179 protein-coding genes, 4 tRNA genes and 1 pseudogene (2 of these 184 only partly in view) are annotated in these 230,686 nt (G+C 48.3%); 108 read left to right on the forward strand and 76 right to left on the reverse strand.

Going from position 1 to position 230,686, the window contains the following annotated elements; all coding sequences use genetic code 11:
• Together ACJJI5_RS05465 and ACJJI5_RS05470 are read right to left on the reverse strand one after the other, a co-directional pair.
• Positions 1–486, reverse strand: the 5' portion of a protein-coding gene (locus ACJJI5_RS05465) for an endonuclease V (RefSeq protein ID WP_445356303.1). The gene continues 48 nt to the left of window position 1, outside the view; only the first 486 of its 534 coding nucleotides appear in the window; the start codon lies at positions 484–486; its stop codon lies off the left edge, out of view.
• Between the two features lie 12 nt (positions 487–498).
• Positions 499–1,233: a tetratricopeptide repeat protein gene (locus ACJJI5_RS05470; protein WP_445355742.1), complete on the reverse strand. Its 735-nt coding sequence runs from the start codon at positions 1,231–1,233 to the stop codon at positions 499–501.
• 236 nt (positions 1,234–1,469) lie between these two features.
• Here ACJJI5_RS05470 and cueO point away from each other — a divergent pair, with 236 nt between their 5' ends.
• A complete protein-coding gene (gene cueO, locus ACJJI5_RS05475) occupies positions 1,470–3,041 on the forward strand; it encodes a multicopper oxidase CueO (RefSeq protein WP_444896177.1) in 1,572 nt (523 codons plus the stop codon).
• 20 nt (positions 3,042–3,061) lie between these two features.
• Here the strand turns inward: cueO and ACJJI5_RS05480 are convergent, their stop codons facing one another.
• Positions 3,062–3,496: a helix-turn-helix domain-containing protein gene (locus tag ACJJI5_RS05480; RefSeq protein WP_282931385.1), complete on the reverse strand. Its 435-nt coding sequence runs from the start codon at positions 3,494–3,496 to the stop codon at positions 3,062–3,064.
• A 28-nt stretch (positions 3,497–3,524) separates the two neighbouring features.
• Here ACJJI5_RS05480 and ACJJI5_RS05485 point away from each other — a divergent pair, with 28 nt between their 5' ends.
• Both ACJJI5_RS05485 and ACJJI5_RS05490 read left to right on the forward strand, forming a co-directional pair.
• Positions 3,525–5,030, forward strand: coding sequence for an MFS transporter (locus tag ACJJI5_RS05485; protein ID WP_445355743.1), 1,506 nt, complete (start codon positions 3,525–3,527; stop codon positions 5,028–5,030).
• A 282-nt stretch (positions 5,031–5,312) separates the two neighbouring features.
• Positions 5,313–5,819, forward strand: a complete 507-nt coding sequence (locus ACJJI5_RS05490; protein WP_445355744.1) for a hypothetical protein — start codon at positions 5,313–5,315, stop codon at positions 5,817–5,819.
• A 376-nt stretch (positions 5,820–6,195) separates the two neighbouring features.
• On the opposite strand, the gene ACJJI5_RS05495 is transcribed toward ACJJI5_RS05490, so the two are convergent.
• Positions 6,196–7,149: a hypothetical protein gene (locus tag ACJJI5_RS05495; protein WP_444896180.1), complete on the reverse strand. Its 954-nt coding sequence runs from the start codon at positions 7,147–7,149 to the stop codon at positions 6,196–6,198.
• 846 nt (positions 7,150–7,995) lie between these two features.
• On the opposite strand from ACJJI5_RS05495, the gene ACJJI5_RS05500 reads away from it, so the two are divergent.
• Positions 7,996–10,428 carry a glycoside hydrolase family 19 protein gene (locus ACJJI5_RS05500; RefSeq protein WP_445355745.1) on the forward strand — a complete coding sequence of 811 codons (2,433 nt, stop codon included), beginning with the start codon at positions 7,996–7,998 and terminating at the stop codon, positions 10,426–10,428.
• 147 nt (positions 10,429–10,575) lie between these two features.
• Here the strand turns inward: ACJJI5_RS05500 and ACJJI5_RS05505 are convergent, their stop codons facing one another.
• From ACJJI5_RS05505 to ACJJI5_RS05525, 5 genes are all read right to left on the reverse strand, one after another.
• On the reverse strand, positions 10,576–11,391 hold the full coding sequence (locus ACJJI5_RS05505) for a NosD domain-containing protein (RefSeq protein WP_445355746.1): 816 nt from the start codon (positions 11,389–11,391) through the stop codon (positions 10,576–10,578).
• A 647-nt stretch (positions 11,392–12,038) separates the two neighbouring features.
• Positions 12,039–13,262 (reverse strand): hypothetical protein, encoded by a 1,224-nt coding sequence (locus tag ACJJI5_RS05510; protein WP_445355747.1) that lies wholly within the window; start codon positions 13,260–13,262, stop codon positions 12,039–12,041.
• 278 nt (positions 13,263–13,540) lie between these two features.
• Positions 13,541–13,705 (reverse strand): hypothetical protein, encoded by a 165-nt coding sequence (locus tag ACJJI5_RS05515; protein ID WP_282931392.1) that lies wholly within the window; start codon positions 13,703–13,705, stop codon positions 13,541–13,543.
• Positions 13,706–13,833: 128 nt separating this feature from the next.
• Positions 13,834–15,192 carry a hypothetical protein gene (locus ACJJI5_RS05520; RefSeq protein WP_445355748.1) on the reverse strand — a complete coding sequence of 453 codons (1,359 nt, stop codon included), beginning with the start codon at positions 15,190–15,192 and terminating at the stop codon, positions 13,834–13,836.
• A gap of 1,082 nt (positions 15,193–16,274) precedes the next feature.
• Positions 16,275–16,517: a hypothetical protein gene (locus ACJJI5_RS05525; protein WP_445355749.1), complete on the reverse strand. Its 243-nt coding sequence runs from the start codon at positions 16,515–16,517 to the stop codon at positions 16,275–16,277.
• A gap of 410 nt (positions 16,518–16,927) precedes the next feature.
• Between ACJJI5_RS05525 and ACJJI5_RS05530 the strand changes: the two genes are divergently transcribed.
• A complete protein-coding gene (locus tag ACJJI5_RS05530; RefSeq protein WP_444934084.1) occupies positions 16,928–17,767 on the forward strand; it encodes a right-handed parallel beta-helix repeat-containing protein in 840 nt (279 codons plus the stop codon).
• An 848-nt stretch (positions 17,768–18,615) separates the two neighbouring features.
• On the opposite strand, the gene ACJJI5_RS05535 is transcribed toward ACJJI5_RS05530, so the two are convergent.
• From ACJJI5_RS05535 to ACJJI5_RS05555, 5 genes are all read right to left on the reverse strand, one after another.
• Positions 18,616–19,929, reverse strand: a complete 1,314-nt coding sequence (locus ACJJI5_RS05535; RefSeq protein ID WP_445355750.1) for an autotransporter outer membrane beta-barrel domain-containing protein — start codon at positions 19,927–19,929, stop codon at positions 18,616–18,618.
• A gap of 863 nt (positions 19,930–20,792) precedes the next feature.
• Positions 20,793–22,097, reverse strand: a complete 1,305-nt coding sequence (locus ACJJI5_RS05540; RefSeq protein WP_444896189.1) for an autotransporter outer membrane beta-barrel domain-containing protein — start codon at positions 22,095–22,097, stop codon at positions 20,793–20,795.
• Between the two features lie 628 nt (positions 22,098–22,725).
• Positions 22,726–24,024, reverse strand: a complete 1,299-nt coding sequence (locus ACJJI5_RS05545; RefSeq protein ID WP_444896190.1) for a hypothetical protein — start codon at positions 24,022–24,024, stop codon at positions 22,726–22,728.
• 71 nt (positions 24,025–24,095) lie between these two features.
• Positions 24,096–25,520, reverse strand: a complete 1,425-nt coding sequence (locus ACJJI5_RS05550) for a hypothetical protein (RefSeq protein WP_445355751.1) — start codon at positions 25,518–25,520, stop codon at positions 24,096–24,098.
• A 677-nt stretch (positions 25,521–26,197) separates the two neighbouring features.
• Positions 26,198–27,490, reverse strand: coding sequence for a hypothetical protein (locus ACJJI5_RS05555; RefSeq protein ID WP_445355752.1), 1,293 nt, complete (start codon positions 27,488–27,490; stop codon positions 26,198–26,200).
• Between the two features lie 583 nt (positions 27,491–28,073).
• Here ACJJI5_RS05555 and ACJJI5_RS05560 point away from each other — a divergent pair.
• Together ACJJI5_RS05560 and ACJJI5_RS05565 are read left to right on the forward strand one after the other, a co-directional pair.
• Positions 28,074–28,232 (forward strand): hypothetical protein, encoded by a 159-nt coding sequence (locus ACJJI5_RS05560; RefSeq protein WP_444915623.1) that lies wholly within the window; start codon positions 28,074–28,076, stop codon positions 28,230–28,232.
• Positions 28,233–28,818: 586 nt separating this feature from the next.
• A complete protein-coding gene (locus ACJJI5_RS05565) occupies positions 28,819–30,207 on the forward strand; it encodes an MFS transporter (protein ID WP_444934079.1) in 1,389 nt (462 codons plus the stop codon).
• Positions 30,208–30,242: 35 nt separating this feature from the next.
• Here the strand turns inward: ACJJI5_RS05565 and ACJJI5_RS05570 are convergent, their stop codons facing one another.
• The gene (locus ACJJI5_RS05570; protein WP_444907372.1) at positions 30,243–31,454 is read right to left on the reverse strand and encodes a hypothetical protein; all 1,212 of its coding nucleotides are present in this window, start codon (positions 31,452–31,454) and stop codon (positions 30,243–30,245) included.
• 811 nt (positions 31,455–32,265) lie between these two features.
• Between ACJJI5_RS05570 and ACJJI5_RS05575 the strand changes: the two genes are divergently transcribed.
• A complete protein-coding gene (locus ACJJI5_RS05575; RefSeq protein ID WP_444907373.1) occupies positions 32,266–33,426 on the forward strand; it encodes an NnrS family protein in 1,161 nt (386 codons plus the stop codon).
• An 82-nt stretch (positions 33,427–33,508) separates the two neighbouring features.
• Here the strand turns inward: ACJJI5_RS05575 and ACJJI5_RS05580 are convergent, their stop codons facing one another.
• Complete coding sequence (locus tag ACJJI5_RS05580; RefSeq protein WP_444896197.1) at positions 33,509–33,931, reverse strand: GFA family protein; 423 nt, start codon at positions 33,929–33,931, stop codon at positions 33,509–33,511.
• 87 nt (positions 33,932–34,018) lie between these two features.
• Positions 34,019–34,810, reverse strand: a pseudogene (locus tag ACJJI5_RS05585) (PhzF family phenazine biosynthesis protein).
• A 194-nt stretch (positions 34,811–35,004) separates the two neighbouring features.
• Here ACJJI5_RS05585 and ubiM point away from each other — a divergent pair.
• From ubiM to ACJJI5_RS05655, 14 genes are all read left to right on the forward strand, one after another.
• Positions 35,005–36,171 (forward strand): 5-demethoxyubiquinol-8 5-hydroxylase UbiM, encoded by a 1,167-nt coding sequence (gene ubiM, locus ACJJI5_RS05590; protein ID WP_445355753.1) that lies wholly within the window; start codon positions 35,005–35,007, stop codon positions 36,169–36,171.
• Between the two features lie 288 nt (positions 36,172–36,459).
• Positions 36,460–36,536: transfer RNA gene (locus ACJJI5_RS05595), tRNA-Met, on the forward strand.
• 38 nt (positions 36,537–36,574) lie between these two features.
• A tRNA-Met gene (locus ACJJI5_RS05600) sits at positions 36,575–36,651 on the forward strand.
• A 37-nt stretch (positions 36,652–36,688) separates the two neighbouring features.
• Positions 36,689–36,765: transfer RNA gene (locus ACJJI5_RS05605), tRNA-Met, on the forward strand.
• 136 nt (positions 36,766–36,901) lie between these two features.
• Positions 36,902–37,366 carry a ribosome maturation factor RimP gene (rimP, locus tag ACJJI5_RS05610; RefSeq protein ID WP_108734364.1) on the forward strand — a complete coding sequence of 155 codons (465 nt, stop codon included), beginning with the start codon at positions 36,902–36,904 and terminating at the stop codon, positions 37,364–37,366.
• 42 nt (positions 37,367–37,408) lie between these two features.
• Positions 37,409–38,911, forward strand: coding sequence for a transcription termination factor NusA (gene nusA, locus ACJJI5_RS05615; protein ID WP_413663186.1), 1,503 nt, complete (start codon positions 37,409–37,411; stop codon positions 38,909–38,911).
• 64 nt (positions 38,912–38,975) lie between these two features.
• Positions 38,976–41,870, forward strand: a complete 2,895-nt coding sequence (gene infB, locus ACJJI5_RS05620) for a translation initiation factor IF-2 (RefSeq protein ID WP_413663185.1) — start codon at positions 38,976–38,978, stop codon at positions 41,868–41,870.
• Between the two features lie 89 nt (positions 41,871–41,959).
• Entirely contained in the window at positions 41,960–42,358 is a 399-nt protein-coding gene (gene rbfA, locus ACJJI5_RS05625) for a 30S ribosome-binding factor RbfA (protein ID WP_108734361.1), read from the forward strand.
• Between the two features lie 3 nt (positions 42,359–42,361).
• Positions 42,362–43,303 (forward strand): tRNA pseudouridine(55) synthase TruB, encoded by a 942-nt coding sequence (truB, locus tag ACJJI5_RS05630; protein WP_108734360.1) that lies wholly within the window; start codon positions 42,362–42,364, stop codon positions 43,301–43,303.
• A 146-nt stretch (positions 43,304–43,449) separates the two neighbouring features.
• Positions 43,450–43,719 carry a 30S ribosomal protein S15 gene (gene rpsO / locus ACJJI5_RS05635; RefSeq protein WP_252083174.1) on the forward strand — a complete coding sequence of 90 codons (270 nt, stop codon included), beginning with the start codon at positions 43,450–43,452 and terminating at the stop codon, positions 43,717–43,719.
• Between the two features lie 263 nt (positions 43,720–43,982).
• On the forward strand, positions 43,983–46,106 hold the full coding sequence (pnp, locus tag ACJJI5_RS05640) for a polyribonucleotide nucleotidyltransferase (protein ID WP_444918105.1): 2,124 nt from the start codon (positions 43,983–43,985) through the stop codon (positions 46,104–46,106).
• Between the two features lie 114 nt (positions 46,107–46,220).
• Positions 46,221–46,871 carry a hypothetical protein gene (locus tag ACJJI5_RS05645; RefSeq protein ID WP_413663183.1) on the forward strand — a complete coding sequence of 217 codons (651 nt, stop codon included), beginning with the start codon at positions 46,221–46,223 and terminating at the stop codon, positions 46,869–46,871.
• The gene (locus tag ACJJI5_RS05650) at positions 46,864–47,268 is read left to right on the forward strand and encodes a GFA family protein (RefSeq protein ID WP_445355754.1); all 405 of its coding nucleotides are present in this window, start codon (positions 46,864–46,866) and stop codon (positions 47,266–47,268) included. The genes ACJJI5_RS05645 and ACJJI5_RS05650 overlap by 8 nt, the downstream gene beginning before the upstream one ends.
• 51 nt (positions 47,269–47,319) lie before the next feature.
• Positions 47,320–48,288 carry a zinc transporter ZntB gene (locus ACJJI5_RS05655; protein WP_445355755.1) on the forward strand — a complete coding sequence of 323 codons (969 nt, stop codon included), beginning with the start codon at positions 47,320–47,322 and terminating at the stop codon, positions 48,286–48,288.
• A gap of 70 nt (positions 48,289–48,358) precedes the next feature.
• Here the strand turns inward: ACJJI5_RS05655 and ACJJI5_RS05660 are convergent, their stop codons facing one another.
• The 7 genes from ACJJI5_RS05660 to pcnB form a co-directional block, all read right to left on the reverse strand.
• On the reverse strand, positions 48,359–49,918 hold the full coding sequence (locus ACJJI5_RS05660; RefSeq protein WP_445355756.1) for a hypothetical protein: 1,560 nt from the start codon (positions 49,916–49,918) through the stop codon (positions 48,359–48,361).
• Between the two features lie 163 nt (positions 49,919–50,081).
• Positions 50,082–51,119: an endonuclease/exonuclease/phosphatase family protein gene (locus tag ACJJI5_RS05665; RefSeq protein ID WP_445355757.1), complete on the reverse strand. Its 1,038-nt coding sequence runs from the start codon at positions 51,117–51,119 to the stop codon at positions 50,082–50,084.
• Positions 51,120–51,517: 398 nt separating this feature from the next.
• On the reverse strand, positions 51,518–52,309 hold the full coding sequence (locus ACJJI5_RS05670) for an acyl-CoA thioesterase (RefSeq protein ID WP_445355758.1): 792 nt from the start codon (positions 52,307–52,309) through the stop codon (positions 51,518–51,520).
• 78 nt (positions 52,310–52,387) lie between these two features.
• Positions 52,388–53,200, reverse strand: a complete 813-nt coding sequence (panB, locus tag ACJJI5_RS05675; protein ID WP_413663177.1) for a 3-methyl-2-oxobutanoate hydroxymethyltransferase — start codon at positions 53,198–53,200, stop codon at positions 52,388–52,390.
• Between the two features lie 5 nt (positions 53,201–53,205).
• The gene (locus ACJJI5_RS05680; RefSeq protein WP_444915629.1) at positions 53,206–53,892 is read right to left on the reverse strand and encodes a deoxynucleoside kinase; all 687 of its coding nucleotides are present in this window, start codon (positions 53,890–53,892) and stop codon (positions 53,206–53,208) included.
• A gap of 101 nt (positions 53,893–53,993) precedes the next feature.
• Positions 53,994–54,470, reverse strand: a complete 477-nt coding sequence (gene folK / locus ACJJI5_RS05685) for a 2-amino-4-hydroxy-6-hydroxymethyldihydropteridine diphosphokinase (RefSeq protein ID WP_445355759.1) — start codon at positions 54,468–54,470, stop codon at positions 53,994–53,996.
• A complete protein-coding gene (gene pcnB / locus ACJJI5_RS05690; protein WP_444925801.1) occupies positions 54,470–55,846 on the reverse strand; it encodes a polynucleotide adenylyltransferase PcnB in 1,377 nt (458 codons plus the stop codon). The genes folK and pcnB overlap by 1 nt, the downstream gene beginning before the upstream one ends.
• 6 nt (positions 55,847–55,852) lie before the next feature.
• On the opposite strand from pcnB, the gene ACJJI5_RS05695 reads away from it, so the two are divergent.
• The gene (locus tag ACJJI5_RS05695) at positions 55,853–56,476 is read left to right on the forward strand and encodes a hypothetical protein (protein WP_445355760.1); all 624 of its coding nucleotides are present in this window, start codon (positions 55,853–55,855) and stop codon (positions 56,474–56,476) included.
• A 182-nt stretch (positions 56,477–56,658) separates the two neighbouring features.
• Here ACJJI5_RS05695 and ACJJI5_RS05700 read toward each other — a convergent pair whose 3' ends face one another.
• The 5 genes from ACJJI5_RS05700 to dksA all read right to left on the reverse strand — a co-directional run bounded on the left by ACJJI5_RS05700 (position 56,659) and on the right by dksA (position 62,842).
• A complete protein-coding gene (locus ACJJI5_RS05700; RefSeq protein ID WP_444907386.1) occupies positions 56,659–58,050 on the reverse strand; it encodes a sigma-54-dependent transcriptional regulator in 1,392 nt (463 codons plus the stop codon).
• A gap of 129 nt (positions 58,051–58,179) precedes the next feature.
• Positions 58,180–61,143 carry an ATP-binding protein gene (locus ACJJI5_RS05705; protein WP_444934067.1) on the reverse strand — a complete coding sequence of 988 codons (2,964 nt, stop codon included), beginning with the start codon at positions 61,141–61,143 and terminating at the stop codon, positions 58,180–58,182.
• A complete protein-coding gene (locus ACJJI5_RS05710) occupies positions 61,133–61,309 on the reverse strand; it encodes a hypothetical protein (protein WP_169337099.1) in 177 nt (58 codons plus the stop codon). The genes ACJJI5_RS05705 and ACJJI5_RS05710 overlap by 11 nt, the downstream gene beginning before the upstream one ends.
• Positions 61,310–61,451: 142 nt before the next feature.
• Positions 61,452–62,375 (reverse strand): tRNA glutamyl-Q(34) synthetase GluQRS, encoded by a 924-nt coding sequence (gene gluQRS / locus ACJJI5_RS05715; RefSeq protein WP_445355761.1) that lies wholly within the window; start codon positions 62,373–62,375, stop codon positions 61,452–61,454.
• Between the two features lie 29 nt (positions 62,376–62,404).
• Positions 62,405–62,842 carry an RNA polymerase-binding protein DksA gene (gene dksA / locus ACJJI5_RS05720; protein ID WP_108734345.1) on the reverse strand — a complete coding sequence of 146 codons (438 nt, stop codon included), beginning with the start codon at positions 62,840–62,842 and terminating at the stop codon, positions 62,405–62,407.
• Between the two features lie 258 nt (positions 62,843–63,100).
• Between dksA and sfsA the strand changes: the two genes are divergently transcribed.
• Positions 63,101–63,802, forward strand: a complete 702-nt coding sequence (gene sfsA / locus ACJJI5_RS05725; RefSeq protein ID WP_444918097.1) for a DNA/RNA nuclease SfsA — start codon at positions 63,101–63,103, stop codon at positions 63,800–63,802.
• A gap of 18 nt (positions 63,803–63,820) precedes the next feature.
• Here the strand turns inward: sfsA and ACJJI5_RS05730 are convergent, their stop codons facing one another.
• The 7 genes from ACJJI5_RS05730 to ACJJI5_RS05760 form a co-directional block, all read right to left on the reverse strand.
• A complete protein-coding gene (locus ACJJI5_RS05730) occupies positions 63,821–64,165 on the reverse strand; it encodes a Rieske (2Fe-2S) protein (protein ID WP_444896214.1) in 345 nt (114 codons plus the stop codon).
• A 48-nt stretch (positions 64,166–64,213) separates the two neighbouring features.
• Complete coding sequence (locus tag ACJJI5_RS05735) at positions 64,214–65,269, reverse strand: S1C family serine protease (protein ID WP_445355762.1); 1,056 nt, start codon at positions 65,267–65,269, stop codon at positions 64,214–64,216.
• 671 nt (positions 65,270–65,940) lie between these two features.
• Positions 65,941–67,500 carry a GSCFA domain-containing protein gene (locus tag ACJJI5_RS05740; protein ID WP_445355763.1) on the reverse strand — a complete coding sequence of 520 codons (1,560 nt, stop codon included), beginning with the start codon at positions 67,498–67,500 and terminating at the stop codon, positions 65,941–65,943.
• A 726-nt stretch (positions 67,501–68,226) separates the two neighbouring features.
• Complete coding sequence (locus ACJJI5_RS05745; protein ID WP_445355764.1) at positions 68,227–68,766, reverse strand: hypothetical protein; 540 nt, start codon at positions 68,764–68,766, stop codon at positions 68,227–68,229.
• A 7-nt stretch (positions 68,767–68,773) separates the two neighbouring features.
• On the reverse strand, positions 68,774–69,133 hold the full coding sequence (locus ACJJI5_RS05750; protein ID WP_444925795.1) for a hypothetical protein: 360 nt from the start codon (positions 69,131–69,133) through the stop codon (positions 68,774–68,776).
• Positions 69,134–69,241: 108 nt separating this feature from the next.
• The gene (gene htpX, locus ACJJI5_RS05755; protein WP_282931439.1) at positions 69,242–70,126 is read right to left on the reverse strand and encodes a protease HtpX; all 885 of its coding nucleotides are present in this window, start codon (positions 70,124–70,126) and stop codon (positions 69,242–69,244) included.
• A gap of 174 nt (positions 70,127–70,300) precedes the next feature.
• Positions 70,301–70,585, reverse strand: coding sequence for a TfoX/Sxy family protein (locus ACJJI5_RS05760; protein WP_108735343.1), 285 nt, complete (start codon positions 70,583–70,585; stop codon positions 70,301–70,303).
• A 246-nt stretch (positions 70,586–70,831) separates the two neighbouring features.
• Between ACJJI5_RS05760 and ACJJI5_RS05765 the strand changes: the two genes are divergently transcribed.
• From ACJJI5_RS05765 to ACJJI5_RS05775, 3 genes are all read left to right on the forward strand, one after another.
• Complete coding sequence (locus tag ACJJI5_RS05765) at positions 70,832–71,551, forward strand: M15 family metallopeptidase (RefSeq protein WP_444934063.1); 720 nt, start codon at positions 70,832–70,834, stop codon at positions 71,549–71,551.
• 155 nt (positions 71,552–71,706) lie between these two features.
• Positions 71,707–72,513 carry a serine O-acetyltransferase gene (gene cysE, locus ACJJI5_RS05770; protein ID WP_444934062.1) on the forward strand — a complete coding sequence of 269 codons (807 nt, stop codon included), beginning with the start codon at positions 71,707–71,709 and terminating at the stop codon, positions 72,511–72,513.
• Positions 72,514–72,531: 18 nt separating this feature from the next.
• Entirely contained in the window at positions 72,532–73,008 is a 477-nt protein-coding gene (locus tag ACJJI5_RS05775) for a hypothetical protein (protein WP_445355765.1), read from the forward strand.
• 83 nt (positions 73,009–73,091) lie between these two features.
• On the opposite strand, the gene ppa is transcribed toward ACJJI5_RS05775, so the two are convergent.
• Complete coding sequence (gene ppa, locus ACJJI5_RS05780; protein ID WP_282931443.1) at positions 73,092–73,628, reverse strand: inorganic diphosphatase; 537 nt, start codon at positions 73,626–73,628, stop codon at positions 73,092–73,094.
• Between the two features lie 162 nt (positions 73,629–73,790).
• Here ppa and ACJJI5_RS05785 point away from each other — a divergent pair, with 162 nt between their 5' ends.
• The 5 genes from ACJJI5_RS05785 to ACJJI5_RS05805 all read left to right on the forward strand — a co-directional run bounded on the left by ACJJI5_RS05785 (position 73,791) and on the right by ACJJI5_RS05805 (position 79,604).
• The gene (locus ACJJI5_RS05785; protein WP_444907395.1) at positions 73,791–75,164 is read left to right on the forward strand and encodes a glutamine synthetase family protein; all 1,374 of its coding nucleotides are present in this window, start codon (positions 73,791–73,793) and stop codon (positions 75,162–75,164) included.
• Positions 75,165–75,182: 18 nt separating this feature from the next.
• Entirely contained in the window at positions 75,183–76,589 is a 1,407-nt protein-coding gene (locus tag ACJJI5_RS05790) for an aldehyde dehydrogenase family protein (RefSeq protein WP_445355766.1), read from the forward strand.
• Positions 76,590–76,694: 105 nt separating this feature from the next.
• Entirely contained in the window at positions 76,695–77,879 is a 1,185-nt protein-coding gene (locus ACJJI5_RS05795; protein WP_445355767.1) for an iron-containing alcohol dehydrogenase, read from the forward strand.
• Between the two features lie 65 nt (positions 77,880–77,944).
• Entirely contained in the window at positions 77,945–78,535 is a 591-nt protein-coding gene (gene msrA / locus ACJJI5_RS05800) for a peptide-methionine (S)-S-oxide reductase MsrA (protein WP_445355768.1), read from the forward strand.
• A 25-nt stretch (positions 78,536–78,560) separates the two neighbouring features.
• On the forward strand, positions 78,561–79,604 hold the full coding sequence (locus ACJJI5_RS05805) for an alpha/beta fold hydrolase (protein WP_445355769.1): 1,044 nt from the start codon (positions 78,561–78,563) through the stop codon (positions 79,602–79,604).
• A gap of 178 nt (positions 79,605–79,782) precedes the next feature.
• On the opposite strand, the gene ACJJI5_RS05810 is transcribed toward ACJJI5_RS05805, so the two are convergent.
• The 3 genes from ACJJI5_RS05810 to pdxR all read right to left on the reverse strand — a co-directional run bounded on the left by ACJJI5_RS05810 (position 79,783) and on the right by pdxR (position 83,440).
• Positions 79,783–80,715 carry an ADP-ribosylglycohydrolase family protein gene (locus ACJJI5_RS05810; RefSeq protein ID WP_445355770.1) on the reverse strand — a complete coding sequence of 311 codons (933 nt, stop codon included), beginning with the start codon at positions 80,713–80,715 and terminating at the stop codon, positions 79,783–79,785.
• Positions 80,716–80,915: 200 nt separating this feature from the next.
• On the reverse strand, positions 80,916–81,725 hold the full coding sequence (locus ACJJI5_RS05815; RefSeq protein ID WP_444891906.1) for a right-handed parallel beta-helix repeat-containing protein: 810 nt from the start codon (positions 81,723–81,725) through the stop codon (positions 80,916–80,918).
• A 260-nt stretch (positions 81,726–81,985) separates the two neighbouring features.
• Positions 81,986–83,440 carry a MocR-like pyridoxine biosynthesis transcription factor PdxR gene (gene pdxR / locus ACJJI5_RS05820; protein WP_445355771.1) on the reverse strand — a complete coding sequence of 485 codons (1,455 nt, stop codon included), beginning with the start codon at positions 83,438–83,440 and terminating at the stop codon, positions 81,986–81,988.
• Positions 83,441–83,543: 103 nt separating this feature from the next.
• Here pdxR and ACJJI5_RS05825 point away from each other — a divergent pair, with 103 nt between their 5' ends.
• Positions 83,544–84,143 carry a pyridoxamine 5'-phosphate oxidase family protein gene (locus ACJJI5_RS05825; RefSeq protein ID WP_444915645.1) on the forward strand — a complete coding sequence of 200 codons (600 nt, stop codon included), beginning with the start codon at positions 83,544–83,546 and terminating at the stop codon, positions 84,141–84,143.
• A 28-nt stretch (positions 84,144–84,171) separates the two neighbouring features.
• Here the strand turns inward: ACJJI5_RS05825 and ACJJI5_RS05830 are convergent, their stop codons facing one another.
• Positions 84,172–85,146, reverse strand: coding sequence for a S41 family peptidase (locus ACJJI5_RS05830; RefSeq protein ID WP_445355772.1), 975 nt, complete (start codon positions 85,144–85,146; stop codon positions 84,172–84,174).
• 2 nt (positions 85,147–85,148) lie between these two features.
• Positions 85,149–85,619, reverse strand: a complete 471-nt coding sequence (locus tag ACJJI5_RS05835; protein WP_445355773.1) for a MarR family winged helix-turn-helix transcriptional regulator — start codon at positions 85,617–85,619, stop codon at positions 85,149–85,151.
• A gap of 264 nt (positions 85,620–85,883) precedes the next feature.
• Between ACJJI5_RS05835 and ACJJI5_RS05840 the strand changes: the two genes are divergently transcribed.
• From ACJJI5_RS05840 to ACJJI5_RS05850, 3 genes are all read left to right on the forward strand, one after another.
• Complete coding sequence (locus ACJJI5_RS05840) at positions 85,884–88,757, forward strand: ExeM/NucH family extracellular endonuclease (RefSeq protein ID WP_445355774.1); 2,874 nt, start codon at positions 85,884–85,886, stop codon at positions 88,755–88,757.
• Between the two features lie 435 nt (positions 88,758–89,192).
• Positions 89,193–89,561, forward strand: a complete 369-nt coding sequence (locus tag ACJJI5_RS05845) for a hypothetical protein (protein ID WP_445355775.1) — start codon at positions 89,193–89,195, stop codon at positions 89,559–89,561.
• A gap of 30 nt (positions 89,562–89,591) precedes the next feature.
• Positions 89,592–89,954: a VOC family protein gene (locus ACJJI5_RS05850; RefSeq protein WP_445355776.1), complete on the forward strand. Its 363-nt coding sequence runs from the start codon at positions 89,592–89,594 to the stop codon at positions 89,952–89,954.
• A gap of 66 nt (positions 89,955–90,020) precedes the next feature.
• Here the strand turns inward: ACJJI5_RS05850 and ACJJI5_RS05855 are convergent, their stop codons facing one another.
• Positions 90,021–91,283 carry a 6-phosphofructokinase gene (locus ACJJI5_RS05855; protein ID WP_282931458.1) on the reverse strand — a complete coding sequence of 421 codons (1,263 nt, stop codon included), beginning with the start codon at positions 91,281–91,283 and terminating at the stop codon, positions 90,021–90,023.
• Positions 91,284–91,570: 287 nt separating this feature from the next.
• On the opposite strand from ACJJI5_RS05855, the gene mpl reads away from it, so the two are divergent.
• The 4 genes from mpl (at position 91,571) to ACJJI5_RS05875 (ending at position 96,625) form a co-directional block, all read left to right on the forward strand.
• A complete protein-coding gene (mpl, locus tag ACJJI5_RS05860; protein ID WP_445355777.1) occupies positions 91,571–92,953 on the forward strand; it encodes a UDP-N-acetylmuramate:L-alanyl-gamma-D-glutamyl-meso-diaminopimelate ligase in 1,383 nt (460 codons plus the stop codon).
• A gap of 31 nt (positions 92,954–92,984) precedes the next feature.
• Complete coding sequence (locus ACJJI5_RS05865; protein ID WP_444911420.1) at positions 92,985–93,647, forward strand: flavin prenyltransferase UbiX; 663 nt, start codon at positions 92,985–92,987, stop codon at positions 93,645–93,647.
• Positions 93,637–93,924 (forward strand): Rdx family protein, encoded by a 288-nt coding sequence (locus ACJJI5_RS05870; RefSeq protein ID WP_445355778.1) that lies wholly within the window; start codon positions 93,637–93,639, stop codon positions 93,922–93,924. The genes ACJJI5_RS05865 and ACJJI5_RS05870 overlap by 11 nt, the downstream gene beginning before the upstream one ends.
• A gap of 118 nt (positions 93,925–94,042) precedes the next feature.
• Positions 94,043–96,625, forward strand: coding sequence for an efflux RND transporter permease subunit (locus ACJJI5_RS05875; RefSeq protein WP_445355779.1), 2,583 nt, complete (start codon positions 94,043–94,045; stop codon positions 96,623–96,625).
• Between the two features lie 73 nt (positions 96,626–96,698).
• On the opposite strand, the gene ACJJI5_RS05880 is transcribed toward ACJJI5_RS05875, so the two are convergent.
• A complete protein-coding gene (locus tag ACJJI5_RS05880) occupies positions 96,699–96,980 on the reverse strand; it encodes a peptidylprolyl isomerase (protein WP_282931463.1) in 282 nt (93 codons plus the stop codon).
• A gap of 188 nt (positions 96,981–97,168) precedes the next feature.
• Between ACJJI5_RS05880 and ACJJI5_RS05885 the strand changes: the two genes are divergently transcribed.
• The 16 genes from ACJJI5_RS05885 (at position 97,169) to ACJJI5_RS05960 (ending at position 123,959) form a co-directional block, all read left to right on the forward strand.
• Positions 97,169–97,750, forward strand: coding sequence for an LON peptidase substrate-binding domain-containing protein (locus ACJJI5_RS05885; protein ID WP_282931464.1), 582 nt, complete (start codon positions 97,169–97,171; stop codon positions 97,748–97,750).
• Positions 97,751–97,846: 96 nt separating this feature from the next.
• The gene (locus tag ACJJI5_RS05890) at positions 97,847–99,130 is read left to right on the forward strand and encodes a glutamate-5-semialdehyde dehydrogenase (RefSeq protein ID WP_445355780.1); all 1,284 of its coding nucleotides are present in this window, start codon (positions 97,847–97,849) and stop codon (positions 99,128–99,130) included.
• A gap of 48 nt (positions 99,131–99,178) precedes the next feature.
• Positions 99,179–99,862, forward strand: coding sequence for a nicotinate-nucleotide adenylyltransferase (gene nadD, locus ACJJI5_RS05895; RefSeq protein WP_444918081.1), 684 nt, complete (start codon positions 99,179–99,181; stop codon positions 99,860–99,862).
• Positions 99,859–100,236, forward strand: coding sequence for a ribosome silencing factor (rsfS, locus tag ACJJI5_RS05900; RefSeq protein WP_413663146.1), 378 nt, complete (start codon positions 99,859–99,861; stop codon positions 100,234–100,236). Before nadD ends, rsfS begins: the two co-directional genes overlap by 4 nt.
• 5 nt (positions 100,237–100,241) lie before the next feature.
• A complete protein-coding gene (rlmH, locus tag ACJJI5_RS05905; protein ID WP_444896240.1) occupies positions 100,242–100,718 on the forward strand; it encodes a 23S rRNA (pseudouridine(1915)-N(3))-methyltransferase RlmH in 477 nt (158 codons plus the stop codon).
• Positions 100,719–100,838: 120 nt separating this feature from the next.
• Positions 100,839–102,734, forward strand: coding sequence for a penicillin-binding protein 2 (mrdA, locus tag ACJJI5_RS05910; protein ID WP_445355781.1), 1,896 nt, complete (start codon positions 100,839–100,841; stop codon positions 102,732–102,734).
• On the forward strand, positions 102,727–103,872 hold the full coding sequence (gene rodA, locus ACJJI5_RS05915; protein ID WP_444934043.1) for a rod shape-determining protein RodA: 1,146 nt from the start codon (positions 102,727–102,729) through the stop codon (positions 103,870–103,872). Before mrdA ends, rodA begins: the two co-directional genes overlap by 8 nt.
• A 42-nt stretch (positions 103,873–103,914) precedes the next feature.
• On the forward strand, positions 103,915–104,925 hold the full coding sequence (gene mltB, locus ACJJI5_RS05920) for a lytic murein transglycosylase B (RefSeq protein WP_444925775.1): 1,011 nt from the start codon (positions 103,915–103,917) through the stop codon (positions 104,923–104,925).
• Between the two features lie 147 nt (positions 104,926–105,072).
• Positions 105,073–105,948: a septal ring lytic transglycosylase RlpA family protein gene (locus tag ACJJI5_RS05925; RefSeq protein ID WP_282931471.1), complete on the forward strand. Its 876-nt coding sequence runs from the start codon at positions 105,073–105,075 to the stop codon at positions 105,946–105,948.
• Between the two features lie 249 nt (positions 105,949–106,197).
• Positions 106,198–107,343, forward strand: coding sequence for a D-alanyl-D-alanine carboxypeptidase family protein (locus ACJJI5_RS05930; RefSeq protein WP_445355782.1), 1,146 nt, complete (start codon positions 106,198–106,200; stop codon positions 107,341–107,343).
• 167 nt (positions 107,344–107,510) lie between these two features.
• Complete coding sequence (locus tag ACJJI5_RS05935) at positions 107,511–107,792, forward strand: HP0495 family protein (RefSeq protein WP_444896242.1); 282 nt, start codon at positions 107,511–107,513, stop codon at positions 107,790–107,792.
• Entirely contained in the window at positions 107,792–108,493 is a 702-nt protein-coding gene (gene lipB / locus ACJJI5_RS05940) for a lipoyl(octanoyl) transferase LipB (RefSeq protein WP_444896243.1), read from the forward strand. Before ACJJI5_RS05935 ends, lipB begins: the two co-directional genes overlap by 1 nt.
• Positions 108,486–109,469, forward strand: coding sequence for a lipoyl synthase (gene lipA, locus ACJJI5_RS05945; protein WP_282931475.1), 984 nt, complete (start codon positions 108,486–108,488; stop codon positions 109,467–109,469). Before lipB ends, lipA begins: the two co-directional genes overlap by 8 nt.
• Before the next feature lie 1,879 nt (positions 109,470–111,348).
• The gene (locus tag ACJJI5_RS05950) at positions 111,349–113,304 is read left to right on the forward strand and encodes a BamB-related PQQ repeat family beta-propellar protein (RefSeq protein WP_445355783.1); all 1,956 of its coding nucleotides are present in this window, start codon (positions 111,349–111,351) and stop codon (positions 113,302–113,304) included.
• A gap of 888 nt (positions 113,305–114,192) precedes the next feature.
• A complete protein-coding gene (locus tag ACJJI5_RS05955) occupies positions 114,193–123,630 on the forward strand; it encodes a DUF4329 domain-containing protein (protein ID WP_445355784.1) in 9,438 nt (3,145 codons plus the stop codon).
• Positions 123,627–123,959: a hypothetical protein gene (locus ACJJI5_RS05960; protein WP_445355785.1), complete on the forward strand. Its 333-nt coding sequence runs from the start codon at positions 123,627–123,629 to the stop codon at positions 123,957–123,959. The genes ACJJI5_RS05955 and ACJJI5_RS05960 overlap by 4 nt, the downstream gene beginning before the upstream one ends.
• A 93-nt stretch (positions 123,960–124,052) precedes the next feature.
• Here the strand turns inward: ACJJI5_RS05960 and ACJJI5_RS05965 are convergent, their stop codons facing one another.
• Entirely contained in the window at positions 124,053–124,325 is a 273-nt protein-coding gene (locus ACJJI5_RS05965; protein ID WP_445356304.1) for a helix-turn-helix domain-containing protein, read from the reverse strand.
• A 174-nt stretch (positions 124,326–124,499) separates the two neighbouring features.
• Here ACJJI5_RS05965 and ACJJI5_RS05970 point away from each other — a divergent pair, with 174 nt between their 5' ends.
• From ACJJI5_RS05970 to ACJJI5_RS06010, 9 genes are all read left to right on the forward strand, one after another.
• Complete coding sequence (locus ACJJI5_RS05970; RefSeq protein WP_445355786.1) at positions 124,500–125,057, forward strand: hypothetical protein; 558 nt, start codon at positions 124,500–124,502, stop codon at positions 125,055–125,057.
• An 11-nt stretch (positions 125,058–125,068) separates the two neighbouring features.
• On the forward strand, positions 125,069–125,692 hold the full coding sequence (locus tag ACJJI5_RS05975) for a hypothetical protein (protein WP_445355787.1): 624 nt from the start codon (positions 125,069–125,071) through the stop codon (positions 125,690–125,692).
• 262 nt (positions 125,693–125,954) lie between these two features.
• Positions 125,955–126,173, forward strand: a complete 219-nt coding sequence (locus ACJJI5_RS05980) for a helix-turn-helix domain-containing protein (protein WP_445355788.1) — start codon at positions 125,955–125,957, stop codon at positions 126,171–126,173.
• A 139-nt stretch (positions 126,174–126,312) separates the two neighbouring features.
• Positions 126,313–126,516: a hypothetical protein gene (locus tag ACJJI5_RS05985; RefSeq protein ID WP_445355789.1), complete on the forward strand. Its 204-nt coding sequence runs from the start codon at positions 126,313–126,315 to the stop codon at positions 126,514–126,516.
• A gap of 678 nt (positions 126,517–127,194) precedes the next feature.
• A complete protein-coding gene (locus tag ACJJI5_RS05990; protein WP_445355790.1) occupies positions 127,195–127,518 on the forward strand; it encodes a hypothetical protein in 324 nt (107 codons plus the stop codon).
• 177 nt (positions 127,519–127,695) lie between these two features.
• The gene (locus ACJJI5_RS05995; RefSeq protein WP_445355791.1) at positions 127,696–129,738 is read left to right on the forward strand and encodes a BamB-related PQQ repeat family beta-propellar protein; all 2,043 of its coding nucleotides are present in this window, start codon (positions 127,696–127,698) and stop codon (positions 129,736–129,738) included.
• 598 nt (positions 129,739–130,336) lie between these two features.
• Positions 130,337–140,137 (forward strand): Ig-like domain-containing protein, encoded by a 9,801-nt coding sequence (locus tag ACJJI5_RS06000; RefSeq protein WP_445355792.1) that lies wholly within the window; start codon positions 130,337–130,339, stop codon positions 140,135–140,137.
• A gap of 2 nt (positions 140,138–140,139) precedes the next feature.
• The gene (locus ACJJI5_RS06005) at positions 140,140–140,733 is read left to right on the forward strand and encodes a hypothetical protein (protein WP_445355793.1); all 594 of its coding nucleotides are present in this window, start codon (positions 140,140–140,142) and stop codon (positions 140,731–140,733) included.
• Between the two features lie 1,241 nt (positions 140,734–141,974).
• Positions 141,975–143,690, forward strand: coding sequence for an AMP-binding protein (locus ACJJI5_RS06010; protein ID WP_445355794.1), 1,716 nt, complete (start codon positions 141,975–141,977; stop codon positions 143,688–143,690).
• A gap of 72 nt (positions 143,691–143,762) precedes the next feature.
• On the opposite strand, the gene ACJJI5_RS06015 is transcribed toward ACJJI5_RS06010, so the two are convergent.
• The 3 genes from ACJJI5_RS06015 to ACJJI5_RS06025 form a co-directional block, all read right to left on the reverse strand.
• The gene (locus tag ACJJI5_RS06015) at positions 143,763–144,053 is read right to left on the reverse strand and encodes a DUF1540 domain-containing protein (protein WP_444896253.1); all 291 of its coding nucleotides are present in this window, start codon (positions 144,051–144,053) and stop codon (positions 143,763–143,765) included.
• 142 nt (positions 144,054–144,195) lie between these two features.
• Positions 144,196–144,735: a GNAT family N-acetyltransferase gene (locus tag ACJJI5_RS06020; RefSeq protein WP_445355795.1), complete on the reverse strand. Its 540-nt coding sequence runs from the start codon at positions 144,733–144,735 to the stop codon at positions 144,196–144,198.
• A 109-nt stretch (positions 144,736–144,844) separates the two neighbouring features.
• A complete protein-coding gene (locus ACJJI5_RS06025) occupies positions 144,845–147,223 on the reverse strand; it encodes an autotransporter domain-containing protein (protein WP_445355796.1) in 2,379 nt (792 codons plus the stop codon).
• A 426-nt stretch (positions 147,224–147,649) separates the two neighbouring features.
• Here ACJJI5_RS06025 and arfB point away from each other — a divergent pair, with 426 nt between their 5' ends.
• Complete coding sequence (arfB, locus tag ACJJI5_RS06030) at positions 147,650–148,069, forward strand: alternative ribosome rescue aminoacyl-tRNA hydrolase ArfB (protein WP_444915660.1); 420 nt, start codon at positions 147,650–147,652, stop codon at positions 148,067–148,069.
• A 280-nt stretch (positions 148,070–148,349) separates the two neighbouring features.
• Here arfB and ACJJI5_RS06035 read toward each other — a convergent pair whose 3' ends face one another.
• Entirely contained in the window at positions 148,350–148,910 is a 561-nt protein-coding gene (locus ACJJI5_RS06035; protein ID WP_444915661.1) for a DUF2799 domain-containing protein, read from the reverse strand.
• 246 nt (positions 148,911–149,156) lie between these two features.
• Here ACJJI5_RS06035 and ACJJI5_RS06040 point away from each other — a divergent pair, with 246 nt between their 5' ends.
• The 3 genes from ACJJI5_RS06040 to ACJJI5_RS06050 all read left to right on the forward strand — a co-directional run bounded on the left by ACJJI5_RS06040 (position 149,157) and on the right by ACJJI5_RS06050 (position 155,601).
• Positions 149,157–150,578, forward strand: a complete 1,422-nt coding sequence (locus ACJJI5_RS06040) for an amidase (protein WP_445355797.1) — start codon at positions 149,157–149,159, stop codon at positions 150,576–150,578.
• 472 nt (positions 150,579–151,050) lie between these two features.
• Complete coding sequence (locus ACJJI5_RS06045; protein WP_445355798.1) at positions 151,051–152,616, forward strand: M28 family peptidase; 1,566 nt, start codon at positions 151,051–151,053, stop codon at positions 152,614–152,616.
• Between the two features lie 357 nt (positions 152,617–152,973).
• Positions 152,974–155,601 carry a TonB-dependent receptor plug domain-containing protein gene (locus tag ACJJI5_RS06050; protein ID WP_445355799.1) on the forward strand — a complete coding sequence of 876 codons (2,628 nt, stop codon included), beginning with the start codon at positions 152,974–152,976 and terminating at the stop codon, positions 155,599–155,601.
• 126 nt (positions 155,602–155,727) lie between these two features.
• Here ACJJI5_RS06050 and ACJJI5_RS06055 read toward each other — a convergent pair whose 3' ends face one another.
• From ACJJI5_RS06055 to can, 4 genes are all read right to left on the reverse strand, one after another.
• Positions 155,728–156,459 (reverse strand): glycerophosphodiester phosphodiesterase, encoded by a 732-nt coding sequence (locus ACJJI5_RS06055; protein ID WP_413663131.1) that lies wholly within the window; start codon positions 156,457–156,459, stop codon positions 155,728–155,730.
• 159 nt (positions 156,460–156,618) lie between these two features.
• Positions 156,619–157,131 (reverse strand): flavin reductase family protein, encoded by a 513-nt coding sequence (locus ACJJI5_RS06060; RefSeq protein ID WP_413663130.1) that lies wholly within the window; start codon positions 157,129–157,131, stop codon positions 156,619–156,621.
• Positions 157,132–157,234: 103 nt separating this feature from the next.
• Positions 157,235–158,851, reverse strand: coding sequence for an FAD-dependent oxidoreductase (locus tag ACJJI5_RS06065; protein WP_445355800.1), 1,617 nt, complete (start codon positions 158,849–158,851; stop codon positions 157,235–157,237).
• 93 nt (positions 158,852–158,944) lie between these two features.
• Positions 158,945–159,601, reverse strand: coding sequence for a carbonate dehydratase (gene can, locus ACJJI5_RS06070; protein WP_444898283.1), 657 nt, complete (start codon positions 159,599–159,601; stop codon positions 158,945–158,947).
• Positions 159,602–159,738: 137 nt separating this feature from the next.
• Between can and ACJJI5_RS06075 the strand changes: the two genes are divergently transcribed.
• The gene (locus ACJJI5_RS06075) at positions 159,739–159,942 is read left to right on the forward strand and encodes a hypothetical protein (protein ID WP_444896263.1); all 204 of its coding nucleotides are present in this window, start codon (positions 159,739–159,741) and stop codon (positions 159,940–159,942) included.
• Positions 159,943–160,067: 125 nt separating this feature from the next.
• A complete protein-coding gene (locus ACJJI5_RS06080; protein WP_445355801.1) occupies positions 160,068–160,577 on the forward strand; it encodes a GNAT family N-acetyltransferase in 510 nt (169 codons plus the stop codon).
• Between the two features lie 84 nt (positions 160,578–160,661).
• Here the strand turns inward: ACJJI5_RS06080 and ACJJI5_RS06085 are convergent, their stop codons facing one another.
• A complete protein-coding gene (locus ACJJI5_RS06085; RefSeq protein ID WP_445355802.1) occupies positions 160,662–161,858 on the reverse strand; it encodes an MFS transporter in 1,197 nt (398 codons plus the stop codon).
• Between the two features lie 167 nt (positions 161,859–162,025).
• Here ACJJI5_RS06085 and ACJJI5_RS06090 point away from each other — a divergent pair, with 167 nt between their 5' ends.
• The 4 genes from ACJJI5_RS06090 to ACJJI5_RS06105 are packed head-to-tail and all read left to right on the forward strand — an operon-like array spanning position 162,026 to position 168,072.
• A complete protein-coding gene (locus ACJJI5_RS06090) occupies positions 162,026–163,942 on the forward strand; it encodes an IucA/IucC family protein (protein WP_445355803.1) in 1,917 nt (638 codons plus the stop codon).
• A gap of 10 nt (positions 163,943–163,952) precedes the next feature.
• Positions 163,953–164,936: a GNAT family N-acetyltransferase gene (locus tag ACJJI5_RS06095; RefSeq protein WP_445355804.1), complete on the forward strand. Its 984-nt coding sequence runs from the start codon at positions 163,953–163,955 to the stop codon at positions 164,934–164,936.
• Positions 164,933–166,753 (forward strand): IucA/IucC family protein, encoded by a 1,821-nt coding sequence (locus ACJJI5_RS06100; RefSeq protein WP_445355805.1) that lies wholly within the window; start codon positions 164,933–164,935, stop codon positions 166,751–166,753. Before ACJJI5_RS06095 ends, ACJJI5_RS06100 begins: the two co-directional genes overlap by 4 nt.
• Positions 166,754–166,755: 2 nt before the next feature.
• Positions 166,756–168,072 (forward strand): lysine N(6)-hydroxylase/L-ornithine N(5)-oxygenase family protein, encoded by a 1,317-nt coding sequence (locus tag ACJJI5_RS06105; RefSeq protein WP_444896269.1) that lies wholly within the window; start codon positions 166,756–166,758, stop codon positions 168,070–168,072.
• 83 nt (positions 168,073–168,155) lie between these two features.
• Here the strand turns inward: ACJJI5_RS06105 and ACJJI5_RS06110 are convergent, their stop codons facing one another.
• Positions 168,156–169,007, reverse strand: coding sequence for a hypothetical protein (locus ACJJI5_RS06110; protein WP_445355806.1), 852 nt, complete (start codon positions 169,005–169,007; stop codon positions 168,156–168,158).
• A 650-nt stretch (positions 169,008–169,657) separates the two neighbouring features.
• Between ACJJI5_RS06110 and ACJJI5_RS06115 the strand changes: the two genes are divergently transcribed.
• From ACJJI5_RS06115 to ACJJI5_RS06135, 5 genes are all read left to right on the forward strand, one after another.
• Entirely contained in the window at positions 169,658–170,380 is a 723-nt protein-coding gene (locus tag ACJJI5_RS06115; RefSeq protein WP_444896271.1) for a hypothetical protein, read from the forward strand.
• A gap of 236 nt (positions 170,381–170,616) precedes the next feature.
• Complete coding sequence (locus tag ACJJI5_RS06120; protein WP_445355807.1) at positions 170,617–171,729, forward strand: phospholipase A; 1,113 nt, start codon at positions 170,617–170,619, stop codon at positions 171,727–171,729.
• 80 nt (positions 171,730–171,809) lie between these two features.
• Positions 171,810–172,214, forward strand: coding sequence for an NUDIX hydrolase (locus ACJJI5_RS06125; protein WP_445355808.1), 405 nt, complete (start codon positions 171,810–171,812; stop codon positions 172,212–172,214).
• Positions 172,215–172,461: 247 nt separating this feature from the next.
• Complete coding sequence (locus ACJJI5_RS06130) at positions 172,462–174,510, forward strand: aminotransferase class I/II-fold pyridoxal phosphate-dependent enzyme (RefSeq protein ID WP_445355809.1); 2,049 nt, start codon at positions 172,462–172,464, stop codon at positions 174,508–174,510.
• A 31-nt stretch (positions 174,511–174,541) separates the two neighbouring features.
• Positions 174,542–175,282 carry an SDR family NAD(P)-dependent oxidoreductase gene (locus ACJJI5_RS06135; protein ID WP_444934028.1) on the forward strand — a complete coding sequence of 247 codons (741 nt, stop codon included), beginning with the start codon at positions 174,542–174,544 and terminating at the stop codon, positions 175,280–175,282.
• Positions 175,283–175,324: 42 nt separating this feature from the next.
• Here ACJJI5_RS06135 and ACJJI5_RS06140 read toward each other — a convergent pair whose 3' ends face one another.
• The gene (locus ACJJI5_RS06140) at positions 175,325–176,983 is read right to left on the reverse strand and encodes an acyl-CoA dehydrogenase family protein (RefSeq protein WP_445355810.1); all 1,659 of its coding nucleotides are present in this window, start codon (positions 176,981–176,983) and stop codon (positions 175,325–175,327) included.
• 686 nt (positions 176,984–177,669) lie between these two features.
• Here ACJJI5_RS06140 and ACJJI5_RS06145 point away from each other — a divergent pair.
• The 6 genes from ACJJI5_RS06145 (at position 177,670) to ACJJI5_RS06170 (ending at position 182,108) form a co-directional block, all read left to right on the forward strand.
• Positions 177,670–178,353, forward strand: coding sequence for a helix-turn-helix transcriptional regulator (locus tag ACJJI5_RS06145; RefSeq protein ID WP_444896277.1), 684 nt, complete (start codon positions 177,670–177,672; stop codon positions 178,351–178,353).
• A gap of 31 nt (positions 178,354–178,384) precedes the next feature.
• Positions 178,385–178,786: a CsgE family curli-type amyloid fiber assembly protein gene (locus ACJJI5_RS06150; protein ID WP_445355811.1), complete on the forward strand. Its 402-nt coding sequence runs from the start codon at positions 178,385–178,387 to the stop codon at positions 178,784–178,786.
• Positions 178,786–179,187: a curli assembly protein CsgF gene (locus tag ACJJI5_RS06155; RefSeq protein ID WP_444896279.1), complete on the forward strand. Its 402-nt coding sequence runs from the start codon at positions 178,786–178,788 to the stop codon at positions 179,185–179,187. Before ACJJI5_RS06150 ends, ACJJI5_RS06155 begins: the two co-directional genes overlap by 1 nt.
• 42 nt (positions 179,188–179,229) lie before the next feature.
• The gene (locus ACJJI5_RS06160) at positions 179,230–180,075 is read left to right on the forward strand and encodes a CsgG/HfaB family protein (RefSeq protein WP_444896280.1); all 846 of its coding nucleotides are present in this window, start codon (positions 179,230–179,232) and stop codon (positions 180,073–180,075) included.
• 311 nt (positions 180,076–180,386) lie between these two features.
• On the forward strand, positions 180,387–180,872 hold the full coding sequence (locus ACJJI5_RS06165; RefSeq protein ID WP_444925765.1) for a hypothetical protein: 486 nt from the start codon (positions 180,387–180,389) through the stop codon (positions 180,870–180,872).
• Between the two features lie 54 nt (positions 180,873–180,926).
• Positions 180,927–182,108, forward strand: coding sequence for a hypothetical protein (locus ACJJI5_RS06170; protein WP_444896282.1), 1,182 nt, complete (start codon positions 180,927–180,929; stop codon positions 182,106–182,108).
• A gap of 88 nt (positions 182,109–182,196) precedes the next feature.
• Here the strand turns inward: ACJJI5_RS06170 and holA are convergent, their stop codons facing one another.
• The 3 genes from holA to leuS form a co-directional block, all read right to left on the reverse strand.
• Positions 182,197–183,201, reverse strand: coding sequence for a DNA polymerase III subunit delta (gene holA / locus ACJJI5_RS06175; RefSeq protein WP_445355812.1), 1,005 nt, complete (start codon positions 183,199–183,201; stop codon positions 182,197–182,199).
• Positions 183,202–183,214: 13 nt separating this feature from the next.
• Positions 183,215–183,739: an LPS-assembly lipoprotein LptE gene (locus tag ACJJI5_RS06180; protein ID WP_444896284.1), complete on the reverse strand. Its 525-nt coding sequence runs from the start codon at positions 183,737–183,739 to the stop codon at positions 183,215–183,217.
• Between the two features lie 85 nt (positions 183,740–183,824).
• A complete protein-coding gene (gene leuS / locus ACJJI5_RS06185; RefSeq protein WP_445355813.1) occupies positions 183,825–186,422 on the reverse strand; it encodes a leucine--tRNA ligase in 2,598 nt (865 codons plus the stop codon).
• Positions 186,423–186,583: 161 nt separating this feature from the next.
• Between leuS and ACJJI5_RS06190 the strand changes: the two genes are divergently transcribed.
• The 3 genes from ACJJI5_RS06190 (at position 186,584) to ACJJI5_RS06200 (ending at position 188,398) form a co-directional block, all read left to right on the forward strand.
• Positions 186,584–187,033: a zinc ribbon-containing protein gene (locus ACJJI5_RS06190; protein ID WP_108734284.1), complete on the forward strand. Its 450-nt coding sequence runs from the start codon at positions 186,584–186,586 to the stop codon at positions 187,031–187,033.
• Between the two features lie 197 nt (positions 187,034–187,230).
• Entirely contained in the window at positions 187,231–187,812 is a 582-nt protein-coding gene (locus tag ACJJI5_RS06195; RefSeq protein WP_413663112.1) for a YdcF family protein, read from the forward strand.
• A 172-nt stretch (positions 187,813–187,984) separates the two neighbouring features.
• The gene (locus ACJJI5_RS06200; protein WP_413663111.1) at positions 187,985–188,398 is read left to right on the forward strand and encodes a hypothetical protein; all 414 of its coding nucleotides are present in this window, start codon (positions 187,985–187,987) and stop codon (positions 188,396–188,398) included.
• Positions 188,399–188,408: 10 nt separating this feature from the next.
• Here the strand turns inward: ACJJI5_RS06200 and ACJJI5_RS06205 are convergent, their stop codons facing one another.
• The 6 genes from ACJJI5_RS06205 to miaB form a co-directional block, all read right to left on the reverse strand.
• Positions 188,409–189,326 (reverse strand): TIGR01777 family oxidoreductase, encoded by a 918-nt coding sequence (locus ACJJI5_RS06205; protein ID WP_444925762.1) that lies wholly within the window; start codon positions 189,324–189,326, stop codon positions 188,409–188,411.
• Between the two features lie 114 nt (positions 189,327–189,440).
• Entirely contained in the window at positions 189,441–191,006 is a 1,566-nt protein-coding gene (gene lnt, locus ACJJI5_RS06210; protein ID WP_444925761.1) for an apolipoprotein N-acyltransferase, read from the reverse strand.
• A gap of 70 nt (positions 191,007–191,076) precedes the next feature.
• On the reverse strand, positions 191,077–191,973 hold the full coding sequence (locus tag ACJJI5_RS06215) for a CorC family transporter (protein ID WP_445355814.1): 897 nt from the start codon (positions 191,971–191,973) through the stop codon (positions 191,077–191,079).
• Between the two features lie 71 nt (positions 191,974–192,044).
• Positions 192,045–192,515, reverse strand: coding sequence for an rRNA maturation RNase YbeY (gene ybeY / locus ACJJI5_RS06220; RefSeq protein WP_444940901.1), 471 nt, complete (start codon positions 192,513–192,515; stop codon positions 192,045–192,047).
• Positions 192,516–192,531: 16 nt separating this feature from the next.
• Positions 192,532–193,587, reverse strand: a complete 1,056-nt coding sequence (locus ACJJI5_RS06225) for a PhoH family protein (RefSeq protein ID WP_445355815.1) — start codon at positions 193,585–193,587, stop codon at positions 192,532–192,534.
• A gap of 194 nt (positions 193,588–193,781) precedes the next feature.
• On the reverse strand, positions 193,782–195,149 hold the full coding sequence (gene miaB / locus ACJJI5_RS06230) for a tRNA (N6-isopentenyl adenosine(37)-C2)-methylthiotransferase MiaB (RefSeq protein ID WP_413663105.1): 1,368 nt from the start codon (positions 195,147–195,149) through the stop codon (positions 193,782–193,784).
• 180 nt (positions 195,150–195,329) lie between these two features.
• Here miaB and ACJJI5_RS06235 point away from each other — a divergent pair, with 180 nt between their 5' ends.
• From ACJJI5_RS06235 to olsF, 3 genes are all read left to right on the forward strand, one after another.
• Positions 195,330–195,662 carry a DUF1820 family protein gene (locus ACJJI5_RS06235; RefSeq protein ID WP_172975496.1) on the forward strand — a complete coding sequence of 111 codons (333 nt, stop codon included), beginning with the start codon at positions 195,330–195,332 and terminating at the stop codon, positions 195,660–195,662.
• Positions 195,663–195,973: 311 nt separating this feature from the next.
• On the forward strand, positions 195,974–196,765 hold the full coding sequence (locus ACJJI5_RS06240) for a UDP-2,3-diacylglucosamine diphosphatase (protein ID WP_444896292.1): 792 nt from the start codon (positions 195,974–195,976) through the stop codon (positions 196,763–196,765).
• A complete protein-coding gene (gene olsF / locus ACJJI5_RS06245; protein ID WP_444907436.1) occupies positions 196,762–198,435 on the forward strand; it encodes a bifunctional ornithine lipid synthase OlsF in 1,674 nt (557 codons plus the stop codon). The genes ACJJI5_RS06240 and olsF overlap by 4 nt, the downstream gene beginning before the upstream one ends.
• An 85-nt stretch (positions 198,436–198,520) precedes the next feature.
• Here the strand turns inward: olsF and ACJJI5_RS06250 are convergent, their stop codons facing one another.
• Together ACJJI5_RS06250 and ACJJI5_RS06255 are read right to left on the reverse strand one after the other, a co-directional pair.
• Positions 198,521–199,795 (reverse strand): aspartate aminotransferase type Ic, encoded by a 1,275-nt coding sequence (locus tag ACJJI5_RS06250; protein ID WP_445355816.1) that lies wholly within the window; start codon positions 199,793–199,795, stop codon positions 198,521–198,523.
• Between the two features lie 191 nt (positions 199,796–199,986).
• A complete protein-coding gene (locus ACJJI5_RS06255; protein WP_445355817.1) occupies positions 199,987–200,853 on the reverse strand; it encodes a DUF6279 family lipoprotein in 867 nt (288 codons plus the stop codon).
• Positions 200,854–201,115: 262 nt separating this feature from the next.
• Here ACJJI5_RS06255 and nagB-II point away from each other — a divergent pair, with 262 nt between their 5' ends.
• Positions 201,116–202,114: a glucosamine-6-phosphate deaminase NagB-II gene (gene nagB-II / locus ACJJI5_RS06260; RefSeq protein ID WP_444915685.1), complete on the forward strand. Its 999-nt coding sequence runs from the start codon at positions 201,116–201,118 to the stop codon at positions 202,112–202,114.
• A gap of 32 nt (positions 202,115–202,146) precedes the next feature.
• On the forward strand, positions 202,147–203,277 hold the full coding sequence (gene nagA / locus ACJJI5_RS06265; protein WP_445355818.1) for an N-acetylglucosamine-6-phosphate deacetylase: 1,131 nt from the start codon (positions 202,147–202,149) through the stop codon (positions 203,275–203,277).
• A 29-nt stretch (positions 203,278–203,306) separates the two neighbouring features.
• On the opposite strand, the gene ACJJI5_RS06270 is transcribed toward nagA, so the two are convergent.
• Complete coding sequence (locus tag ACJJI5_RS06270) at positions 203,307–204,353, reverse strand: LacI family DNA-binding transcriptional regulator (protein ID WP_445355819.1); 1,047 nt, start codon at positions 204,351–204,353, stop codon at positions 203,307–203,309.
• An 828-nt stretch (positions 204,354–205,181) separates the two neighbouring features.
• Here ACJJI5_RS06270 and edd point away from each other — a divergent pair.
• From edd to ACJJI5_RS06310, 8 genes are all read left to right on the forward strand, one after another.
• Positions 205,182–207,002, forward strand: a complete 1,821-nt coding sequence (gene edd / locus ACJJI5_RS06275) for a phosphogluconate dehydratase (protein WP_445355820.1) — start codon at positions 205,182–205,184, stop codon at positions 207,000–207,002.
• 53 nt (positions 207,003–207,055) lie between these two features.
• Entirely contained in the window at positions 207,056–208,516 is a 1,461-nt protein-coding gene (gene zwf / locus ACJJI5_RS06280; protein WP_444896301.1) for a glucose-6-phosphate dehydrogenase, read from the forward strand.
• Between the two features lie 69 nt (positions 208,517–208,585).
• Positions 208,586–209,296, forward strand: a complete 711-nt coding sequence (pgl, locus tag ACJJI5_RS06285) for a 6-phosphogluconolactonase (RefSeq protein ID WP_445355821.1) — start codon at positions 208,586–208,588, stop codon at positions 209,294–209,296.
• 21 nt (positions 209,297–209,317) lie between these two features.
• A complete protein-coding gene (locus ACJJI5_RS06290; protein WP_444940911.1) occupies positions 209,318–209,944 on the forward strand; it encodes a bifunctional 4-hydroxy-2-oxoglutarate aldolase/2-dehydro-3-deoxy-phosphogluconate aldolase in 627 nt (208 codons plus the stop codon).
• 75 nt (positions 209,945–210,019) lie between these two features.
• Entirely contained in the window at positions 210,020–211,054 is a 1,035-nt protein-coding gene (gene gap, locus ACJJI5_RS06295) for a type I glyceraldehyde-3-phosphate dehydrogenase (RefSeq protein WP_444958500.1), read from the forward strand.
• Positions 211,055–211,172: 118 nt separating this feature from the next.
• Positions 211,173–212,609, forward strand: a complete 1,437-nt coding sequence (gene pyk, locus ACJJI5_RS06300; RefSeq protein ID WP_444907446.1) for a pyruvate kinase — start codon at positions 211,173–211,175, stop codon at positions 212,607–212,609.
• A gap of 868 nt (positions 212,610–213,477) precedes the next feature.
• Entirely contained in the window at positions 213,478–218,394 is a 4,917-nt protein-coding gene (locus ACJJI5_RS06305) for an RHS repeat-associated core domain-containing protein (RefSeq protein ID WP_445355822.1), read from the forward strand.
• A 75-nt stretch (positions 218,395–218,469) separates the two neighbouring features.
• A complete protein-coding gene (locus tag ACJJI5_RS06310; protein ID WP_445355823.1) occupies positions 218,470–218,823 on the forward strand; it encodes a hypothetical protein in 354 nt (117 codons plus the stop codon).
• Between the two features lie 261 nt (positions 218,824–219,084).
• Here the strand turns inward: ACJJI5_RS06310 and ACJJI5_RS06315 are convergent, their stop codons facing one another.
• Positions 219,085–219,672 carry a hypothetical protein gene (locus ACJJI5_RS06315; protein WP_445355824.1) on the reverse strand — a complete coding sequence of 196 codons (588 nt, stop codon included), beginning with the start codon at positions 219,670–219,672 and terminating at the stop codon, positions 219,085–219,087.
• 125 nt (positions 219,673–219,797) lie between these two features.
• Positions 219,798–220,262, reverse strand: a complete 465-nt coding sequence (locus ACJJI5_RS06320) for a hypothetical protein (protein ID WP_445355825.1) — start codon at positions 220,260–220,262, stop codon at positions 219,798–219,800.
• Positions 220,263–221,086: 824 nt separating this feature from the next.
• Between ACJJI5_RS06320 and ACJJI5_RS06325 the strand changes: the two genes are divergently transcribed.
• From ACJJI5_RS06325 to ACJJI5_RS06335, 3 genes are all read left to right on the forward strand, one after another.
• On the forward strand, positions 221,087–221,638 hold the full coding sequence (locus ACJJI5_RS06325; protein WP_444925747.1) for a putative adhesin: 552 nt from the start codon (positions 221,087–221,089) through the stop codon (positions 221,636–221,638).
• A 556-nt stretch (positions 221,639–222,194) separates the two neighbouring features.
• Entirely contained in the window at positions 222,195–223,109 is a 915-nt protein-coding gene (locus ACJJI5_RS06330; RefSeq protein WP_445355826.1) for a zinc metalloprotease, read from the forward strand.
• A gap of 33 nt (positions 223,110–223,142) precedes the next feature.
• On the forward strand, positions 223,143–223,544 hold the full coding sequence (locus ACJJI5_RS06335; RefSeq protein ID WP_445355827.1) for a hypothetical protein: 402 nt from the start codon (positions 223,143–223,145) through the stop codon (positions 223,542–223,544).
• 78 nt (positions 223,545–223,622) lie between these two features.
• Here the strand turns inward: ACJJI5_RS06335 and ACJJI5_RS06340 are convergent, their stop codons facing one another.
• From ACJJI5_RS06340 to ACJJI5_RS06355, 4 genes are all read right to left on the reverse strand, one after another.
• Positions 223,623–224,486 carry a DUF4396 domain-containing protein gene (locus ACJJI5_RS06340; protein ID WP_445355828.1) on the reverse strand — a complete coding sequence of 288 codons (864 nt, stop codon included), beginning with the start codon at positions 224,484–224,486 and terminating at the stop codon, positions 223,623–223,625.
• A gap of 38 nt (positions 224,487–224,524) precedes the next feature.
• Positions 224,525–225,124 carry a class I SAM-dependent methyltransferase gene (locus ACJJI5_RS06345; RefSeq protein ID WP_445355829.1) on the reverse strand — a complete coding sequence of 200 codons (600 nt, stop codon included), beginning with the start codon at positions 225,122–225,124 and terminating at the stop codon, positions 224,525–224,527.
• Positions 225,125–225,152: 28 nt separating this feature from the next.
• Positions 225,153–225,722 carry a hypothetical protein gene (locus ACJJI5_RS06350; RefSeq protein ID WP_445355830.1) on the reverse strand — a complete coding sequence of 190 codons (570 nt, stop codon included), beginning with the start codon at positions 225,720–225,722 and terminating at the stop codon, positions 225,153–225,155.
• A gap of 266 nt (positions 225,723–225,988) precedes the next feature.
• Positions 225,989–227,002, reverse strand: a complete 1,014-nt coding sequence (locus tag ACJJI5_RS06355) for a Vgb family protein (protein ID WP_445355831.1) — start codon at positions 227,000–227,002, stop codon at positions 225,989–225,991.
• 409 nt (positions 227,003–227,411) lie between these two features.
• On the opposite strand from ACJJI5_RS06355, the gene ACJJI5_RS06360 reads away from it, so the two are divergent.
• Both ACJJI5_RS06360 and ACJJI5_RS06365 read left to right on the forward strand, forming a co-directional pair.
• The gene (locus ACJJI5_RS06360; RefSeq protein ID WP_445355832.1) at positions 227,412–228,593 is read left to right on the forward strand and encodes an MFS transporter; all 1,182 of its coding nucleotides are present in this window, start codon (positions 227,412–227,414) and stop codon (positions 228,591–228,593) included.
• A gap of 194 nt (positions 228,594–228,787) precedes the next feature.
• Positions 228,788–228,859: transfer RNA gene (locus ACJJI5_RS06365), tRNA-Cys, on the forward strand.
• 84 nt (positions 228,860–228,943) lie between these two features.
• On the opposite strand, the gene ACJJI5_RS06370 is transcribed toward ACJJI5_RS06365, so the two are convergent.
• Together ACJJI5_RS06370 and ACJJI5_RS06375 are read right to left on the reverse strand one after the other, a co-directional pair.
• A complete protein-coding gene (locus ACJJI5_RS06370; RefSeq protein ID WP_444958487.1) occupies positions 228,944–229,504 on the reverse strand; it encodes a disulfide bond formation protein B in 561 nt (186 codons plus the stop codon).
• 10 nt (positions 229,505–229,514) lie between these two features.
• Positions 229,515–229,670 (reverse strand): DUF5993 family protein, encoded by a 156-nt coding sequence (locus ACJJI5_RS06375; protein WP_445356305.1) that lies wholly within the window; start codon positions 229,668–229,670, stop codon positions 229,515–229,517.
• Positions 229,671–230,097: 427 nt separating this feature from the next.
• On the opposite strand from ACJJI5_RS06375, the gene ACJJI5_RS06380 reads away from it, so the two are divergent.
• Positions 230,098–230,686: the 5' portion of a SapC family protein gene (locus ACJJI5_RS06380; protein WP_444958486.1), read on the forward strand. The gene runs 119 nt beyond the window's last position; the window shows 589 of its 708 coding nt (coding positions 1–589); the start codon lies at positions 230,098–230,100; its stop codon lies beyond the right edge, outside the window.

A 230,686-nucleotide genomic window follows, 5' to 3' on the forward strand; every position in this document is an offset into this window, starting at 1 on the left:
GGGGATACGGTGGTCTCCATGCATCTTTTTCACCAATTTTTTGGCTTCCGGCAAAGGGAGACCGAGGCTGCTGATATACAGCGGTTTTATACTTTTTCCCCGCAGCAGCTCCGCCTCAACAGGGGTGTCCTTAAATGGTTTCTTGGCGACACCGATGATGGGAACTTCCTGCTGGAGAGTAGAGTAGAGATGGGCACCCAGACCCGGTTTTTGTTCCCCTCCGAGAAATACATAACCATCGATAACAATCAGTTCTGCTTCTATCTTGTGCTCTTCGATTAGGGTGAGGATACAGGGGAGCTCTCGCTTGTAGAAAGCACCGGGCTCATAGGCCAAGGTACTCTCTATTTTACTGAGATAGAGTTGCTCGGGGTCAGGAGCTGACCAATCGTCAAAGCCGACCCCGGCTACCATTGCTCCAGGGTCCCGGTAATCTACATCTACCGCCAAAATCATATTGGGAGCCTTTTTACCATTGAGTCGAATGTTGCGATTGGTTCAGGATACTTCCAGTTTTGCCTGCTTTAATAGCTGCTTATGAGTCGCTTTGTAGTGCTTGCCCAGTGTTTTGGATTTATCAAGGATTTCATTGAACAAGACATTGGCCTTTTCCACCTGGGATTGATCTTTTAAGAATAAAGCAAAGTAAAAAATCGCTTCTGGTCCACTGTAGTATTGGTACAGCGTTTCATACTCGTGGTAGGCCTCTTTGACTTGTTTCAATGCCGCTAGCGTACGAGCGTAAAGTAAGTGAGCATCCTGATTTTTAAAATCGGGGTTCTTTTCGATTAATTGGTCCAGTGTTTCCTTGGTCAGTTCAAACAGATTGAGAGCAAACTGACAGCGTGCCAACCCTAACATCAGCTCAGGGTCATCCTGATGAACCCCCTGGAGGCACTTTTCATAGAGAGTTTTTGCCTCGTGATAAAGGCCACGCTTCACGCATTCATCGGCCATGCGCATAGAGTTTTCCACATTATTGGAACGGGACAATTCTTGCGCAGCCTGATGGATATCCCGATTGGGATTTAGAGTTTCCCGCACCGTCCTGCGCGCATTTTTGGCACTGCGTGATTGGTTTACTTCCGGCAGAATTTCCAGGACCAGGTAAGCAATAACTCCGGCCATGGGCAGCATCACTAGAACCCAAATCCAAGTGGTGTTGCGCCCAGTTTTGAGCACGTGAATTACAAAAGCTGCCTGAATAAGGATGGATAGAATAAGAAACGGCATAGGGATTACTCTTCTTATTTTCACTACTAACTTTTCGAGGGCAAGGTTAACCGAGTTCGCTTAGAACACAAGGGCTGTGGATCACGGAGTTGTGCACCAGGGTACCACTCTGTATTGAGTGCACAGTTGTCGCAATATACTACTGGGCCATGGGAATAAGCCGTCTAAGATTTCTGGGGATAAAAATGACCAGTGCCTTAGACACTTGGAGCTATGGCGCATAGGGAGGTGGACCCATGGCTCAATTGTCGCGACGGAAATTTTGTTTTGCCACTGGCGCATTGGGGGCGGCCTTACTAACAGGGGTGTCGACTTCCAAAGCTGCCCAGGCACAGAAGGGCCGCCGTCAGGCTTTACCGATTCCCCCGGAGTTGCGTGCAGATAGGCAAGGCCGGATTAAATTGGCAGCGCGCCCGGGCAAGCAGTCTTTCCTACCGGGGGTGACTACGCGTACTTATGGGTTCAATGGTCCGTTTTTAGGTCCGGCGATACGGGTGCGCAAGGGCGAGAAAGTAACCGTCAGCGTGGTCAATCATCTGCCGCAAAATGTAACTGCGCATTGGCATGGACTGATCGTACCCGGCAATGCCGATGGTGGCCCCTATATGCCATTGAAGCCTGGAGAAACCTGGACCGTAGATTGGAACATAATCCAGCCCGCCGCTACCCTGTGGTTTCATCCCCACCTCTACCCGACAACCGCCGAGTTGGTACTCAAAGGCCTGGCCGGATTGATTATTATCGACGATGAAGAAGGCGATGCACTGCCGATACCTTCGCGGTGGGGTGTGGATGACATTCCGTTAGTGATTCAGGATCGCCGCTTTACCGATAATGGTCAGTTCTTCCATCGCTTTAACGAAGTGACGGTTGCGGCGGGCTATTGTGGGGATCGACTTCTGGTTAATGGCGTTATTAATCCGGTGGTCAGGCCACCTAAAGGCTGGGTGCGCTTTCGTATTTTGGATGGCTCCAACGGGCGCAACTATCGGCTTGCCACCAGTGACAAGCGACCACTTTACGTGATCGCCAGCGATGGCGGTTTTCTCTCGGAACCAGTGAAAGTGGATGTACTGCCTATTGCTGCGGGAGAGCGCTACGAAGTAATGATCGATACCCGCGATGGCAAGCCTTTCGACTTCCAAACACTGCCAGTGCCCCAGCCAATAATGCGCCTGCCACCATTTGATCAGGCCCACAGTTTTCTCAGTGTGGTGCCTGGAACATCCGAGGGGAAAGGACAGTTGCCGGAGCGCCTGGTATCCCTGCCGCAGATCCCCCAAAACTTGCCACCAATCAGTCAGAAGCTGGTGATGCAAATGAACCGACAGAAGCAGGCGCAAGCTGTGATCGGTGCAACGGGGCTGCCGCAGATGGTTGCCGCAGGTACGACCAACCCCGATGTGGTGGCTAAGGTATTGAAGCTGATTACTGAGGGGCCGGCATTGCCGTTAAAAGAGCAGCTAACTGCGAATGCGATTAATGGGGTTTCCTTTGCATTTACCGAGCCCGGATTTAAGGTCGCGATGAATAAGGACTTGCGCTGGGAGATCTCTGAAGGACAGGACCGAATGCTACACCCGGTACATATCCACGGCTGCCAGTTTCGGGTCACGAAATACAATAATGCAGAACCGCCACTCTATATGCGTGGCTGGAAAGATACGATGCCCATATCCGATGGCGGCAAAGCAGAAATATTTGTTCGTTTCCCGCTGCCGGCGATACCGGATATGCCCTATATGGTGCACTGCCATGTTTTGGAGCACGAGGACTCGGGAATGATGACAGAGTTTAGTGTCTCCTGACTTTATTCGCTGCTATTCTGTCAGCGTCGCTTCTGTTTCCTGTCTTCCTTATGCTGTAGCTTGGTAGCTTTCCTGATCAGGTTTTGGAAGTTGGGGCACTCCAGCTGATTGACCTCGGGACAGTTGGCCACATGGCGTAGCCCATCGCGCATAGCTTCGAGTCGGCGGATATTCTTTTCCAGATCGTCGGCCCTGGCGAGGAGCTGCTCCCTGTCGATAGCGGGGTTGCCATTAGAGGAAAACATCTCGCCAATTTCATCCAGGGAAAAACCGGCGTAGCGGCCAAGGGAGATAAGGGATAACTGTTCTATCACTGTGGCTTTAAAAATTCGGGTAATTCCCCGACGACCACATGACTTTATCAGGCCTTTTTCCTCATAATACCGAAGTGTGGAAGAGGGGAGTCCCGACAGTTTGGAGACTTCGCGTATATCCAGTTCTTCCCTGTTATTCATCGCTTATTGACCTCAAGCTCACTTGAAGTTGTATGCTAGTTTCACGCGTCATTACTGGCAAGTCAAAGTTCAGCTTATGCACACCGCGAAAAGTTATTCCGAAAACCCAATTTCCCAAGAGGCTGCTCAGGTTTCCAAAAGGGGAGTCCTGGTCACCTTGTGTTTGGCGACCTTGCTCGCAGCCTTGGGAGTCAGCGCAATTAATATGGCGCTGCCTGTATTAATCGAAAGCTTAGGGGCTTCCTTCAGTAATACTCAATGGATTACCGTGGCCTACATGATGTGTATGACTGCGACCCTGCCTATTGCCGGAAGCCTCAGTGACAAGCTGGGTCGCAGAAAATTGTTCCTAAGCGGTGGATTGATATTCACCTTATCGACATTACTTTGCGCGCTGTCTTTTAATGTTTGGACTCTGGTTTTTTTCCGCGCAATACAAGGGGTCGGTGCGGCGATGTTCGTGGCTGTGTCTATGGCTATTGCCAGCGACGTTTTCGATAAAAGTGAAACGGGAAAGATAATTGGATTACTGGGCAGCCTGTCTGCGGTTGGGACTGGTATGGGTCCTATTGTGGGCGGCTTGATTGTCGAAAACCTGAATTGGCAGGCTATCTTTTGGTTGGTAGTGCCGGTGGGATTGGGGGTGTTTTTTCTGGCATATCGAACTCTACCGGAAAACATAGTCGGCGAAGTTGTTGATGGCAGAAGTCGACTCAAACGCTACCTGGCCGCAGCATTCCTGTTCTTTAACATTGTTTTTTATACCCTGGCGATTAAGCCATTGGGAGAGGGATATTCCGCAGTTAATGGAATTGCTATCGCTCTATCGGTGATATTTGGTGTGGGGTTATTTTATGTCAGGCAGAAAGTACAACCCCTGCGTGAAGGATTTACGGAATCTTCTGGAAAGCAGACATTCCTGGCGAATGTGGCTGGAAACTTTTTGGTGGCTTCATCGGTAATGAGTAGCCTGATTGTAGGGCCTTTTTATTTGACCCTGGCACTGGATCTGGACCTTTTTATCGCAGGGCTGGTGATGACAACCGGATCATTTATGGTGGCTGCTTGTTCAAATCTTGCCGGTCGAGCCGTGGATCGATTCAATAGTCGAGGTATCGTATTACTGGGTCTGGTAATTTTGCTTTGTGGAGCCTTGGGAATGGGACTGCTCAGGGTGGAGCAGGGCTTGGTAGGCTATCTGGTTTTTTCCGTCACTATGGCAATGGGTTATGGAACCTACCTTTCGACAGTTAATACTATGACCATGAATAGCGCCCGGGCCGAAGTTCGTGGGCGTATTTCCGGGTTTCTCAGCCTTTCACGAGGCTTGGGTTTATTGACTGGGGCTTCTGTGATGAGTGTTATTTTTGTAGGGCTTGTACCCAGCCAGCCCCTGCAAGACATGAGCCCGTCACAGATAGCGGACGGCCTCAATGCCGTTTATCGCCTGGCATCAGTGTTCTTGTTAACAGCATTAACAATACAGGTGGTGTCTATTCTTGCCAGCAAGCTTGCTTCTAAAGCGCAAAATTAAAGATTACCTCCAGAGCTATAAAGTAAACCCATTAGCGAGTGCTTCGTTTTAGTGAGCATTCGCGGGTATTAATTGCTACTGGAGCTATTAATACCCATCTTTATTTCCTGATTTATTCCTATTTTCCAGGCCAACGCTTTTACACTTCACCCACTACCTCAATAGCTAAAAATACAGGCACAGATCTGGTTGACTTAAAGCTGGCTTCAAGTTGTATCTTGAATTTGTGGATTCGCAGTAATTTTCAACAAGACATCGAGAGAGCTTTAGGAGGACCAATCAGTGACGAATTCTTTGAGACAGTGTGTTGAAGCACTTAAAGCGAATTGGCAGGGACTTGATACTTCATCAATTGTGAGATGTCGAGAAGCCCTGGAAAAGTTGGCAGTATCAAATTCTGATGAAGCATGGTTGGCTGATCTACACGGTCGCCAAGAACCCAGTGTAGAGTTATATCGGGATGAAGATAAGGGTTTTATCTTACTGGCTCATGTGGAGCCTCGTGGGCTCTATCGCCCACCACATAATCATGGCAATGGCTGGGTATTTTACGCGGTGCAACATGGTGAAGTGGAGATGTCTACCTATGGTTTGCTCAATCAAGACGATGGTGAACAACTAGTGAGCCGTGGCTGTTATCAAATGAAGCCCGGTGACTGTAGTGCGTTCTTACCAGGAGATATTCACGATACTCGTTGCCTTTCCGAGTATGTGTTGATGTTTAGATTGACCAGCTGTGACTTTAGCGAGGAGAAGCGTGAGGGACGTCTTAGGGTGTTTGCATCTTAAGCAAGAGTTTAACAATTGCCCGCTGGCCAGTTGCTAACGGGCAATTATCGATTGGACGGTTCCTAAGGAGCCTCTGAATAACTCCGTAATGCCTCTGCGGGTCTTGAAGGCTGCAGATGTTAGGCGCAGCTCGCCGCGAATGGCTCTAGTCCTTTGTAAGAGCTGCAACGCAGCAGCTGTGGCCTTCAAGGCCCGCCCTTCGGGGCTTGCAGAGCGATTCACACTCCGCGTTGCGACTTCTTGAAAGGTCTAGACATTCCTGCAAAGCCGCGCCTTGATTGTGAACCGCTCTGCAAGCCAGAGATAACACGGAGTTATTCAGAGGCTCCCTAAGCCCAGTACAATCAAAACTCTCGATTAAAAATCGTAATCTCTATTATTGGGATATCATCCCGATATTGCCATTGCCCACTTGACTGGCTGATATATTTCCATTGACTTCACTCTGTGAAATATCAATAAAATTATCCAGCCCATTCTGTTGAGATAAGGCGAAACTCGAAGTACCCTCCTGAAATGCAACAGCTTCATTAAACATACCTTCCTGTGTGGTGGTGATGCTCATGAGTTCACCTTCTTGTCGAGAGGAAATGATATTGTCTGACCCGATCTGACTTGTTTGGGCGTAGCTGTTTTCATTGAATATTTGCCAGAGAATGGCATTGTTGCCATCACCTAATTGGGTGACTTCACTAGTAAGGGACTCGCCAAAGTTCTGCAAGCTGGTCGCCTCATTTCCTGTTCCGTTTTGTGTCACGGTAGAGGTATAGAAGGTACCGCGTAGTTGAATTAGGACACCATCATTCAAGGTTCCTGTTTGGAGAAGTGAGCCTGAGTGGAAGTCACCACTGGTGGCGCGAACAAACCCCATATTACTTTGTCCAGATTGGAACAAGTAGCCTGTATTGCCAATGGAGTCACTTTGGAAGAGTCTACCGTTATTCAATAGCCCCTCCTGATAGATTTCCCCATTAGTCGTAGTGGTAAGTATCTGGGTACTGAGTGCGGTCTGATTATCACCCAATTGCACAACTTGCACCGTGGTTGAAGTGCTTTCTTCTTGACTGGCGATGGCGCTGTTACTGTCTCCAGTTTGCATTTGAAGTATGTAGCCCAAAGATGAATTCACAGATTGCATCGCTTCGGCAGAGTTGGAACTACCCGTTTGCATTTGTTCTATTAAGTTATTTTCAATGGTTGAGTCGGCTTGCTCGGCTGTTGCCAGATTGCTATCGCCGTATTGCTCTACAGTGGTAGTACTTGTGTCCGCGTGGCTAATAGTACCTAACAACAGAATTGTGGATGAAAAAAGGATAGGGTAAGGCTTCACAAAGATCTCCCTTTGTTGAACTAATCTGAGCTCTTTCCTGTTTGGGGCACGGGGTGCTAGCCAAAGGATAAATGAATGTCAGTTACGGCTTATTACTGCTGATATTGCCGATCTAAAGTGTCGCCATAGAGTAAGGGAAATACTATGGGCCAGAAGTACTTTTATTTTGAGAGAAAAGTCACTGACGAAAGATATAGGAATTGTGAAAAACTGTATTTATCAGTGGTGGTTCCTGGTTAGATTGGGAACTTTTTCTCACTTAGACGATGTAAAGCGCCATGAATTTGTCTATCGGTGTCTGTTGGCTAGGTAATTATCCTTACATTTTGATCTTGTATTGTTATTGGTAAAACTTTTCTCTTTTATGGTTTTATGTAGATTTAAAAACCTATAATTTCCGATTTTTACGTGCCTTTGATCTTGAATTTAGACATTTGCTCACTGGCGCACGTGACCTGTGTCGATGTGGTCACGAAATATTCTGTTTAAATCTGGAACCATTCCGTTTGCTATTTATCGAAACTGCTGAGTACGTATGGGGCTATTTGAACAGCGTACAGAAATAAAGTAAGTGTTTGTGATAATTATTAAAGGTGCAGGGGCAGTTGCACCCAGTTGAGTAAATAAAGACGGGGAAGGGAAGTGGGCTCCTTTCAATTTAGAGCATCCTGGCAGTGTATAAATATTTATGCCAAGAATGCCTGCTCTATTTATTAATGCCTTCCGTTATACGTTATTCACACAAGCTCTCGATCTCTATTTTTGCAAATAATACCTGGCAGTTTGGTATTTGCCTCATCGCGTAAAACTTTAAATAGAGCCCTAAAAACGACAATTGGAGATTCTATGAGCCATATTTTTATTCGCACAGCCATAGCATCGGCGCTGATGCTGGGCGCTCAAGGTTTGAGTGCGGCACAACCCGCCGACGACTACGTTGCGGGGCAGAGTTATTCCGGTGGCAGCCAGGTTTGCTACGGGGGAAACCTGTATAAAGCTCAATGGTGGGCAACAGCTTCTCAAATTCCCTCGGATGCCCTGACAGCAGAAAACCGCTGGGACTCCCCCTGGATCTTGGAAGAGTCAGGTGCGTGCGATACCAGTGGTGGCGATGACTCCAATTCCGGTGATGGTGATAACACCGATTCTGATGATGATACTGATACCGGAAATAACGGAGATACGGATTCTGGTAACAATGATGATGCAGGTTCCGGCAGTGGTGGTGGCACTGGTGGCCCTGACGACTCCGATACTTATATTTCCGGTCAAAACTATCGCAAAGGCGAAGAAGTTTGTTACGACGGTGACCTATTTGTTGCCCAGTGGTGGGCTAATGGTGACGACCACCCCACCGATGCATTAGCGGCTGAAAATACCTGGGGTTCCCCTTGGCTTCTTAAGGAAGCGGATGGTTGCTCCAGTGATGGCGGCTCCGATGACGACACCGGCACCGGTGGCGATGATAGCGGCAGTGGCAACGACGATAACGACAACAGTGGCGATGACAATGATAATTCTGACAGCACTCCCATTACGATCAGTGCTTCAGTGTCGCAGTCACAAATTACCGGTGGTGGTACTGTAACACTTGATGCTAGTGCCTCCGGTGGGGACGGCAACTTGTCTTACAGCTGGGCTCAATTATCCCCGGCCTCTCCTGAAGCAGATATTGCCTCTGCGACCAGCGCATCCACCACTGTTACCCTACCTTCAAGCACCTTTGATGTGAGCTATGTCTTTAGCCTGATCGTCAGTGATGGTGACACTACTGAAGAAGCACAGGTAACCGTGCAAAACCTCGCGGTGGACGATACCGATGAAGACGACGATGATAATACCGATGGTTCTGAAAGCTCAGTAACCGCAAATATCTCGGCCTCAAGTATCAATGTAGGCTGTAGTGGAACGATTAATCTGGATGGCTCAGGCAGTACCGGCGGCAGCGATATCTCTTACATTTGGAGCCAAACCAGTGGCCCGGTTGTAAAGATGACCAACTATACCGGCAGCGCTACCTCAGTGACCCTGTCTGAGGTATACAGCGATGTAACCTACACCTTCCAGCTGACAGCTTCTGACTCCACTCAAGCCAGTGATGTGGACGAGGTCTCCATTAGCCAGGATGGCTGTGCCGCAGCCGATGGCTATGTGATGGGCATCAGCGAATTGGAAGCTGCGGAAGAGTCGATTACCAGCAGTGATTCCCTGCTTCAGGAAGTAAAGGACACTGTCGAAACCCGGGACAACGCCGTGGTTGAGGCGGTACAACCTGGCCGCAATGCAAACCCTGAAAATGTCCTCCGCGTTGAGAGCATCCTGTCTGAAGAAGACTGGGATTACCTTTTCGCCCTCAGAGCGGAAGAGTACACCTACACCAATTTCCTCCGTGCCGTAGCCAAGTTCCCAGCTTTCTGTGGTGACTATACCGATGGCCGTGATGCCGAGGCGATCTGTCGCAAGTCGATGGCTGTCATGTTTGCACACTACGCCCAGGAAACCGGTGCCCACGCAACAGGTTGGGAAGTGCCGGAATGGCGCCAGGGCCTTTACTGGTTGCGGGAAATTGGCTGGACTGAAGATACTTCCGGTGGCTACGGCGCCTGTGATGCCAGCAGCAGCTGGGCAGCAGAAGCATGGCCCTGTGCGATCAATAGTGATGGTGGCTACAAGAGTTACTTCGGCCGCGGCGCCAAGCAGTTGAGCTGGAACTATAACTACGGTCCCTTCTCCCAGGCAATGTACGGCGATATTTACACCCTGCTGGAAGCCCCGGAATTGGTAGCAGATACTTGGTTGAACCTGGCGAGCTCCATCTTCTTCTTCGTCTATCCACAGCCACCCAAGCCAAGCATCCTGCATGTAATCGATGGCACTTGGGAACCGAACAGTGTGGATCTGGCCAATAACCTGACTGCTGGATTCGGTGTTACCACCAATATCATTAACGGTGCCATCGAATGTAGTTCTGGTACTGAAGACTACCGCTCACAGTATCGGATCGAGTACTACCAGAGCACAGCGGAATACTTCGGTGTAGAAATTCCGGCAGATGAAGAACTCGGTTGTGCCAATATGGGGCAGTTCCAAACTGGTGGTGCAGCCTCCCTGGATATTTACTGGGATAAAGATTGGGGATGGTCTGCAGATACCCCAAATAATGAGAGCTACGCATGTCAGTTGGTGAATTACCAGACTGCCTACTCAGCACTGAATGAGGGCGACTATGCCAAGTGTGTTGAGGGCAACTTTGATATGACCATCGATTACCAAGATTAAAAACCAGGGGGCTGAATAGCCCCCACCCAAACCCTTTCAGTGACCTGGTTCTCCCCCGCAGCCAGGTCACTTTTTTATTACCTTTCCTTCGGTGTTATCTTTCTCTAAACCTATCTACAGGCATATACATTCCTGTTAGACAAAATTTTAATCCAGGCAGTTGGGGTTAGCAGTTGTAAAAGTGTTGGAGATCCATGTATTGGAAGACGTACAGGCATCGGCATTGGCATCATTAAGGTCGAAGCCGAGACTGATGTCGCCCCCAATAACTCTATTGCCAGTAATAAGGTAATTGGTTTGCGCAAATTCCTGCATCAATATGCCGCTAAACTCAATATCTAAAACGGTATTTTGGGTAATAATCCCTCCGGACGAGCTGCCGATAACAATACCATTCATCCCTGTTATAAGACCTGCAGCTTCGGGCTCTATGGTATTTTGTGAAACGAGTACATTATCCCCTTGAATAACGATGGAGTCCTTCTCGTTACCCAAGATTTCGTTTGAAAGTATGCTGTTAAAATCCCCATCGGAAGAGATACCCATTTCGGTATTTGACAAAATTGTTGAGCCGCTAACAAAATTGTGATTGCTGGTTAGGGAAATACCTATTTCGTTAGTTTGCACTAGGATATTGTAAATTCCATGAAATCCCGAGTCCTCTGCGCTGACGCCGGTATAACAATTTTCAATAGTCCCATTTGAGAGAAAAGCCCCCTGACCAGACAAAATAATGCCAGTATTTAGCACGGGAAGTTCGGCACAGTGCACGGTAAACCCGTTCATATCCAGATTGCCGCTAGGAACGGATATGGTGATTGGCGGCATAGCAGTGCAGAATAATATGTCTTCAGTCATTATTTCAGCGGTGGTAATGGTATCGCCGCACTGAACGTCAGCAAAAGATAGGGCTGGTAAAAGCACGGATGCAAAAATTAACGGGAAATATTTTCCTGCCTGCATAGGGTTTTTCTCTGTCAGTTGCTTTAAGGTGGCGCTTAAAAGAGATCCTTTGAGCGGATCTTCTGAGAAAAATATAGGGAGCCTCTGAATAACTCCGTGATGCCTCTGGCATGCAGAGCGGTTCACAATCAAGGCGCGGCTTAGCAGGAATGTCTAGACCTTTCAATAAGTCGCAACGCGGAGTGTGAATCGCTTTGCAAGCCCCGAAGGGCGGGCCTTGAAGGCCGCATCTGCTGCGTTGCAGCTCTTGCAAAGGGCTACGGCCATTCGCGGCGAGCTGCGCCTAACATCTGCAGACTTCAAGACCCGCAGAGGTATTACGGAGTTATTCAGAGGCTCCATAGATATGATTGATTGGAGGGTGAGGTAATAGGTGACGGAGATCAGGCGTGGGAAATAGGTGCATGTTATTGATATTTGCATAGATTCCAGCCAAACAAGTAGGAATAATTAGCGGCTCAGAACTTCCTGGACAGACTGTTTTTATACGTGCAGATTACTCTTTTTACTCTGTGGTATTGTGCTCGCGCCTTGTGTATAAGGCGAAAATATACGATAGGGCTAATAAACTAAAATGCCGCCGGATATCGCAAAGGATATTGGCGGCATGGCATTGCAAGTTATTCAGGGGCTGCTTGGGTTTACTCCTACTGTGTGACCTGGGCAAAGTTGGCGCTGCCGATTTGGATCGTGAAAGAGGAATGACCTTCACCAGATTGTGATATCTCCTTGTAATGCCCTTCGCCGATTTGTAGGAGTGTGATGGAATTATTCAGGCCACTTTGTGAGATCATTGCTTCATTGGAATTACCAATTTGGGCAACATCTGTTCTGAGAATAACGCCATCCTGTTGTAGGCTGACGGTATTAGCTGTTCCGACTTGTGCAACCAGCAAGTGTACATCAAGTCCTAATTGATCAGTATCCACGGCATTTTGGCTTCCGAGCTGAGCAATCTCACCACTACTTATCAGTGTATTTTGGTCGGCCTCAACACTATTTCCTGAACCGCCTTGGGTAATAATTAGGGAGCCATCTTCAGATAGATTCTGGTTAGTAGTTGCTGTATTTAAGGTTCCTAGCTGGGCAATAAATACACTATTAGAGTTACTAATAGTCTGGGTAGTTTCAGCGGAGTTCTGAGTGCCAGTTTGTAATACTTCTGCACTATCAGAATTGGCATCCAGCTGAGAAATCTTCGCATAGTTATTACCTCCAATTTGGGTAATAGACCCTTGAGCGGTGTCGCTGTCAATTTGGTCAATACGGCCTGTATTTAATGATCCGACCTGAAGCAGAGTTCCAGTGCTACCAGACCTTAGCAGTTGCAGAATATTCCCCGTATTTGATACTCCAAATTGTTGAAGTGTGCCACTAGCAGAACTTATATTCTCCTGGTAAATTTCCGCAGAGTTTTGTTCTCCCAATTGAGTGGTGAGTGATGAGATTGAAGAGGTCACAACCTGTTGGGAGGTAGCGGTATTCGATACGCCGATTTGATTGACGATGATCGATCCGTCTGATGAGCTTCCCTGGCCAGCATTAGCGCTGTTACTATCCCCTGTCTGAGAAGTGTTGATATGCCCATTACTGGTATTTTCCTGGGCAGTCTCACTGTCATTGGCGACACCGATCTGGCTTTGCACGATGGTGCTTTCACTGGTTCCATCAATTTGGAGGGCATCCTCGCTGTTGTTGACTCCAAATTGAGTTTGTACTATTAAGCTGTTGTTAACATCAGAGTCTGCATTATTGGCTGTCGCGGTATTGCCTATGCCAGTTTGGTTTTGGATTACAAAATTGTTTTCGGCAAAAACCACACTGCTGATTGCCAACGCAAGTGAGCTAAAGATAAGTGGTGAGATTTTCATAAGTTACTCCTTTAAACTAAAAATCCCTAAATCATTGTCCGTTCAGTTACTGCTTCCTCCTTGTAAATCGAATTGACCACTGATATCCACTTGAGGCTCTGCCGATGAACGATACTGCATACAGAGCCTAATCCTGTGAGTTTTGGATATAACTATTGCTGCACACTGGCAAAGTTGGCATTACCAATTTGTAACGTAAATGAAGTTTGGTTTACATACACTTTGTGAAATTTCTTCAGAATGACAGCAGCCAATCTGGATTAATATCATCAAATTTCTCAGATCCGTATGGGTATTGTCTGCCTCATGGTACTGCCATTTTGTGTTACAGCGGTGCTCAGAAAGGCCCTACCTTGCTGTGAAGTAACAAAATTATTCTCGGCGATAGCAGCACTGCTGATGGTCAGCGCCAGGGAATCGGTAAGGAAGGAAGAGATTTTCATAAGATACTCCTTGACTACAAAATCTCTATGACAGCATATGGTGATGTTGAGGCGATGTGCTCATTAACTTTTGCATATTGAGTAGGTTAAGATGCCCAAAGGGCACCTTAACGAAAGTCTCTATCAGTCTACTGTATAAATGTAGCGCTATTGCCGTCTCCAAGTTGGGTAACACTGATAGCATCATTAAAGCCAGTTTGCGTAACCGATATGTAGTTACTGCTACCGTCTTGAGATAATGTTGCAGTGTTTTGCATGCCGCTCTGGGCCAACTCAATCAAATTCAAGTTACCTGCCTGCAGCATGGTTGCTGTCTCCATATCTCCATCCTGTGTTGAGATAATTTCGTTCTCATCACCTTCCTGGGTGATATCCAGTGAGCCACTGAATGCTGATTGGCTAGCTGAAACCATATTCATATTTCCAATTTGTTCAACAGAGGATGTATCCGATGAACCGCTTTGTGTGACAGTAGCATCGTTTTGTGTACCGTCCTGGGAAATAATATTGGAGCTATTGTCAGTCGACGCCTGTAAGGCTGTAGCCATATTGGATGAGCCTGACTGATAAACTTCAATGTTGTCACTGGCTCCTGATTGTGTTGCCAAAGCCATATTATTGTCATCACTTTGGCTAATATAAATGTTACTTTCAAAAGCACTACTTTGTGTGGCAACCGCTGATTGATTATCACCATATTGATAGATGGATAATGTATTGTCTGCCGTATCAAAACTAGTAGCACTGGCAAAATTGGAGTCTCCGGACTGTACTACGATAGCACTATCGGAACTTGAGGTGTTTCTGTTAATTGAGGCATTGTTGAAATCACCAACCTGACTTATCAAGTCCGAATTGGTAAAGGAGTTAAGGTGAGATATCCCAGCAGCATTTTGTTGCCCGAATTGAATTGTGGTAGCGCTGTTACCAGAGCTTGCTGTGTTTTGCAATGTAGTTGAAATATTTAAGTCACCGGATTGGGTAATGACTACAACATTGCTGGAACTCGTGTCCTGAGTACTAGTAGCCAGGTTTTGATCGCCATACTGGCTGATTGAAATAGAATCAGAATCTGAGGAGGTTTGTTCAGAGCTGGCAAAGTTAGTGTCACCATTCTGGAGGATTTCACTGTTACCGTTTGAAGCGGTTTCCTGACTGGTTAAAACGATATTGTTATCCCCGACCTGGAGTGCTGATGCCGTAGTGCTGGTTGTGGCATCTTGTGTCGAGGTGACACTATTATTATCCCCCTGCTGTGTTTGATAAATGGCGCCGCTGACATTGCCATTAGTTTGACTGGCATCAGCGTCGTTGTTATCACCAATTTGTGTTTGCACAATAAGGTTATCAAATACGGTCGGATCACTTTGATCTGCTGTCGCGTTATTATCTGTACCCATCTGGTTCTGGATGACAGTATTTTCCGCATAGGAAATCCCACTGATTATAAGGGATAAGGCCGTGGCTATAAGGGAATAGGTCTTCATTGGATAACTCCTTTACCAATTTGGACTTTGGGTGGTAAGCATATACTCTGCCTTTAACATCCATATAAAGGCATAGTACTTTCCGTGTTTCTACGAAAAAATATGTGCGGTCAATAATGATTGGAAATATTAAGTGGAGGCTAATACATAAAAAATATCACTCTACTACACGATGATATGGTTTAAAGCCATAGGTTGGGTTGTTAGCCACTTGATTTATAGCGTCAGCTCAATCAAAGGCTACTTTAATTTTTGTCGATGAATTGGTATGTGGCTATGAGAATTTAGTTTGGCAAAGTTAGGAATAAAGTCGAGTTTGCGCCCTGATGATCACGTCAGCTCACCGGTCAGCACAGCTATCGAGACAACCTTGAAAAGGCTAAATTATTGCTGCTAGTTCGTGCTATTGTCACCACCTATTTGTAGTATGTCGGCACTGCTACTAACCCCAGTTTGGATCATGTGTATAAATTTATTGTTAACAACTGGAGAGAATTTGACAGTATTTTGTCTTCTACTCTGGGTTGGACTGAGCCCATTAAGGTTACCTATTTGGTGAGCGTAGAGATGAGTCTCTTCTCCACTCTGAGTGACGTTTACACTATTAATATATCCCTCCTTGAGTAGTTGCAGTTCGCTACTTGTGCCGCCTAAATTCACTGTTCCAATATTACTACTGCCGAGTTAATTAATAATGACCTCATTATTAGCTGTAAAGAAAAAACTAATATCGATAGTGTGCCTGGCCCCAGCTTGTATAATCTCTACTTTGTCATTATCATTATCATTATCACTGTGAGTTAGAAAAACTGGTTGTCCGCACCAACTTACTTGATATAGTCTATTGTAGAGTTTGTCGCGCTAATAAATACATAGTTTTGATTGATATCACCGCTTTGGACAGAAATTGTATTATTATTAGAGCCACTGTTTAAATCTATTATTGTTGGTTTGTTATTAAGTTCTATCTGATGAACTTGCATTTCTCCATTGATAATATTATCTTGTGAACTGGTGTCTGAATTTTCTGTCCTTTTTTAATAGACAGAAATAGAAGCATTTTCAGAGTCGGTTTGAACACTTTAGGCGTTATTTTGATGGCCTAACTGGATATAGTTAAGATCGCTGTTCGTAATGGAGTCTTGTAGTGAACTTCCCTGGTTGCTATCGTCAATCTGGTAGTGAATACTAGTAATATCGCTTTGGTCAGTAGTGGCACTGTTAGCGCTACCCTGCTGATACAGTGATGTACTATTTGCTTCAGCCAAAGAATTTGTGGCAACAAATAAAGATAGAGCGACGTAAATACCAGCCTTGGTGTACATGATAACTCCTTTTTATGACCGAACATTAAGTAACAGTTTCCCGGAGTTAGTACTTCTATCATGAGTAAATTTTATATAAACAACCTAAGTTTTTCATAATTAAGCTGCATACATTAGCTGGCGAATAAAATCGTACTTTCCAAAGTTGGATCAGAGTATGGTGTTTAGGGTTAAATGCTAGTAATCATCAGAAAGTAATTGCGCCAGCTTAAGTTTCTGTATTTAATCATTGCTATCGATATAGCTGCACTAGTTTCTTCAAAAGAATGACGTAGTTTTTTATACATTCGGACGTCAATTATTTTGGGCAATTTTTCTTATGGTGGAAGCTATTATTGCATCCAAACTTAGGGGACTCAGTATCTCTGTGCTGAGATGTATTCTTTATTCTGAACTGATAGGAGTTGGATGTGAAAATTAAGCAGTCTGTAGATAAGGTGGCACTATTAGCGATAATGGCTTTATCGGCGTCTTCATATTCATCAATTGCCTTGGCTGAAGTGGCTTGTGGCGATGTGATTACAACTGCAGAAGTGCTCACTGAGGACTTATCTTGTGATCTAACAACCGATGAACCTGATGCACTTACTATTGTCGGCCCAAGTGGCAGCTTAAATATGGGCGACTATTCCCTGACCTGTACTACAGGAGGAGACCTAGGTGGTGCAGGAATTCGAATGGAAGGTAATGGCGCCACCCTCACTGGAGGCGTTATTGATGGCTGTTTTGATGGAATTTTCTTAGAGGGAGAGGGGTATCACAAAGTACTTGGTACCGAAGTTGTTAATAGCGTTAATGATGGAATAGATATAGATAGTATTTACAATACTATAAATGACTGTGTTATTACTGATAGTGGTAGAGTCGGAGTCGATATGGATGATGACTACAATACTTTTTCTGGCTGTACCGTAACAGGTAGTGTTGCCGATGGAATCCAGGTGGATGATAGTTTTTCACGAGTTTTTAACAACACTTCAAGCAGAAATGGAGGGGCTGGTATTCTAATAGAAGGATCGTCAAATAATGTGATATCACAGAACACAACTACTGATAATGGCAACGGTGATAGCCAAGATGGTGGTATAGTTCTTATTTTTACTAATTCCAACTTCAATATTATTTCTGCGAACTCTTCTTTTGATAATGATCCTTTTGATCTGAGGGATACAGTTGACCCTGATTGCAGTGGTACTAATATTTGGGTAAACAATGAATATCTCACTAAAGATCCAGATTGTTTGGATTAACAAGTTTTTATTAGACAATTTCTTTTCCATGGCCTGTTAAATTTGGTGGTAACGTTTTGTGGAATTTTATAGCCCGATTTAATTAATTTTTTATAAAATTTATCAATCAGTAATCTATTAGGGGCTCGTATGTGAAATATATGAGCTTCCTTTATATAGCATAATATAAATATATTTATATCTATTGTAGTGAAATGTGGTAGGGGTTTAATTAAAATAAAAATATCTCCAAGGTGAGTATCTTGTAAAGGGCTCTCAGGCGTGTATTTTTCACATTAAATGTTATTGTATGAATTCAATAATATTTGCATCTAAATGTTGATATGTTTCCATGTATAAGATTTTGATGTGGAAGATTAGTTGAGTATTTTAAATATTAGGCATTAATAGGATGTTGAGTTGGACAGCAGGTATGCGGTTAGTAAGCATGATCTAAATGTTAAATATATATTCCTAAGTTCACCACTTAAAATACGATGGATGTCTGATGGCGTATATGTAGCCAGGTATTTGAAATTTTCAAGAGGGGACTTTTTTTGGAGAGTACTATGTGAGTGCAGCGATGCTGTAGTGTTTCGGTAATTTGGGGGGGGCGCAAACAAACCGAAGAGTGTGAGTAAGTGTGGGTGTAATTTTAAATTGCCTCTTTTTGTGGTATTACCACGATATTCAATGTGCTGATGGTTGGTTCTATAAGAAATAGTAGTTTTGGGGATGCACTGAGGCGATAGATATGATAACAAAACAGAATAATATATATTCAATAATTGTATCTGTTCAGTGAATCCCCAATTTATGATCACTAAATATTTTTCTATGAAATTAAAGTGAGCTTGAGGCCAGGCATATTATTGCATTATGTTTCCGCTATTGTTGTCTCCAAACTGTGTCACGGTAGTTGAGGCAGATGGGTTCACCTGCATGGCCTGTAGAAAATTATTATTTCCACTTTGTGAGAGTGTGGCCCAGCTACTCATACCTGTCTGGTTAAGATCAATTTCGTTGAGTGTACCATTTTGGTCTGTATCGGCAGAAATTAAGTCACCATCCTGAAAAATAGTGAGCACATTTTGTGTACCTGTTTGCGTACTTAGAAGACTATTTGATGATCCAGTTTGGCTAGCCAAGGCCATATTTTGCTCGCCATTTTGAGAAAGGGTTAATAGTGCTGAATCACTCATAATTTGGAAAGCAATTGCATCATTGGCAATGCCTATCTGATTGACCTCTACTGTACCATTGCTACTAAAGAAGTGGCCTGAACCCCCGATAATATTTTGATCACCTATTTGAGTGATAGAGCCGATTACATTATTACTCGAGCTTATCGATACACCGCCGAAATTGTCATTTCCTATTTGTTGGATAAATGTCTGGCTCAGCGTGCTATCAATTTGGCTGGAGCTTCCTTGGTTTGCATTACCATCCTGAATGGAAAAGGTACTACCAAAACTACTACTCGAGTTACTGGCTCCGCTAAGGTTGTCAACGCCACTTTGAATAACAGTACTTGTCATAAAGTCAGAGCTGTTAAATTGGGAAATTCCCCCATTATTAAGTGATCCAGTTTGTAAAACTATGGAGGTGGTATTGTCTGTGTTTAGGCTTGCAGATGCGGAACTAAGATTTTCAGATCCATCCTGGCTAATAAATATGGAGTTGTTATTTGAATTATTGAAATGAGAAGCCGAAGATTGATTGTCAGTACCAACCTGAATAATATTTGTGCTGTTTGAGCTGGAGTTAAAATTTACAGTCGAAGTGAAATTGATTTCACCGGTTTGGGATACGAAGTTGGTGTTATTAGAGTCACCAAGCATACTGGATGTAACTTCGTTAGTATTACCCACTTGTAAGGTTGTCAGCGTTGTGCCTGTACTATCCTCCTGGCTCGCGTTGGCTAAGTTTCCATCTCCAATCTGGGTCTGAATAATCACGCCATCACTACTATTAATGATTTGTTCCGCCTCGGCTGTATTATTATCCCCATTCTGGGTTTGTACAATCAAATTGTTGGTAACGGTGGGGTCGCTTTGGTCTCCCGTAGCCATATTGTTATTGCCGGTTTGGTTTACAATATATGTATTACTAGCTTGGACTGTAGCGCTGATACTAATTGCTAAAATACATGGGATTGCTGGAATAAGCAAAGGCATTCTCATTGATAAATCCTCGACCTCTTTACTGTAGTCATTTCCCTAAAACAAAAGTTTATACGGGCTTATTACATATTTAAATTGAGTAGGTATAAGCTTAAATGAATACCATTAATGTCCATTTCTATCTGGAGCTGATAGCGGGTTGTCGCTATAGAGATCAATATTTGCTTGGGGAAACTTCAGAACCACCAGAAGAAATTTTCCGAAACTGACTAATCGGCATTAATACTTAGCTATGCCTGTTATTGATCAAAGCTGAACACGCTTAAGATATCACCAAATATGGACTACAAGTTGTGCGATTACTAAATGCATGCTTACTGTCTAATTATCCTTTAAACCTCCTAGAGTCTATTAATGATGGATAGAGGTAATCTATCTTACCTATATATGACTACTGCCTTTGGGTTGTCTGAGCAAGTTGAAAGCTTGGTAAAAGAATTGATGGAACATGAGTCTTTTCAATGAGAGATAAGTGTGTAACTGCTAGTAATAAAGTTTACTTCCAGTGAGCTAGGCCAACTGATCTTTTTTGCACTATAATTATTTTTTTTAGAATGGGCTATAATTTATCTAGTTTTGAATGATTTCAAATCTAGATAAAGGTTGCAGTCTTAGCTTATGAATGCTTTAGGCTAATCCAATTGCCTTGATTTATCCAGGAGAATTGTCCGGGGATAAACTTACATCCTATTTTTTAACAAAAAAAATGATACCAAACGGAAGTATTTGATATCATCAACTACAAATAAAGAAATGCACGTCTTAAGCGGAATAAATGATATGAGAATTTCTCCTAATGCATGTCCTTTATGGATGGTCATGTATTCTGCTACTTTGTGTACTTTGAGTTAATAGTGGGTGAGCTACTGCATGATATTACCACTATTATTGTCTCCGAATTGTGTTACAGTAGTTGAAGCTGAAATGTTCGATTGCATAGCCTGTAGAAAATTATTGTTACCACTTTGTGAGAGTGTGGCAACACTACTCATACCGGTCTGATCAAGGTCAATTTCATTAAGTGTGCCACTCTGATTGGTATCGGCAGAAATTGAGTCGCCATTCTGAATGATGGAAAGTGTATTTTGTGTTCCTGTTTGAGCACCAAGAAGGACGTTAGATACACCAGTTTGCCCTGCCAGGGCCATATTTTGTTCACCATTTTGAGAAAGAGTTAATACTCCCAAGTCGCTCATAATTTGGAAGGCAATTGCTTCATTCGCGGTACCTATTTGAGCGACCTCTACAGTACCATTGCTACTGGAGGAGTGGCCTGAGCCACCAACTATGTTTTGGTCGCCTATTTGTATGATGGAAGCGCTAACATTGTTGCTAGATCCTATCGATATACTACCTAAGTTATCAGTACCTGTTTGCTGGATAAATGTATGGCTCTGTGTGCTATCAATTTGGCTTGAACTTCCTAAATTTAAACTTCCCACTTGATTAGAAAAGGTACTGCCGAAGCTACTATTTAAATTACTGGCTCCCCCTAGATTATCATCGCCACTTTGAATGACCGTACTCGTCATAAATTGAGAGCCACTAACTTGCCCAACTCCCCCATTGTTCAGCGATCCATCCTGTAAGATGACAATACTGTTGTTCTCCGCATCGAAACTTGCGCCTGGAGAACTCGTATTTTGAGATCCGCTTTGGTTTACAAATATTGAATTGTTACTTGAATTGAAGGCATGAGCAGTAAAAGTTTCATTGTCTGTTCCTATCTGTATAACATTGGTAATATTAGACATGGAATTAAAATTATTGGTAGAGGTGAAATTCAATTCACCACTTTGAAAAATGAAATTGGTGCTCGCGGTATCATTTTGCATAAAGGAATCAACTTCGTTATTGTTACCTGTCTGTATGACTGAGTAGATTGTATTGGTGCTATTTTCCTGGCTTGCTGTGGCTAAGTTTCCATCTCCAATTTGAGTCTGACTGATCACTGCATTATTGCTATTTATGATTTGTTCTGCCTCAGCTGTATTATTATCACCATTTTGGGTTTGCACAATTAGGTTGTTGGCAACGGTGGGATCACTTTGATCCCCCATGGCAGTGTTATTGTTACCATTTTGATTGACTATGTAGGTGTTGCTCGCTTGTGCTAGCTGTATCACAGCAAGGGTGGATAATCCGGCAATTGTGGCTTTGAATTTCATTGTTGAATTCCTTTTCAAGTCAGGTTCTGGTTGAGATTTGGTTTAGTAAGTGACTTAGGTGTGAGTATCATCGTTGAGGCTGCTTACTTTACAGATTTCAGTACGTTTTCATTGGCAATGAAAGTTTGAAGTGCCAGAGTGCAGCCATTACAGTTGAGTCCGGTTACTAACAATTGTAGTGATGTAATCATTTCCCATGCTTAATTGAAGCTCCTCCTATGTAGAATTTATGATTTGAACGGAAATTAATAAGCCCTATGAAGCTGCCTTCGTTGAGGGCCTATTATAGTATTGTCAATGTCACTGCTATCGAATATGGGAGTAAAGCACTGAAATTCTGGGAAGAAAATATTGAAAATGCAGATGTTAATAGTGAAAGGTGTATCCGTATAAATTTTGGATATCTTGATTCTGGGCCGTGATAAGTTTTGCAAGCAATATGTATCAATGAAGAAGGTTGTATTTATCTTCTAGATGTAAAGGCTGTCAAGAGAATTTATAGAGTAGAAGTATGAGTTGTTGTGTTAATGATCTGCTCCTGTTAATGCCCTTGATGAATTTCTAGCTTGCAGAAGTATAGATATTTCGAGAGAGTGGGCTAATCGCTGGATCAGCCCAAAATCTAATTTTACTGCAAAATAGTGCTGCTATTATTGTCACCGGTTTGTGAAACTGTAGCAATTGATGAAGTGTTCAGTTGCATCGAATCCAGCAAGTTACTATTGCCATTCTGGGAGAAAAAAGCGTCGTTATCCTGTCCCATTTGTATTGAGTTAATCGTGTTTAACATACCATCTTGATTTATATCGGCTATCAATAAATCGCCGTCCTGATCTAAATCTATTGTATTTTGATTGCCAGTTTGCTCTGCATCCACAGTATTGGTTGATCCTGTCTGGAAACTAGAGATAAAATTTTGGTCTCCAATCTGGTGGAGATTTACATCACTGTCGTTACTAAAAAAATGAAAACCGGTTGCCTCATTGCTAGCGCCAAGCTGAACTAGCATGGCGGAATCATTGACGCTATTAACTTGCACAAAACTTCCAGTGTTTTGATTGCCCATCTGAGTTATATTAATAAAGCCATTGGTGGTTGCGTCCTGAATAAGTGCACCAACAATATTATCATTGCCTATTTGATTACTAATACCTTGGCTAAGTGTGCTATCGGTATGCACTGGGGAGGATAAATTGGCGTTGCCAGACTGAATCATTGTCACGCTACCAGAAGTACTTCCTCCACTAAAGATATTTCCAAGATTATCGTCACCAGTTTGAATGATTGTGCTACTCATAAATTGTGATGAGTCTGTCTGTGAGGCGCCGACTGAATTGAAGTTACCTGTTTGCTGAATAGCTATAGATGTATTTGCTGCACTATTAAAACTGGCTACGCTGGCCGAATTTTGAATGCCGTTTTGGGTCACTGTAATGCTATTATTTGCTCCTCCTGAATTTTGGACGACCGAGCTGAAATTATCGGTTCCTTGCTGAAATACAATGCTGGTATTAAAGCTTGAAGTGTTATTGATTATATTAGTGGAATTTAATATCCCAAACTGTGAGATAATATTGCCATTAAAGTTGTCATTAATTTGGCTTGTGACAACTTCGTTGTTGTCCCCTACCTGCGTGGCGTTAACAGTACCATTGGTACTATTATCTTGAGTACTGAGTGTATTGTTTAAGTTACCTTGCTGACTATGAATAATGACCCCATTAGCATTGCTGTTGATTTGTTCTGCTTCAGCGGTATTATTGTCTCCAATTTGAGTCTGGGAAATTAAATTGTTGCTGATTGTTGGATCGCTCTGGTCGCCAATGGCGGTATTGCCTGCACCAACCTGATTAACGATATATGTATTGTTGGCATAGGCGCTAATACAAATGCTGAAGAGGGTTGGGATTAATAGTATATTCTTCATGATAATTCCATATTTAGATCGATTTAGGTTGCTATCAAGTAGCCGTGTAAAAAGTATGCCTACTTGAATAACTACTGCAGATATGTCGCACTGTTGTTATCTCCCAGCTGGGTGACACTAATGGTATCGCTAAAACCGGTCTGCGTTACCATTAGGAAATTGCTATTGCCATCCTGGGACAATGTAGCAATATCTGAAGATCCACTCTGAGTCAGGTCTATTTCGTTGAGATTGCCGCTCTGGTTAAGAGTGGCTGAAATACTGTCTCCGTCTTGGAGGGAATTAATCAAGTTGTCCTCGCCATCTTGTGAGGCGTAAAGGTCGGCATTGAAGTTGGTTTGCTCCGCATTTATAGTGTTTAATTCACTCATTTGAATTATCTCAGCCGAGTGGTTGGAGCCAGTCTGTGTCAATTCCACATCATTGCCATTACCAATTTGGCTGATGGAGTAGTTATTATCAGATACCGATTGCAGGCTAACAAAAATGTCATTGCTATCACCTTGTTGTAGGTTGGAGCCGACACTGTTATTAGCATTGTCATCTGAGGAGCTAAAGGAATTGTCATTTCCATATTGCTCAACTGTAGTAAATTGATCAGAACTTTGTCCTCGTACGGTAAACCCTGAATTGAAATTGCCGATCTGTGTTAATTGGACAGAAGTGTTTGAGCTGCCATCATCATCTACCCCTCCGCCGGTATTATCGTCACCCATTTGAAAAACACTGATACTGCTATTGAAGCTATCCGTTTGACCCGATGTGCCGACGTTTCTGTCGCCAATAGAAACTACGTTCAGAAATGCTTCATCCATATTGGTCTGTCCCGATGAACCAATATTATCGGTGCCAATCATGGTAAATTGCATCGAGCTATTGGTAGAGTCTCTTTGCAGTGAACTGCCAACACTACTTGTACCGCTAATAGTGTAAATCATTGAAGTATTGGAAGTATTTTCCTGTAAGGAACTACCTATATTGTCAGTTCCCATAATGGTAAAACTCATTAAGGTACTCGTTGTATTTTCCTGAATAGAGCCACTACCATTATTTGTACCCATAAGGGTATTTATCATAGTTGTACTAGTAGTGCCTTCCTGCCTTGAGCCGCCAAAATTATCGGTACCGATAAATGTCTCTTGCATTACACTATTGCTGGTTGATATTTGGTCCGTTCCCGTTCCGTTATTGTCTCCTATTAAAGTAATTACTGCTGAAGAATTACTGCTTGCGTCTTGTTCACTATTCGCAAAATTGTTGTTTCCCTGTTGTATTTGAATAATAGTTCCATTGCTGTTGGCATTGAATTGTGTTGCTTCAGCATCGTTATTGTCGCCAATCTGAGTCTGCGTGATTAAACTATCAGTGGCACCAGTTTGGTCTCCCATGGCCATATTTCCGGTTCCCTCTTGATTGACAATATAAGTATTGTCACCGTATGCAATACCGGAAATGGCTAACGCTAAGGCAGTGATTGCAAAGATTGATGTTTTCATAAATGATTCCTTTCATTTAATGAGCTATGGATGGTGTTAAGAGTGATAAATCTCTTGGTTCTATATCGGTAATTAACGAATAAAACTTCTGTAGTTCATTTAGGCTTTAATGAGCGCTAGGTAAGAAGTTTAAAGGCCATAAATGGTAAGAGAAGTAGTGAGAATGCTTGCTTGCACTGATCCCAAGCCATTTTTTGGCATTAATGCTTGGAGATGCCGAGGCTATATTCATTTTTGCTTCGATTGATATGAAATATTTATTCCAAATTTTTCACCTGTATTGGGTGATTTTACTATTCATTTAATTTGCTCCTGTTTGGTTTGTTGGTCGGTCAAAATGTAGTGAAGTGATAAATGACCCCTACTTACGGTATCGCTTTTAGTATTATTAATAAATAAGATAATTGGTATGAGATAAAAGCACTGAAATGCTAGTAAAAAAGTCTGATTTACATAGTACTTTCATTGCGGAGTAATATTGATGTTTGGTAGTGGATAGAATATGGATGGTAACTAGGAGCCCATATATAAGTATATGGGCTTCCATTAACTAGTGGTCCATGCGGTTAATTGTGTAACTAATAACTTTATAGCTGTAAAAATTAGACATCAGTAATACGCATAAAGAAAGAAAATATATTTTCTTAAGTTACATTACTTTCCGCATGGACCACTAGTTACTGTGTAAAAGTGGCACTATTATTGTCACCCAACTGGGTAACGCTAATACTATCGCTAAAGCCGGTTTGGGTCACCATTAGGAAGTTATTGTTACCATCTTGAGATAGGGTGGCAGCGTCCTGTTGTCCGCTTTGCATAAGGTCTATTTCATTGAGGGTACCCACTTGGTTGAGCGATGCCATTTCGCTATCGCCATCTTGTAAAGAGGTGATCAGGTTTTGTTCACCATCCTGATAGGCGTAGAGGTCTGCCTCGAATCCTGTTTGATCGGCGTCGATCATATTCATAGTGTCGTTCTGAATTATATCTGCACTATGTGATGAGCCGGACTGAAATAAGAAAGATTCGTTACTCTCACCTGTCTGGGAAACACTTGAAATACTGTCAAATGCGAGATCTGCATTAGTGAAAGCATTATTGTTGTCACCCTGTTGAATAATGGTTGAGTTCAGATTGGCAGAGTCCGAGATCAGTATAAATGCATCATTTTGATCACCAGACTGCAATATATAATTGGTAATATCGCTGCCAGTATTTGTAGTGGCGGCGGCAGAGTTACCGTCCCCATACTGCTCCATGAGATCTATCTGGTTAAAGCTGGGAGTATGGTTAAATCCTAGGTTATTTGAATTGCCAGACTGTATAGCGGATATGCTGTTATTCGAGCTATCAATATCGTTGCCGGAAAATATATTAAAGTCTCCAGTTTGCTGAATGACTATGGTCGTGTTGAAGCTGTCAGTCTGGTTTGTGGATGCGACGTTGTTATCACCATTCATTTCGGCATTGAATGATACTGAATCGGAGTTTGTTTGACCTGATCCGAATATATTATTATTCCCATTAACGGTGAATATCATTACGCCATTAGAAGTTGATATTTGCCCCGAGCCTCCGAGGTTGTCATTGCCTGTAACGGTATATTCCTGCGTCGTATTACTTGTATCCTGTTGGGTGGGGGAAACGTCATTCATATCGCCAATCAGGGTAATTACTAAGGTAGTGTCAGTGGTCCCATCCTGAAGTGCGATAGAACCGTTAGAGTCACCCTCCTGATACTGAGTAATTACACCATTGGTGTTGCCGTTGGATTGTGTTGCATCTGCATTGTTATTGTCACCAATCTGAGTCTGTTCGATCAGGTTATTAAATATAGTGGGGTCGCTTTGGTCCCCTGAGGCTGTATTTCCTGTACCATCCTGATAGAGGATATACTCATTGTCGTCAGCATGAACGAGTCCACTAATGGCAAGGGAAAGAGCGGTAACAGCTATAGGTAAAATCTTCACAAGTAACTCCTTTACTTCAATTCGTTGTGGCGCTTTGATGACGTCCACAGTACTTCCTGTACAACACAGGTGAAATCCATATCCAATCTCGGTGTAAACGAACGGAGACTACATTCCGCCTCTACCGTCCGCTGGGCATTGGGGGGTGATTTGATCGGCCCTAAATGGTGAGAGAAGTAGTGAGACTGCTTACTTGCACTGGCTCCAAGCCATTGTCATTGGCATTAGTACTTGGATATGCCGGGGCTAAGATCATTGGCGGCTTTCTAAAAAAGACTCAATGATTCCAAATTCTGGTGGGCATAAGTGCTCACCGTTTGTCATAGATATTTCTCCTCTGTAATCCGTTTGATTGGGCTCTCCAAAAGTCGAAATCCAGCTCGTTTCAGATATTGGAGCCTTGGAAAAAGTATTGACAATGAGACTCCTCAGGGGAATGAGATAAAAGCACTGAGATACTGGGACTAAAGTCGGAAAATATCTGATATTTTCAGTGTGTTAGGATGTGGCTGCTGGGAGGAGAGTTGGATGATAGATTCTGGGAGATAGCTGTCTGAACATACAAGTTCCTAGAGATTGGCACATGGCTTTACTGCAGAGAAATCGCGGTATTATTACCAAATTAAGTAGTGGTGATGCTATCGTTAATTCCTGCCTGCGTGGGCATTATTTAATTGTTGTTGCCGTTAAATTGTGTTGCTTCAACGTTATTATTGTCACCAATCTGAGCTTGATTTATTAAGTTGTTAGTGGTTGTTTGTTCAATTTGATCTTCAGTAGCAGTGTTGCCAGTTCTTACTTGGTTGATGAGTAAGCACTGTTCGCCTGGGTCTGATGGCCATGATTGATCGAGAGAATGGTAATGGCAAAAGATAGCACCTTCATGGGCAAACCCTGTCAGCCTTTGAGTTTTGGTTTATAAGAATTGGAGTAGAGGGCCCCGCTCAAGCCTGTCGATCAATCCTGATTAATCATAGGCTGATAGCTTCCAATACTTCTGCTACCGGATACTGCTTTTGGACTGATTCGATCTGCTAAACATGGAATGAGGATTAGTGAGACTGCGGACTTACACTGACATCAAGCCATTGTTGTTGGCATTAATGCTTGTCTATGCCTGAGCTGGGACCTAATCAGAGTATTGCGGAAGAAAGTAATTCTGGATATAGGAGAAAAGCACCGAGATTCTAGTAATAAAGTTTATGAGGACCCCCTTGGTACTAGGCTGTTACTTGGTGTTGCCTGATAATTTGCGCTGCAGTTGGTCCTTCATTGGTCCAAGCTTATATATCCATTGCATAACTTGCAAAGTGTGAAGTTTGGCATTTATGGCAGCCTCAAAGACCCCGCTATCGCGATCACAGATTATTGGCTTAACGGCATTGTCGTTGGCAGTCTTTTTGGTGGCCAATGATTTTACGGCCTTCTCCGTCGCTATCCCTGCAATGGAAAAACACTTTAACGCAGATATCTCCACTCTTCAGTGGGTGATTAACGGTTATGCATTGGTGTTCGGGATTTTTATAGTTACTGGCGGGCGCTTGGCGGATATGTTTGGTCGGCGCCGGCTATTTTTTGTTGGAACCTCAATCTTCGTCTTTTTCTCAGTTTTGGGTGGTCTGGCCGTCAATGAATGGATGCTGCTGGGAAGCCGGGCATTAATGGGTGTTGGTGGTGCTCTGATGTGGCCCGCTGTGCTCGGCATGACCTATCAGATCATGCCTGATGACCGCGCCGGTCAGGCAGGCGGTTTGATAATGACGGTGTGTGGCTTTGCGAACTCTGTAGGGCCACTGTTGGGTGGTTTCTTTACAGATTTTCTTAGCTGGCGCTGGATTTTTTTTATTAACTTACCCATCGCTTTGGCGGCAATGTTGGTGGGCTGGAAAGTAATTGAGGATGATAAGCCCGATGAGAGCAATGAAAAGGTTGACTATTGGGGGATGGCCTCATTATCAATTAGCCTTTTGGCTTTAATGTTATCTCTGGATTTTGTTATCGATGTAGGATTTAGAAGTCCTTTAGTGATTGGACTTTTAGTAACATCGGTGATTTTCTTTTTGGTATTTGCCTGGGTTGAGCCTCATACTCGCTCTGACCCACTTATTCCCCCGGATGTAGCTACTAATTGGCGCTTTTTTTCTATCTGTCTGGTGACTTTGCTTCTATCGGTCACTTTTGTATCTATGTTGCTTTATATTCCTCAATTTTTAATTAAGGAGTTGAGCTATTCTGCAGTTTGGTCTGGTGCGGGTTTATTGCCGGTGATGATTACCTATGCGGTAGTCTCATATATAGCAGGGTGGTTATATGAATTTTTGGGGGCTCGCCTAATTTTAGCGGGAGCGGCACTCTTTTTAGGTTTGGGAATGTTTTTACTTTCTGGCCTAGTGGTTCGCGATCACTATCTGCACTTGGTACCGGGAATGCTCACTCTCGGTATAGGATTAGGCTTATATTTTCCTACGATAACGACTACTGCGGTTACGGTATTGGGGCCTGCCAGGGCAAGCTTGGCGGCGGCCTTAATTTATATGTTCCAAATTATCGGCGGTGCTATTGGTCTGGCGATGAATACAACGGTTGTTGCGATGGCTCCGGAATTATCTGAGGGTATTGATCGGGCATTTACTGTTAATGCGTGTTTGGCTGCTGCAGCACTGATTGTAAGTTTGCTGTTTGTGAAAGGGGATGTTTCCCAGAAAGAAAAAATCTGAGCAATAAATAATATGGTTTTTCTTAGCCTCTTTCTCTACTGTATGTATATCGCAGAATTGTTACTGCCAATCTGTGAAATGGAGATAGTAGCACCAAAACTCAATTGAATTACCTGGAGAAAGTTGTCTGTACCTAGTTGTAGTAGCTCTGCACTATTAAAGCTGCCGGTTTGAGTGAGATTGATAGTGTTTAGCTCACCCAGTTGAATGATGTCCGCATCATCAATATAACCAGACTGCGTTGAACTTACTTGATTCTGTAGGCCTTGTTGCAGCAACTGTAGTCTTGCACTAAAGCCATCTTGAATGGCTATTAATGTATTTTGATCAAATTCCTGGTCTATAGCTGCCTCAGAGGCTGATCCACTTTGACTAATATCAGCACTATTATCCGATCCACTTTGTGTGACAACACTACTGGCCCCTTCAATAGCGAGTTGTATTGACGTGGCGCTATTACTTGTTCCTGTTTGTGTTATCTCGGAAAAATTATTGATGTTTATCTGGTTGATTGTGGACCCGTTGTTTGTTCCACTTTGAGATGTAAAGGCCTGGTTGTTTTGAGCAAGATTAACAATTATAGAAGCGCGATTACTCTGTCCTTGCTGGATGGAACTGTTAAATCCCTGAATAGAGTTGCTTGTTTGGATGCTAGTAGCACTGGAATCTGTAAGTTGTACTATTGAGTTGGTATTAAAGGCGCCGTTAGTATTTGTTATCCGGGCAGTGTTGTTATTGCCAAATTGTTGAATTTGATTATTGGTTCCCAGAGACTGTATCAGGATAATTCTAGTATCAATATTCTGGCTTCCACTTTGGATAATACTGGCAGAGTTTGCTATGCCACTTTCTTTATCGATAATCTCAGCTCTATTAAAATTACCTAACTGGCTAATAGAGACATCACTAAGAGCAACATCATCTTGGATAGATTCCGAAAAATTTAGGGTTCCTATCTGCGAGATGTTAGCAGTTGTACCAGTGGAAAGGTTTTGTATGCTCGTAATTTGATTTAGGGATTGTTCCTGACTGATGCTTATAGTGCTAAACAGTGTACTTGTCTGTGAGGTTTCGGCCTTGTTGAGAACATTAAGCTGGGAGACTGATGTCGTGCTACCCAGGCTGCTGGATTGGACTGACATTAGCTCGTTTGATACGCCTCTCTGCAACTGGATAATAGATCCTTCAGTATTGCCGTTGGATTGCTGAGCCACCACATTATTAAATTCACCATCTTGTGTTTGCATGATGAGATTGTTAATGATGGTTGGGTCGCTTTGGTCCCCTATAGCCCGATTGCCAATACCCTGTTGTGACAGGATATAAGTGTTGGTTGCGAGGGCCTGGCAGCAGAATAGTAAGGTTGATGCCGCGATAAGATAGCCTGGTATGAGCATAATTCCTCCACTGCACAGGCTGGCGTAAATCTCTAACTTAGGCGGTATTTTACCGGCACTGGGCACCGTGTAATGATTGCCATATAAAATTATGGTGAAAGCTTAATGGTTTGTATATGAGAGATAAGTACTGAATTACTAGGGAAGTAGGTTCAAGTTTTATTCCTGGTTGAGTGTTTGTTTATTGGTGGCTCCGTGTATGTTTCTGTAAATGGAAGTGCTTCCCAATTTGAGTAAACTTGTGAGATACTTCAAGTCCACTTCACCTTTGCCCAGTTTTTCCTGAAAATAGAAATAACCCTATAAAACGTGTGGTTTTTTTCAGGTTATCTACACAGAAAAAGATTCTTCACCCCAGTTAGAATAATTCACAGACTACTCATTTTTTTGTTAACTATTTTTGTTAATTGAGTGAGAATAGGGCTCTTTCCCAATCCCTGGAAATGGAATCTCGGGCGATATCCCGCACTGATGCGGATGACTGAAAAGTCGGCGCTTTTGCCTAGGTTGCGGCGCCGCCGGACAGATAAACCCCTGTGTCCTGCTTTTTATAGGGCGCCTTTGATTCTCCAAGCAAAGCAGGCCTGTCGGGGTGGTCTTGTACTGCGAATTATTTGTGTAGGGAGCCTGGTGTTCCCGTAGTTGGTAAGGAGAATGGATTTTGATACCTATCGTTGACCGCGCGCGCGCGGAGTCTATTGCACCTATTTGGCGTATGCCGTTTCGCCCTTTTTTCTGGGGAGCTGCTCTGTGGAGTATGGTTGCCCTGGTTATCTGGCAGGGGCAGTTATTCGGTTGGCAGATGCCGGCTTTTCGAATGGGGGTAGTCTGGCACTCCCATGAGATGCTGTTTGGGTTCGCGGCTACCGTTGTTGTGGGTTTTCTCGGCACGGCCATGCAAACCTGGACTGGTATCCCCTCGCCAAAGGGAACCCAACTTATTGCTTTGGTCGGCCTGTGGCTCTTGGCCCGTTTGGGTTACCTGTTGGCGGCGGTCCCTATTTGGATGCCGGTGATTGCTGAAGTCTCCTTTTTCCTGTTCTCAGCGTTTTTGCTCGGAGCCAGGGTGTTGCGAACCAAGCAGTGGCGAAATATGTTTGTATTGCCTGCGATGCTGATGTTTGCTGCATTGTCCGCTAGCCACTGGTTGCTGCCAGGGGCACAGAGCCGAATCGCCTTGCTGGCTTTGCTGTTGGTGACGGCGATTATTCTGATAATCGGTGGGCGGGTTATACCCTTCTTTACGGCGCGCCGCTTTCACTTGAGCCCAAGAGATAAGATACCGGCTGTAGAGTGGGGTACCCATATTGCTGCGGTGGGCTTGTTGCTATCGGTGGCTGTTGGTTTGCCGCAAATGGTTTGGGCCTTTTTTGCGGTCTCTCTGGGTATTTTGCAGGTGATCCGGGTGGTGCGCTGGCACCCTACAAAAATATGGGCAGAACCGATGGTTTGGTCTCTGCATGTGAGCTACTGGTTAGTTATTTTGGGGTGTTTTCTCGCGGCTCTGGCCTGGAGCCAAATTGCCCCTTCCTGGCAGAGTCCCGCTTTACACGCATTTGCCGTTGGCGGTATTGGCGGATTGATCTTGTCTATGACCAGCCGCGTCAGTCTCGGCCACACAGGTCGGATATTGAAGGCGCCGCGCTTGATGCCCCTGGCTTTTATGGCTCTGGCGTTATCTGCTCTCGCACGTGTTTTTTGGGCACCCGCCCCGAGTGGTTTGCTCGCAGCAATTATTGCCTGGGTAGTCGGTTACACGCTTTTCCTGCTGTATTACACCCCGGTGCTATTCCAGCCGCGCGTTGACGGTCATCCCGGCTAATGCTCTCTATGTGACCTTCAGTTGCTGCGAGAAACCTTATCATCGCAGCAACTGTGGTCGAGTAAAGCCATCATTAACTGGTCTATTCAGAGTCCGCACTAGCCACCTGGGGTAGTTTGTCTACTTTAGGTACTGTTTCCAGTTCCCGATCCCACTCGGCTTTACTGGCCATAAAGATATGGGCATTAGGCCTTACATCTATTGGGCGATCCAGACTGCCAGCGGGAACCGCTAAGAGGCCAATTTCAGGATCTTCTCGTGGCACTGCGGAACCGCATTGATTGCAAAAGCTTTTGCTGTGCCTCGTCCCTGCTAACTTAAAGGTTTTGACCTGTTCTGCACCGGATAGCCATTCAAGTTTCGCTGATGCGAAGAATAGGTTTGCTGCATGAGCTGAACCGGTATCTTTGCGGCAGTAACTACAGTGGCAGAGAAAGAAGCCGCCAAAGTCACCTTCAATTTCGAAGTTAATAGTGCCACATAGGCACGATCCTTTTTGTTCCATTGCTCAATGCTCCTCTGTTTAGTTGTACTTATCGTAATTGGGGGAAATTGTGATTTATTTTGGAAATCCCGGCGGATTTTCGGGGTATCAAACCCGTATGGTCCCGCTCAAATAGGGTACTGCTTTGCCTGAGATAATGACTCTGTCCCCGGTGATGGTGCAATTCAGCAGGCCGCCGCGCTTGGAGGCTTGATAGGCGATCAGCTCTTTCTTATCCAGAATTTGTGACCAGTAAGGGGCGAGCCCTGTGTGAATAGAACCGGTCACCGGATCTTCGGCACCACCATTGGATGGCCAGAAATATCGGGAGATAAAATCGTACTTATCGGATTTTGCCGTGACGACCACATCGTAGGGGGCGAGCTTTCGCAGGCTGCTCGCATCCTGCTGTACATCCAATACTTCTCGCTCACTATTTTAGATGGCAAAGTAAGCTTGGTTGTTAAGTAACGCTTGACTTGGTGTTATTGAAAGCCCCTCCAGTAATTCTGGCGGTATGCGATCTATGGGTTGTGGCTCCCTTCGTGGGAAGTCCATGGAAATAATTCTATTTTCCCCTCGGCTTATTGTCATTTTGCCCACAGCGGCCGCATGGAGCTGGAGTTGCTCGCATTGAGGGTCTTGAGAAAAAAGAACATGGGCTGACGCCAGGGTGGCATGACCACAAAAATCAATTTCCGTTAACGGTGAAAACCAGCGAATTCCATAACTGGTATCCGGGCGTTTTACCAGAAACGCGGTTTCGGAAAGATTATTTTCTGCAGCGATGGACTGCATTAAATTTTCATCCAGCCAATCCTCAGTAACAACAACTCCGGCTGAATTTCCGTGAAAGACTTTGTCGGTAAAGGCGTTAATGAAATGAATTTTAAGTTCCATATTTGAACTCCATGGTGCTCCAGTTTTTCAGAAGCGCTGGTGGCGGGCGTGATATTTTATACCCCTAAAGTTCACCAATTTATACCTCTGTAGAGCGGCTTGGGATTGGCTTTAACCTGATCTGGATCAGTTTATCCCGGATGTGAGTCACTAGAGTGACTTGTATTTGTTGCGTGCAAATCAGGGGTGTGAAAATGACGGAGTCCGATGTAGCTATCGTAGGTGCTGGACCGGCGGGACTTTCCTTGGCGGTGATGCTCGCCCGCAAAGGGTGTCAGGTGGCAATTATTGAGCGCCAGGATAAGTCGGCGCTGTCCGCTCCCGTTGATGATGGCCGCGAGATTGCTCTGACACATAAATCCTACAAGCTGCTGCAAGAACTGGGGGCTTGGCAGAGATTATCCCCGGAAGAGATTAGCCCGCTAAATGCTGCCGAAGTAGTCGACGGCAATTCCCCTTCGACACTCCACTTTAGCCCGGGAGAGAGGGGGCCTCTGGGTTTTATTGTCTCCAACTCTGCAATCCGGCGAATCTTATATGAGACAGTTTTGGAGACTGAGAATATAACGCTGCTCGATAACTCGACCGTTACCGGGATGACATTGAGTGGCGCCATGCGTCATCTTGAACTGGCAGAGGGGGAGGGCGTGCGCGCTTCCCTGGTGGTTGCAGCCGACAGCCGTTTTTCTGAAGTGCGACGCATGGCGGGAATTGGCGCCGATATGCGCGACTTTGGCCGAGTGGCGATTGTCGGCCCTGTACGCACCGAATTACCCCACGATGGTATTGCCCGGGAGTGTTTCCGCTACGGCTCGACACTGGCGCTGTTACCTTTGCCCAAGGCAAATATTTCATCGGCCGTGGTTACTGTTCCCGCCAGTCTCTCTGCCCAGATTATGGCGATGGGTAATGAAGAGTTTGCCGGGCACGTATCCCGCGAAAGCGCGTCCCAGCTCGGCGGTGTCGAAGCTTTTGGTGAGCGCCACTGTTATCCATTGGTTGCGGTATACGCACATCACTTTTTCGCTGAGCGCTTTGCCTTGGTGGGAGATGCCGCTGTGGGGATGCATCCAGTGACCGCACATGGATTTAATTTGGGCTTGGCCGGTGCGGATACTTTGGCCCGTCAACTGGATAGTGTTAGCCGTCTATATAACCCGGCCAAGCTGACTCGGGCCCTGGCCCGTTACCAGATGCTGCACCGGGTTGAATCCAAGCCGATTTACTCTGGAACTAATAGGGTGGTGGATTTGTTTACTGACGATCGCCTGCCGGCCAAGTTGCTGCGCAAAATGGTGTTGCGAGTCAGTGATCGCTTTCCCCCAATTCGAAAAGCAATAGTGCACCAGTTAACTCGCTAGCTTATTCAGAGGCTTGTTAAGAGAGTTTTACTCTTCGTTCTTTTTATAAAAAGTACATGTGCAAGAAAGAAGACGGTATATGAAGGTGGTCTGCTTGCGGGATTTTCTTCCTTTTCTATACTGATTTTCGAGATGGTAGAGACGGCTTTACCCCCTCGGTGAAAACAAATGCCAATTACGGCTTGACTCACCGGGTCAGCACCAATAGAATGCGCAGCCTCTTGAGTGGTTGGGCTGGTCCCGCCGCAGGGAAACAAAGATCAACCAGGCTTTGTTTCTTGGAGTTGTTGCGGGGTGGAGCAGCCTGGTAGCTCGTCGGGCTCATAACCCGAAGGTCGTAGGTTCAAATCCTGCCCCCGCTACCAATTTTCCTTAGGGAAAAATTTGATTGCGCTTTTGTTGTTGCGGGGTGGAGCAGCCTGGTAGCTCGTCGGGCTCATAACCCGAAGGTCGTAGGTTCAAATCCTGCCCCCGCTACCAACTTTCCTTAGGGAAACTTTGATTGCGCTTTCGTTGTTGCGGGGTGGAGCAGCCTGGTAGCTCGTCGGGCTCATAACCCGAAGGTCGTAGGTTCAAATCCTGCCCCCGCTACCAAATTTTGCATTCGTGCACACTGACTGCGCGAATGTGCGGTCAAAGCCCCGTCAGGGGCTTTTTCGTATCTGCAAGAAAAGTTGCAGATATTTTTCGAAGTGGGCCGTAGGCCCATTTTTTGTATGTGGTGACGAGAATGGCGAGCAAACGCGAATTGCTGGAAGAGCTTCTGGCGCCGGTGGTGGCATCGCTGGGGTGTGAGTTGTGGGGTATTGAGTACCAAACCCACGGTCGCAACGCGCTGCTGCGCATTTATATCGACTCCGAAAACGGTATTTCCGTTGAGGATTGCGAGAAAGTGAGCCGCCAATCCAGTGCTGTACTGGATGTGGAAGATCCCATCAGTAGTAAGTACACACTTGAAGTCTCTTCCCCAGGGCTCGACCGCCCTCTTTATAAGCTGGCCCAGTACGAGCGCTTTATCGGCGCCCAGATTGAAGTTCGCCTGCGTATGCCTCTGGATGGGCAGCGTAAGTGGCGCGGACTGCTGGCCGGTGTAGAGGGTGATGAAGTGGTTCTGCGTGTAGATAGTGAAAACGAATACCTTTTGCCGATCGACAGTATCGAAAAAGCAAATATCATTCCCCAATTTACCAAATAACCTGTAGGAGCCTGAGCTCAGGCGATTTTGAGGCACAGTTGCATGAACAAAGAGATCTTGCTGGTAGCCGAGGCGGTATCCAACGAGAAGGGCGTTGACCAGGAGATTATTTTCCAGGCCATCGAAGCGGCATTGGCAACGGCCACGAAGAAGCGCTACGACGAAGATTCAACCATTGAGGTTATCATTGATCGTCGTTCAGGCGATTACGAGACTTTCCGCAGCTGGGAAGTGGTCGGTGATGAAGTCTTGGCTGAGTTGGGTACCCAGTTCACCCTGGAAGAAGCTCACGAAAAAGATGCTGACCTGAAAGCAGGTGATGTTTTCCGCGAGCAGGTGGAAAATGTAGAATTTGGCCGTATCGCTGCACAGACCGCAAAGCAGGTCATCGTACAAAAGGTACGTGAAGCCGAGCGCGCCAAGGTTGTAGACGAGTACCGCGATCGCGTCGGCGAGATGGTTAGCGGCACGGTGAAGAAGGTGACTCGCGACTTTATCGCTGTAGACCTGGGTAATAACGCCGAAGCGCGTCTGCCCCGCGATCAGCTGGTTGGCCGCGAAATTTTCCGACTCGGCGATCGCGTGCGCGCAATCCTGTTGGAAATCCAACCGGAAGCCCGCGGCCCCCAGCTGATGCTGAGCCGCTCCTGCCCGGAAATGATTGTCGAATTGTTCCGCATTGAAGTGCCGGAAATTTCCGAGCAGGTAATCGAAATTAAAGGCGCGGCCCGCGATCCCGGTCTGCGTGCAAAAATCGCTGTAAATACCAACGACGGTCGCATCGACCCGGTGGGTGCCTGTGTGGGTATGCGTGGCGCGCGTGTTCAAGCGGTTTCCAACGAACTGTCTGGTGAGCGTGTAGATATCGTTCTGTGGGACGAAAACCCTGCTCAGTTCGTTATCAATGCGATGGCGCCAGCAGAAATTGAATCCATCGTGGTCGACGAAGACACCGGTTCTATGGATGTAGCCGTGGCAGAGGAAAACCTCGCAATGGCTATCGGCCGCAGCGGCCAGAATGTACGCTTGGCCTCCGAGCTGACCCAGTGGCAGATCAATGTCATGAGCAGTGATGAGTGGCAGAGCAAGCAGGAAGCCGAGTCCAGCTCCATCATGCAGGTGTTTATGGATCGCCTGGATATCGATGAAGACGTTGCCGGTGTGCTGGTTGAAGAGGGCTTTGCCTCTCTTGAAGAAGTAGCTTATGTACCCATCGAAGAGATGCTCGCAATTGAGGGCTTCGATGAGGATATCGCTGAGGAGCTGCGCGCCCGCGCCAAGGACACCCTGTTGACCCAAGCGCTGGCATCTGAAGAGAAGCTGGATGCATCTGAGCCCCAGGAAGACCTTTTGAATATGGACGGTATGGAGCGCCAGCTGGCATTCCAACTGGCCAGCCGTGGTATTTCCACGATGGAAGACCTGGCAGAGCAGGCTGTCGATGACCTGCTGGATATCGAAGGTCTCGACCAGGAGCGCGCTGCAGCGCTGATTATGAAGGCGCGTGAGCCCTGGTTTGCCGATGACAGCGGCGAAGAAGCTTAAATGCAGCGAAAAATAACTTACGTATAAGTAACCCCCTCCGACCAAGTGACTTTTAGGAGAGAGAATGGCCGAAGTAACAGTTAGTGAACTCGCCAAATCGGTTGGTGCCACCGAAGACCGTCTGCTCAAGCAGATGAAAGAAGCGGGTTTGCCTCACACCTCTGTGGATGCAGTGGTGTCAGACGAGGAAAAGCAGGTCTTGCTCAGTTTCCTGAAAAGCAGTCACGGGGAGCAGGGCGCCGCGCCGCGCAAGATCACCTTGAAGCGCAAAACCACAAGCACGCTGAAGACTGGCTCTGGCACCGGCCGCAAGACTGTGAATGTGGAAGTGCGCAAGAAGCGCACTTATGTGAAGCGCCCTCAAGCTGAGCTTGAAACCGTAGCGGCAGGCGAAGAATCGAGCAGCCCCGAGCAGGAAGCGGCAGTCGATGCCCTGCAAAATGAGCAGGAAAGACTGGAGGCCGAAGCCGAACGCGCTCGCGTAGAAGCCGAGGCAGAAGCTGCACGCCTAGCGGCGGAAGAAGAGGCGCTAGCCAAAGCCGAAGCCGAGGCGAAAGCCAAGGCTGAAGCCGAAGCGAAAGCCAAGGCCGAAGCAGAAGCAAAAGCCAAGGCTGAAGCCGAAGCGAAAGCAAGCAATGAAGTAAAAGCCGATCAAGATGCGGCTAAATCAGAGGATAAGACCGCGGAAAACGTAGTGAAAAAGGCAGAGCCCGCCGCACCAATCCGCTCAAGCTACTCAGACGATATCGAGGCAATGCGAATTGCCGCGATGGAGCGTCGCAAGCAGCAGGCTGAGCAGGAAAAGCGTGAACTTGAAGAGAAGAAAGCTAAAGTAGAAGCTGACCGACGCGCAGCCCAGGAAAAGAAAGAGAAAGCTGCGCAAGCTGCACAGACAGCCAAGGCTAAGCCAGCACCGGCAAAAAGTGCTGAGAAGACCTCTGAGGTCAAGCCAGCTCTGCGTCGCAAGCTGGAGGCAGCATCCACTGCCCCCGCTGAAGCTGATCGCTCTGAGGATGAACCGCGTAAGCGTCGCGGTCGCCGCTCCAAGTCCGGCCCGAAAAAATCCAGCAAAACCGCTCTGTACGAACAGGCGCTGGAAGTATTTGAGGAAGACGAAGCATCCAAGCGCAGCACGCGCTCCCTGTCTCGTCCGACCTTGAAGGTTAAACCTACGCACGGCTTTAAAAGGCCCACGGAGAAGCAGGTGTACGAAGTACAGTTGGGCGAAACCATCACTGTTGGCGAGCTGGCCAAACAGATGAATGTGAAAGCCGGTGACCTGATCAAGCGCCTGATGAAAATGGGCGAGATGGTTACTATCAACCAGAGCCTGGACCGTGAAACTGCGCAGCTGATCATCGAAGAGATGGGCCACAAGGTGGTATTCCGCTCTGAAAGCGAGCTGGAGGAAGCGCTGGTTGCCGAGACCCAGGCCAGTGAAGGCACTGAGGTGTCCCGCGCACCGGTAGTTACCGTTATGGGTCACGTTGACCACGGTAAAACCTCCCTGCTGGACTACATCCGTAAGACCAAGGTGGCTTCCGGTGAGGCCGGTGGTATTACCCAGCACATCGGTGCTTACCGTGTGAAAACCAGCCAGGGCGAGATCGCTTTCCTGGATACCCCGGGACACGCCGCCTTTACCGCAATGCGCGCCCGTGGGGCCCAGGCAACTGACGTAGTTATCCTGGTAGTGGCTGCTGACGACGGTGTGATGCCGCAGACCGAAGAAGCTGTGAACCACGCCCGCGCTGCCGGTGTACCGCTGGTTGTTGCAATCAACAAGTGCGATAAAGAAGCTGCCGATCCCGATCGTGTTAAAAACGAGCTGGCTGCGAAAGATGTAATTCCTGAAGACTGGGGCGGTGATACCCAGTTTATCAATGTGTCTGCACACACTGGTGAAGGCATCGACGACCTGCTGGAAGCGATTTCTCTGCAAGCAGAGATGCTGGAGCTGAAGGCCAAGGTCAAGGTACCGGCAACAGGTGTTGTGATCGAATCCCGCCTGGAAAAAGGTCGCGGTGTTGTGGCGACCCTGCTGGTACAGAACGGCGAGCTGAAGCGCGGCGATATCGTACTGGCAGGCCAGAGCTACGGCCGTGTTCGCGCCATGACCAACGAGCTGGGCAAGCAGGTTAAAGAAGCTGGCCCTTCAACTCCGGTTGAGCTGCTGGGTCTGGACACCACACCCAACGCTGGTGACGAGTTCATGGTGGTTGCGGATGAGCGCAGAGCTCGTGAAGTAGCTGAACAGCGCGGTGATAAAGAGCGTCGTGAGCGCATGCAGCGCCAGCAGGCGGCCAAGCTGGAAAACATGTTTGCGAACATGGAAGCCGGCGAGCGCAAAGTACTGCCGGTTGTTATCAAAGCGGACGTTCGCGGCTCCCTGGAAGCTATCCTGGGCGCACTGGCGGATATCGGCAACGAAGAAGTCTCTGTCAACGTCGTGTCCAGCGGTGTAGGTGGTATCGCCGAGAACGATATCAACCTGGCCCTGACCTCCGGCGCTATCGTTCTGGGCTTCAACACCCGTGCTGATGTGGCTGCCCGAAAGGTTGCTGAGACAGAAGGCGTAGAGATTCGTTACTACAGCGTGATCTACAACCTGCTCGACGAAGTGAAGCAGGCACTGTCCGGTATGCTTGATCCGGAAATACGCGAAGAGATCGTGGGTATTGCCCAGGTTCGCGATGTGTTCCGCTCACCGAAGTTTGGCGCCATTGCCGGTTGTATGGTTACTGAAGGTACCGTCTACCGCAACAAGCCGATCCGCGTACTGCGCGACAACGTTGTGATCTATCAGGGCGAACTGGAATCCCTGCGTCGCTTCAAAGACGATGTGCAAGATGTGCGCAACGGCATGGAGTGTGGTATCGGGGTTAAGGACTACAACGACGTTAAGTCCGGTGACCAGATCGAAGTTTACGATATCGTTAAGGTTGCTCGCGAACTCTAAGGAGTTCCGCAGCGGATCGAGGATAAACCCGCGCGGCCTAGCCGTGCGGGTTTTCCTGTCTTTAAACCGCCATTCTCAATAGGTAAACAATGGCAAGAGAATTTCATCGCGCAGACCGCGTCGCCGACGCCATGCGCCGCGAGCTGGCCCAGCTGATCCAACACGAGATTCGCGATCCTCGCCTGGGTATGATCAACGTCAATGATGTTGAAGTCAGCCGCGACCTAACCGTTGCTAAAGTTTTTGTCACCCTGGTGGGTGAGGATGATCGCAGCAAAATTAATACCTCTATCGAAGTGCTGAATAAAGCCGCCGGCTTTTTGCGCACGCAGCTTGCGCGCGCAATCCAGATTCGCACTATTCCCCGTTTGCACTTCCGCTACGATGAGACCTCGGTGCGCGGCCAGGCGCTGTCTGCCCTGATCGACAAGGCGGTTAAAGAAGATCGCAAACACCAAGACGACGATAGCGACTCCAACGAAGATTAATCCATGGGCCGCAGACCAAAATGGGGCCGGCCGGTTCACGGCGTGCTGTTATTGAACAAGCCCGCCGGGATTACCGCCAACGACGCCCTGCAAAAAGCCAAACGACTCTTTTTCGCCAATCGCGCCGGTCACACCGGAGCGCTGGACCCCCTGGCAACCGGCGTATTGCCGATCTGTTTCGGCGAAGCGACCAAGTTTTCCCAGTACCTGCTCGATGCGGACAAGCGCTATCGCAGTACTTTTGTTTTCGGCATGACCACTGCTAGTGGCGATGCCGATGGCGATGTACTGGAAACTAAAGATGCTTCCGGTTTGACCGAAGAAGCTGTGCTGAAAGCGATGGAAGCCTTTCGCGGTCCCATCAAGCAAGTGCCGTCCATGTACTCGGCCCTCAAGCACAAGGGGCAGCCGCTGTATAAGTTGGCGCGCCAGGGCTTGGAAGTGGAGCGCGAGGCGCGGGAAGTAGAGATTTTTGAATTTGAACTGCTGAGCTTTACACCGGGCGCCCAGCCCCGTGCAGAAGTTGAGGTTCACTGCTCCAAGGGCACTTATATTCGCAGTATTGCCGAAGACCTGGGCCAGGCCCTGGGTGTCGGTGCCTATGTGGAAGAGTTGCACCGCAGCGCAGCCGGTCCCTACGTCGAGGCCGATTCAGTGACTCTGGATGAGCTCACCGCGGAGCGCGGTGAGGGCATGGCGGAGGAGTTGGATCACCACCTGTTATCGGTGGATTCTCCTGCCTCCTCGCTGCCCAAACTCACCCTTCCGGACGAGTCTGGTTACTATGTGCGTCAGGGGCAGCCGGTAATGGATTTGCAGGTCTACCGTATCGGTGAAGAAGGTGATATGGTGCGCCTCTTCCTGGAAAATGGCGATTTTCTGGGCGTAGGAGAAATTACTGACGACGGGTGCGTAGCGCCTCGGCGTCTGGTAAGTAGTACTTAAGCAGAAAACGCTATATTGGTGAGAGCCGATAGCGGTTGATGTGAGAGTATTGCAGTGGACTAAGTCCACAACAGTGAGTAGCTGGTCTGTAAATATGCACGGGCCAGCCGAATCTTTTAAAGCATATTACGACGAGGTTAATCGTTATGGCACTGTCTGCAGTAGAAAAAGCAGCAATCCTGAAAGAGCACGGTCAATCTGAAGGCGACACCGGTTCTCCGGAAGTCCAGGTAGCCCTGCTGACTGCCAACATCAACAAACTGCAGGGTCACTTCTCTGCGCACAAGCAGGATCACCACTCTCGCCGTGGTCTGATCCGCATGGTAAACCAGCGTCGCAAGCTGCTGGACTACCTGAAGCGCAAGGATCTGAACCGTTACGCACAGCTGATCGCTAAGCTCGGCCTGCGTCGCTAAGACCCTGGAATGCCCGCCTCTGGCGGGCTTTCTTCTTTAATGCTTGCTGAAAAGTGGCGCTGTTGTCACTTTTCGGCAGTTTCGCAACACAACCCCAGGGACAAATATCCCGGCGGATGTGCTGCGTTTGCACCGGCCACCCGGGTCGGTAGCGGTACATCCCCGTATCGCTCTGGATTGAAGGTTTGGAACTTCTATCCAGGCAACCACTGTAGGGGTTACTGGAATGGGCCAGTAACCGTAAGGAAATAGGAAAAAAACTAGTGAATCCAGTAAGCAAAACTTTCCAATACGGACAACACCAAGTCACCATCGAGACCGGCCGTATCGCGCGCCAGGCTACCGGTGCTGCCCTGGTTAGCATGGGAGAGACTGTTGTCCTGTGTACTGTTGTCGGCGCTAAAGAAGCCAAGCCAGATCAGGGCTTCTTCCCGTTGTCCGTGCACTATCAAGAAAAAGCCTACGCGGCTGGCAAAATTCCCGGTGGTTTCTTCAAGCGTGAAGGCCGCCCGTCTGAAAAAGAAACCCTGACTTCCCGTCTGATCGATCGCCCGATCCGCCCGCTGTTCCCGAACGGCTTTATGAACGAAGTTCAGGTGATGTGTACTGTTCTCTCCGCTGAGAAGGACATGGACCCGGATATCGCTGCCATGATCGGCACTTCCGCAGCGCTGTCTGTTTCCGGTATTCCTTTCGCAGGCCCAATCGGTGCTGCGCGCGTGGGTTACACCCAGCAAGACGGCTACCTGCTGAACCCGGGCTACGAAGCTCTGAAGACCTCCGAGCTGGACATGGTCGTTGCCGGTACCAAAGACGCCGTACTGATGGTGGAGTCCGAAGCCCAGGAGCTGCCGGAAGACATCATGCTGGGTGCCGTACTCTACGCACACCAGGAAATGCAGGCCATTATCAAGGTTTGTGAAGAGCTGAAAGCGGAAGCGGGCAAGCCCCAGTGGGACTGGCAGGCTCCGGCGGAAAACACCGAGCTGAAAGCTGCCCTGGACGCTCAGTTTGGCGAGAAGGTTGCCGAAGCCTACCGCATCACCAACAAGCAAGAGCGCAGCACCCGCCTGGCGGAACTGCGCAGCGAAGCCGCTGAAGCCCTGGCTACTGAAGAAATTAGCGCCGATCTGGTAAAAAGCTACTTCGGCAAGCTGGAGAAGAAGCTGGTGCGCGGCGCTGTAGTACGTGGCGAGCCCCGTATCGACGGTCGCGACAGCAAAACTGTACGTTCGATCGCTGTGGAAGTTGGCGCTCTGCCCAAGTCCCACGGCTCTGCGCTGTTCACCCGTGGTGAGACCCAGGCTCTGGTAGTGGCTACCCTCGGTTCCACTGGCGATGCACAGATCATCGACGCCCTGGAAGGTGAGCGCAAAGACTACTTTATGTTGCACTACAACTTCCCTCCCTACTCTGTAGGTGAAGCGGGTCGTGTAGGTGCTACCGGTCGTCGCGAAATCGGCCACGGTCGCCTTGCTCGTCGCGGTATCGCTGCAGTTCTGCCGAGCCCGGACAGCTTCCCCTACACCGTGCGCGTGGTTTCCGAGATCACTGAATCCAACGGTTCCAGCTCCATGGCTTCCGTATGTGGTTCCAGCCTGGCGCTGATGGATGCGGGTGTTCCGCTGAAGGCACCGGTAGCCGGTATCGCTATGGGCCTGGTGAAAGAAGACGAAGGCTATGCGGTTCTGACCGATATCCTCGGTGACGAAGACCATCTCGGCGATATGGACTTCAAAGTAGCGGGTACCGCCTCTGGTGTGACCGCGCTGCAGATGGACATCAAGATCGAAGGTATTACCGAAGAGATCATGGAGACCGCTCTGGAGCAGGCTCTGCATGCGCGTCTGCACATCCTCGCGGAAATGAACAAGGTGATCGACTCTTCCCGTACCACCGTGAATGAGAACGCACCGCGCTACGCGACCCTGAAGATCCATCCGGACAAGATCCGCGACGTGATCGGTAAGGGCGGTGCGACTATCCGCTCCATCACTGAAGAGACCGGCGCCTCCATTGATATCGAAGATGACGGCACTATCAAAGTCTTCGGTGAAGACGGTGAGAGCCTGGAAGCGGCGGTAACCCGCATCGAGGAGATCACTGCGGAAGCTGAGATTGGCGCTATCTACGAAGGTACCGTGGTACGTATCGTAGACTTCGGTGCGTTCGTTAACTTCCTGCCGGGCAAAGACGGTCTGGTGCATATCTCCCAGATCGCTGAAGAGCGCGTAAATGCCGTAACTGATTACCTGAGTGAAGGTGAGAAGATTAAGGTTAAAGTACTCGACGTTGACCAGCGTGGACGTATCAAGCTTTCTATCAAGGAAGCCAAGGCCGACGCAGCTGCCGCTGAAGAAGCCAAGCAAGCTTCCGACGAAGCTTAAGTCTACGGACTGAAAAAACCCGGCTTTTAAGCCGGGTTTTTTTGTATCTGCCGAAGCAGAATTGTCGCTTATTACCGGTTTTCTATTAGAATTCTGGAAAAAAAGGGCAAAACATTGGACAACTTCTGGCTGATCGACATTCTCCTCACCCTCGCCGCACTGCTGATTGCCAATCAGTACTGGCGTCTTACCAATGCTCGCTTCCAATCAGCTGCACTCTTGGTGATGGCGGGTCTTCTATTTATCGCTGTCTCCGCGATTGTCGGTGCCTATCGCTACGGTATTGATCCCGGGGCAACCCAATTACACCGGGCTTTACTGCAACTATCCGGGTTTAGTTCGCTGTTGCTAATTGGAATAGGGTTGGTTTGGGCACGTTTCGAGATAGGTATTGGACAGAGTACCCGGGGACCCGCTTATGTAGTGCTGGTGCTGGTATTGGCCTCGTCTATTGGCGTCTCGGAAAGTGGCAGGTTATCGCCGCAGGAAGTGACAGAGGTATTTTCCGCCCTGGGGCTTCTATTGTGGTTGTGGGTTGCAATGATGGAATTGATGTCACCGCGACGACTATCGCCACCGGGTCCTTTGTTACTGGGGGCAGGGGCAGTAGTCATTGCAATGGATGGTTTGTTTGTGGGTACTGGCGCTCCGCGGGTGCTGGGCTTGGCACGTACAAACTGGTTCCATCTGCTGCTGGGCCTTTCGCTGTTTTCACTGTTGGCTGCCCGCCCGTTATTTGAAAAGGACAATAATTCAAATGAGTAAAGTTACTACTGAACTTCGCGGAGGTTGCCACTGTGGCGCTATTCGTTATCGGGCGCGGCACGAGCGTGACTCAGGGGAGAAACTGGTAGCCCATGCGTGCAATTGCTCGATGTGTGAGAAAGTGGGTTTTCTGCACGTCATTATTCCCGCTGAAAACTTTAAGCTGGAGTCTGGGGAAAAAGACCTGGATTGTTATACGTTTAATACGGGAGTGGCCAAGCACCTGTTTTGTCGCCATTGCGGCGTTAAGTCTTTTTATGTGCCGCGCTCCAACCCGGATGGCTATAGTCTTAATGCGCGCTGTTTTGATGAGAGACCCGGAGACTTGGAGGTCGAACCTTTCGATGGTCAAAACTGGGAGCAGAACGCCGCAGAGCTGGCCCATCTCAGTAAATAAGTCGCGCAAAGAAAGTGATGCTCCAATCAATATCAGGTGATATGAGAGCCTATGGAAACTGGTCTGGTCTACGCTGTCTTACTCGATCGCAAAGGCTCGGGCCGAGAGCTTTCCTGGGCAGAGGTGAAATCCTGGCAACCTGATCAGGGAGTTCTCTGGTTGCATTTTGACTACGACAGCACCAACACCGTCGAGTGGCTGCAACAGGATAGTGGACTCACAGCTACGGCGATAGAGACCCTGTCTGCAAAGACAACACGCCCCTGTGTAATGACTGTGGATCAGGGGCTGATGTTGGCTATGTATGGCATTGAGCGAAAATCCAAACCGCGCGCAAAGGATATGATCGCCATTCGCATTTGGGCCGAGGAAAACCGTATTATCAGTACCGGCCGACGGAAGTTGCTTTCAGAGGATGACTTGCTTTCTCGCTTGCGCAGTGGCTTTGGTCCCCGTGGAACTGCGGCTCTTTTGATGTCCCTGGCAGATCTGTTGGTCTTGCGTATGTGTGATCGGGCCGAAGACTTCGAAGAAAAAATCGATGACCTGGAAAACCTGTTATTAGAGAAGGGAGGTTCGGAGCTTTCTTCCCTACTGGTTCGGCTGCGCAAGAGAACTATCGTATTGCGACGCTACTTATGCCTGCAGCGGGAGGTGCTCGGGCGTTTGCAGCAGGAATCCCTATCCTGGTTTGATGAGCACAGCCACGCCCTCTTGGGAGAGGTAAATGATCGGTTGCAGCGCCATATCGACGATATCGATGCGGTAAGGGAGCGCGCGGCAATCGCTCAGGAGGAGTTGTTGAGTCGCACTTCGGATCAGTTGAATAGCCGTATGTATGTACTATCAGTGGTGGCAGCAGTTTTTCTGCCGCTGAGCTTTCTCACTGGATTGTTTGGGATTAATGTCGGCGGTATTCCCTGGGGGCAGTCGTCCTTGGGCTTTATTGCTTTTTGTATCTTGCTGGTGGTGGCATTGGCTGGACAAGTCGCTTTATTCTATTGGAAAAAGTGGCTGTAGCGCTCTTTCGCTGTTTTTGAATTCAATAGTCGCTCAGGGATACTTGTAATTTTGGCGATATAGCAGTTAATTACGAAAATTTTATAGATCTTACAATTCGATCTGCATTTGCCATTATTGTATAAGCAATGGTTGAACCTGCAATATTGGGGAAGTTAGCGGAATCCACAATATGGACGTTCTTGAAGTTTGCAGGCCGTCCTAACAGGTCAGAGGAAAAGGTTTCGTGTTCCCCCTTCATTGGAAAGCTTCCACCGCTATGGTAACTTTTCCCCGGAGGAAGTACTTTCAAGTAAAAGGGAGGTACTAAACCCAACTTAATTAAACTGCGCCTTATCAATGATTGAGTTCTTGCTATAACCCAGCGGGCCCTGGGGTTTTCAATCCCTTTTATTTCTACTGTAGAGCTATCTGGACGTTTGTTAGTTAAAGTCAATTCCAGAGTATCCGAATCTTCCGAAGATAAGAAACCCTGAATGATATATAAACGGTCCAAAGCAAGATCTTTTGAGATAAATGATGGCAATAAAGCCGCAACCTGGTCTTCAATGATTTGGCTGCGGCCATATAACTGAAGGTGAATCTGTTCTGGGCTTATGTTCGCGTTCTCTATTTCCAGGAAAATTTCTGCTAATGTGAATTCAATTTCATAGTGGTGTCTTTTATAGGTGAGAAAAGGAAAAAAGAAATATTGACTGCTTTGAATCTCGATGGGTGTATTTAGCAGGTTAAGGGATCTTGCTACGATAGTAGTTGTGGCGAAGTGCCCCGCAGCCAAGAAGACTTTCTCTGCAAAAAAACTGTATACCTTTCCATCGTCTATGCTAACCGCAATAACTTCAACTCCCTCTTTGTTCTCTTTTAGCTCCAATACAACAAATCCCTGGTGTATGGTCAAACCATCCTTTTGCAAATCTTCAAATAGTGTTTTGGGGTTGAAGATAGATTGATATACACAGCCGTAAAGGCAGTGCCCGCAATATCGACATCCACGTTTACCAGAGCTTGCATCCACAGCTAGCCGAGCCCGACCAAACTCAATGCCATTGCTTCGGAGGTTGTCTTCGACATTGGTGAGTTTTTGCAATATAAAATCTGTTGCTGGATTTCTTTTCAGGGTTTCAAAATTTTCCGAAAACAGTGGGAATTTTGTCTGGAGGTTGTCTGGCTCCGCACTTATTGGCATAAATCGGAGAACATTTTTGTAAGATGGGGCCAGTTCACTTAGGGAGAGTGGCCAGTTTCTTAATTGGCGCTCGCTGTAGGGAAGGATCGCTGCACCCCACACGTTTCCAAGGCCACCAAAGCCGTGGGAAAACTCTGTGTTGCAGTTGGTTGTGTTGACTTGAAAGTGTTCTGGGGTTCTATAAGGAAAATCAGACCCAAAGATATACCTTCTTTCTACGCCGCTGCTGGAGACTTTGGGGGGAGGGAAAATCCGTTTTTTTTCTTCATCTTTCCAGCTGTCCACATGTTTTTGCGATAAGGAGTGAACCTGGTGCTTAATGTGATGCTCAAGATCATATGAGACGTCAATGACTTCAACTTCTTGCCCAATATCCTGCAATGCCTTGACCGTAGCGATACTCGCAGGACCACTCCCGATAACCAGATTCTTAATTCTGTCCACTGAAAGCCCTTCCCGCCAAGCATGTGTTTGTGCGTGGGTTAAAGTTCTCCTCAATAAGCAAAATTGTAGCTGGATTGTGTTTTCAGTCCGGTGTCGTTCACTTTGTCGGTAAATTGGTTAAGCCCCTTCCGATCCCCTGCGGAAGAGGCTGTGTGCCGCTCGTTTAGTGTTTAACCCATGAGAAGTCTACAAATACTGGGTCGTGGTCGCTCAGCCCTGTGTACTCTGCGGAGCCAATATAATAATTGGTTACGTCCAGCGTGTAATTGGGGTTGTTATTAATAACGACGACATGATCGGTATCGTCCTGAAGTTCATCAGCACAGGCTTCCAAGCTGGTGTCGCTGCCAGATAGCATATATTGGCAGGCATGCTTGCCGCCGGTTTTGGCAAAAAATGCTTTCCAGGTTTGGTAGTTTGTACCGCGCCAGCCGTCGTCATTTTCATCAAACGCCATATTGAAATCACCGGCCAATATGACTGTGGCATTACTTGAGTGGGCGACGATCATATCGGCAATCTGGTCGAGTTGCTTGGCTTTGGCATTTAGGTCATCGTCTTGGTGTCCTGCATCCATATGGGTGTTGTACACATGGACATGGAAGTTTTTGGTTACTTCAACTTTTGCTACGGTAAAGCCTTTTTCGGTATCACAGTCATTACCTGCGCACTTGTTAAAAGTTTCCTCCTCATAAGTGGCGAAGGTGTAGTCGTCGTCATCGCGGTTATCTCGGTCAAACGGAAACTTGGAGAAGGTCAGCAGGCCATTGCCAAAGCTGGTACCGGTGCCTTTCCAGTGTTTGGAGCGATAGGGGACTGTATCGTTATCGAGCTTGTCGTCGTCGTCCAGATAATTGGCTTTGGTTTTGCTCCAGGCCTCCTGCATCAACCAGAGGTCTTTGGGATTGTTATCAAAAGTGTTAATAATCTGTTTGAAGTCAGACTTGCTGTTGCCACCTATACACTCCAAAAATCCATCCATGTTGTAGACGATCATGTCAAAGCTGCCTGAATTGGCATCGGCAAATTCAGTGTCACCGTATTCATAGCCGTCCAGATCTTTTGATCCGGTATCGTCGACATCATCAATAAATTCAAACCAGTTACAAGAAGTAATTGCATCCCAAACGTCTTCAAAATCTACTGCTGCGGCGGAATGGCTGAATAGAAGTGTGAGTGAAAAAAATATTCTTTTTATCATTATTGCTCTCCAACTTTGTTATTACCGACGGTTTTGTAGTGGGGTCGAAAATTGGGGCGTTTCTCTGGCGGCCCCTTTGTTTTCGAAGGAGGGGATGATGGATAGCGTAGATTACAAATTGGAGTAAAGGAGGTTTTTTTTATTTTATTTTTCTGTAAGGGCGGCGCGAATTATTTTTTTCATAAAAAAATAATAAAAATCACGAAAGTTGTATATTTTTATGTAGGTAATAATTGATTCGTTAGGCGGGTTAAGCAGGATCGGGAAGTATTATTTAGAGTGATCTGAAGGCTGCAGAAAAGTTACAAAATTCTTTAGGACCGCTTAAATGGTTCCATCCGTGGAGCCAAGGCACTCAATGAGTGGCGGTAAAGGGATAGTTGATCGACGAGTGCTGGTTAACCAAAGATAGTGACCATTTGGCGGGAGAGGGCGGTTAAACGTTCATCGGCATCCCACAAACGGGCCTGTATTACTGCGTAGCCATCCTCGGCCTGTTCCACTTCGGCCTCGTATTGCCACCAGTCAGAAGCGGTGCGCTCTGGGAGTGGCTCCATAAACTCCACTGTCCATGTTAATGAGCTGGCGGGAGCCGGCTCTTTCATCATCGGGAGTGTCGCCGGTGGCCAGGCATCGATCAGTGCGAGTAAGTGGCTGATACCGGTACGGCCTTCACTGCCATCCTTAAATCGTATCCACCCACCTAAAATTCTCTCTTTTGCGCCGCTGAAAGGCAGCCCCCCACAAGCGATGCGGTAATCGAACTTCTGTGTGAACTCCGGCACTACACCTTCGATATAGGGCAGGGGCAGGCATTTATCCGGGGAAGGGTACTCCGGTGCTGAGGGACCTTTGGCGAGAACGGATGACTCCCTGCCGCGGCCAAAACTGGCGAGACCCGCCAGCATAACGGCATCATCCTGATCGAGGTGCCCCTGCACCTGGGTGACAGAGCGACCTGCGCGAAGGACATCCGCACGGGTGTTAATCTCCCCCGGGGCAACCGGGCCTACGAATGAGGTGGTAAAAGAGCGCAAGCTGCTCTCAGAAGGCAGCTCTGAAGCCATCTGCTCATACAGCATTGCGGCTACAAGGCCGCCAAATGTAGCCCGCCCCTGGGTCCAGCCTTCGGGCACAGAAGTGGCGCCATTGGTCGAGAGCCAATCCTGGATTAGTTGGTCGAAAGTCATAGTGTTACCGCTTGATAGCGGCAGGTGGGACCTGCCGCAGAAAAATACCAGGTGAGAAGCACCCGGATGAGGGGAGTATTATTTAAATATGTGTTCCTCGCCGGGGAAAACGCCTTGTTTGACGTCCTCGGCGTATTTGCGCAGGGCCCCGGGAATATCCTCGGCCTCTACCAGGAAGTTTTTGGAAAACTTGGGGGGCTGTTGGGTGAGGCCCAGGATGTCATTGATTACCAGTACCTGGGCATCGCAGTCGCGGCCCGCGCCTATGCCGATGGTGGGCATGGATACGGCTTCGGTAATACGCTTTGCCAGGTCGGCGGGAACACATTCCAACACCAGCAGGTCAGCTCCGGCTTCGTCGAGTTGCAAGGCGTCTTCGAGGATTTGCTTGGCGTGTTCTTCGTCGCGCCCCTGAACGCGATAGCCTCCCAGTTTGTGTACTGATTGAGGGGTGAGGCCCAGGTGGGCGCAAACGGGAATACCGCGATCAGTAAGGATTTTTACGGTATCAGCGAGCCAGGCGCCTCCCTCGATCTTCACCATATGTGCACCGGCCTGCATGATCCGGGTTGCATTCTGGAGTGCCTGCTCTGGGGTGGCGTAAGTCATAAACGGCATATCCCCCATAATCAGGGACTTCTTATTGCCGCGCGCGACCGCCTCGACGTGGTAAATCATTTGCTCCATCGTCACTGGCACGGTGCTGTCGTAACCCAGCACGGTCATGCCCAGGGAATCTCCGACGAGCAGTGTCTCAACCCCGGACTTTTGTGCCATCGCAGCCATAGGGGCATCGTAGAGAGCAACGGTAATAAACTTCTCACCATTCGCTTTCATTTTTCGCAGGGTTTGAACGGTTACGAGCTTTTCTAATTCAGAGGGTGCATACATAACGATTAACTTCCTGGGTTGTAATAGTGCCGGCCACTGGTGATCGTGAACAGATATTCGACCAGCTGTTGGTAGTCCTCTGGGCTATCGACAATGTCGATCTCCTCGGTATTGACGATGAGTAGAGGCGCTTCATCGTAAAAATGGAAAAAGCGGGTGTAGGCGTTGTTGAGGGTGGCGAGGTACTCATTGCTTATCGCCTGCTCAGCCGGGATTCCCCGATTGCGGATTCGGGCTTGCAGCACATCGAGGGGGGCTTGCAAATAGATCACCAGGTCCGGCTTGGGTGCTTCCAGGGTGAGGTGTTTGTACACCTGTTGGTACAGGTGCAGCTCATCCTTATCCAGGGTGACTTCAGCAAACAGCTGGTCCTTTTCGATCAAAAAGTCCGACACCCGCACCGGCTCAAAGATATCGTCCTGCCGCAGTGCCTGGATTTGCTGTGATCGCTGGAGGAGAAAGTGCAGCTGGGTGGGCAGTGCGGCATTTTGGGGGTCCCGGTAGAAACGCTCCAAAAAGGGGTTCTCCTCGGGTAATTCCAACAGCGTGTCGTAATTGAATGTGGAGGCCAGCTTCTTTGCCAGTGTGGTTTTTCCCACACCAATATTGCCTTCCACCGCGATAAATTTAGGCGGTGTTTTATTAGACAGGTTGAGTTCAGCTGTGCTGGTCTCGGGTTTTTCGATAACCACTTGAGCGACTCCTCTTTGTCTGGGGTCTTCCCTGATGAGTTGCAAACGCAAAAGTACTATTGAGAGGGCCGCCCGTCGAGTAGTTGGGGAGCCTCAGTCGATCAAACTTTTTCCAGGCGGTTTTCCGGGCAGCTCTGTAAGAGTGCTGGAAGGGCTCCCAATCCGGGCAGTTCCATCGCGGGAGCCAGTTCAGAAAGGGGTAGCAGTACGAAGTTGCGCTCGGCCATGCACGGGTGTGGGACCTGTAGGCGGGGCTCATCGATTTGAGATTCCCCAAACAACAGGATATCCAGGTCCAGGGTGCGGGCGCCCCAGCGGATGGAGCGCTCGCGCCCGTGGGACAGCTCGATAGATTGGAGCTGGTCCAGTAGTGCTAGCGGGGACAGTGCTGTTTTCAATGCTGCGACGGCATTGATGTAATCGGGTTGATCGCCGGGGCCGACCGGGGCGCTTCGGTAAAAGCTCGAACACCCCAATAATTCTGTACTGGGGATTCGTTCCATGGCCGATAGGGCGCTGCGCAGTTGTTTGCCGGGCTCTGCCAGGTTACTGCCCAGGCCGATGTATACCGTTTCCATTACTGTTCTGCTCTCGGCTTGCGACGGCGGCCGCGAGAGTTGCGGTTGCGGCGCCCACCGCTGCCTGTGCGCTGTAGCTTGCGCACCATTTGCTGGCGCTGCTCATCGTCAGCCTGTTGGAAGTCGGTCCACCATTTGCCCAGGCCCGCTTCAATCTCGCCACTTTCTTCCCGCAGCAACAGAAAGTCGTAGGCGGCGCGGAAACGGGGGTGTTCCAGCAAGCGCTGGGCCCGGCTGCCACCGCGCTGGGGCAGGCGCTGTTGCAGGTCCCAGATTTCCCGCATGGGGATTGAGAAGCGCTTGGGAATAGCGGTGTGGGCCAGCTGTGAACTGGTAACTTTTTGTGCCGCTTGGGCCAGCGCCGGCGCTGGCGGGGTACCCTTGGCAATCAGCTTTTGTTGCTCGGTGCTCACCGCAGGCCAGAGTAGGGCGGCGTAGAGGAACGCTGGGGTAACACGCATATCGGCGCGGATACGTTGGTCCGTGTTCCGCAGGGCTTGTTGGGATAGTTTCAGGGCCGCGTTGTTGGCCTCAATTTGTGCGGCGTTATCCGGGAACAGGTGTTGCCAGAGCTGGTACTGGCGCAGCAGTTCAAAGGTGCGCTCTCCGTGGCCACTCATCAGCAGCTTGAGAATCTCATCGAACAGGCGAGCCGGGGCAATATTGCGTAACAGTGGCGCCAGCTCGTGCAGGGGAGCTTCCGTCTTGCCTTCAATAGTGAAATCTAACTTGGCGGCGAAGCGCACTGCGCGCAGCATGCGCACCGGGTCTTCCTTGTAGCGGACCTCCGGGGAGCCGATCATTCTAATCAGGCGCTTTTCAATATCCTCGACACCGCCGGTGTAGTCGTGGATTTCGAACCCTTTGGTGGTGTAGTAAAGCGCGTTGACCGTGAAATCCCGACGCATGGCATCACTTTCCAGGTCGCCATAGACATTGTCACGCAGCAGCATACCGTGTTCGGACTGCTTGGCCTCGTGGGTCTCGCCATCGCTGTGGTGACCGCGGAAGGTAGTCACTTCGATAACTTCACGGCCTATACGGGCGTGCAGGATGCGAAAGCGACGACCGACAATGCGTGCGCCGCGAAAAAGCACCTTGGCCTGCTCTGGAGTGGCGTCGGTGGCCACATCAAAATCCTTGGGGTGACCGCCGAGCATCAGGTCGCGTACACCTCCACCTACGATATACGCCTGGTATCCGGCATCCTGAAGGCGCTTCATAACTGTTAAGGCCGCGCGGCTAATTTCTCGGCGCGAGATGCTGTGGTCGTTGCGGGCGATAACCCTGGGGCCTTTACTGGCTGGCTTGCGCCAGCGTTTGATACTACTAATCAGGTTGTTGAGCATACGGCTGTCTATGTTGACTGCTGCCATTTAGGGATGGCCGGGAAAGCCCCGCTGTGCTTGGCCACGCATTGGTTGGCGGCCTGTATAAGTGGTGGTCCCTCTGGGGAGATTCACGATGGCACTGCTGGAGCCTCTATACCTGGGCTACCCCAGGAGCGAGTCCGGAAAGGAGCCTCAGTGGCTGTTTATCCTCAGAGATCGGGACTCGCGGGCGCGATTCTAACACACGCAAAGGAATGCGCCCGCAATATGCGGGTGCCTGTAAGTTCGGGGGAAAAGAAATATGGGAATTATTATTACCAGTATGAAGGCAGCGGCTTCCTTGCGCTCTCAATTTGCTTTCAAGCAAACACCCTCTCCCAGGTACAGTTCAGTCAGTTTGCAACGCGCTTGTTGTTATTCTTATTCTTCTTGAGTTTTATTGTTATTGTTTATTGTTGTTCTTGCGGTTTTGGCCACTCATTGCTTTTATTGTCGGCCGCCCCATTATTTTTATTATGTTTCGCCCCACTTATTGTTAGTTGTTATAGGGCTTTTAACAGTCATTTATTTTTATTGTTGGCTGTTTTCAATTTTTGTACTAAGAGTAAAGCACTTAGTATGCCAACTTTTAAAAACCTTTATAAATCAATAAGTTACGATCTTTACGAAATTTGACGGAACTTTTCTGAGAGCTATTGCGTTACGGAAGGTGCGAGAGTTGTTACTTCTGGGTGGGTGTGGGTAACACTCTGGTTGGTAACCCCTGTGGGGGTGGGGTAACAAAGTGGTCGAAGGAGTTTGACAGGTGAGGACGGATTGGGAGCAGGGGGCGAAGCCCCCTGGGGATAGCGTTAGTTTTAAGCTTCTGCGGCGGCGCTACGACGGCTCTTCTTGCGGGGGATGCCCAGCTTTTGGCGTCGTTCCCACAGGCATTTGCGGCTGACGCCGAGCTTCTTGGCCAGGTCTGTCTCACTCATGGTGTCCTGGTGCTCAATAACGAAGCGGGCGAAGTAGTCTTCCAGGGACAGGTCCTCACGGGGGTCGGTGTGCAGGCTGCGGGGGCGCGGGATGCCGTCGGCCTCTTCGATCGGCACCAGGTCTAGATCGATATCCAGGGTTTTGTGGTCGATCTCGCGGCTGTTCTTATCCGTCAGGATTACAGCGCGCTGGATGGCGTTCTCCAATTCGCGCACGTTACCGGGCCAGGTGTAGGTGGTAACAGCCTGGATGGCCTCCGGTGACAGGCGCAATAAAGGGCGCTCGATCTTGGTGCAGAACTTTTCCAGCAGGTGCTCTGCCAGTGCTAGGACGTCTCTGCCTCGCTCGCGCAAGGGGGCAAGCGTCATTTGCACCACATTGATGCGGTAGTAGAGGTCTTCCCGGAATTTACGCTCCGCTGACAGCTGGCGCAGGTTGCGGTGGGTGGCTGTTACCAGGCGCACATCCACTTTGCGGGATTCGATCGAGCCGATTGGCCGCACTTCGCCCTCTTGCAGCACACGCAGCAGGCGGGCCTGTGCCTCCAGGGGCAGCTCACCGATCTCGTCAAGGAACAGGGTTCCTCCATCGGCTGCCGCTACCAGTCCCTCCCGGGAACTCTGGGCACCGGTAAATGCACCTTTCTCGTAGCCGAACAGCTCAGATTCAATCAGTGTGTCGGGAATCGCGGCACAGTTGACGGAGATCAGCGGTTTGTTGGCCCGGCGGCTCTCCTCGTGAATAGCCCGGGCGACCAGTTCCTTACCGGTGCCGGTTTCACCGTGCACCAGGACGGTGGCGTCTGTGGGGGCAACTTTATGGATGCGACCATAGAGCTCCCTCATAACTGGGCTGCTGCCAATCATGCCGGCGATAGTGCCGGTATTCTCTTTCTCGTTGACGGGCTGGGCGCGATTCTGCTCCGCTTTGCCTATGACCCGGCGGACGGTTGCGAGCATTTCGTCGTGATCAAAGGGCTTGGCGATATAGTCGGCGGCGCCCATACGCATGGAGTCCACCGCAGAGCGGAGGCTGGCGTAACTGGTCATGATCAGTACCGGAATATCACCGGCGTGCTTGAGCAGGTCGGTGCCCGGTGCGCCGGGCAGGCGCAAATCGGAAATAACCAGGTCAACTTCATTGAGGCGGTACTTGGTGAGCGCCTCCTTTACCGAACCCGCTTCACTGATTTTGTAGCGGTGCCGCTCTAATAGCTTGCGCAGCGCCGTTCGGATAATGGCTTCATCTTCGACGATGAGGATGTGGCTCATATGTTACGCCTGGTTACAAAATGCTCAGTAAGCGCCTAGTTTTACCCGGGCGCCGTTTCGATGCAACTCAAAAACTGTTAATCGGGTTATTTTTGCACAAATAATGATCGATATGGTTGTCCAGCCACCTCAGTCTCCCAGGGGGAGTTGCACAATAAATCGGGCGCCAGTCCCGGTTTCCGGGTTGGCGGGACTGACTAATTCCAGCTGGCCGCCGTGCTCCTCGACAATGCTGTAAACCATTGCCAGCCCCAGTCCCGTACCTTCGCCGGGCTCTTTCGTTGTGAAGAAGGGCTCCAGAATTCGTTCACGATGTTGAGCCGAAATTCCCGGTCCGCTGTCGGTGACAGAGACACAGGCGCTGCCGCTCTTGCGATAGCCCTCAATTAGAATCTGGCCGCCATCGGGGCTGGCATCGCGGGCATTGCTGAGCAGGTTGATAAACACCTGGATCAGGCGCTGGTTGTCTCCCGGGGCGATCAGGTCTTCGGGTACCCGATTCTCAAACTGGACCTCGGTCTTATCCCGTTGCAGGGACAGCAGATTGACCGCCTCCTGTACACAGGCATAGAGGTCCACTGGGGCCCGCTCACTGTCTTCCTGGCTGCCACTGTGAGAGAAGTTGACCAGGGAGTGGACGATACGACTAATGCGTTGGGTCTGGCTCAAGATCTGGTCGGCAGTATCCAGGACCTCTGGGTTGTCACAGTCGTACTGGAGGTTTTGTGCCAGGCAGGCGATTCCCGTTACCGGGTTACCCACTTCATGGGCTACGCCGGCGGCCAGGCGACCTACAGAGGCCAGGCGCTCGCTGTGGATAAGTTCCTGTTCCAAGACCTGTGTTTCGGTAATGTCCTCCAGTAACAACATTTGTGCATCGCCGCGCTCGTCGCGGGAGCGGTCGCTGCGGCTGCGTTTTTGCCGTGCCTTGTGCAGGTTGAGCCAGTGGCTATTGCCGTCGAGGCTCACCTGTTGCTTAAAGCGGCTGGCATCGGTGGATAGGGCGAACTCCCCCAGCAGGCTGCGCCAGGGTTCTGCCAAGTATTCCAGTTTCGAGCCGATTACCTCGCTGGCACTGATACCGGTGAGGTCCTGCATGGCGTAGTTCCACAACAGGACTTCTCCGTCGCGCCCCAGGGAGCAAGCGGCCATCGGCAGCTCTTCCAGCATTTGGCGGTGATACAGACGCAGGTTATTGAGTTCTGCGGCCAGGCCAGTGAGCTGGTGCTTATAACGGCCCAACCGGGTCTCGATCAGGTGAATGTCCTTGTTTGCCGGCTGATCGCTGTTCTGGAACGGGAAGTGTCGATCAATAATTTGCACCGCCAGAACACGCCCCAGCAGGCCGGAGAGATTGGACTCCAGCTTGTTGCGCAGTTGACGCAGGGCGTAGGGGCGGCGCTCGTTGTCCGGCAGATTGAGAGCGGCGAGAGCGCGTTTAACTTCTTTATTCGCAGTAGCGGCTCCGAGGCTTTCAGCCAAGCGCAGGCGAAAATCTGCGGCGGATTCCACATCCAGTCCCAAGCGCAGAGCCTGGGCGATGGTGTCGTCGCTACACAGGTCAGCGGCGTACTGCTCCAGGCTGCTGGTGCGGGTGAACAGAGACAGGCCGACAAATAACAGGACATTGACCCCTAGTGACAGGGTGGTGATCTGTGTCCAGATAGACATTCCCAGGGGAATTTGGAGGGAAGTGCCGGGCAGGGTGATGCCGGTAATCCCAAAAATTGACGGAATTAACAGGCCGCCCCCCCAAAGTAACATGCCTGCCAGCAGGCCACCGACAAATCCGCGTCGATTACCTCGCGGCCAGTGGATTACAGCAAAAATCCCCGGCAGGAACTGAAGTGATCCGATAAATGCCAGCAGGGCCAGATCCGACAGGGAGAGTCGGTTGTTGAGTAACAGGTAAAAGGCAAAGCCGGCAATAAATAGAGCGGCGATCAGAGCGCGGCGCAACCACACCAGCTGCCGGTACATATTGTCCTCAGAGTGCCAGCGGGTGCCGGGTAGCAGCCAGTGGTTCATCACCATGGTGGCGAGGGCCAGGGTGATCATAATCAGTGCGCCAGTGGCTGCCGACAGGCCGCCGATAAAGGCCAGGGTGGTGAGCAGGGCCGAGCCACTGGCGCGGGGAACCGCCAGGGAGAAGTACTGCACCGGGCCGGCCACATCCAGGGCAAAGCCCGCCCACATGATGGGGAAGATGGGCAGGGCCATCAGCAGCAGGAACAGGGGGAAGCCCCAGCTGGCGGTGCGCATTGCCTGTCCGGTGGGGCGCTCGGCAATACTCAGGTAAAAAATATGTGGCATAGCCACGGCAGTGGCGATAAACACCAGTAGCAGGGTATGGGATGAGCCCTGCTTGATGGGGGTGTAGAGCAGCTGGTGCATATCGGGGTTCTCCAGCAGCCACTCATCCAGGCCGGAAAACCCACCGAAGACGCCGTAAATGGCATAGCCGCCCACCGCGGTGAGCGCCACCAGTTTTACCAGGGACTCCAGGGCCATGGCGCTGGCCAGGCCCTCGCCACGCTCGCGGGTGGCGCCGTACATGCTGGTGAATACCGCCAGCAGCACGCAGTAGAAAAATGCGATTAGGTTTTTGCTCGATACACCGCTGTCCGGCAGTGCCAGGGCAGCCACACTATCCCGCGACAAAAGGGCCAGGGTCTCGGATACCGCCTGGATTTGCAGGGCGATCAGGGGGAGCAGCGCCAACAGCATAAACAGAGTGGCGAGAGTCCCCGCCTGGCGGCTGTGATAGCGGAACACCAGAAGATCTGCCGGGGAGTACAGCTGGTAGCGCTGTGCCAGGCGCGCCAGTGGCTCCAGGGCTACCGGCGCAAACAGGAACATGGCGCCGGTGCCAAGATAGTAGGCGAGCACCCCGTAACCATACTGCCAGGCCAGGTCGACGATACCGTAGAAAGTCCAGGCCGATAACGATACGCCCAGGGAGAGCACATAAACCAGCGGATGCCGCACCCAGCGGGAAGGCAGCCAGCCCTTGGAGGTGGCGAAGGCGACAAAAAACAGGGTGGCGATATAAGCCACTCCCACCAGGGCAATGTGGGCAATATCAAAGCTCATTCGATTTGCGCCTCCACTGGATAAAAATCGCCAGTAGGATCAGCACGAACCAGAGGATAAAAGGCCGGTACCAGGCGCCGACGGGATTGATCATCCAGGTAAAGATGGTGGGGGAGAATACATAACCCACCAGCACCAGCAGAATTAATAGTGTGCGGTTACTCATAGATCGCCTTGAAAACCCGCTAGAGAAATTTGTTGCCCGCGCACTGTACCGGTGAGAAGTCATCCCTGTGTAATCGTCAACGCGGGTTATCAGCCGGACCCTTAAGGGCGGCTGGCGCGGAAATGGTAAGTGCAGCTTGGAATCAGTGCAATTGGCGGTTGCGCATATCTATCTGGTGGCGGCGCCAGCGTGCGGTAGCCCACTTGAGAATATGCTCGGGGGATTCTGTTAGGGCAGTGTTTGGCAGTTTGAAGCCGAGGAACTGTAAAGCCTTACACAGGTTACCGGAAGCCATGTTGTCGTCGATAGCCGGCGCGTGATTTTGTTTGCTGAGTTTTTGCCTGTCATCAGGGCCCATCACCAACGGCAGATGGCCGAATTGGGGTGGAGTGGCGCCGAGGATTTTAAACAGGCGCTGTTGTGCACCGGTGGTATCCAATAGATCTGAGCCGCGCACCACCTGGTTGATCTGTTGATCGATATCGTCGACAACGACTGCCAGTTGGTAGGCATAGAGGCCGTCGCGGCGCTTGAGAATGGTGTCTTCGCGGATTAGCTGCCGTTGCTCTCCGTGCCAAATATCCACAAAGCCTTCCTCGCCGCCTGCGCATTGCAATCGCAGCGCTGAGGGTTCGCTCACATCGTATTTAAGGCGACAGAAGTCGTTCGCATGTCCACCATTTTTCTTAATCTGGCTGCGTGAGCAGTCGCAGGGGTAAATCAGTTGCCGTTGGCGCAGTGTGGACAGGGTTTCCTCGTAAAGTGCGTAGCGCTTGCTCTGCCATTCGACGGGGCCTTGCCAGTGCAGTCCGTGGGCTTCCAGGGATTTCAGAATGCGGGTTGCCGCGCCGGGCTCTTCCCGGGGAGGGTCGAGGTCTTCCATGCGCAGGAGCCAGTGTCCGCCATGGGCGAGGGCGTCAAGGTAGCTGCCGACGGCGCACACCAGTGAGCCGAAGTGGAGTGGTCCACTCGGGGAGGGTGCGAAGCGACCAATATAGGGAGTTGTGCTGTTCAAAATGAATAGGGGCGATACATTGATCGCCCCCTCCGAGCAGGGCGATCGCAAGCGAACGCCGTGCCGCTATCGGTTGTGGATCAGCCGGAGATCTGCCGTTCCTTGATTTCCGCGAGGGTTTTGCAGTCCACGCACAGAGTGGCGGTTGGACGGGCTTCCAGGCGGCGAATGCCGATATCAACACCACAGGCTTCGCAGAAACCGTAGTCATCCTGGTCGATAAGCTCCAGGGTGGCATCGATCTTCTTGATCAGCTTGCGCTCGCGATCGCGGGTGCGCAATTCCAGGCTAAATTCTTCTTCCTGGCTGGCGCGGTCTGCGGGATCGGGGAAGTTTGCGGCCTCGTCTTTCATGTGGGAAACGGTGCGGTCCACTTCCGCCATCAGCTCGGCCTTCCAGGCCAACAGCAAGTTGCGGAAATGCTCCTGCTGCTTCTCATTCATGTACTCTTCGCCCTGCGTCTCCTTGTAGGGCTCAAAGCCGTGCAGAGATTCGGTGCTCGCAGCAGTTTTGGGCATAGTCGTTGCCTCTCTTTCTATACGGGCCCCCCTTTATGGGGGCGATACCACCAAATTCAATCTAGCCTAGACCGGAATCTTTCTAAGTGATGCTTTTTTCACCTATCAAATTCGCTGTGGTGTCAGGCTAATCCTGTTCTCGGTACCGATACCCCTGGCGACCGAGAGCGAGGAAGCTATCAAATCTGCGCGATTCGCGCCACAAATAGTTGTCTGCTATTTTGTGGCGCCTGAAATTACAGCCAAGTGGTCCAGCCCGTGAAATTTACCCCTCCGTTGCAAAAGGCAACACTTTTGCGCCGATACAAGCGTTTTCTCGCCGATGTGGAATCTGCCAGTGGCGACGTGTTTACCATCCACTGCCCAAATACGGGGTCTATGAAGAGTTGTTGGGTGGAGGGGGGAGACTGCTGGTACTCCGATTCTGGCAATCCCAAGCGCAAGTACCGCCACACCCTGGAAATCTGTACGACCCCGGATGGAGCCCTGGCGGGGGTGAACACAGGCCGCGCCAATGCTCTGGTTGAAGAGGCCATTCTGTCCGGCGTAGTCAGCGAGTTACAGGGCTATGAATCCCTGCGCAGGGAAGTGCGCTACGGCGAGGAAAACAGCCGTATCGATCTGTTGTTGTCTGGCACCGATGGGGACTGCTACGTGGAAGTGAAAAATGTGACCCTGGCAGATGGGGCGCAGGGTTACTTTCCCGATGCAGTAAGTGCCCGGGGCGCCAAGCACCTACGCGAGCTGCAAAAGCTGGCTGAGAGCGGAGTGCGGGCGGTACTTTTTTACTGCGTCCAACACAGCGGTATTGAGACGGTGCAGGCGGCGCGGGAAATTGATCCCGCTTATGCTGAGGCCCTGGATTCCGCTGTTAATGCTGGTGTGCAAGTGCTCGCATACCGTGCGAAGCTTGGTGCTGAAGGTGTCGAGCTGGTGGAGGCCCTGCCTTTTCTCCCGTAAGGGAAAGGCAGGGAGCTGTCAGTCGGCCAGTAATGCGTAGAGACCGTCCTGTGCATATTCCACCGGTACTGGCGTAAGGGCATCACCAGTGCAGGGCCCGGCGATACACTCCCCAGATTCAATCAGAAATAGCGCGCCGTGGGAGGCGCACTGAATAAGTGCGCCATCGGGATCGAGGAACTGGTCTTCCTGCCAGTCCAGATTGATGCCCCGGTGAGGGCAGGTGTTTTTGTAGGCGTAGACCTCGCCATCTTTCATCACAGCAAACACATTGTCAGTGCCGGCGGCAGTGTCTCCGAGGGAGAACCCTTTGGATCGACCTTCGCTTAATTCGTCATAGCGACACAGGAAGTACTTCTGCATAAGTTTTCGGCTCCCGGCCTAATTCTTGTTCAGGGCGCAAGCGCCTGCTTATTCGGGTGCCGCGAGTCTAATGGACGTGTAGCGAATTGTCCCGTCACGCAGTATGCCGATAGTGATTTCGTCACCGGCACTATGCTTTTCAAGGGCATTGAGCAGATCGTCGTAGCTGCGAATCGGCTGCTGTTCTATTTCTACAATCACATCGCCCAATTCCCAGCCTCCACCCCGGGTGCGGTGGATACCGCGCAAGCCGGCTTTCTCTGCGGGAAGCCCGGGAGCGGTACGCAATACGGCGACCCCTTCAAAGCCGTAGCGGCTACTCCACTGGTCCGGGGCGGATTCGATACCAATAATCGGGCGTACCAGGCGGCCGTGATTGATCAGTTCCGGCACAATTTTTTTGACCGTATCCACTGGAATCGCAAAGCCAATACCGACACTGGCGCCACTGGGACTGTAAATTGCGGTGTTGACCCCGATTAAACGCGCTTGGGAATCAAGCAATGGGCCGCCGGAGTTACCTGGATTAATAGCCGCATCTGTTTGGATAACATTGCGAATGGTGCGGTTGTTGGCGGCTTCAATTTCCCGCCCCAGGGCGCTGACCACACCGGTGGTGAGAGTGGTATCCAGGCCGAACGGGTTGCCGATAGCCAGTACTTTGCGGCCTACCGCGAGATTGCTGGAGGTGCCCACAACCAGCGGTTTTAGCAACTCCCTGGGAGCGTTAATTTTCAGAACGGCCAGATCTTTTTCTGGCGCAGACCCCACCAGCTCGGCCGGCCACTCACTGCGATCCTGCAAAGTAATAGTGATTTGCCGCGCACCCTCAATGACGTGAAAATTGGTGACAATATGGCCCTGAGTGTCCCAGATAAATCCGCTGCCGGCGCCTTTGGGCACTGAGTGGAGGCGCAGGGTCCTGCGATCCCGCACCAGGGTTTCATTGGTGACATAGACCACTGACGGACTGGCAAAATTGAACACCTGCATGGTGTTGCGCTCGTCGTCGGTGGCAAAGGTTTCCGCCTGTGCAGATATTGCCGGGGTAAGTAGTAAAAAGACTGAGATGAAGCTGGCGCGTAGAGTTTTAAGTAGAGTCATTAATACAATCCTCCCTTTGAACTGCCGGATTGGAAGAGACATCTGTAATTGTCGCCTTCCTTTTTGTTTGTTGCTGTTTTGAAAGTGTATCTTATTTGCAATCGTTATGCGGTGTTGGCTGTTTATTGGGGGCTGCGGGCGAGATTTAAAGTGGAGGTAGTTTAGTCGTACAACATCAGCGGCCCGGCAACCACTGTTTGCTAGATCGCTCCGGTGTGAATAAGGCAATTAAAAAATACAAGATTGTGTACTGATGTTCTTTTCTTGTAATAGCGGTTATTTGATAGTCCTCGAGGCTTTGTCCTGTTTTTAGTGTGTTAAGCCTAAGTCGAGGTGATTCTCAACTGAGGCCATAGTCTTTATCGAGTTATTCACTTGTGTTGATGATCGCTTCACCGTTGAGGGCACATCGATTACACCAGGACTAGTTATCCTGAGAGCTAGCTTTGCTAATTGAGGAAGTCTCATTGATGCAGAATTGCATTGGTCGGGTTAGCTCTGATATCCAGAACCACTGGGTGAATACAAGCCCAATTTCTGTTTCTGAGAATATGATGTAAAGCCCCGAAATCGAAAGCTACTCCGGGACTTTGTGTAAGGAGTAGCCAGTTTGGAATTGCTGTATAGGAGACACTCTTGTCTAGTCTCGATATATTTAACTCCGTTTTTGATTATGGTGTGGTTGTCAGTCGAGGGTTTTGCGAGTCTTCCTGACGTTTTCCTGACTCGAGTGACGTCAACATCTTTTTTAAGAGCTGCATAGTTACTTCATCTCCGGGTCTTACTTCCAAAGCCTTTTCCAAGTATGCCCTTGCAATTTCTTGATTTAAAGGTTCAATTAGTTTGGCACTAAGTTTATATGCTGTAAAACTAATCCCTCGAGATACCTGTGCCCACTGCTCTATCACTGCCATTGCATTTTCAAGGTTACCCTGATCAATATGAATTGAAATCAGTTCCTTCCAGATTGAGTGGTTACGTAGCTTTGGCTCAATAAAGGGCTCCAGTATCTCTCTGGCCTTTTCAAACTGTCTTAATCCGCGCAACGCTTGCGCTTTAATAGCTGCGGTATTTGCATCTGTTTTAACGACGCTTAATGCTTTATCAGCCTCTTCGTAATTTCCGGTTTTATTCAGGTATCGAGCAAACTGTAGTGCAAAGTCGGGGAACTCTTTATACATTGAACGATACTTGGAAAAGAGAGCTTCTTTGGCGGACATTGGTGTTGATGGTGTACGAAGTTGTTCTAATACGCTCTCTCTTGATAAATCTCCTACAGGTTGGCAATACTTATCAATAAGCCTGGAAACCTGAATTCGTACCAATTCATCTCGCACGTGTACTTGATCATCCATCCAGGCGATACTACGATCTGTCAATAATATCGATTCATAGCTGGGATAATAGAAAACATTAGAATTTGAGTACACCAGTGCTTCAGCAGCAGCTCTCAATACGGACTTTGAATACGAATTTGAAATAGAGATATCTTGATTTCTGTATGTAAGCGACATCGGGACGGGTGAAATTGTGATCAGTATATTCTGCTGAACTTTCGCATTGGCTTTCAACAGCTGTATGGTTTTGTCGAGATGATCATAGACTTCATTATAATTTAATACATGAAGCTCAAATCTTCCGGGCCACAATTCTATAACTTTTTGCAGTGGTACTGTGTTTAGATATAAGTTGGTTTTTTTGTCGAACCAGACTTCCGACAACCCTAGGGTAATAATAATTGTCTCGGCTTTTTGGACCGATTTATAAAATCTAGTAATGGCCTCTCTTCTTGTCTTTACTGTCTCTAGTGAGGCGGGGCGTATAGAGGATAATACATTTAGGTCGCAATATTTTCCTTCGTTCACCTCAACAATGCACTCTTCTGGCATCCCGCTATTTTCATCCAGTGCCCATTTGAATTCATTGTAGATGGATGCAACTCCAAAGTTAGTGATTGAATCTAGTTTGGGGTCTTCAAATTCTGGCAATTCAAATATCTCACTCGATGGAATGTGAAAGCCAAGTTCAATCAGTTTGGTTTCGACATTTCGGGCGAAGCAGGAACCAACCGAAAAAACACATGATCCAGGTCGAAATTGAAAGCCAGCCATAAAGTCAGGTCTTGCGATAGGTTCATACCTGTTGTCCGCTGAACGATTAGGCCAGTGTCCGGCACGATTATTTTTCTTAATATTGACAGCCTCTTTATCAGATAAGATTTGTATAGGCATGATCGACTCCGAATTGATTTCAGCTTATGAGTTAAAGTTCGCTAATGTTTTTGGCGGGCTGCTAGAATAAGGCCAAAAAATTACCGTAAATATTGGGAGAGGGGTTCCTGAGGTCTTTGTTATTTAGTCCATACTAGACTGTTTTCAATAAGTAATCGCTATATCTATGAGAAAACCTCATGTTTGGCGTCCTTATCCACTTGGTGGGTAAGTTTATTTATAAATTGTTAATTCAGGATGGGTTTTTCCTGAAGTTATAAATTTAAAAGCAATGTCCCATCGGTATGGCTTGTAAAGTATGGATATGTAATGACGGGTTATTATTTTGTAATAGGCATTTGGGATCGTTTGGATTGTGTGAGGTGCAGCGTCCGAGTCGCTGAGAGGATCTGCTAATCCTCTGGTGCTATAAATAGATTGGGTGCTGTTTCTCTCTTGATGATTTATGTGAATTGACGTATTGCATTATTAATTTAATTGTTGAGGGCTCCGTTTTGATTTTCCCCAAGTGGCTACTTTCGTTTTATTGCTACAGGGCGCCTGTTGGCTCTTGGGTCTAAAGTGGTGGTTGATTAAAGAGTATCATTTCTATTTTTCTTACAAAAAAAATTATACTAATCAATGCATTTTCTCCCTGGGTTCTCTATTGGATTTGTGGGTTGAAAATTTTTCTATGAAGCCCCTGAATCAGGAGCTTTAGCGGCGTTGTAATGCTTTTTTAGAAGTCTAGGGTTGTTCGGTTGCCTCGCCACGGGACTGGTGATTAAAAAACAGTACCAGGTTCCGGACCGTTGTTACCTTGCCAAAATAGGGATTGCTTTGATAGTCCTCAAGGGTTCGCCCGGTTCTTTGTGCGATCTCTTCAAATAAGTCCAGATAGAGATCATCTTCATCCAGTTTTAGGGTGTTAAAGAAATCATCTGATGCTTGAATTGGGACCAGTTGTTTGGTGGGAAGTGTCGCTTGTAGTTGCTCATACACCGCTCTAATAATCCATGTATCTACAATTTTGCAATCAAACTCCCGGGCAAATTCACAAATGGATAAACCTTTGCGGTTGTCACGTAGATGTTGGAAATGCCTATCAATTTTGGGTTGTTCGAGATAGCCCCAAATTATGGCCAATAATGCTAAGCCAGCTAAAGATAAAAAGAACATTGGCTGGTAAATAAGGAGAGCTAACACTGCTGCGAGAAAAACAAACAACGTAGCTTTACTTGCCTTTTCAGTTTTGTATTTAGGCATAAATCTTGATGCTTTTCTCATGTTTTTATTATTGCTCCAGTTTTGGTAGTTGTAGCTTTTGTTGCAATTTGGCAAAGGTTTTTTCTGTGTAGGGGCCAAAAATAAACTTGGAAGAATCTGCGAATTTGTGGTCTTTAAGTCGATCTATGTAATAGTAAGCGCAGGCACCCTCAGGGCAAGCGTAGACTGAGACGAACATCTCGTTTGCACTGATATGATGTGGTTCATCGATACGGCGGATGTAGGCATCGTCCCCCAAATTAAAACCAAGGGCTTTTTCGCCATCTATCCAATAAATCTCGTAAGGGCCATCACTCCATGAAGGAGAACACCCAATTAAAAATATGGCGATGAGTAGTGGGATGTACTTCAGGACACTTCTTTGCATAAATGCTTTTACTTTGCATCTGTCCACATAGAAAGTAACTACGTTTTAGTGGCAGCTCTGTGAGAAATTGAAACTACAGCTCTGATCACTTATCTATCCAATTAGACACTAATTACGGAAGTTTTGCAGGGCGAGAATACGATCATCCAGTGGTGGGTGCGTGGCCATAAGTGCTCCCATGCTACCGAATATACCGAAGGCTTTCATATTGCCGGGTAGGGGTTCCTCGTGACCGCGATCGGACTCCACCTTGAGTCGTTGCAGTGCGGCAATCATGGATTGGGGGCTGGCCAGTGTGGCGCCGGCATGGTCGGCCCGATATTCACGGCGGCGACTGAACCAGGCGACAATCATCATGGCGAAGAAGCCGAATATGATATCCATAACAATGGATGTGACAAAATAGCCGATGCCCAATCCCTCTTCGTTGCGCAAGATAACCCGGTCTACGAAGAATCCAACCAAGCGGGCGAGGAACATCACAAAGGTATTTACCACGCCTTGGATCAGTGCCAGCGTCACCATATCGCCATTGGCCACGTGACCAATTTCATGGCCAATTACGGCGCGGGCTTCCTCTCGGCTAAAGCGCTGCAGCAGACCTGCACTGACAGAAACCAGGGCGCTGTTGCGATTCCAGCCGGTGGCGAAGGCATTTGCCTGGGGCATTGGAAATATCCCCACATCCGGCATACCGATGCCCGCTTTGCGAGAGAGTTCCCGTACGGTTTCTACCAGCCATTGTTCATCGGCGCTGCGGGGCTGCTCGATAATTTGTGTGCGGGTACTGACCCGTGCGATGGTTTTCGATAAGAGCAGGGAAATAAAAGATCCGCCAAAACCAAAAATCGCGCACATCAGCAACAAGGCGCCGAGGTTGAGATCGACACCGTTTGCCTGAAGAATTCCCCCAATTCCAAAAATATTGAAAATAATGCCAACCAATACAAGGACAGCAAGGTTGGTCAGCAGGAATAGCCCAATGCGCAACATCGGATCTCTCCTTTGAGTGAGTGTCTTTACGGAATTATTCCGCGGCTCCACCGGTAAGTTTAGATAGGGTTGGCGCAACTTGCCTTACTGTAGATCGGCACAGCTTGGCTTGCTGTGCCGAGTCCGTCGAGTGCGTGTGTCTGCGACTCTTTCCGGGGTGTTTGAGGGGAATTGCTAGTCAGAGTTTTGGGTGGCAAGGAGGCGGTCGACCTCGCTGGTAAGGTGTTGTTTCAGCTCCGGCTCCAGGTCGTTCCAGTGCACGTCCATCAGCGCGCCCTGAAGAGCGTAGAGCATTACTTTGGAGGCGTTAATCCCCCGATTGCGAATGCTGATAAAGGCCTCGACAGGCCCAACCCTGCGCAGATCATCGTGGGAACGAATGCCAATAGAGTGGAGAATATTGACCGAGGCCAGGCCCAGGTTTTTTAGTTTTAATAGTTCTGATTGACTCGGGTGCATTCGGTTTTCCCTACCAGTTTGAGCGTCCGTTGTCGCAGCCAACCCCTCGACTGCGGCTTTGAACTTAACATAAATTAACAGGTGGCTAACAAACATTACCGCCAGATTATTGTGCGGCGCGCCTGCTTTTGGTGCCCCTGCTTTGGTGCCATAGTTAAGGGCGACTGTCTGCGCTCTGTTAAAGTAGGCATAGCCTGTTGAATAATTTAGCCTGCCCTTTGGAGTTCGCCTAATAATGAGATGCAAATGTTATCGACACCGCTGAAGCGTATGTTATTTGGACTCGGCGATGAGCATGTCATTGTCGACCCAGCTTCTGACCAGCTTTTACATCCCGAAGCACTGATCGCCTTCCAGCGCTTGAGTCGGGATGCCCGTGAAGAGGGGTTTGCCCCCAAAATCGTTTCCGGTTTTCGCGCCTTTGATCGACAACTGTTGATTTGGAATGCCAAAGCGCAGGGTCACCGCCCGGTTCTCGATAGTCACGGTACTCCCCTGGATATTGAACAGTTAAGCGAGCGGGAGCTGATCTTCGCCATTCTGCGCTGGTCCGCATTGCCGGGAGCATCCCGTCACCACTGGGGTACCGATTTCGATATTATTGATGCGGCGGCGGTCCCTGCTGACTATGCAGTCCAGCTTACCCCCCAGGAGGTGGCGGACGACGGAGCTTTTGGCGCCTTCCACCGTTGGCTGGATAACCAAATCAGCACGGGTAATAGTTATGGGCTGTTCCGACCCTATGCAGAGGATCGCGGCGGAGTCGCACCGGAACGCTGGCACCTGAGCTATGCCCCCAGGGCTCGAGAGCTTCAGGAACTTCTCAGCGTGGAACGCCTGTCCGAGCTGCTGCAAGAGTCAGAACTATCCCTGGGCACTGCGGTTTGCGAGCACCTTCAGGACATTTATACGCGCTATATCTGGGTTCCGGATCACTGCTATCCCCCATTTAATGGGCAACTATAGCGGCCTGTTGAGATAGGTTGGTTACAGTTCATTACCACCTCATTGGGGGTGGCAAGAAAGCTACTTTGCGATGGAGGCTTCCTCTTGAAAGGGGCTAGTGATCCTGCCAAGCTGCGCCGCAGTGAGTGCCCTGGGGAATATAAGGGAGATGAATTATGGGTGAGGAAGCGGCCGTTCAAGGCCAGCGGGATATCTGGCAGGCGATGCGGGCTGAAGCCTCAGAGGCAGCTGCCGGTGAGCCTATCCTGGCAAGTTATTTCCACAATACCATTTTGCGCCACAAGTCCTTGGATGATGCTATAGCTGATCACCTGGCTTCGGTGCTTGAGCACAATGCCCTCACGGCAACCGCGCTTCAGGAAGTGATTGCCCTGGCTCTGGCCAATGACCCGAGTATTTCCCGCTGTATGGGCGAGGATATTTGCGCTTGGTATGACCGTGACCCGGCATGTGACCAGTACCTGACGCCTTTCCTGTACTTTAAGGGTTTTCACGCCCTGCAATCCCACCGGATAGCGCACTGGTTGTGGAATCAAGGTCGCCATACCCTGGCGCTCTATTTCCAGAGCCAGGTATCAGAGCAGTTTTCGGTGGATATTCACCCAGCAGCGCGATTTGGCTGCGGCATTATGATTGACCACGCTACTGGATTGGTGGTGGGGGAGACCTGTGTGGTAGAGGACAATGTATCGATTCTCCACTCGGTGACATTGGGTGGCAGTGGCTGCGGCAGTGGCGATCGCCATCCGAAAATTGGCCCCGGAGTGATGATTGGCGCCGGGGCCAAAGTACTGGGTCCGGTTAAGGTGGGAGAGGACGTCAAAATTGCCGCCGGTAGCTTGGTCTTGCACGATGTGCCCGCTCATACAACCGTCGCAGGTGTTCCCGCCCGCCAGGTAGGAGGGCGTGTTGAAGGGGCCCCGGCTTATACCATGGACCAGACTCTGGATTCGGAAGAGTAACTCAGGGAAATATTATTGATGTCGCAATCCACCTACAGCTTGGTTTTTCGCGGTGATTTGGTGGCGGGTTTTACCGCTGGTGATGTAAAAGCCAGTATGGTGCGCCTGTTTAAAAGTAATCCCCAGGCGATAGAGAAATTGTTCAGTGGGCGCCCGCTGGTACTGAAGAAAGGGTTATCTCTGCCCCAGGCACAGCAGTTTCGTGCAAACCTGGCCAAAATAGGCGCACAGGTCAGTATTAAGGATGAGAGCAGCGGAGCAGCTGTTGCCGAGCAAACCAAGCCCAAGGCGGAAACTGCGGCTAGCCCACAATGGACCTTGGCACCCATGGAGGGAAACCTCGTAAAGGAGCACGAACGCAAGTCGGTGGAACCGGTCAGCGTTAAGGTAGAGCACCTCAGTTTGCGTGCAGCGGAAGGCCAGCTTCTGGATGAGAGTGAGCGCAAAGGGGAGGAGCTATCTCCTGTCACTGTTCCCAATTGGGAAGTTAACTGACAGGGTTTCTCCTAACAGGCAATAAAAAACCGGCACTAGGCCGGTTTTTTTATTGCTCAGAGTCTGCTGAAAGAAGAGGGGGATTAGCCTTCTTCTTTCAGGTAGCGCTCGCGGGAAGCCATAACTTCTTTGCGTGCAGCTTCGGCGTCAGCCCAGCCTTCTACTTTAACCCACTTGCCCGCTTCCAGGGCTTTGTAGTTTTCGAAGTAGTGCTCGATCTGCTTGATCAGCAGCTCGGGTAGGTCGCTGATTTCTTCAACGTGATCGTACAGCTTGGTCAGCTTGGTGTGCGGTACGGCCAGCAGTTTGGCATCAACACCGGATTCGTCGGTCATGTTCAGAACGCCAACAACACGAGAGCGGATTACAGAACCAACCATTACCGGGTAAGGCGCTACAACCAGCACGTCCAGGGGGTCACCGTCTTCAGACAGAGTCTGGGGCACGTAGCCGTAGTTTGCTGGGTAGAACATCGGAGTGGCAACGAAGCGATCCACAAATACTGCGTCAGAGTCCTTGTCCACTTCGTATTTGATCGGGTCGTGGTTGGCAGGGATCTCGATGATTACGTTGATATCGTTGGGCAGTTCTTTACCTGCCGGGATCTTTTCGAAGCTCATTGCTGGTCCTGAATGAATAGATAACTGAAAATCTGGAGCGCGGATTATATATGCTGAGGGGCTCGGCTGAAAGTCACGCCTGCGCCGGGTTTATGGCGTCGAAGCTCGTCTGGCGGGTCTATCCTGTAACTCGGAGATAACAACAACGGGGCAGGACCAGTCATGGTAAAGGCACGGGAGGTAAAAACCGCTCAGGAGGCCCGCGCAATTGTCGAAGAACGAGGCCTCAGTCATGTCAAAGTGGGCTTATTCGATACCGATGGTGTAATGCGTGGCAAATATATGAGCCGCGCCAAATTCCTCTCATCCCTGGAAAAGGGCTTCTCGTTTTGCGATGTGGTCCTGGGCTGGGATGTTAAGGATCAGCTCTACGACAACACTCGTTATACCGGTTGGCATACCGGATATCCAGACGCTCCGGTACGTATACTCCCCGATAGCTGCCGTGATGTGCCTTTTGAAGGCGATATGTTGTTGTTTCTCGCGGAGTTTGATGGTCGAGCCCAGGCGCTGTGCCCCCGCGCAGTTCTGCGCAGGGTGATTGAACGCTGTCGCTCATTGGGATTTGATCCCTGTGCCGCCCTGGAATACGAATTTTTCCTGTTTGACGAAACGCCCGATTCAGTGCGGAACAAGGGTTTCCGCAATTTAAAGCCTTTTACCCCCGATGTGTTTGGCTATTCCATACTGCGAAATTCCGTACACGGAGAGCTGTATCGGGAAATCCTGGAGCTGAGCGAGCGCATGGATTTCCCCTTGGAGGGATTACACACGGAAACAGGCCCGGGAGTTTTAGAGGCGGCTATTGCAGTGGATGGTGCTGAGGCCGCTGGAGACAAAGCTGCCCTGTTTAAAACTTTTATAAAAGTGCTGGCACAGCGGATGGGTTTGATGGCTACTTTTATGTCCCGCTGGTCCAGTGAGTACCCGGGGCAAAGCGGACATATTCATTTGTCACTGCGCAATAGCGGCAGCGGTGATTCCGCCTTTCTCGATTCGAGCCAGCCTGATGGTATCAGCCAGATAATGCGTCAGTTCATAGCTGGGCAGCAGAGGCTGATGCCGCAATTCCTTGCCCTGATGGCACCGACCGTTAACAGTTATCGCCGCCTGGTACCAGGTTTTTGGGCACCGACGGGAGCCAATTGGGGGGTGGAAAACCGCACAACGGCACTGCGTGCTATCCCCGGCGGCGACACTTCCCAGCGCGTCGAATACCGCTTGGGGGCCGCCGATGCAAACCCCTATTTAGCACTGGCAGCAGCTTTGGGCTCGGGTCTTTACGGCGTTATGCAGCAGTGGCAGCCCAGTGAGCCTGTCGCCGGTAATGCTTACTCGCTGGAGTTGGAAAACGAACAAGTTCTGCCGGGCACACTGTGGGAATCCACGCAGCAATTTAAGGCGTCAGAAGCGGCACAGGAATTATTTGGCAGCGACTTTGTTGAACACTTTTCTGCCAGTCGCGAATGGGAGGAGCGGGAATATCGCCGCCATGTGAGTGACTGGGAGTTGGAGCGGTACTTCGAAATTATTTAATTGGGAGTATCGACGCCGATGAAGACTACAAAAATCATGCACCATCTTCAGTGTATTTCTCCTATTGATAACAGTGTTTATGTAGAGCGCGCTCTGGCGGGAGAGGTGGAAATCCGTGTAGTGCTGGATCGGGCCAGTAAAGCACAAAAAGCATGGAGGCGAACTCCCCTCAATGAGCGCATCGCCATTGTCGAGCGGGCTGTGGAAATATTTGCCGTTAAAAAAGAGCGTTTGGGGCGGGAGCTGTGTTGGATGATGGGGCGTCCAATCCGTTATGCAGGAGGAGAAATTAACGGGTTTATGGATCGTGCGCAGACCATGGCACAGCTTGCTACTGAAGCCCTCGCTGACATTCAGTTACCTGAGAAGCCGGGTTTTACCCGGTTTATCCGCCGCGAGCCCTTAGGGGTCTCCCTGGTAATTGCCCCGTGGAATTACCCTTACCTGACGGCGGTTAATGCAGTGGTGCCGGCATTGCTATCGGGTAATGCAGTTATTTTAAAACACTCGGCACAGACACCACTTTGTGCTGAGCGAATGGTGGAGATTTTTCGCGAGGCGGGATTGCCCTACGGTGTTTTTCAGTTTCTTCATTTAAATCATGCTTATACCCAGCGATTAGCCTGTGCGGGGGAAATCCAGCATGTTGCTTTCACCGGCTCGGTTGGCGCTGGAGCGAACCTAGAACGCACAGTTGCCGGTCGATTTATTCAAGTGGGACTTGAACTGGGGGGGAAGGATCCAGCCTATGTTCGCGCCGACGCCGATATTAACCAAGCTGTGGCAGCGGTAGTCGACGGCGCCTATTTTAATTCCGGGCAGTCCTGTTGCGGTATTGAGCGGGCCTATGTGCATGAAGATATTTTTTCTGAGTTTATTTCCCAAACGGTCGACTTACTGCGTGACTATCGACTTGGGCGCCCGGATCAAGTGGAAACCACTTTGGGGCCTTTGGTGCGTGCGGAAGCTGCCGATCGGGCTCGCGCACAGGTGGATGAAGCGATAGCGGAGGGCGCGAAGGTCCACTTGGATGTGAATGAATTCCCAATGGACAAGCGGGGCACCCAATATATGGCACCGCAACTGTTAACCCGGGTGCGACACCATATGCGAGTGATGCGCGAGGAGACTTTTGGGCCGGTGCTGGGGGTGCAGAAAGTGCACGATGATGGCGAAGCTCTAGAATTTATGAATAACAGCCCATTTGGTCTAACTGCGGCTATTTTTACCCGCGATGAAGATGTTGCAATGGAGATGGGAGAGTATTTAGAGGCCGGCACTGTTTTTTCAAATCGTTGTGATTACCTGGATCCGGAATTGGCCTGGACGGGTGTCAAGCAATCTGGTCGCGGATGTACGCTTTCTAAAATTGGATTTGAGAATTTAACCCGTCCCAAGTCATTTCATTTTAAACATGATGGTTAGCGGGAACGGTTGCCGGATGCAGAAAGTGAAATTGTCTGCCTGTTTTCCGAAAGGTCACAGCCTATTTTGAATAGGCAAAAGTGACAGAACGTCAGAGAGGAAATTGTGGATAAATACCATGTCAATTGGAATTATCCCACGACCGTTTGGGTTGGTCCCGGTCGCATTACTGAATTGGCTGAAGCTTGCCTGGAGCTGAATATTCACAAGCCTCTGTTAGTTACTGATCCTACAGTCGCCGCATTGCCACTGGTCGATAGTGCGATTAACCCATGCCAACAGGTGGGTCTAGAAGTTAGCGTTTTTTCCAAAATCAAAGGTAATCCCAATGAGATAAATATCGCCGATGGGGTGGCCAAGCTGCGTGAGCAGAAGTGCGATGGGGTCATTGCCTTGGGCGGGGGCTCGGCCCTGGATGCGGGCAAAGCCATTGCCCTTATGGCGGGACAGCAGCACAGTATTTGGGATTTTGAGGATATTGGCGACAACTACAGGCGTGTGGACCCAGAGGGTATTTTATCGCTGATTGCCATTCCCACGACGGCTGGCACAGGTTCTGAAGTTGGCCGGGTTGCGGTAATTACCGATGAGAAAGCCCAGGTTAAGAGGCTGATTTTCCATCCGCGCATGATGCCGGATATCGTTATTCTCGATGCTCAATTGACTATGGGGTTGCCGCCAGACCTCACTGCAGCGACGGGAATGGATGCGCTGTCACACAATCTGGAGTCTTTTTACTCCCCTCAATACCATCCTATGGCTGAGGGAATTGCCCTGGAGGGGATGCGCCTGATCAAGGAGTATTTGCCTCGAGCTTATGCTATAGGCGCAGAACTCGAGGCGCGTCAGCAAATGTTGGTAGCTTCCTGTATGGGGGCTACGGCTTTCCAGCGGGGCTTGGGCGCTATCCACGCCCTGGCACATCCATTGGGGGCCCTGTATGACAAGCACCATGGTTTGTTAAATGCGATATTGATGCCCTACGTTCTGATCGCCAACCGTCCAGCCATCCAGGTGCCTATGGGGCATCTGGCACTTTATCTACAACTGGCCGGTAATGAGATGTTTGATAGCGGATTTGATGCGGTACTCAACTGGTTGCTCGGATTGCGCAAACAGCTGGGGATTCCCCACAGCCTGTCGGAGATTGGAATTGATGACACTGATGCCGACAGAGTTGGGAAAATGGCATCGGTGGAGCCTTCCGCTAGTACTAACCCGATGCGTTTTAACGGGATAGAGTATCGGGATATTTTCTTGCGCGCCTGTGAAGGTACCGTCACCCTGTAATAAATTCCTGCGAATAGACGACAGAAGAGAATGTGTTCCATCGACAATCGGTAAAGGACTGAATGATGCGCAGTATTATTGCTCTCTTATTCCTCTCATTGGCCAGTATTTCCCTGGCTCAGGATTCATCGAATATTCGCACGGCTATTTTTGCAGGAGGGTGTTTCTGGTGCATGGAGCCGCCATTTGACAAGGTCGATGGCGTCCTGGAAACCAGCTCAGGATACAGCGGTGGCCATGTCAAAAACCCGACCTATGAACAGGTATCTTCCGGTGGTACGGGGCATGCGGAAGTTGTTCAGGTAAAGTACGATGCGAATAAAGTCAGCTATTCCGACTTACTGAATATTTTTTGGCACAACGTTGACCCTTTTGATTCCGGTGGTCAATTTTGCGATCGCGGTGACCAGTACCGAGCCGAGGTTTTTTACGGCAGTCAAGAAGAAAAGGTGTTAGCAGAGGAGAGCAAGAAAAAGGTAGAAGCGGAGTTGGGTAAAAAGGTGGTGACACAAATAAAACCCGCTGCAACCTTTTATCCCGCAGAGGCCTACCATCAGGACTATTACCAACGTAATCCTCTGCGTTACAAGTATTATCGCTACCGCTGTGGGCGTGATAAGCGCTTAGAGGAGGTCTGGGGGAAAGCGCCAAGTTAACGGATTGCCTCTCCGCAGGGTGAATATGGCACCGAGTCCCACTTTGTATGACGGGGAAGTCCTGGAAACAATCAATGATTTTCCAGTGCTTTACCGTTATTTACCGGCGGTTAGTACCAGTCCGCTAATGGTATTTATTCCAGGCACAGCACATCTAGCGCGTATTTTCTACGGCTATCCTGGTGGTCGCTCAGATGATTTTATAAGTCACTGGGTCAATCGAGCGGGTTTTCCCTTCCTTGCTATTTCTTACCCTATGGAAAATGCGGTTTTTTGCAGTACTCACCCGGAGTTTACAATTCAAGATTGGGGAGATCAGGCTGCAGAAATTATTGCCAAGATTTTGTCTGAATCTAACCTTCCAAATTCGGTAGTTGTATGCGGCTGGAGTATGGGAGGGAAAATCGCTGGGGCTCTAGCGAGGGCGGCGAAAGCCTTGAATTTTTCGATTGAATGCTTTGTGGCAATGGCCGCAGAACCCGCGTTGCCGGGCTTTCTTCCCGAAGCTAATGCCAAGGCCATCGAAATGACAGTTGATGGAATGGCCAGTCGAAAGGGCATATATCCTGCCTTTTTGGCCGCGCTTGATGAGCAGAATGCTCTAAACCAACACACAATTATCCCCAAAGATATCTATCGGGAGGCGTTCCTTGGAGCAATTCCCATCGCGCTTATTGGCACTGGGTTAATGTATGATGGGCAAGGGTTTAAGGAAGATCTTTCCAGGGCATTGAAAACGGCAAACACCTTTGACTTCTTGGACTATCCAATTCCCGTTGTTATTCAGAGTGATTCAATGGGGGATTTGGAAAACGTGCTGTGCAATATTGATGATTGGGCATTTATTCGCAATCGAGTTCTTGCCAGTAAACTTTTAGGAGGTGCATCTCCAGAGCAGATCCCAAGGGAAAGGTGGGAGCTAGTACAGCTTATTATCCGCTCGTCTTCCGCTTATTTTTCACAGACCGTTACAGGTAACCATTTCTTCTTTGTTGGCGCTATTGGGGCGCGCACTACTGTTGAAAGTATCGAAAAGCTTTTGGTCAGGGTGAGAAGTATCCAGTCCTAATAAAGCGCTTCTTAATAGCCACATGGTACTCTGGTTCAGCTGTCAGAGATTTTTAAATTAACATTTTGGTTATTTTACGATCCGCTCTACTTGTTTAAGACTTACTACTGGGGCGGAAGAAAAGAATCACCATAGGGTCCAAGCGCGGTGTATTCTTCCCTTCTCCCTTTTTAGCAGGCTATGCAGGTTGTAAGGCTTGTTCATGCTGATATTGGGTGAAATAGAGTTTCTCAGAAAGCTCGGTAATAAAATCGATGTTTTCGACCTTGTCGGCCATGCTTTCCATTCGGTCTTCTCCATTTAATGCCCCCCAGATGCTAGCAGCCATGGCACCCAAGGTATCTGTGTCACCACCTAGAGAAAAAATATTAGCTAATACAGACGTTAAAGGAGAGTTTCGATACTTAAGTCCAAAGTAAATGGCGGTGATACAGGACTCTGGCGCGGTAATGCCATTACCCAGCCATTGCTTGATTTGCTGCGGATGTGGGATTTTCTGGTTAAACAGTAGAGTCGCACACTTTTCCAGTTTGTAGCGATATATTTCGGACTTACAACTTACTTCCAGTTTGTTCAATATCTCACTGTTTGAACGATCTTGCAGGGATTCACAGATGGCGATAGCGATCAAGTATGCCCCCTCGACAGCAACTGGATGGGCGTGGGTGATTTCAGACACCGATTGTATATATTGCTTGAGGCGATAGTCATTTTGGGGATGGCAGAGGGCAATAATAGGTGCCCTCATGGCGGCCCCATTGCCGATAGAACCGTGCTTAAATTTTTTTCGGTTTAAATCTTGCCAGCGTTTACCATCCCTGACGCCTTTGAGTAGTTTCGCTGCACTGGGACCATACCCTCTGCTCCAGCGATAACTTTGGGCAAATTTTTTGGCTATGTGGTCTTGATCAAGGTAATTATGTTCAAGAAAGGAGGTCGCAATATCAATAGACATTTGCGTGTCATCGGTGTAACGCTTTTTACCCTGTTCGGTTTTCCCGATAATTTTCCAGAGTTGTCTTTCTAGAACGCCACCTTCGTACGGGGCGCCAAATGAATCGCCGATGGCTATTCCTTTAAAGCAACCTCTGTATTTACTGAGCTTTATCATTTATTGATTTTTATACCTTATTCTCAGGGGAAGTCGCTACTAGCTATAAGAACCACTATTAATTGCTGTTATAAGTAACAGTTTTATTCTAGAAAACATATATTGGCAGTTGATGGCCATCGAGGGAAAGGGTTTTATTTTAGGTGAGAGCGAGCCGATATTTAAAACTAATCGGCTCGCCACTAAAGTCGCTATATCATTTAATTAATACAGGCATCGTTAGCACTTCCAAAAGTATTTCTAATCCATACATTGCCAGTGCAAGCAGGGTGGTTGTGGTCAGCAAGATCTGCGCCAGCATTATTTTCTGCGGTATTGCCAATGATCAAGTATCCGACTTGACCCAATCCCAACATCATAATGCCGTTAACGCCGTTATTATCTGATAAATTATTGGCAACAATGCCGCCATCCCCACTATCAATTACAATCCCACTCGATGTATTGAGAATCGTCTCATTGAATCTGATGAGAGTATTGTCACCAACGATCTTTATTCCTTGGAGACCGTTACTTGATGCATAAGAGTATCTCACACGATTACCGTCACCCATAACGCGTATACCCATTCCCCCATTGCCGCTAGCATCGGTGGCTTCAACTGTATTACCTGAACTCCAAAGTGCGATTCCTGCAATAGAGTTTGATGAAGCAGTGATATCAAAGATTTGGTGGCTGCCATCACCTTCGGCTGATACGCCATTGTTACAGTTTGTGATAGTGCTTCCACCAACAGTATCCTCAAGGACTCTATCACTGTCTTTCAATTGAATGCCAATTCCGCTGCCATCGCAACTGAGGTGGTAACCCGCCATATCGAGTGATCCGCCAGCATCTATCACGAGTGCAGGATGGCTTGCGCAGCCAAGAATATCGCCGGTGAGTACTTCTGCTGTTGTAATGGTATCTCCACAGCTGACAGCTGAAGCGACGGCGGAGAGCGATAGTGCTGCAATACCGGATACAGCGAGCAATGATGCTTTTATAGAATTCATATTTCTATTTTTCATATCAAATTTCCCTAATTATCTGAGTAATTAAAAAAGAGAGTGAACACCCAAAGCCATGGAGATTGTGACCTAGGTTTGAGAAAGAGCCATAGGAAATTCTTCCTAATTTATTGGGTTTTATTTGATATTTTGGTGATAATAGACTGTTTTTATTCTATTAAAATATTTACTTTTTTATTTTAGGTGGAGGTGCTTAATGCTGGTGCGAAAAATGAAGAAACCTGCATTATAAAAATAAGCGTTGTTTGGGTGTGAAATGGCTACTTTTTAAGATTTGTTGCGAGAATCTTTACGCAATCTGCCCTCTGTTCGAAAGTTGTGTTGGCAAACCCGAGCACCAATCCTGGATCTTCAGTTTTATTGGAATAGAAGAGCGATAGTGGTGTGCTGCCAAATCCGTATGCGTGTATTTTTTTTGAAAGGGTGATGTCGTCGTGTCCCGGTGTAGATATTACCAAGTGCATACCGGCACTACTGGCAATTAATCCGGCTGGAGGTGGTATTTCTTCTCGAATAAGCTGACAGAAATGTTCCCATTTCTTCATATAGTTAGCACGCATTTTGCGAAGATGTCGCACAAAATGCCCCTCATCGAGAAATTCTGCCACGACAGCTTGTATGACTAAGGGGGAGTGTCCAGATAACATTTCTTTTGCTTGGGTAAATGCCTCTACTGTGGAATTAGGCACCACTAAATAGCCTAATCGTAGGCTGGGTAGCAAGGTCTTACTAAAGCTCCCCATGTAGAGTACAGGTGTATTTTCTCCCATCCCCTGGAGCGCCGCGACGGGTTTATGTTGGAATGAAAATTCACTGTCGTAATCATCTTCAATTATCCAGCAGCTAGCCTGTGTCGCCCAATCCAGCAGTTTAATCCGTTCACCTGCGGGCATAACACCACCCATTGGGTACTGATGTGTTGGTGTGGTAAAAAGTAACTTGGCCTGGGTTGCATTATTGACCAGCTTATCTACATCCAAGTGCTTATCTTTCAGATCCGCTGGTACGAGCTTTGCTCCAACAGCCTGGAAAGCTGCTCGAGCGCGGCGATATCCTGGATTTTCTATATAAACCTTGTCTCCCTGGTTAATCGCGACCAGTGCACATAGATTCAGGGCTTCCTGAGCTCCATTGGTAATAATAATTTGTTCAGCGGTACAGCGAACTCCCCGGGAGTTGCGCAAGTATTCAGTAAGTGCCATACGCAAAGGTAAATAACCTTGGCTTTGCCCGTAACCTGCGAGAGCTAACCTGGATTGGTGGCGGCGGTATAATTTATTCCAAATAGTGAATGGAAATGTGCTTAGATCCGGTAGGCCGGGGGTGAAGGGGAGAGATTGATCCTCACTTTTCTTACCCCAAGATAATGTCTGTGCAAAATCACCATAGTGAGAAAGTGATGGTAAGTACCTATTCCTCTGTGCTTGCCAACCTTGTCTGTGTGTTCTCTTTGTGTAGGCCGGCAATTCGGGAGATACAAATACGCCTTTCCCTGGATGGCTGGTAAGGAAGCCCTCTGCTTTCAGCTGGTCCAGAACTAATGTCACTGTATTGCGGCTGATAGAGAGGGATTCTGCCAACCGGCGCGAGGAGGGGAGCTTGGTACCAGCAGCCAGTCGGCCATTGCAGATCCAATCTACCAATTGCCGATACAACTGTTCCTGTAGCGGCTGGCCTGATTCGAGAGTTAGGTCTGTAAGTTCGGCGGCACTCAAAACTGGCACCATAAAATAGTTAAAACTGGCGCTTATCAGCGTACCAGCAAGATCCTACATTGGCGATATCTATTTCATACCAGAGTGAGTTAAAGGAGGTTTTATGAATTTACATTCGCCAATCTCTGATGAATTGCCAACCTCAGCGAAGAGTCGTGTACGTCGTGCTCCCAAGCGTGCCAGTTATCGGCGAGAGGATGTTTATAAGCTTGTCGACGAGCTAAAACTTGGCCATGTCGGTTTTATTGAAGACGGTGAAGTCATCATTATTCCTTTAACCGTTTGGCGTCTGGGGGAGTTTTTGTATTTTCACCTGGCTAACAAGAGTCGGCTACAAAAACTATTGGAGGCAGGAGAGCAGGTCTGTATTTCATTTGCCCGTTATGATGAGTGGGTACTGGCCAAGTCAGCCTTTCATCACAGTGCTAATTATCGCTCTGCGGTATTGTTTTGCCGAGGTGAGAGGGTCAAAGAGCAGCGGGAATTTGATGCGGTTTTTAAAGCGATTATTGATGATATAGAGCCGGAGCGCTGGGATCAGGTGCGCCTCCCCAGCCTACAGGAGCGCAAGGGAACAGCTTTGATGCGCCTGACTATAGAGGAGGGGGCTTTCAAAAGCCGAACTGGCGCGCCATCCGATAATAAAGAGGATTTGGCTCTGCCTGTGTGGAGCGGGGTCAAGCCTGTGTGCCCGTTTCGCTAGTGCTCAATTTAGCAAAGTAAAGGGAGCCTTATAGGGCCTCTGCCACTACTTTTAATGCGATTTGAATGATCTCCTGCTGGCCGGCTTCAATATCGGGGATCACACCCTGTCCTTCCCAGTTGGGGCGGCTGCCGACAATCGTAGAAACTGGGCGTTTATCTGGGATACCGATTTCAAAGCCATAGGGGAGGGATTGGGGAGACTCCATCATATGTGCCCCACCGGCGCTGGCAGTACCTATAACCGTGGCTCGGCCCAGCTGTTGTAGTGAGAAGGCGGTACTCTCAGATGCAGAGAAGGATCTTCCATCAATCAGAATGACCATTGGCCTGTCACTACCATAGCTGGGCCAGGGTTGAGGTGAAATACGTTTCGGTATTTCTCTCCCCTTGCGGCTTTCAATAACAAAGGGAAAGGGAGAATGGGGGTCAATAAATGACTGCAGAACAGCATTGGCGGTTTCTTCGTCTCCGCCGCCATTACTGCGTAAATCGAGTATTAGGCCCTCGCTGTGGCGAAGCAGGGTGAAAGCCGCAGCGAGGGTTTGGTGGGCATTTTTATAGGTGTGGAAAGAAGAGAGGGAAAGGTAGCCAATGTTACCGGGAAGAATCTCAATTTTCTTAACGCCGTAGTTATTGCTGGGCGCTTCAGCCTGCCACTGTTCAATCCAATTGTGGGCTTCTTTTTGGTTATCTATATGCTCTATATAGAAATGCTTATCACCGGAAAGGGTACGAATTTCTTTGGTAAGTGCGCTGGCTAATTGTTGGTAGTCACTACAAAGATGATTAAAGTGTTTGGATTCTGCCAGGCTATTGAGTTGAGCAGATAGCGCCTGTCCTTTTTCCTCCAATATATAGTGCTTCTGAATAGCTACTGCAGCAGCTTTAATAACCGGGCCTGTCTCAAACTGGCAGGAACTCATTGCGCCGGAACTTGCCGCGAGAGACATGGAAAAAAAACTGATTAATACCGCTAAACTCATCTTGAGTTGGCGTTTCATATTTATGTAGCCTCTATTGATAGATTTTCTTTTATCCGCTCTAAATAAGAGCGTTTCTCTAAAGCTTGAATTGTTTGATTGAGCAGCTCTGATAGTTCTGTCGGTAATTCGCTATTGAGGGACTGTTCAGCTTCCCGAGTTGCTATCCACTGCTGTTTTAGCTTGGGTATCAACGCACTGCCTTTGCGGGTCAAGCGTATTTTGCGCTGGCGAGCATCTTCTCCAAAAGAGGTCTGTACCAGCCCTTGTTTAATCATGTCTTTTACAGTTTGACTCACTGCGGGCTGGGAAATATGGGTGCTCGCTACCACCTCACTAATGGTTATATCTCTCTTGTGGATAAGTGCACGCATTATCGGGGTGTGGCGGGGTTTGTAATTCTCCAGGCCACAGGCCCTATAGCTCTCTGCTACATCGCCATCCAGTAATTCCAGAATGTGACGAAGCTGAGTCCCCAGTTGGCTGTATTTCATAAAAGCTGTTCCATAAGCACTTATATAAGTGACTATATAATTTTTGGCGAACTTTTCAAGCTTCTTTGCCGCTATTCATCACCCCGCACAAATTCTTTGGCGCTTTTTTTGCATTGTGTGGCGAGTTTGGCGGGTTTTGTGTGAAATGGATTTTTGAACAAAGAGCTGAAATTTAAATTTCATATTTCATTCATCGAACTTTAGGAATTAACCGCCAATCTTTGCGCCGCGTGATCTGTGTCAGGTACGAGTGAAGAGAACATTATGAAAGAGATTGGCTTGGCTGCCCTTGCAGCCCTGGGGTTACCATTTTTGGCTGAAGAGGTCCAAGCCAGCGACCTCATTATTTCTGAATATATCGAGGGCAGTAGCAACAATAAGGCCCTTGAAATTTACAATGGAACGGGTGCAGCGGTTGACCTGAGTAGCTACAGCATTGAACTTTACTTCAATGGCTCCTCTGCGGCGGCTTCAACCATCGCCCTAAGTGGCAGCTTGGCAGACGGCGATGTTTACGTATTCGCCCACGCCAGTGCTGATTCCTCAATCCTGTCAGTAGCCGATCAGATTTATACCAGCGGCCTATTTAATGGGGATGATGCGGTTGCCCTGAGTGGCCCCAATGGATATGTGGATGTTATCGGCCAGATCGGTGTTGATCCCGGTAGCCAATGGGGCGACAGCAGTCTGGGGACCCAAAATCAAACCTTAATCCGCGACTGGAGTGTGAGTGAAGGTCGTGCCGACGGCAGTACGGATTTTGACCCAGATTCAGAGTGGTCTAGCTTGGGTCAGGATGACTTTTCCAACCTCGGCTGGCACAGCGAAGACGGCACTGGTGGTGGAGATGACGGCGGTGATGACGATGTTGTTCTCGGCGATTGCGGAGATATTTCTACGTTAATCAGCCAGGTTCAGGGTGATGAGTTTGAAAGCACTCTGGAGAATGAGCGCCACGAAATTGAAGCGGTTGTTGTTGGTGACTTCCAAGATACCAGCACCGGCCTTTCCGGCTTCTTCCTGCAAGAGGAAGACAGTGATCAGGATGGCCAGATCAATACCTCTGAAGGACTGTTTGTACACGACAAAGGCTTCGGTGTAGCTGTGCAAGTCGGAGACTTGGTTCGCGTCGGTGGTGTGGTTACTGAATACTATGACTTTACCGAATTAGATGAGGTTGATGGCGTTACGGTTTGTGGTAGCGGCTACAGTGTGACTGCCGAGGAAGTCTCCCTGCCGTTTAGTTCTGCTGAAGAGCAGGAGCAATACGAGGGGATGTTGGTTGAGTTCCCGCAAGCCCTGATGGTGAATGACCACTATAACCTTGGGCGCTATGGTGAAGTCACCCTGGCTAATGGCCGCCTCTATATTCCCACCCACAACAATGAGCCTGGGGTTGCAGCTGTAGCACAGGAAAGTGCTAACGATCTTAACAGGATTGTGTTGGACGATGGTTCCAGTGTGCAGAACCCGGAAGCGGTGCCATACCCGGTCTCTGGCCTCAGTGCCAGTAATACCTTACGCAATGGCGATACGGTAGAGGGATTGCGCGGTGTAATGGGGTATAGCTACAGCGCCTACCGAGTACATCCCGTGGAGGCGCCAGAATTTGTTGCTGCCAACCTGCGTGAAAGCGCTCCACAATTACCGGGTAAGGGCAGTTTAAAGATCGCCAGCTTTAATGTTCTGAATTATTTTAATGGCGATGGTTATGGCGGCGGTTTCCCTACCTCCCGTGGGGCTGATACTGAAGAAGAATTCCTGCGCCAGAGAAATAAAATTATCTCCGCTATTTTAGGCCTGGATGCCGATGTAGTTGGCTTAATGGAAATTGAGAACGATGGCTACGGTTCGGAAAGTGCTATTCAGGATTTAATTAATGGTCTTAACGCGGCTACTGGCAGTGAAAACTATCAATTTATTAATCCAGACCTGGCTCAACTGGGCACCGATGAAATTACTGTGGGGCTGATTTATCGCAGCGATCGGGTAATGCCTATAGGCGCTGCTGCGACAACTGATAGCTATCCCTTTGATGACGGTAACCGCCAACCACTGCTGCAGGCTTTTGCCGAACTATCAAGTGGTGAAGAGCTGGCCGTGGTGGTGAATCACTTTAAATCAAAGGGAAGTTGTCCTGACGATGGCAGTTTGAACGATGATCTGGGTGATGGACAGGGCTGCTGGAACTCGCTGCGCACCGAAGCCGCAGATGCCCTGGTTTCATGGATTGATTCTGACCCGACAGGTAGTGGCACCGATCGTGTTTTGGTGCTCGGTGACCTCAATAGCTACGCCCGCGAAAACCCAATTAGCACTCTAAAGGACGCTGGCTACGCTGATTTGTTGGAGGTTTTCGGTGAAGGAGAAGCTTACTCCTATGTCTACAGCGGTGAGTCCGGTTACTTGGATCACGCCCTCGCCAGTGAATCACTGGCTCCTTTAGCAACAGGTGCGGCCGATTGGCATATCAATGCCGACGAGCCTCGGGTGCTGGATTACAACATCGAGAATAAAACCGATGAGCAGGTGGAGAGTTTCTACTCGACTGATGCATTCCGCGCTTCAGATCACGATCCGCTTGTGGTTGAACTGGATCTGGGGGCAGATAACCAGGAGCCGGTTGCTGGGTTTGAGTGGGGTGTTGAAGGCTTCGAAGTGAACTACTTCGACAGCAGCATCGATACCGATGGCACTATCGTTAGCTGGGCCTGGGATTTTGGTGATGGCACTACCAGTACTGAGCAAAACCCCAGTCATAGCTACGATGCAGCAGGCACTTATTCAGTAATCCTCCAGGTTGAGGACGATAGGGGAGCGATCTCCACTGTTGAGCAGCTTGTACCACTTGAAGAAGTTGTTGATCTCCGAGCTGATTTTAAAGTCCACAGCTTCCTGCGCTGGGTGTGGGTTGAAGAGCGCAGTAATTACGATGGCGACGGTAACCTGAGCTATGAGTGGGACTTTGGCGATGGTACCAGCCGCTCCGGTCCCATGGCACTGTATCGCTATGCCACCGGTGGTAGTTATGAAATTACCCTGACTGTGAAAGACGATTTCGGTAATGAAGATAAAGCCTACCGTGAAATTGAGATTCGCAAGCCGTTTTGGCACCGAGATGGATATCAACAACAATAAATAATTAACTCCACATATTGAACGGTCGGATATTAAGGCAAGAGATATTCGGCCGTTTTCTTTCCTCCCCGCGTTAATTGCGTGTTTTTCTTCTTTACCTTCGTGGGTATATGCCCGAGTGTTTCACTTCCTCGTTTTCATATTGGTAGCCCGGCAAGGCTCCATTGCGAGTCATTAAAATCTTTCTTATATGGACCATTGGAGGGGAAAGTGTTTGTGCGTGCCCGATCCCTGAATTGGAAAAAGACTTGAGTAAAGTGCCTAAGATGTCTTTCTGGAGTATTGAGGTATCATTGGGGCCTATCGGAGACGTATCAAAATAGATAAATATTTAATGCAAGGAGTGTCGTTTTCAGTCAGCGTGTGTTTTATTGCTTCAGGTAAATCAGTTACTAGTGATCAACGAAGCTATTAAACCACCGGGGGAGACATAGTTTGCAGGCATTTAAGACATTGGAAGGTTTAAGCCTGGAATGGACCGGCACCCACTATTCAAAACAAGGTGATTTCCCCGACCTTTCTACCCACACGGTAACCTATGAAACCGCGACTCATTGTTACGTTACGGCGTCGGGAGAGTTAGCTGGGGAAGCTTCATATACCTATGAAGCCATGGACGATAGGATGGCGGCGTTGATTTATCGGCCTGATATATATCAGGGGCGAAAAGGCGTGGTGCTTTATGCGATGCTCGATTTTGTACAGATGATGGATCGAGCCATTATTCTCTATCAGGATCGGCCACTAGCGCTGGCAAATGGCAGTTTTCAGGTGGTGAATACCCCTGTTCGACCTACAGCCTGAGAATTGAAAAGCAAGGAAAATAGAGAGCTTATGAGAGAGTGCGAAAAAATTAATTATATTGAGTTACCCTCCAGGGATTTGGACAAGACAAAAGCATTCTTTACCGAGGCTTTTAATTGGACTTTTACCGATTACGGTCCGGAGTACATCGCTTTTTCAAATGCTGGATTAGACGGTGGTTTTTTCAAGGCAGAGTTGCAGAGCACTACGGAAAATGGGGCTGCACTAGTGGTGTTATACAGCCGCGACCTGGAGGGTACCCTGGAGAAGGTCACGCGATGCGGAGCCGAAATAGCCAAGCCAATTTTCCCGTTTCCCGGTGGCAGGCGCTTCCATTTTAGGGAACCTTGCGGCAATGAATTTGCGGTTTGGTCTGATGTGGAGTCTGCGTAGAGGCGTTTACAGAAAAAAGCCCCCGATTTTACTCGGAGGCTTTTGGGAGACTGGCAACCGTTTCTATTAAGCTTCGAAATCGGTACCCAGCTTCTTTTCCACCAGCTGCTTTTTCAGGGTGGCGTACTGGGGAATGCCATTTTTGTAGGGAGGGTAGTCCTCGCCTTGAATCAATGGCAGCAGGTACTTGCGTCCCTCTTCAGTAATTCCAAAGCCGTCTTCGCTGATATATTCGCGCGGCATAAATTTTTCTACGTTGGCGACTTCAGACAGCGGCGCCTCTGCGATGGACCAGCTGTACTCTTCACCTTCTGCGCGAATAATGGCTGGCATAATGGCATTTTTGCCTGCTACAGCCATTTCCACTGCGGCGCGACCTACGGCGTAGGCTTGCTCAACGTCGGTAGCAGAAGCGATATGGCGAGCGGCGCGCTGGAGGTAATCTGCCAGGGCCCAGTGGTACTTCAGTCCGAGTTCGCTTTTGACCATGTTGGCCAGGGTCGGTGCAACACCGCCCAACTGCTTGTGGCCAAAGGCGTCGGTGGTGCCGGCATCGGCAAGGAAGGTGCCGTCGCCGTACTGGGCGCCTTCGGAGGCGACGATAACGCAGTAGCCTTTCTCGTCTACGGTCTTTTGTACCTTGGCGAGGAACTTCTCTTTATCGAAAGCGATTTCCGGGAACAGGATAATGTGGGGTGCATCGCCTTCCTGTTCTTGGGCCAGAGCGCCGGCAGCGGCAATCCAGCCCGCGTGACGGCCCATCACCTCGAGAATAAATACCTTGGTGGAAGTAGCGCACATGGAGGCCACGTCCATGGCCGCTTCCTTGGTGGAAACGGCAACATATTTGGCAACGGAGCCAAAGCCCGGGCAGTTGTCGGTCAGGGGCAGGTCGTTATCCACAGTTTTGGGAATATGGATGGCCTGGATTGGATAACCCATGGTCTCGGACAGTTGGGATACTTTCAGGCAGGTGTCTGCGGAGTCGCCGCCACCGTTGTAAAAGAAGTAGCCAATATTATGCGCTTTGAAGACTTCGATCAGGCGCTCGTATTCTGCGCGGTTCTCTTCCAGGCTCTTCAGTTTATAGCGGCAGGAACCAAAGGCACCGGAGGGGGTGTGGCGCAGTGCAGCAATATCCTCTGCGCTCTCTTGGCTCACGTCGATCAGCTCCTCGCGCAGCGCGCCGAGAATACCGTTTAGCCCTGCGTAGACATTGCCAATCTGGTCCGGGTTTTCACGCGCAGCTTCAATTACGCCGCAGGCGGATGCGTTGATCACGGCGGTAACGCCACCGGACTGCGCATAAAAGGCGTTCTTTTTCGACATGGTTATCCTGTGCTTATAGAGATATAGAGAAGTATCCCGATCCGGTAGTCCGCCTCGCATCTAGTTTTAAACATTTGTGCCAGTGGGGATAACCGGGAGCTCGTATCGGGTGTCGACCCTTTCGGGAAAATTCCTACCACCGTACCGGGGATGAGGCCGACCAATGCGGGGGCGGAGTCTAATGGAATAGCGAGTAAATTGCATGGTAACTGGGGTATTTGGCAATTACTGGCCCGATTTGCCGTGTTAAGCTTGCGCCGCAACCCGTAGGAGTACATTTTTCCGCTATGCATATTCATATTCTAGGTATTTGCGGCACATTTATGGGCAGTTTGGCCCAACTGGCGGTGGCGGAAGGGCACCGCGTAACCGGCAGTGACGCCAATGTTTATCCACCTATGAGCACCCAGTTGCAACAGGCGGGTATCCAAATTACCGAGGGCTATGATCCCGCACAGCTGGAGCCCACCCCGGACCTGGTGATTATTGGCAATGCCATGTCCCGGGGAAATCCGGCAGTAGAGGCGGTGCTGGAAAAAGGGTTGGCTTACACCTCTGGCGCCCAGTGGTTGTGCGATCACTTCCTGGGTGGCCGCTGGGTATTGGCGGTTTCCGGAACCCACGGTAAAACCACCACCGCCAGTATGCTGGCCTGGATTTTGGAAGCGGCAGATATGCAGCCCGGCTTCCTGATTGGTGGAGTTCCGGCTAATTTTGGTGTCTCTGCTCGTTTGGGAGAGTCTCCCTTCTTTATTGTTGAGGCGGATGAGTATGACACTGCCTTTTTCGACAAGCGTTCCAAGTTTGTGCACTACCGCCCGCGCACGGTGATTATCAACAATCTCGAATTTGACCACGCAGATATCTTTGAGGACCTGGCGGCAATCCAGAAACAATTCCATCACCTGGTACGAACTGTGCCTGCTAGCGGCCTGATAGTGGCCTCTGCCGAAGAGAATGTAGAGCAGGTGCTTGATAAAGGCTGCTGGAGTGAAGTACAGCGGGTTGGCAGCGAGTCTGCCGATGGTGTGCGAGTGGGTGATTGGTGCGCAGTGGATATTGCCGCTGATGGCAGCAGCTTTACGGTTCAGTTTAAAGGCGAGGCTGTGGCGCGGGTCGAGTGGGACCTGACCGGGCAGCACAATGTGCAAAATGGCCTCGCGGCTATGGCTGCGGCGCGGCATGTGGGTGTCACCCCAGATTTGAGTGCGGCAGCTCTGGCACGCTTCCAGGGGGTTAAACGCCGTATGGAGTGCCTGGGAGAAGTGGCCGGCATCCGTGTTTACGATGATTTTGCCCATCACCCCACCGCGATTGAATCCACCCTCAATGGTCTGCGGGCGAAGGTAGGGGAGGATAAAATCATTGCCCTGATTGAACCGCGTTCCAATACCATGCGTATGGGAGTGCACCAGGGCAAGCTGGCCGACTCCTGCTCCGGGGCCGATATGGTGCTCTGGTATCAGCCTGAGGGGGTTAACTGGTCCCTGGAAGACGTCGCCCACCACTCATCGGTGCCGGCCAAAACTTTTGATTCGATTGAAGATGGTGTGGAATCTGTGTTGCAGCTAGCCGATTCCGGTAGCCATATCGTAGTGATGAGCAACGGCGGCTTTGGCGGTATCCACCAGCGCCTTATCGGTGCCCTGGAACAGAAATACGATCTCTAAGTCAGAAGACTAATGTTTCCTGCGCAGCCCTATGCTCGCAGGGCTTAATAAGGTATCGACTTTGCATCAATCTCCTTTCGAGAAGACCGTGACCCTGGCTATGACCGGGGCCTCCGGCGCCCAGTATGGTTTGCGCCTGCTTCAGTGCCTGCTGGCTTCGAATGTGCGCGTATGGCTGCTGCTGTCCGAGGCGGCTCAGGTGGTCATCAACACCGAAACTGATATGCAGTTGCCGGAGGGCGATGAGCGCGAGTTGCAGAATTTCCTCGCCGATCGTTTTGCCGCGCAGGAAGGCCAGCTGACCCTTTTCAGCAAGCGCGATTGGTTTTCCCCGGTGGCTTCTGGAACCGGGGCGCCAGCCAGTATGGTGATCTGCCCGGCAAGTGGTGGCACCTTGTCTGCGGTGGCCTGTGGAGCATCGAACAACCTGATTGAGCGGGCTGCGGATGTAGCCCTGAAAGAGCGCCGCCAGCTCATTCTGGTTCCCCGCGAGGCGCCTTACTCCGAGATTCACCTGGAAAATATGCTGAAACTCACCCGCATGGGGGCCATGATCCTGCCGGCCAGTCCTGGCTTTTACCAAAGGCCCAGTTCTGTGGAGGATATTGTGGACTTCGTGGTTGCTCGACTGCTCGACCAACTGGGCATCGAGCAGAAGCTGTTGCCCAGCTGGGGAGAGCAGGATGGGCAATGAGATAAAACCGAGTATTACGATTCACTACTGTGTGCAGTGCAACTGGATGTTGCGAGCCACCTGGATGGCCCAGGAATTGCTGCACACTTTCGCCGATGACCTCAATCAGGTTGCATTGCAACCGGGTACTGGGGGAGTATTCGAGATTCGGATTGGCGAAATTTTGATCTGGGAGCGCAAGCGTGACGGCGGCTTTCCCGATGCCAAGGAGCTCAAACGTCGCGTCAGGGACACCCTGTTTCCCGAACGCGACCTGGGGCATATCGACAATCCCTGAAAAAAGTTCCAATAAAACGGTGCGGTGGCAAATTTTAGGTTTGCTAATTCATCGCATAGGCGAACAATATGCGCGCCGCAATGCGGCCAGTTTTTAGTTTGGAAAGAAGCGGAAATTTATGCTGTCAGCTTTACAGAAGTCTTATGAATACTTGGTGACCAAGCGGCCCGCTGCGGTGTTGGTGGTTATCGGCCTGTTAACCCTGCTGGCAGCCCTCGGATTGTCCCGCCTGAAGATCGATGCCTCTGCCGATTCCCTCACTCTGGAAGCTGATAAATCCCTGGATTATTTCCGCGAGATTTCCGAGCGCTATGCCAGTGGCGACTTCCTGGTCGTTACTTACCGCTCCAAGACTGGGGACCTGTTCAGTGATGAGTCCCTGGAAACCCTGGGCAAGTTGCGGGATGAATTGGCCAAGGTAGATGGTGTGTCCAGTGTGCAGAGCATTCTCGATGTCCCACTGCTGTACAGCCCCAAGCTGGTTCTCACCGATATCAGCGATGAGGTGCGCACGCTCTCCAGGCCCGATGTCGACCGGGATATGGCCCGGCAAGAGTTCCTCTCAAGCCCGATTTATCGGGAGTTGATCCTGAGCCCGGACGGGCAGACGACGGCCATACTGGCGAACCTGAAACTGGATAGCCGCGGCATCGAGATGGTGCGCGAGCGGGATGCTTTGCGCAGCAAGCGCAATACAGAGGGACTGACTCCGGAAGAGGCCGTTCGCCTGGAGGAGATCAGCGCGGTCTATCTGACCCACCGTACTGAGCAAGAGAAAGTTGCCCACCAGCGAGTCGATACCGTGCGCGCAATTCTGGCTGGCTACAACGGCGAAGCGGAGCTGTTCCTCGGTGGTGTCACCATGATTACCGCCGATATGATTTCGTTTATTAAGAGCGACCTGTTGGTATTTGGTGTGGGGATTCTCGCTTTTATTGTGATTACCCTGTTGCTGATTTTCCGCCAGCCGCGCTGGGTGCTGTTGCCGCTGATGACTTGTGTTACCACTGCGGTGGTGATGCTGGGGCTACTCGGCTGGCTGGACTGGCGACTGACAGTGATCTCGGCCAACTTTGTCGCACTGCTGTTAATTATTACTTTGGCAATTACCATCCACCTGGCGGTACGCTACCGGGAATATATTGCCCAGAACCCGGATTGGGATCTTGAAAAGCTGGTATTGCAGACAGTGCGCTTTATGGCCAAGCCCTGCCTGTATACCGCACTGACCACCATCGTGGCTTTTGTGTCCCTGGTGGTGAGCGGCATTCGCCCGGTTATCGATTTTGGCTGGATGATGACGATGGGTGTGACTGTGGCTCTGCTGCTGTCGTTCCTGATTATTCCCAGTTTCCTGATGGTGCTGCCGAAGCGTGTGGGCAGTGTGAGTGCAGATAACTCCCACGCATTTACCCTGCAGTTTTCCCGCTTTGCTGAGCGCCACAAGTTTGTGGTGCTAGGTATTTCACTGCTGGCAGCCGTCGTGAGTGTGGTGGGTATATCCCAGCTGAAAGTGGAAAACCGCTTTATCGATTACTTCGATGATTCCACGGAAATTTATCAGGGCATGCTGGTGATTGACCGCCGCTTGGGTGGCACTGTGACCTTGGATATTATTCTGGATCAGCCCGAGGAGCAGGAGGCAGCTTTCGAGGGAGAAGAAGATCCCTTTGCGATGGAAGCAGAGGAAGATCCCTTCGCTGTAGAAGAGGACCCCTTTGCCTCCGATGATCCATTTGGCGGTGAAGAGGAGTCAGTGGAGCAGAGCTACTGGTTTACGGTTGCCGGTTTGGCAAAGCTGGAGCAGCTGCATGATTACCTGGAGGAGCAGCCGGAGATAGGCAAGGTTCAATCTCTGGCGACCCTGTATAAAGTTGCCGTGGATCTGAATGGCGGCCCCCTCAATGACTTTGAGCTGGCGGTGGCCAATACCAGCCTGCCGGCCGAAATTCGCTCCGTTCTGGTAGACCCCTATTTATCCGTGGAGAATAATCAGGCTCGTATCACCCTGCGAGTGATGGAGACAGACCCCACCCTGCGTCGCGATGAGCTGATCCAGCGCATCTACAACTACGCTCATAATGAGATGGGTATTGCTCCAGAGAATGTCCATCAGACTGGCCTGTTGGTGCTGTACAACAATATGTTACAGAGCCTGTTTAAGTCCCAGATCCTGACCCTGGGTGCCGTTTTTGTCGGAATCCTGCTGATGTTCCTGGTGCTATTCCGCTCTCTGTGGATTGCTCTGATTGCACTGGTGCCAAATATGCTGGCGGCCTGTGTGGTACTTGGTGGTATGGGGCTCGCGGGTATTCCGCTGGATATGATGACCATCACTATCGCCGCGATTACCGTGGGTATCGGTGTGGACCACGCGATTCACTACCTGTATCGCTTCCGCGCGGAGTTTGCCAAAGATGGCAATTATCTGGCGACCATGCATCGCAGCCATGCGACGATTGGCCGTGCCATGTTCTACACAGCGATCACGATTATTGTCGGTTTCTCAATTTTGGCGCTGTCGAAGTTTGTTCCGTCGATCTATTTCGGCCTCCTCACCGCGCTGGCGATGTCCGCCGCACTGTTGGGTTCCCTGACACTTCTGCCCCTGTTGCTGGTGATGTTCAAGCCGCTCGGTCGTCAGAGGCAAGCTGATAAAGTTGAGCCCGAGGCACCGATGCAGGAGGCGCCCAGCGCCTGAATCGAAGGAATTTGAAATATAAAAAAAGCCGGGATAACCCCGGCTTTTTTTATGTCTGCTCAACAGTCGGGACTCAGTCCTGACGGCTGGTAATTTCTAGCAAGTGGTAGCCAAACTGGGTTTTGACTGGGCCATGCACCTTGTGCAGCTCCTCGGAAAATACGACCTTGTCAAATTCGGGAACCATCATTCCCTTGCTGAAAGAGCCCAGGTCACCGCCGGAACGGCTAGAGGGGCACTGGGAGTACTGCTCGGCAATTTTACCGAAGTCAGCGCCGTTCTCGATTTGCTGTTTCAGGTCCTGGCACTGCTGTTCATTTTCAACCAGGATATGGCGAGCGGTTGCTGTAGGCATGAAAAATCTCCGTTTGGTCAATTTACCGCAGCAGCTTAAAGGCTGGGTGTTGGGCTTGCCAGCGACAATTACCGCAAAGTGGAAAAACTTGCTCCCAATCCAACCGGTTGGCGGTAAAAAGTCTCTTAACCTGCCGCAGAGTTCCCTAGGGCGATGTTATCTTTAGGGTACACAAAAAATAATGAGTGATGACTTTGCAACAGATACCCCTTTTTCCCCTGAGTGTCCCTCTATACCCCGGTGTGACCTTGCCCCTGCGGATTTTTGAGCAGCGCTATATTCACCTTGTCAGTGAGTCCATGAAAACCAATAGCGGCTTCGGCATTGTTTTGATTCGCTCCGGGGGTGAAGTGGGGCGCGCTTCAGTATGGCCTCTCGGTGTTTATGTCGACATCGTGGATTGGGGGCAGGGCGAGGGAGGGCTGCTTAATGTGGAAGTGAAAGGTCGGCGTCGCTTTCGCATTGTCCACACCCGTCGCGCAGAGGATGACCTGCTTCTGGGGGACGTGGAATGGATACCAGATGAAGATGAAAAGCCGATTCCAGCGGATTGCGATGGTCTCCTGTCGGTGTTGGAGGAGTTGAAGGAGCGGGCACAGACGCTATCACTTAAATTTGAGCCGGTGGAGTCTGCGGACTCACTTTCCTGGCAATTGGCTCAGCTTCTGCCATTGGAAGATAAGGTCCGCACCGATTTGCTAGCGGTAGAAGATCCTCTTATGCGGCTTGCCACCATTGCCGAGAACCTGGACCGTTGGACGCGGGAATAGCTAGATATAAAGCTGTGGGGCCCGGTAATCGGCACTTTCAACCGGGTCTCGCTGGGTTATACTGCGCGGCCGACCGGATTTTGCACGGAGAGCCAAGTGACCGCCACAGACACCGCTGATCAGCAATCCACTCGCGCCAAGCTCGAACAAATGGGGCGCGCAGCCCGTACCGCCGCCAAACAGATAGCTGCTGCGGATACCTCCACCAAAAATAATGCTCTTAAAGCCATCGCTGCCCAACTGGAGACACAGCGAGTATCTTTACTGAAGGCCAATGCATTGGATATGCAGGCCGGTCGCGAGCGCGGCCTGGATGCGGCTCTTCTGGATCGTCTGGAGCTTAACGATGCCCGCATCGATGGCATGATCGAGGGCTTGGTGCAGGTGGCAGAGCTGCCCGACCCGGTGGGAGAAGTTGAAGATTTACGCTATCGCCCCAGCGGTATTCAAGTGGGCAAAATGCGTGTGCCCCTAGGGGTGGTGGGCATTATTTATGAGTCCAGGCCCAATGTGACCATTGATGCAGCGAGCCTGTGCTTAAAATCCGGCAATGCCACAATTTTGCGTGGAGGCAGTGAAGCGCTGCACTCGAACAAGGCAATTGCCACCTGTATTACCGCCGGCTTGCGCGAAGCGGGTTTGCCGGAAACGGCGGTGCAGGTTGTCGATACCACCGATCGAGCGGCGGTGGGTGCCCTGATCACTATGCCGGAATATGTGGATGTGATTGTACCCAGGGGCGGAACCGGCTTGATTGAAAGGGTCAGTCGCGAAGCCCGGGTGCCGGTAATCAAACACCTGCACGGTGTTTGTCATGTGTATATCGATGATCGGGCTGACCTGGACAAAGCTTTCGATATCGCCCTCAATGCCAAGACCCATCGCTATGGTGTTTGTAACGCCATGGAAACACTTTTAGTTGCCGAGATGGCTGCGGCGGATATACTGCCGCGCTTGGCTGGTGCCTACGAAGACAAAGGGGTTGAATTGCGCGGTTGTGACCGGACCCGTGAAATCATTGCTCACTGTGTAGCGGCGACAGAAGATGACTGGAGTGAGGAATACCTTGCCCCGGTTCTGGCTGTGCGTGTTGTTGCGGATATGGAAGCGGCTATGGAGCATATTGCCTGTTACGGATCCGGCCACACCGAGGCAATTGTCACCCAGGATTACAGTCGCAGCCGCCGCTTTATGAGTGCTGTGGATGCCAGCTCAGTGATGATTAATGCCTCAACCCGCTTTGCTGACGGTTTCGAGTACGGCTTGGGGGCGGAAATTGGTATCAGTACTGATAAAATCCACGCCCGTGGCCCGGTTGGCCTGGAAGGGCTCACTTCGCAAAAATGGATTGTGTTCGGGGATGGCCATATCCGGCAATAAGCACTTTTCCAGTTGGGGCAGCGAGTGCGAGGGGTACGATAAATAATTGTGGCGAGCAAAAGGCATACGTTGGCCCTGTTTGGGGGAACCTTTGATCCGATCCATCTCGGTCATTTACGCATGGCGCTGGAGCTGCGCCAGGTGCTCGAATTTGATGAAATGCGCTTGCTACCCAGCCACCAGCCCGCCCACCGGCAGACGCCAGGTGTATCGTCCCGCCAGCGCAGTGAAATGCTGGCTCTGGCGCTGGAGGGGTGTGAGGAACTCACCCTGGATGAGCGAGAACTCCATCGTGGCGGAGCTACTTATACGGTAGATACCCTGGAGGAACTGCGCAGTGAACTGGGAGGTGAAGCCTCCATCAGTTTCTGCATGGGATTGGACTCCCTATTGAGTCTGCACCGCTGGCACCGCTGGGAGCGCCTCTTGGAGCTGGCACATCTGGTGGTGGTAACAAGGCCGGGCTGGCACCTGCCAGATCGCGATAGCGAAGAGCATGGCCCTCTGGCAGAACTGCTGGAGAATCATCGGGGCACGGTTGCAGACTTGCATACACGAGCATGTGGTTGCCTGCTGTTGCGGGAGCAGACCATGTTGCCAATTTCCGCGACGCAAATTCGCGAAATAATTAAAAGTGGCCAGTCGCCACGCTATTTACTGCCCGCAACTGTGTTGCAGTACATAGAAGATCATCGACTTTATACAGAGGTTGCTTCGGGCGACCCGCAATGAATCAAGGTGTTATGACAAATATTAAAGATATCGCTCTCAATGCGCTGGAAGATTTGAAAGGTAAGGATATTGTTTCCCTGGATGTTTCCGGACTTTCAGATGTAATGGACAATCTGTTGATCTGTACTGGTACTTCCAGTCGTCAGGTTAAGTCCCTGGCAGAGAACGTTGTAGACGAACTGAAAAAAGAAGGTATTCGCCCCATTGGTGTTGAAGGTGTCGACCAGGGCGAGTGGGTATTAGTCGACTACGGTGACTTGGTTGTCCACGTGATGCTCGCAGATGTTCGCGGTTTCTACGACCTGGAAAAACTCTGGTCTATGACTCCGAATACCCGTGACGATGCCGATGGCAGCGATCCGCACCAGGGTTAATTGCTGTGAAAATCCGCATTCTTGCCGCCGGTGGAAAAATGCCGGCTTGGGTGCAGGAGGGCTACGCCGAGTACGCTAAGCGCCTGCCCCGGGAAATTGCTCTGGAAATGGTGGAAATTCCACTCGGCCAACGAGGCCAAAAGAGCTCTGCAGCCCTGATTGAAAAAGCGCGAAAAAAAGAGGGCGAGGCGATGCTCGCCGCTTTGGGACCGCGGGACCACGTGGTAGCGCTCGATGTGAAAGGCAAGCCCTGGAGTACCGAGCAGTTGTCGGCGCAATTAAGTGATTGGCAAATGCTTGGGGAAAATATCAGCCTGTTAATTGGCGGGCCCGACGGTTTATCCGAAGACTGCCTCGCCCGTGCACGCCAGCGCTGGTCTCTGTCCCCACTGACCTTGCCACACCCGCTGGTGAGGGTGGTTCTGGCTGAACAAATTTATCGCGCCTGGACATTATTGGCCGGCCATCCCTACCACAAATAAAATATTTGCGATAAGTCGCGGAGAGATTTGCCGACTCGGTTCTCTCTCCTGACTCGCCCTGTGTTAATGTAGGGAATTAGATTTTTTGCACGCCAGTCAAAAACCATCGAATAAATTCTGATGCCGCACGATTACCATCTCAAGGACCCCCATACCGAGCAGCGATTGTTTCGCAATCGTATGTTGGTGGCGCTTGTGGGGGTTATCTTTTTACTGGGTGTTCTCGTAGCGCGTTTCTACAACCTCCAGGTGGTTAATTACGAAGACTACCGCACTCAATCTGATGAGAACCGTATCCAGGTGCGCCCGGTCGCGCCGACCCGCGGATTGATCTATGACCGCAACGGCATTTTGCTAGCCGATAACCGCGCCAGTTATAACTTGTCGATTGTTCGCGAGCGCGTTCGCGATATGGATGCCACGTTAGAGCTGATCGGTAACCTGGTGCGACTCGACGAAAACGATGTCACCAAATTCCAGAAACGCCTCAAGCGCCGGCGCCCCTATGAGCCAGTGCCTCTCCGATTTCGATTGAACGAAGATGAAATCGCACGGATCAGTGTTAATCAATTCCGTATGCCTGGGGTGTCAGTGGAGGCGGAGTTGGTGCGCTACTACTCCCTCGGGGATTTATTTGCCCACAGTGTGGGCTATGTGGGGCGAATCAGTGACCGCGACCTGAGTAACTTTACCGAGGATGATGTGCGCCGCTATCGCGGTACCCGCAGCATCGGTAAGGTCGGGTTGGAACGCTCCTACGAGGATCTCCTACTCGGAGAGGTCGGTTATGAAAATGTTGAAATTAATGCTCGTGGCCGGGTTTTACGAGTACTGGAGCGCCAGGACCCCAAACCGGGCTCGGATCTGGTGCTCAACCTGGATGCTCAACTGCAACAAGTCGCCTCTGATGCCCTGGGAGATCGCCGCGGTGCAGTAGTTGCGATCGATGTAAATAGCGGTGGTGTGTTGGCGTTTGTCAGCAAGCCGTCCTTCGACCCCAACTTGTTTGTGACCGGCATCAGCTTTGCCGACTATCGCGCCCTCAGCGATTCCCTCGATGTGCCCCTGTTTAATCGGGCGGTGCAGGGTCAGTATCCACCGGGTTCCACTTTAAAGCCGTTGATGGGGCTGGGTGGACTCCAGGCGGGCATTATTACCCGAGAGAGTACGGTCAAGGACCCCGGCTTTTACAAGCTGCCCAACGATCCGCGTATCTACCGCGACCACGTGCGCTGGGGGCACGGTGAGAAGGTGGATCTGATACAGGCCATGGCGCAGAGTTGTGATGTCTACTTTTGGGATATGGCGCACCGCTGGGATATCGATGATATGCACAGCATCGCCTCTCATTTTGGCCTGGGGACAAAGACCGGAATCGACTTGCCCATGGAGCGCTCCGGGTTGTTTCCCTCTAGAGATTGGAAGCGCGGTGCCCGCGGTATGCCCTGGTTTCCGGGTGACAGTTTGAATGCGGTGCTGGGGCAGGGTTTTGTGTTGGCGACGCCACTGCAGCTTGCAGTAATGACTGCCACGATTGCCAATCGCGGTACCCACTACCGCCCGCAGATGGTCAAGTCGATCAACGGGGTGGAGCAACCTCCCGAGATACTGCACAACCTCGAGGCCCGCCCTGATCACTGGGATTTGGTATTCGAGGGAATGGAGGCTGTAGTCAACCACCGTACCGGTACGGGGAAACGGGCAGGTAAAGATCTGGATTTTCGCGTGGCGGGTAAGTCTGGTACCGCTCAGGTGGTCGGTATTGCCCAGGGGGAGCGCTATGACTCAGAGGCCCTGCAAGAGCGCCACCGAGACCACGCCCTGTTTGTGGCTTTCGCGCCTGTGGATAACCCCCGTATCGCCGTTTCGGTACTAGTCGAGAATGGCGAGGGCGGCGGCAAGGTTGCTGCCCCGGTAGCAAGAGAGCTATTTGCGGAGTGGATGTCACGCCCGCAGTTGGAACCGCAAAAGACGGCGGATACCACTTATTTGAGCGAGGGGGCTGGCAATGGCTAGTCGCGATTTCTCCCACCGTTTGTCAGATGCCCACGGCAGTCTGCGCAAACCGGCCAGTCTCTCACGCCGCCTGCATATTGATATACCGCTACTGGTGCTGTTGTTGGTGTTGGCCGCCGTAGGACTTGGAGTGCTGTACAGCGCTTCTGGCGGTGATATGAACTATGTGCGGCGCCAGTCGATTTTTATGTGCGTGGCCTTCGTGGGCATGTTTATCGTTGCGCAAATTCCTCTGGATTTTTATCGGCGCTGGTCCCCCTGGGCCTATTTGGCCGGTTGTGCGCTATTGGTTGGGGTATTGTTTTTTGGCACCAAGGCGATGGGGGCACAGCGCTGGTTGGAGATAGGCGGATTTCGCTTCCAGCCATCGGAAGTGATGAAGCTCGGTGTCCCCATGGCAGTGGCAGCTTACCTGCATCAACGCCGCTTGCCGCCATCACTGACCACGGTGATTGGAGCTTTGGCAATTGTGGCGATTCCCGCAGCTCTTATCGTACGGCAACCGGATTTGGGGACCTCGATCCTGATTGCGGCGTCCGGTCTTTTTGCCCTGTATCTAGCGGGGTTGAGTTGGAAGATGATCAGCGCGGCGGCAATGGCGCTGTTGGTTGCTGCCTATCCAATTTGGCACTGGGGGCTCCACGACTACCAGCGGCAGCGAATTTTGACCCTGCTCAACCCAGATGATGACCGTTTTGGTGCTGGTTGGAATATATTTAACTCCAAAGCGGCTATCGGCTCCGGTGGTGTTTACGGCAAAGGCTACCTGCAGGGAACCCAGTCACAGCTCGATTTCCTGCCGGAGAGCCATACCGATTTTATTATCGCGGTACTGTCGGAGGAGTGGGGCATGCGCGGCGCCCTGTTGCTGCTTTTGCTATATGTACTGATTATTTCCCGCGGCATTTACATCAGCTTTATGGCCCAGCACGTATTTGGCCGACTGTTGGCGGGGAGTATTACCCTCACTTTTTTTGTCTATGTATTTGTAAACATTGGTATGGTTACAGGATTGTTGCCGGTAGTGGGGGTGCCTTTGCCAGTGATTAGTTACGGCGGGACATCCTTGATTACATTGATGGCCGGATTTGGCCTTCTGATGGCTGTTGGCACTGAACGGCGCAGAGTTCACTTTTGAGGAACACTGCATAGGGACAATAACCGGATTTAGAGACGCGAGATGAAGACAGGAGCGGTCGTTTTGAAGTGGACCTCGGGATTATTAATCGGGATGGGACTGGCCCTCGCCGCCTGTGCGCAGGAACCGGGTCATGGAAATAATAAACAAGCGCAAGAATTCGTTGATTATATGGTGGAAGAGCACGAGTTTAATCGCGAAGAAATGCAGACTCTGATGCGTGAGGCTAAGCGCAAAGACTCCATCCTAAAGGCGATCAAACGGCCAGCCGAGAAAGCCAAGCCCTGGCATGAATATCGCAAAATGTTTCTCACCCCGCAGAGCATTGCCGGTGGGGTAGACTTTTGGGATCAAAATGCCGAGGCCCTGGCTGAGGCTGAAAAGAAATACGGTGTACCGGCAGAGATGATTGTTGCCATCATCGGAATTGAAACCCGATACGGCGGTAATATGGGCGGCTACCGGGTTTTGGATGCACTTTCCACGTTGGCATTTAACTACCCCCGTCGCTCTGCGTTTTTTACCAAAGAGTTAGAAAACTACCTTCTGCTGACTCGTGAGCAGGATATGGATCCCCTGGCCCTCAAGGGCTCTTATGCTGGGGCTATGGGCTACGGTCAATTTATGCCTTCAAGCTACCGCTCTTATGCGGTGGACTTCAGCGACGATGGCAAGGCGGATATATGGAACAACCCTACCGATGCGATCGGCAGTGTGGCTAACTATTTCGTTAAACATGGATGGAAGCCCGGTGAACCGGTCGCGGTACTGGCCAGCCCCCGCCCGAATGCGGACATGACAATCGTCAACGATACTCTGCAGCCGCAGTGGACCGTTGGAGAATTGGCGGATAAAGGCTTTAACGCTACTAGCCAGGTGGCTCCGGAAATGCCGGCCAACGTTTTCTCCCTGCAAACTGAGCAGGGAAAACAGTATTGGCTCGGCTTGAATAATTTCGCGACTATCACCCGCTATAACCGCAGTCGTCTCTACGCTATGGCCGTCAATGACTTGGCCCAAGAGATCGTTAAAGCGAGAGGCGGCAAGTCTTAAGGCGGCTTCAGTCCCGCAGCTAAATTTAACCCAAATGGAGGGAACCATTTGGGTTTTTAGTGTTCATATTTTTCTATTTTATTTAGCAGTTCCAGATAATAGCGGCTTGGAGACGGCAGCAATAAGTTGTCGCGCGCCGGGGGGATTATGTTTCAGTGCAAAGCGCGTTGGGGAGTGGCCCTGGCGGTCCTGATATTAGCGGCCTGTAGTGGCCCGCAGCCAAAACCACAGAAAACCGAAAACACCAAGCAACCGGACTTTAATAGCATCAAGGATAGTGGCCCTGCTGCTCCGGTAAATATGCAAGCAGCCCCTGAGCCGATCCCTGTCCGCGAGCCGATCGGCGACGCCGGCAATAAATCCCCTTATAAGGTCAACGGTGTCACGTATCGTGTACGCAATGACGTCAAGGGCTATAAGGAAGTGGGGCAGGCTTCCTGGTATGGAACAAAATTCCACGGCCGACGCACTGCAAATGGCGAGGTCTACAATATGTATGCCATGTCTGCTGCCCATAAAACGCTACCACTGCCCAGCTATGCCAAGGTCACCAATCTCGACAATGGCCGCAGTATTATCGTGCGGGTAAACGATCGGGGGCCCTTTGTGCACGGGCGCATCATCGACCTCAGTTATACTGCTGCGCAAAAGCTCGGATACATTGATAAAGGCATTGCTCGGGTTGAGGTAGAGGCTCTGGACCCGGCCGCGTTGCCGGCGGCCAATGAAGTACTGGCCAATAGTGATGGCACCGCTGGTTTGGCGGAAGATACGACTATCAAGTTGCCCGACAATACCTATCTGCAAGTTGGTGCTTATAGCAGTTCCGCGCAGGCCCAGGAAATTCGCACCCAATTGGCAGCGGCCATTGACTATCCTGTTGCTGTTAGTTCTGTTCAGAGTGGCGGCAAGACTTATTATCGAGTTCGAATTGGCCCACTCACCCAGCAGAGAGCTTTGGCAACAGCGCGGGAAACTGTTGAGCAAAAGCAATTTGGACAGCCACAAGTAGTTTACGAATAGTGTTGTGGGCTTTTGGGTATCAATAGGTAAAGGTGATATCTGCCTTAAATGATTGTGACTGATGCTATCGGCGGCAGTCATTTGAATACCCGTTCACAAAATAGTGCGCATTGACGCGTTTTTTCTTGTATTTTGTAATTTTGTAATGATAGGCGGCGTTTGGTGACAAGCTCTAGTGCCGCTGATTAACCTTGTAGATTTCGTTGCAGGTTAAGCCAACGAAAACGAGGAATGACGAGACATATACCTATGATCACACGGATTATCGCCTGTTCTTTCCTGTTGTTATGTGCGGGCCTGGCCCAGGCGCAATCTCTTATCCCTGCACCGCCTCAATTGGCGGCAAAGTCTTACCTGCTCTTAGATGCCAATACCGGTCAGGTCCTGGTTGAGCACGAGGCGGATACTCCGGTACCGCCGGCAAGCCTAACCAAGATGATGACGGCCTATATCGTTTCTGAGGAGATCCTTAAGGGGAGCATCAAAGAAAACGATATGGTTCGTATCTCTGAAAAGGCCTGGCGTAAGGGTGGCTCCAAGATGTTTGTCAAAGTGGGTGACCAGGTGCCGGTTATCGACTTGATGCGCGGTGTGATTATTCAGTCCGGTAACGATGCGAGTATCGCCCTGGCAGAACACGTCTCCGGTAGCGAAGAGGTCTTTGCCGAAGTTATGAACCAGCAGGCAGAGCTGCTGGGCATGGAAGATACTAACTTTGTCAACGCCACTGGCTGGCCTGCAGAGGGGCATGTAACGACTGCCCATGACCTGGGTGTACTGGCGCGCGCGCTGATAATGGACCACCCAGAGCATTACGATATTTATTCCGAGAAGTATTTCAGCTACTCCGGCATTAACCAGCCCAACCGCAATCGTTTGCTGTGGCGCGATTCCTCTGTAGACGGAATTAAGACCGGCCATACGGAAGAAGCAGGGTACTGCCTGGTAGCTTCTGCAATGAAGCGCGGCATGCGCCTGGTTGCTATTGTTGTCGGCACCGACAGTGATGAGAAACGCGCCTCTGAGACCCAAAAACTGCTCGCCTACGGCTTCCGCTACTACCAAACCCATAAGGTATATGGTCAGGGTGAAGAGTTGCAGACGGAGCGTGTCTGGGGTGGTGAAGAGCCCAGCGTGGGTATTGCCGTAGCTAAAGATGTATTCGTTACCATCCCCCGAGGCGGTGAGGAAGGCATTAAGGCCGACCTGATTGTGGATGGCGAGCTGGAAGCGCCTGTGCAGAAGGGCCAGCCAGTGGGTAAAGTTGTTGTGACCCTGGATGGTGAGACTGTCGCCGATGTTAAAGCCGTTGCTGCCGAAGATGTGGAGCGTGCCGGTTTCTTCAAGCGCATGTGGGACTCCATCAAGCGCTTTGTAATGGGCTTTTTTAGCTAATTGCTGATTTAGGGGTGGGAATGATTCCCATCCCTGTCCATCCCTCCCCACTCTCTGTCCACTTCCCCTTTTGCTCACTGTCCACTGCTGTTTAGCCGCTGTATAATCGCCGCCCGGCTGTGCCTAAGCTTTTCTCAATATCTAACAGCCCGGCCCCGGAGAGTGGTATGAGTCAAGATCCCAATCAAAAAGCCCCGAAAATTGAATTTCCCTGCGAAGACTACATGGTCAAGGTCGTGCGTGATGCCAATGATGAGGCGCACGAATTTGTACTGAATGTGATGCGTCGCCATGCCCCCGGCCTGGATGAAGAGCGCGTTACCTTGCGTGACAGTAGTACTGGTAAATTCACCTCAATGACTTTCTTTATCCTCGCCACTGGTGAGGAGCAGCTCAAAGCATTATTTGAAGAACTGAAACAGCACCCCGCTGTGCATATGGTGCTCTGATGACCATTGTTCGCGATCTTGCGCGGCGAGATTACAAGAGTGTCTGGCAGGCTATGTCGCGCTATACCGATAGTCGCGATGGCGAAAGTGTCGACGAGATCTGGTGTGTAGAGCACGAACCGGTTTTCACCCAGGGGCAGGCAGGCAAAGCCGAGCACCTGCTGAATACCGGTGATATACCCGTGGTTCAGGTGGATCGTGGGGGACAGGTGACTTATCACGGCCCCGGCCAGTTGGTGGTGTACCCATTGCTGGACCTGCGTAGAGCAAAAATCGGCGTGCGTGATCTGGTCACTGCCCTGGAGACTGCCACGGTGGCAATGCTGGAAACTTTTGGTGTTGCAGCGGCACCCAGGGGCGATGCGCCTGGGGTCTACCTCACTGAAGGCCCACGTGCGGGAAGTAAGATTGCCTCTATCGGATTGCGAGTTCGGCGGGGGTGCAGTTTCCACGGTATCGCCATCAATATCGATATGGATCTGGCTCCATTCCTGCGGATCAACCCCTGTGGCTATGCGGGGATGCAGATGGTGCAGATGGCAGAAATATTGGAACCAACCCCGAGTTGGAGCCAGGTCGCCGAGATTTTTGTACGCGAGCTGCTCCACACTCTTCAGTTGCCCGACGCCCAGTGGCAACCCATTGATGAAAAAGTATTTGCGCAGCTGAGCGCAGAACAGCAGGAATTAAGTAATGGCTGATAAACCCGACCTGGTGCCCGTTAAGCGCACTCGCCGCCTCCAGCAGGGGGAGAAACTTCGCGATGGCGATAAGGTAGAGCGTATCCCGGTGAAGGTAATTGCCAGCGATAACCTGCTGCGTAAGCCTGACTGGATTCGCGTAAAGGTTCCCGCTTCAAAAGAAGTGGATCGCATCAAAAATATTCTCCGCTCACAAAAACTGTCAACGGTTTGTGAAGAGGCGAGCTGCCCTAATTTGGGAGAGTGCTTTAGTGGCGGTACCGCGACATTTATGATCATGGGTGAAATCTGTACCCGTCGCTGTCCTTTCTGCGACGTAGGCCACGGTAAGCCCAATCCACTGGACCCGGAAGAGCCTAAGAACCTGGCGGATGCCATTGCTGCAATGAGTTTGCGCTATGTGGTAATCACCTCTGTTGACCGGGATGACTTGCGCGATGGTGGCGCCGAGCATTTTGCCAATTGTATTCGTGAATCGAGAGCGCAATCCCCGAACCTGCAAGTGGAAATTCTCACTCCGGATTTCCGCGGCCGTATGGATGTAGCGCTGGACATTCTGGAGAAAGAAGCTCCGGATGTGTTTAACCACAATTTGGAAACTGTGCCACGCCTGTATAAAGAGTCTCGTCCCGGTGCCAATTACAAGTGGTCTTTAAAGCTGCTGCAGGAATACAAAAAGCGTCGCCCTGACGTACTGACCAAGTCCGGGTTGATGGTTGGCCTGGGTGAGGAGAAAGAGGAAATTTTCCAGGTAATGGACGATATGCGCGAGCATGATATCGATATGCTTACGATCGGCCAGTATCTGCAACCGAGTAAAGAACACTTGCCGGTGCAGCGCTACGTCCACCCGGATGAGTTTGAAGAGTATCGCCGCTACGCTGAGCAAATCGGCTTTAAACACGCGGCCTGTGGTCCCTTAGTACGTTCTTCTTACCATGCTGATAAGCAGGCTCATGGAGAGAAAGTGGGTTAAGCCGGCGGAATAAGTTGATTTGTTAAGGGTGCTTTCAAGCACCCTTTTTTGTCATTCTCCCCAGATCATATGTAAATACGAACCCGAACTGCCCGCTCGTAAAGATATTCAGTTGCTAATCGCTGGGGCTAATGTCAGCCCAACCCTAGGAGAGTGTGTGATGAAAGCTCCTAGCTAGACTCTAGAGATGCTGCGAAAAATCATATACTGAAAAATTCTGGTGATACATGGATCTCGTTGTATTCTTCACAAGATCCCAAATTACTCCAAACAAAATTTATATTCTTTTGGGCTATTTTAGCTGTAAGCAAAGTTGAGTAGGCCCGAGTTACTTGGATTTCGTCAGGGAAATCAACTTTGCACCAATTTTGGGAGCAGGTCTTATTTGTTTGAAAGTATACACCTCCATTTTTATGGGTTATCAATCGTGTAACTTGCTCGGTACAGTTAATTGCGGCATTTCCAGTTAGAGAAAGTAAGCCAAGCACAATGATTAAGGTGAATTTATAAAAGGTTAGAGTTTTCATGGGGAATATACTCATTTTTTATAATGTTAATTTAAGTGGGCGGAGCTTTGAGGTGTGAAAGCTATTATTTAAATCCAGCCCCCTTTAAATGTGTGTTGTGTTTTGACTTGCCCTTGGGTGTTTTTCGGAAGCCTAGCATGGTTTCCTTGGGTAATTAAATCAATATATCAATCTGTATTGTGGATAGGGGAGTTGCTGTTTTATAAAAATGTAATTTGTACTATAGATCCAGTATTCATCCTTATTCGTGATGACTGTCATAATCTGAGATGGGATCCTAGTTGGTAGAAGTGTTTGCTTAATTACCGCTAACTTTAAGTTAGTTTCGAGTAACCTTTTGGGATGTTGGTAATCTCTGTATAGGGAGTAAGTAAGTTCGGTGATGGATACCGGTAAACCTATTTTTTCCATATTGAGACTCCGTTTAAAAGTACTGAGTATTCTTTAAGCCGCAAAGTGATCTGCTCGCCTGCTAGCTCTCAGATTGCTGTGGGGGCTAGGATTCTACTGCTTACAGGATCTTCGATCCGAGCATCTGGTCTATGTAATGACGTTAAGGGGTGGGAGGGTATCCGGGGTGGCCCTGCTACTATCGCAAAGGTGTTCTTTGTGCAGCTGAAAAGCGAATAGTTCCTGAGAGACTCTAATATAAAGAGCTGTATATATCATTAGCGTCTCCTTTTCTGATATTTTCGGGAATTCTGCATCAAAGCTTGCATCTCGTGCGATCATTCCGGAAGTAGATATCGTCGGGTTCAATAAAATCGGGCAGCTTGGACTGGTAATCCGGTTCTATTGTTTTCCATCGGGATTTCTGTTTTCTTCGTTAGTCATATTGAAATGAATGCCTAGATGAAAGTAGGCTCCATGCAAAAATGCTACGAATCTATTGATGGGCGGAAGTTCTGTGAAGTAAAAAGTCTTGTGAGGGGTAATCGGCGCTTTGTTTTGATTTGTGCATTGTTACTTCATTTTGCGGTGGGTTAGGTTGTAATATTTGACGTGCACATACTAAAGGTAGAAAAACCAGTGAGTCAGCGCCATGGGGGTAGGGAGTTGAAGTGCGAATCATACTGTGTTGCCTCACATATTAACGGAGCTTTTATATTTACATTCTGATGAATATTTCTTAGCAAGGAGGGGACGATTTTGGGAGGCTCAGAGCGTGAAAACACCCCTTGTTTAGGGTGCTTGTAATGGTTAAAAAATATCTGGGCTTGAACAAAATTAAGGCGTATGGTAATTTCCCGAAAAATTTACGTCTCGATTTTGTTGTATTTCATGGCTAAGGGATAGGAATTGGATAAATTCCCCTCCAAAAACGGAGGTTCGGCCATGATAAGGATTTAACAATGGTTGTGCTCTCTTCTAAAGTCCTGAGGTTATTTGGGGCTTTTTCCGTTCGAGTTTCCCTGTTTTTTGTACTCCCTATTTTGGCAGCCTCGACGCTTGCAGAAGACAGTGCCAGCCTTGTCTTTGATTCACCAAGTGATGATGAATATGTATCTAGCCGATTTCCTGTATTTAAGTTAAGGCTTGAAAACGCTGGTGATCTTGATGATTTATCCGTTGTTTTTGGGGATAAATCCTTGCCTACAAATGTATGCACCTTTGAGAAGTCTAGTGGTATAGCTTACTGCACGCTATCCGTGAGTCTAGATAATGGTTGGCAAGAGGTTTCGGCGCTTCTTTACAGTGGTAATTCTCTTGTCGCTCAAGCAAGTATATCTGTAGCGGTTGATTTAGATGAAGATGGAATCCCTGATCACCTGGATCAGTGTGGAAATACAGTAGAAAAAGAAAAAGTAAATCTTAATGGATGCTCCCCTATTCAGCTGGATAGCGATGGTGATGGAGTCTCCAATGTTGACGAGTTCTTACAAATTCTTCCAGCGATAAATATGCTTCTGTCCTCTTCTCCGGCAGTTGTTATTGAAGAGCCTCAACCTTTGGATAGTGCAATTGAGGATGGGCTTACATTTGAATCTCCCGCACATAAATCCCTAGTAAAAAGTGGCAAGCCTTCTGTCCGTCTACGTGCAAATATTTCAGAGAGCACTGCTGGCGCTCACCTCTCTATATTGGTAGATGGTGTAGATACAGGAAGTTGTAACTTTGATGATGTTACTGCGTTAGGAACTTGTGAGCTCTCACAGCCTTTGCTAGAGGGTTGGCATCGTCTAGATGCGCACCTTTTACGTGGTGACAGTAAGCTTGCTAGTGCTGCTATATCAATAGCATTGGACACTGATGAAGACGGAATACCTAATCATGAAGATTATTGTTCAAATACCCCTCTAAGTGAAACTGTAGATGGCTCGGGGTGTGGGGCATCACAAATTGATTCAGATTCAGATGGTATTGTAGATGTTATTGAGCTAGAAGCTGGCAGTAACCCTTATAGTCGCCACAGTTACCCGGCGGTAATTATCCAATCATTTTCAGCGCTACCTGAACAAATTTCTAGGGCTGGAGATAGTGCAGGCCTCAGTTGGTCCGTTAGTGGTGCAACAAGTGTTGTATTAAGAAATAGTGCTGATGATACTACGATAAACCGCTTACCATTAATTGGAACTGCAAGAGTTTCTCCACAGGCTGCGACTACTTACACCCTGAAGGCAATAGGCCCGGGGGGAACCAAAAGCTCTCAAGTGGAGATCTCTATTGTTTCCGATAAGCGAGAAAATCAATGGGGAATTTCACCTCTAGATCAAATTGGTGAGGCTGTCAGTTCTTCCCTCACTCTAACTGATGATGGTGGTGTTTTCCTTGGTGCATTTGACGGAAACTACTACCGATTCACCTCTAGTGGCAATCTTGCCTGGGTGATGGAAGATGTTGGTATTGTGATGAATAAAGCAGCTGTTTCCGATAGCACAGTATATATCGGAACTAACAGTGCTTCTGGGGGTAGAATTTTGGCGTTAAGCTCTAAAAAGGAAGTACTTTGGGATGAGATGACTCAAGCCGGTGTTGTTGCCAGTCCTGTATTAAACCAAACCAAAAGTATTTTATATGTTGCCACTTATAATGGCACTATCTTAGGTTTCAATACCGAAAATGGGACTTTGATTTGGAGCTTTAAACTTCCAGAGGGTGAAACTATTAGTGCAACACCCATGCTAACCAGTAATGATGAAATACTTTACATCCATAGTAATAGTCACAAGATATTTGCTGTTCGCGTGAAACCTGAGAATGGAAGTCAGTCAGACGATACCCAGCAGATAATACTTGAACCAAACGATGGTACTAATAGTGGTACTCCTCTCCTTTGGGAGAGCGATATAAGTTCTCCATCGAATTAACGATATTTCTTCTACCGAATAATCGTATCCCGATAATAAATAATTTCGCTGGTATATGTTTATATGCTAGCGAATCTCCCAGTGGAATAAGAACGCAAAACGATGTTAATGAAATTTCTTATAGGTTTTTCAGTAAGGATGTTGAAAGTCTACTTTTCTTTGCTCGTGCTTACATTGGGAGCGTATTCACAGGGGGCATGGTCTAGTTATCTTACCGTCTCTCCGTCTACAAGTAAGACGGGTGATCTGGAAGTGAGAGTAAATTATTATTCGGAACCCTGTAGTGGAAATTGTGTTGCGGTTATACACAATCTAACTGTTTATCATGATGGTAAGTACAAGGGAACTCTCGATAGTTTAGCAACTAGAACAGCGAGTAATGTGTATTCATTAAAAGTAGCTGAGGCTGGTTCGTGGAAGGTTAGATATGATTATTCCCAAAAAATCGGAGAAGAAGAATATCCTTGTGGTGGTGTGATAAATTATGATCTTGGTGGTACTCCAAACTTAATGCTCGGAGTACCAATGGCCAGTGCGCTTGTAAGTTCAAGAAGATGTTTCGCCACCTATTACACAACAAAGAAACTTATTCAAACTAAGACTGCTACAGTATCTGACCCTATAAGTAAGCCAGTATTTAAAAATCTACCAAATCAGGATGAGGCGGCAAATGGTGAATATAGTATATATTGGACGTATCCATCAAATACCTCAAAAATTGAACTTTGGGAAGGTGTTAATAGTAAAACTAAACTAAAGTCGGTTTCTCTCTCAAGTAACAAAGCAAGTAATCATCCATTTAAAAATAAACCGGTAGGTACATATTATTATCGGTTGCAGGCGTGTAATAAGTTAAATCAGTGTAGTGGGCTTACTGATTTTGCATCTGTGACCGTGCGAAAAAATGACCTTCCGCAGTTAAAGTTTCTCGCTTTTCCAATGCAGAATGCTTTTAGGCCAAAAAGCAATTTAACATTATATGCTCAGTCTTCTGATCGCGATGGTATTTCAAAAGTTACCTTCTACTATAGCTATAGCGATGGAATAAAAAGACTTATCGGTGATGGTGAAACGGCAACAAATGTTCCTGAAATGAACCAGTGCGATGGGTGTTACAGAAAAAACTGGACTCTCCCATCTCTTGAAGATGAAGATCAAATAAAAAACATCCAGGTCTGGGTAGAAGCTATTGATAAGATCAATGGAAAGACCGAGCTGGTTGCTCCAGGAATTATCAAACTTTCAAATAACCAACAGCCTACAGTTAGTGTTAGTGCATCACCGAGTACTATAATCGAGGGCGAAAGTGTTACTTTGAGTGCTAATGCTTCTGACCCGGATGGTAGCGTTAAATCCGTTGTCTTCTATGTCGGGGGGGCACCTTATAAAACGGATTCGACTTCTCCTTATCAGGTTCAATGGAGCACGAATTCCGCCGGTACATATTCTATCTATGCGAAAGTCACTGATAATGAAGGTCTTGAAAAGAAATCAAATAATATAAGTGTAAAAGTCTCCCCAAAGGCCCCACCACCTGCTCCCTCCTATTTAAATTTAGTTAATTCTTCGCGTGTCAACATAACTGGCGATTTTGAGCTTGCCTGGGATGCTGTAGGCGAGGTGACCTACAAGGTGGAAAAACTTGAAGTCGGCGTAAATGCTGATTTTGTCCCGGATACGACTTATACAAATAATAAAGTACCTGGACATGAAATATTTGATCAAAGAGCGGGAGATTATCGCTACCGGGTTTTTGCTTGCAATAGTGTTGGCTGTAGTGAAAAACCTAGCCCAGAAGTTTCAATTACTGTGGTTAGGGAAAAGCCCAACGCACCCAAAGGACTTGTTGCCAACCCGGATAAAGGCGCTCAGTTATTTACTGGTAATTACAAATTAACTTGGAATCCCTACAATTCTTCACTCGATGGCGTGAAACCTGAATTCTATAAGTTACAAGAGAAAACTGGAGGGGTAGAGAGCAGTTCTAAGTGGAGTACTCTACCTACAAGCAGCTTAACTACAAATTACACGGCTTCGAATAAGCAGCCCGGAAACTATAGCTACCAGGTTCTAGCATGCAATGCACTGGGATGCAGCACTCCTGGTGAGATAGTTAATGTTACGGTTTTACCTCCCTATTTGAATACTGCTGCTCTATCGTGTGACGGAGGATGCATCCGTTTATCGGGTTCAGGTTTTGATCCTGAATCATCTATAAGTCTCAAGGCAATTCATAGTCCAAGTATTAAAAAATCACTGCGATTTTCTGAGGCTGCTCAAGCAAATTCAACTGAAATCGAGTTTCCGATAAGCAAGCAAGCAGCGATTTATGATGCCCTATTTGAATTAGGGGTTCGTATTACAGTTACCAATCCGAATAGTGCTCAGGGTGGTATTACCCTTTACGGAGATCGAGCTACAGAAATAATAGGTGAAACCCAGTCTACTCCTGCATTAAGCATGGATGGCTCCACTCTCTATGTAGGAGCAGAAAATCAACTCTATGCCCTGGATACGAAGAATAGCGGCACTGTGTCTTGGCGTTTTGCAACAGATGGGATTATCAAGGCTAGTCCTAGGGTAGATAGCATTGATGGGACCATCTATGTAGGGTCACTCGATCATCATTTCTATGCAGTTACCCCTCATGCTGTAGAAAAGTGGAGGTTAAAGACTGGTGGAGAGATTGTTTCTTCTGCGATATTAGATGAAGATCGAACGCTCTATTTTGGTTCAATGGATAGAAATCTCTACGCCGTAGATCCTATTGAAGGCGCAGTGAAGTGGACTTACCCAGCCGATGGAGGGATTGCTGAAACGCCTGTATTAGCTGGTAATGATATTCTCTATTTTACTACGGTAGAAAGTAATCAAGTTCACGCTATATCTCGAAAAAACCGCGGACCGGGCAAATTGGTATGGGAAAGCGTAGATGATTCCTTGTTGTGGGGGGAAATTGGAAACTGGATTCCAGAGCCCTCAATGGAGCCCGAATTTCAATCGATAGCCCGACTTTATCGTGGGTTATTGCAGCCTCCATTAGCATTAAATCGAAAGGTTCTTACTTTCTGGACTTATCAGCGCGTAGCAGGCCTAGTTAGCGACGCAGATATAGCTCGGGCATTTCTTGAGTCTGACACCGGGCGCATAAATTTTTCCTCAACTTTAAGTAATAGTGACTTCGTCGATACGTTGTATGGGCGGATTTTCCCAGGGCAGGGCTATCCTGATATTTCCGTCGGTGGGGATACGTACAGTCGTGCAGCGTTGATCGGCCTTTTAGATGGAGGCTATGCGAGAGCTAATGTAGCTTTACTGTTCACTCAGTCCCTGGAATATACCGCTTCAACGAATAGTCTACTTAGACTTGCTTTTGATTATTTGTATGACCAGGACTTCAGTTGGGCAGTAACAACTTGTAATACCGGCGATGAATACACCCGCGATTGTGATGACGATAATTTGCCCGATTGGTGGGAAATCCTTTTCTTTGGCCATACCGACTACGGTTGGGAGGATGATCCAGACGAAGACGGAAAACCTAATGGTCAAGCTTTTATGGAAAGTATTAGCCCCTGTCAGGCAGGCTGTTATAACGGTATAACAGAAAAACCCCCGGCACCTGCCGAGGCCCCACAAGTGAATTTGGGGGATCTCAGCATCTCTGAATCTATTGGCGCTTTACCTGGTGAATTTCGCGTAAATGAAGCTGGAGCTGCAACATATTCAGTACCACTCAGTTTGCCGTCTGGAACCGCAGGGGTAACACCTGAGCTTGCATTGGCTTATACCAGCACAGCGGGCAATGGCATTATGGGTAAAGGGTGGACCTTAAGTGGCTTATCGGGGATAAGCCGTTGCCGACAAACAGCTGGACGCGACGGCAAAGGTGAAGCCATTACTTGGGGTGAGGGGGACCGTTTTTGCCTGGATGGACAACGGTTGCTATTGGTAAGTAATGGCCATTATGGTGACTCTGGGTCACAGTATCGCACCGAGGTAGATAGCTTTGCGTTAGTTACAGCTCACGGTGGGTCTCGTGGTAAGCCAGACTTCTTCACCGTTGAAAGAAAAGATGGATCCATTAGCTATTACGGAAATGGCAATAAATCGCAGCTGGCGTTTTCAGGACATGGCACCCTTAACTGGATGTTAAGCAGCTTCGAAGATAGTGCCGGCAATGAAATTAATTATATCTATACCGAAGACGGTGGCCACCGCATCCGGGAAATTCGATATGCCTATGGTGATAGTGGGCATGCCGCTGCACGGGTGACTTTCGAGTATGAAGATCGGATGGATGTAATTAATGGTTATTCCGCCGGGGCCTTCCTGTCTACCAAAAAACGTATGACAGAAATTAAGGTCCTCGGTGAAGATTACACTGTTCTTCGACGTTACGAACTCGATTATCTCAATACAGGGTACGACCATTTAAGTAGAGTTGAGCGTATTCGGGAATGTGTAGCTAATAGTTGTCGTCCTGATACCGTATTTAAGTGGCGCCTGCCAGCGGCTTTCCTTGCAGTAAATGCCGATTCCGGGGTAGGACTGAGTCGCCAGCTTGATCGGGCTAATCTGGCTCCACGCCCCGCAGATATCAATGGTGATGGTCTTTTAGACTTGATCTGGGTAGAGACTGATTGGGATGATGATGAGAGGATTCATGACCAGTACTTTAAGTATGTATTGGCGAATGGGAATGGTTTTGATTCCGAGCAGCTTGTCTTCAGGTATCAGGAAGATGTGCGTGTACCTTATTCCTGGAGCATGATTGACTATAATGCCGATGGTCGTGCGGACTTGGTCGTTTATGTTCGCGAGCGTGGCGTATGGGTAGTGCACAAATCGACCCCTAACCCTAGTGATGGCACATGGTCTATTAGCACATCTTCTGCTGCAACACTGAAAGAGTTGCCCATCACAAAAGAAGATACACGTTTCGTTGATATTAATGGCGATGGTTTAGTGGATGCTGTTTCGGCAACTGGTTATCAGCTATTAGAAAAGAGACCAGATGCCACTCCGGTTTCTAGTGATTTTTACCAATTTGGTAAGGTCAACCCCTGGACCATCAGTGGTTTAGAGTCTTGGGGTCATATAGACAGTGACGACGAAAGTGCTTTCCAGTATTTAGATCCACAAGCAATTGGCGATTTTAATCATGATGGCCAAGTTGATTTGGTTTTGGTTGATAGCAAGGTGTGGTGGGATAGAGATCCACTAGACCCTTATCCAATTGAGTTATCAAGGCCAGATTTAGATAAGCAGCATACCAAAGCATATTTAATGCAAGTTCAAGGCAATAAATTAATTGCTAAGGAAAAACTACTCGACTTCATGCAGGTCGATGGCTTTAAAGGTGACAGCAGAGACTATGATGCCACGGTATTAGAGCGCCACGGAACACTCAAAGAGTCCTTACAAACGGTTGATATTAACAGCGATGGCTTGGTTGATATTATTACCCGGGAAAGAGAAGGCAATAAATATCGCTACCGTATTAATACTGGAGATGGATTCCTGAATGACGTTTCTCTGGGGGCTTTTCCAGATAACGTACACCTGAACTGGTTCGACTATGAACTAGATGGTGATCTGGATATGTTATGGCGAAAGCAGGATGGAGAACTGGAAAAATTAGTCTTCCGTCGCTGGCAGGCGCGTACACAGTCCTTTGGCGAAGAAGAGCATTTCCGCACAGTAATTTCCAGCCGCAAAGGTGGAGGAGACACTTTTGTGGATATGGACGGTGACGGCCAGACTGATTATTTGGAATTCCATGGCGATCGTCTCTCCGTATATAAGGCAGGAGATAGGAAAGTGGCTCCCAATGTGATTGAGAAAATCACAAATGGTTTGGGTACTGAAACTATAATCAGTTATGGCTCCACCTCCTCTTCTGGACATTTTGCGCGGCCAGGGTTTGGCTCGGCAATGGATACATACTGTGCCAAGGTAGCTAATGGTGATAGCGGTATTGAAAGCTGGTGCCAGGAATATAAAGAGCCTTCGTACTATAGCCTCTATAACTCAATCAATGAAGATTGGCGCAAGTTTGAAACGGTAGATAATATTAGTTATCAGACTTTGGGTAAGACAAGCCCGATTTTCGATGTACACAATACTCAATTCTTAGTAACACGTGTTCAAAGTAGTGCGCCCACAGCAGCTGAGTACCCAGGGTCAGTAAACAGTAAAGCACTAGTTGGGGTGAGTTATTTCTATGGCCGCGCGCGCTTACAGGCAGGGGGACGTGGCTACCTGGGCTTTGAAAAAATCCGCACCTTGGATGAACAAACAGGCGTTGCTACTACTACAACTTATCGCCAAGACTTTCCATTCAATGGATTGCCGTTGAGGACCGAACAGCGTACTGCCTCAGGTAAATTACTGAGTGAGTCTGGTAATTATTGGGCTCTTAAGGGATGGCAATCTGAATGGTCTGAAAAGGCGAGGTCTCAGGGCACTTCTTCACTAGGACCTTTACAGCCCTATGTTTGGGAGAGTGTCGAAAAAGCCTATGACTTGACCGTCAATGGAGAGGTTCAAGGTAACTTACTGAAAACTATCACGAGTAAGACAGAGCAGGATCTGGATGGTAATACCACGCGTGTATACGTAGTTACTGAAACACCGAACGGGGATAGTTTCACTACAGAAACCATTAATGAATATGGAACAGGAGAGAGTGTTTCCTTTAGCAACTCTGATCATAGCTTCTCAAGCTATGAAGAGTTGGGCCGTTTGACTTTGGCGAGAGTTATTCATTCTCGCAAACAAGACGGGATAGAGGAGTTGGCCGAGCGTAACAGCGCTTTTACCTATTATCAAACCGGTAACAAAGCCGGCCTTTTGAAAGAAGAGATACTAGAACCTGAAAATGGCGGCCTGGACTTGGCGGATAGCGAATTGCGACTGCGTACATTCTATGACTATGACCGCTTTGGTAATAAAGTCTCAGCAGAGCAGATTGCCGACCTTGATAAATCGCGCTTGCAACGCTGGGTTTATGATCCAAGAGGCCGTTTTGTGGATCGTGAAGAAAATAGTTACGGCCAGACCGTGAGCCAGGTTCTTGAGCGCGATCAATATGGCCAGGCCACCTTGATTGAAGATATGGCCGGGGTACGGGCAACCATCGGTTACGATGCCTTTGGGCGAAAGGTGCTTGAGTACACTGAGACTGGAGCGGGCAAAGTAATATTATTTGACCACCCCGGTAGTCAGTGTCCCGCGGGTACTGTCTATCAGACGGTTGAGCGCACATCAGATGGCACTGAGGGCATAATTTGTTTTGATGTCCTTACTCGAGAAATGCGTAAGGCAGGTCGAGCATTTGATGGCAATTGGAATTATGTAGACACTGAATACGATAGTCTAGGCAGTGTCAAACATAAGTCCGAGCCATATCAGTCCGGCCAAAGCACCTATTGGACCACCCAGTACTATGATTTGATTGGCAGGGTCGTAGGTACAGATTTACCTGGAGTAGAGGGGACTAATGGTACTGGGTACGATCTGTCAATTGCCTACTCCGGATATACCACCACTGCAACTAATCCAAAGGGGCATGTACATAAGGAAACGGTAAATGCCCTGGGGGACAATATTCGGGTTGAAGATAATCTGGGTAATGTGCAGGAGTTTAAATACGATGCTCAGGGCAACCTGAGGTTTGTAATTAACCGTGGTAATGGTTCTCGCAACTATGTGACTGAGATGGAGTATGACCTGCTCGGTCGCAAGACGATGATGTCCGATCCGGATAAAGGGCAGTGGCGGTATCGCTACAATGCCTTTGGCGAGATGGTCGAACAGACCGATGCCAAAGGGCAGAAAGTAGTAAATCAGTATGACCGCCTTGGCCGCTTGGAAGAGCGCAGCGATTACAATAGTGAGAGTGAAATTGTAGAAACCACTCTCTGGGGTTATAACAATGAGCTGACGAGGGACCAATACGGTACTCCGCCCGCAGCCCTTCGCGAAGTGGTAGCGGTTGATTCCGGTTATATCAAAATCCATGGCTATGATGATTTTGGCCGCCCCAGCGAAACCATGACCAGTTTTGCCGAAGGGGATAATCACTATGAAAAAAGTAATTACGATCAATATGGCCGCCCCTTCCAGATATTTGACGCCGGTGGCGATGGGAGCTGGCAAAGCAGTGCTATCCAGCATAAATACAATCAGTATGGTTACCTGGAGAAAGTGGTTGATGCGGAAAAGTTGAACTTGGCAACTGCCGAGGAGTTCTATTCCGTATTGAAGATGGATGCTCGGGGCAATGTCACCGAGTACCAGACTGGTAATGGGGTCATTACTTATAAACACTTTGAACCTGCCACTGGCCGCCTGCTGACACAGCAAGCGCAGGCTAGCGGTATTCAAGGGGTCACTGATGTTCAAGACTTGAGCTATCACTGGGACTTGTTGGGCAACTTGGAGTATCGCGAGGACCGCAGTGGTGATAAGGATCTGCGCGAGGACTTTACCTACGATGGCTTGAATCGCCTGGAGACCGCACAGATTCAGGGGCGTGAAGCCCTGGTGATGCGCTATGACGACCTTGGCAATATCACTTATAAATCTGATGTGGGTGAGTATCGCTATGCCAGCCAGTGCAATGAAGGTTTTGGACCTCACGCTTTGTGTGAAACCAGTGATGGCATCAGTTATAAGTACGATCGAAATGGCAACATGGAGAGCGACTCCAGTGGTAGATTACTCAAGTACACGACTTTTGATAAGCCCTCAGAAATCACTAAAGGCGGGCACAAAACCGAGTTCCTCTATGGGCCTGCGCGTAAGCGCTATTTTCGCAGGGATACCGCCAGCAATGGCCAAGTCAGCGAGACCCGCTATATAGGCAATGTGGAAAAAGTCACACGTGGTGAAACTACAGAGATCAAACGCTATCTCCCTGGAGGAGTGTTAATCACGGTGAAGAATGGTGAACGCCGAAGCCAGTATATGCACAAGGATCACCTGGGTTCCCTGGATGTGATTACTAGCGTAAATGGCGAAATCGCCACAGACACAAATGGCAACCAGCAAGTGTTTAGTTTTGATGCCTGGGGGCAGCGTCGGAATGCACTGGATTGGAGTGTTCTGCTGGATAAACAACTGACTGGCTTTGCCACTGAATTGACTACTCGCGGCTATACTGGCCATGAAATGCTGGATCAGGTCGGCCTGATTCATATGAATGGCCGTATTTACGATCCACGCCTGGCCAGGTTCCTACAAGCTGACCCGTTAGTACAGGCACCTGATTATAGTCAGTCACACAATCGCTATTCCTATGTGTGGAACAACCCCTTAAATGCAACCGACCCGAGTGGTTATTCTGTTACCTTACTTGCAGCATTTGCCTTAGCTGTAATGAAGGTAAAAACAGTCTGGATTATTATGACGGTTATGGCAGCAGCAGGCTTTGTTGATGCCCTTTTACAAGGAGCTAGCTTTGGTGAAGCCTTGCAGAGTGGATTGGTACAGGGGGTTTCAGCCGCCGCTTTTGCTGCTGTTGGGCAGGCTGGAGTAGGGGCTGGAGTAGGGGCTGGAGCTACTGCAAGCCAGGCCTTTGCAATAAAAGGAACCGTTCTGGGTTTGATGGGCGGTATTACTGCGGAGTTACAAGGTGGGGAGTTTGGTCATGGGTTTGCGTCAGCTGGATTAGGGTTTTTCGCGAATGGAATTTTCCCCACTGAGAATCCTATTGTCGGAATTATAGTTGGCGGAACAGTTTCGCGGCTTTCTGGAGGAAAGTTTGCAAATGGGGCGGCGACCGCTGCTATGGCGTTTGCCGTCAGCGGAATTGCTTCAAGTGCTAGAGGTAGAGGTGGCAATACAGGTGCTGCAGGCTCTTGTGCTCCTCCGCTTGAGTGTGCAAGTGCTCAAGATCAGAAAGCGGCTGAAGCCTTATCGGTAGCAAATCCGCAGTCAATCAAAGATAATCTTGAATACGGTGGATATATTTATCGGGACGAAGAAGGTGCCCACGGGTACACGCAGCCTATGGCAGGAACTGAGGATGGATTCAATCCATCTTCCGCAGCACACCTTGTCCCTAAAGGGGCGGTTATTGTTGGCGATTATCATACGCACGCGGACTACTCCATAATAAAATCGAATGGAGACATTATTAGAACGGGTGACCCTTTAAGAGACAATTTAAATTCCGACCACTTCTCATCTACGGATCTCAGGGGGATTGCGGCGGATGCAGGTACGAATGCCGTGTATCGTGGATATTTGGGTACCCCAAGCGGAACATTTAGAGCCTATGATCCGGTTGGTCAACGGGAGTACGTATTAAACCCATGAATATTGTACGAGTGGTGGCTATAGCGTCGTTATTTACGTATGGCCCTATAGTCGCAGCAGAGCAAGAGGTTAGTGTGCTGAAGAAAGAGATATCTTTGACCGGAGAGCAGCTTGTTGCTTTTAAGCTAGCTTTGGATGAACTCAAAAAACGTAGTCTTGACTCTCAGGACTACAAAGGCACGCTGTATAAATTTGGAGAAAATCATGTTGTGATTTTTGAAGATCCGGCATCGCCTACCGACCAAAGAGGAAGTACAAGTAAAATACGAACCTTTGAAGTTGAGCTAAGCCCAGGTCATGAAGTGGTAAGAGCCAACTTCTCTAGGTAAATACTTGTGCCGGTTTGCTTAATCGGACGTATGAAAGCCCCGGCAGATGGCTCTGCCGGGGCTTTGTGCTATCTGCCATTCTTTTTTTAGCCGCTAAGCCGCATCCCCCGCCGAGAGCCGGTTGGCGGCGTGCTTGAGGATCAGGATATCCAGCAGCTCCTTGGCGATCTTCTTCTCTTCCTCGCTGAACCCGCTCAGCGCCTCAAACTGCATCCGGAAACTGGTATCCGGCCCGCGCTCCCCCTCTGCAAATACTAACTCGTCCAGGGTCACATGCAGTTCCTTGGCGAGGCGCACCAGGGTCTCCAGGGTAGGCTGGGAGGTACCTGTCTCGTACCGCTTAATCTGATTGACGTGCAGGCCAATTGTGCTTGCTTTAAAGGAAACTGCCTACAAAATGGAAAAGTGCCTCAAGGGAAAAATCTTGATAGAGTCGATCTTCGTCGGGAGAAAATGGCTGCAAGCCGTTGATGCGCCAAGGGAAAATCGCTTCTGAACTACGACTTCGCGTCAGGTGTACCGGTCTTTGCAAATGGAGCTGTGACGGCTGCCTTCTCCATGGCGATGAGTTCAATCGCGCGATCAGGAACCCAGCCCACCGATAAACCTAATATTACTGGTAGTGATAAAGTAGCGTTTGTAGGTGGTGCCGCAGACGATACTTTCGGAGCTGGTGTTGTCAGGGAGAAATACGAGGCTTACATAAAAGTGAACGGTGAGGACAGCGCAGCCTATTTTGAGTGGACTGATGCTGATGCGCTGTCAACCTACGTGGGTGATCATAACGGCCGAGTTACTATTGTTGCGCACAGTTATGGCGCGGACGAAGCCGCACACTTGGTTGCTGGCGGAATGAAAGTTCACAAACTTATAACAGTTGATCCCGTTGGTTGGACGCGGCCAAGCATGCAAGCGATATCAAATAATGCTGTTATCTGGAATAACTTTGATTCTACGGGAACAAGCGGTTACTTTTGGAATAATGCAGTGGCCACAGTTGGAGGTGCTTGGAACTCTTTGCCATCTGAATATGCCACAATGCACACAGTAAGCAATTATGACCATGTTGCTATTTGCTCTGTATATTGCAGTCCGTGAGAACAATTAGAATGTTGAAAATTAGTAATTTGATACGATTATCTGCCATTGTTGCTTTGGGGTTGTTTGTTCAGGGTTGTAAAGCTGATCTAAACGATTTGAAGCTGGAAAAACTATCATTGGTAGAGGTGTCGCCTAAAACAGATTCCGAAATGGACTTTGGGAGATATGTTTCACGAGACGGGGATTTGTTTCGTCTGCGAGTGGATATTACCTCTGACAGGGATGTGTGGAAGTTGATTAAGGATCAGCATTACCTTCTCAAGGTTGATACGTTTTTTTGTAAGGAACCGAAAAAAAATGTTCTGATTGATACCGGGGTTTTGTATTGGAAGGGACAAGATGTAATGAGTAAAAGTCTTGATCTTGACTCTCCGATTGAACGCGAGCAGCCTGGAGAAAAGACATATTCTGTTTATTTAAGCGTTTATTCTCCGGCAGTTCCGAGCTTTAGGAAAAGCCAGGAAGGCAAGCAATTTAATGAATACGAGGCCTATGATTTAGTTAAAAAAGCCGAGGATGTTTGCCTTACCGTAAATAGCCGGACAATGGTTGGAGGGTTTAAATCCAACACGGTAAGAATACCGAAAAGCTTGATAAGGGATGAGTTGAAAAAAGTGGTTTTGGCTGAATGAGTGCTGTACGCCAAAATCATGTTTGGCTACAGCGCCAAAGAAATAGCCAAGGCCGTGAAGGCCGACATACTGATCGAGGTAACGACAATGGATAAACCCATCCTGGAAGTGATGTACGAAAGCGCTCAAGAGCTCTGCACAAGGCCGGGGCCATGAACGAAATTACCCTCAAGGAGTTTGATGCCCTGTGCCTGCAACCAGTGAAGGAATACACCGCGGGCTCTTCCCCAAGCGCTAAAAGGCCAGCTAGGGCGTGTTCGCTGTGTACCTGAATAACAACAAATCCATGGTGCAGAATTGGGAGCAGGGGGCCAAAAAGCCCAGCGGCCCGTCTCTGAAGCTGCTGAACATCGTGGATTGCAAGGGCCTGGATGTGCTTGCCTGCCCCTCAGTCAGTAACCACCCCAGATACAACAATCTCCAGGCGCTGACGCTCCCAGGGAGCGTTGTATCTGGCTCAAGTAAACCACTTCCGGACTAAAAAGTGCCCAAGAGAAAAATCTTGTTAGAGTCGGTCTTCGTTGGGAAAAAGTAGCTGCAAGCCCTAGATGCGCCAAGGAAAAGCCGCCCCTGTGATACGACTTCGCATCAGGTGAACCCATCTTTACAAATGGGCTGCTATGACAGCAGTTAAGTTAAATGTAGTCTCCGTAAAGACTAGGGGTAAAGAATTACCTAATTCACCAGAAGTTGGTGATAAAGACGTAACTTACTCGTCAAAGGAAGAGTTTTACAAAGAGAATCATATTCCTGCAATAACATCAGACGAGAGGCCTCTGGATATGGTGTGTGGGAACGCGATAGGCGAAATATTTGATGGTTAGTGACTTAGAAATCTAGATATTTCAGGTTCAAACGAACATATTCTTGTAACTCCTCCAGATAGCATTGTCTCGGATATTGGCTTTATGGAGGTAAATAGGGTGGGGAAATTATCGCCTTTTGGGGATATACGAAATTTGACAAGCATTATCAATACGCGAGTCCTCAAAGGCTTTTCCATCTGGAAACCTACATAAAGTTGAATCACCTATAGATAGGAAAGTGATGCATGGCTAGTTTTTGAATCTCTACAAATGCCTTTCTAGCAACCCCGGTCAGCAATTCCTTAGCAGTAGTAATCATATTTAACTTTTCCAAGAAGAGCTGTATTGCCTAGCTCAATAGTCTCGAAGCTAATTGACGTAAGCTTCCATAGTGCCAGGTATTTGCTATTGAGGTAGCTTGTATAGATACCCTCCAATGATACTCTCTAAAGAGGTCTGACTTTAACTGTGAATTGAATAGGTCGAGTCAATCTGTAATGAGTTTACAGTATAAAAGGTTAAGAATGAGTTACGATAGAGGTTCATCGCACTATTTATTCATATCGTAAAAAACTAACTTATTTTAGATGCAAGCGAGTTGCTATTTTTGTTAACTTAAGAGAGTAAGGTTGACTTTAGATTTGAACGATAATCTTATAAGAGATGAGTTATGGAATTTATATTATAGGAGGCATTATGCTTGAAAGGGTATTGATTATTCTTTGTTTTTTAGCGCCAGTAAGTGTTTGGGCTCATTCAAGTACAGGAAGTATATCTATTACTAAATTACAAAGCTGGAACGGCGGTGGGATTTTTATTAAAACGGATGAGTTGGAGATAAGTAATCCCGCAGGGTGCGCTATTACTGATCAATATGTCCTATCCCCAAATGCATCTGAAATGTCACAGTCTATGCTGCTTAGCTCATATATTGCTGAGCAAAAACTGAATCTAATAGTGTATGGTGATGGCTGTGAAAATGATAGGCCTATGATAGTTGCGGTTACATTTCATAAATAAAGTAAGAAGTAGCTCGGCGATATTTGTCACCGGCACATTTTGTGTTGCCTAGTGGTAATATTTATTTCTGGCACTTGTCTATTTTGTACCAGGTTTGTCAGTAAGTCGTTTTTTTCTTGAAGATGAAAAAAAATTCTGTGAAAATGCTCACGAATAAGGAAGTGGTTTTTTCTGTAGTTGGTTGTTGCAGTTTTTGGTCGGGATGCTAAAAGTGTAATCTTTCGATTCGCGAAAAATCTGGCCATCATCAAGGATGAAAAAATGGTTGGATCGCTCGCTGAGCCTCTTCATAAAATGGAAGCTAAAGTAGTTTCTATTTTCTTCTCTTTCTTCATTGTGTTTTCTCCCTGCCCTATTGTTGCAGCCACAACTGCATCTGTATCAATAGATGCTCCAGGTAATGATACGCTAGTTCCAGATAGGTTTCCTGATGTCGAAGTTTCACTTGCTAACGTTCAAAATCTATCAAATCTTGAGCTTAAAATAAGTCAGGGGCGTGGAGTAGAGAGCTTATGTCTGATCGATTTGAATGAAAATATAGGGCTTTGTTCACTTACAGTAAGTCTTGACGATGGCTGGCAGGCTATTGATGTGAGTTTGTATAGTGATGGAAGCCTGGTTTCCAAAGCAGCAATATCTGTTGCCGTAGACGAAGACCGTGATGGTATTGCAGATCATTTAGATAAATGTACGAATACTATTGATACTGAGGTCGTAGATGTCGATGGTTGTAGCCCCGTGCAGTTGGATAGCGATAACGATGGAATTTCAAATGTAGATGAATTTCTACTTATTTTGCCTGCGATTAACATGCTACTTGACTCTCCTTATGATCCCGTAGAAGAACCTAAACCACTAGAAAACGCTATCGAAGATGGTTTGTTTTTTGAATCCCCAGCCCATAAAGCTCTGGTTGTAACCGATAAGCCCTCTTTGCGGCTGAGAGCTAACTCAAGTCTAGATTTAACTGGTGCAAAATTAACAGTCAGCATTGGTAACGGAAGCGCAGAGTCTTGTAGCTTCGATCCTGATACAAAGGTTGGTAAATGCGATTTAACAAAGCCGATAGGACATAAATGGACAGATATAGAGGCTGTCCTTTTTAAGTCTGATACACAGCTTGCTCGAAGTGTTATCTCAGTTGCGCTTGATAGCGATGAAGATGGAATCGCTAATTCTGAAGATTTCTGTTCTTCAACTTCCCTAGATGAAACCGCGAATAGTTTAGGGTGTGCTCCATCTCAAATTGATTCTGATTTTGATGGTATCAGTGACATTGATGAGATAGCAGCTGGTAGTAATCCATTTAGCGGAAAAAGTTATCCGTCCGTTAAAATTAGTGCATTTACGGCATTGCCTGAAAAAATCTCTCGTGCTGGTGATAGTGTGGGGTTGAGCTGGATAACATCCGGTGCCACATCAGTTAGTCTTACTAACAATGCTGATGACTTTTCTTTTTCCCGATTACCTGCTGAGGGTAATGCGAGGGTGGCGCCAAACTTCTCGACTACCTATACCGTAGTGGCTACGGGACCCGGAGGTAAGTCAAGTGCAAATGTTCAAGTTAAAGTAGGTGCATTTACGCCACAAAACCAGTGGGGAGAATCTCCTCTTGATCAAGTAGCTGAAGCGATTAGTACTTCACTCACTGTTTCAGAAAGTGGAGCTGTTTTTTTGGGAGCCTTTGATAATAATTATTATCGTTTCTCACCTAAAGGTGATCTTGATTGGACGCTGAAAGATGTCGGTGTGGTGATGAATAAGGGCGCTATACAAGGAAGTACCATATTTATAGGCACCAGCAATTCAACTGGGGGAACTGTAGCAGCTCTTGATGGAGATAAAACCACCCGGTGGACATCAAGGACTGAGTCAGCAGTTATTGGGGGGCCGGTTCTTAATTCCACAGGTACAGTTGTATATGCTGCGACATATGATGGTTCGGTATATGGATTTAATACTGTAGATGGTCAAGAGCAGTGGAGTTATCAGTTGCCCGAAGGCGAGACTGTAAGTGCAACACCTGCCTTGAGTCGGGATGGTGCGACTCTCTATGTGCACAGCAACTCCCATAATGTATATGCATTGAGTTTGCTTCCATCGCCCTTGTTAATGATGCGTAGTTCTCAGTCGTTATCCGGCCAGAGCCCTTCAAATAATGCGCAATCTCAGACTAATGGCACTTTACTTTGGAAAAGTGATATTGGTAAAGAGGAATAAGAAAGTCGAGAAATGGCTTTAACCACTGTCTTTAATGTAACGGATGGTGGGTGTAGTGAATTATTTATAATGAACGATAGTGCAATGTAGTCTGCCAGTCGTCTTGCATATGGAACGGTTTGTTATGTCTTTTTGGGGATTACTCTGTAGAGTTAGATCAATAGTTAGCTCTATATTTCTCGCTTTATTATTTCTTTCTTGTTCAGCTAAAGTTTGGGCGATTCAGTGGTTTTCAAATGACTACCGTGATTATTTTGAAAATATAGATGTGACTTTTAGTGTCACTCCAAATTCCGTAAGTAAAGACGGAAAAATAAATCTAAAGGTTGTAACTGAATCGAATGGTTACCATTCAGGTCATCTATTTTGGCCGAGTATGAGAGATGATGGAAAAGTTATATCTACCCCGTGCGAGATTTATCAAAGTACGGACGGAGGGGGAAGTTGGTATAGAATACCAGAAAACCAAGGGCCCGGTTTTCCTTATCTTGCTGAGATTGATTGTAATCCAAACACCTTCGGCCAATCTGGGAAGCAGACAATCTTAGCTGCCACTATTACCCGGAATGTTAATAAAACGTATAAATTTAAGTTCAGAATGTCGACTGGTCCGGGTATAGGAGCAGATCCGATAGACTATTGGACAACTCCTGTTGAAGCCGTAACGGTTGATATTCCGGAAAGGCCAGGGAAAGTTACAATTACCTCAGCTACTGGTGAAAAAGAGGCCGCCGATGGTGTATTCACTATTAAATGGGCTAAGCCTTCTGGGGATGTTAATACTTATAAAATACAGGAGTACTATAAACGAGATGGTGTTACCTCCAGCCCAAAATATATCACAGTAAACAAAAACACTTATAGTTATACCCCCTCTAAAAAACCTGCTTCAACTACTTATTACTATAAAGTTAAGGGGTGTAATGAGCTCAATCAATGTAGTAATGAGTGGAGTGATCCTCGGGCCGTAAAAGTAAGAACTAATGAGAAGCCGACAGTTAAATTACAGGCTCCAACTCACGGCAAGACCTACCGGCCAGGTGATATAAAAACCATTTACGCCACTGCATCAGACTATAACGGTATTAACCAGGTAGAGTTTTTTCGTAGTGCGAGCAGCTCCGGTAGCAAACCAGCTTCGTTAGGATATAGTACCTCTGATAATGGTGATTGTAATGGCTGTTACCGTATTAATTGGCCTGCAAACTCTATTTCGGGGGAAAATATCTATATTTGGGCTGTAGCTAAAGATACCCTTGGGCTGAAAAATTCGATAAACGATACGAATACAGTAAAAATATCTATTCTAGATAATGAACAGCCTGTTGGCTGGCTAAATAGTCTGCCATCCTCTATTACTCAATATGATAACGTTGTATTAACTGCAACTGCCTCTGACAATGATGGAAGTGTGGCATCAGTTGAGTTTTTTGTCGGCGGATCCAGTTTAGGTATTGATAGAACTTCACCATATACGGCTAATTGGAATGATGTGCCAGATGGGAATCATTTACTATCGATAGTTGTTACGGATAATGAGGGATTGTCTAAGACTTCCAATCCAGTAATCGCTAGTGTAAAAGCACTAGACCCGCCAGCTCCGCCCAACAGTTTAACTATTGATGGATATACTGCTCCAGTTCCAGAAAATACTACAGGGTCTTACACCGTCAATTGGAGCGACGCTGGTGAATATTATGTTCTTGAACAATTAAAGGTAGGGGTTGACGGCGTATTCAAGTCAATTCCTTTGGCGAACAATAAAACTACCGGGCAATACATGCCCAATCAAGGTGCGGGCACTTATAAGTATCGAGTATATGCTTGCAATAGGGCTGGTTGTAGCTCTCAACCTAGCCCAGAAACATCAATAGAAGTAGTTAAAGAAAGTCCTAAATCCCCCCAAAAACTTGTAGCTGTCCCTGCGGGAAATGAAGCTCTCTTCACAAGTAACTACCAGTTACAATGGGACGCGTTTAACCAACAGGAAGGGGGCGCAAGGCCGACTTATTATGTATTACAGGAAAAATCAGGAGGGCTAGAGACCTCTGGAAAATGGACTGTACTTTCCTCCAATAGCCTTTCCAACAGTTTTTCTGTAGAGCGTAAGAGCTCAGGAGTTTATAGCTATCAAGTTATGGCATGTAATGTCATAGGGTGTAGCGAACCAGGGGAGATAGTCACATTAACAGTAGTTCCACCCTATTTTTCAGCGGCAGCTGTCTCATGCGACGGTCAATGTATCTCACTTTCTGTTAACGGGCTGGACCCGGAGGGCTCGATCCTGTTGAGCGCGATACATTCCAAGCTATTTGACTTGTCTATTTCTGCTAAAGATCTCAACTGGCAATCCTCTACAGAGTTTGAGCTTGCAATAGTTCCTGAGATGGAGCTTTATAAAGGCCTGTTCGAGCTTGGTGTCCGAGTAACAGCTGTTAACCCTAATAGTGCCAAAGGGGGTATAACTGTTTATGGAGATAAAGCTACAGAGATTATTGGTGAGAGTCAGTCGGCCCCAACCCTTTCCCCGGATGGCACCCTATATGTCGGTGCGGATGAAAAGCTATATGCCTTGAACACTGAGGACGGCTCCGTTCTTCCAGAGTGGCCTTTTACTACTGGAGGAATTATTAAAGCGAGCCCACGGATTGATGGAACGGATGGAACGATTTATGTTGGATCTTTAGACCACAGTCTCTATGCGGTAACTCCTTGGGCTATTCAAAAGTGGCGCTTAGAAACGGGGGGAGAGATCGTCTCCTCTGTTGTGATTGATGATAGCCGCGTGCTTTACTTTGGTTCTATGGATGGTGTGCTCTATGCCGTGAATGCACCTAATGGGAGCATAAAATGGGCGTTCCCTGCTGATGGCGGCATTGCGGAAACGCCAGTCCTTGCCGGCAATGATACTCTGTACTTCACCACAGTAGACAGTAATCAAGTTTTTGCAATTCCTCGCAGTAACCAGGGGCCTGGAAAGCTGGTCTGGGATAGCGTTGATGACTCTTTGATATGGGAAGAGATCGGCAATTGGAATCCAAATATCGCCCAATTGCCTGAATTTCTTACCGTTGCAAGACTTTATCGAGGCCTTTTACAGCCACCACTAGCAATGAATAGAAAGGTACTAACTTTCTGGACTTATCAGCTATTGAGTGGCGACTATACGCAAGTCGACATTGCCAGAGCTTTTCTTAATTCGGATACGGGTCGTAGTATTTATACTCCAGCATTAAGTAACACTAAATTTATAGACACTCTATATGAAAGAATTTTTCCCGGTCAGGGAGCTCCGCAGATAACCTGGGGTGGGGTAACGTATAGCCGTACGATGCTGTTGGATATGTTATCTGGTGGCTATTCTCGTGAGCAAATAGCGGTGCTATTAACGCAGTCTCTTGAATTTAGTTATGCCACCAATACTCTTTTAAACTATAGCTTTGATTACCTTTATGAACAGGATTACAGCTGGGCAGTAACAACCTGTGACGAAGGAGATGAATATACTCGCGATTGTGACTCGGACGGGCTCCCTGACTGGTGGGAAATACTCTTTCTCGGGAGTACGGATTACGATAGCTCCGATGACCCAGATGGCGATGGAATTACTAATGGCAAAGCATTTGCAGGTAATCTGAGCCCATGTGATGCTGGTTGTTACAATGGAGTCGTTGATCAACCACCAACCCCAGCAGATATTCCTCAATTATCTGCAAGCGAGATAAAGACATCAGAATCAATAGGTGCATTATCTGGTAACTTCAGGGTCAATGAGACAGGCGCTGCGACTTATTCTATTCCCCTAAGTGTTCCTGTGGGCACCGCCGGTGTCGCGCCAGAGCTTGCTCTAAGCTACTCCAGTCGATCAGGCAATGGGCTTTTAGGGCAGGGGTGGAGCTTATCAGGGCTGTCTTCTATTAGCCGGTGTAATAAAACCCTGGACCAGGATGGTAAGGGTGCAGCGGTTTCGTGGAGCAAAGATGACCGATTCTGCTTGAATGGGCGCCGTCTGGTATTGGTTGAGGGAAGTTATGGAAAACCTGGATCACAGTACCGAACTGAAATAGATACCTATGTTTTAGTTACCGCTAAAGGAGGGACAGCAGGCCACCCCAGCTACTTTACGGTTGAAAGCAAAGACGGATCGATAAGTTATTTCGGTGACGGTAATAAATCACAACAAACTATTTCTGGAAAAGGTACTTCAACTTGGGCAATTAGCCGTACGGAAGATAGTGCGGGTAATGGTATAAATTATATTTATGCAAATGATGGTGGTCATCGTATACGGGAGATACGCTATGCCTATGGGGCGGGAGCAGTAGCTGAGGCCCGAGTCTCTTTTACTTATGATGATCGTATGGACGTGATCAACGGCTATTTTGCGGGCTCCCTGTTATCAGTTAAAAAGCGAATGACCGGCATTGAAATATTTGGTAGCGAAAGTGATGCCTTGCATCGGTATGAGATTGATTATCTAGACAGTGGTTATGATCACCTGAGTCGAATTGAGTATATACGGGAATGTGCAGGCAATATTTGTAGGCCGGATACAGCCTTTGAATGGCATCTGCCTTCCATTATGCATAATCCTCAGTACTCAGACACGCTGCAGCTGAGCAAACAATTAGATCGCGCAGCCATTTCTCCCCAACCCGCGGATATCAATGGCGATGGTTTACTGGATATCATTTGGTTGGAACCAGATTGGGATCCCGATGGAAGGATCCATGATCAATATTTCAAGTATGTACTAGCTTCTGGTGATTCATTTACAAGAGAAAGATTAGCCTATAAGTACCAAGAGGATGTTGATACGCCTTATCAGTGGAGCATGATTGACTATAATGCGGACGGGCGCTCCGATTTGGCTATCTATGTGAGAGAGCGTGGCCACTGGGTAGTTCACCAGTCTCAACCGAGTTCAGCTGGAGTTTGGAACCTTCCTTCATCCAGTATTCCGCCTATCGACTTGCCTGTTTATGAAGAGGATGCGCGCTTCATAGATATCAATGGCGATGGACTTGCCGATGCGGTATCTGCCACTGGATATCAGTTACTCGAGCCCGATAGCTCCAAACCTAATTCTTCAGCCAATTACTATAAGTATGGTAATAAAAGGAGCTGGACGATTAGTGGACTACCGTCTTGGGGTGAACTTGACAGTAAATACGAAAGTACAGAGTTGTATCTGGATCCAGGTGCAGTAGGAGATTTCAATAATGATGGTCGGGTAGACCTTGTTTTTGTTGATACTAAGCAGACTTGGGAAGTTGATTTAACTAATTTCGACTTTTCTTCAGGTAGAGATGAAACCCTCATTTTGTCCAATCAACATACTCGGGTTTACTATGCATCCATTGATGGGGATAACCTGTTTATTGATGGTAAATTGTTGGATTTCGTGCAGGCGTCCTGGCCAAATAAAGAAAATAAAGAATATGAAACCACAGCACTTGAAAGACATGGGAGCCTTAAGCAGTCGCTGCAGGTGGTCGATGTTAATAGTGATGGCTTGCTAGACCTAATTACACGAAATGGAGAAAACTATAAATATCGAATAAATACTGGCGATGGTTTCAATTCGGAGGTTAACCTCGGTACATTAAATAAAAACTTATCGTTCAGCTGGTTTGATTACGAAGGTGATGGTGACCTTGATGTGCTTTGGCGAGAGGAAGATGGGGCTAGTGAAAAGTTAGTTTTCCGTCGCTGGCAAAGCCGTACCAATAACTTCTCTGAGCCTGAAACTTTCAAGCGTGTGAATAGTTCCCGGGTTGGTGGTAAGGATATATTCCTAGATATGAATGGGGATGGGAGGACAGATTATCTCGAATTCCATGATGATTACCTCTATATCTATCATGCTGAGGAGAGCCAGGTTGCCCCTAATGTTATTTCTAAGATAACTAATGGTCTTGGGGCTGAAACTTATATTACCTACAGTGCAACAAATACCTCTGGCCACTACGCCCAGCTGGGAATCGGTGTAGCCCTTTCTGGTTATTGTTCTCGAGTTTCAAATTCTGACAGTAATGTGGAGGACTGGTGTTTAACTAATAAGGTTGCTAGTAGCAGCGAGTTCTATCAAGCCCTTAATTCTGATTGGCAACACTCTTTAACCCTTGGGAAAACCAATGTCGTTATGCCGTTAATGGGTAACCAATTCCTGGTGACTCGCATTGAAAGTTCGACTCCCGCTGCGGGTCACCAACCCGGTACGGTTGACAATCTTGCAACTAGTGGAATTCGCTATTTCTACGGAAATGCTCTCCTACAAGCGGGCGGAAGGGGCCATCTGGGGTTTGAGTCTATCCAGACTTTAGATGAGCAAACCGGCGTAACCACGACCACCACCTATAGGCAGGACTTTCCCTTCATCGGTATGCCTCTACGTACAAAGCAGCGTACTAGTGATGGCGCTCTACTAAGTGAAGCGGATAATACCTGGGATATTCTGGGGATGGAGGATTCTTGGCCTGAGACTGCTAGAAGCGAAGGAACTGTCTCTTTAGGCCCGTTAAAACCTTATATTTCCCAAACTATCGAATCCAGTTACGCCTTAAGAGCGAACGGTCAAGCTCAGGGGGAACATCTCAAAACTGTTACCACCCATACGGAGCAGGACATGCATGGTAATGTCACCAGGCTTACGGTAAATACCGAGGCCGCTAATGGTGATAACTACATTACCGACACCGAAAATGATTATGGTTCTGGTCGACGAGTTAACTTCGTTAACCCTGATCACCAATTGAATGAGTATGAGGAACTAGGGCGCCTTGTCTCTGCCAGAGTCACTCATAATCGTTTTGAGGGAGGAGAGAATGATTCTGCGGTTCGATATAGCGAATTTAGTTACTATGAAAATGGGTATAAAGCAGGGCTCTTAAAAGAGGAGATCATCGAGCCGCTCTCCGATGACTTGCGATTCACTACTCTCTATGATTATGACCAGTTCGGTAACAAAATATTCTCGCAGCAGTCTGCTGCGAATGAAGAGAGCCGTTTCCAGCACTGGATTTACGATGTCAGTGGGCGCTTTGTAGATAGGGAAGAAAATGTTTATGGGCAAACTACATCCCTAGTATTGGAGCGCAATGAATATGGTCAGCCGACTCTGGTTGAGAATATTTCGGGTGTGCCTACATCATTCCTTTACGATAGGTTTGGCCAGCGATTATTGGAATATAGTGCTACAGGCTCACACAAAATAGTGATGCTGGGCCATGCTGGTGCTCAGTGCCCAGCATCTGCTGTTTACCAAGTTACCGAACGTGTCGGCGGCGGTGGTGAATCTGTTACTTGCTTCGATATGCTGGCGCGGAAAATTCGTACCGCCGCTCGCGCTTTTGACGGCGGGTGGAACTTTGTCGATATGCAGTATGACCAACTGGGGCGGGTTAAGCATCAAAGCCAGCCTTATTCCCAGGGGCATTCTCGTTACTGGACTACACAATATTACGACTTGATTGGGCGTATCATCGGAACCGACTTACCCGGAGTTTTAGGGGTTAATGGCACTGGCTACGATGTTGCTGTGGAGTATGATGGTTATACGAGCTCATCTATAAATGCTAAAGGCCAGGTTCACAGGTCAACAAAAAATGCGTTGGGTGATCAGGTACGAGTCCAGGATAATTTGGGCAATGTGCAAGAGTTCCAATACGATGCCCAGGGTAACCTCCGATTCGTATTTAATCGTGGTGATGGTAGTCGCAACATTGTGACAGGTATGGAGTATGACCTGCTGGGACGTAAAACAAAGATGTCCGATCCCGACAAGGGGGAGTGGGGTTACAAGTACACAGCTTATGGCGAGCTGTTCGAACAGACTGATGCCAATGGCCAAGTAGTAATTAATCGTTATGACCGCCTTGGCCGCTTAAAGGAACGCACGGATAAAGATAGCGCTGGTGTAATTGTTGAGACTACACTGTGGGGTTATAACAACGAAGTATCCGCGGATGTTTATGGCACACCTGCGGGGGCCCTACGTGAAGTGGTAGCCTTGGATAGTGGTTACATCCGCTTGCATGGTTACGATACTTTAGGCCGCCCACAAGAGACGATCACCAGTTTTGCTGATGGTGATGATCACTACGAGAGAAGTAATTACGATCAATACGGCCGCGTGTTCCAGGTGTTTGATGCGGGCGGTGATGGCAGCTGGGAGAGCAGTGCGATCCAGCATAAGTACAATGAGTATGGTTATTTAGAGCAAGTCATCGATGCTGAACAACTCAACCTTGCCACTGCGGAACAGTTTTATACTGTTATTAGCATGGATGCTCGCGGTAATGTCACCGAATATTTGAACGGGAATGGGATAACAACCCAAAACTTCATTGATCCAGCCACTGGTCGTCTTACTGGTAAAGTCGCCCATGTACTCGGACTTGGGAATATTCAGGAGCTAAGTTATCAGTGGGATGATGCGGGTAACCTGGAGTACCGGGAAGATCGCAGTGGTGACAAGGATCTTCATGAAAGCTTTAGTTACGATGGTTTGAATCGACTAGAGCGATCCCAAATCCAAGGGCGCGATGCTCAAGATGTGCACTACGATGATTTGGGTAATATTACCTTCAAATCAGATGTTGGCACTTATAAATATGCTGAGCAGTGCAGTAACGGCGCGGGCCCTCATGCGGTGTGTGAAACCAGTGATGGTGTCAGCTACCAATACGATGACAATGGCAATATGACCTCTGATTCCAGTGGCCGCTCATTGGTATATAGCACTTTCGATAAGCCTACCGAAATTACTAAAGATGGCCATAAAACCACATTCCTTTATGGTCCAGAGCGCAAACGTTTTCTCCGCAGAGATACGGCTACTGATGGTCAGGTAACTGAAACTCGCTATATTGGGAATGTGGAAAAAGTCACCACTGATGGTAATACCGAAGTGAAGCGGTATTTACCTGGTGGAGCCTTAGTGATTATTTCTGCTGGGCAGCGCAAGAGCCGTTATATGCATACGGATCACTTGGGCTCATTGGATGTCATAACCGAAATTAGTGGGGAAATCGCTAAAGACAGCAATGGAAATCAACAGGTCTTTAGCTTTGATGCCTGGGGGCAAAGGCGCAATGCTGTAGACTGGGGTGCTTTATTGGGTGATGAACTTACAGGCTTCTCATCCAGCTTAACCAGCCGCGGCTATACCGGCCACGAGATGTTGGATCAGGTTGGACTGGTCCATATGAACGGGCGTATCTACGATCCCCGCCTGGCCCGCTTCCTTCAGGCGGACCCCTATGTGCAGTCGCCGGATTACAGCCAGTCTCATAATCGCTATGCGTATATATGGAATAACCCACTGAATTCCACCGATCCCAGTGGTTACTTCAGGCTTAGAGATTGGGTGGGAGTCATAGTAGCCGTCGTAGGGGGGATTATTTGCGGAGCACCTTGTGCAGAATTTGGTTGGGAGATGGTCGCCCTTGGAGCCGCTTCTGGTGCAGCAAGTGCTGCCGCTAATGGAGGGAACGTTCTAGAGGGGGCTTTGATTGGAGGCATAAGTGCAGCTGCTTATGGAGCGGTAGGGCAAATGGACTTTGGTGGGCTGGGCTCGTTTGCAGGCGTGGCTGAGTTCTCTGCTTATGGCATAGCAGGTGGTATTACCAGTGTGCTCGGAGGCGGAAAATTTGGACATGGGTTTGTTTCCGCCGGTGTGAATCGGAGCGTTTCTGGGAAAATTGATGGTGTTGGAGGATCAGGCTCTACGGGAGTAGCTTTACGAACGGTTGTAAAAGCTGTTGTTGGTGGAACTATTTCTGAGGTTACAGGTGGCAAATTTGCCAATGGCGCCGCTACTGCTGCTTTCTACGAATTGGTGGGTTCAGTTGAATTAGATGAAAGTTCAGGTTCAGGAGAAATTGATTTTTCAACAGAAGGAACTGCTGAAGAGCGACAGGAGCGGTTTAATCAGGTTACAAAGGGTGAAAAAAATATTGAGTTTCGTGATTGGTATAGAGGGAAGCAAAAGGATGCTGATGGAAATATTACTTATTTCGAGACCGAAAATGCCGCGGAGTTTAAAGAGTGGTTAGCAGATCGATCTGAAGGAAGATCTAGAGGGTGGGTTAATGGTGTCAACCCAGCCCCTCGGAATTTCTTTGGCTTGAAGGTAAATGGCACAATAACTTTGTATCGCACGAGTGTAATGGGTTTTCATGGGAGAAAGTATCTGCCTGATGGTCAGGAAATTAGTGGTCTATTTTCACCTTTAGAGAACGGTTACATAACCGTCGGCCACGAACTTTCACATAGAGCTGGTATTGAGATGGGGAATAATGCTGTTGCTCATTTGCAATCGAATCTGCGGGGTTACAGTAAGTGTTTGTCAGCAGGGATGTGTAATTGGCAGGGCTGGTCTTTTGGAGGTTTGTGATTATGAATAAAGTTTTTATTGCTTCATTATTTTTTATTTTGAACTGTTCTGCATTTGCAGAATCTGAGATTCAATTTCAGGCCTCTGAAGCTGAGGTTGTCGCAAGGTCATTCGATATTGTAGAAGGGGAAGTTGTTAGTGGCACGGTTGAAAAGCCAGCGGGTGTGGGGACATGTTTTAGTTATGTATATGATCTTAAAGTAGAAAATAGCTTTAGGGGGAAGTATAAAGCTGGTGAGGTAATTAAGGTTGGTCTTAATTTGAATTCTATCGTGGTCGCACCGAATCAACAGCAGCTTATCGTTTTAATGGAGCCTTCTAAGGATTTTTTTAGGCATTGTGTTATCGCTGACTTTGGTGCAAGTCGTGTGGATAAAGTTGTATCGGAGCACCTTGTAGGTATATTTGAGCTTTTTTCTGTTGGGGGGGAGGTGGTTAAATTTAGAGGTGTCAGTTGTAATAGGAGTAAACCTATTTTATACGAGGATTTTGCAAGGGAGAGAAAATGGATAACAGGATCATGTTATGAGGCGATTGGGCGGTATCAAGACTTAGAGAAAGAAATAAAGAAAGTGGTGGAGGAAGGTGATCGTTAGTTTTTATTTTTGATGTCGGTGTTTTTTTAGTTTTATTATCTACAATGATTCTCTCCTGGATTCAGTCACTATTTTGAGGTCAAGAATATATTATGTTCCGGTCTATTATTTTTTTCTGTTTTCTTATTTTTTCATATGGCGCCTCTGCTGCCTCCACAATGTGCTCCCAATATGGCAATAAATTGGATGGGCTGGTTGGACCCGATTCGGGCACAGGCGATAGAGTATTTTCATCGCTTAAGTCAGAAGGTAATGAGTGTGGCTGTACATTTGTACGGTTTATTGAGGGTACAGCCGATGTCAATAAAGTTCTTTCGGTACTTATGACAGCAAAAGTAAGTGGGAATACTGTCAGAGTGGATTTTGCTGAGCCGAATAATTGCAATAGTGGAGTTAGAGTTTATCTTGAGTAATAGACTGTCAGTTAGTTTTCAATGAGTTTTCACTTTTAGGGCTGAATTTTTTCAAATGAAGAGTAAGTGTTTAATATTCGTAGTGAGCATCCTTGGTTTCACACAAAATGCATTCGCAATGTGTACTCAAAATGGTAACAGTTTGAATGGGTTAGTAGGGTTGGGCAGTAGCGGAACACTGGTTTACGCGGACGTGAATTCCGCATCCAATGAGTGTGGTTGCGATCGTTTTAGATTTCAGCCTGAGAATACCGATATTAAAATTGCTTTAAGTGTTCTTCTTTCTGCCAAGATAGCGGATAAAAAAGTGAGAATTGATATTGAAGAACCAGGTAATTGTAATACGGCAACTAATGTCTACCTTCAATATTGAAACTGCCAGTCTGTCCAGAGAACAGATTACATCCTAGAGCCTATTTAGATCCTCACGAAAATAATAAGCAAAGTCAGTACTTTCAATAATAAGGTTTGCACTTTTACGAAGGCTTAATATTTGGCTTATTCTGAATGCTGTACAGCATTCTGTCCCTCCCTCGCAATTTATATATTGGGCTTTTGATGGAAGCCCAATTTATCCTGGTAACATTTTGACTATTCAGTCCCTTTTGCACTGAAGAATAATCTAAAGTAAGTTTATCTATTAAGAATAACAATAAATTCAGGCTGCCATTCAAGTTGCAGTTGCTGCCAGTAGGGCCACTGTGCCACTTTATTGATGGTGTAGAAGGTTACAATCTTACTGAGGATTTTTTGAGGATATTTTCACTAATAAAGCCTGCTACTTAGTACCCAAATTACAAAAAACACAATAATGAGAGAGGACAAGCGATGACCCCGGAAGAAAAGTACGAGATGGTGAAGGACCTGCAACCCCTGGAGCTTCTATATCAAAGGGAGTTGCAACAGGCGGATACGGTCTTTCTTCGGCAGATGCAGCAGCGTCAATGGCGGGATTATACCTGGGGTGAGGTCATGGATCGGGCTCGCAGGATCGCTGGGTACTTACGGGCCCAGTATGAGCCCGGTGATCGCATCGCTATTCACGGTAAAAACTGTGCGGACTGGATCATCGTGGACGTGGGTATCATGTTAGCGGGAATGATCAGCGTGCCACTTTACCCTGGCCAATCTGTCTCCTCAATGACCTATGTTTTGCAGCACTCTGAATCGAAAATGCTTTTCTGTGGGGCCACCGACAATAATGCCGCTCTACAGGAAGTTGCTGATATGCTGCCCTCGGTCGCTATCCAGCGCTGTGAGATTCGTTGCGATCAGGACCTGGAAGCTCTCATTAAAGGTAGTGAGCGCTTTGAGGAGAAGCCGATCTTTAATCTGGATGATATTTTTACAATCATGTATACCTCCGGAACCACGGGTAATCCAAAAGGGGTTATGCATAGCTGGTCTTCAGTGGTTTTTGTCTCCCCAAATATGATTCGCGGTTATGGCATGGATGAAAATGACCGTGTTCTTTCTTATCTGCCCCTGGCCCACGCGGCAGAGCGAATATTGGTTGAATTCCACTGCTTGTATTCAGGCACTCCAATTCACTTCCCCGAGTCTTTGGATACTTTCTTAGAAGACCTAAAGCGTACGCGCCCAACGATGTTCTTCTCGGTTCCCCGGCTATGGACCAAGTTTAAAGAGGGTATTGATGAAAAAATCCCGCCGTCACTGCAAGAAGTGCTGTTGCGTATTCCCGGAATCAATACCTGGCTGAGAAAGAAAGTTCGCAGTGGTTTGGGGTTGGATGATGCAGAAATATTGGTTAGTGGTGCATCCCCCATTTCCATTGAGTTGCTTCGCTGGTACCACCGTATGGGAATGAAGGTGGCTGATGGTTATGGTATGACGGAGAACTTTATCTATGGCTGCTTTGCTCCACCTGGGGAAGATCCTGTGCCGGGGACGGTTGGTAAGCCTTATCACGGCTGTGAAGTTAAGATTTCTGAGGAAGGGGAGATACTCTTTAAGAGTGGTTCCTTGATGAAGGGATACTATCTTGAACCGGAAAAAACCGCGGAGGTAATACGGGACGGTTATTACCACACGGGTGATTCTGGATTTATTGATAAGGACGGTCTGGTACATATCACCGGGCGTATTTCAGAAACCTTCAAGACCAGTAAAGGCAAGTTTATTCAGCCCAGCCGACTCGAAGGATTTTTTGGTAATGAGACAATGCTGGCCCAGCTCTGTGTTCTGGGACACGGTATGGATCAGCCAGTAATGCTGGTGACTATCTCCGAGTCCGCTGAAAAATTACCACGTGGGGAAGTTAATGAGCATTTGCAGAAGCTACTGACTTCAGTGAATGATAAGTTACCGCAACATGAGCGAATTAAGGCTATCTTTATCACCAAGGAAGAGTGGACACCTCTTAATGAATTCCTCACGCCGACTTTGAAGATTAAGCGAAAGGTACTCGAAGCGAATTATCAGCCTTTATTTAAACAGCACGTGGATACCAAAGGGGTTGTATGGGAGCCGCGAGCCTCTGTTGGCGAAAGCTCAAAAGAGGCCTCATTAGAGCCTGTGAATTAATTGCCTTTCAATTAATAAAAAAAGCCCGGAAAATATTGAACCGGGCTTTTTTATTGGGTCTCTAGCGGACTGCTAATGGGTGTAACTCTGGCAGTGTTGGGACTTGCCTATCAGTCCAATTTGAATGCTCTCTGCTGAACACTCGAAGTCATCATTAAATTTACAGTCTTCCATTTTACAGGCTCCAACACCGGCGGTACGGGAGCTGCTTGTATGACGGGAGTTGGTGAAGAAAGTATCACAGTCGGGATCGGCACCGTCACCAATGGTAATTGCCCTGGCGTGGCAAGCATCGTTGGCGTTGTAAGCACATTGGCTGGCGGCACATCGACTGACTTCTGGCATATCGGTTGCGATAATCATGGCAGTCCTCTCCTTAATAGTAAGTTGGAGACTAGACCAGCATGGTTGCATGTCAATGAAAAACCACAGGGTCTGTGTGGTATTTTTATTTTGTAAGAACAGGCAAAGCTGTTATCGCAAATAGTTTTTGGGTGGATAACCTTTATTCCGAATAGGAATTTTTCTCCATTACTTCTTGCTGCCAAGCCAGTAACAATACTGTTTTCGTTTCACCGGGCAGCACAATTTCTTTTTCAGCACTTAAGCCCAGCTTCTTTAATAACTTAATTGAGGGCGTGTTACTGGGGTGTGCAATGGCGAGAATGCGTCGTAGGCCCAATTCCTCTCTCGCGTATTGCATGACAGCTTGTGCCGATTCCAGAGCGAAGCCCCGGCCGCGAAAATCAGGTAAAAAGGCAAAACCGATATCGATACCATCCAGTCCTGCGCGTTTGACTAATCCGCAGATTCCTATAGCAGTGCCATCTTTCAAGGACACCTTGTACATACCAAAGCCGTGTTCCCGATACATGGCAACGGGGCCGTTCAGGATAAACTGGTAGGCGTCTTCCTTAGTACGCACGCCACGATCGCCAATATTTTGTAGGAACGCAGAGTCGTTGAGCAGTGACAGAATTAGGGTACTGTCTTGTTCTGCATTTATCTCTTGGATAATAAGATTGTCAGTCTCCAGCTTAAACATATGAGAATCCCTGTTTTTCCAACGCCAAAGTGGAGTGGGAAAGTTTTGGTGTTTGCAGATCAATAAGGAGGGGGGAGACTGTGCCCCCTGAAAGGGGGCACAGTGTTGCTTAGAAGCGGTAAGTCAAATTGACAGAGGCAGATTCAGTCGTTGGGCGGGAAGCGACAGTTGCGCTAACAGCGATAGCGTCAGCTGCTTGCCAGCGAATACCGGCAATCATACCCATGCCACCGTTGAAGATGCCCTCATCGACACTGGCGTAGCTTGGCATGGCATTCATATTGCCTTCCATGGATTTCACGCCAACCTCAATGGTGTCTTCTTCTGTGCCGTTATTATCTTCGTACCAGATTTCGGCGTAAGCGTTAATGGTATCCCAGCTCTTATTAGCGAAGGCACCAAAACGCATATTTCTAATACGGCGTTCTTGGTCGCCGTAGTGCATGCCGAGAGGGTCGAGCTCATTACCGCTCAAGTCGGTATAAGTGAAGCCCTCGATAGCGTCTTCGGTGTAGCCGTCTACATCAGTAGTGACCTTGGTAAAGCTTACAAATGGACCGAACTGGAAGGTCTCACTACTGAGTAGGTTGGCACCGGCTGTAATTCCCAGGGACAAGCTCTCGCCAGACGTATTGCCAGTCAGGTTGCCGTTGTAAGTGTCACCCAGAGCGACAGCGCGGCTGACGTCATCGTAATCTACATCGGTCAGGGTCGCGTTACTTTCGACAAAGAAAATGTCGTAGTGCATACGGCCAAAGACGCTGTAGTTGGTTGAAGTGGAGTCGATAGCAAGCTGTGAATTATCCACATCAATATTGGAGCGGCTCACTGCAAAACCGATTTCCGCATTGTCGCGCACGGCGTAAGTCAGGCCGAGAATATTGGAATAGCCATCTCCCCTGACATTGGCGGTGTAATCGGTATCGTAGTCGACGTTACCCAGGGAGCTACCGGCGAAAACGCCAGTCTGAGCGGTGCGGTAACGAACACTGGCCAAGCTCTCGTCAAGGCTGTTGGTGTGGGTGCGAGTAGCCTGGATTGCGATATCCGGCAGCTGACCGGCAACCTGAGCAGCATTCACGATTGCGGTGTAGTAGTCACCGAGGATTTCCTGACCAATTTGAGTGGGGTGAACACTGTCGTTGAAGATCAGCTTGTCTGCATCGGGGTCGGTGCCGTTAATGCCATAAACGGAGTGCTCAATACAGTCGTTGCCACTGCCGTCGTAACAGAACAGTTGGTTCTCTGAGGAGGATAAACCAAAGATGGTCGGGTTATTAAGGGCGACTTTCAGGATACCTGCTTGGTCAACCATCAGAACGCCGTCGATATCCTTGGCCTTAGCTAACAGTGCTGAGTTGAAGGTTTCAGAAGTAGTACTTGCTTCGAAAAGTATCTCTTCGAAGGCGGTGGCCAGCTTGGCATCCGCATCTTCCTGGGTCATCAGTCCAGCATCAACCGCAGCTTGCAGAGCCTCTGCATTGTCGCTGGAGTAAACGGCTTCATATGCAGCAGCGTAAACGCCAGGAGTTTTGCTGACATCGGGTACATTGGATACGAGGATGTAATTGGCACCTGCATCGGACAGGGCGCCAGCTGCGCTTGCCAGCATAGTTGACGCAACGTCTAGGTCCGCAGTGACTTCTTCGATGGTTGAGGTGCCAGCGACGACATCTTCGAAACCGCTGAGCAAGTCGTTACCACCGCCGTTTACCCAATAAAGAGCGTTGTGATCAGCACTTCCCAGAGTGCTTTCCAGGTAGCCCATTCCCAGTGGATGTGGGTTGCCCGAGGTTCCAGATGTGGCGATAAGACCAGCAAAGGTGCCTTCGATGGCATCGCTCATAGCGGCGGCCTGGGTCATCAGCTCGGCATAAGTAGCCATATCTCCCTCAGCCTTAGCTGCTTCTGCTTCAGCTACTAGTTGGGCTGCTGTGGCCTGTTGTACTAGCAATTGACCCAACAGTTGGGAGTCTGGATAGCTGGGCGTTAAGCCTTCGTCACCAGTGGTTGGCATCAGGGCGCTTAACAGGTTATGACGGCTCGGGTCAGCTTCCAGGCCATATGCTTGCAGGTAGGCCGCATAGTTGTCGGGGCCGATGATATTCATCAGAACATCAGCAGCTTTATGTCCACCTACGGCCCAGCCTGTACCAGCATTGCTCAAGCCAGCAGCAATCTGAGCAGTAACGGAAGCTTCAAGATCCTCTGCACTCAGTGAGGGGTCTACGGTGGGTAGGCAAAAGGAAGATTGCATACCTGCACAAGACGGTGTAACTGCACCCAAGCCGAGATTCTGGGATAAAAGACTAATTGCTACTTCACGATCGTCGCCACCATTGGTGAACACATCGTAGTTGCCAACATCAGTCAGACTGTCACCAAAGGCGATAACTTGGGAAAAGGCGGTGTCTTTAGCAAAAGCTGCAGAGCTTGTCATTGTTGCGAGTGCAATGGCCGCTGCGAGGCTACGCTTGGCGTTGTGCATGGTTTTCTCCTTGTCGCGGTAATCTCACACCCGCGGAGACATCGGGAGCAGTCCAGAGGAAACTACAGGGCGCGAGTCTTTATTGTTCTTTGCTCCAGTACTTCGAGGAAGCTGGGCAATGTTAGCGGATTTGACTGAGACTTGAAAATAAGTCACAAATCATCCCGCGTATTCTGGTCGGCCCTCAGGCCGCTTCACTAGCTTTTATTTGGCTGGCGCAATATTACTTAATGAGGGTTTCCCGGTAAATGAGGTTTACCCCCTGATATCCTCACTTTATAGAAAGCATTTTTCGGTATATTGATTTCTGTCAATGGCGAATTGTATCTGTGTAGTGGGACTGGTTAATAGCTGCACTATTTGGGCAAAATAGTCATAGAGTTTTGTATTTTTAGTAAAACGATGTAGCTCAGGCTTTGGATGTTTATGGTTTGTGGAAAAGGTAGGATATCGGTTTCTCAAGATGAAATTGAAATGAGTGCGATACGCGCTCAAGGCGCCGGTGGCCAAAATGTAAATAAAGTTTCCAGTGCAATTCACCTGCGCTTTGATATTCAGGCTTCTTCACTTCCTCAGCTAATTAAAGATGGCCTTTTGAAGCTCAAAGATCGGCGTATTTCTTCAGATGGAGTGGTGATTATCAAGGCCCAGAGGTTTAGGACCCAGGAAAAAAACCGCGCAGATGCCCTAGAGCGATTACAGGAGCTGGTGGATAAAGCCGCATTCAGGCCAAAGTTTCGTGTGGCTACCAAGCCCAGTCGAGGTGCCAAGGAGCGCCGTTTACAAGCAAAAAATCGTCGTTCTCAGGTGAAATCAATGAGGGGTAAGGTAAAAGATCAGCACTAATACAGTTCCCTAGAAAAGGGAAAAATTTTCACAAAGCTTTACTACCACCCGGCTTCTTAGTACGGATGTTCTAGTTGGTGGGTAGGGCGATATCTCAACTCTAGTGTAATCGAATCATTTGTAGAGCCGACCTATTTTTCTTTTCTCATATGAATTCCTAAGCTACTCACAGAGGGTGGCGTAAACCTGGGAAGGGTGTGTGCTGGTTGAAATAAGCTATATAGGTGTAAACCCCTGCGGACTAGAGTGACCGCAGAGGTATCCTCGATGGGGTAGAGATCTATAGGTAAGGAGAGCGGGCGAGGGCTTGCTGGTACTCTGCCTCCCGTTGCATTAGTTCGTATTGTAAGTCCGCTATTTCCATTCCTAGCTCAGAGTGCCTAACCTTTAGGCGAGCGACGTCAGCGATAAGTGTTACTCGTTCGGAATTGTCGATTGCTTCATCGACCAACAGTGCACCAATTTCTGTCATGTCATCGAGAATGTGTTCTCTCTCCAACTCCAAGTTGTGAATTGCCGACACAATTTCCTCAACGGCTGACTTGGCAAGAAAAATATCCTGGCCTGAATTGTACCCCCGCAGGAATAACCCTTCGAGGTCCGCGGGGCAGACACCGTTATAGTGGTTACCGGAGCGCCCTTGGTCAAATCCGCGCAGCTCGGTACAAAAAAGCTCCAGCCCTTCACCTCGCCCATCCCGGTAAGCATTAGTATTGACCGTTACGCCATATTTTGCACAGGATTCGCGGCGTCTCCCCAGGTAGGATAAGTCCCTGCCCGCTGCGCCATCCTCATACCCGATTGCCTGCCAATCTGCGACATAACATTCATCTTCACTCATGGTGGCACACCCTGAGATCGAGGTTGCTAAAAATATGAGGAGGGCAATTGTAGAAGTAGACTTCACGGTGGTTTTCCATCTCATTAGTTTTGCTACAGCCTACTCAAGTGATCCTGACTGGCAGCTGAAGCGCTAGTTTCATATGGCCATTATGTTAACAAATTGCTACCAACAGTGGCGCCGATAATTTTCCGCTGACGACTAATCTGATGGTGTTAGGGGGCCGGTAATTGTGAGCTTGGGTCAATGAGCGATTTCGTTGGGATGACAGCTCTCGAGTTGTTACGCGGATACAGGGCGAAGTGTTTTTCGCCGGTTGAGGTTGTCGAGGGGCTACTCAATCAAATTGAGAAGCTAAATAGGCATGTCAGTGCTTTTTGTCTGATAGACAGGAAGACCAGCATTGCCTACGCACGGGACTCTGAGTGCCGCTATATGTCTGGTACTGTCAAAGGGTTGCTTGACGGAGTGCCGGTGGCACTAAAAGACGTTTTTTACACGCCGATGTGGCCGACAGTTTTCGGCTCCCAAATTATTGACCCAGAGACAACATTGGGTTGTGCGGCCCCTTGCATTGCGGCATTACAGCGCAACGGGTACACGCCAATAGGGAAAACCACGACACCGGAGTTTGGTTGGAAGGCGGTGACGGATAACGCCATAGACGGTATTACGAGAAACCCCTGGGATAGGGATAAGACATCGGGTGGTTCGAGTGGCGGGGCTGCGGTTGCAGTATCACTGGGATTGAGCCCTCTGGCTGTGGGGGCTGATGGTGGTGGATCTATCCGGATTCCGGCCAGCTTTTGCGGCACAATTGGGTTCAAACCGAGTTTTGGACAGGTTCCCCATTGGCCATTAGGTACCTTCTCCTCCCTGGTGCATGTGGGGCCCTTAGCATCGACGGTGGAAGACTGTGCACTGATGATGAATGTAATCAGTGAACCGGATCATCGGGATATCCGCGCAATACCTCGCCGGAAAATTGATTTCCTTGCAGCTACAGAGGGAAGGTTGATTGAAAGAACAGGAAAGTTGCGTATTGCTTACAGCCCCAGTCTTGGTTACGTAGCACCTGATCCCATGGTGGTGAGCAACGTTTCTGCTAGTGTAATGCACTTCCAGGAATTGGGTGCTGAAGTTGTAGAGGTTGACCCGGGTATTGATGATGCTAGTGCAGCTTTTGGCTGTCTATTTTGTGCGGGGATAGCGAGTATCTTTAGGGCGATGGATAGTACCAGGCGCCAACTGGTGGAGCCCCAATTGTTAGAGGTCGCAGAACAAGCGGACAAATTATCCTTACCTGATTATCTCGACGCGCTGAAGTGGCGAGATAACTTTGTCGAGCGATTACAGGAATTTTTTCTGAAATATGATCTGTTAGTGACCCCAACTTTACCTATTACCGCATTTAGTGCTGGGGTCAATGTGCCGGATAGTAATTCAGGCTCTCTATGGTATTCCTGGACACCTTATACCTACCCCTTCAATTTATCAGGCCATCCGGCAATATCAATCAATTGCGGTTTTTCAGCGAGTGGTCTGCCAGTAGGCCTGCAAATAGTAGGCAGAAAATATGCTGATGAGACCGTTTTATGTGCAGCCGCTGCTTTACAAAACCAGCAGGGATTAAAAAGGAGGCTTCCTGGTTGGGTAGATTCTGTGTGAGTTGCAATCTTAAAATTCTTCTTGTAGATCTAATTAAAATAAAGGGCTGAAAAACCCTTTAGTTCAGAAATTATTCCTAGTTCTATTTGCTATTAATAGTGTTTTTATATTCTATGTTTTTTGTGTATTTGTGATCCACTTAAAGTTTATTGCGGCTCTTACGCTGAAAGATGCCAAATTGTTTTAGTATTTATTTGAATGTGCTAGCTTTTCCTTGCCGGATTGGTCAATCCGGTTTTGTTTGTTCTCTCTGCGCTTTTCGAAATTCGAATAATAAAAATATTTCTGGATTGTCCGCGATTGTTTATAGGTATGGCCTGTAGTTCCATCCTCATTGATTTTTGTATTATTTGAATATTATTGAGATTCAAAACTGCTGTTTGTGCAGGCTTCTTGCATGTGTGTTTATTGCCTGCCTGTGTTTTTGAAATATCAGGGATTCGCAGGGGGCTAACTTAATGTGGAGAAGATAATGAAAAAAATTATTAGTAGGTCTTTAGTTGGGGTTCTTGCACTCCCCGGCGCTGTTATGGCAGAAGAGCTGTGGATAACTATAGGTAGTGATGGTTATAAAACCTTAAAGCAAAACAGTAGCCTGGTTGCCAAGCAACCACTCTCGATTCAAGGTGAGGAACGTAACGGAGTCACTATTCTAAAAGTTAATGAAAAGAATCTTTCCGAAATATCGACTCTGATGCATATCAACCATAACCGTTGTGGCGGCTTTATGGTACATGACTCATTGGAGGAAGCAGAAGCTGCCCAGATTTCATCGCTGACGACAACAGTGAATAACGTGATCGCTTACTCTATTGATAATGCAGATGTGGTTAACGCCCTGCAAGCAGAGATCTCAGAGTCTAATATACGGTCAACTATTCAAAGTTTGTCGAATTTTACTAATCGCTATTACACCACTTCAACCGGCGTGGATGGTGCTGAATGGATAAGGGATGAGTGGCAGGCATTAACGAATTCACGAAGTGATGCCTCTGTCGAACTTTATAGCCATAGTTGGGCGCAACCCTCTGTAATTTTGACGATTCAGGGGCAAACTGACCCGGATGAAATTATCGTGCTGGGGGCGCACCTGGATTCTACGGTCGGTTTTGGCACTGGTGAAGGTACGAGAGCGCCGGGGGCTGACGATGATGCGTCTGGCATAGCAACATTGACGGATGTCATTAATGCAATTGTCGCTACAGACTATAAGCCGGATAAAACGCTGGCTTTTATGGGGTACGCTGCTGAGGAAGTGGGGCTGCGGGGGTCAGATGATATTGCTAGCGATTACAAATCACAGAATAAAAATGTGATAGGTGCCTTGCAGTTGGATATGACTAATTACTATGGCTCAAATAGTGATATCTATATTATTGGAGATTACACCAATAGTGCCCAGAATAGCTTTCTTGAGGATCTGGCCCAGACCTACCTGAGCGGCCTCACTGTTGGAACAACTTATTGTGGTTATGCGTGTTCTGATCACGCATCTTGGTATAACCAGGGTTATCCGGTTTCCTTTCCTTTTGAGGCGACTTTTAATGGCTCAAACCCTTATATCCACACTTCAAGTGATACCCTCGCTAATAGTGGTGGAGATGCCAGTCATGCGGTGAAGTTTGGAAAGCTTGCTGCTGCCTATGTCGCTGAATTGGCCAAGGGTTATATAGGGGATGATCCGGGCCCAGACCCCGATCCGGACCCCGATCCCGATCCAGACCCCGGTGAGGAACAAACAGAAACCTTTAGTGGTGATGTGGGGCGAGGTTCGGAGGATCACTATGGACCTCTCAGTGTAACGCCCGGTACAGATTTTATCGCGGATATGACCGGTACTAATGATGCCGATCTATATGTCCGTTTTGGTGCGGCACCTACTTGGCGCTATTACGATTGCCGTCCCTATGAGGGAGATAGCTCTGAGAACTGTTCCTTAACCGTGCCAAGTGGTGAGAGTGAAGCCTATTTTATGGTGCGGGGCTACAGTCGCCTGGGATCGGATTATGAGGTTGACGTTACTTATACACCTCAATAGACGGTGCTGATTTCACCTATTTATTTTTTTAAGTGAACTCATTGCTGTCACTTTTGCTTCAGCCTTTCTAAAAGTCACGTTTGGCAGTTTTTGGCATTTGCTAAACGTGTACCCCCTCCTTTTAAAATAAATATTGCGACATTAATTTTTTGATTTGTTGGAAGTTGACATTTAATCGCGTAAAAGATCTACCCTAGGCGTGCACTAATTTCTGGCATGGATGCAATTAGACGGAACGTCAGTATGCCGCTTTTTTTGTTTAACCCCTGCACGGATCTAATTTGATGTGCATTGCTTTGATGAATTATCCGGTGATGTTCTGTTTGATGTTAATAATGAGAAGAGAGGGTGGTGAATATGAAGCGTTACTTGTTGAGACCTTTGTCATTGGCGGTGGCAGTTACGATTTTTAACTCTGGTGGGTATGCGATTGCTGAGGAAAAGGAAGAGGGTGCCTCTAATACTGCTGATCGGGCAATGGAGGAAGTGATAACCACAGGTACACGCAAAGAGGGTGTATCTCCCACCGAGACTCTTTCTCCGGTAGATGTGGTTGGCGGAGAGGATATTGCGGATCAAGCGAGCTTTGATCTTACTGAGTCCCTGGCAAAAATTGCCCCTTCATTTAATACGCAGAGATTTCCAATTGCTGATGGTACCGCTTTTATCCGCCCGGTAACTTTACGTAATTTATCCCCAGATCAAACTTTGGTACTGGTCAATGGAACTCGCCGCCATCGCTCTGCACTGGTTAATTTGCAGCTTGCCCCCCTGGGTACAGTTAACCAGGGTGCCCAAGCCGTCGACTTTTCGGCGCTACCCTCTATGGCTATAGAGCGAGTTGAGGTTTTACGTGATGGCGCTTCAGCACAATATGGCTCCGATGCGATTGCCGGTGTCGTTAACATTATCCTGAAGGATGATGCAGAGGGATTTAGCTTATCAGCTCAGACAGGGGAGTATTTTGAAGGGGATGGAACCCGGATGAGTATTGCCGCAAATACGGGATTTGCGCTGGGTAATGCAGGATTTATTAATGGCACCATTGAATTTTCCCGCGCAGATAAAACCTGGCGCAGCGAAGCGCGGCCAGATGCGCAACAGGTAGGATCAGTTGTGGGAAATAATTTAGTACCACTGGATGGCTTGGGTCAGAGATGGGGTGATCCCGATGTTGAGTCCCTGAAGTTTTTTATTAACAGCGGCCTGGAGATCTCTGATTCGGTAGAGCTCTATGGAAATTTCGGTTATTCACAAAATGAAACAATTTCTGACTTTTTCTATCGTGGACCGGTGCTCGACCCAGAACACCAGTTTACTGCGAGAGGTACCCTGCAAGTAGACAGCCCTAATGATCCCCTTGATCCGAATAGTATCGACTACATGCCCGACCCAGCTCCCCAGTCTTTAGTGGATTCTATTTTGGCGCAAGGCCTAAACCCCTCGGATTACCTGGTAGCAGATACTTCCAGCGACAGTGGGTACGTGTTGCGAAACCCAATTTATACTCAGTTCCCCGGCGGCTACAACCCTGAATTTGGTGCAGATATTTATGATATCGCTGCTGTATTCGGGGCGCGTGGAGAGCTTGCCAATGGCCTCTCCTGGGATCTACGCGGACGTTTGGCTGAAAATGAAGTGGACTATGTCCTGAAAAATTCAATCAATCCAAGTTTGGGTATTTTGTCTCCTACTTCCTTCAAGCCGGGAACCCTCACGCAGGAAGAGTCCAGCCTCAATGCGGATTTTGTCTACCCCATTGATGTCATGGCTTTTGCTTCGCCATTGAACCTTGCATTCGGCGCTGAGTGGCGTGAAGAGACTTACTCAATTGGTAGGGGGGATGCAGCGTCCACTGCGGTAGGCCCAACTGCTGCGTACTTTGGTGTGGGTTCAGATGGTTTTCAGGGTTTCCCGATTGAAGCGCTGGGCAGTTTCAGTAGCGAGAGTATTGCAGCTTATATTGACCTTGAAGCCGATGTGACTGAGGCTCTGACTTTGGGAGCGGCTTTACGGTTAGAGGAATATGATGAGTTTGGCTCGACATCGGATTGGAAATTGTCAGCACGGTATGATGTGAATGAACAACTGGCATTTCGAGCGACGGTAAATACTGGTTTCAGGGCGCCAACACCCGGACAGGTGAATACCTTAAATGTTACTACTACGACAGACTCCAGTGGCAACCTGATACCCAATGGAACCTATCCTGTGGCTCATCCGGTGGCATCAGCGCTCGGAGCCGTTGAGCTGGAACCGGAGGAATCCACCAGTTTCACCTTGGGTGCGGTTTTTGCCCCACTGGACAATACCAGTGTGACAATAGATTACTACAACATCGACATCGAGGATCGCCTGGCTCTGCGCAACAATGCCATCGGAGATGACGAAGTGATTCTGTTGCAAAATGCCGGTATAGAAAATGCAGCACTACTCAACGGCAGCAATGCAAACTATTTCGTCAATGCTTATGACTCGGAAGTGTCTGGTATAGATCTGGCAGTTACCAGTGATTTCGAGATTTTTGAAAGTTTATTGGTGGTGGATTTACGCCACAATCACAATCGCCAGGAAGTTACCAGTGTTACGCCAAATACCATCAATGCCTCACGGGTATTTGACCTGGAAAACCAAGTTCCCAGTGATCGAACGACTTTAACTTTTGATCTCGATACGGGTGATTTATTTGCAGGGTACCTGCGTTTTAATCGCTATGGCAGTTGGGAATCAACAGGCGGGTTGTTTGGTGCTGGGGATGCCAGTGATACCTATAGTTATGGCAGTGAAATTCTCGTTGATATCGAAGCGACGTTTACGCTGTATGAAAATTATAAATTGTCATTGGGGGGCGAGAATATCTTTGACGTAATGCCTGATGATGAGCAGGAGCCCACGTTGCGATATCTCGGAGTACGTCATGCCCTCACATCACCATTTGGCTTTAATGGTGGCTATTGGTATTTACGTGCTAGCGCAGAGTTTTAAGCAGTATAAATAGGGGAGACTATTTAGCCTAGAGTCTTTTCTTGCATTAACTCACAGCAGTAGCCCGGTAATTGTCCCGGGTTACTGTCTGTTCTCTTAGTTGGTGAAGGGGATCTTCTCCAACGTCTAAGTGCCAGTTTTTGTGAATTCAACACGGGCATTAAAATCGGATACGATTTGAGGTTCATCAGTGAAAACCCCATCGATACCTTGAGCTGCCAACAGTATCAAATCGTTGGGGTCGTTGACGGTAAATACGTAGTTCTTAAGCCCGCGCTGTTTTGCATCGGCTATTAAATCTGCATTTATAAAATCTACGTTCGTATGTAATGAATAGGCCTTTAATGGAGCAGAGCAGGCTGCAAGATCGAGGGGAACACCGGAAACCAGCACTCCCCGCCGAACCTCAGGAGCTAATTGCAGGCACTGGTACAACTGGCGGTGATCGAAAGAGGAAACGATGTATTGCTCATAGCTCGCACCAGTATCCTGCGTAAAGGTGTGGATTTCATCCGCGAAAAGGGCTGCACAGTTAGGCCCTTTCAGCTCGATATTGAGTTGGGCACTATTTCCCACAAGTTCCAGGACTTCCCGTAATGTAGGGACCTTATTCCCGCAAGGGAGAGGTCTCTCTTTCAGGGCATCGGGATGCATTTCAGTGATGAGTTCGGAGCCCGCGATTAGGCGTCCGAGTCGCCGGTCATGCTTGACCAGAAGCTGCCCACCAATATTCCACACATCAATTTCGATACCCCCGACGTTGAGTTCCAACGCATGCCCGATTGCTTGGAGAGTGTTTTCACTGGCTCGCTGTTGATAGCCCCGGTGGGCGAAACAGAAGAGCGTAGTTGAAGTCATGGCTTATCAGTCCATTTTCATGGTTTGCTTCAGACTGCCCTTGAATTATTACGAGGTCACTAATGCAACACCAAAGTTTCTGCCAAATACTGGTTAATTGGCATTAAAAAATTATTTTTATAGCCTTTGGGTAGTGATTAGGCTCCAAAAAGTGAGCTGCTACTCTCCAGCCAATGCACGATAACAGCCTTGATGAAAGACCAGGGGTTCACCACCAAAAGCGGCAAATTCCAGCACCTCTCCAAGCAATATTGTGTGATCTCCACCATCAATGCACTGCGCGCGGCGGCAATGGAAATAGGCTGCACACTCCTCTAGGCGAGGTATACCATTGGGGCCTTCATACCAGTTGACCTGTCCAAACTTGTCTGCTCCTCGACCAGCAAATAGGTTTGAGACATGTTGTTGGTCTGCTCGCAGGATATGCACGGCAAAGTGCTCCCGGGTGGTAAATGCTTTATAGCCCATGGACTGCTTATCGATACTCCATAGAACCAGGGCGGGGTCGAGGGAAACGGAATTAAAGCTGTTAGCCGTCATGCCGGCAGGTTGGCCATTGGTATCCTGAGTGGTAATGACGGTTACACCGGTAGCAAAGTGGCCGAGGGTGTCCCGCAGTAGCCGGCTTTGCTCGGGTGACGGGGAAATCGTACGGCTTTTCTCTGTCGTCATACTAGGGCTACTTGTACCAAAACTTTGAAGGGCCGCCATTTTAAGGCAAAAGTTAACGGTTTGCGCGCTTTACCTCGAATAGCTATTAAAATAAGTATGATTATCAGTCATTTTTTGACTGGTCGTTCATAATTGGCTGGCACTCTTGGCTGAGCCTTTCCCGGAGGGCGATCGCACTACCGGTAAGGGCAAAACCGAGTAGATTGCCCTTTTCGTCGCGAAATTCGGCGCAAACCCCTGAATCTTCTATGTTGATTTGCCAAGTCCCCTTGGTATCAGGGCTTGGCGGGCAAACGGTAGTTGGGTGCAGGGTTGTCTTTACGGCCACAGGAATAACGCCAAAGCAAACGGGAGTCAGATTTCCTGACAAAGTTTGTGCCAGACTCTTCGCACAGCTGATTAGGGGGGCGACAAAGAGTAGCCGATGGCCGTCTATTTCTGCGCAATCCCCCAGGGCGTAGATATCGGGATCGCTTGTTTGCAGATATCGATCTACAGCAATACCTCTTTGCACGGCTATACCGGCCATGGAGGCTAAGCCGGTGTTAGCCTCAAGTCCGAGTGCGGCGAGAACAACATCCGCTTCTATTTGCTCTCCACTACTCAGCTGGGCCCGGAAACCGGTGCTCAATTTCTCGATACGGTTTAATGATGAGCCCCCATGGAAGCGAACGCCATAGTCTTCCAGGGCCGTCTGCAGATCGCGCCCGGCGACTTCCGGCAGCAGTGTCGCCAGTGGCCATTGCTCCATGTCAACCAGATCCACTGCGAAGCCGGTCTGTATCAAATCGTTGGCAAATTCACAGCCAATCAAACCAGCGCCCAGGAGTAGTATGCGCTTGCGCCCCACCACGGCAGTGCGAAAACGGTGGTAGTCTCTGAGATTATTTATGCGAAAGATATGTGATTGGGCATCCCCCTCATAGTGGGGAAGTTTGCGGCACTTGGCCCCGGTTGCCAGAACTAGCTTTCCATAGGGAATCTTGGATACATGCTCTGCACCATCCTGCTGAATCGTCAGAGTTTTGTTTTGGCGATCTATATGTATTACCCGCGTGTGAACCAGAATTTGTGCATTGAGTTCGCTAGCCATATCTTCGGCACTGGAAGTGCTGAGTTGCTGTGCAGTCTTGCCGTGAGAGAAAGAGGCTGACAGCAAAGGCTTGGAGTAAAAAGCTCCATCATCGGCAGTGATTAACAGGAGAGGAGACTGGGGGGTAAGCTTGCGAAACTCTCGCGCCAGATTATACCCGGCCAGCCCTGTGCCAATAATAACTAAAGGTGCTGAGGTTGTAGTGGTTGTGTTTTGGTTGGCTGAAGGGGACGGGGCGATGGGGGCTTGGCCTACAAGAACCATATCAAATTCTTGTTTACTAACGCCGCATTGAGGGCAATTCCATTCGTCGGGAATATCCTCCCACCGAGTACCAGGAGCAATGCCATCTTGTGGACATCCCTCGGCCTCATTGTATGTCCAGCCACATACCATGCACTCCCAGATTCGGAAGCCATCATTGCTAGCTAAGCTGGCTTGAGTAGTATCGGCGCCAATCTCCAGCATGGAGAAATCTTGTTTGGCTGCACCACACTCCGGGCAGTACCAGTCTTCAGGTATATCTTCCCAGCGAGTACCGGGAAGAATTCCATCCTCGGGCCAACCTTTGGACTCATCGTATATCCAGCCGCAGTTCTGGCACTGCCACTTTTTGTATGCCGACATGTTTTTTCACCAAACAGAGCTGAGCTCGGTAGCTAAAACTACCGGGTTAACCCCATTTATAGTGGTAAAAACGAAGGCAGTCGGGCAATAGTATTATTCGGTGCTGCGCTGAGAGATTTTACTAAGGGCACCTTGATAAATATCAGCAATTTCCCCCGGGTGCTTAATTGAAATACCCAAATCATGTACCAGGCCATCTTTTAGGCCGTAAACCCAACCGTTGACGGTGAGTTCTTGACCCGCACGCCAGGCATCGCGAACGATCGTTGTCTGACACACGTGTATCACCTGTTCCAGGACATTTAATTCACACAACAGATCTGTACGCTGCTGTTGTTGAAAAATATCGATCAAAGTGTGATGTTTATCCCTAACGTCTTGGATATGTCGCAACCAGTTATCAATTAAGCCCAGCTGATCATTGTTGAGGGCTGCCTGCACGCCGCCACAACCGTAATGACCACAGACAATAATATGTTTTACTTTCAGGATCTCCACAGCATATTGGAGTACTGATAGGCAATTCAGGTCTGAGTGAACGACTACATTGGCAACATTTCTGTGAACAAAAAGCTCGCCGGGTAATAGGCCGACGATCTCATTGGCGGGAACGCGGCTATCTGCGCAGCCAATCCACAGGTATTCAGGGCTTTGCTGTTCAGATAATTGAAGGAAAAAGTCCGGCTCTTCTTGACGGGTAGCCTCGGACCAATGTTGGTTATTTTGTAATAAGTGGTTAAGCGGGTGCAATGCGATTGTATCCTGAAGTGACCATTTGGACATGTAGACAGCAGAATAGCGGCTTTGCTCGTGTGCGCCAAGTAAACTTGGTCTAGTCTTAAATGTGACTAACGGCTCAAACTTGGTCTAATAAGGATTTCAGGATCATGGGAAGAAAAAAAAGCTCAGTCCCCGGCAGGCGGCAAAGAGTCACTCGACACTCTAAGACGGCAGGTCGACATCGCCTCAGGGTGCGCCAGTTATTGGCGAGACGAACCCGGTTACGCAGTTACTTACAGTACTTTGTGAGTGATGACAAAGTTGATTTTAAAGAGACTTTAGAAACAGCGAATGCAGAGCTTACCGATTGAGTTTACTATTTTTCCCTGGGATCGCTACAGGTCATTATTTTGGTATGCTCTCCAACAGCTCTTACTTATCAGGCGCCTGTGAAGGCATTTTTTCGCTGTAATTGCGGAGGTAGGAAAAAATATTTATGGTTTTATCAGATTGTGAAGCTGGTACCGCATTAAAGATTGATTTGGCGAATTACGACGACTCGCAACATACAAGTGATATCTTGGCTTTGATGGATGAATATGCTCGGGATCCATTTGGCGGTGGTGAGCCTCTAAGTGATCACTGCCGCTCTAGTTTATTGCCGGCATTAAGAGATTTTCCGGGGGCTTTTAGTGTTCTTGCTTATCGAGGGGAGCGTGCGGTAGGGCTCATTAATTGCTTTACTGGCTTTTCTACTTTTTTATGTAAGCCGCTGGTTAATATCCACGATGTTATTGTCAGTGAAACTGCTCGAAGTCTGGGGGTGTGCACTGCCATGCTCGACTTTCTGGCGAAAGAGGCAAAAAAGAGGGGCTGTTGCAAACTTACCCTGGAAGTTCTGCAAAAAAATTATACTGCTCAGGCGGCTTATCTTAAGACCGGCTTTAAGCCATACACATTGGATGAAGAACAGGGGCAAGCTGAGTTTTGGCAGCGCTACCTTTAACTTTGTAGGGTGAGCACTCGGATCCCCCACTCAGACAGCAATTACCCGTTTAGTCAGGTAATTGCTGAGCTATCTTCCCAGGAGTTAGGTTGCGCTCACTTTAGGCGCTTTTTTCCAAGAAATGGCCAGGCTGATTAATGTGAGAACTGCAATTAGGCTAACACTAAGTAGCATCCCTGCCAGAGGTTGCGAAGGGCTTTTTTCGTAGAGCCATCCGCCCATTGCAAAGCCAATTGTGTAACCTCCGGTATGCATCAGTGACAAAAGGCCAAACAAGCGGCCGTTGCGCTGTTGCCCTTGACTTAATAGGGCACTGTAGCCAGGGACTAAGAAGGCGATACCAATAACAAATAGAATCAAGCCTAGCACCGCAAGGGAGCTGCCTAGAGCGAGTGATAGTGATGTAGTGCCCAGGCATATACACAGAACCCCAATTACAAAGCTGATTAGTGGGCGCGCTATTTTTCTAACTAACAGCATCTGGACAAAGAATCCGGAAATGGCGACAGCAGCAAGAAGAATGGCGGTTGTCGATGATGCCCCCAATGCACTTAATCCGTATAAGTCTTGTAGTACAGGCCCCATAACAACTTGTAGCTGCCCGATGCTTACTGTGCCCAGCAGTGCTATCGCGAAAAGCCCAATATTTGTAGTGGGAAAGTGAGTTTTTTCGACTTTCTTTTCAGCTATTGTGCAGCCCGGAACTCGAGGTAAAAAAAGCGTTAAGGTTAGGGCGGAAAAGGGCAGGAGGACCAGCCAAAGTAAGGGCCAAAGACTACCCACTAGAAGGGTCGGTAAGGCAAGTAAGGGGCCTAATCCTCGCCCTAAATTTGCAGCAGCGCTGATCCCTGAGAGAATTGACAGTTGTTGGTTTTTCTCTCCCAGCTCTAGGGCCCAAGCTTGGCAGCAAGGAAAAATTGCGGCGGCGTTTAATCCATAAAGGATTCTGCTGGCAACCAGGGCCACAAGCGCTGTATCAGTTTCCAAGTACCCTTGAGCCAGGGCGACGAGCAGGGCAACGAACAGGATCTGGGATAGTAGTGCCCCACTGAGCCCAGCTAGCAGAATTGGCTTCCGTCCAATTTTATCGCCTAGCTCTCCCCAGATTGGGCCCGCAATCATCAGGCAAAAAGTACTGACTGCAACTAGTGCGCCGAGAGTGGCTAAATCCAGCCCGCAATACTCGATGATTAATGGAATCTGGGTCAGCAATATGACCTGGGCCGCACCCTGGCTCGCAACAATCCAGTTTATTTTTTGGAAGTGAAGGGATTTCCGCATTCGGGCTCCAGAGGGATAAAACTAGGGACAATTGTCAAATTTGTCCTAAACAATGGTTCTCAGCCGAATAATTTCCCTATTAAAAAGCTTGATGTGTACCAAATTTCACGACATGATAATAAAAATACAAATCATTCGCATTACAATTCTGTAAAAGAACCTTACTCATGAATAATCCAGATCTCGACGGGACTTTGCCGGGCGTCTCCGCAGGAGCTTCTGATGCTCAAGGATTGAGCCTGACCACCTCTGAACAGTTGGTCAATATGACTGTAGAAGATCAAAAGGTCAAATGTGCCGGCGAAAGGTTGTCGGCTAATTGCTTTTTTAATGCGCTATTGCGTGAGACCGAATGTGGTCAATGGTACGAGCAGAGCGGTGTGTCACTCCCCCAAGGCATAAGGGTTCCCGCAGTTTGTGTGCCATTACCGAGCACTGGCGCTGAGCTTTGGCTCAATCTAATCTACCGAAGCGAGTGTGGCAGGCATCAATTTGAGCTGCCAATGGTTTGGCGGCAGACCTCCGGGAAAAGCCAAGAAGTATCAATGGCTGAGTGTGCCCGTTTGATCGCCGACGAGTCAGCTTTTTTCCCCGGCGCTGGAGAAGAATCACGACAGGTATTTGTGGAGCGTGTGCAATCTAGCGTTCGCAATATGACCCAAGCCCTACAGGCGCGCAACAAAGATATGGAGCGTTTGTTTGGTGATGTGTTGTCTTTTGGTGAGTCAGAACAAGCTCTACTCTGTGGTCACTCTATTCACCCTACCCCAAAGAGTAGGGAACCCTTTACCGATCAAGATGCTGAGTGCTTTGCGCCGGAATTTGGCAACAGCTTTTCTCTGATGTGGTTAGGGGTAGATCCCAAGTTTTTATCTGGTGCTAGCGGAGCGCGAGTCTCAGAAGGTCAGCTAGCGGGTTTGGTGCGAGTAACTGATGGTGCTCCCCTGCCGCCGGAGGGCTTTGTAGCTGTGCCCGCTCACCCTTGGCAGTGGCGTCAATTACAGAGTGACCAAAGAATTGCCAAATTACTTTCAACTGGCAGTGTTGTTGAGCTGGGTGTTGGCTCGGGCGCTTGGCGGGCGACGTCATCTTTGCGTGCAGTGTACAGCGCTGAGAGCCCCTATATGTTGAAGTTTTCTCTCAGCTTGCGCCTGACTAACTCGGTGCGCACCCTGCAGCCGAAGGAGATGGTGAGGGGACTGGAGGTCTTGAAAGTACGAGACACGCCAATTGGGCAAGACTTTGCACGCCGTTACCCAAATTTCCAGGTTTTAGCTGAACCCGCCTACTTGATGTTAGCGGATGAGTCAGGAAACCCGGTGATCGAGAGTTTGGTGATGTTCCGTGAGAACCCATTCATCGGTGAGGCAGCAGAAAACACCTGTTTGTTGGCAACTTTAACTCAAGACCATCCAGACGCTGATTTCTGTCGCGCAGCTCAACTTATCTCTCAGTTGGCAATGGAACAAAACCTATCTTCTGCCATTGCTGCAAAACGATGGTTTAATGCTTTTCTCGATGCGGTGATAGAGCCACTGTTAATTGCTCAAGCTGATTTTGGAATTTTATTTGGGGCTCATCAACAAAACTTAATTTTGCGTTTTGATGGTTCCATGCCTATCGCTGGTTATTTCCGCGACTGTCAAGGTAGCGGTTATAGTCATCTCGGTGAAGAGCTATTGAAGCCCTATTTACCAAATCTTGCTCAAAATAGTGAAAATGTTATTAATGAGGAAATGGCTAATCGTCTATTCGCCTATTACCTTATTGTGAATAGTTGTTTTGGACTAATTTCCGCCATCGCTGCTGCCGGACTTGTAAGCGAAAGTGCTTTGTTAAGTGAACTTCGTGAACGCTTGCAGCTTCTTTATGACGGTCAGCGACGAGATCGTAGCTGTTTAGAATATTTACTCCAATCTGCTCAGATCTGGTCAAAGGGTAACTTTCAATGTGCAGTTATTGGTATGAACGAAACAACGAGTGAAGACCCTTTATCAATTTACCACTCAATGGATAACCCACTGAAGATAGCTGACAAGCTTTTTACCGCAGAGCCTGGTAGCTCGGCCCTTGTAGAGCAATAAGGATCGAATGATGAATAACGCAGAGATTGTTTCTGAAAAACAAGGCATCAAAAAAGGTGCATTACCTGATGGACGGCTGTGGACACTTGATAGTGAGGGTTACCAGTGTCAGTTGGAGTTAGATAATTTTTTTAAAGTGCGGCACAGAATAACTAGTGATTTTGCACAGGTACATATTTCTAGTCATGAGGCTGAATCAACCGGGTTAAATAATTGGTTGGATTGGGTATTTGGCACTCACGGAGATATTAAGCTTGTTGAAATAATTAGTTTAGGTGGAAAAAAGATAAATGAAATACTCAAATCTGATTTCTATCAGCGTAAGGACCTTTGGTATCGAGGCAATAATGGTGGGAATTTTCCCCTAAGATGGGTGGAAAATGAGCAAGGCGTAAAGCATCCACTTCGAGCAAAACCTGTGGAGGGGGAAGTATATCGTCGTCACTTTTATTCCCTGGAAATGGACCTTAGTCTTCGTCACTTGGATCCAGATAGCGATCTTGAGCTTTTTACAAGCTGGATGAACATGGGGCGTGTAGCGAAGTTTTGGGAAGAGGAAGGGGGAATGGATAAACAACGGAAATTTATCCAAGATGTTATTCAAGACCCTCATAAATACCCACTAATCGCCTGCTTCGATGATGTGCCCTTTGCTTACTTTGAGGTTTACTGGGCACTTGAGGATCGTATAGCCCCTTACTACAACTGCCAACCCTTTGATCGTGGAGCCCATATGCTGGTGGGCAACAGTCGTTTTTTGGGTAGACGCTATGCTCAAGCTTGGTTTAATGCAGTATCTCATTTTATGTTTCTAGATGACTGTCGAACTCAGACTTTGGTTGGAGAGCCAAGAGCTGATAACGGGCCACTATTAAAGTACATTGATGGAACTTTTGGTTGGAAAAAAATAAAAGAATTTGATTTTCCGCATAAACGAGCTGCGTTGGTTACCTGCGACAGAGATGAATTCTTTGAGAGTATGGGGGAGATATGAGCCAAAGTTATTATTGGGAGCAGGCTAATCGGAAAATACTTGCCAAGTCTTTATCTGAACTCTGCTATGAGCAAGCTTTGAGCGCCCGTCAAGAGCTAGATAAATCTTACGTTGTTAAGCTCAAGTCTGGGGTGAGTTATGAATTTACTGCGCGTTTGACTATCTGGGATTGGCTTCAAATTGATGAGGATACAATTCAAAGAAATCAAGGTGATGAAGAATTAGTTGCTGACGATGCAGCTCAGTTCTTTATTGATGCTGCTGAAGATCTGAAAATAACTGCCAGCACACTGGGTAATTTATTGCATGAATTGGCGAATACCATCGCTAGCGATGTGGCCATACTTGAAAAACGTGAAGATCAAGCAGCGGAAACTATGGCCAAGTTTACCGATGAGCAATTACAGTGCTATTTAGATGGGCATCCTAAAGCGATTGTCAATAAGGGGCGTATTGGCTGGGGCGCGCAAGAGTTCAAGGCCTATGGCACTGAATCGGGTGAATATGTGCGCTTCTTATGGTTGGCAGTTCGGCGTGATCTGACTGTCAATGGACATAGTGAGGATTGGAATTGGCAGCAGTTACTTGAGGAAAGCCTCTCCACTAATCAAATGCAGTCATTGGAAGCTATCTGCCGGGATAAAAAGATAAACTGGCGGGAGTTTATTCCTCTGCCAGTTCATCCATGGCAGTGGCAGCACCATATTCGTCAGCATTATGCGCAGCTACTAAGTCGCGGGGATATCATTTTATTGGGTGAGTTCGGTGATGAGTACTTGCCACAAGTCTCGTTGCGTACTTTCTCAAATCGGTCTCGCCCACAAGCCTTGCATATTAAATTACCTTTAACAGTGTTAAATACTTCGTGCTACCGTGGAATTCCCGGAAAATACATGCAATGTGGGCCGTCTTTATCACAGTGGATGCAGGAGCTCTGTGATAGAGATGAAAATTTATCGGCTCGCGGTACGGGTATTCTTCAGGAAGTTGCTGGATTACATGTTCCTCATCTCCATCACGAACAGGTAAAAGGGACACCTTACCGATACCGAGAGATGCTAGGGGCGACTTGGCGCCAAAGTCCTGCAAGTCATTGTTCAGAGGGTGAGCGCCACCTTTTAATGGCTGCGCTATTGCAGAAAGATTCCAGTGGGAAATCCATTGCAGCCGCATTAATTGATAGCTCGGGGCTTTCGATTGAAAAGTGGTTGGAATATCTTTTTGATTCAACAGTTGTGCCCTTGTACCACCTGCTTAGCCGCTACGGAATTGGTTTAGTTGCACATTCTCAAAACTTAACTTTGGTACTAAAGGAAGACCGAGTAACTCGTGTTCTGTTAAAGGATTTTCAGGGTGATTTACGTCTCGCGAAAGGAGATTTTCCTGAGCGGAGTGATATTCCATCCTCGGCTTTGGCTGTGTTGGATCAGTTGCCTCCAAATTACATTATTCATGATCTTTTTACTGGACATTTTGTGACGGTCTTGCGTTATCTTTCATCCCAGTTGATGTTGGAGCTTAATTTTTCTGAGACTAAATTTTACAGTGTATTGTCTCAAGTTTTACGTTCTTATCAGAAAAAAGTTATGAAAGAAAACGCGAAAATGGCTGAGCGTTTTCAGTGTTTTGATGTTTTTCGAGCCCATATAGAGAGAGTTTGTATTAACCGGGTGCGGTTATCTCAAGGTTATGATGATAGTGCTGAAAGGCCGGTGCCTATAGTTGGAGGTGATCTGGAGAACCCCCTTTGGTTATCAGAACAGAAGCCAACTAAAGGCGAATCAAAAAATCATACAATTTCCCCCGTCGAGGTATAATGATGAGTAATATATTAGATCTAGCTGGTATTGGCGCCGGTCCGTTTAACCTAGCTGTTGCCTCCCTGATGTGGGATAAGTCTCTAACCCACCGTTTTTTTGAAGCAAAAGCGGAATTTTCATGGCATCCGGGATTGATGTTGCCCGGAGCCATGATGCAAACCTCTTATTTAAAAGACCTGGTAACACCGGTCGATCCAACTAATCCATATAGTTTCCTGGCATATCTTGTCGAGAAAAAGCGTTTCTACGATTTTTTACATGCCGAGCAACGCACGGTTACCCGCAGAGAATTTGCTGATTATTTGGCGTGGGCTGCAAAGCGTTTAAGTTCAGTAGAAATGGGGAGCCGAGTGCAAAGTGTCTTAGATAAGGGAAGCTATTTTGAATTGGATGTCCACGGTTCTCAAGGTCAAGAAATAGTCAAAGCGAAAAATATCTGTGTTGCAGGTGGTAAGAAACCCAATATCCCAGAGTTTTGTCGTTCTCAACTATCTGAATCCTGTTTCCACGCCTTGGAAATTGCTTTGCGCAATCCTGATGTCCATGGTAAACGGGTTGCTGTAATAGGAGGTGGCCAGACTGGAGCTGAGGTGGTTATCAACCTACTTAATAAAGAGTGGGGAAAACCGGAACAAATCACCTGGGTTTCCCGTCGGAGTAATTATCTCCCCTTGGATGAAACCCCATTTACTAATGACTGGTTTACACCTGAATATGTAGATGTGTTCCGTCAGCTATCCCAGCACCGTAGGGAAGAAGTCGTGGCGGAGCAGAAGCTAGCCTCGGATGGGATTTCACCGGATACTTTAAAAGAGCTGTACCAGCTTTTTTATCGATTGGTACACCTTGATGGTGACACGAATCGTGTGGTGCTAATGCCCAATCGTGAAATGGTGGATATGTCTAGTTGTGGCAGTTATCGAATTCAACTGCAAAATCATCTAGTTGGTGGAGCAAATGGGCAAGAGTGGTTAGACGCGGATATTGTCATTCTGTGCACAGGGCTATGTGAAGCACTGCCTCCTTGTATTGCGCCCCTACAGGATCGTATAGCCAGAGATGGGGAGGGACGTATACTTCTGGATGACGCTTTTGCAACCCAATTAAATGGTGATGAAAGTGATCGTCGGCTCTATTTTTTGGGGACTGGACGCTTTAGCCATGGTATTGCAGAGCCACAGCTAAGCCTCTCTGCCTGGAGGGCTGCACAGGTTGTTAATGATTTGCACAGTGATCTGGTATACAACAACCAGCAGTCAAGCAACTATATGAATTGGATTACTCCCAAGAAGGTTCAAGAGGCTGCTGTAGCCTAGTTCTTTAGCTAATCAGTGGTTGAGTACTTTAATTCAACCACTGATTGTTTAATTCCCCATATCCAAGTCGTAAAAAGCCTTGCTTACTTGGTAACACTTATAAAGATTCCCATATGGTCAGTTACCGCTGCTGACATGCTCGCATCGTTCACTGCAACTGGGGTACTCTGTGAGAGATAACCTACTTGATTAACACGAATTGTACTTGTGTTGTAAATCGCCACATCATACTTCTTACTCGCGGTGCTGTTTGTGCCCGAAAAACTGCGTTCATAAGAATCTGAAGGCTGTATGCTAGCGCTACTATGTGCGTCAGAAAAGGTCGACCCAGTGGCCCTGCTAAGAACATCTTCGGTGAAGCTATCAGTCCCTTGATTGGTATCGCCCATCACAAGATCAATGGTGCCATAACCTCCGTGTATCACCTGGTTGTTGATAAAGCGATAGAAGGAGATTGCATCACTTTGTTTTTTGGCAATACTATTGGGAACGTGTACAAAAACGACATTGATATTGCCTGATCTCACTGCAGTCCAACCCATGCCTGAACCGAGGATTGTGTGCTGGGTGGTATTGGCCGCATGAATACTAAAACTGTTACAGGCTTTTCCTGTTGTGTTTGAGCCGACCAGATTTCCTGCATGCTGTTGCATAGAACTCCATTCACTATTGCTACCATCCATTTCTCCGTACACCAATAAATCACAGGTTTGACCCAGCGAGCGATACAGATGTTGATGTGTCTGGCGGGCCTTCCCTTCTATCATGTTCAAAAACTGGGCATCGCTATGCTGATTTTTACCCATAAACCCTTGTGGCGCCTGTGCCACTAGTTGGGCCGGGCCATGGATTGGAATTTGTGGCCTTAATCCATCTGCAGTTGGCATAACCAGGTGCCAGCGGTCCTGGTTAGATGCCTGATGATTATGCGTCATACGGGTGAAATATTGGCTATTGGACGCACCAATTCCGCAATTGGTGCTAGCGTTCGAATTTATTGATTGGTAAGCGAAAGTTGGCATAGAGGATCATCATCCTTGATTCGGGTATTGAATGTCATTTCTTTTAAAACTAAATTCCATGAGTTTTACAGCGGGTAAGCCGCGATCTTATGTAGAACTCAATGTGAATAGCGCTGCTTTGAAATGATCTCACTAAAGACAGTGAGTTTAAATTTTGATGAATAAGAATAAAAGAGGAATATGTAAGCACTTTTACAGACATCGAATTACCCGATAGTTAAATATAGGCCACATTCTCAGGGTTAACTAGGGTATTTTTGTTGTTGTGATTTTACTTTGTAGGGTGTTGAAATTGTTCTGGGCATGCAGGTTAGCGAGGGATATACATTATTAGTGTTCTGGCCTAGAAAATTTCCCGTTGCCCCAATTAGATAGCTCATATTAAAAGTACAGGGGCAATTTTATCGTATCGAGCTATTTATAAGTTCTGAGGTCAAATATTGCGATTTTAAAATTTAAATTAAAGGAGGCGCGAAAAACGAGGTCAGACTCCTTCCGTGTGCAATACTTTTTGGGTACTGGACCACCGGTCTAGTGCGCGGTGAGCAAGGAGGGAACCTGCGATGCGATTGAATTCAACTTTGGCTCAGGGGCGCTATCACTATAGTTGTGATGGCAGGGAAATGCCTGTGCAAGATAGTTGGCAGTTAGGGAATGATGAGCAGGGGCGACGCTCGCTTGTCAGTCGGCGCTTAGTCGGGGACCAGGGGTTTGGGATCGAAGTATTTGCTCTTTTGGAAGGGGGGCTAGTGAGTGAGTGTGTTGTGCATTGGCGAGATGAAGTTGATGAGGTGAGCGCCCACTACAAGTTAATTCCAGAGGAGGGAAAAAGTCCTGCGATAGGTGATGACATTCAAGCCAGCTGGACAGGTCCCAATGGCCCTCAGCAACTCAATATAGAAGGGGACGAGCGGCTTTTGTTTCCACTGATGCGGGTTTTTATGGGGCCTGTCTTGTCGAGGTTGGTACAACATGAAAATGGCCTGGAAGTTGTGTCCCCTGATATCGTCGATCCATCTCAGCGAGGTAAGTTGCTCTCTCCTAGGGTGAGCCATCGCACGGCAAGATCAATGGCGGGGGATGTTTCGAGCCAGAAGGCTCAGGAACTGGGTTCCGATATTATTGCTTACATTTACCAGGGCGATGAAGCTGAAAGAGATGCCCATTGCTATGTTGATAGTCGGAGCCTGTTAGTGGGGTACGATTGGCCATCTAGTACTGGCCGCCTGTGGCAGGTTCGGCTGAGGGACTTGGAGTGGTCGTCGAGCTTAAAAGGACTACTTTAGTCCAGCTTGAGGAAACTTTATAACCACTATTGGTCACACAAATAGGCTTAAATGGAGATTCCTGTTTCTATTCCTGTCACTATTTAGTTTTCTGTTCTATCTAAGCTGAAATTAGAGCTTCGCTAGCCTGATTGGCTATCTTGTCACGATAATCGCAAAATTATGTAGTGGGACTTGTAATCCTCTCCAGTGTAAGCTTGCATCACGATTGCAATAAATGACTGGGGGAAAGCGTTTTGTCCTACTATCGAAGAAGGGTTTTTGCCGGGCTCACATTACTTTCTTCTGTTGGGTTAGTTGCACAGTTGCCAACAGCTTTAGCTGAAGAGGCGCCAGAATCAACTTTTTCTATGGATGCGGGAGAAAACCTGCAGACCCACCATAAGCGCTGCTTGAACGAGCAAATACTTGTTTCGGATGCCGATGTCACGATAAGGGAAATTCGACGTATCTGCGCTGAAAGAGTTAGAGCTGAACTGACCCTTGAAGAAGATCCGGTGATAGCAGACTTTATTGTCGACGAGTATGAGGAAGACCTTCCGACAGATGAAGTATTGTTAGGGGGCAGAGCTCAGGCTATCAGGGATGCCGCCAATAACCCCTTTACTTTAGCTTCCCATAAAACTAACTACGTGCTGCCAATGGTCTACAACCCAGCCCCTGAAGAGGGAGGGGTGGCAGATATTGAAGGACCAGATAAAGCTGAGGATTTGGATAACGTCGAAGTACAGTTCCAGCTCTCTGTGCAAGTGCCTATTTGGCGGGGTTTTTTGGGGCAGGCTTCTGTACTGAGTGTCGCCTATACAAATCGTAGCTTTTGGCAGGCATACAACTCTGATAACTCCTCTCCCTTTCGTGAAACAAATCACGAGCCGGAATTGATTCTGAGTTGGCTCAATGATTGGAGCCTATTTGGCTGGAATAATGTAGCTAATCAGGTGGCGATTAACCACCAGTCAAATGGGCGCAGTGAACCCTATTCCCGCAGCTGGAATAGAATTTACGCCAATTTTGTTTTTGAGCGGGATAATTATTCAATCAGCCTAAAGCCCTGGTACAGGGTCCCTGAAGATAAGGATGATGATGATAATCCGGATATTGAGCACTACCTGGGGCATTTTGAACTAGGTGGGCGATACCGCGATGGAGATCACACGGTTTCACTGATGTTACGTAACAATTTGCGCTCAGATAATCGTGGCGCAGTGGAGCTGACCTGGGGCTTCCCTCTCGGGAAACGCGTCGATGGATATATCCGCTATTTCAATGGTTACGGCGAGAGCCTCCTTGATTATGATGAATCAGTGCAAACTTTAGGATTTGGATTTGTATTAGCCCAGGGGTTTTAACCTTAACGACGAGGGCGTACTCGCAATGAATAGGCTCTCGTTTTTCACTTCTTAACCTGACTTGTTATCAGGGTTTGTTCATGGCCTTTGATGATAGTTACCGATTGAGTGCCCATGCGGTAATCACGAATACTGGCGGAGAAGTACTGCAGCTGAAAGCGACTTATGCTGAGCGTAGCTGGGGCTTGCCTGGCGGAGCATTAGACCCGGGTGAAACTGCCCATGAGGCATTGGTGCGGGAGTGCCATGAGGAGCTTGGACGAGAAGTGCGAATAGAGTATCTCAGTGGCATCTACTACCACAACGCTTTCAATTCACATGTTTTTATTTTTCGAGCCCATTTTATTAAAGAGGGTGACTACATTCTCTCTGATGAACATTCCCAATGGGCTTACTTTCCGCTTCACCAATTATCCCTGGTACAACGTCACAGGGTCGAGGATTGCCTCACGTTTAATGGTATTGTGCGTAGCGCAAAGTTCTAACTTTATTATCTTCCTTGGCAATAGATCTGGTATGCCTGGGTACATTTGGCGAAAATCGCCAAATGCAATGTAGTCGCAGAATTCCCCTCCCTCCTACATTAGTATTTGCCCCCTGGTGTTTATTGCCCTGGAATTCCAGAGCCACCGCAACTCGCGGGGGCCTTATAAAAGTTAATAAAATCAAATAGTTGAATAATTGATACAGCAAGTTGTACTCACCTGCAAGCTATGCTGATGGATAAGAATTATGGGTTTGGAATTGAAGATGCCTGAGTTGGGCAACCTAAACGAAAACAGCCTTGAATTAGAGTGCCGGGTCGCTCTGGTCAGTTCTGATAGCAAATTGGCCAATGAGTGGATTACCGCTCTCAATAATACGGCAGCAGTACACGACAATCCTTTTGGCCTTCACTTTGAAGCCGTAACGCCCGCAGATGCTGAAAGGTTGGCAAAAGAAGAGGATTCACTGCAAGCGGTCATTGTCGATGGTGGCAGTGACGGGCAGGGGATGGATGCTGCAGATGACATCGCTGACCGAATTCACGCTTTGCGTTCCCAGCTTAATATCTTCCTCGTAGCCCACAGTGGTTTTGCTGGAACAACCTCCAAGCCGGGCAAATCCGGTTCAAAATCCCTGGCAAATTTGCGTCGCCGCTTCGATGAGTTGTTCGATCGTCGTGAGGGCAATTTCAACCATATGTTCCGCTTGGTGCAGGCGTTTATTGCTCGAAGAGCTTCGACTCCTTTTGCCGACACTCTGAAAGAATACGTATTCTCAGCTCGGGATGCGTGGCATACACCTGGCCATTCTGGTGGTGACAGTTTGCGCAATAGTCCCTGGGTGGGGGATTTTTATCGCTTTATGGGTGAACATATCTTCAATACAGACTTGTCTGTTTCTGTTCAAGTTTTAGATAGTTTACTCGAGCCCCACTCGGTTATTCAGGAGGCGCAGGATCTAGCAGCTCAGGCTTTTGGAGCTCGCCATACCTTTTTCCTGACCAACGGCACCTCTACCGCAAATAAAGTGGTTATTCAGCAAATTCTTGGTGGTGGCGGAAAAATTATCGTTGACCAAGCGTGTCATAAATCAGTTCACCATGCGATTGTGATGAATCGCTGTGAGCCGGTTTACCTGAAGTCTGTACTGCATCCAGAATTTGGAATTTACGGGCCGGTAAAGCGTTCGGATATTGAAGCTGCCCTGGATGAGCACAGTGATGCGCGCCTATTGGTAATTACCTCCTGTACCTATGATGGATTGCGTTACGACCTTAAGCCAATTATCGACTACGCCCATGAGCGTGGAGTGAAAGTGCTAGTGGATGAAGCCTGGTTTGCCCATGGTTTCTTCCATCCCGAGTTGCGGCCTACAGCACTGGAGTGTGGGGCGGATTATGTGACCCAAAGCACCCACAAAATGCTGTCGGCCTTTTCCCAGGCCAGTATGATCCACGTGCAAGACCCGGACTTTGATGAATTCCGTTTTCGCGAAAACCTGAATATGCACGCCTCTACCAGTCCTCAGTACGCAATGATTGCGAGCCTAGATGTGGCGCGTAAACAAATGGCGATGGAGGGGTATGGTCGTTTGAAGCAATGTCTAAAGATGGTGGAAACTTTACGTAATGCCGTCAATGAGACAGGTGTGTTCCGCGCGCTAACACGTGATGACTTGATTGCTGATCCACTTGCCAGTGATAACATTCGCCTTGATTCCACCAAGGTGACTATTGATATTTCCAAGAGTGGTTACTCTGGCAATGAAATGCAGATTAAATTGTTTGATCAGTATGGCATCCAGGTGGAAAAGACCACCTACAATACCATTACTGTACTTGTAACCCTCGGTAGTACAGAGAGCAAATTACTTCGCTTGATTCATGCTCTTAAGCAATTGGCAGGAAATACTCACAAGCGTATTCATATCGGGTCGCCGAGGCGTTTGCCAGAATTTACCCGTTTTACATGTCTACCGGCAGATGCTTATTTTTCGGAAGCAGAAGAATTGCCGCTGATGGATAATGGCACAGAAGCTATTGAGAACCTGGTTGGTCGGACCAGTGCAGATGAAATTGTTCCCTATCCGCCAGGTATTCCGGTCCTTGTGCCGGGGCAGGAAATTTCAGCCCAAATAGTACAGTTTTTGCAACAGCTACTTCAGGGGCAGAATACGACAGAAATTCACGGTCTTATTTTCCGCTCTGATGAGCCGATGCTAAGGGTCGTTAAGGAAGCCTCCAAGGGCAAAGCTGAGAAAGTGCAGTCTTCTGGAGAGAAAAAGAAAGGAAAATAGTAAAACTCCATAATCCGGCATGGAGGCCGGTATGCTCGAAAGCCCACAATCTGTGTTGATAGCCGGTGCTTCCGGTGGCATAGCGCAGGCTATTGGCGCCGAAATTATTCGGCGCTACCCTCAAGTTACGTTATTGACCTTGAGTCGAATCACAGTTGATATGATTCCTGGCCATGTCGGTGAGCGACACCATTTATCCGTTTGTCTAGAGCAAGCCGAGTCCATCGATATTGTTGAAAATTTTTTGGCCGAACACTCTGAGCCTCCAGGTTGGGTAATCAACTGCTGTGGCATTTTACATGATGAGTTCCACGGACCGGAGAAGTCTCTATCGCAATGTGATGATCACTGGCTATTGCAGTCGATTCAGGTCAACGTACTTTCCCATTTACATTTAGCGCGCGCACTAGATGGATTCTTGAAGCGCAGACGCCCTTTATTGTGGGCGTCGCTTTCGGCAAAGGTGGGAAGTATCACGGATAACCAGCTCGGCGGCTGGTACAGCTACCGGTGTAGTAAGGCCGCATTAAATATGCTGGTTAAGAATCTGTCTATTGAGTGGGCGCGGAAACTGGAGGAAAGTTGTGTGGTAGCGATTCATCCAGGTACGACAGATACTTCACTGTCCAAGCCTTTCCAGTCTAATTTGCCCCCAGATAAACTCTACACCCCTGAATTAAGCGCGAATCGTATTGTAGATGTCTTGAGCCAACTGGCATCGTCAGACACCGGGAAATTACTGTCATGGGATGGAAGTCTTATACCCTGGTAGCGATCAGCGTGAAATAGGCGCGATAGTAGCTGTTATCGTATCTTAAGTTATAAGAGGGTTTCCCCGCTCCAGAATAGTGGCGATGTCAATCCCGGTGGGTAGGCTTCCAGTATTGTGTGTGCCGTTAATCCCTATTCTTGATTTGATAAAGGCATCAGTTACACAAGGGCTACTCCCCTGTAGCAGAAGGTGCGCCTGCATGGTCAGGGCCATTTGATCAATAATATGACGTGCACGGTATTCAAATTGATTTAGGTCGGAAAGGTCGTTTCTTAACTTGTCGACTGCCGTATCAAACTGTGTGTTTATGCCTCGGCTAATGTTTAATTCATCAAACCAGTGACTAATTACTGCAGGAGTTTTAGTGATGGCACGTAACACGTCCATCGCTTGAATATTCCCTGAGCCCTCCCAGATTGCATTTATCGGAGCATCTCGGTACAGCCGTGCCGTAATAAAGTTTTCAATAGCTCCATTACCTCCCAGGCACTCCATAGCCTCATAGGCGTGATGAGGACTGCGTTTGCATATCCAGTATTTTCCCACCGCGGCCCCGAGTCTGAGTAGCATCTTTTCGTGTTCGCTGCCCTCTTGATCCATTGCTCTGGCTATGCGCATGGTAAAGGCAATTGAGCCTTCCACCTCCAATTGAAGGTCGGCAAGTACATTTTGCATCAGTGGTTGATCAATCAGCTTTTTGCCAAATGCTTTACGCTCACTAGCGTTGTATATTGCCTGGATAACAGCTTGCCGCTGCCCTGCAGATGAGCCCATCATGCAATCAAACCGCGTAATCGCTACCATCTTGATGATGGCGCTGACCCCACGCCCTTCTTCGCCGATTAGCCAGCCCAATGCGCCGCGTATCTCAACTTCTGAAGAAGCATTGGAGACATTGCCACACTTTGTCTTCAGGCGTTGAATCTCCAGCTGGTTCTTCGATCCATCCGGCCTCCATCTTGGAACCAAGAAGCAGGATAAGCCGCCGGGCGCCTGGGCAAGAATTAAAAAGGCATCGCACATAGGGGCGGACATAAACCATTTGTGCCCTAATAATTCATAGGTTCCATCGGCGAGGGGAATTGCAGCGGTGGTATTTGCCCTGACATCTGAGCCCCCTTGTTTTTCGGTCATGCCCATACCGATCGTCAATGAGTTTTTTTCAAAATATGGGCGATTACTTCCATCGTAAGTGCGGCTGGTTATTTTGGGTACCCATTCACTGGCGATTTCAGAGTTTAGCTCGATAGTGGGTACTGAGGCGAAGGTCATAGTGATAGGACACCCGTGACCGGCTTCAAGCTGAGTGTGCAAGTAATTTTTTGCAGCTCTGGCCACGTGGGCACCTGCGCGTGGGGCGGTCCAGGGAGAGCTGTGTAAACCTTCTGAAAGTGCCAGCTGCATTAGCTGGTGATAAGAGGGGTGGTATCGAACCAAATCAATGCGGTGGCCAGAACGATCATGACTTTCGAAGATAGGTTTAAATTCATTGGCAGCATAACCCCGCTCAATCATTTCTGGCCTGCCACACACCTCCCCATACCGCTCCAGGTCATCTTCAGCCCAATGGGCCCCATTAATATGTACGGCTTCCTTTAACGCCTGATCAGCAATATAGAGGTTATGACCAGTAAGTGGGCGAGGCTGATTGCTAACTTGATATGTGGATTTGTAATCTGGCACATAGTTTTGACTGTTCATAACTTCACCTAAAGGACTTGAGATTTCAATTGGTGTAGCGACTTACTTTGTACAATTTTACCAATTAACTAAAGGTAATAATTCAAGAAATAGCTGAATATGAGCATAAAACAAGCTTTCCTTGATTACTATTTAAGCTGTTTGATTGTGGGCAGTTATTTTGTTGCTTTTATTTGCAGGGCTGTATGTTTTGATTTGAGGGTAATGTTTACTCGATCAAATATGGTTTTAAAGTAATGAAATGAAATTTATATTTAATTGCTATCGAATACTGTTTTTTCAGTTTATCTACTGTAGCTCTTGAATAGTTTGATGTTTGTCACCTCATTTTAGCTAAGGTTTTTTTTTATCTAAAATTGATCAAAATAAATTTAATAATACTGTGGACCAGTATAAAAAAATTGATATTTATGAGTTCTTGTTTGCTGGGAGAATCTATACCAAAGCATGTGAATTTTTCTTTTCGGTTCACCTTTCTATGATACCTTAGTATTACTAAATGGTATGAGGGAACCAAGTTGGCACACTTAAGATTGAATTTTTGATATCTAGATCACTACCGGTTGAAGTCATTGGGTTGATCGAATAGATTTAGCTCACAGCATAAGATGAGCGCGGAAACTTAAAAAATAGTTAGCCTGGTAACAGGCTTAAACATAAAAGGACTGCACATTGGGGGAACCCAGATGAATTTGCATAAGGATTATGCACCGCTAAAGGTTGTTAGCCCTAAGTCAGAAAAGACAGGGATTACAGTTGCCTTTTTAACCGCATGCGTCAATCTACAATCCTCAATATTTGCCGGGCGAATTGAAGATGAGTTTAAGACTACTTGCGCTATTTTGCAGCGCTCGACACTTTCATCGCTGAGTGGCATTAAGGCTGAATACCTCCTTCTTGATTGTGCCGATGTCTCTGCTTCAGAGCTTGAATTACTCTTAAGGGAAATACACTCCCTGCCCAGTCCACCAAATATCGTATTGATCAATGTAGGTCAGAAATCGGATATTGATTTTGTTCTTCACTGGGAAAAAGTCTTGGGATTAATACCCTCTGAGTGCGAAGCAAAAGTCATTATGGAGAGGTTAGGGAGGATATTCTCAGGGGAATACTGGTTCCCAAGAGATGTGCTTCATAACTTCCTTAGGCAGCATAGAAAGCCAAAAAAATGGTGCGATAAAGTATCAAATCTTACTCAGCGGGAACGGCAAATTTTGCAGTTGATTTGTGACTGTAATACTAATGCTAATATAGCTGAAGCCTTGTGTGTCAGTGAACATACTGTTAAGAGCCATCTATATAAGATCTATAGAAAAATAGGCTGTAAGAATCGCCTAGAAGCAAGTAGCTGGGCCAGTCAAAACTTGTAATATTATGAAATCACTATTAATAAGTGCAGCTGTGTTTACAGTTGCACTTTCATGTATCGTATACAAAAGTTATGCCCAAGAAACAGGTGAGCAAATCTCAGAGGAGTCTCTGCTTACTGGACTGGTTATTGATAATACGGTAAGTGGTATCGGCCATGAGTTTGCGAGATCTCTTTCTATTTATATCACGACTAATTTCACTGGGTTTGATTACAATCTGACAGTGCATGAAAGGCCGTCGGCTAGATGGGGTAGTGTTGTTTGGGTGACCTTCGATAGCAAGCAGGTTTTTAAGACGGTTATTTACCCTGGGCGAAGAAAGTTCGGTGCAGTTGTCGAGCAGGCAGCATCGCAAATAAATAATAATGTACGTCAGCAGCGGTTACAGGAGCTGTTATCTCAAAATATTGATTTGGCGGGGGATGAAATATAATGAAATATATTTGCGCGGTAGCTATTTGTATTTTTTCTTGTTCAGTGTTTGCAACGGAGTTGGTGTATACGCCAGTTAACCCATCATTCGGGGGTAATCCTTTAAATGGTAATTATTTGTTGAATAATGCTAGCGCGCAGAACAGTAAGAAAGATCCTGATGCTAAGAATTCCCCCTATTCTGATTCTTCTTCCCTGGATAGATTTACAGACACTCTAGAATCTCGCTTGCTTTCACAGTTGTTGACAGATGTCGGGAACGGTAATGACGGGACTTTGGTGACTGATGATTACATTGTAAATATTGTTGATATTGATGGTGAGCTAACAATAACGATAACCGATGCTGTTACAGGTGAAATATCTGAGATTGTGGTAGTGGGTCTCAATCCTACCAATTAATAAAATTTTATCGATAGGCTTAGGTTTTTGTGGGGTGGTGCAATGTTGTTAAGAATATTGTTGTTTACTGTTATTTTTGGGTTGAGTGCGTGTAGCTCTGTAAAAGAAGCTTTATTTGGTCCCGGTCAACAAAAGGCAACGCTGACAGACCGAATGAGCACTTATTCTGATTTGGTTAGCTTGCCAGCTCCCAGGGGAAAAATAGTCGCAGCTGTTTATGGTTTTAGTGATCAGACTGGGCAGTATCGGCCTGCGCCTTCCAGTTCATTTTCGACAGCGGTTACTCAGGGAGCTGCTGCCATGCTTGTTCAGGTTCTGAATGAATCTGGGTGGTTTGTAACGCTTGAGCGAGAGGGTCTTCAGAACCTATTGACGGAAAGGAAAATAATTAGGGCCGCAATAAAAGAACAGGATAGCCCTGCAAGTCCTGTGTTCGATTTACCTTCACTAATGTCAGCAAACATTATGCTTGAAGGTGGGATTGTTGGTTATGATACCAATATTAAGACTGGAGGAGCAGGTGCCCGTTACTTTGGTATTGGTATTTCCGAGCAGTATCGTGTCGATGAAGTGACCGTTAATTTACGTGCAGTAGATGTGCGAAGTGGTCGGGTGTTGAGTAGTGTTTTGACTAGCAAGAAAATTTTGTCGAGGCAGGTTCAGGGAGACGTTTACACTTTTGTTGAGTATAAGCGATTGCTTGAAATAGAAGCAGGTATGACAACTAATGATCCTACTCAGTTATGTGTTCTTTCGGCCATAGAGTCAGCGGTAATTCACCTTATTTCACAGGGGGTCAATGCTAACCTGTGGGCGCTAGAAGATAATAGCCAATACCCTATGTCTGTACTTAGCGAATACGCAGCAACTCCAGTTAAAATATTATAAATTTTTAAAGAATATTAAATTTTGCAATACATGTTTCTATTTGTTTGGTTGGCCTGGAGTGGTTTTGTTTGTTAATTGTCAAATTTTATTTGTGAGCTTTAATGTTTTTGCGTGTAATTAGATGGAATGGGTTTACGTTGGCATTTTGTGTGTTTTGGGCTTGTGGTCTAAGTTAATACCAAAGTCTTATATTCTTCTTATTCTTTTTTATTAAATATAATCTTTCTTCTGATTCAATATTTCTCTTTTTTACCTATAGTTGTTCTCGTTGTTTTTTTAGTTGTTAACCGTTCTTTATTGAGAGGTGGTTGGTGATTGCTACAGCGAAACGAGTAACGGTAATTACACTTCTGTTCCTGGTTTTACCGCTTTCGGTGTGTTGGGCTTCTGATCTGGATAACCACGATGAACTGTCTGCGGGGCAGGGGGCCCTGGATCTTCTTTTACTAAGAAAAGATTCAATTGCGGGCAACTTGGCTCAGGTTTCACAAACGGGTGATTATAACGTTGCAGAGATTACCCAGTCTGGTTTTTATAACCAGGCCGTCCTGATACAAGGAGGTGAATCCAATGCTGCATTAGTGCAGCAAACAGGCGATTCTAATTATGCTGCGATATCGCAGTCTGGGGCCTACAACCAAGCTACAGCGATACAGAGTGGTGTGGGTAACGTGGCATTGATCAGTCAGGTTGGCTACGGAAATTCCGCAAACATTATTCAAAACGGTGATGGATTGTTTGGTTATGTCGCTCAGTTCGGTGACGACCATGCGGTGCAACTAGTGCAGTACGATTAAAGCACTGCACTCTTTTACTTGTATTTATAATTTTATTCCGAGGGAGATTGATAGATGAAAAAGGTTACACTTGCTGCTGCTATTGCTTTGGTTGTTGGCTCTAGCCAGGCACTAGCTGATAACAACTTTGGTGATCAGGTGCAGCTTGGAAATGACAATGATGCCAATGTTATCCAGGTGACAGCAGCTACCAATAATGCGGCGTACCAGTGGCAGGAAGGCGAGTCAAACTACGCCAGAGCCATTCAATCTAATGCTGATGACAACTACATTGACCAAACACAAATTGGCAACCGTAATTCAGCTAGAACAACCCAAGAATATGGCCAAGTAGGTAGTGAGGCAACTACTTATCAAGATGGTGAGGGAAACAACGGTGTAATTCATCAGTGGGAAGGTTCGTATAACACGACTCATATTGCTCAAATCGGTAGTGAAAACCAGCTGCATGTAGATCAGTTCTTTGGGTCTAATTTCAATTACTCTGACATGTATCAAGTGGGTAGCGATAACGCCGGACTCCTACAGCAAGAAGGTGATGGTAACTACTTTGTCAGCACCCAAGAAGGCGATAGTAACGGTGTTTGGAACAGCGCAGTTCTTTCTTCTACCGATGGGTTTTATGGCGGTCAGCTAGGTGACTTCAACGTGGGGTCAGTCTATCAATATGGTTCTGCCAACAATGCTAATTTGATGCAAAGAGGCGACTTCAACCTATTAGACGTTGGACAGGCCGGAGCTAATAATACAGCTAATGTCTTACAAGAAGGCCTGGGAAATGCGGGAATGGGCTATCAATCTGGAGATAATAACGTTGTTAATATCAGCCAGAACGAAACCTTCAATTATGGTGTTATGAATCAAGTGGGTAATGATAATAGCGCTAATCTTGTTCAAACTGGTGATGCTAATGTGGCCGACTTCGGTCAGTATGGCGATTTGAATCTTGTTAACATTGACCAGGCTGGTATTAGTAATGAGACATACGGTTATAGTGCCGGTGTATCAAATATTGTAGATGTAGATCAGTTTGGGGAGCTGAACTTGGCTGAAGTGCATCAAGATTTTGGTGCTGATAACCTGGTAACCGTAGCTCAATCAGGCGCCGAGCACTTCGCTCACGTTGGTCAGTCTGGCTATGAAAACATTGCCACTGTTAACCAGACCAGTACCTTAAATATGGCTAGCATTGAGCAAGTTGGCGCCAACAATATGGCTACCATTACTCAGAACTGATCTTGAAAAGTTTCAGGTATGAGAAAAAACCGCCCTTTTGGGGCGGTTTTTCATGAGGCCAATGTGGTTTTAGGTAAACAAAAAGTGACTAGATTATCCGTTGACCAGAAAAGTTGAGGATCAGCTCTAATAGCCCTGTCCATGGAGATTGCTGCCCACTACCACCTTTAATAGAGATATCTATAGCTCGAGCGCGAATTAATAAGCTTTCTAGTTGCTTCCTATTTAGTCTGTGTAGGGCTCCTTGGACCAATGGCTGTCGCTTTTGCAGCCGAACCAATCTCGCTAGAGGTTGGCCTTGATCCAGTTTTTCCATAATGTCGAGAAGAGTGCGAATTTCTCTTGCTATTGCCCAAAGTACAATGGGTGGTTCAATACCTTCGACCCTCAATCCGTCGAGTGTTTTGACTGCTTTGGCTGAGTTGCCAGAGAGTGCTGTGTCAATTAGGTCAAAAACACTGTAACGGGCGGAGCTGGTAACACTATGTTCCATCATTTCCCGGGTGATTTCTTGCCCGGGGCAGGAAAGCTTAAGTTTTTCTATCTCCTGGCTTGCGGCAAGCAAGTTGCCTTCTACTCTTTCTGCCAGGATTTGTACTGCTTCTGGTTCGGCTGAGAGGCCTGCAGATGCAAGGCGCTGGTTGATCCAGCGGGGCATTTCCTGAATCGTCACAGGCCATACCTGAACCAATACTCCTGATTGTTCTAGGACTTTGACCCATTTGCTGTTGAGTTGCGATTTATCAAGTTTCGGTAATACCAGTAAAAGCAAAAGATCTTCACTCGCCAGTGAGGCAAACTCTTGCAGGGCTTTACTGCCCTTATCCCCCGGTTTACCTCCGGGTAAACGCAGCTCGACGAGTTTTTTTTCTGCGAAAAGAGACATATTTCCGGCTGAAGCAACCAGCGTGCTCCAGTCAAAATTATGCTCTGCGTGAATAAGTTCTCTCTCGGTGAAACCGTGCTTTTTCGCTGTTGAGCGGACTAAATCGCAGCACTCTTGTACTATTAAGGGCTCATCACCAGTGATAACAAAAATTGGCGATAGGCCCTTTTTTAGATTTTGCGATAATTGATGGGGGGTAACGCGCATTAATAAAACTAACCTAGTAGCTCTTTTCTTCTAATGAAGCATTCACATCGATACGCCGTAAGCGGTCGATAATGCGCCCAATAAGCTCCCGCTGCATCTCCGCGCGTAAGGTATTTTCCTCTTCACTTTTACTGACAATTTCATCGACATCCCACTCCAAGGTGCGGTAAACGTCTGCCTGTGCTTTATTTAGGAGGACTTGGCCTGAAGCTGTGCGTACGCTATAGATTGCACTGGTAATTAATTCGTATTCAGATGCTCGCCCTTCAGAGTCTACAGCTACGGTTAGTTTTCTCTCGGTTTCCTGGTGAATGATGAGTGTATAGTCAGCTTCTGCAGGTGATTCCGCCATAGGCACACCCGCATTATTGAGCAGTCGCGTTAATTGATCTGCGATATCACTGCGAGGGTCTACTGTGGATATATAGAGTGTACTACCGGGAGGAAAATTCTTAGGGGCGCCTCTTAGATGCCAGCCGCAACCGGCAATAGTGATAGCGAGAAGAAAAATAAAGGCTCGAATTGCGATTGTTTTCATAAACTACTTGCCTTGATCTTGTCGGCTACAGCGAGCTGACTTAAGTGAGCCGGGAGTGAAACTCCCGGCATCATATTGCGGGTCTCTACTTGGCGACAATATTAACCAGTTTGCCAGGAACGACGATTACTTTGCGCACCGTAGCTTCACCGATAAATTTCTGAACGTTCTCATCGGCGAGGGCGAGTTTTTCCAGGCTCTCTTTGTCTGCATCAGCAGGCGCATCCAGTTTTGCCCGTACCTTGCCATTGACCTGGACGACCAAAGTAATCGAGGTGCGCACCAGTGCTTTTTCATCTGCCATTGGCCAAGGAGAATCGATTAGGGCACTGGTATTCCCCAGCACCTGCCACAGTTGGTGACAGATATGAGGAGTAACCGGAGCCAACAGCAAGACGGCGGTCTGTAGGGCTTCTCTCTCTACAGCCAGTCCTTGATCACTGTTGCGATCTGCCAGCTTGCCCACTTCATTGAGCAATTCCATTACTGCTGCGATAGCGGTATTAAAGGTCTGGCGGCGGCCATAGTCATCCCCCACTTTTTGGATGGTCTCGTGGGTTTTGCGGCGTAGCTGCTGTTGCTTGTCATTGAGGGACTGCTGGTCGATCTGTGCTTCACTGGAGCCCGCTGCAATATGGGCGTGAACGGTCTTCCAGAGTTTGCGCAGGAAGCGGCTGGCACCTTCCACACCGGCATCGTGCCACTCCAGAGTCTGCTCCGGAGGGGCGGCAAACATGGTGAACAGGCGAACGGTATCGGCACCGTACTCCTCAACCGCAGCGTGAGGGTCTATGCCATTGTTCTTGGACTTGGACATCTTTACCACGCCGCCGGCAATAATCTCTTCGCCGGTGGCTCGCTCAATCGCTTTGGTCGGCTTGCCCTTGTCATCGCGCTCGACGTCCACATCGGCGGGGTTGATCCAGGTCTTGTGGCCGTGTTCCTCCTTGTAGAAGGATTCGGCTAACACCATGCCCTGACACAGCAGCTGCTTGAAGGGTTCATCGCTATTGACCAGGCCCTCATCCCGCATCAGCTTGTGGAAGAAGCGCGCGTAGAGAAGGTGCAAGATGGCATGTTCAATACCGCCGACATACTGGTCCACTGGCAGCCAGTAGTTGGCGCGGTCCGGGTCTAGCATGCCCTCTTCAAAATCGGGACAGGTATAACGGGCATAGTACCAGCTGGACTCCATAAAGGTGTCGAAGGTATCGGTTTCACGTTCTACGGGAGTGCCGTTGAGTTCGTCTTTACGCCATTCGGGATCGGCTTTAATAGGTGATTGAACGCCGTCGAGCTCGACATCTTCCGGCAACAGGATCGGCAGTTTGTCTGCGGGTACTGGTATTTCTCCGCCGTCGGCCAGGTTGAACATGGGGATGGGCGCCCCCCAGTAGCGCTGGCGGGAGACACCCCAATCGCGCAGGCGGTAGTTGGTCTTAACCCGACCCTTACCTACGGCAATCAGCGCTTCGGAAATCGCAGTGAAGGCGCCATCAAAATCCAGGCCGTCAAAACTGCCGGAATTTACCAGTTTGCCTTTCTCCGTATAGGCCTCTTTCTCCAAGTCGATGGACTCGCCGTCGGCAGCCTCGATAACCTGGATAACGGGCAGCTGGTATTTTTGTGCAAATTCCCAGTCGCGCTGGTCGTGTGCCGGTACTGCCATCACCGCGCCTGAGCCGTAATCCATCAGAACATAGTTGGCCACCCATACGGAGACCTCTTCACCACTGATGGGGTGAATTGCCTTGAGCCCGGTATCCATGCCTTTCTTGTCCATCGTGGCCATATCGGCTTCGGACAGGGATTGCTTTTTGCACTCGGCGATAAAAGTTTTGAGTTCGGGGTTGGACCCGGCAAGCTCCAGAGCGATGGGGTGCTCGGCGGCGAGGGAGACATAGGTAACGCCCATCAGTGTATCCGGACGGGTGGTATACACATCGAAGTGGTCCATACCCGCAATAGGCTTGGGCAGGGCAAAGCTCAGCTCTACTCCCCGGCTTTTTCCGATCCAGTTGCGCTGCATGGTGCGCACCTGCTCGGGCCACTCGGGCAGTTTGTCCAGGTCTTCGAGCAGCTCTTCGGCATAATCGGTGATCTTGATAAACCACTGGGCCAGCTCGCGGCGCTCAACGGTGGTGCCACAGCGCCAGCAGGCGCCATCTTCGACCTGCTCATTGGCCAGTACGGTCTGGTCGTGGGGGCACCAGTTCACTGCAGAGTTTTTCTTGTAGACCAGGCCTTTTTCGTAGAGGCGGGTGAAGAACCACTGCTCCCAGCGGTAGTAGGAGGGTTGGCAGGTGGCCAGTTCGCGGGACCAGTCAAAGCCAAAACCCAGGGCCTTGAGCTGGCCTTTCATATACTCGATATTGGCATAGGTCCATTTGGCTGGAGCAGTCTTGTTCTGGATGGCCGCATTCTCTGCCGGCAGACCGAAAGCATCCCAGCCCATCGGGTGCAACACGTTTTTGCCCTGCATGCGCTGATAGCGAGTAATTACATCGGTAATGGTGTAATTGCGCACATGCCCCATGTGCAGCTTGCCGCTGGGGTAGGGGAACATGGATAGGCAGTAGAACTTTTCCCTGCCGGCGTCTTCCTTTACTTCAAAGCTCTTCTCGGCCTCCCAGAATTCCTGGGCGGAAGCTTCGACTGCGGAGGGGTTGTACTGCTCTTCCATCGATTCGGGACCTATACTCTGTGATCAAAATTTGCGGGAAACTGTTCAGTGTTTATTGGGGGATGTGAACGCTTGTCAATCGGTAAAGATTGATCGCGATCAAGTTTCGCTCCCAGTGCATCTTTTACGATGCGTAAACGCGGGATTATAGGAGGGATACCGTGACGAAGGAACCAAAGTTGCCGCCGAAGGACGATCTGATTAATGAGTTTCGCGAAGACTTTGAAGATTTGGTCGAAGGTGAGCTGGCTGTTGAGAATCTCACCGCCAATAAGATGGCATTTTTGCGCGCTTGGCTGAAAGATGACCTGCATCGGGCTGCTGACTATATCCGGGGACTAGGTGGGGAATTGAAGACCCTAGAGGAGCGCAGCGGTGATTGGCTGCTGGATGCGGCGGACCCCACAGAAACTGCCTGGCCAAACTTAATGCGATGCATCAAAGAGGGCAAGCCCTGGGCTTTGGCCGGCGAGTTTGTAGGGCCGGATGAGGAGTTGCAGTGTTTGGGCTGTGGATACCGAGCTATGCCGCCGGCAAATACCCAGATCACTCCCTGCCACCGGTGTGGTTATGGATGCTTTCGTCAGATTGAGGGTGGTCTCGAGTATTGAATGGGCTCTATACGGCGGCGGCCACGCTTCTGATGCCTCCAGCAGCCCCATTGTTGGGGCTGCTGGTTGCATTCCTTTTGCGATTCTCTTCATCCGGGTCCTTGCTTGAGAGATGCTCTCTACCCTTGGCTGTGATTTCCTTTTGTGTGCTTTGGTTAGGGGCGACCCCGGCATTCTCATCCTGGCTTGGGGATCGATTGGGCAAAGTACCTTATCAACCCCATATAAGGCCTGAGGCTGTTGTGATCCTTGGTGCAGGGCGTTATCGCGACAGGTATTCGAATAGGGAGAGACTCTCTGCGGCGAGTCTTGAAAGAGTTGCCGGTGCTGTCGAGCAAGCACCAAAAGAGTTACCGATTCTGGTATCTGGCGGTCGGGTTCACAGCGGAGAGCGGCTGGCAGAGTCTGATTTAATGGCTGCGTTGTTGGAGGAAGAGTTTTCCACTCCGGTCACTTGGCGTGAAGATTGCAGTCGTACTACTGCAGAGAATGCAGTAAATAGTGCTGATATTTTGCACAGTGCTAATGTGAGGTCGGTTTTTTTGGCCACTCACTGGTGGCATATGCCTCGCGCAGCGGAAATTTTTTCCCGCGCTGGCTTAGAGGTACAACCCCTGCCGGTTGGGAGTGCCGGAGAATTGATGCCCCGCGCTCAAACAGGTGTGGGGCGCTGGCTGCCCAATGCTGTCTCCCTGCTAAGGACCCAGGTCTACTGGCGGGAAATACTGGCACGGATCTGGTATCGGTGGAGTTCGCTACCGTCCATCAGGAAATGTTGAGGATCCATAAGGAACTTTTTGATAAATGTAATCTCAGAGGGCTACAGGATTTGAGGGATCAGGCGTCGAGCCCAAATGTTTGAGAGCTCTTGATTGCTAGTTGTACCGGGCTTAGGATGACTGGCGCCACAGGACATACCCATTGATTACCTTTTAATATGGAGTAGCGGCTGTGGATAAGAAACATAACAATAATCGAGATAACCTTATGATGAAGGGCATCCCACTTTCTTTCTCTCCGATACAGTTACATAACCGGTTGAACCGGGCTGTTTGGATTGGCTTCAAGCGGGTTGAGCAAGATGGCCGCACACTGGTTTTTCTGTGTGCCGGTGGCGATAGCGGCGCCCAACTCAGTAAAAATTTTGAGACCTTTGCCGGGCAGATAGTCCGGGAGTTCGGTTTTGCTCCCGCCGAAGTGGAGTTTATCGAGCTGCGTTCAAAAGCCGAGGAGTCCCATTGGTATCGCTGGCATGCCCAATGGGTGGGGTCTGCGCCAATGGAGTGCCATGGCGACCTGGTGACCAGTGAATCTAGCCGACGCTACTTAGCCCAGGCACTCGAAAGCGATATGGCCGCCGCTTAAATTCATTTGTTCAGGCGCTGGCTTTAGTGGCAGCGCCGTCACCCTTGAGCAGGTCTGAGAGGGCCTGCTCCAGAGTTGGAAATTGGAAGGTATAGCCGGTTTCCAATGCTGTACAGGGCTCGACCCTATCACTGGCTAGCAGTAATTCATCAGCCATCTCTCCAAAAGCTATCTTTAAAGCCCAGGTCGGTAAGCGTAAAAACGCCGGGCGATGCAGCTCTTTGGCCAGGATCCGGGCAAAGCTGTTGTTGGTGACAGGTTCTGGTGCACTTCCGTTAAATGGACGGCAAAGTTGATTGTCGATGGCGTGTAATATCAGCCCGACTTCGTCTTCTTCGTGAATCCAGCTCATCCAGTGCTCGCCCGAGCCCATGGGGCCGCCAAGCCCGAGACGAAATGGTGGCAGCATTTGGGGAAGGGCGCCACCGCGCATGGAGAGAACGATAGCTGTGCGGATAATGCCTACCTTAACGCCAGAGTGCTGCAGCGGGAGCGTGGCGGCCTCCCAGTCCCGACACAGCTGTGCGGCAAAGCCCCCTCCTGGAGCGCTGTCTTCTTTCAGTAACTCCCCTCCGCGATTGCCGTAATAGCCGATTGCGGAGCCGGACAAGAAGTAGGATGGCTTGTCTCTTTGGCCCAGGGTCCAGTGAACCAGCTTCTCTGTTGTGTCCAGGCGTGAACTGCGAATCTCAGTGCGATATTTTTCTGTCCAGCGACGGGAGATGGGGGCCCCGGCAAGGTTCACAATAACATCTACGGGCTGGTTTACCTCTGCGGGATCGCGGCAGGCGTTGGCTGATTCGCCACATAAGTTTCGAACCCTGTCCGGATGTCGGCTTAATACCGTAATAGTATTGCCTCGCTCCAGCCAGCGCCGACAAAAGAGTCTGCCTATAAGCCCGGTGCCACCGCTAATCAAGCAATGCATGGGGAATCACCTTGCCTTATATTCGCTAGAAAATTGAATGGAGCATAGCAGTGATATTCAGTGGCGGTAGCTTACCGATGGCCACCCCGGCAGGGAGTGGCCACAGGGCTTGTTTTAATCGGGTAGCTCGCCACTGAGAGGGGAGTTGGATTGGGGTTCCACCCTACGGCGTAAAAACAGGGCCAGGGCCAGCATTGGGAGCGCCAAGGCAAATACCAATGAGATGCCGGCTAGCATAAACGGAGTGGCGCCACTCATCGCTCTGATATCCCCGGTCATATTCGCGCGCTCGAATTGGGGGAGTTTTTTAATAATCCTCCCCTTGGGGTCCACAATTGCCGTCACACCAGTATTTGTCCCTCTCACCAGGTAGCGACCAGTTTCCAAAGCGCGCATCTGCGCCATTTGCATATGTTGTAAGGGGCCAATAGAGGTCCCGAACCATGCATCATTGCTAATGGTCAGCAAAACCTGGGAAGACAGTGCTGAGTCGGCAACCAGCCTGGGATAGACAATCTCATAGCAGATAAGCGGCGCCCAGCTTGCACCAGCAGCATTGAGTGGTGATTGTTCGTCCGGGCCTGAGCGGATAAAGGAAGTGGGGAGATTAAAAAACTCGATAGTGCCCCGAATAAAATCCTCCAGAGGTACATACTCACCAAAGGGGACCAGGTGGCGCTTGTGATACACGCTGGGGCTCTGGCCAAAAACTGCGGCGGAGTTGTGAATACTCGGCCGCTCCTGTGCCGAACCCCGGGTGTCATAGAGAATGCCGGTGATCAAATCGATGTTGGTAGTCTCAGCATTGCGTTGCAGCGCCTGCATAAGGTTGGGGGCTTGCCCGTAGAGCATGGGCAGGGCGGCTTCGGGCCAGATAATAACGTCTACATCCTGATCGCTAAGGGCGCGAGTACCCTCCTGATAACGACTGATAGTTTCCCCGCGAAACTCTGGCAACCACTTCTTTTCCTGAGGAATATTAGCCTGCACCAGCCCAACGCTGATAAGAGGACCTTTTGCGGAGGTCCACTCCACTTGGGAGAGGGCAGCTCCTATTGGCCAGGAGGCCAGTGCCGCAGTGAGTAGAATGATATGGCTGTGTCGCTTGAGCGGGGATAGGCGGCCACTGACAACCAGGGCCAGCACTGCGCCGGTAAATGCCAATAGCAGGCCTATGCCGTAGACACTCAAAATCGGCGCCCAGCCCGCTAGCCAGGTTTCTGTATGGCCATAGCCGGCGAAGAGCCAGGGGAAACCGGTAAAGGCCCAGCTGCGCAGCCATTCACTGATAAACCACAATGCGGCAAAAGCCAGAGCGAAGCTGAATTTATTATCTGTGAAGCGGCCCAGAATGTAGAAGGGCGCGGCTAACAGCAGCGCCATAATAGCGACGAAGCTTCCGGTGAGGGCCAGTCCTAATGGCACCGATGAGTTGCCAAAATTTGTAATCGAAACGTAGACCCAGGAAGCCCCGCTGGCGAAGAGGCCCAATCCATAGCAGAGGGCGAGCCAGAAGCTTTTGCGACCTGGTAGCACCTGCCCTTTGGCTGCAGAGAGCAGAATCCAGGCGAATAGTGTCAGGGACAGCAGGCCACATACCCAATAGTTAAATGGGGCAAATGAAAGTGTCATCAACCCGCCAGCTACAACGCTGGCGAGAGGAGAAAATAATCTGCGCATAAAGTTGTTGTCAGGATACCCCGTTCGCTCAGGGTATCAGTGTATTAAGGCTTGCAGTAATGAGCGGTACTCAGCTGTCTTCTTCTGGCGGTTTGCGCATATGGGCAACCCGCAAAAGGTGTATCTGGCGGCTGTCTGCATAGAGTACCCGGAACATAAAGTCACCCAGTCGGGTGACTTCGTCACGGCCCGGCAAATGGCCGAATGATTGCATAATAAGACCGCCGACAGTGTCGAATTCTTCATCACTAAAGGCGCTCTCGAAAAATTCATTGAACTCTTCAATGGGAGTCAGAGCTTTAACGATAAAATCGTTTTCCCCAACTTTACGGATATAACTATCCGCTTCTTCCTCGTCGGTCTCGTCTTCGATTTCACCGACAATTTCCTCGAGAATATCTTCGATAGTCACAACACCGGATACACCGCCGTATTCGTCTATCACGACCGCCATATGGTAGCGGTTCTCACGGAACTCGCGCAGCAGGATATTGAGGCGCTTGCTCTCGGGAATAATATTGGCTGGGCGGATCAGGTCTTCGAGCTGAAATCCGTCGAAACCTTTCAACAGGAGAGGGAGCAGGTCTTTGGCGAGCAATATCCCGCGTATATCATCAACACTTTCGCCGACGACAGGGAATCGGGAGTGCCCCGAATCAATAATTTTGGGGAGGAACTCTTCCGGCTTATCTTGAAGGCCTACCACAACCATTTGCGAGCGTGGAATCATAATCTCGCGGACTTGCTGGCTGGAAACGTCCAGTGCGCCTTCGATAATAGAGAGCGCTTCAGCATCTACCAGCTGATTTTCAGCGGCGTCCTTAATGATGTCCAATAATTCGTCGCGAGACTTGGGTTCAGCTGAAAAGGCGCTGAACAGCTTTTCCAGCCAACTTTTTTCACTCGCGCGGGATTTGCTCGCTGAGTGACTACTTGGGGGCTCGTCTGTGGTCATGGAAGTGGCCATGCTCCGGGGTTCTCTCGTTGGTAGATAAAATTCAGTAGCAGTTTGCCATTACTTCGGTGGTACAGCGGCTATCATCCCACTTCATCCTGTGGGGCGTAGGGGTCTGCAATGCCGAGGTTGGCGAGCAACTTCGTTTCCAGGCTTTCCATAACCTGAGCGTCTGCATCTTCGATATGGTCATAACCTAGAAGGTGCAGTGTGCCATGGACCACCATATGTGCCCAGTGCGCCGATAGTGATTTGCTCTGTTGCTCCGCTTCCAGTTCAACTACTGGGGCACAGATCACAAGATCTCCAAGCATTGGGAGATCCAGCTCCGCAGGGAAATCGGTAGGGAAGGATAAAACATTAGTGGGTTTATCCTTGCCTCGGTACTGGTGATTAAGTTCCTGGCTCTCACTTTCGTCCACGATTCGCACCGACAGTTCCGCTTCGTTGCGGTGGCCGGTCAAAGCCTTGGATACCCAGTTGCTGATAGCCTCATCGGAAGGGATGTCGTGGCAGCGGCTGACCCGCTGCACATCGAGTGTTAAATCAGTCATAACTCAGGTGCGGACTCTAAGCGGCATTCTCATCGGCTTTATTGGAAATTCGATCTGCTGAGGCCATTTCCAGCTCAGCTTCATGAATATCGTAGGCCTCCACAATGCGCTGCACGAGGGGGTGGCGAACCACATCCTTGGCTCCAAAGTGGGTAAAGCTGATTCCATTAACTCGCCCCAGTACTCCAACAGCATGGCGCAAACCGGAAGCTTGGCCACGGGGCAGGTCGACCTGGCTGGGGTCACCGGTAATTACGGCGGTGGAGCCAAAGCCAATCCGCGTGAGGAACATTTTCATCTGCTCGCGGGTGGTATTTTGGCTCTCATCGAGAATAACAAAGGCATTGTTCAGGGTGCGCCCGCGCATATAGGCAAGGGGAGCCACTTCGATAACGTTGCGTTCGATCAGCTTGCCAACAGTTTCAAAACCGAGCATTTCGTAGAGGGCGTCGTAGAGTGGGCGGAGGTAAGGGTCTACCTTTTGGCTCAAGTCACCGGGCAGGAAACCCAATTTCTCGCCGGCTTCAACGGCGGGGCGGACCAGGAGGATTCGCTCAACTTCATCCTTGAGCAGAGACTCCACGGCACAGGCTACTGCCAGGTAGGTTTTACCGGTACCGGCGGGTCCGATACCGAAATTGATATCATTGGTCTGCACAGCGCGAACGTATTTACGCTGATTGAGCCCTCTGGGGCGCACCGAGCACTTCTTGGTGCGAATCAGCACTACTTGGTCACCTTCACTGGATTCACCGCTGCCATCTTGGCCGGTGAGTTCTTCGACCCCCGCTTGTTGTAGAGCCAAGTGAATCTCGTCAGGAGTGAGATAGTCCTTGGTGCCGGTTTCCTTGTAGAGTCTACTGAGTAGTTCGCCAGCGGCACGCGCCGATGTGGCATCGCCGAAAAATGAAAACTGGTTGCCGCGATTTCGAATTTCGATATCTAGGCGCTGTTCTATTTGGCGTAAGTGTTGGTCGAACTGACCGCAGAGATTGGCGAGACGGCGTGCGTCGTTGGGCTCGAGAGTGATGCTGTGAGCGAGGGTTTGTGTTTCCAAATTGGTTTCCGGCACCTTTAATCCAGGGGTTATATTGCTAGGGTATACCCATTTTCCCTAAAGGGGAAAGAGGTGATTCCTACAAATAGGTTCTAACTTTACCTGATTTTAATTACGGGGCGTAATTTGGGGGGTAAGTTGAGCCTAATTTGGCGGCAGGATGTGCTTTCGAAGTACATCTTGCCGCTATTTGAGGTAATCACAAAGTCTTAGAACAGATCTTCTTCCAGCTCAGATGTGACTAAAGTACCGCGCAGGGAGTTTGGCAGGGCCTCTTCAATCACAACATCGGCAAATTTGCCGATCAGGGCGAGATCGTCCGCACGGAAGTTGACTACCCGGTTGTTCTCGGTGCGGCCTTGCAGCTGTCCGGGGTCCTTTTTGGAAACGCCGGTTACCAGCACACGCTCGGTGTTGCCAACCATGCGGCGGGCAATAGCTGCCGCCTGCTGGTTAATCCGCGCTTGCAGCAGCTGTAGGCGCTGCTTTTTAACCTCCTCCGGCGTGTCATCGGCCAGGTCGGCAGCCGGAGTGCCTGGGCGAGGGGAGTATATAAAGCTGAAGGAGATATCGAAGCCCACGTCCTGGATCAGGTTCATGGTCGCTTCAAAGTCCCTGTCAGTTTCGCCGGGGAAGCCGATAATAAAGTCTGAAGACAGGCAGATATCCGGGCGAATTTTCTTCAAGCGGCGGATCTTGGATTTGTACTCCAGGGCGGTGTGGCCGCGTTTCATTGCCATCAGAATGCGGTCGGAGCCACTCTGTACGGGCAGGTGAAGGTGACTAACCAGTTCTGGCACCTGTCCGTAGACATCGATCAGCGCATCGGAGAACTCTACCGGGTGAGAGGTGGTATAGCGGATACGGTCGATGCCATCGATCGCTGCCACATAAGTGATCAGCTCGGCGAAATCTACTTCGTGGCCATCTTCTCCCGTAGCGCGGTAGGCGTTTACGTTTTGCCCAAGCAGGTTCACCTCGCGGACACCCTGGTCTGCCAGATGGGCGATCTCTTCGAGTACATCGGCCACAGGGCGGCTGACTTCTTCGCCACGGGTGTAGGGAACCACGCAGAAAGTACAGTACTTGGAGCAGCCTTCCATAATAGAGACAAATGCGGTGGCGCCGTCGGCCTCTGGCTGGGGCAGGCGATCAAACTTCTCGATCTCCGGGAAGCTCACATCGACGATAACTGCGCCGCTTTTTTGCTCTTTGGTCTCCATCATCTCCGGCAGGCGATGCAAGGTCTGGGGACCAAAGATCAAGTCTACATGGGGTGCGCGCTTGGCAATCGCCTCGCCTTCCTGACTGGCTACACAGCCGCCAACACCAATCACCAGGTCGGGATTTTTTTCCTTCAGGTGCTTCCAACGGCCCAGCTGGTGGAACAGCTTTTCCTGTGCTTTCTCGCGGATAGAACAGGTGTTGACCAATAGTACATCCGCCTCGTCGGGATCGTCGGTAGGTACCATGTCGTGGGACTCGCCGAGCAGATCGCGCATCCTCGCGGAATCGTACTCATTCATTTGGCAGCCGTGGGTCTTAATATATAGCTTTTTCACCGATGTTTCGGACATATCGCGCCTGGTTAAAAACTGGTCAACAATTAGGGTGGGGCATTATAGCGATACGACCCGGCACTGCATAGATGGCTATATTAGCTGTTGCGAACCTGTGCTATTCTTGCGCGCTTTTTCGGGCTTTGCCCGTTCTTTGATCAATTTGAGCTTCGGGGTCATCCCCATCCTGAGAGACTTATGGCCAACCCGATTTATAAAGTTATTTTCCACAATCAAAACCAAGTGTACGAACTCTACGCTCGGGCCATCTATCAAAGTGATATGTACGGCTTTATCGAGGTGGAGGAGTTTGTATTTGGGGAAAAGGCTCAGCTTGTGGTCGATCCCAGTGAGGAAAAGCTGAAAACCGAATTTGCTTCGGTAACCCGTTCCTATATTCCGATGCACAGCATCGTGCGTATTGATGAAGTGGAAAAAGAGGGCACCGGCAAGATTGTGGAAGTAAAGGGTGACAAAGTTGCCAAGTTTCCTTTTGCCCCGCCTATCCGTCATCCCCAGGACACAGAGTAAGCTTTATTTTTACTCTGAATCAGGCCGGGCTCTATGCCCGGTTTTTAGCGCCAAAATCATCCGCTGCACCTTTTTTTCCTCTGCAATATAAGCTTCAATAAAAATCCTCCTGACTGTCATCAAATCGCTGCAAAGTGGTTGCGCTGACGATCAACGCCGTTCTGTATTTAGTTGATCTCAATTTGCTAGCAAGAGAGCAAATACGGATTTATCGATTTTTCTCAAGTTAGCTCAAGCGACGACCTATATTTTTGCCGCGTATCTGCCCTGATTTTTATGGGCTGATAACTGGTACAGACTGGAACTTTGCTATGAGCAATCGCTATCGCGCACTGTGGATTTCCGATGTCCATTTGGGCAGCAGAGACAGTGAGCCCCATCGACTTGCAGATTTTCTGGCTCAGAATCGCGCCGATACGGTCTATCTGGTTGGGGATATTTTTGATATGCAGGCACTCGCTCAAGGACGAGGTACATGGTGTCAGGCCTCTTCGCTGCTACTGGAAATGCTTTCCGAATTAAGTAGCCTGACGCCTGAAGTCATTTATATTCCTGGAAATCACGACGCGCCAATGCGCAGCTGGGCCGGAAAGCGGCTCGGCAATATCCGAATTGAAAAAGACTATATCCACACTGCTTCTAATGGACGCCGCTTTTGGGTGACCCACGGCGATCAGTTTGAACACCGAATTAAAATAAATCCAATCAGTTACCATATCGGCGATCGCAGTTATTACCTGATGTTGCGCTTTAATCGCTGGATCAATTATTGGCGCAATCGATTTAATAAGCCTTGGTGGTCGCTGGCCAGCCAGATAAAAAATCGTGTGGGTGCCGCTCGACAAATGATGAGTGATTTTGAGGATGTCGCCACCCGTGAAGCGATATCGCGGGGATTTGATGGTGTTATTTGTGGCCATATCCATAGGCCTGCCCTTAGAAATAAAACAGTGTGTGGGGATGCTGTGACCTATGCGAATTGTGGTGATTGGGTCGACTCTATGAGTGCGGTTGTAGAACAACAAGATGGCAATTTAGATCTTTTACATTGGTATCGGACTCCAAAAATTGCCAGCATAATGACAGAGGTGGTTGCGGCATGATTCATCTTGAGACTCTTTTGCAGAAAAACGCCTGGTACAGCGCGGCACCACAAAAAACCACGCGAAAATTGGTTTCTGCCACAGTAAAGAAAATCTGTTGTGAGGAGCAGCTACAGGAATTTACCAGCAGTTACCCCCACCTTGGCGGCCTGGATTTTATTCGCCAGGTATTCGATGACTTGAATTTTCGCTACGAATTAAATCCATCAGAGTTGGCTCGGGTTCCCACTAGTGGGCCGCTGGTGATTGTGTCTAATCACCCCTTAGGAAGCCTGGATGGTCTCGCTCTGATCGATATGGTGGCGCGGGTACGGAAAGATGTTCGAGCTGTCGCAAGCCAATTATTATGGAACATAAAATCCCTGCGCCCCTGTTTATTGCCCGTAGATAACTTTAATGGGCGTACCCGTCGAGCCGATATTGAAGGTATCTATAGCCATTTAGGTGACGGGGGAGCGATTATCATTTTCCCGGCGGGCGAAGTATCCAGGCTCACCCCCCATGGGGTTCGGGATGGACGCTGGAATTCAGGCTTTGCTCGTTTTGCGGAAAAAACCAATGCGCCGATATTGCCGGTGCAGGTTTTAGGGAGGAATTCCTGGTGGTTCTATGGCCTCTCAATGTTGAACAAGCCTCTCTCGACTTTATGGTTGATTAGGGAGATGTTTAAACAGGCCAGCCGCAGTATCGATATTCGTATAGGACGCCCCCTGGAAGCGGAACACTTTCGTAGCTGGCCGCTAACACCCCGCGCCAAGGCTGCCCTGTGGCGTAAACATGTCTACCAATTACATCGTTCGCCCGCCCCTCTGGGGCCGGAATTAATTGTTGAAGCTGAGCCAAAAGTCGATGTAGCGCGAGTGGTTGAGTCCTGTGTATCACTCTCTGAACTGGGTAATTTTTCTGTGCGTTTATATCGGCAGAAAGCAGATTGCCCCGTCATGCGGGAATTGGCCAGAGTGAGGGAGATTGCCTTTCGCTCAGTGGGGGAGGGGACCGGCCAGAGTCGGGATTGGGATGCGTTTGATGCTCATTACGACCATCTATTGTTGTGGGATGCAGAAAATCGACAGATTGCAGGAGCTTACCGCATAGCAGCGACCGAGGCGCTCTCGGATGATCAGATATACAGCAGTACGCTATTTAATTACCCGCAGCCTCCTCGGCAGTGCCTGCCAGATTCTGCTGAGCTAGGGCGTAGCTTCCTACTGCCAGAATATTGGAGAGGGCGCGGGTTGGACCTGCTCTGGTGTGCTATTGGACAGTGGGTATTGCGCAATAAGGTACGCTACCTATTTGGCCCAGTGTCTATGCCCGGTACATTTTCCGTGAGAGCGAAGTCCGTTATTGTGCGCTATTTTTCCCATTATTTTGCTCCTGAAAACTCCTTGGGGGATGCTCGACTGCCATTTCCGGAAGCACAATCTGAACTGCCTGAATTACTTGGGGATTCGGTGTCAGATATGCGTCAATTGAAGCATATTTTGCGTGAGGAGGGCGTTATGCTACCTCCCCTATTTAAAAAGTATGCCTCTGTTACTAAAACGGGAGGGACCAGTTTCCACGCCTTTAATATTGACCCGGATTTTTGCGATGCTGTGGATGGGCTGGTCGTTGTTGATTTATCAAAAGTGGACGAGAAGTTTGCTAAACGTTATTTATCCAGCTGACTTAGAAGCGACTCTTTATGAAAAAGGCAGCGTAAAGCTGCCTTTTTTGATGATTCAGGAAATCTCACCTGGAATTTTTGGATGGTTAAATTTTGCCAAGCTTTTTACGTAGACTCACCAGTTTGACACAGAGGACGAAAACAGACATTGCGGTATCCAGTTCTTCCAGCGGTGGGAAACTGGGTGCAATACGAATATTGCTGTCCTCAGGGTCCTTACCATAAGGGAAGGTAGCGCCGGCAGGTGTTAATTTTACTCCTGCATCCGCAGCCATTTTAACCACTGCTTTTGCGCAACCGGGAAGGGTATTAAAGGAAACAAAATAACCCCCTTCAGGTTTTTCCCAAGTACCCATATCTGCATCGGTGAGGGCATTATGTAAATGCTCCAGAACACACTCGAACTTCGGGCGAAGAATATCTGCATGTTTATGCATGTGTTCTGTCAGACTGGTGTGTTCGGTAAAAAATCTCGAGTGACGCAATTGGTTGACTTTGTCAGGACCAATGGTCATTGCCTGCATTTGGCCTTTGAGGGAATCGAGATTTGCCTGGCTGGCGCTCACAAACGCAACGCCTGCGCCAGCGTGGGTGACTTTTGAAGTTGAGGCAAACTGTATTACGGAGTCTGCAGTATCATTTTCCAGGGTTGCTGTGCGAATATTTGGCAGATTTACATAGTTGCCAATGTCGTGCACCGAATAGGCATTGTCCCAAAATATCCGGAAGCTAGCGCCGGCAAATTGTCCCAACTGTGCCAATCTTTCTACAGTTTCCTTGCTGTAAGTGGCTCCTGTTGGATTTGAAAACTTGGGCACACACCAGATACCAACAATCTCTGCGTCTTCACGCACGAGCTTTTCCACAAGCTCCATGTCGGGCCCCTGCTCTCCCATGGGCACGTTAATCATCTCGATACCCAGCTGCTCACAGATCGTAAAATGGCGGTCATAGCCGGGAACAGGGCAGAGAAATTTGGGAGCTCTTAATTCGCGCCAGGGGGTAGTGCCCGCAAAGCCGAACAGGTAACCGGTGACTAGGGCGTAATACATCAGTGTGAGAGAGCTGTTGCCTCCGGCAATCACTTCGCTGACAGGCACTTGAAGCATTTCGGCTCCCAGCTCCCTTGCGCAGGTCAGACCGATGAGGCCACCGTAGTTGCGAGTGTCGGTACCGTCTGCCGCTCGATAGTCACCGGAGAGAATTCCATCAAGTTTATCGGAAAGTTTTAATTGCTCCGCCGAGGGCTTTCCACGTGTGATATCCAGGCTTAACTCGTGTTGACAGATCTTGTTGTAGTGAGCGCTTAATTCTTTTTCCCACTCGATCAATTGTTCCTGTGTGGCGGATTCGATATGCACTTGAATTCCCCTGGCTGGTAATGTGAGTTGGCGAGCTTATCAGCCTTAGGTTGCTTTCGTCAGCAGGAAATCACACATGATTATTAGTTTCTCCTGAATCTATTGCGTGGAATTTATCCTGGATACGCTAGCTTTTTGAGCTCTCATGTCGTTCATTAGCTTGGCGGTGGTGTTGGGATCTGGGCGTCTGATTATTGGCTGGATAGAGAGCGGAAGTCCTGGGCATAGTCGCGCAGAGTTTTGCTTAGGTGACGACGTTGTGTGGGGCTGGTACTGGACAGAATTTGTTCTCCCAGTTCGCGAGCTTGGGTTTTGCGCTGCTCTTGCGCCTTGCGATATTCGTCGGACCAAAGTTGGTCTGGGTTTTCCAACAGACCGCGCAACTGTTGTTGGTATCCATCAGGCTTCTGTCGGAGAAGCTCAATGGCATGTTGCTGCCAAATCATATGTTGTTCGTTACGTAATACAGGGTTGTACTCTACCTGCTTTACCCAGGCTGCGATCAGCTGCTTTTGTTGCTCGGTTAAACTTCCCAGCCATCGCCTGCTCTCCCGGCGAATTTGCCGATCGCGGTGTCGTTGTATTTTCCACGGCGAGCGCTGCCATTTTTCCAGTGTTTTCTGCTGCTTTTTGGCCAAGTTGTGTTGCAGGCGATCAATCTGTTGTGGCGTTAACTGCGCCACAATAGGAAGCATTAAGTTGAAGGCGTTGTTACTGGCGCTTTCGATGAAGTGGTACACCTCTTTTTCAACCGGAGCCAGCTGAGGATTCTCAAGTTGACCTTGATCTACTTTATCTGCCAGTTGGCTCAGGAAATCGGCATATTTTGGTAGCTGTGTTTGGCGGTGCCAGTGAAAGAAGCTGTTTAGAGCCCCTTGAAACTCCAGCTCTTGCTGGGAATTTAAGTCGACATAGTCACGAAGCTTCCAGCGTATCCAATAATCAATGTTGTTATAGGCGAATTGTATGCTGGAGCAGCTGCTCAGTAAGCTCGCAACTACAAGGAGAATGATTAAACGCCATTTTTGTGTGGTGTAACTGCCCGGGGTTTGGGGCATTGATCCTTCCTGTAGATATGATCGACAGCAACTGATAGGGGTGCCTTAAGCATAGATTAAAAAGGTATACCCAATTCCAGTTTTGTTGTGACAGTAATGGGGTCTCGGGTTGGCGAGCTAGTGGGCGTTTGAAAACAAAGCAGGACGATTAATGGCGTCAATTAACCGAGGTGAAGTACTGCTGGGCATAGACTGATTGATGGAGCTCGGTATTAATGTGAGAACTGGGTTCATATTTTGAGTGAGTCAGGTAGGAAGTATTATGGTTACCACGGTCATGGAGGCTGAGGCTCGTGAGGCGCCGGATAGGATTGCTGAACAGCTGCATTCCAATGCCAATATAATGTCCCATCTGGGAGAGCGGCTGCGCCAGAAGCCTCCTCGTTTTGTGATGATTGTGGGGAGGGGGTCTTCTGATCATGCGGGCGTCTTTGCCAAGTATCTGATAGAGATTGAAACTGGTACCCCTACTTTTGCTGCCGCACCGTCGGTCTCCAGTGTTTATGGTCGCAAATTAAAGCTCGATGAGGCCCTGGTTATCGTCATTTCCCAGTCTGGGAGAAGCCCAGATATTCTGACCCAGGCCCGCATGGCGAGAGAGCAGGGGGCTTATACAGTCGCTTTGCTTAACGATGAAGATGCGCCGATTAAAGATGTGGTTGACTTGGTAATTCCCCTAAAGGCGGGCCCGGAAAAAGCGGTTGCAGCTACAAAAAGCTATCTAGCGACCCTATCTGCGATACTGCAGATGGTCGCCAATTGGACGCAGGACCCCGCTCTTTGTAGTGCTCTGGAAAAGTTGCCGGAAACTTTGAGATCTGCGGTGCGGGCAGAAATTCAATTGCGCCCGGAAAACCTGGCTTCGGTACAAAATCTGGTAGTTTTGGGGCGGGGTCCCGGTTATGGGATTACCCGGGAACTGGCGCTGAAGTTAAAAGAAGTCTGCAATATTCATGCGGAGTCCTATTCCAGTGCGGAATTCTTGCACGGCCCCGTTACGCTGGTGGAAGGGAAATTGACAGTGGTGAATGTTCCAATCGAGGATGAGTCATTCCCCACACACAGCCAACAGATCGATGAAATTCGACGGCGTGGGGCGGCGCTGATTAATTTGCATGTGCCGAGTAAGGGGGTTCACCCGAGGGTGGCTCCACTGGCGCTGTTGCAGCGTTTTTATATCGATGTGGCCCACGTGGCGGTAAGTCGGGGGATTAATCCCGATGAGCCGGCGGGTTTAAAGAAAGTTACTCAGACAGTCTGAATAAAACAGAAAATAGTATTTGGGAGGGGGAAGTGGGAGTTATCCTGATTGCTGAAAAGCTATTTGATGGCGAGCGCATACTTGCAGATGTTGCTATCACCATTGGAGATAGCGGACTGATTTCCGCAGTGGGTGGGGGTGTGAGTTCCGATGCTGAGCGCTTACCGGGTTTGTTGGTGCCGGGCTTTATTGATATCCAGGTCAATGGTGGTGGTGGTGTACTGTTTAATCAGGAGCCCTCAGTTAATGCGCTTCAGAAAATAAGCGAAGCCCATAGTCAGTTTGGTACCAGTGTTTTCCTGCCCACCTTGATTACGGATAGCTTTCCAGTGATGCAGCGGGCAGCCGATGCGGTAAGTGGGGCCTTGTCCAGTGGTGTTCCGGGTGTGATTGGAGTACATTTTGAGGGGCCGCATTTAAGTGAGGCCAAAAAGGGTACCCATGAAGGAGGGTTTATCCGCTCTTTGAGTCATGAGGAGCTCTCCCTCTACGCCCGGGAAGACCTGGGAATCCGCTTGGTCACTCTGGCGCCAGAATGTGTATCGGTATCCGATATCCGAAAGTTGGTTTCCCTGGGGGTTCATGTTTGTCTCGGCCATTCGAATGCGAGTGCTGAAATTGTTGAAGCTGCGTTGGATGCTGGAGCGACAGGATTTACCCACTTATACAATGCAATGTCCCCGTTTCATTCGCGTGAGCCGGGTATGGTGGGGGCAGCCCTGATCCGGGATGACGCCTGGTGTGGATTAATTGCCGATGGCCACCATGTCAGTAGCGGCGCTATGGCGTTAGCTTTGAAAGCAAAACCTCGCGGTAAGTTGTTACTGGTAACCGATGCAATGTCGCTAGTGGGCAGTGATGCCACCAGTTTTCCCCTATTTGATCGAGTGGTTACACGAGAAGGGGATAAACTGACCTCCAGTACCGGAGAATTAGCGGGTTCTCACTTAGATATGATCGGTGCGGTTAAAAATATCCGCGACTGGTGTGGGATTGAATTGCCGGAAGCGCTGCGCATGGCAAGTTTGTATCCGGCGCAGTTCCTTGGTCTGGGAGCAGGTGTAATCACTGAAGGGGCCCGAGCGGATATGGTTTTATTAGGTGAGGATCTGCAAGTGAATAGGACCTGGAGCCTGGGGCGTGAAATTTATCGACGAAATTAACTTTCCAGATCTCTCTTAAGCTGAAGGGGTTATGTGGGCGCGGGGCCTGTGGATTGTCGAATAATTAACTCGGGGGTGAAGCTACGGTATGTTTCACTCTCTTGCCCAGAACCATTGAGTTCTTTTGAACTTTTACACTGAATTTTCTCAAGCAGTAATTCTGCTGCCGAGCGGGCGATTTCCTGGTTGGGTTGGTGTGCGGTTGTAAGTTTGGGCCAGGTTTGTCGAGAAAATGGGCTGTCTTCAAATCCTGCGATAGAGACTTGCCCGGGAACATCAATCTTTAACATACGGGCGGCAAATAGAGCGCCCGCTGCGATTTCGTCATTAGCGGCAAATATTGCTGAGGGAGGTTTGTCGCTGTCGAGGATCTTTCTCGCATTAATCTCGCCCGATTCAAATGAATATTTTCCTTCAACAATCAAATGTCGGTCTACTGCTATTCCTGCATCTTTGAGTGCCTGGCTGTATCCATTTTGGCGCCCCAATGTAGAAAGGTGCTCCTCGCCTCCGCTTAGATAAGCGATACGTTTGTGCCCGAGTGAAAGTAGGTGCTGGGTAATATTGTAGGCGGCTTGGCGGTCGTCAATCTGTATAGATTTTCCCTTTGCTTCCTCTGTACTGGTGGAGGAAATAATTCGCACAAATTCCACATTCATGGATTGGAGCGTATCGATAAAAGAAGGTGACTCTGAAAAAGGGGGGGTCAGGACCAATCCGGCTACTTTGCCGTGCTCGACCAGTTTATTTAGGTCGCTGTGGATAACTGGAGATTTCGAATTGCAAGGATGGATAAGTAGCTCATACCCTTTTGCTCTGCAGGCCTCCAATATGCCGTTTTGCATATCGATAACGTAGTGGGCATTAGGGTTGTCATAAATAAATGCGATGGAATAGGAGTGTGTCCCCGCCAGATTCCGCGCTGCCAGACTGGGTGTGTAGTTCAGGCTTTTGACTGCGTCGAGTACTTTTTGCCGAGTGGCTGCGCGTACAGAGGGCTCATTATTGATCACCCTGGACACTGTTTTGATAGATACGCCGGCGCGCTCGGCAACATCGTTAATTGTGACTTTCATGCATCAACTAGTTCTATCTGAGCCTTGGCCTTGCTGGCATCGACAAGTAAGTATTGCTGGAAGGTGGGATTTTAACAGTTATGAGTCTGCAATTAGCTTATGGGGTGCGCCTCCTTTCTTAATTTGTGGGTAATTTGTAGTTTTTTATCCCAATTCTTTGAGATTCCCAGACCTTATCATTTGTCTGTAAAAATCCTACACCTAAGTAAGGCCAATCTTTCTCTTTGTGACTGAATGAAGGCATTAAGTTTCCCAGTATTAAAGAAAATGATGGCTTTTACGCCAAATACTTCCTATATGCCTGTCTCCTCTGGTCAACATCTTCAATCACTATTTGAAGCCTCTTGAAAATTTTTGTAGTTTTACTACATAATGCGCATCAATAAGATTGAGTGGCTACAGATTGGGTGAATTACTCAAGCCGGGCGTCCAAAGTCTCTACCACCTCAGCGGGGAGGAGGTTCCGGCATTGTTGGATCACTAACATTCAGCTCTAAGAGCGGGAAGAGGTTCGGAAGTGAGATTTCTACCCGATAACAGAATTTCCCATGAGTCTCCATAAGCAGTCTTGCCGTGGGCTGAAAGGTTGTCCGCTGGAATGATTGGGTTTCCAGCGATCTGATAAAAGCAACTTTGTTCCTCCTGCTTCAGATTTACGATTGGGCAATAGGACATTGATGGCACTACAACCAAAGGGTTGCAGTGGGAGCCAATCCGCCGAAAGGCGCTCCACGGAAAGATAATCACAGGTGGCTGATGCCACTGAAATGTGACCCTGGTGGTTTTTGTAACTAGAGACCACCTCAACAGAGTTATTACGGAATAGTCATGGTTCACAGCAAGCTTCAGACCGTTACCGAACGCATCATTAAGCGCAGCGAAGAAACTCGTGCAGAGTATCTTGCGCAGGTTGAGAAAGCGCATATTGAAGGGCGGGCAGCGGCACATGTGTCTTGCGGAAACTTGGCCCACGCAATAGCCGCATCTCCGGAAGGTGATAAGCAGTTGATCGCCTCTGGGCGGGGGCCGAACCTGGGTATCGTCAACGCCTATAACGATATGTTGTCCGCTCACCAGCCCTATGGTGCCTACCCTGCTCAATTGAAAGAGGCAGCTGCGCGCAATGGCGCAACGGCCCAGGTTGCCGGTGGCGTACCGGCAATGTGCGATGGGGTGACTCAAGGGCGTGCAGGGATGGAACTCAGCCTGTTTTCGCGAGATGTGATTGCCATGTCCACAGCAATCGCGCTTTCGCATGATGTTTTCGAAGGAGCCATATTCCTGGGTATCTGCGACAAAATTGTCCCCGGCCTGGTTATTGGTGCTCTTTCTTTTGGCCACTTGCCTTCAATTTTTGTACCTGCGGGTCCAATGCCCACAGGCCTGTCCAATGCGGAAAAAGTTCGGGTTCGCCAGCTCTATGCTGAAGGTAAAGTAGGGCGCTCTGAACTATTGGAAGCCGAGAGTGCTTCCTACCACAGTGCCGGCACCTGCACCTTTTACGGCACTGCCAACAGTAACCAGATGTTGGTAGAAATTATGGGACTGCAACTGCCTGGCAGTTCCTTCGTAAACCCCGGTACCGAATTGCGCTCGGCATTAAATGAAGCTGCCGTGGCGCAATTGGTAAAAATTACTGAACCGAGCCGGCACACTTCGGTAGCTAAAATTCTCACCGAAAAAGCATTCGTCAACGGAGTGGTGGGACTGCTCGCTACCGGCGGATCCACAAACCACACATTGCACCTTATTGCGATGGCGCGTGCAGCAGGTATTCAGTTGACTTGGCAGGATATGGCCGACCTCTCTGAAGTGGTGCCGCTGCTTTGTCATGTCTACCCGAACGGTACTGCGGATATCAACCACTTTGCCGCAGCCGGCGGTATGCAGTTCCTGATTCGTGAACTCCGCTCCGCTGGCCTTTTACACGATGATGTGCACACAGTACTCGGTAATTCCGGTCTCGAACCCTACTGTGAAGACCCCTTCCTCAACAGTGATGCTGGCGGTGGTGTGGTTTGGAAACCCACTCCAGAAGAGAGCGGTGATACGACGGTCATTCGTCCAGCCACTGACCCTTTCTCCCAGCATGGTGGTTTGCAGTTGCTCGAAGGAAACCTTGGGCGCAGTGTAATCAAAGTCTCTGCGGTTAAATCTGAGCACCTCAAAGTGAAGGCGCCGGCCATTGTTCTGGATAACCAGGACGACCTGCTCAAGCGATTCAAAGCCGGTGAGCTAGAGCGTGACTTTGTCGCTGTAGTGAGATTCCAGGGACCTCGAGCCAACGGTATGCCGGAACTGCACAAGCTAACACCGACGTTGGGGGTGCTGCAGGATCGTGGCTTTAAAGTGGCGTTAGTCACTGATGGGCGTATGTCCGGCGCTTCCGGGAAAGTCCCTGCTGCCATTCATATGTCACCGGAAGCCGTAGAAGGCGGTGCGATTGCCAAGGTGCAAGAGGGCGACATGATTGAGCTCGATTCAGAGGCCGGTATTTTACGCGTGCTGGTAGATGAAGCTGAATTTAATACCCGCCAACCGGCCCAGTGTGATCTGTCTGAAAGTGCCCGTGGTACGGGCCGTGAACTTTTCGCTAATATGCGCGGGCTTGCCAGCGGTGCAGAGACCGGTGCAAGTATTCTTTATTGATTATTATGGAGCCAAACAGGCTCCGAGAAAAGAACGATCTCAGAGCAAAATTTATGATTAACCCTTTTGATATGGTGTTATTTGGTGGAGGCGGAGACCTTGCACTGCGCAAGTTACTACCGGCACTTTACCGAGCATTTAGAGAGGGCAGCTTGGTTGAGGGCTGTCGCATCCTTCCGGTGTGTCGCCGCCAATCAGATGTTGATCAATATATCGAAACAGCCCACCAGGCACTGCAAAAATATCTCCGTGAGGGTGAGTACAGTGCTTCGAGCTGGGACCAATTTAGCCAATTACTTTGTCCGATCGCACTGGACATTGCCGTACCGGATAGCCAGTGGGATCACCTGGCAGAAATTCTCGGTTCCGACTCAGAGCGGGTTCGTATTTTCTATTTGGCAATACCGCCCGCGGTATTCGGCCCCTGTTGTGAAAACCTCTCCGTAAAAGGCCTGATTACTGGAAATTCCAGAGTCGTAGTGGAAAAGCCACTGGGCTATAACGCCCAAACCTCTGATGAAATTAACAGTAAAATTGCCAGTTACTTCCCGGAAGATAGTATCTTCCGTATCGATCACTACCTGGGTAAAGAAACTGTCCAAAACCTTCTTGCACTGCGTTTTAGCAATGTATTGTTTGAGCATCTTTGGGATGCAAAAACCATTGATCATATCCAGATCAGTATTTCAGAAACCGTAGGCCTGGAAGGGCGTGCGGGTTTTTATGATGAAACTGGTGCTATGCGGGATATGGTGCAAAACCATCTGCTGCAACTGCTGTGCCTTATCGCCATGGAATCTCCCAACAGTATGTCGGCGAAGAATATCCGTGCAGAAAAAATTAAGGTGCTTGAGGCTTTGCGCCCGCTTACCGGTAATTTGGTCGATAAAAACGTTGTGCGTGGCCAGTATATAGCTGGGCAAATCAATGGCAGTGATGTTCCTGGTTATCTCGATGAACTCGACGGTGGAACCAGTTCAACCGAAACCTTCGTTGCCATTCGAGCGCATATCGATAGTTGGCGTTGGGCAGGGGTGCCGTTTTACTTGCGTACTGGCAAACGCATGGAAAAGCGTTGTGCTGAAATTGTAGTGCAATACAAAAATGTTTCTCATCATGTATACGATGAGTCAGCCGGAAAGGTTGTTCCCAATCGCTTGGTTATTCGCTTACAGCCGGAAGAAAGTATCAAGCTGGTTTTGATGGCGAAAAAAATGGACAGTCTCACCACTGAGTTGCAACCGGCCGAATTGAATTTAACCCTTTCTGATACTTACGACAGCTTCCGCAGCGACGCTTATAAGCGCCTGATGTTGGATGCTGCAGCAAATAATCCCGCGCTCTTTATCCACCGTGACGAAGTTGCTGCTGCCTGGGCGTGGGTGGATCCAATTATTGAGCATTGGCGCGAAACGGCTAATCAGCCGCAGCCCTATCCTGCAGGTAGCTGGGGGCCGGAAGAGGCAGAAAAACTGCTGTCACGCAGTGATCGTCATTGGTTTAACGCGCAGTAATAATTTGGAAAGCCGGCGCAGCTATTAATTTTACCGCGCCGGTTTCCACTAAGAGAAATGGAATAATCCATGGCTGAAGAAAAATTTTTCCAAGATCGCGAGCGCCTGGTGCAGGCTCTAGCCCACGATTGTGCTTGCGAACTGCAAAAAGGTATTAAAGAAAATAATCACGCAAGTTTCCTGGTATCTGGCGGTAGTACGCCGGAACCAGTATATCGCGAGCTATCCAAACGCCCGCTTCCGTGGTCGCAAATTACAGCGGCCCTCGTTGATGAGCGCTGGGTAGAAAAAACCGAAAGCGGTAGTAACGCAGCTTTTATTGAAAAGTCGCTTTTACAGAATTTTGGCGCCGAAGCCAATTTTCTGGGTATGAAAAATTCACATGCATCAGCCGCTGAAGGTGAAGAGGCCTGTGAGCGCGCATATAGCGAGTTGCAGAAACCGTTTGATGTTTGTCTGCTGGGTATGGGCAGTGACGGCCACACCGCATCACTATTCCCCCATGCACAGGGCTTACAGGATGCACTAAATCCTGAATCACAAAAGTTGTGCAAGGCAATTACTGCTAATCAAAGTGAAGTTACCGGCTCCAATACCGAGCGTATGACTTTGACCCTGAGTGCAATTTTGCAAGCGCGCAATATCAAGTTATTGATCACTGGCGAAGAGAAGCTAAAAGTTTATCGCGAGGCGTTGCTCGGCAGTGATGAGTTAGAAATGCCGGTGCGCAGTATTCTTAGGCAGGGGCTGAAACCAGTCACTGTTTACTGGGCGCCTTAACGAAAGATTTGGAATTATCTGATGCAGAAAAATATCGCCGAGATTTTGCAGGTAGCTGGCGTTGTCCCAGTACTGGTTGTAGATAAAGTTGAAGATGCCCTCCCTCTTGCCGGCGCTTTGATTGAAGGTGGCCTGAAAGTACTTGAGGTAACCCTGCGCACTGAGGCAGCCCTGGAAGTTGTTGAACAAATTGCAAAACACCTGCCGGAAGCCCATGTAGGAACTGGCACGGTGCTCAATGGTGATGATCTGCGTCGCTCTATCGAAGCTGGCGCCAGCTTTATGGTGAGCCCCGGCGCAACCGACCGCTTACTGGATGCTGCTGAAGGCAGTGAAGTACCGCTGCTGCCCGGTGCTGCCAGTGTTTCAGAAGTGATGCGCCTCTACGAGCGTGGTTATCGCTACCAGAAATTTTTCCCAGCCCAGGCGGCAGGGGGAGTGCCAATGCTGAAATCCATTGGCGGTCCGCTACAGGACGTTCGCTTTTGTCCCACCGGTGGTATAGGGCCTCAAAATGCCCCGGACTTTCTGGCTCTGAACAATGTGGTCTGTGTCGGTGGTTCCTGGATGGCGAGTAGTACTCTGGTTCGTGAAAAGAACTGGGCAGAGATTACTCGTCTGGCAAAACAAGCTGCGGAATTGAAATAACACACACTCGGTATGGTGCACTCGCAAGCGGGTGCCACTTGAAAAACCAGAAGCATATAAAGAGGGTAAAGCGAGATGAAAATTAAAATTGCCATTAATGGTTACGGTCGTATCGGTAGAAATGTCACCCGAGCTATCTATGAATCAGGCTACAGCGATCGTGTTCAATTGGTCGCGATTAATGATCTCGCTCCGGTAGCTTCTAATGCTCACCTGACTCGCTTCGATACTATTCACGGTCGCTTTGGTACAGACGTCAAAGTCGATGGTGATGCTCTGGTTATTGGTGGTGATCGAGTTCAGGTTTGCCAGGAGCGCGACCCTTCTAAATTGCCTTGGAAGCAATTGGGTGTGGATTTAGTCCTGGAGTGTACTGGCCGCTTTACCGATCGCGCTTCCGCTTCTGCCCATATTGAAGCCGGTGCCGCTGCAGTGCTGATTTCTGCACCCTCAAAAGATGCGGATCTCACAGTTGTTTACGGTGTAAACGACAGCAATCTCACTGCGGATCACCGTGTGGTATCCAATGCATCCTGCACTACCAACTGTCTGGCACCTGTAGCTCAAGCACTGCATCGTGAATTGGGTATTGAGCGCGGCTTTATGACCACCGTGCATGCCTATACCAACGACCAGAATACCCAAGATGCGGTGCACGCAGATATTTATCGTGCCCGTGCGGCGGCGGATAATATGATCCCTACCAAAACAGGTGCGGCTGCAGCGGTAGGTTTGGTATTGCCTGAGTTAAAAGGTCGCCTCGATGGTATGGCCGTCCGTGTACCGGTAAGCAATGTGTCTCTGGTGGACTGCCAGTTTATTGCCGGCCGTGACACCACCGCCGAAGAAGTTAACCGCATCATGCAGGAAGCTGCTCAGGCCAGTGGCGGTGTACTGACTTACTGCGATCAGCCCTTGGTATCTGTGGACTTCAATCACACCAGTGCCTCCAGTCACTTTGATGCGAATCACACCCGTGTGAATGGTAACTTGGTGAAGGTCATGGCCTGGTACGATAACGAGTGGGGCTTCTCCCACCGCATGTTGGATACCAGTCTGGCAATGGCTGAGTCACTTCAGTTGAAGCAGCCTGTTGCTGAATCCGCCTGATCCCCCCTCATTTACCATATTTTGGTAATTCAATTACTGAGGGCCATTAAATGGACATAGAATTCCTATTTGATAGCCCTCTGAACCTCCTTCTCAAATTATTAGATGACGGGATCTTATGATTCGCCATACAAAAATCGTAGCAACCTTAGGCCCGGGTACGGACAAGCCTCGCGTAATCGATGAAATGATTCGCGCTGGGGTGAACGTTGTACGTCTGAACTTTTCTCACGGATCGGCGGAGGATCACCGACGCCGCGTTACAGAAGTGCGCAACGCCGCCGAAGCGCAGGGAAAAATTGTTGCGGTTTTGGGGGACTTACAGGGCCCTAAAATCCGCATTGCTCGTTTTGCCAAGGGCAGTGTACAGCTTGAAAACAATGACGAATTTACCCTCGACCTGGATTGCCCGGTTGAAGGGGGAGATGAGCACCGCGTTGGAGTGGATTATCCAAGCCTGATCAGCGACTGCCAGTCCGGCAATATCCTGCTGTTGGATGACGGCAAGATTCGCCTTGAAGTAACCGGCACTACGCCAAGCAAGCTCTATTGCCGGGTTTTACAGGGCGGTAAGCTGTCGAATAACAAGGGCATCAACTTGTTGGGCGGCGGCCTGTCTGCACCGGCTCTGACAGAAAAAGACTACCGGGATATCAAGCTGGCAGCAGATCTCGAAGTGGATTTCCTCGCGGTCAGTTTTCCGCGCTGTGCGGAAGACCTCGATACTGCTCGCAAAGCCATGGCAGAGGCTGGAAGCCAAGCGGCGATCGTCGCCAAAGTTGAAAGGGCCGAAGCTGTTGCCGATGATGAGCAAATGGACAGCCTAATCCTGGCTTCCGATGCGATTATGGTAGCTCGAGGTGACCTAGGGGTAGAGATCGGTGATCCCGCTCTGGTCGGGGTGCAGAAAAAACTGATCAACCGCGCAAATGCTCTCAATCGCGCCGTAATCACTGCAACACAAATGATGGAGTCGATGATTACCAGCCCGACTCCCACCCGTGCCGAGGTGATGGATGTTGCCAATGCGGTGCTGGACGGTACTGATGCAGTTATGTTGTCGGCGGAAACAGCAGCGGGTGATTACCCGGTTGCCGCCGTGGAATCTATGAGTGAAGTGATTATCGGCGCTGAACAGTATTTGGGCAGTGTTCCCTATACTGCAGAGGACCACGGTTCTTCAGCTCTAATCGATACTGTAATTGCCCAGGCGGCGATTGATGTTGCAACGCGCGTGGAGAATCTCTGTGCTGTAGCCGCACTGACCGAGTCTGGCCGCACACCGAGAATGATGTCCCGTGCAAATACTCGCTTGCCGATCTATGCACTAACCCGGCATCCTAAAATCGCTCGCCAGCTGATGCTGTTACGGGGAGTAGAGACAGTGAGCTTTGATCCGGCTTCAGTTCCCCTGGGACATTTAACCGAAGCGGTTATCGAGGTATTAAGCTCTAGAATCGATTTGCAGAAAGGGCAGCGGGTACTGATTACCCAGGGGGAACGCCTCAATATGGGTGGGCATACCAACTCCATGCGGATCAAAGAGATCGAATAGGCTTTCTGAAAAAAGGCTCAGGCACCTGATCATGAGGTTACTGGGCCTACTTCAACCCATACCGCGCTTTATTGCAGTTCAAGGCAATCCCGTCCGCTGATTTCCCCGTTCACCCTGCTTGTAACTGGGATATCCTTGTGATGAGTGTCACAAATTTAAAGATCCAATTTCGCAGCCTGCCAAAAGCTATCCAATTAGTTACTTTTATCAATAACGGAATATTGATACTCGCTGTAGAGAAATTATCCAATTACGGTAAACAAATGAATAATAATTGTTCATAGGGTTTGTATTACGGGATATTTTTTTAATACACGGGTACTATTTTTATTGGTTTATTGAAAATTAATCGACGATAACTTTGGCTCGGTTTTGTGTTATCGAAGTTTTAATTTCTGCTCCCGAAAGCTTCTCTACTCAGCTTAACACTTGCTATCTACCGTATTTACCTAATTTGCGGTAACCTCGCGAAGTAGATCTCAGCCCTACGTTTTATTCGGCGCCACCTAGATTCTTAACTTCTTAAGAGTGAAAAGGAAGATAAGAATCTAATCGTTAGTATTCTTCTAGCATGGTAGCCCTTAAGCTCCCTTTTTTGGATAGAGAATGTTCTTCTCAGCGGCTTCGTTGTGTAATGGCGTGGTATTGGCTGATCTTGCGATTTCGATTTTAATCGACGCCGACAAAGCTCGGAGGAATCACCAGTTGAAGTCTGGTTGACTTCAGTTTAAAGGTATTTTGCTCGAAAAATAGTCGGAATCGAAAGCTTACCGGAGTTCTTTGGGGGTTCCCTAATGTTCGCGGGTGAGAATTAACTGAATTAGGTCCCCACTAGGTCCAGATAGGCGTAAGTGTTTAAAGGATTATCATGCAGCTACGTGTTGAAAATAAGCAAGGCATCCAGTACGAAGTGAGAGTAGGGTGGACGTACCCGCTGGGGATTCCGATGCAGGTCGATGCCGGCCACTTGCTTTCGATGTTCGACGATGCGGTTATTGAGAAAATTTACCAGCACTTCTTCAGCCTGGGAGGTAGCTCCTGCAATTTACTCAGTACCAGTATTCAAGCGGGTACCTCGGGCACAATCTTCCTGGGTCCCCTATCTGAGCCGCCCGGCCATTTGTCCTCTTCTGAACGAGAGATTTATCGCGCTTTAATCCAGAATCGTCTGATTATTGAAGAAGCGCCAACGGCAGCTATCGTAATTGCTGACAAACAGGCTGAGTTGATTGCCAAGATTCGTATCGGCCTGCAGCAAATTATTGCCCAGGAGAGGGCAGAGGCGGCCCAAATCCAGCAGCAGCATGAGAAGCGCTCAACGCTGGAAAAAGTGGGTGCCTATATTGAAAGTGGCGCGACCGGTTTTGGCAATGCCGCCTGGGGCTTGGCGGTATGGACAAAAGATGTGCTTGAAGTGGCGCAAATGCTGAATCCCATGCGCCAATCCCAGCGGCTGGGTGTTGCCACAGCAAATTACTTCTGGAATGACAAGAGCTTCGCAGAGTCTGGCCAGGAATATGTCACTGACTTACAAAAGGAAGTGGTGGATGTACTCGGTTTTGACCCTTCAAAGATCACTAAACAGCAACTGGATTTGGCATTCGACGTTGCTCAAATTATTTACGATGATCCGGCCCTACGCGAGATTATTTTTCGCTTTGCCCAGGATTATGTAAAAGCACAACACAGCCTGGAAATTACCGAAATAGCCGGCGGTGGCGCCTTTGAAATTATCCTCACTATCGTCCTAGCGGCGATTACTGGAGGCGTCGGCGCCGCTGTAGCTATGGCCAAAAATGCGCGCTTGCTGAAGTCCTTTAAAAATGTCGGCGAGCTGATGTTGGACTTGGCCAAACTGAAGAAGCAGCAACAGCTGGTTTCCAAGAAAAAGGGTGGCAACGCTAAGGGAGGGGAAGGCGCTAACTTCTCCGATTTGAGTTCCTCTGAAGCGGCAGCCCCACCAGCCAGCTCCAGTGGGCCCTCTTCAAGTAGCTCCAGCTCCGGCAGTTCTGGTGGCTCAGGGGCCAGCAGCACTGCCTCAAATTCCAATCAAAGCAATAGTGGCTCCAATAATAATTCAAGTGAGTCGCAAGGTAGCCAAGCGAATAATAGCAACGAGCCGGACAATACCAATAGCGACACCGGGGAAAACCAGAACGGTGATACCTCCCAGTGCAATGCCAATGCCTGTGAAGGTGGTGAACCGATCAACTTAAAAACAGGTGAAGAGCGTCTGACTTTGGTGGATACGGTGCTGGATGGCCCGCTGCCACTAACTCTGGCGCGAACTTACCGCAGCAGTAACGCCAGGGATTTCGGTTTGGGCCACGGCTGGACCCACACGTTGAATGAGCGCCTGGTATGGCGTCCAGGCAAAGCGGTACAGTTTCATGATGCCGAGGGCCGGGTAATCAGCTTACCTGCACCGGGTAATAGCGGCCGCAGCCACAATGTGGTGGAAAATTTATCGTTAACTCGCGTTAACGATGAGCATTGGGTTGTAACTCCCTACGGAGCCCAAAATGGTGTGCAAAAACACTTCAAGGCGACAGGTACTAAAGGGGCTCTAAAACTCTCTGAAATCCGCGATGGCTACGGTAACTATTACCTCTTCCACTATATCGATGAGCGCCTGATTTGTATCGAAAGCAGCCTTGGTGAAGCTCTGCATATCAGCCCGCCCGAAGGGCAGCCCAATAGCCTGCGTATTGGCGAGCTGAAGAAAGAAACTCGCGATGGTCGCATTAAAATACTGGCTCAGTACGAATACAGTGATGAAGGTGATCTGATAAAAGCCACCGATGCGGATGGCTACAGTGAGCAATATGAATATCACCAGCATGTTATTTCCAAGCGCATCCTAAAAACCGGTTACCACTTTTACTTTGAGTGGGATAAAGAAGGCCCATCTGCTCGTTGCGTACGCCAATGGGGTGATGCTATCGACGGGCAGGCTACCTACAACTACAAATTTGCCTGGGATGAGGATGGCCACGGCGTTACCGTAACGGATACTCGTGGGGGACAGGAACGTTACCGCTTTAATGATCGCGCCCTACCGATTTATCACCGCGACCCTGAAGGTGCAGAGACCCTCTACAGCTACAACGATCTGGGCCAAGTTACCAAAGTACAATTGCCCAGCGATGATGGCAGTCGGCGAGAAGAACTCTATAAGTATGATGACCAGGGTCGCTTGATACAAAAGACCGATGCCGCTGGCAACAGCCACCGCATCGAGTACAACGGTGAAGGTCTGCCTGCCAAAGTGACTGATCCCGCCGGTAACTCCTGGCAACGTGAATACAACCAGAAAGGCCAGATCGTCACCACCAAAGACCCTCTTGGCAGTAGCACCCGATATAGCTATAACCCGGTCGGATTGATAGGCAGTGTTACCGATCCTCTGGGCAATGCCACCCGCTATCTGTGGAATCCTGAGGGCAAGTTGGCAGCGGTCAAAGACCCCATGGGTCGAACTCAGCACTACCGTTATGACGGTGCCCGCCGCCTGGAGGAAGTACAGCATGCTCCTGGCCAGATAACCCGCTATGAATACGATGCCCAGGACCGTATCCACGCAGTTATTACCCCAGATGGGTCTAGGACTCAGTACAGCTATAACCCCCAAGGGCTGCTTGCGGAAGTTATGGACTCCGAAGGCCGCAGCACCTGCTACGCCTACGACGGCCTCAGCCAGGTTAAGTTGCGCACTAACCCGGACGGCAGCCGCCTGGAGTACCACTACGACGGCGAGCGCAACTTTGTGGGCCTCACCAACGAAAATGGTGAGCGGTACCAGCTCAAGTACGACCTGAACGAACGCCTGATTGAAGAAGTGGGCTTCGATGGACGCGTGACTCGCTACGCCTATAACCGCGCTGGGCACCTGATTAGTTCCAGGGCTGTCACTGATGCTGATACCGGCAAGGGTGTCGACACCATTTTCCAGCGTGACCCTTTTGGCCGCCTGTTGGAAGAAGTCACCCCGGATGGTGTAACCAACTTCCGCTATAACCGCAGCGGTCAGTTAATCGAAGCGGAAAATACCCATCGTAAACTGCGCTGGGAATATGATGCCAACGGCCGCGTGACTGCGGATTGGCAGGGCAAAGATAAACTCATTCATAAGTACGATGCTGCAGGCAACCGCATCGCTACTACCTTGCCTGATGGCGAAGTGCTCAACTTCGCCTTCAACCCCGCCGGCCAATTCAAGAGCCTGCACCGTCGCCCGGTAGGCAGTAACACCGATCAGCTGATTACTAGCATTAATCACGATGAGCAGGGCAGGGAGAGTCAGCGCCAGCACGGCAATGGGCTGGAGAGCCAGCGAGATTATGATCCTCAAGGGCGCCTGCAAAAGCTGAGCCTGGGCAAGGCCGGTGGTCCAGTGTCAGATCCGACCCAGGAATCTAACTCAATTCTGGAGCGCAGCTACCAGTACAACAAAGCTGGTCAGATCGCCAAGATTGAGGACAGTTTACGTGGTACCCGCAGCTATCACTACGATGCTCTGGATCGCCTCACCCAGGTTGATGGCCCCAACCCAGAATATTTTGTGCACGACCCCGCACACAATATTCTGGCCGCCGCTAGATCAGAAGATGAAGCCAAACAGCAGGCCAGTGCCACTCAAGTCAAGGGCAATCGATTAGCTTTCCGTGGCGATACTCACTATCGCTACGATATCCATGGCAACCGTATCGCCGAGCTGCGTGGTAAAGGGCAGAAACTGCAGACCCGCTATCAGTACAACAGTCGCCAGCAGTTGGTGCGGGTTGAAAAGCTCAAAGTGGAAGAGGGGAGCGAACAGCTTCAACAAGAGATTCACTACCAATATGACCCACTGGGTCGCCGTATTGATAAATCTACTAATAGCGAACAAACTTGCTTCCTCTGGGATGAGGATGTCCTGCTTCGTGAAAACAAATCCGATATCCACACCCAACAAGATCTTAATACTCGGACTTACTATTTTGAACCGGGGACTTTCAAACCGGTTGCACTGAAAGAAGATGAGCAGGTCTATCACTACCATCTGGATCACCTGGGAACGCCTGATACTCTTACCAACCAGGAAGGTGAGGTGGTTTGGAGTGTTGCCTATAAGAGCTATGGCAATATTGCATTAGCTCATGAGAATCAGGTAGAACAGCCGATTCGTTTCCAGGGACAGTATTTCGATGAAGAGACCGGGCTGCACTACAACCGGTTTAGGTATTATGATCCGGAGGTTGGGGAGTTTACGCAGCAGGATCCGATCGGGTTATCCGGTGGGATTAATAATTATCGGTATGCGTCAAATCCGGTTAGATGGATAGATCCTCTTGGACTAAGTTGCAAGGAGGGATTTGCTTATATCTATCACTATCAAGGAGAAGATAGTCCTCATTTTGCAATTATTACTGAGCATGATGGATATAAAATAGGCACAGAGCAGGCTGGTGAACAGGGAAGTAAGACTCTAGATGTTGAATTTCACCCCTCGGAATCAGAATTAACACTTGTTGCTGTATACAAAGTTAAGCTACCCGATGCAGAAGCAGCACAAAATTACCAACAAAATTTGCTAATAAATGGTCAAACTGCGTTTGATAGAGCAAACTATGATATCAATAAATTAGATACCCCGGATTACTGCGTAGAAACAAAAAGCTGCTTAACCCATGTGTTTGATGTGCTAAATGCAGGAGGGAAGTCTGCGCCTAAAACTTCTCCAGTTGGCTTGTCAACTCGTAGGTATATGCGTGGAATAGAGAAAGAATCTAAAGCTTTCGAATAGATAAGGCTACAATTTATGGGTTTTTGGTTTTGTAATAAACATGGAAAGAGTGTATTCGTTCGCTGTTGTTCTCATTTGAAAGCAGGGTTTGAGAGCAACAAAAAAGAAAGGTTCTATTTAATAATGGAAGAGCTTTCTCAGTCGAATATGATATATATATCAACTCTTCTATGTGGTACCTGTTTGAAAAAACTGGGTTTAAACTCCTCGACTTTGTTTTATGACCCTCAAATAAGAAATTATGAAAGCAACATGGATTCTGCAGAGCCTGAAGAAGATTTAAAGTACAAGGATATTTTTGCAGAGATTGATGGGGAGCTGGTTTCAGTTTGTAGGTCCTGCATATTGGATGTGGAGCCAGAGTTTCTCGAGCTTTTGGATAGCATGAAAAGTAAATTGGTGGAGCTCCCTAAAGAGCTATCGAGATAGATGTAAAAGTAAAAAAGTTGCTGTTTAAACAGGCCCGTTATGGGCGCCCAATACACCGAGCTGATTAGGACATCCATAGAATGGAGAGTCGGAAGCTAGACAAGAATTTTTACGCCACCACTTGGTAGCCGGTATATTTGTCTCAAAATAGATGGCAATTTGGCGTTAAAAGATCATTTGGGGAGTCCATAGGGAATCAGGCGGGATGTAGAGTCGGGAGCGATGGAATCTAGGGGCAGCTGATAAGCGGATTTCTGTAATTTAGCAGGGGGTGGGGCTAAGAAAGCGCTGGCAATCGCGCAGCCCGTGTACCCAGTGTTTATTTTGCTGCGCACAGACCTGGCGTACCGCTTCCGCTGAGCCCACCAAGCGTTTAAAGCGGCTTTCAAAATTGCGGTTTAGATAAAGCCAGTGTTTTGGCGAAATACCCAGCCGATTTAAAATAGGTGGGATGTTTTCGGGAATAGCGCCGCGCTTTTTAGGGTGCAGCTGCCGGCCACTCCAGTCTACCAGCTCTAAATAGTTATCCAGCTGAAAAGGCAAGCCTTTAGGCATATCCCGGCGCTCCCCGCCGACCAGCGGCAGTAGGCTTTTGGGCTGCTGGCCTGAGATGGCTGTGTGGATACGTTGCTGGATCGAAGTGTAATCGGATTCTTCTGGGGTTTTAGCGATACCAGCACGGATAGGGTTGAGGTCCACGTAAGCCAGGCAGGCGGCAAGGGCTCTTTCATCCAGCAAGGCCTGAGATTTGAAACGCCCTTCCCAGAAACGACCGGTGCAGTTGTCCTCGGCATTGGCCTGGCGGGCGATGGGCTCGTTCAGGCAGCGCATAAACCAGCTGATATTCATTAGGCGCTCCCGCCATTGGGACAAGAATTCTTTTAGCCTGTTTACTTCAGCGTGACCGAGGGCATCGCCTTGAAGATAGCGCTGGACCAAGCTAGAGGCTTTGAAGAGTTTTTGTCAGCGAGTAATTATCTCTGCGACCACTTATTAGCAGATTCTGTGTCGATGTATAGCACTATATAGTAGTGATTACTCATTACCGCATAGGCAGCAATAACTAGCGCAAACACCTCGGCCAACTTATGCATACGGCTTTGAATTAATTCGCGGCGATGCTCGTAATCATTTCCGAATTCGGTATCTCTGCCACAAATAAATGCACGCCGCACACTGATGGCAACACTTAAAGATAGAAAAATATCAGGAAGGATAAACTCGTAAACTGGATTTGACCTGACGGGGTACCTTTTTAAAAGCTGATAACTGTTAGATCGAGCCTGAACCACTACATTTAATACACATCCTTTAAGCCGATTTAAAGTTTCCGCTGCCTTCAAATAGTGAAGCAGTTTAGTTTTTTCCTGCCAAACAGTTTTGACGCCAGGCTCACCAGCGCTGCTTCGTCCAAGAAAGTCTCCAATGCCTGTCAGCATACGATTTATATCTATCACATTTAGAGGTTAATTTGGCGGGAAAGTTTTATCTTTTTTTATCCATACCATACGCCACTCTTTTTCAGTGTAGACATTCGTCCATAGCTCATCAATTCATTCTTATCAGCTTAAAAGAGTAATCCAGCTGAAAGAGTAGGTCGTCAATATATTTGAGCCTTAATCGCTTGTGAGAGATTTCTCGATAATATATTTGTAAAAAAATAACTCTGTATTTCATATGTTGGTAATCTAGGTTTTTGTGGCTTATTGACCTCTCTTCCTAGAGCAATGATGAGAGATGGCATGCCTCCCACTTCTTATTTTAATCAAATAAATTTGAAAAAAGAGTTTGCTAGGCGTACTTGACTGTATGATGGTTGTAATGGGCAAGGATATTGTCTTTTATGTGTAATAGAACTTTTTGTCATGCGAAATTGAGTCTCAGTTTCTCTAAGGCAGCATAACCATTTTTTTGTGAGGTTGTTCATCAGGCCTTAAACCCTTTTACTCCTAGTTTGAAATGTGGAAGAAAAATTCCTTAATTGGGATCCTGTGGTTTTTTGGGGTTTTGTATGACGTTTGTTTCTCAGCTCATAGTTTTTTCACTTGTCATGATTACGGTTTTGCTTGAATGAGAGTGTGGTAATGAAGATTGGATTTCAGTCGCTTACATAGATTTTATTTTCGTTGATCTAGTTTTGTTTATCTGTAACCATTAAAAACAGTTGGGTTTTGTTTGAAAAGAATAATCTTAAATTTGTGACCGCATTTTGCTGGTGTAGTCAAAAAATAGATTCTCCAACCTTTGATCGATAAGGAATGTAATGAAAACTGTTCAGTTTGGAAAAGTAATAATTCATAAAAAGGAACAAGCCAGTGGTAATGAGGCGATCCTTTACGCACATGGTTCATTTGATAACGGCTCTTTTGGTAAGGCTGAATTGCCAGAGGGTTTGGCTCTATACTTCTACTCATTTCATGGTTCGGCATCTTCTGATCATGCAGTCAGGAGTTTGACAAAAACAGGTAAGCCTGCCAATGAGGAAAATAGTAAAGAAAAATTTGGAACTTTTGAGTTCCTAAATATGGGGTCAGGAAAAGTCCACTCTATAGCTGGTGGTGGTGCGAGCGTTTATAATTATAATCTCTCATATAATGAAAAAAGCCCTGGTCATCTGGATAATATCAAAAAGGCTTGGCAGAGTGGCCTTCATGATCATGATTTGATTTTGGTTGAAGATGGGGCTCATATTCATTTGGATGATGTTCTAAAAGTCATTACTGAAAATAAGTTAGGTTATAACAAGCTTCACTTTACTGCCTGCCGCTCGCCGAGTAGCGGGAATGATCTTAGCTCTCAAGAGCAGTGGGGCTAATTGAGAGTAGAGTGTTCACTCTAGTTTAAAAATTCCAGAATTTATAAAGGCCGCTTACCTCCATGATCACAGGAGGTAAGTGGCCTTTGTTATTTGTGATTGGCCTTTTGAATTAGATGCTCTAATGATTGGAATATCTTTTTATTATTAACCCCAGTTGGTGCGAGCTATTTTTGTGATGATGTATCATAAAAAATATAACTGTCCGCTTTGTTGAAATAAAATTCGGTATTTTTTATTGGAATTTTACCTGTCAGTAATTTCAGGTTCCTCAATTTTTTGTTCGCATTTTTAAGTGAGTTGCACCTTGGTTTTTCCGTGAAAAAATTTCACATGTAACTAATTTTATAGAGAAATGTATCTGTATTTTGTTTTTTTGAGTTTTTATTTTTTTTAGATTTGCTTTTTTCTTGTTGAACGTTACGCCTTATTAAAGAGTTTGATGTCATTATCATCAATTTAAGAATTGGTGCTATTGACAAAAGTTTATGGAAGCGTGGAAAGTTGGCGGGCTCTTATGGGAGTGTAAATAAATAATAAAATTAAGGCTTAGGTTATGAGAAAGACTGTTTCCAATATCTCGATAAAAACTGCTTTATCATTGTGCGTGCTTGCGTCATCAACTATAGGTTTTGCTCAAAGTGTTTCTTCGGTTGAGGCTGCCAACAATAGCGTTGGGCTAAAGCGCTGCGGTACAGACCACCCATCAGTTCAGGAAGCTGCATTAAAAGAGCAGCATTTTTCTACTCTGCGTGGTATATCAAGTGATAGAAGTGTGGCACACACATTGCGGCCCGCAGGTTCTGTAGAAGTTGATGTTTACTTTCATGTAATTACTGACTCAGCTAATAATGGAGCACTTTCTAATAGTGAGATTAATACGCAAATGGATGTGTTGAATGATGCTTACGCAAATACTCCATTTACTTTTAATTTAGTTTCAACCACTGTTACAGCAAATAATTCTTGGTATAACGTTGGTTACAATTCTTCGGCTGAACAGTCAATGAAATCTTCCTTACGAGTTGGCGATGCCGGGGATTTGAATATCTATGTAGCTGAAATTAGTGATGGCCTACTTGGGTGGGCTACATTCCCAAGTAGTTACTCCTCTGATCCACTTGATGACGGCGTAGTAATTTTAACTGGTTCTGTACCTGGAGGTGATGCTGCGCCCTACAATGAGGGGGATACCTTAACTCACGAGGTTGGCCACTGGTTGGGTCTTTATCATACGTTCCAAGGTGGATGTTTCGGCCGGGGAGACTACGTCTCAGATACTCCTGCGGAGAGATCGGCTGCTTATGGCTGCCCTGTTGGTCGGGATACCTGTACCAGGGGAAGAAATGCTGAAGGGGAAGATCCGGTAACTAACTTTATGGATTATACTGACGATAGCTGTATGTACGAGTTCACTGAAGGTCAGGCCACTCGCGCGGATGAACAAAGCGCGACTTATCGTGGTCTTTAACAGTTAAGGGGGGCTTGCCCCCCTTCTTCAATTATGAATAAAGAACATTATTTATTTTTAGTGCTGAGCTTACTAATTTTTGCTAGTTCGGATCTATTGGCTCAAAGGTTAGCTGTTCCAGAGTACGTGACCTGTGATCGAAACCAATTAACTTCATGGCAGGGGGAGATTACAAAACTTGTGCGGGTGAAAGATGGAGTTAAGCTTTGGGTTGCTACTGACCATGGAACAAATGAGGTTCTAAACCTGACTATGCCAAATTGGAAGGAGGTTCTCGGGCAGTTCCGCATCCATGGCCGTAATTTTCATTCCAGCGATTGGGAGAAACTCATTGATACTAAGGGGAAGCTTAAGGTGGGAATGAAAGCGATTGTTTGGTTATGTAATACTGAAGGTATAAGCCCGGTAATCAATTGGCAGCCACCCTCAGAGTGAAATCTTACTACAGGCGGAGAAAGAAAATTTTTGAATCTTATGCTTAAGCGATTATTTTGAGTGCATAAGGTTATTAGATCAAAAGTATATTGGTGTGATTTTATCCGTGACATAAATTGCAAGAAAAAGAACTATAAACGTGCCCGTTATCCATATACTTGATTCCATTATAGATAGAGAATGCATTTCCATTTTATGTGTTTCTGCTTGTGAGGTACCATAGGTGTGCGATGCTGAATTTGGGGCGCATTCATGAGAGCAATGACCAAGATTGGGCGCGGTTCCATCTTTTCCCGGAAGAGTCATACATCCGTGTTTTAAATGATTTTTTACCAGCCAATAGTTAATAGGGTAAGCAATGATACCTCCAACAATGGTTGCCAAGCTCATACGAAACCAAAAGGTAGCATTTGATGGGGCTTCAGAGTTTGGCCATATGGAAGTCAGTATCACCATAGCGGGTATCATGCCAGCCATAACCATGTTCATCGATACAGTTTCAGCAAAGAAAGTTTTGCCCACTGCTTTTAAGTAGTTTCCCTGATACATACTTCGCATCATCAATGCCTGAAAAATAAACAAACCACAAATAAAGCCAGCCAAGTACTCAATTATGGAGTCCCATCCATTGGTGAGGCCCAGTGTAGGTACAATAGATGCTGCGATAAGGATTCCAGTTGCATCACCTGCAAGACAATGCATTTCGCTATTTACACTTTGCTTCCATGTGGTCCTAGTGAATTGATCGTGGCCGCCAGGAAAGGGGCGGCGACAGGTGAGTAGGTAGAAGATTAAGCCGATGACACCGGTATAAAGAATCACTAATATCCAAGCCAGGCGCTGAACCCAGCTGGTTGGCGCATTAGTGATTGAGTCCCAAATAACAAAAACTACGCTGAGACCGGTAAGAATAAACCAAACAAGCATTGCTCCGTTTAACATATAGGCTACCCATGATAGAGGGAACGGGGTCTAAATAATTATATCTTCTGAGCAATCAAATAGGCGTGTAATTCTGGTGGTTGGTCGTACTCCAGATGTCTACAAATACAACCAGATGAAATAAGGAGTTGTATAAATTTATTTGTGCCTAAGGTGGAGTAATATAATTCCTGTCCCATCGCATTATTCTTATGATAGTCCTCTTTATCTGTTCCACCAAAGGAGAATATTAGAACGCCTTCCTTGTTTAAGTAAGACGCTAGCTTCCTTATAGTTTCCTCTTGTTTTTCAATTGGTATATGCCAGATGCTATCCCACGCGCTTATAAAGTCATATTTTTTTGTGCCTTTCCATTCACATATATCCTCTAGATAGAAGTTGACATTAGGGTGTTTATCCCTGGCGATCTCTATCATTCTCTTAGAAACATCAATTCCCTCGGGAGCAAATCCTTCAGTTTGCAGAAGCTCGATATGCCTTCCTGTGCAGCCACACCCTACATCTAGTGCCGAGCCTCTATTTTTTACAAAGCCAAGTGCCCGCTTATACTGGCTAATACCGTTGTTTCTGTTGAACTCTTTACGTTCCCATAGATCTGTGATGGTATCGTATGCTATCCCGGTCTGTTTCGGTTCCATAATTGTAAATTCTGTTTATAAATTTTATTTAATGATCGCTGCACGCTTTTTGTTTTGTAGAGTCGCTAGAGTTTGATTTATTTGAGGCGAATGCTTCAATACCTATAATTACAACGGTTGCCATGAGTATCCATACGAGCCACTTCATGCCATTTTGAGCTAGTGTAACTTTTAGTGGGTTGCCAATAAGGTAATCCATCAATGGTTGCCTCACTAGGGCGCCGTGAGTGGCTGTTAGTAGAGCTGAAAAAATTAGAATTCTAAATGGAAGTCTGTACTTGAATAGTTTGTCTTGTATCAGGATATATAGAATTATTGCAGCGACGCCATATTCGATTGATGTCAATAGAGCTATATATTTTATATTCCATGAGGGCTGTATGCTGACCCCTTGCATTTGTTGACTTATCCATTCTGGAAGCCATTCTGCAGAGGCGAGGTGGATAACGAAGCTGCTTGATGATGCGATGATAGCGATTATCAAAAGTGGTATCACTCTGTCTATTTTTTTATGCATTTTTATACCTAAATTAATTGTTATGTCGTTTTTTTGCATTAAAGCGTTATCGAATTTAAAATCAAGGTCGTTTAATTGCACTGTTAACGGTCTTTGGAGCCTCAAGATTATAATGAGTTCCTGGTTTTTTAAGAGGAGAGCAAAAACCTCAGTTTGTAGTTTGTAGTTGGTGGGTAGGGTTATGCAACGTTTGACATATTTACCTTTGTAGATATTTTAGGTGTTGGTACCAAGTATAATTTATTAGTTGTTGTTGCACTTGGCGCAGATCTACTGCTTTGAGTGAGTTTGGTTATTGATTTTGTGGGCGTCAAGCTGGTAGTACGCTTTTCGATCTATATATGCGTCTATTTTGGTATCCCCTGGTCAATAAATCCAGAATCAACACCAAACCAAAAGCTTCCATCCATATTGTTAAAATACATATATCTTATATTTCCACCACTTGGAACTGGGGTCTTGCTTGTGAATTTCTCTTTTTCTGTGTTAAAGGCAAAAATGATATTTGGAATCTCTCCAGTATCAGCGACCCAAAGTTGGTTATTGTTGTCCAGTGCTGTTCCGTAGGGGCGAGGATTCTTACTGGGTAGCTTCCACTCTTTAAACTCCTTGGTCGTCGGGGTATAGCGCCCCAAATAGCCTTCTGGATAATCTACATACCAAACATTGCCGGTAGGGTCGATTTCCAGTCTGCGAGGGCGAGCATTTGGGCGTGGCAGGTTAACCTCACTTATGGCCATGGTTTTTGCGTCTACTCGCGCTAACTTGTTGGTGCCAAATAGAGCTACCCAGGGGTTTCCCTGAGCATCAATCTTAATACCATAGGGGCGGGCATTAGCGGTTGTTGGGGTGGCACTTAGAACCTTGCCACTCTGTATATTTAACAGTCCTATGCGGTTACTTTGCTGGGCTGTGAACCAGATATTTCCCTCTCGATTGAAGATTAACGTATGTGGGTCTTTGATACCTTCTGGCATTGGATATTGTTTAATTTGTCCATTATTGGTGTCTAATCGCCCAATATGCGCATTGCGATTACCTGCATACCAAACAATATCGTTTGAATCCACAATCAGGTTATGAGGGTGAGTACCTTCAGGTATTTCATACTGCTTAAACTCTTCAGAGGTCGGTGTAAACTTTCCGATGTAGTTACCCGCTTGCCCACAGAACCAGACATTACCTTTACTGTCTACATGCGGGTCTCTGGGGAGTCCCTCCCAGGGCACCTTCCATTCGTTTAATTTAAGTTTGTCAGGTAAGTTATCTTCTTGAGCAGCGGCATTCGCCAGTAGGAGAGGGAGTGTGGTAAGTAGTATGACTAAGTTGAGATGATAAATTCGCCAGGAATGAATACGCATTTTTCTCTCCAAGAGTTATCTATGATTGGTAATCAGTCATGCTGTGGTGTAAGGCGCCTAGAGATATAGCAGTTAAAGCATAGGTGAATTTAGGTTGGAGTTGTCTGATTCTAGTCATTATATGTAGTGAGCTAAGCTTCCTCATCTCATTAAAAATACATGATTAGCGGGAATTTATACATAATTAGATGGCTTGCTACTTTTCCAATTGGTACGTCTTGTTCACCGTTTTTTCGGGCAGTTGAGCAAGTTGTTGGTCGGTGTTACCACTATTTAATGGCTTAATTAGTATTTAATTTTATGAGCTGCAATATTCTCGATGAAAACTCATTCTTCAGTACTATTTTTATAATTTTACAGTTGGATATTGAGGGCGTATATTGCGGGCCTTAGCTATAGGAGGTCATTTATGCTACAACGTCTTCGCCGGCCTGAAATTCTTTTGCTTATTCTGGCAGCTTCGATGCCGCTCTCATTTGCTGTTTGGAATACGTTACTTAATAACTTTGTTATTGAAAAGGCAGCATTTACCGGTGCAGATATTGGTTTGTTGCAAAGTGTGCGTGAGATACCTGGCTTTTTGGCCTTCCTAGTGGTCTTTGTATTACTTTTTGTCAGGGAGCAGAGACTGGCGATAATCTCCTTGGTAGCAACTGGCCTTGGGGTGATGCTAACGGGGCTGTATCCTTCATTGACCGGGTTGTTACTCACTACACTTTTAATGTCTACGGGATTTCATTTTTATGAGACCTTGCAGACTTCCCTGGCACTCCAGTGGTTCCCCAAACAAACAGCAGCAGTTTGGATGGGGCGTATGGCTGCCGCAGGTTCCTTTGCCGCGCTTCTGGCTTATGGTTTGGTGTGGGGTTTAATGAACTTCGCAGGTTTGGATTATTCATGGGTTTATCTAATTGGTGGTGGCGCGACCATTGTCATTGCTTTAGGTGCCTGGGTCCTTTTCCCTCAGTTTGCTCAGCCCCACAGCCAGCATAAGAAGCTTATTCTGCGAAAACGCTATTGGCTCTATTATGCGCTCACGATGATGAGTGGGGCTCGCAGGCAGATCTTTATAGTATTCGCTGGTTTTTTGATGGTGGAGAAATTTGGATACAGTGTGGGGGAGGTTGCTGCTCTCTATACGGTAAATCACTTACTTAATTTGTATATCGCACCGAAGATCGGACAGTTTATCGTTCGGTTTGGCGAGCGCCGTATCCTAACTTTGGAATATATTGGTCTGATACTGGTATTTGCGGGTTATGCGCTGGTAGAAAGTGCTGCGCTGGCAGCGGTATTATATATTGTTGACCATTTATTCTTTTCTATGGCAATTGCGATTAAAACCTACTTCCAGAAGATAGTCGACGAGCGGGATATCGCGGCTTCGGCCGGAGTCAGCTTTACTATTAATCATATTGCCGCAGTAGTTATCCCTGTAGTATTTGGCTTGCTGTGGCTTGTCTCTCCGCCAATGGTATTCTTTGCCGGGTCTTTAATGGCCTTAATTTCTCTTGGGTTGGCACAGCTGGTTCCAGAGCAGCCGTTGCCCGGTAATGAGGTTAGGGTTGGGCAGTATTCTGAGGCTACCTAGAAAGAGTTGATGGAGTTTTTGTTCCATTATCCTTGGCGGCAACTTAAACAAGACTGTTTACTATGAAATACGCGCAAGAACTTCTTTCTATATGTTGCTGCCAGGCAACCTGCGTGCTTCTGTAAATTTATTCGGAAGCGTTTTTGCTTCCGTAGAGTCAAAGAACCCGGAGCGGAAGCGCCGGGTTTTTTTATGGCCAGGTGGCAGAGAGGAAATGCGACGGTCTGCAACACCGTTTTTCACCGGTTCGAATCCGGTCCTGGCCTCTATTTATTCTGTTGATCTATGGATATATGCTTTGCAAGCTGTCTTTTGTATAGCTATCCCCCTTTTCTTTTCTCAGCTTGCTTTTAAATTCCGTCGATAGCGCCAAAGAGCCAATAGTTGTCTGGATTATCCGGGCAAACAGTAGGTCCACACTCTGCGAAGGTTATAAATATATTAAGTGTGGTAATTGAAAATGCAGCCACTATGGCCGTTTTTCCGAGAGCTCTCTGATCTCGAAAGCTAATAAATATGGGGTTCCCATATTGCTTATTAAATGCACTGACAATCGCGATGCCAATAATTGTCATGTAGAAGATAATCAGAGCCCAGGTGTAATAGTGATACCCCATTAATGGATTGCCATAACCTGGCGTTCCGGGAATAACATGTAGGCTGACTTGGCGCAGCGCGGTAGCGGCGCCAAATAGCGCTGACAGTGTAGCCAGGCTGTAGTGTAGAGGGCGGTTGCCATAGAGTACATTTAGCATCAGGCCAAATAAGACTCCTGTGAGCCCAATTCGTTGAAGTAAACAGAGAGGGCAGGGCAATTCTCCATTCACTAATTGAAAGTACTCTGCGGCGACGAGTACGGCACATACGGCGAGTATGCCCAGTGCATTAAGCTCTCGAAATGTATGGCCCATTCACCCTCCTCTACAAGGCTAAGTTGAGATTGTCGCCGGTGTGATAGCCCAGCCAGGCGATGCTTGATATCAAGGAAAAAATGAATGTTACGGTTGCTAGGGTGTGGTAATTCTTCACGGCTAGAGCCATTGCAAGGAGATGGAAGAGAAATAGTAGGCTCATCATAATGAGGCGCCCCTCGGTTTTTGCATCGAACTCACTCCAACCACTTTCAATCGTATAAAAAAGCACCACTTGTTACGATAGCTGTAGAGGTGGGGGGAGGGGTGATACAGGTAATGCGCTACCTGTCAGGGTTGGCTAGCTAATACTCGATTCGTTGAGTTTGAAGGTTGCCGGGTCACTTTAAGGGGGGAGTAGTGAATTTAATTGGTGCGATAGTCTTGAATAGTATTAACCTAATCAAATAAATTTGTCTTTAGGTTAATGTTGGTGGACTTTGTTTGCCAGTTGGGCTTCTTCCCTGTTTAATGCTGGCTTTGGTTTCCGGCGACTGTCGGAAAGCACTTGTCATCGTAGATGCGTAGAAGAGTGGTACGTTAGGGTATCTCTGAAAATTTAGTAACTATAAAAGTAGCTAGGAGTTGTACTTATGGCACAGATCAAAGCTTTGGATAAAAAGGCACATGCCAACCTGAAACTCACCCAAGACATTACTTTTGACCATGTAAGCAGTAATCATGTTCTGCCGCTGGTGGTTCAGGAAATCGTACAGGCAGCTCAGAGCTACCCGATCCTGTTCGTTAAAGACCAGAATACTGACCAGTTTAAAGTTGTGGCGCTTACCGGTCTGCGCCCCGGTGAGAACCTGTTCTCCGGTGCTGATGGCTGGAATGGTAGCTACATTCCTGTGCAAGTGCGCACTTACCCGTTCGTTTTGGTGAAGAACCCAGACAACGCGGATCAGGCTGTTCTGTGCATCGACGAAGACTCCAAGATGCTGAGCGACTCTGAAGGTGAAGCGCTGTTCGATGGGGAAGGCGAGCAAACTGACTTCCTGAAGAATCGCGCCCAGGCGGTGGTTGAGACTGCACAGCGTGTTGCTGTGACCGACTCTTTTATTGAGTTCCTGGTTTCCAAGGACCTGCTGACCCAGAAGAAACTGACTCTCCGTGTTAGCGAAGATGACAAGCCTTACGATTTGACAGGTTTCTTTGTTATCGATGAAGAGAAGCTTAACA

This window comes from Microbulbifer maximicatervae (SeqCode) (genome assembly GCF_052467955.1).

Coding starts and splice junctions, on each gene's coding strand:
- ACJJI5_RS06375 (WP_445356305.1), bottom strand. CDS start 229,670: ATGATGAGCCTACTATTTCTCTTCCATCTCCTTGCAATGGCTCTAGCC.
- ACJJI5_RS06110 (WP_445355806.1), bottom strand. CDS start 169,007: ATGACGCATAATCATCAGGCATCTAACCAGGACCGCTGGCACCTGGTT.
- rbfA (WP_108734361.1), top strand. CDS start 41,960: ATGGCAAGAGAATTTCATCGCGCAGACCGCGTCGCCGACGCCATGCGC.
- edd (WP_445355820.1), top strand. CDS start 205,182: ATGGTTCACAGCAAGCTTCAGACCGTTACCGAACGCATCATTAAGCGC.
- ACJJI5_RS05580 (WP_444896197.1), bottom strand. CDS start 33,931: ATGGAACAAAAAGGATCGTGCCTATGTGGCACTATTAACTTCGAAATT.
- ACJJI5_RS06305 (WP_445355822.1), top strand. CDS start 213,478: ATGCAGCTACGTGTTGAAAATAAGCAAGGCATCCAGTACGAAGTGAGA.
- ACJJI5_RS06360 (WP_445355832.1), top strand. CDS start 227,412: ATGCTACAACGTCTTCGCCGGCCTGAAATTCTTTTGCTTATTCTGGCA.
- ACJJI5_RS06130 (WP_445355809.1), top strand. CDS start 172,462: ATGGGTTTGGAATTGAAGATGCCTGAGTTGGGCAACCTAAACGAAAAC.
- rsfS (WP_413663146.1), top strand. CDS start 99,859: ATGAATCAAGGTGTTATGACAAATATTAAAGATATCGCTCTCAATGCG.
- rodA (WP_444934043.1), top strand. CDS start 102,727: ATGGCTAGTCGCGATTTCTCCCACCGTTTGTCAGATGCCCACGGCAGT.
- ACJJI5_RS06105 (WP_444896269.1), top strand. CDS start 166,756: ATGAGTAATATATTAGATCTAGCTGGTATTGGCGCCGGTCCGTTTAAC.
- ACJJI5_RS06215 (WP_445355814.1), bottom strand. CDS start 191,973: ATGGCCACTTCCATGACCACAGACGAGCCCCCAAGTAGTCACTCAGCG.
- ACJJI5_RS05665 (WP_445355757.1), bottom strand. CDS start 51,119: ATGATAAAAAGAATATTTTTTTCACTCACACTTCTATTCAGCCATTCC.
- ACJJI5_RS05880 (WP_282931463.1), bottom strand. CDS start 96,980: ATGCCTACAGCAACCGCTCGCCATATCCTGGTTGAAAATGAACAGCAG.
- ACJJI5_RS05570 (WP_444907372.1), bottom strand. CDS start 31,454: ATGCAAACACAAGATGGTGAATTTAATAATGTGGTGGCTCAGCAATCC.
- ACJJI5_RS06015 (WP_444896253.1), bottom strand. CDS start 144,053: ATGATTATCGCAACCGATATGCCAGAAGTCAGTCGATGTGCCGCCAGC.
- ppa (WP_282931443.1), bottom strand. CDS start 73,628: ATGAGCTTCGAAAAGATCCCGGCAGGTAAAGAACTGCCCAACGATATC.
- ACJJI5_RS06205 (WP_444925762.1), bottom strand. CDS start 189,326: ATGCATTGCTTGATTAGCGGTGGCACCGGGCTTATAGGCAGACTCTTT.
- ACJJI5_RS06100 (WP_445355805.1), top strand. CDS start 164,933: ATGAGCCAAAGTTATTATTGGGAGCAGGCTAATCGGAAAATACTTGCC.
- miaB (WP_413663105.1), bottom strand. CDS start 195,149: ATGTCCGAAACATCGGTGAAAAAGCTATATATTAAGACCCACGGCTGC.
- nusA (WP_413663186.1), top strand. CDS start 37,409: ATGAACAAAGAGATCTTGCTGGTAGCCGAGGCGGTATCCAACGAGAAG.
- ACJJI5_RS05840 (WP_445355774.1), top strand. CDS start 85,884: ATGAAAGAGATTGGCTTGGCTGCCCTTGCAGCCCTGGGGTTACCATTT.
- pgl (WP_445355821.1), top strand. CDS start 208,586: ATGGCTGAAGAAAAATTTTTCCAAGATCGCGAGCGCCTGGTGCAGGCT.
- ACJJI5_RS06055 (WP_413663131.1), bottom strand. CDS start 156,459: ATGACTTCAACTACGCTCTTCTGTTTCGCCCACCGGGGCTATCAACAG.
- ACJJI5_RS05785 (WP_444907395.1), top strand. CDS start 73,791: ATGGTAAAGGCACGGGAGGTAAAAACCGCTCAGGAGGCCCGCGCAATT.
- ACJJI5_RS06270 (WP_445355819.1), bottom strand. CDS start 204,353: ATGAAAGTCACAATTAACGATGTTGCCGAGCGCGCCGGCGTATCTATC.
- ACJJI5_RS06355 (WP_445355831.1), bottom strand. CDS start 227,002: ATGCGTATTCATTCCTGGCGAATTTATCATCTCAACTTAGTCATACTA.
- ACJJI5_RS05750 (WP_444925795.1), bottom strand. CDS start 69,133: ATGCAAAGAAGTGTCCTGAAGTACATCCCACTACTCATCGCCATATTT.
- leuS (WP_445355813.1), bottom strand. CDS start 186,422: ATGGAAGAGCAGTACAACCCCTCCGCAGTCGAAGCTTCCGCCCAGGAA.
- ACJJI5_RS05870 (WP_445355778.1), top strand. CDS start 93,637: ATGGGCAATGAGATAAAACCGAGTATTACGATTCACTACTGTGTGCAG.
- ACJJI5_RS05670 (WP_445355758.1), bottom strand. CDS start 52,309: ATGACTTTCGACCAACTAATCCAGGATTGGCTCTCGACCAATGGCGCC.
- ACJJI5_RS06320 (WP_445355825.1), bottom strand. CDS start 220,262: ATGCTGACAGGCATTGGAGACTTTCTTGGACGAAGCAGCGCTGGTGAG.
- ACJJI5_RS06235 (WP_172975496.1), top strand. CDS start 195,330: ATGGCCAACCCGATTTATAAAGTTATTTTCCACAATCAAAACCAAGTG.
- ACJJI5_RS05765 (WP_444934063.1), top strand. CDS start 70,832: ATGTTATCGACACCGCTGAAGCGTATGTTATTTGGACTCGGCGATGAG.
- ACJJI5_RS05865 (WP_444911420.1), top strand. CDS start 92,985: ATGCTCGCAGGGCTTAATAAGGTATCGACTTTGCATCAATCTCCTTTC.
- ACJJI5_RS05930 (WP_445355782.1), top strand. CDS start 106,198: ATGATCACACGGATTATCGCCTGTTCTTTCCTGTTGTTATGTGCGGGC.
- ACJJI5_RS05760 (WP_108735343.1), bottom strand. CDS start 70,585: ATGCACCCGAGTCAATCAGAACTATTAAAACTAAAAAACCTGGGCCTG.
- ACJJI5_RS06000 (WP_445355792.1), top strand. CDS start 130,337: ATGTCGACTGGTCCGGGTATAGGAGCAGATCCGATAGACTATTGGACA.
- ACJJI5_RS06075 (WP_444896263.1), top strand. CDS start 159,739: ATGGGAAGAAAAAAAAGCTCAGTCCCCGGCAGGCGGCAAAGAGTCACT.
- ACJJI5_RS06045 (WP_445355798.1), top strand. CDS start 151,051: ATGAAAAAAATTATTAGTAGGTCTTTAGTTGGGGTTCTTGCACTCCCC.
- ACJJI5_RS06155 (WP_444896279.1), top strand. CDS start 178,786: ATGAAATATATTTGCGCGGTAGCTATTTGTATTTTTTCTTGTTCAGTG.
- ACJJI5_RS06180 (WP_444896284.1), bottom strand. CDS start 183,739: ATGAAAACAATCGCAATTCGAGCCTTTATTTTTCTTCTCGCTATCACT.
- ACJJI5_RS06160 (WP_444896280.1), top strand. CDS start 179,230: ATGTTGTTAAGAATATTGTTGTTTACTGTTATTTTTGGGTTGAGTGCG.
- ACJJI5_RS05805 (WP_445355769.1), top strand. CDS start 78,561: ATGGCACCGAGTCCCACTTTGTATGACGGGGAAGTCCTGGAAACAATC.
- ACJJI5_RS05735 (WP_445355762.1), bottom strand. CDS start 65,269: ATGACTCTACTTAAAACTCTACGCGCCAGCTTCATCTCAGTCTTTTTA.
- ACJJI5_RS06125 (WP_445355808.1), top strand. CDS start 171,810: ATGGCCTTTGATGATAGTTACCGATTGAGTGCCCATGCGGTAATCACG.
- ACJJI5_RS06080 (WP_445355801.1), top strand. CDS start 160,068: ATGGTTTTATCAGATTGTGAAGCTGGTACCGCATTAAAGATTGATTTG.
- ACJJI5_RS06290 (WP_444940911.1), top strand. CDS start 209,318: ATGCAGAAAAATATCGCCGAGATTTTGCAGGTAGCTGGCGTTGTCCCA.
- ACJJI5_RS06335 (WP_445355827.1), top strand. CDS start 223,143: ATGAATAAAGAACATTATTTATTTTTAGTGCTGAGCTTACTAATTTTT.
- ACJJI5_RS05935 (WP_444896242.1), top strand. CDS start 107,511: ATGAGTCAAGATCCCAATCAAAAAGCCCCGAAAATTGAATTTCCCTGC.
- ACJJI5_RS05650 (WP_445355754.1), top strand. CDS start 46,864: ATGAGTAAAGTTACTACTGAACTTCGCGGAGGTTGCCACTGTGGCGCT.
- ACJJI5_RS06005 (WP_445355793.1), top strand. CDS start 140,140: ATGAATAAAGTTTTTATTGCTTCATTATTTTTTATTTTGAACTGTTCT.
- ACJJI5_RS05745 (WP_445355764.1), bottom strand. CDS start 68,766: ATGAGAAAAGCATCAAGATTTATGCCTAAATACAAAACTGAAAAGGCA.
- ACJJI5_RS06035 (WP_444915661.1), bottom strand. CDS start 148,910: ATGAGTGAAGATGAATGTTATGTCGCAGATTGGCAGGCAATCGGGTAT.
- ACJJI5_RS05700 (WP_444907386.1), bottom strand. CDS start 58,050: ATGAGCCACATCCTCATCGTCGAAGATGAAGCCATTATCCGAACGGCG.
- ACJJI5_RS05975 (WP_445355787.1), top strand. CDS start 125,069: ATGTTGAAAATTAGTAATTTGATACGATTATCTGCCATTGTTGCTTTG.
- cysE (WP_444934062.1), top strand. CDS start 71,707: ATGGGTGAGGAAGCGGCCGTTCAAGGCCAGCGGGATATCTGGCAGGCG.
- rimP (WP_108734364.1), top strand. CDS start 36,902: ATGGCGAGCAAACGCGAATTGCTGGAAGAGCTTCTGGCGCCGGTGGTG.
- infB (WP_413663185.1), top strand. CDS start 38,976: ATGGCCGAAGTAACAGTTAGTGAACTCGCCAAATCGGTTGGTGCCACC.
- ACJJI5_RS05990 (WP_445355790.1), top strand. CDS start 127,195: ATGCTTGAAAGGGTATTGATTATTCTTTGTTTTTTAGCGCCAGTAAGT.
- ACJJI5_RS05560 (WP_444915623.1), top strand. CDS start 28,074: ATGGCTTTACTGCAGAGAAATCGCGGTATTATTACCAAATTAAGTAGT.
- zwf (WP_444896301.1), top strand. CDS start 207,056: ATGATTAACCCTTTTGATATGGTGTTATTTGGTGGAGGCGGAGACCTT.
- ybeY (WP_444940901.1), bottom strand. CDS start 192,515: ATGACTGATTTAACACTCGATGTGCAGCGGGTCAGCCGCTGCCACGAC.
- gap (WP_444958500.1), top strand. CDS start 210,020: ATGAAAATTAAAATTGCCATTAATGGTTACGGTCGTATCGGTAGAAAT.
- ACJJI5_RS05705 (WP_444934067.1), bottom strand. CDS start 61,143: ATGAGCTTTGATATTGCCCACATTGCCCTGGTGGGAGTGGCTTATATC.
- ACJJI5_RS05925 (WP_282931471.1), top strand. CDS start 105,073: ATGTTTCAGTGCAAAGCGCGTTGGGGAGTGGCCCTGGCGGTCCTGATA.
- ACJJI5_RS06010 (WP_445355794.1), top strand. CDS start 141,975: ATGACCCCGGAAGAAAAGTACGAGATGGTGAAGGACCTGCAACCCCTG.
- ACJJI5_RS05470 (WP_445355742.1), bottom strand. CDS start 1,233: ATGCCGTTTCTTATTCTATCCATCCTTATTCAGGCAGCTTTTGTAATT.
- pcnB (WP_444925801.1), bottom strand. CDS start 55,846: ATGGCAGCAGTCAACATAGACAGCCGTATGCTCAACAACCTGATTAGT.
- ACJJI5_RS06085 (WP_445355802.1), bottom strand. CDS start 161,858: ATGCGGAAATCCCTTCACTTCCAAAAAATAAACTGGATTGTTGCGAGC.
- ACJJI5_RS05510 (WP_445355747.1), bottom strand. CDS start 13,262: ATGAAAATCTCACCACTTATCTTTAGCTCACTTGCGTTGGCAATCAGC.
- ACJJI5_RS05850 (WP_445355776.1), top strand. CDS start 89,592: ATGAGAGAGTGCGAAAAAATTAATTATATTGAGTTACCCTCCAGGGAT.
- ACJJI5_RS06025 (WP_445355796.1), bottom strand. CDS start 147,223: ATGCACAACGCCAAGCGTAGCCTCGCAGCGGCCATTGCACTCGCAACA.
- ACJJI5_RS06040 (WP_445355797.1), top strand. CDS start 149,157: ATGAGCGATTTCGTTGGGATGACAGCTCTCGAGTTGTTACGCGGATAC.
- lnt (WP_444925761.1), bottom strand. CDS start 191,006: ATGCGCAGATTATTTTCTCCTCTCGCCAGCGTTGTAGCTGGCGGGTTG.
- dksA (WP_108734345.1), bottom strand. CDS start 62,842: ATGCCCAAAACTGCTGCGAGCACCGAATCTCTGCACGGCTTTGAGCCC.
- ACJJI5_RS06240 (WP_444896292.1), top strand. CDS start 195,974: ATGAGCAATCGCTATCGCGCACTGTGGATTTCCGATGTCCATTTGGGC.
- holA (WP_445355812.1), bottom strand. CDS start 183,201: ATGCGCGTTACCCCCCATCAATTATCGCAAAATCTAAAAAAGGGCCTA.
- ACJJI5_RS05950 (WP_445355783.1), top strand. CDS start 111,349: ATGGTTGTGCTCTCTTCTAAAGTCCTGAGGTTATTTGGGGCTTTTTCC.
- ACJJI5_RS05500 (WP_445355745.1), top strand. CDS start 7,996: ATGAGCCATATTTTTATTCGCACAGCCATAGCATCGGCGCTGATGCTG.
- rpsO (WP_252083174.1), top strand. CDS start 43,450: ATGGCACTGTCTGCAGTAGAAAAAGCAGCAATCCTGAAAGAGCACGGT.
- ACJJI5_RS06325 (WP_444925747.1), top strand. CDS start 221,087: ATGAAAACTGTTCAGTTTGGAAAAGTAATAATTCATAAAAAGGAACAA.
- olsF (WP_444907436.1), top strand. CDS start 196,762: ATGATTCATCTTGAGACTCTTTTGCAGAAAAACGCCTGGTACAGCGCG.
- ACJJI5_RS06315 (WP_445355824.1), bottom strand. CDS start 219,672: ATGAATATCAGCTGGTTTATGCGCTGCCTGAACGAGCCCATCGCCCGC.
- mpl (WP_445355777.1), top strand. CDS start 91,571: ATGCATATTCATATTCTAGGTATTTGCGGCACATTTATGGGCAGTTTG.
- ACJJI5_RS05515 (WP_282931392.1), bottom strand. CDS start 13,705: ATGAAAATCTCTTCCTTCCTTACCGATTCCCTGGCGCTGACCATCAGC.
- ACJJI5_RS05825 (WP_444915645.1), top strand. CDS start 83,544: ATGAATTTACATTCGCCAATCTCTGATGAATTGCCAACCTCAGCGAAG.
- ACJJI5_RS06060 (WP_413663130.1), bottom strand. CDS start 157,131: ATGACGACAGAGAAAAGCCGTACGATTTCCCCGTCACCCGAGCAAAGC.
- ACJJI5_RS05875 (WP_445355779.1), top strand. CDS start 94,043: ATGCTGTCAGCTTTACAGAAGTCTTATGAATACTTGGTGACCAAGCGG.
- ACJJI5_RS05480 (WP_282931385.1), bottom strand. CDS start 3,496: ATGAATAACAGGGAAGAACTGGATATACGCGAAGTCTCCAAACTGTCG.
- lipB (WP_444896243.1), top strand. CDS start 107,792: ATGACCATTGTTCGCGATCTTGCGCGGCGAGATTACAAGAGTGTCTGG.
- ACJJI5_RS06135 (WP_444934028.1), top strand. CDS start 174,542: ATGCTCGAAAGCCCACAATCTGTGTTGATAGCCGGTGCTTCCGGTGGC.
- ACJJI5_RS05740 (WP_445355763.1), bottom strand. CDS start 67,500: ATGCCTATACAAATCTTATCTGATAAAGAGGCTGTCAATATTAAGAAA.
- ACJJI5_RS06255 (WP_445355817.1), bottom strand. CDS start 200,853: ATGCCCCAAACCCCGGGCAGTTACACCACACAAAAATGGCGTTTAATC.
- ACJJI5_RS06140 (WP_445355810.1), bottom strand. CDS start 176,983: ATGAACAGTCAAAACTATGTGCCAGATTACAAATCCACATATCAAGTT.
- panB (WP_413663177.1), bottom strand. CDS start 53,200: ATGTATGCACCCTCTGAATTAGAAAAGCTCGTAACCGTTCAAACCCTG.
- ACJJI5_RS05985 (WP_445355789.1), top strand. CDS start 126,313: ATGACAGCAGTTAAGTTAAATGTAGTCTCCGTAAAGACTAGGGGTAAA.
- ACJJI5_RS05520 (WP_445355748.1), bottom strand. CDS start 15,192: ATGAAGACCTATTCCCTTATAGCCACGGCCTTATCCCTTATAATCAGT.
- ACJJI5_RS06115 (WP_444896271.1), top strand. CDS start 169,658: ATGCGATTGAATTCAACTTTGGCTCAGGGGCGCTATCACTATAGTTGT.
- ACJJI5_RS05960 (WP_445355785.1), top strand. CDS start 123,627: ATGAATATTGTACGAGTGGTGGCTATAGCGTCGTTATTTACGTATGGC.
- mrdA (WP_445355781.1), top strand. CDS start 100,839: ATGCCGCACGATTACCATCTCAAGGACCCCCATACCGAGCAGCGATTG.
- mltB (WP_444925775.1), top strand. CDS start 103,915: ATGAAGACAGGAGCGGTCGTTTTGAAGTGGACCTCGGGATTATTAATC.
- ACJJI5_RS05855 (WP_282931458.1), bottom strand. CDS start 91,283: ATGTCGAAAAAGAACGCCTTTTATGCGCAGTCCGGTGGCGTTACCGCC.
- ACJJI5_RS05535 (WP_445355750.1), bottom strand. CDS start 19,929: ATGAGAATGCCTTTGCTTATTCCAGCAATCCCATGTATTTTAGCAATT.
- ACJJI5_RS05730 (WP_444896214.1), bottom strand. CDS start 64,165: ATGCAGAAGTACTTCCTGTGTCGCTATGACGAATTAAGCGAAGGTCGA.
- ACJJI5_RS05815 (WP_444891906.1), bottom strand. CDS start 81,725: ATGAAAAATAGAAATATGAATTCTATAAAAGCATCATTGCTCGCTGTA.
- ACJJI5_RS05695 (WP_445355760.1), top strand. CDS start 55,853: ATGGCCGGGAAAGCCCCGCTGTGCTTGGCCACGCATTGGTTGGCGGCC.
- ACJJI5_RS05545 (WP_444896190.1), bottom strand. CDS start 24,024: ATGAAGAATATACTATTAATCCCAACCCTCTTCAGCATTTGTATTAGC.
- ACJJI5_RS06090 (WP_445355803.1), top strand. CDS start 162,026: ATGAATAATCCAGATCTCGACGGGACTTTGCCGGGCGTCTCCGCAGGA.
- ACJJI5_RS06330 (WP_445355826.1), top strand. CDS start 222,195: ATGAGAAAGACTGTTTCCAATATCTCGATAAAAACTGCTTTATCATTG.
- cueO (WP_444896177.1), top strand. CDS start 1,470: ATGGCTCAATTGTCGCGACGGAAATTTTGTTTTGCCACTGGCGCATTG.
- nagB-II (WP_444915685.1), top strand. CDS start 201,116: ATGGTTACCACGGTCATGGAGGCTGAGGCTCGTGAGGCGCCGGATAGG.
- ACJJI5_RS05505 (WP_445355746.1), bottom strand. CDS start 11,391: ATGCAGGCAGGAAAATATTTCCCGTTAATTTTTGCATCCGTGCTTTTA.
- ACJJI5_RS06170 (WP_444896282.1), top strand. CDS start 180,927: ATGAAAAAGGTTACACTTGCTGCTGCTATTGCTTTGGTTGTTGGCTCT.
- ACJJI5_RS05885 (WP_282931464.1), top strand. CDS start 97,169: ATGACTTTGCAACAGATACCCCTTTTTCCCCTGAGTGTCCCTCTATAC.
- ACJJI5_RS06345 (WP_445355829.1), bottom strand. CDS start 225,124: ATGGAACCGAAACAGACCGGGATAGCATACGATACCATCACAGATCTA.
- msrA (WP_445355768.1), top strand. CDS start 77,945: ATGCGCAGTATTATTGCTCTCTTATTCCTCTCATTGGCCAGTATTTCC.
- ACJJI5_RS05540 (WP_444896189.1), bottom strand. CDS start 22,097: ATGAAATTCAAAGCCACAATTGCCGGATTATCCACCCTTGCTGTGATA.
- ACJJI5_RS06095 (WP_445355804.1), top strand. CDS start 163,953: ATGAATAACGCAGAGATTGTTTCTGAAAAACAAGGCATCAAAAAAGGT.
- lipA (WP_282931475.1), top strand. CDS start 108,486: ATGGCTGATAAACCCGACCTGGTGCCCGTTAAGCGCACTCGCCGCCTC.
- ACJJI5_RS06145 (WP_444896277.1), top strand. CDS start 177,670: ATGAATTTGCATAAGGATTATGCACCGCTAAAGGTTGTTAGCCCTAAG.
- pyk (WP_444907446.1), top strand. CDS start 211,173: ATGATTCGCCATACAAAAATCGTAGCAACCTTAGGCCCGGGTACGGAC.
- ACJJI5_RS06370 (WP_444958487.1), bottom strand. CDS start 229,504: ATGGGCCATACATTTCGAGAGCTTAATGCACTGGGCATACTCGCCGTA.
- ACJJI5_RS06340 (WP_445355828.1), bottom strand. CDS start 224,486: ATGTTAAACGGAGCAATGCTTGTTTGGTTTATTCTTACCGGTCTCAGC.
- ubiM (WP_445355753.1), top strand. CDS start 35,005: ATGACGGAGTCCGATGTAGCTATCGTAGGTGCTGGACCGGCGGGACTT.
- htpX (WP_282931439.1), bottom strand. CDS start 70,126: ATGTTGCGCATTGGGCTATTCCTGCTGACCAACCTTGCTGTCCTTGTA.
- ACJJI5_RS05810 (WP_445355770.1), bottom strand. CDS start 80,715: ATGATAAAGCTCAGTAAATACAGAGGTTGCTTTAAAGGAATAGCCATC.
- ACJJI5_RS05565 (WP_444934079.1), top strand. CDS start 28,819: ATGGCAGCCTCAAAGACCCCGCTATCGCGATCACAGATTATTGGCTTA.
- ACJJI5_RS05790 (WP_445355766.1), top strand. CDS start 75,183: ATGAAGACTACAAAAATCATGCACCATCTTCAGTGTATTTCTCCTATT.
- ACJJI5_RS05775 (WP_445355765.1), top strand. CDS start 72,532: ATGTCGCAATCCACCTACAGCTTGGTTTTTCGCGGTGATTTGGTGGCG.
- ACJJI5_RS05835 (WP_445355773.1), bottom strand. CDS start 85,619: ATGAAATACAGCCAACTGGGGACTCAGCTTCGTCACATTCTGGAATTA.
- ACJJI5_RS05830 (WP_445355772.1), bottom strand. CDS start 85,146: ATGAAACGCCAACTCAAGATGAGTTTAGCGGTATTAATCAGTTTTTTT.
- ACJJI5_RS06065 (WP_445355800.1), bottom strand. CDS start 158,851: ATGTCGGCATACAAAAAGTGGCAGTGCCAGAACTGCGGCTGGATATAC.
- ACJJI5_RS06050 (WP_445355799.1), top strand. CDS start 152,974: ATGAAGCGTTACTTGTTGAGACCTTTGTCATTGGCGGTGGCAGTTACG.
- ACJJI5_RS06020 (WP_445355795.1), bottom strand. CDS start 144,735: ATGTTTAAGCTGGAGACTGACAATCTTATTATCCAAGAGATAAATGCA.
- ACJJI5_RS05655 (WP_445355755.1), top strand. CDS start 47,320: ATGGAAACTGGTCTGGTCTACGCTGTCTTACTCGATCGCAAAGGCTCG.
- folK (WP_445355759.1), bottom strand. CDS start 54,470: ATGGAAACGGTATACATCGGCCTGGGCAGTAACCTGGCAGAGCCCGGC.
- ACJJI5_RS05550 (WP_445355751.1), bottom strand. CDS start 25,520: ATGAAAACATCAATCTTTGCAATCACTGCCTTAGCGTTAGCCATTTCC.
- ACJJI5_RS05710 (WP_169337099.1), bottom strand. CDS start 61,309: ATGAGTAACCGCACACTATTAATTCTGCTGGTGCTGGTGGGTTATGTA.
- arfB (WP_444915660.1), top strand. CDS start 147,650: ATGGTTTGTGGAAAAGGTAGGATATCGGTTTCTCAAGATGAAATTGAA.
- ACJJI5_RS05525 (WP_445355749.1), bottom strand. CDS start 16,517: ATGTACACCAAGGCTGGTATTTACGTCGCTCTATCTTTATTTGTTGCC.
- truB (WP_108734360.1), top strand. CDS start 42,362: ATGGGCCGCAGACCAAAATGGGGCCGGCCGGTTCACGGCGTGCTGTTA.